179 protein-coding genes, 4 tRNA genes and 1 pseudogene (1 of these 184 running past the window's edge) are annotated in these 181,851 nt (G+C 65.2%); 109 read left to right on the top strand and 75 right to left on the bottom strand.

What is annotated here, in order from left to right:
* Positions 1-1,189 (bottom strand): AMP-binding protein (locus CYU89_RS10170; protein WP_296280662.1); only part of this gene is annotated, 1,189 nt, incomplete at its 3' end.
* 99 nt (positions 1,190-1,288) lie between these two features.
* On the opposite strand from CYU89_RS10170, the gene CYU89_RS10165 reads away from it, so the two are divergent.
* Positions 1,289-1,708 (top strand): J domain-containing protein, encoded by a 420-nt coding sequence (locus tag CYU89_RS10165; RefSeq protein WP_296280659.1) that lies wholly within the window; start codon positions 1,289-1,291, stop codon positions 1,706-1,708.
* A 9-nt stretch (positions 1,709-1,717) separates the two neighbouring features.
* On the opposite strand, the gene CYU89_RS10160 is transcribed toward CYU89_RS10165, so the two are convergent.
* The 11 genes from CYU89_RS10160 to CYU89_RS10110 form a co-directional block, all read right to left on the bottom strand.
* Positions 1,718-3,112: a TIGR03013 family XrtA/PEP-CTERM system glycosyltransferase gene (locus tag CYU89_RS10160; protein ID WP_296280657.1), complete on the bottom strand. Its 1,395-nt coding sequence runs from the start codon at positions 3,110-3,112 to the stop codon at positions 1,718-1,720.
* A 150-nt stretch (positions 3,113-3,262) separates the two neighbouring features.
* The gene (locus CYU89_RS10155; protein ID WP_296280656.1) at positions 3,263-4,060 is read right to left on the bottom strand and encodes a 4'-phosphopantetheinyl transferase superfamily protein; all 798 of its coding nucleotides are present in this window, start codon (positions 4,058-4,060) and stop codon (positions 3,263-3,265) included.
* 148 nt (positions 4,061-4,208) lie between these two features.
* Positions 4,209-4,285 (bottom strand) — tRNA-Arg (locus CYU89_RS10150).
* A gap of 177 nt (positions 4,286-4,462) precedes the next feature.
* Positions 4,463-4,555: transfer RNA gene (locus CYU89_RS10145), tRNA-Ser, on the bottom strand.
* A gap of 74 nt (positions 4,556-4,629) precedes the next feature.
* Positions 4,630-4,839: a carbon storage regulator CsrA gene (gene csrA / locus CYU89_RS10140; protein ID WP_296280654.1), complete on the bottom strand. Its 210-nt coding sequence runs from the start codon at positions 4,837-4,839 to the stop codon at positions 4,630-4,632.
* A gap of 151 nt (positions 4,840-4,990) precedes the next feature.
* Positions 4,991-7,642, bottom strand: a complete 2,652-nt coding sequence (gene alaS / locus CYU89_RS10135) for an alanine--tRNA ligase (protein WP_296280652.1) — start codon at positions 7,640-7,642, stop codon at positions 4,991-4,993.
* A gap of 92 nt (positions 7,643-7,734) precedes the next feature.
* Complete coding sequence (gene recX, locus CYU89_RS10130; RefSeq protein WP_296280651.1) at positions 7,735-8,250, bottom strand: recombination regulator RecX; 516 nt, start codon at positions 8,248-8,250, stop codon at positions 7,735-7,737.
* A 17-nt stretch (positions 8,251-8,267) separates the two neighbouring features.
* Positions 8,268-9,299 carry a recombinase RecA gene (gene recA, locus CYU89_RS10125; RefSeq protein ID WP_296280649.1) on the bottom strand — a complete coding sequence of 344 codons (1,032 nt, stop codon included), beginning with the start codon at positions 9,297-9,299 and terminating at the stop codon, positions 8,268-8,270.
* A 172-nt stretch (positions 9,300-9,471) separates the two neighbouring features.
* On the bottom strand, positions 9,472-10,113 hold the full coding sequence (lexA, locus tag CYU89_RS10120; protein ID WP_296280647.1) for a transcriptional repressor LexA: 642 nt from the start codon (positions 10,111-10,113) through the stop codon (positions 9,472-9,474).
* Between the two features lie 72 nt (positions 10,114-10,185).
* Positions 10,186-10,677 (bottom strand): CinA family protein, encoded by a 492-nt coding sequence (locus tag CYU89_RS10115; protein ID WP_296280645.1) that lies wholly within the window; start codon positions 10,675-10,677, stop codon positions 10,186-10,188.
* Between the two features lie 120 nt (positions 10,678-10,797).
* Entirely contained in the window at positions 10,798-13,368 is a 2,571-nt protein-coding gene (locus CYU89_RS10110) for a TonB-dependent receptor (RefSeq protein ID WP_296280644.1), read from the bottom strand.
* A gap of 393 nt (positions 13,369-13,761) precedes the next feature.
* Here CYU89_RS10110 and mutS point away from each other — a divergent pair, with 393 nt between their 5' ends.
* From mutS to CYU89_RS10095, 3 genes are all read left to right on the top strand, one after another.
* Positions 13,762-16,305 carry a DNA mismatch repair protein MutS gene (gene mutS, locus CYU89_RS10105; protein ID WP_296280676.1) on the top strand — a complete coding sequence of 848 codons (2,544 nt, stop codon included), beginning with the start codon at positions 13,762-13,764 and terminating at the stop codon, positions 16,303-16,305.
* A gap of 400 nt (positions 16,306-16,705) precedes the next feature.
* On the top strand, positions 16,706-18,952 hold the full coding sequence (katG, locus tag CYU89_RS10100; RefSeq protein ID WP_296280643.1) for a catalase/peroxidase HPI: 2,247 nt from the start codon (positions 16,706-16,708) through the stop codon (positions 18,950-18,952).
* Between the two features lie 142 nt (positions 18,953-19,094).
* Positions 19,095-19,712, top strand: coding sequence for a DUF937 domain-containing protein (locus CYU89_RS10095; RefSeq protein WP_296280639.1), 618 nt, complete (start codon positions 19,095-19,097; stop codon positions 19,710-19,712).
* 68 nt (positions 19,713-19,780) lie between these two features.
* Here the strand turns inward: CYU89_RS10095 and CYU89_RS10090 are convergent, their stop codons facing one another.
* From CYU89_RS10090 to CYU89_RS10045, 10 genes are all read right to left on the bottom strand, one after another.
* The gene (locus tag CYU89_RS10090; protein WP_296280637.1) at positions 19,781-20,188 is read right to left on the bottom strand and encodes an RNA-binding S4 domain-containing protein; all 408 of its coding nucleotides are present in this window, start codon (positions 20,186-20,188) and stop codon (positions 19,781-19,783) included.
* A 23-nt stretch (positions 20,189-20,211) separates the two neighbouring features.
* Complete coding sequence (locus CYU89_RS10085) at positions 20,212-21,276, bottom strand: hypothetical protein (RefSeq protein ID WP_296280635.1); 1,065 nt, start codon at positions 21,274-21,276, stop codon at positions 20,212-20,214.
* A gap of 125 nt (positions 21,277-21,401) precedes the next feature.
* A complete protein-coding gene (gene rplS / locus CYU89_RS10080; protein WP_241045774.1) occupies positions 21,402-21,806 on the bottom strand; it encodes a 50S ribosomal protein L19 in 405 nt (134 codons plus the stop codon).
* Positions 21,807-21,955: 149 nt separating this feature from the next.
* Positions 21,956-22,714 (bottom strand): tRNA (guanosine(37)-N1)-methyltransferase TrmD, encoded by a 759-nt coding sequence (gene trmD / locus CYU89_RS10075; RefSeq protein ID WP_296280631.1) that lies wholly within the window; start codon positions 22,712-22,714, stop codon positions 21,956-21,958.
* A 135-nt stretch (positions 22,715-22,849) separates the two neighbouring features.
* Positions 22,850-23,377 carry a ribosome maturation factor RimM gene (gene rimM / locus CYU89_RS10070; protein WP_296280630.1) on the bottom strand — a complete coding sequence of 176 codons (528 nt, stop codon included), beginning with the start codon at positions 23,375-23,377 and terminating at the stop codon, positions 22,850-22,852.
* A gap of 37 nt (positions 23,378-23,414) precedes the next feature.
* Positions 23,415-23,672, bottom strand: coding sequence for a 30S ribosomal protein S16 (gene rpsP, locus CYU89_RS10065; RefSeq protein WP_296280628.1), 258 nt, complete (start codon positions 23,670-23,672; stop codon positions 23,415-23,417).
* A gap of 104 nt (positions 23,673-23,776) precedes the next feature.
* Positions 23,777-24,577, bottom strand: a complete 801-nt coding sequence (locus tag CYU89_RS10060) for an aminotransferase class IV family protein (protein ID WP_296280626.1) — start codon at positions 24,575-24,577, stop codon at positions 23,777-23,779.
* A 100-nt stretch (positions 24,578-24,677) separates the two neighbouring features.
* The gene (gene ffh / locus CYU89_RS10055) at positions 24,678-26,048 is read right to left on the bottom strand and encodes a signal recognition particle protein (protein WP_296280624.1); all 1,371 of its coding nucleotides are present in this window, start codon (positions 26,046-26,048) and stop codon (positions 24,678-24,680) included.
* Between the two features lie 308 nt (positions 26,049-26,356).
* Positions 26,357-26,659: a hypothetical protein gene (locus CYU89_RS10050; protein WP_296280623.1), complete on the bottom strand. Its 303-nt coding sequence runs from the start codon at positions 26,657-26,659 to the stop codon at positions 26,357-26,359.
* A 37-nt stretch (positions 26,660-26,696) separates the two neighbouring features.
* Positions 26,697-27,080 carry a hypothetical protein gene (locus tag CYU89_RS10045; protein WP_296280621.1) on the bottom strand — a complete coding sequence of 128 codons (384 nt, stop codon included), beginning with the start codon at positions 27,078-27,080 and terminating at the stop codon, positions 26,697-26,699.
* A gap of 297 nt (positions 27,081-27,377) precedes the next feature.
* Between CYU89_RS10045 and CYU89_RS10040 the strand changes: the two genes are divergently transcribed.
* The 51 genes from CYU89_RS10040 (at position 27,378) to ccsA (ending at position 65,466) form a co-directional block, all read left to right on the top strand.
* Positions 27,378-27,629: a DNA-binding protein gene (locus tag CYU89_RS10040; RefSeq protein WP_296280619.1), complete on the top strand. Its 252-nt coding sequence runs from the start codon at positions 27,378-27,380 to the stop codon at positions 27,627-27,629.
* Positions 27,629-27,925 carry a hypothetical protein gene (locus CYU89_RS10035; RefSeq protein WP_296280618.1) on the top strand — a complete coding sequence of 99 codons (297 nt, stop codon included), beginning with the start codon at positions 27,629-27,631 and terminating at the stop codon, positions 27,923-27,925. The genes CYU89_RS10040 and CYU89_RS10035 overlap by 1 nt, the downstream gene beginning before the upstream one ends.
* Positions 27,925-28,383, top strand: a complete 459-nt coding sequence (locus CYU89_RS10030; RefSeq protein ID WP_296280615.1) for a hypothetical protein — start codon at positions 27,925-27,927, stop codon at positions 28,381-28,383. The genes CYU89_RS10035 and CYU89_RS10030 overlap by 1 nt, the downstream gene beginning before the upstream one ends.
* Positions 28,383-30,389, top strand: a complete 2,007-nt coding sequence (locus CYU89_RS10025; protein WP_296280613.1) for a transposase domain-containing protein — start codon at positions 28,383-28,385, stop codon at positions 30,387-30,389. Before CYU89_RS10030 ends, CYU89_RS10025 begins: the two co-directional genes overlap by 1 nt.
* On the top strand, positions 30,386-31,510 hold the full coding sequence (locus CYU89_RS10020; RefSeq protein ID WP_296280611.1) for an AAA family ATPase: 1,125 nt from the start codon (positions 30,386-30,388) through the stop codon (positions 31,508-31,510). The genes CYU89_RS10025 and CYU89_RS10020 overlap by 4 nt, the downstream gene beginning before the upstream one ends.
* Complete coding sequence (locus CYU89_RS10015; RefSeq protein ID WP_296280610.1) at positions 31,507-31,734, top strand: hypothetical protein; 228 nt, start codon at positions 31,507-31,509, stop codon at positions 31,732-31,734. Before CYU89_RS10020 ends, CYU89_RS10015 begins: the two co-directional genes overlap by 4 nt.
* Positions 31,731-31,925, top strand: a complete 195-nt coding sequence (locus tag CYU89_RS10010; protein ID WP_296280608.1) for a hypothetical protein — start codon at positions 31,731-31,733, stop codon at positions 31,923-31,925. The genes CYU89_RS10015 and CYU89_RS10010 overlap by 4 nt, the downstream gene beginning before the upstream one ends.
* Entirely contained in the window at positions 31,922-32,158 is a 237-nt protein-coding gene (locus tag CYU89_RS10005; protein WP_296280606.1) for a hypothetical protein, read from the top strand. Before CYU89_RS10010 ends, CYU89_RS10005 begins: the two co-directional genes overlap by 4 nt.
* Positions 32,158-32,547 carry a hypothetical protein gene (locus tag CYU89_RS10000; protein ID WP_296280605.1) on the top strand — a complete coding sequence of 130 codons (390 nt, stop codon included), beginning with the start codon at positions 32,158-32,160 and terminating at the stop codon, positions 32,545-32,547. Before CYU89_RS10005 ends, CYU89_RS10000 begins: the two co-directional genes overlap by 1 nt.
* Complete coding sequence (locus tag CYU89_RS09995) at positions 32,540-32,845, top strand: hypothetical protein (protein WP_296280603.1); 306 nt, start codon at positions 32,540-32,542, stop codon at positions 32,843-32,845. The genes CYU89_RS10000 and CYU89_RS09995 overlap by 8 nt, the downstream gene beginning before the upstream one ends.
* Positions 32,838-33,065: a hypothetical protein gene (locus CYU89_RS09990; protein WP_296280601.1), complete on the top strand. Its 228-nt coding sequence runs from the start codon at positions 32,838-32,840 to the stop codon at positions 33,063-33,065. Before CYU89_RS09995 ends, CYU89_RS09990 begins: the two co-directional genes overlap by 8 nt.
* Positions 33,046-33,171 carry a hypothetical protein gene (locus tag CYU89_RS09985; RefSeq protein WP_296280600.1) on the top strand — a complete coding sequence of 42 codons (126 nt, stop codon included), beginning with the start codon at positions 33,046-33,048 and terminating at the stop codon, positions 33,169-33,171. The genes CYU89_RS09990 and CYU89_RS09985 overlap by 20 nt, the downstream gene beginning before the upstream one ends.
* Positions 33,168-33,764: a hypothetical protein gene (locus CYU89_RS09980; RefSeq protein WP_296280598.1), complete on the top strand. Its 597-nt coding sequence runs from the start codon at positions 33,168-33,170 to the stop codon at positions 33,762-33,764. The genes CYU89_RS09985 and CYU89_RS09980 overlap by 4 nt, the downstream gene beginning before the upstream one ends.
* A gap of 72 nt (positions 33,765-33,836) precedes the next feature.
* A complete protein-coding gene (locus tag CYU89_RS09975) occupies positions 33,837-34,451 on the top strand; it encodes a DUF3164 family protein (protein ID WP_296280596.1) in 615 nt (204 codons plus the stop codon).
* A 1-nt stretch (position 34,452) separates the two neighbouring features.
* Positions 34,453-34,881, top strand: coding sequence for a hypothetical protein (locus CYU89_RS09970; RefSeq protein WP_296280593.1), 429 nt, complete (start codon positions 34,453-34,455; stop codon positions 34,879-34,881).
* Positions 34,878-35,123: a hypothetical protein gene (locus CYU89_RS09965; protein ID WP_296280591.1), complete on the top strand. Its 246-nt coding sequence runs from the start codon at positions 34,878-34,880 to the stop codon at positions 35,121-35,123. Before CYU89_RS09970 ends, CYU89_RS09965 begins: the two co-directional genes overlap by 4 nt.
* Entirely contained in the window at positions 35,120-35,551 is a 432-nt protein-coding gene (locus CYU89_RS09960; protein WP_296280589.1) for a regulatory protein GemA, read from the top strand. Before CYU89_RS09965 ends, CYU89_RS09960 begins: the two co-directional genes overlap by 4 nt.
* Positions 35,548-35,733: a hypothetical protein gene (locus CYU89_RS09955; protein WP_296280588.1), complete on the top strand. Its 186-nt coding sequence runs from the start codon at positions 35,548-35,550 to the stop codon at positions 35,731-35,733. The genes CYU89_RS09960 and CYU89_RS09955 overlap by 4 nt, the downstream gene beginning before the upstream one ends.
* Positions 35,733-36,332: a hypothetical protein gene (locus CYU89_RS09950; RefSeq protein WP_296280586.1), complete on the top strand. Its 600-nt coding sequence runs from the start codon at positions 35,733-35,735 to the stop codon at positions 36,330-36,332. Before CYU89_RS09955 ends, CYU89_RS09950 begins: the two co-directional genes overlap by 1 nt.
* Positions 36,316-36,738: a Mor transcription activator family protein gene (locus CYU89_RS09945; protein ID WP_296280584.1), complete on the top strand. Its 423-nt coding sequence runs from the start codon at positions 36,316-36,318 to the stop codon at positions 36,736-36,738. Before CYU89_RS09950 ends, CYU89_RS09945 begins: the two co-directional genes overlap by 17 nt.
* The gene (locus tag CYU89_RS09940) at positions 36,735-37,313 is read left to right on the top strand and encodes a hypothetical protein (RefSeq protein WP_296280583.1); all 579 of its coding nucleotides are present in this window, start codon (positions 36,735-36,737) and stop codon (positions 37,311-37,313) included. The genes CYU89_RS09945 and CYU89_RS09940 overlap by 4 nt, the downstream gene beginning before the upstream one ends.
* Before the next feature lie 166 nt (positions 37,314-37,479).
* A complete protein-coding gene (locus tag CYU89_RS09935) occupies positions 37,480-37,806 on the top strand; it encodes a hypothetical protein (protein ID WP_296280582.1) in 327 nt (108 codons plus the stop codon).
* Complete coding sequence (locus tag CYU89_RS09930; RefSeq protein ID WP_296280580.1) at positions 37,803-38,474, top strand: transglycosylase SLT domain-containing protein; 672 nt, start codon at positions 37,803-37,805, stop codon at positions 38,472-38,474. Before CYU89_RS09935 ends, CYU89_RS09930 begins: the two co-directional genes overlap by 4 nt.
* The gene (locus CYU89_RS09925; protein ID WP_296280578.1) at positions 38,465-39,145 is read left to right on the top strand and encodes a hypothetical protein; all 681 of its coding nucleotides are present in this window, start codon (positions 38,465-38,467) and stop codon (positions 39,143-39,145) included. Before CYU89_RS09930 ends, CYU89_RS09925 begins: the two co-directional genes overlap by 10 nt.
* Positions 39,142-39,363, top strand: coding sequence for a TraR/DksA C4-type zinc finger protein (locus CYU89_RS09920; RefSeq protein WP_296280576.1), 222 nt, complete (start codon positions 39,142-39,144; stop codon positions 39,361-39,363). The genes CYU89_RS09925 and CYU89_RS09920 overlap by 4 nt, the downstream gene beginning before the upstream one ends.
* Positions 39,360-39,617, top strand: coding sequence for a hypothetical protein (locus tag CYU89_RS09915; protein ID WP_296280575.1), 258 nt, complete (start codon positions 39,360-39,362; stop codon positions 39,615-39,617). Before CYU89_RS09920 ends, CYU89_RS09915 begins: the two co-directional genes overlap by 4 nt.
* Positions 39,617-39,922: an ArsR family transcriptional regulator gene (locus tag CYU89_RS09910; protein WP_296280573.1), complete on the top strand. Its 306-nt coding sequence runs from the start codon at positions 39,617-39,619 to the stop codon at positions 39,920-39,922. Before CYU89_RS09915 ends, CYU89_RS09910 begins: the two co-directional genes overlap by 1 nt.
* Positions 39,922-40,494: a phage protein Gp27 family protein gene (locus CYU89_RS09905; protein ID WP_296280571.1), complete on the top strand. Its 573-nt coding sequence runs from the start codon at positions 39,922-39,924 to the stop codon at positions 40,492-40,494. Before CYU89_RS09910 ends, CYU89_RS09905 begins: the two co-directional genes overlap by 1 nt.
* Positions 40,495-40,505: 11 nt before the next feature.
* A complete protein-coding gene (locus CYU89_RS09900; protein WP_296280569.1) occupies positions 40,506-42,149 on the top strand; it encodes a hypothetical protein in 1,644 nt (547 codons plus the stop codon).
* Positions 42,149-43,720: a DUF935 domain-containing protein gene (locus CYU89_RS09895; protein WP_296280568.1), complete on the top strand. Its 1,572-nt coding sequence runs from the start codon at positions 42,149-42,151 to the stop codon at positions 43,718-43,720. Before CYU89_RS09900 ends, CYU89_RS09895 begins: the two co-directional genes overlap by 1 nt.
* Complete coding sequence (locus CYU89_RS09890) at positions 43,713-44,891, top strand: PBECR2 nuclease fold domain-containing protein (RefSeq protein ID WP_296280565.1); 1,179 nt, start codon at positions 43,713-43,715, stop codon at positions 44,889-44,891. The genes CYU89_RS09895 and CYU89_RS09890 overlap by 8 nt, the downstream gene beginning before the upstream one ends.
* 143 nt (positions 44,892-45,034) lie before the next feature.
* Complete coding sequence (locus CYU89_RS09885) at positions 45,035-45,544, top strand: phage virion morphogenesis protein (protein WP_296280563.1); 510 nt, start codon at positions 45,035-45,037, stop codon at positions 45,542-45,544.
* Positions 45,545-45,801: 257 nt separating this feature from the next.
* The gene (locus tag CYU89_RS09880) at positions 45,802-46,785 is read left to right on the top strand and encodes a phage protease (RefSeq protein ID WP_296280561.1); all 984 of its coding nucleotides are present in this window, start codon (positions 45,802-45,804) and stop codon (positions 46,783-46,785) included.
* A gap of 47 nt (positions 46,786-46,832) precedes the next feature.
* Entirely contained in the window at positions 46,833-47,744 is a 912-nt protein-coding gene (locus CYU89_RS09875; protein ID WP_296280559.1) for a Mu-like prophage major head subunit gpT family protein, read from the top strand.
* Between the two features lie 73 nt (positions 47,745-47,817).
* Positions 47,818-48,345 (top strand): hypothetical protein, encoded by a 528-nt coding sequence (locus tag CYU89_RS09870; protein ID WP_296280558.1) that lies wholly within the window; start codon positions 47,818-47,820, stop codon positions 48,343-48,345.
* Positions 48,346-48,348: 3 nt separating this feature from the next.
* Positions 48,349-48,870, top strand: a complete 522-nt coding sequence (locus tag CYU89_RS09865; protein WP_296280556.1) for a DUF1320 domain-containing protein — start codon at positions 48,349-48,351, stop codon at positions 48,868-48,870.
* A 29-nt stretch (positions 48,871-48,899) separates the two neighbouring features.
* Positions 48,900-49,319 (top strand): hypothetical protein, encoded by a 420-nt coding sequence (locus tag CYU89_RS09860; protein WP_296280555.1) that lies wholly within the window; start codon positions 48,900-48,902, stop codon positions 49,317-49,319.
* The gene (locus CYU89_RS09855) at positions 49,316-49,495 is read left to right on the top strand and encodes a hypothetical protein (RefSeq protein WP_296280553.1); all 180 of its coding nucleotides are present in this window, start codon (positions 49,316-49,318) and stop codon (positions 49,493-49,495) included. The genes CYU89_RS09860 and CYU89_RS09855 overlap by 4 nt, the downstream gene beginning before the upstream one ends.
* 5 nt (positions 49,496-49,500) lie before the next feature.
* Positions 49,501-50,496 (top strand): hypothetical protein, encoded by a 996-nt coding sequence (locus tag CYU89_RS09850; RefSeq protein WP_296280551.1) that lies wholly within the window; start codon positions 49,501-49,503, stop codon positions 50,494-50,496.
* Positions 50,497-50,642: 146 nt separating this feature from the next.
* Positions 50,643-51,002: a hypothetical protein gene (locus tag CYU89_RS09845; protein WP_296280550.1), complete on the top strand. Its 360-nt coding sequence runs from the start codon at positions 50,643-50,645 to the stop codon at positions 51,000-51,002.
* 50 nt (positions 51,003-51,052) lie between these two features.
* Complete coding sequence (locus tag CYU89_RS09840) at positions 51,053-51,364, top strand: DUF1799 domain-containing protein (protein ID WP_296280547.1); 312 nt, start codon at positions 51,053-51,055, stop codon at positions 51,362-51,364.
* A gap of 42 nt (positions 51,365-51,406) precedes the next feature.
* Positions 51,407-55,981 carry a tape measure protein gene (locus tag CYU89_RS09835; protein WP_296280546.1) on the top strand — a complete coding sequence of 1,525 codons (4,575 nt, stop codon included), beginning with the start codon at positions 51,407-51,409 and terminating at the stop codon, positions 55,979-55,981.
* Positions 55,981-59,310: a hypothetical protein gene (locus tag CYU89_RS09830; RefSeq protein ID WP_296280544.1), complete on the top strand. Its 3,330-nt coding sequence runs from the start codon at positions 55,981-55,983 to the stop codon at positions 59,308-59,310. Before CYU89_RS09835 ends, CYU89_RS09830 begins: the two co-directional genes overlap by 1 nt.
* A gap of 9 nt (positions 59,311-59,319) precedes the next feature.
* Positions 59,320-59,961 (top strand): hypothetical protein, encoded by a 642-nt coding sequence (locus CYU89_RS09825; protein ID WP_296280542.1) that lies wholly within the window; start codon positions 59,320-59,322, stop codon positions 59,959-59,961.
* Positions 59,958-60,167: a hypothetical protein gene (locus tag CYU89_RS09820; RefSeq protein ID WP_296280539.1), complete on the top strand. Its 210-nt coding sequence runs from the start codon at positions 59,958-59,960 to the stop codon at positions 60,165-60,167. The genes CYU89_RS09825 and CYU89_RS09820 overlap by 4 nt, the downstream gene beginning before the upstream one ends.
* A gap of 8 nt (positions 60,168-60,175) precedes the next feature.
* The gene (locus tag CYU89_RS09815; protein WP_296280537.1) at positions 60,176-60,478 is read left to right on the top strand and encodes a hypothetical protein; all 303 of its coding nucleotides are present in this window, start codon (positions 60,176-60,178) and stop codon (positions 60,476-60,478) included.
* The gene (locus tag CYU89_RS09810; protein WP_296280536.1) at positions 60,478-62,457 is read left to right on the top strand and encodes a hypothetical protein; all 1,980 of its coding nucleotides are present in this window, start codon (positions 60,478-60,480) and stop codon (positions 62,455-62,457) included. The genes CYU89_RS09815 and CYU89_RS09810 overlap by 1 nt, the downstream gene beginning before the upstream one ends.
* 4 nt (positions 62,458-62,461) lie before the next feature.
* On the top strand, positions 62,462-63,232 hold the full coding sequence (locus CYU89_RS09805) for a hypothetical protein (RefSeq protein ID WP_296280534.1): 771 nt from the start codon (positions 62,462-62,464) through the stop codon (positions 63,230-63,232).
* Between the two features lie 143 nt (positions 63,233-63,375).
* Complete coding sequence (locus CYU89_RS09800; protein WP_296280533.1) at positions 63,376-64,152, top strand: DNA adenine methylase; 777 nt, start codon at positions 63,376-63,378, stop codon at positions 64,150-64,152.
* Between the two features lie 44 nt (positions 64,153-64,196).
* Positions 64,197-64,544 carry a hypothetical protein gene (locus CYU89_RS09795; RefSeq protein ID WP_296280531.1) on the top strand — a complete coding sequence of 116 codons (348 nt, stop codon included), beginning with the start codon at positions 64,197-64,199 and terminating at the stop codon, positions 64,542-64,544.
* A 130-nt stretch (positions 64,545-64,674) separates the two neighbouring features.
* Positions 64,675-65,466 carry a cytochrome c biogenesis protein CcsA gene (gene ccsA, locus CYU89_RS09790; RefSeq protein ID WP_296280529.1) on the top strand — a complete coding sequence of 264 codons (792 nt, stop codon included), beginning with the start codon at positions 64,675-64,677 and terminating at the stop codon, positions 65,464-65,466.
* A gap of 121 nt (positions 65,467-65,587) precedes the next feature.
* Here the strand turns inward: ccsA and radA are convergent, their stop codons facing one another.
* A complete protein-coding gene (gene radA, locus CYU89_RS09785; RefSeq protein ID WP_296280525.1) occupies positions 65,588-66,976 on the bottom strand; it encodes a DNA repair protein RadA in 1,389 nt (462 codons plus the stop codon).
* Between the two features lie 666 nt (positions 66,977-67,642).
* On the opposite strand from radA, the gene CYU89_RS09780 reads away from it, so the two are divergent.
* Positions 67,643-68,200, top strand: coding sequence for a hypothetical protein (locus CYU89_RS09780; protein WP_296280523.1), 558 nt, complete (start codon positions 67,643-67,645; stop codon positions 68,198-68,200).
* An 84-nt stretch (positions 68,201-68,284) separates the two neighbouring features.
* On the opposite strand, the gene CYU89_RS09775 is transcribed toward CYU89_RS09780, so the two are convergent.
* The 6 genes from CYU89_RS09775 to CYU89_RS09750 form a co-directional block, all read right to left on the bottom strand.
* On the bottom strand, positions 68,285-68,557 hold the full coding sequence (locus CYU89_RS09775; protein WP_296280521.1) for a hypothetical protein: 273 nt from the start codon (positions 68,555-68,557) through the stop codon (positions 68,285-68,287).
* 24 nt (positions 68,558-68,581) lie between these two features.
* On the bottom strand, positions 68,582-68,929 hold the full coding sequence (locus CYU89_RS09770) for a hypothetical protein (RefSeq protein WP_296280519.1): 348 nt from the start codon (positions 68,927-68,929) through the stop codon (positions 68,582-68,584).
* A 69-nt stretch (positions 68,930-68,998) separates the two neighbouring features.
* Positions 68,999-69,664, bottom strand: coding sequence for a hypothetical protein (locus CYU89_RS09765; protein WP_296280517.1), 666 nt, complete (start codon positions 69,662-69,664; stop codon positions 68,999-69,001).
* A gap of 232 nt (positions 69,665-69,896) precedes the next feature.
* Positions 69,897-69,972, bottom strand: a tRNA-Thr gene (locus CYU89_RS09760).
* Between the two features lie 182 nt (positions 69,973-70,154).
* On the bottom strand, positions 70,155-70,724 hold the full coding sequence (locus CYU89_RS09755; protein ID WP_296280515.1) for a hypothetical protein: 570 nt from the start codon (positions 70,722-70,724) through the stop codon (positions 70,155-70,157).
* Positions 70,721-74,995, bottom strand: a complete 4,275-nt coding sequence (locus CYU89_RS09750; protein WP_296280514.1) for an RHS repeat-associated core domain-containing protein — start codon at positions 74,993-74,995, stop codon at positions 70,721-70,723. Before CYU89_RS09750 ends, CYU89_RS09755 begins: the two co-directional genes overlap by 4 nt.
* A 308-nt stretch (positions 74,996-75,303) precedes the next feature.
* Between CYU89_RS09750 and CYU89_RS09745 the strand changes: the two genes are divergently transcribed.
* From CYU89_RS09745 to CYU89_RS09725, 5 genes are all read left to right on the top strand, one after another.
* The gene (locus tag CYU89_RS09745) at positions 75,304-75,603 is read left to right on the top strand and encodes a hypothetical protein (protein ID WP_296280512.1); all 300 of its coding nucleotides are present in this window, start codon (positions 75,304-75,306) and stop codon (positions 75,601-75,603) included.
* A gap of 155 nt (positions 75,604-75,758) precedes the next feature.
* The gene (locus tag CYU89_RS09740; protein WP_296280510.1) at positions 75,759-75,938 is read left to right on the top strand and encodes a hypothetical protein; all 180 of its coding nucleotides are present in this window, start codon (positions 75,759-75,761) and stop codon (positions 75,936-75,938) included.
* Between the two features lie 312 nt (positions 75,939-76,250).
* Complete coding sequence (locus tag CYU89_RS09735) at positions 76,251-76,451, top strand: KTSC domain-containing protein (protein WP_296280509.1); 201 nt, start codon at positions 76,251-76,253, stop codon at positions 76,449-76,451.
* A gap of 574 nt (positions 76,452-77,025) precedes the next feature.
* On the top strand, positions 77,026-77,625 hold the full coding sequence (locus CYU89_RS09730; protein WP_296280507.1) for a hypothetical protein: 600 nt from the start codon (positions 77,026-77,028) through the stop codon (positions 77,623-77,625).
* A 186-nt stretch (positions 77,626-77,811) separates the two neighbouring features.
* Positions 77,812-78,078, top strand: a complete 267-nt coding sequence (locus CYU89_RS09725; protein ID WP_296280505.1) for a hypothetical protein — start codon at positions 77,812-77,814, stop codon at positions 78,076-78,078.
* 1,048 nt (positions 78,079-79,126) lie between these two features.
* On the opposite strand, the gene CYU89_RS09720 is transcribed toward CYU89_RS09725, so the two are convergent.
* From CYU89_RS09720 to CYU89_RS09690, 7 genes are all read right to left on the bottom strand, one after another.
* The gene (locus CYU89_RS09720; protein WP_296280503.1) at positions 79,127-79,687 is read right to left on the bottom strand and encodes a hypothetical protein; all 561 of its coding nucleotides are present in this window, start codon (positions 79,685-79,687) and stop codon (positions 79,127-79,129) included.
* Between the two features lie 59 nt (positions 79,688-79,746).
* Positions 79,747-80,565 carry a hypothetical protein gene (locus CYU89_RS09715; RefSeq protein ID WP_296280502.1) on the bottom strand — a complete coding sequence of 273 codons (819 nt, stop codon included), beginning with the start codon at positions 80,563-80,565 and terminating at the stop codon, positions 79,747-79,749.
* A 31-nt stretch (positions 80,566-80,596) separates the two neighbouring features.
* Entirely contained in the window at positions 80,597-81,586 is a 990-nt protein-coding gene (locus CYU89_RS09710; RefSeq protein WP_296280501.1) for a DNA-processing protein DprA, read from the bottom strand.
* Complete coding sequence (locus tag CYU89_RS09705; RefSeq protein ID WP_296280500.1) at positions 81,583-82,842, bottom strand: HAD-IA family hydrolase; 1,260 nt, start codon at positions 82,840-82,842, stop codon at positions 81,583-81,585. Before CYU89_RS09705 ends, CYU89_RS09710 begins: the two co-directional genes overlap by 4 nt.
* 505 nt (positions 82,843-83,347) lie before the next feature.
* On the bottom strand, positions 83,348-84,298 hold the full coding sequence (locus tag CYU89_RS09700) for an SOS response-associated peptidase family protein (protein WP_343125250.1): 951 nt from the start codon (positions 84,296-84,298) through the stop codon (positions 83,348-83,350).
* 60 nt (positions 84,299-84,358) lie between these two features.
* The gene (locus tag CYU89_RS09695) at positions 84,359-84,592 is read right to left on the bottom strand and encodes a hypothetical protein (protein ID WP_296280496.1); all 234 of its coding nucleotides are present in this window, start codon (positions 84,590-84,592) and stop codon (positions 84,359-84,361) included.
* 1,243 nt (positions 84,593-85,835) lie between these two features.
* The gene (locus tag CYU89_RS09690) at positions 85,836-86,894 is read right to left on the bottom strand and encodes a hypothetical protein (protein ID WP_296280494.1); all 1,059 of its coding nucleotides are present in this window, start codon (positions 86,892-86,894) and stop codon (positions 85,836-85,838) included.
* A gap of 187 nt (positions 86,895-87,081) precedes the next feature.
* Between CYU89_RS09690 and CYU89_RS09685 the strand changes: the two genes are divergently transcribed.
* Complete coding sequence (locus CYU89_RS09685; RefSeq protein ID WP_296280492.1) at positions 87,082-87,594, top strand: MarR family transcriptional regulator; 513 nt, start codon at positions 87,082-87,084, stop codon at positions 87,592-87,594.
* Here CYU89_RS09685 and CYU89_RS09680 read toward each other — a convergent pair.
* Both CYU89_RS09680 and CYU89_RS09675 read right to left on the bottom strand, forming a co-directional pair.
* Positions 87,591-88,031, bottom strand: coding sequence for a zinc ribbon domain-containing protein (locus CYU89_RS09680; protein WP_296280490.1), 441 nt, complete (start codon positions 88,029-88,031; stop codon positions 87,591-87,593). The two genes, CYU89_RS09685 and CYU89_RS09680, sit on opposite strands and share 4 nt — an antisense overlap.
* 10 nt (positions 88,032-88,041) lie before the next feature.
* The gene (locus CYU89_RS09675; RefSeq protein WP_296280488.1) at positions 88,042-88,476 is read right to left on the bottom strand and encodes a hypothetical protein; all 435 of its coding nucleotides are present in this window, start codon (positions 88,474-88,476) and stop codon (positions 88,042-88,044) included.
* A gap of 163 nt (positions 88,477-88,639) precedes the next feature.
* Here CYU89_RS09675 and CYU89_RS09670 point away from each other — a divergent pair, with 163 nt between their 5' ends.
* Genes CYU89_RS09670 through CYU89_RS09660 form a run of 3 tightly spaced genes read left to right on the top strand, consistent with a single transcriptional unit; the run spans position 88,640 to position 90,801 of the window.
* A complete protein-coding gene (locus CYU89_RS09670) occupies positions 88,640-88,990 on the top strand; it encodes a helix-turn-helix transcriptional regulator (protein ID WP_296280485.1) in 351 nt (116 codons plus the stop codon).
* Between the two features lie 15 nt (positions 88,991-89,005).
* On the top strand, positions 89,006-89,749 hold the full coding sequence (locus tag CYU89_RS09665) for a DarT ssDNA thymidine ADP-ribosyltransferase family protein (protein ID WP_296280484.1): 744 nt from the start codon (positions 89,006-89,008) through the stop codon (positions 89,747-89,749).
* Positions 89,746-90,801: a macro domain-containing protein gene (locus CYU89_RS09660; RefSeq protein ID WP_296280483.1), complete on the top strand. Its 1,056-nt coding sequence runs from the start codon at positions 89,746-89,748 to the stop codon at positions 90,799-90,801. The genes CYU89_RS09665 and CYU89_RS09660 overlap by 4 nt, the downstream gene beginning before the upstream one ends.
* Before the next feature lie 7 nt (positions 90,802-90,808).
* Here CYU89_RS09660 and CYU89_RS09655 read toward each other — a convergent pair whose 3' ends face one another.
* The 12 genes from CYU89_RS09655 to murJ all read right to left on the bottom strand — a co-directional run bounded on the left by CYU89_RS09655 (position 90,809) and on the right by murJ (position 104,441).
* On the bottom strand, positions 90,809-91,126 hold the full coding sequence (locus CYU89_RS09655; RefSeq protein WP_296280672.1) for an HNH endonuclease signature motif containing protein: 318 nt from the start codon (positions 91,124-91,126) through the stop codon (positions 90,809-90,811).
* Between the two features lie 213 nt (positions 91,127-91,339).
* Positions 91,340-92,545: a site-specific integrase gene (locus CYU89_RS09650; RefSeq protein WP_296280481.1), complete on the bottom strand. Its 1,206-nt coding sequence runs from the start codon at positions 92,543-92,545 to the stop codon at positions 91,340-91,342.
* 124 nt (positions 92,546-92,669) lie between these two features.
* Positions 92,670-93,368: a hypothetical protein gene (locus CYU89_RS09645; protein WP_296280479.1), complete on the bottom strand. Its 699-nt coding sequence runs from the start codon at positions 93,366-93,368 to the stop codon at positions 92,670-92,672.
* Between the two features lie 116 nt (positions 93,369-93,484).
* The gene (locus CYU89_RS09640) at positions 93,485-93,880 is read right to left on the bottom strand and encodes an H-NS family nucleoid-associated regulatory protein (protein WP_296280477.1); all 396 of its coding nucleotides are present in this window, start codon (positions 93,878-93,880) and stop codon (positions 93,485-93,487) included.
* Positions 93,881-94,340: 460 nt separating this feature from the next.
* Entirely contained in the window at positions 94,341-95,075 is a 735-nt protein-coding gene (locus CYU89_RS09635; protein ID WP_296280475.1) for a hypothetical protein, read from the bottom strand.
* Positions 95,076-95,183: 108 nt separating this feature from the next.
* A complete protein-coding gene (locus CYU89_RS09630; protein ID WP_296280473.1) occupies positions 95,184-95,633 on the bottom strand; it encodes a hypothetical protein in 450 nt (149 codons plus the stop codon).
* 615 nt (positions 95,634-96,248) lie between these two features.
* Positions 96,249-96,731 (bottom strand): hypothetical protein, encoded by a 483-nt coding sequence (locus CYU89_RS09625; protein WP_296280472.1) that lies wholly within the window; start codon positions 96,729-96,731, stop codon positions 96,249-96,251.
* A gap of 592 nt (positions 96,732-97,323) precedes the next feature.
* A complete protein-coding gene (ispH, locus tag CYU89_RS09620; protein WP_296280470.1) occupies positions 97,324-98,274 on the bottom strand; it encodes a 4-hydroxy-3-methylbut-2-enyl diphosphate reductase in 951 nt (316 codons plus the stop codon).
* A 193-nt stretch (positions 98,275-98,467) separates the two neighbouring features.
* Complete coding sequence (gene lspA / locus CYU89_RS09615) at positions 98,468-98,965, bottom strand: signal peptidase II (RefSeq protein WP_296280468.1); 498 nt, start codon at positions 98,963-98,965, stop codon at positions 98,468-98,470.
* A complete protein-coding gene (ileS, locus tag CYU89_RS09610; protein ID WP_296280466.1) occupies positions 98,965-101,796 on the bottom strand; it encodes an isoleucine--tRNA ligase in 2,832 nt (943 codons plus the stop codon). Before ileS ends, lspA begins: the two co-directional genes overlap by 1 nt.
* On the bottom strand, positions 101,793-102,740 hold the full coding sequence (locus CYU89_RS09605; RefSeq protein WP_296280464.1) for a bifunctional riboflavin kinase/FAD synthetase: 948 nt from the start codon (positions 102,738-102,740) through the stop codon (positions 101,793-101,795). The genes ileS and CYU89_RS09605 overlap by 4 nt, the downstream gene beginning before the upstream one ends.
* Positions 102,741-102,821: 81 nt before the next feature.
* Positions 102,822-104,441: a murein biosynthesis integral membrane protein MurJ gene (gene murJ / locus CYU89_RS09600; RefSeq protein WP_296280462.1), complete on the bottom strand. Its 1,620-nt coding sequence runs from the start codon at positions 104,439-104,441 to the stop codon at positions 102,822-102,824.
* 128 nt (positions 104,442-104,569) lie between these two features.
* Between murJ and rpsT the strand changes: the two genes are divergently transcribed.
* On the top strand, positions 104,570-104,839 hold the full coding sequence (rpsT, locus tag CYU89_RS09595; RefSeq protein ID WP_062355047.1) for a 30S ribosomal protein S20: 270 nt from the start codon (positions 104,570-104,572) through the stop codon (positions 104,837-104,839).
* Positions 104,840-104,971: 132 nt separating this feature from the next.
* On the opposite strand, the gene cgtA is transcribed toward rpsT, so the two are convergent.
* The 3 genes from cgtA to rplU all read right to left on the bottom strand — a co-directional run bounded on the left by cgtA (position 104,972) and on the right by rplU (position 106,732).
* Complete coding sequence (gene cgtA, locus CYU89_RS09590) at positions 104,972-106,024, bottom strand: Obg family GTPase CgtA (RefSeq protein WP_296280458.1); 1,053 nt, start codon at positions 106,022-106,024, stop codon at positions 104,972-104,974.
* Positions 106,025-106,150: 126 nt separating this feature from the next.
* On the bottom strand, positions 106,151-106,411 hold the full coding sequence (rpmA, locus tag CYU89_RS09585) for a 50S ribosomal protein L27 (RefSeq protein WP_142123858.1): 261 nt from the start codon (positions 106,409-106,411) through the stop codon (positions 106,151-106,153).
* Positions 106,412-106,423: 12 nt separating this feature from the next.
* The gene (gene rplU, locus CYU89_RS09580) at positions 106,424-106,732 is read right to left on the bottom strand and encodes a 50S ribosomal protein L21 (protein ID WP_055935657.1); all 309 of its coding nucleotides are present in this window, start codon (positions 106,730-106,732) and stop codon (positions 106,424-106,426) included.
* A gap of 428 nt (positions 106,733-107,160) precedes the next feature.
* Between rplU and uvrA the strand changes: the two genes are divergently transcribed.
* On the top strand, positions 107,161-110,106 hold the full coding sequence (uvrA, locus tag CYU89_RS09575) for an excinuclease ABC subunit UvrA (protein WP_296280447.1): 2,946 nt from the start codon (positions 107,161-107,163) through the stop codon (positions 110,104-110,106).
* The gene (locus CYU89_RS09570) at positions 110,103-110,522 is read left to right on the top strand and encodes a thioesterase family protein (RefSeq protein ID WP_296280446.1); all 420 of its coding nucleotides are present in this window, start codon (positions 110,103-110,105) and stop codon (positions 110,520-110,522) included. The genes uvrA and CYU89_RS09570 overlap by 4 nt, the downstream gene beginning before the upstream one ends.
* 101 nt (positions 110,523-110,623) lie before the next feature.
* On the opposite strand, the gene CYU89_RS09565 is transcribed toward CYU89_RS09570, so the two are convergent.
* Entirely contained in the window at positions 110,624-111,067 is a 444-nt protein-coding gene (locus tag CYU89_RS09565; protein ID WP_296280445.1) for a copper chaperone PCu(A)C, read from the bottom strand.
* A gap of 38 nt (positions 111,068-111,105) precedes the next feature.
* Between CYU89_RS09565 and CYU89_RS09560 the strand changes: the two genes are divergently transcribed.
* Positions 111,106-111,885 (top strand): enoyl-CoA hydratase/isomerase family protein, encoded by a 780-nt coding sequence (locus tag CYU89_RS09560; protein ID WP_296280444.1) that lies wholly within the window; start codon positions 111,106-111,108, stop codon positions 111,883-111,885.
* 18 nt (positions 111,886-111,903) lie between these two features.
* On the opposite strand, the gene CYU89_RS09555 is transcribed toward CYU89_RS09560, so the two are convergent.
* The 3 genes from CYU89_RS09555 to CYU89_RS09545 all read right to left on the bottom strand — a co-directional run bounded on the left by CYU89_RS09555 (position 111,904) and on the right by CYU89_RS09545 (position 114,363).
* Positions 111,904-112,761, bottom strand: coding sequence for a sulfurtransferase (locus CYU89_RS09555; RefSeq protein ID WP_296280442.1), 858 nt, complete (start codon positions 112,759-112,761; stop codon positions 111,904-111,906).
* Complete coding sequence (locus tag CYU89_RS09550) at positions 112,758-113,561, bottom strand: CoA pyrophosphatase (RefSeq protein ID WP_296280441.1); 804 nt, start codon at positions 113,559-113,561, stop codon at positions 112,758-112,760. The genes CYU89_RS09555 and CYU89_RS09550 overlap by 4 nt, the downstream gene beginning before the upstream one ends.
* A gap of 100 nt (positions 113,562-113,661) precedes the next feature.
* Complete coding sequence (locus CYU89_RS09545; RefSeq protein WP_296280440.1) at positions 113,662-114,363, bottom strand: FKBP-type peptidyl-prolyl cis-trans isomerase N-terminal domain-containing protein; 702 nt, start codon at positions 114,361-114,363, stop codon at positions 113,662-113,664.
* A 163-nt stretch (positions 114,364-114,526) separates the two neighbouring features.
* Between CYU89_RS09545 and CYU89_RS09540 the strand changes: the two genes are divergently transcribed.
* From CYU89_RS09540 to nth, 3 genes are all read left to right on the top strand, one after another.
* Complete coding sequence (locus CYU89_RS09540; RefSeq protein ID WP_296280438.1) at positions 114,527-115,309, top strand: enoyl-CoA hydratase-related protein; 783 nt, start codon at positions 114,527-114,529, stop codon at positions 115,307-115,309.
* A gap of 71 nt (positions 115,310-115,380) precedes the next feature.
* On the top strand, positions 115,381-115,689 hold the full coding sequence (locus CYU89_RS09535; protein WP_296280669.1) for a hypothetical protein: 309 nt from the start codon (positions 115,381-115,383) through the stop codon (positions 115,687-115,689).
* Entirely contained in the window at positions 115,686-116,351 is a 666-nt protein-coding gene (nth, locus tag CYU89_RS09530; RefSeq protein WP_296280437.1) for an endonuclease III, read from the top strand. Before CYU89_RS09535 ends, nth begins: the two co-directional genes overlap by 4 nt.
* 66 nt (positions 116,352-116,417) lie before the next feature.
* Here the strand turns inward: nth and CYU89_RS09525 are convergent, their stop codons facing one another.
* Both CYU89_RS09525 and CYU89_RS09520 read right to left on the bottom strand, forming a co-directional pair.
* Positions 116,418-117,983 carry a M20/M25/M40 family metallo-hydrolase gene (locus CYU89_RS09525; RefSeq protein WP_296280667.1) on the bottom strand — a complete coding sequence of 522 codons (1,566 nt, stop codon included), beginning with the start codon at positions 117,981-117,983 and terminating at the stop codon, positions 116,418-116,420.
* Positions 117,984-118,237: 254 nt separating this feature from the next.
* Positions 118,238-119,536: a porin gene (locus tag CYU89_RS09520; protein ID WP_296280436.1), complete on the bottom strand. Its 1,299-nt coding sequence runs from the start codon at positions 119,534-119,536 to the stop codon at positions 118,238-118,240.
* Between the two features lie 434 nt (positions 119,537-119,970).
* On the opposite strand from CYU89_RS09520, the gene pstS (CYU89_RS09515) reads away from it, so the two are divergent.
* The 11 genes from pstS (CYU89_RS09515) to CYU89_RS09465 all read left to right on the top strand — a co-directional run bounded on the left by pstS (CYU89_RS09515) (position 119,971) and on the right by CYU89_RS09465 (position 129,309).
* On the top strand, positions 119,971-120,984 hold the full coding sequence (gene pstS / locus CYU89_RS09515; protein ID WP_296280435.1) for a phosphate ABC transporter substrate-binding protein PstS: 1,014 nt from the start codon (positions 119,971-119,973) through the stop codon (positions 120,982-120,984).
* 210 nt (positions 120,985-121,194) lie between these two features.
* Positions 121,195-122,289, top strand: a complete 1,095-nt coding sequence (gene pstS, locus CYU89_RS09510) for a phosphate ABC transporter substrate-binding protein PstS (RefSeq protein WP_296280434.1) — start codon at positions 121,195-121,197, stop codon at positions 122,287-122,289.
* A gap of 117 nt (positions 122,290-122,406) precedes the next feature.
* Positions 122,407-123,378 (top strand): phosphate ABC transporter permease subunit PstC, encoded by a 972-nt coding sequence (pstC, locus tag CYU89_RS09505; RefSeq protein WP_296280433.1) that lies wholly within the window; start codon positions 122,407-122,409, stop codon positions 123,376-123,378.
* Positions 123,378-124,229, top strand: a complete 852-nt coding sequence (gene pstA, locus CYU89_RS09500; RefSeq protein WP_296280432.1) for a phosphate ABC transporter permease PstA — start codon at positions 123,378-123,380, stop codon at positions 124,227-124,229. Before pstC ends, pstA begins: the two co-directional genes overlap by 1 nt.
* Complete coding sequence (pstB, locus tag CYU89_RS09495; protein WP_296280430.1) at positions 124,222-125,040, top strand: phosphate ABC transporter ATP-binding protein PstB; 819 nt, start codon at positions 124,222-124,224, stop codon at positions 125,038-125,040. Before pstA ends, pstB begins: the two co-directional genes overlap by 8 nt.
* A gap of 8 nt (positions 125,041-125,048) precedes the next feature.
* Positions 125,049-125,759 (top strand): phosphate signaling complex protein PhoU, encoded by a 711-nt coding sequence (gene phoU / locus CYU89_RS09490; RefSeq protein WP_296280428.1) that lies wholly within the window; start codon positions 125,049-125,051, stop codon positions 125,757-125,759.
* 145 nt (positions 125,760-125,904) lie between these two features.
* A complete protein-coding gene (locus CYU89_RS09485) occupies positions 125,905-126,303 on the top strand; it encodes a hypothetical protein (protein WP_296280426.1) in 399 nt (132 codons plus the stop codon).
* A gap of 48 nt (positions 126,304-126,351) precedes the next feature.
* Positions 126,352-127,203, top strand: a complete 852-nt coding sequence (locus CYU89_RS09480; protein WP_296280424.1) for a DUF692 domain-containing protein — start codon at positions 126,352-126,354, stop codon at positions 127,201-127,203.
* Positions 127,196-127,945 (top strand): putative DNA-binding domain-containing protein, encoded by a 750-nt coding sequence (locus CYU89_RS09475; RefSeq protein ID WP_296280422.1) that lies wholly within the window; start codon positions 127,196-127,198, stop codon positions 127,943-127,945. The genes CYU89_RS09480 and CYU89_RS09475 overlap by 8 nt, the downstream gene beginning before the upstream one ends.
* 212 nt (positions 127,946-128,157) lie before the next feature.
* Positions 128,158-128,787, top strand: a complete 630-nt coding sequence (rnt, locus tag CYU89_RS09470; protein ID WP_296280421.1) for a ribonuclease T — start codon at positions 128,158-128,160, stop codon at positions 128,785-128,787.
* A 21-nt stretch (positions 128,788-128,808) separates the two neighbouring features.
* Positions 128,809-129,309 (top strand): O-acetyl-ADP-ribose deacetylase, encoded by a 501-nt coding sequence (locus CYU89_RS09465; protein ID WP_296280420.1) that lies wholly within the window; start codon positions 128,809-128,811, stop codon positions 129,307-129,309.
* Here the strand turns inward: CYU89_RS09465 and rhtA are convergent, their stop codons facing one another.
* Positions 129,310-130,197, bottom strand: a complete 888-nt coding sequence (gene rhtA, locus CYU89_RS09460; protein ID WP_296280419.1) for a threonine/homoserine exporter RhtA — start codon at positions 130,195-130,197, stop codon at positions 129,310-129,312.
* Positions 130,198-130,311: 114 nt separating this feature from the next.
* Here rhtA and CYU89_RS09455 point away from each other — a divergent pair, with 114 nt between their 5' ends.
* A complete protein-coding gene (locus CYU89_RS09455) occupies positions 130,312-130,851 on the top strand; it encodes an XRE family transcriptional regulator (RefSeq protein WP_296280418.1) in 540 nt (179 codons plus the stop codon).
* Positions 130,852-130,863: 12 nt separating this feature from the next.
* Here CYU89_RS09455 and CYU89_RS09450 read toward each other — a convergent pair whose 3' ends face one another.
* The 4 genes from CYU89_RS09450 to rnr all read right to left on the bottom strand — a co-directional run bounded on the left by CYU89_RS09450 (position 130,864) and on the right by rnr (position 136,000).
* Positions 130,864-132,057, bottom strand: a complete 1,194-nt coding sequence (locus CYU89_RS09450; protein ID WP_296280417.1) for a P1 family peptidase — start codon at positions 132,055-132,057, stop codon at positions 130,864-130,866.
* Positions 132,058-132,067: 10 nt separating this feature from the next.
* Complete coding sequence (gene rlmB, locus CYU89_RS09445) at positions 132,068-132,811, bottom strand: 23S rRNA (guanosine(2251)-2'-O)-methyltransferase RlmB (protein ID WP_296280416.1); 744 nt, start codon at positions 132,809-132,811, stop codon at positions 132,068-132,070.
* 51 nt (positions 132,812-132,862) lie between these two features.
* A complete protein-coding gene (locus CYU89_RS09440) occupies positions 132,863-133,336 on the bottom strand; it encodes a GFA family protein (protein ID WP_296280415.1) in 474 nt (157 codons plus the stop codon).
* 165 nt (positions 133,337-133,501) lie between these two features.
* Positions 133,502-136,000, bottom strand: a complete 2,499-nt coding sequence (gene rnr / locus CYU89_RS09435) for a ribonuclease R (protein ID WP_296280414.1) — start codon at positions 135,998-136,000, stop codon at positions 133,502-133,504.
* A 92-nt stretch (positions 136,001-136,092) separates the two neighbouring features.
* On the opposite strand from rnr, the gene CYU89_RS09430 reads away from it, so the two are divergent.
* The 5 genes from CYU89_RS09430 to CYU89_RS09410 all read left to right on the top strand — a co-directional run bounded on the left by CYU89_RS09430 (position 136,093) and on the right by CYU89_RS09410 (position 141,822).
* Positions 136,093-136,177, top strand: a tRNA-Leu gene (locus CYU89_RS09430).
* Positions 136,178-136,319: 142 nt separating this feature from the next.
* On the top strand, positions 136,320-138,140 hold the full coding sequence (locus CYU89_RS09425; RefSeq protein WP_296280412.1) for an SLC13 family permease: 1,821 nt from the start codon (positions 136,320-136,322) through the stop codon (positions 138,138-138,140).
* Between the two features lie 55 nt (positions 138,141-138,195).
* A complete protein-coding gene (parC, locus tag CYU89_RS09420) occupies positions 138,196-140,439 on the top strand; it encodes a DNA topoisomerase IV subunit A (RefSeq protein ID WP_296280410.1) in 2,244 nt (747 codons plus the stop codon).
* Between the two features lie 89 nt (positions 140,440-140,528).
* Positions 140,529-141,038 carry a hypothetical protein gene (locus CYU89_RS09415; protein ID WP_296280408.1) on the top strand — a complete coding sequence of 170 codons (510 nt, stop codon included), beginning with the start codon at positions 140,529-140,531 and terminating at the stop codon, positions 141,036-141,038.
* 127 nt (positions 141,039-141,165) lie between these two features.
* Positions 141,166-141,822 (top strand): thiopurine S-methyltransferase, encoded by a 657-nt coding sequence (locus tag CYU89_RS09410; RefSeq protein WP_296280406.1) that lies wholly within the window; start codon positions 141,166-141,168, stop codon positions 141,820-141,822.
* On the opposite strand, the gene bfr is transcribed toward CYU89_RS09410, so the two are convergent.
* Positions 141,823-142,308 (bottom strand): bacterioferritin, encoded by a 486-nt coding sequence (gene bfr / locus CYU89_RS09405; RefSeq protein WP_296280403.1) that lies wholly within the window; start codon positions 142,306-142,308, stop codon positions 141,823-141,825. It lies immediately after the preceding gene.
* A 161-nt stretch (positions 142,309-142,469) separates the two neighbouring features.
* On the opposite strand from bfr, the gene CYU89_RS09400 reads away from it, so the two are divergent.
* Positions 142,470-144,875: a penicillin acylase family protein gene (locus CYU89_RS09400; RefSeq protein WP_296280402.1), complete on the top strand. Its 2,406-nt coding sequence runs from the start codon at positions 142,470-142,472 to the stop codon at positions 144,873-144,875.
* 36 nt (positions 144,876-144,911) lie between these two features.
* Here CYU89_RS09400 and asnB read toward each other — a convergent pair whose 3' ends face one another.
* The 6 genes and pseudogenes from asnB to map form a co-directional block, all read right to left on the bottom strand.
* Positions 144,912-146,615, bottom strand: coding sequence for an asparagine synthase B (gene asnB, locus CYU89_RS09395; protein ID WP_296280401.1), 1,704 nt, complete (start codon positions 146,613-146,615; stop codon positions 144,912-144,914).
* 326 nt (positions 146,616-146,941) lie between these two features.
* Entirely contained in the window at positions 146,942-148,087 is a 1,146-nt protein-coding gene (gene dapE / locus CYU89_RS09390; protein ID WP_296280400.1) for a succinyl-diaminopimelate desuccinylase, read from the bottom strand.
* Positions 148,084-148,446: a Spx/MgsR family RNA polymerase-binding regulatory protein gene (locus tag CYU89_RS09385; RefSeq protein ID WP_296280399.1), complete on the bottom strand. Its 363-nt coding sequence runs from the start codon at positions 148,444-148,446 to the stop codon at positions 148,084-148,086. The genes dapE and CYU89_RS09385 overlap by 4 nt, the downstream gene beginning before the upstream one ends.
* 3 nt (positions 148,447-148,449) lie before the next feature.
* Positions 148,450-149,277, bottom strand: a pseudogene (dapD, locus tag CYU89_RS09380) (2,3,4,5-tetrahydropyridine-2,6-dicarboxylate N-succinyltransferase); the annotation flags it as partial.
* Positions 149,278-149,323: 46 nt separating this feature from the next.
* Positions 149,324-151,927 carry a [protein-PII] uridylyltransferase gene (gene glnD / locus CYU89_RS09375; protein WP_296280665.1) on the bottom strand — a complete coding sequence of 868 codons (2,604 nt, stop codon included), beginning with the start codon at positions 151,925-151,927 and terminating at the stop codon, positions 149,324-149,326.
* Positions 151,928-151,962: 35 nt separating this feature from the next.
* Positions 151,963-152,739: a type I methionyl aminopeptidase gene (gene map, locus CYU89_RS09370; RefSeq protein WP_296280397.1), complete on the bottom strand. Its 777-nt coding sequence runs from the start codon at positions 152,737-152,739 to the stop codon at positions 151,963-151,965.
* Between the two features lie 321 nt (positions 152,740-153,060).
* On the opposite strand from map, the gene rpsB reads away from it, so the two are divergent.
* The 3 genes from rpsB (at position 153,061) to CYU89_RS09355 (ending at position 156,645) form a co-directional block, all read left to right on the top strand.
* Entirely contained in the window at positions 153,061-153,864 is an 804-nt protein-coding gene (gene rpsB / locus CYU89_RS09365) for a 30S ribosomal protein S2 (protein WP_192269570.1), read from the top strand.
* Positions 153,865-154,057: 193 nt separating this feature from the next.
* Positions 154,058-154,936 (top strand): translation elongation factor Ts, encoded by an 879-nt coding sequence (gene tsf, locus CYU89_RS09360; protein WP_142123817.1) that lies wholly within the window; start codon positions 154,058-154,060, stop codon positions 154,934-154,936.
* A 215-nt stretch (positions 154,937-155,151) separates the two neighbouring features.
* Positions 155,152-156,645 (top strand): HDOD domain-containing protein, encoded by a 1,494-nt coding sequence (locus CYU89_RS09355; RefSeq protein WP_296280391.1) that lies wholly within the window; start codon positions 155,152-155,154, stop codon positions 156,643-156,645.
* 35 nt (positions 156,646-156,680) lie between these two features.
* Here CYU89_RS09355 and CYU89_RS09350 read toward each other — a convergent pair whose 3' ends face one another.
* The 4 genes from CYU89_RS09350 to CYU89_RS09335 all read right to left on the bottom strand — a co-directional run bounded on the left by CYU89_RS09350 (position 156,681) and on the right by CYU89_RS09335 (position 164,228).
* Positions 156,681-158,252 carry a tetratricopeptide repeat-containing sulfotransferase family protein gene (locus tag CYU89_RS09350; RefSeq protein WP_296280389.1) on the bottom strand — a complete coding sequence of 524 codons (1,572 nt, stop codon included), beginning with the start codon at positions 158,250-158,252 and terminating at the stop codon, positions 156,681-156,683.
* Positions 158,242-159,828, bottom strand: coding sequence for a sulfotransferase (locus CYU89_RS09345; RefSeq protein WP_296280388.1), 1,587 nt, complete (start codon positions 159,826-159,828; stop codon positions 158,242-158,244). Before CYU89_RS09345 ends, CYU89_RS09350 begins: the two co-directional genes overlap by 11 nt.
* Before the next feature lie 136 nt (positions 159,829-159,964).
* Positions 159,965-163,069, bottom strand: coding sequence for a TonB-dependent receptor (locus CYU89_RS09340; protein ID WP_296280387.1), 3,105 nt, complete (start codon positions 163,067-163,069; stop codon positions 159,965-159,967).
* Positions 163,070-163,532: 463 nt separating this feature from the next.
* Positions 163,533-164,228, bottom strand: coding sequence for an AIM24 family protein (locus CYU89_RS09335; protein WP_296280385.1), 696 nt, complete (start codon positions 164,226-164,228; stop codon positions 163,533-163,535).
* A gap of 65 nt (positions 164,229-164,293) precedes the next feature.
* Between CYU89_RS09335 and CYU89_RS09330 the strand changes: the two genes are divergently transcribed.
* The 16 genes from CYU89_RS09330 to dnaE form a co-directional block, all read left to right on the top strand.
* Complete coding sequence (locus tag CYU89_RS09330) at positions 164,294-164,650, top strand: cupin domain-containing protein (RefSeq protein ID WP_296280383.1); 357 nt, start codon at positions 164,294-164,296, stop codon at positions 164,648-164,650.
* Between the two features lie 54 nt (positions 164,651-164,704).
* Complete coding sequence (gene pyrH / locus CYU89_RS09325) at positions 164,705-165,430, top strand: UMP kinase (protein WP_296280381.1); 726 nt, start codon at positions 164,705-164,707, stop codon at positions 165,428-165,430.
* A gap of 108 nt (positions 165,431-165,538) precedes the next feature.
* Positions 165,539-166,480 carry a cation diffusion facilitator family transporter gene (locus CYU89_RS09320; protein ID WP_296280378.1) on the top strand — a complete coding sequence of 314 codons (942 nt, stop codon included), beginning with the start codon at positions 165,539-165,541 and terminating at the stop codon, positions 166,478-166,480.
* Between the two features lie 65 nt (positions 166,481-166,545).
* On the top strand, positions 166,546-167,103 hold the full coding sequence (gene frr, locus CYU89_RS09315) for a ribosome recycling factor (protein WP_296280377.1): 558 nt from the start codon (positions 166,546-166,548) through the stop codon (positions 167,101-167,103).
* An 8-nt stretch (positions 167,104-167,111) separates the two neighbouring features.
* Positions 167,112-167,870 (top strand): polyprenyl diphosphate synthase, encoded by a 759-nt coding sequence (gene uppS, locus CYU89_RS09310; RefSeq protein WP_296280375.1) that lies wholly within the window; start codon positions 167,112-167,114, stop codon positions 167,868-167,870.
* Positions 167,867-168,727 (top strand): phosphatidate cytidylyltransferase, encoded by an 861-nt coding sequence (locus CYU89_RS09305; protein ID WP_296280373.1) that lies wholly within the window; start codon positions 167,867-167,869, stop codon positions 168,725-168,727. The genes uppS and CYU89_RS09305 overlap by 4 nt, the downstream gene beginning before the upstream one ends.
* Before the next feature lie 2 nt (positions 168,728-168,729).
* Positions 168,730-169,917: a 1-deoxy-D-xylulose-5-phosphate reductoisomerase gene (dxr, locus tag CYU89_RS09300; RefSeq protein WP_296280372.1), complete on the top strand. Its 1,188-nt coding sequence runs from the start codon at positions 168,730-168,732 to the stop codon at positions 169,915-169,917.
* A 13-nt stretch (positions 169,918-169,930) separates the two neighbouring features.
* Positions 169,931-171,307, top strand: a complete 1,377-nt coding sequence (rseP, locus tag CYU89_RS09295; protein WP_296280370.1) for an RIP metalloprotease RseP — start codon at positions 169,931-169,933, stop codon at positions 171,305-171,307.
* 122 nt (positions 171,308-171,429) lie between these two features.
* Entirely contained in the window at positions 171,430-173,910 is a 2,481-nt protein-coding gene (bamA, locus tag CYU89_RS09290) for an outer membrane protein assembly factor BamA (RefSeq protein ID WP_296280368.1), read from the top strand.
* A gap of 116 nt (positions 173,911-174,026) precedes the next feature.
* A complete protein-coding gene (gene lpxD, locus CYU89_RS09285) occupies positions 174,027-175,046 on the top strand; it encodes a UDP-3-O-(3-hydroxymyristoyl)glucosamine N-acyltransferase (RefSeq protein ID WP_296280366.1) in 1,020 nt (339 codons plus the stop codon).
* The gene (gene fabZ / locus CYU89_RS09280; RefSeq protein ID WP_296280365.1) at positions 175,046-175,501 is read left to right on the top strand and encodes a 3-hydroxyacyl-ACP dehydratase FabZ; all 456 of its coding nucleotides are present in this window, start codon (positions 175,046-175,048) and stop codon (positions 175,499-175,501) included. The genes lpxD and fabZ overlap by 1 nt, the downstream gene beginning before the upstream one ends.
* Position 175,502: 1 nt before the next feature.
* On the top strand, positions 175,503-176,291 hold the full coding sequence (lpxA, locus tag CYU89_RS09275; protein ID WP_296280363.1) for an acyl-ACP--UDP-N-acetylglucosamine O-acyltransferase: 789 nt from the start codon (positions 175,503-175,505) through the stop codon (positions 176,289-176,291).
* Positions 176,291-177,472, top strand: a complete 1,182-nt coding sequence (gene lpxB / locus CYU89_RS09270; protein WP_296280361.1) for a lipid-A-disaccharide synthase — start codon at positions 176,291-176,293, stop codon at positions 177,470-177,472. Before lpxA ends, lpxB begins: the two co-directional genes overlap by 1 nt.
* 147 nt (positions 177,473-177,619) lie before the next feature.
* Complete coding sequence (gene rnhB / locus CYU89_RS09265) at positions 177,620-178,225, top strand: ribonuclease HII (protein WP_296280359.1); 606 nt, start codon at positions 177,620-177,622, stop codon at positions 178,223-178,225.
* Positions 178,226-178,369: 144 nt separating this feature from the next.
* Positions 178,370-178,777 carry a hypothetical protein gene (locus tag CYU89_RS09260; RefSeq protein ID WP_296280358.1) on the top strand — a complete coding sequence of 136 codons (408 nt, stop codon included), beginning with the start codon at positions 178,370-178,372 and terminating at the stop codon, positions 178,775-178,777.
* A 181-nt stretch (positions 178,778-178,958) separates the two neighbouring features.
* A protein-coding gene (gene dnaE / locus CYU89_RS09255; RefSeq protein WP_296280356.1) for a DNA polymerase III subunit alpha crosses the window boundary here: on the top strand, positions 178,959-181,851 show its 5' portion. Its footprint extends 665 nt past the window's final position; 2,893 of the gene's 3,558 nt are visible here — the first part of the coding sequence; the start codon lies at positions 178,959-178,961; the stop codon falls past the right edge of the window.

Below are 181,851 nucleotides of genomic sequence, written 5' to 3'. Positions count from 1 at the left end.
GCCCGTGCGGCATCGCCACGCCCTTGGGCTTGCCGGTGGAACCGGAGGTATACAGCACGTAGGCCAGATCTTCGGGGCCCACGCCGGCCTCGTCGTCGGCCAGGTCGTGCGATGCCATCGACGTGGCAGCCGCATCGGCGTGCTGCATGTCGATGACGACCAGGTGTTCGGGAAGTTCGCCCAGCACGTCACGCGCCTCGCGCTCCATGCCCGGCATCGTCAGCAGCACGCGCGGCGCGCTGTCGGCCACCGTATAGGCCAGGCGGTCGGCGGGATACGTGGGATCCAGCGGCACGTAGGCACCGCCCGCCTTGAGTACGGCCAGCAGGCCGAGCACCACCTCGATGCCGCGATCGACGTAGATCGCCACGCGCTCATCCCGTCCCACGCCGTGGTGCTTCAGCATCCGGGCCAGCCGGTTGGCGCGCGCATTGAGCTCGGCGTAGGTCAGGCGCGCATCGCCCTGCACGAGGGCCACAGCGTCCGGGGTCTCCGCCACCCGCGCCTCGAACAGGCGATGTACACCGGCTACCCGGGGGAACGGGTGGGCCGTGTCGTTGCCGAACGCGAGCAGATCGCCTACCACGTCCGCAGGCACGATCGCGGCCTCCGACAGGAGCGTATCCGGCGCTGCGGCGAGCGATGCCAGCAGGCACGCCCAATACGACAGCCATTGCCGCAACTGCGCGTCCGTATAGCCACCGTCGTGGTCGTACAGCACCACGTCGCCGCCGATCAGCTGCAGCACCAGCGGACATGCCGGCGGGTCGGCCGCTTCGCGTACATACGCCGCCCACGGTGCCGCGTCGCTGGCGAAGGCGGCCGTTGCGTCCGGCGCCGGGGCGACTGACGCATCGAGGGCCGCCACAAGCCGGCCAGTCGCGCTGGCAAGCCGCTCGCCGTCCAACGCCAGCATCCATGCGAGCGTGGGCGTCGTCCGGTCTCGCGACCAGGCCAGCGACACGCACGCCATCGGCTCGACGGTCATCCGTGCGAGTAGCGTGGCCCACGCCACTACCGCGACTGCGTGCGTTTCCACGCCGATCTCGCTCGCGAGCTGCGCGAGTTCCGCCGGTTGCGGCATGCGCGCCGACGTGATGCCGGCATGCGGCGCGCTGCGCCAGGGCAAGGCCTGGCTCGCCGCCAGTGAGCGGCGAGGATCGTCGAGAGTGTCGCTGGCAGTGTCCACGTCGGTGCCCCATGGAGGCCGTCCGCGCCTCCCCCATTCCTCCAGAACGTATGGGAAGATAGATTCAGGTCACAACGTGAACGTTTTCATCCCCGCGCCATGGAAGTCGATTTCCATTCGTTGTACAGCGAACTGCGGGTGCAGCCCGACTGCAGCCTGGACGACTTCAAGCGCGCCTATCGGCGGCGCGTGGCCGAGTTGCATCCCGACCGGCACGGCGACCAGGCCGTGCGACCCGACATGCCAGGAATGTCGTTGCCCGACCTGACGTTGCGCTACAGCCAGGCGATGCAGTTCTTCCGCGCGCATGGCCGACTTCCCGGTAGCCCTCCGCCGCGGGTAAACGTGCGGACCACCCACCTGACGCGTCCTCCGCGCCCGCACGTCGCGCCGGCCACAGGCGAATCCCCGGGATTCGCCAATGTCTCGCAGCGCAGCTGGCTCGTCCTGCTGGTGCTGCTGGCGATCGCCGCCTACCTGGTGTTTTCTTCGCCGCCGGCGTCGGCCGCCCTTCGCTGACCGGCGCGCTCAGCGCGCGCCACGCCCGAACAGCACGACTTCGACGGTCTGCAGCAGGATCATCATGTCGAACACCAGGCCATGGTTCTTGACGTAGAAGAGATCGAACTTCAGCTTCTCTTCGGCGTCCTTCACGGACGCGCCGTACGGATAGCGCAGCTGCGCCCAACCGGTCAGGCCCGGCTTCACGCAATGGCGGACACGGTAGTAGCGAACTTCGTCGTTCAACATGTCGACGAACTGCGGGCGCTCGGGGCGCGGCCCGACGAAGCTCATGTCGCCGCGAAGCACGGCGAACAGCTGCGGCAGTTCGTCCAGGCGAGTCTTGCGGATGAAGCGGCCCACGCGCGTGGTGCGATCGTCGTCCTTGCTCGCCCACACCGCGACGCCGCCCTTTTCCGCATCCGTCCGCATGCTGCGGAACTTGGTCAGCTTGAAGTGGTTGCCACGCTCGCCGACGCGGATCTGGCTGTAGAGGATCGGGCCACCTGATTCGAGCCATACCGCCAGCGCGGTCAGCAGCATCAGCGGCCACGCGAGCAGCAACAGCGCGCCTGCCGCGAGCAGGTCGAAGAACCGCTTGCTGAGTCGCCTCGGCGTGGAGTAATCGAAGCCGCCGGAGAAAACCAGCCAGGACGGATCGACGATGTTCAGCTGCACCATGCCGGCTTCGCGTTCGAAGAAGGTCGACAGGTCGATGACGTTCACCCCGTGCTGCACGCACTGAAGCATGTCTTCCATCGGCAGGCCGCCGCGACGCTCGTCCGGTGCGATCACCAGCTCGTCGATCTGCAGGTCTTCCACCAGGTCCGCCAGCGTGCCCTCGGGCTTCACCAGCAGGTCATCCCGCACGACCACCGGCTGGCCGGCCACGGGCACGAACCCGACCACGATGAAACTGCGGCGGTCCGCCTTGCGCCGCATGCGGCTGTTGATGAGGTCGGCGTTGTTGCCGGCGCCCAGCACGAGCAGACGCTGCTTCAGCACATCCGTGCGGAACAGGCTCACGGACAGCATGCGCACCGCCACGATGCCTGCGGCCGACAGCGCCAGCGACAGCGCCAGAACGCCGCGGCCGATGTACGCCTGTGGCACCAAGTAATACAGCACGATCAGCGCGATGCCACCGAGCACGAACGACATCAGGAAGCGCAGGAAGAAGTCCATGCGGCTGTGGCGCATGTGCACCTGGTAGAGGCCGAACGCCGCCATGGCGCCGGTCAGGCTCAGCGCCACCAGCAAGGCGCGTGCCGGCGCATGTTCGACGAACTCCAGGTGGGTCTCCTGGTCATTCAGGAAGCGCAGCCAGGCCGAGCCCAGCACGGCCAGCACGATGATCACCACCTCCAGCAGCCACAGGAACCGGATGGCCCTGGACTTCTGGCTCGCATGCGTCGACTTCATTACGTCCCCCTGATGCCTGATCGCCGGGCCCGGAACTACCGCCTCGCGCGACGCCGCCGCGTGAGAAGGACCCGGCCCTGATGCCCCTCACTTTCGAAAAACGCAAAAAGTGAGAGATCCGGACACACGCCTGCCCGCCGCACGACGGCCCTAGCGGACTTCGTCCCTTCGCATCGGCCGCAGCCAGCCGGCGATACAGCCGGCACCCGGCGGCCGCGCCACGGCGCAGACGACATCAGGCCCCAGATCCAGCCGCTCGATCTCCACCGTTGCCGTGCCGTCCGGATGCAGCGCCACGACGCCTTCTACAGGCAGGGAGAACGTATCCATCTCGCGTTCCAGCCCGACGCCGGCCGCTTTCAGGAAGGCCTCCTTGCGAACCCAAAGATCGAGCAGCGCCGCCGCGCGATCGGCGTCGGGAACCTGCGCAATGCGTGCCGACTCGGCAGCGTGGCAGATGCGTCCGGCGATCTCCGGCATGACCTGCGCGCGACTCACCGGTTCGATGTCCACCCCGACGTCGCCGGACATGCTCACTGCAACGGCCACCACACCTTCGGCGTGGCTCAGACTTGTCTGTTCCAGCCTGCCCTCGAGCAGGGGTCGACCGCGGGCATCCCGCGCCAGCGGCACCTGCGCCGCCGGGACACCCAGGGCATGCGCCAGCACCAGGCGATGCAACGCGTAAGCCAGCGCAAGGTCTGTGCGATGCCGTGGCTGCCGCTGCCGCTCCGCACGCCCGCGCTCGCGCGGATCGATGATCGCCAGCGCCTGCGTCTCCCATGCGCGCCAGTCCTGCAGCGCGAAGGCGGCTATCAGTACGTGTCGTTCCAGCGCAGGCTTCAATGCGATGCCGTTCAGGCACTGCGGAAACACGGATGCCATCGCGTCCGCGGACGGGTAGCGATCCGGTGAAAGCCCCGGGGGATGCGCGGATACGAAAGACATGCCGATGTCGGAATCACTACGTGAGCGAACCATCTTCGTCACGTACGTCACGACACGAACAGGTCACGCGGATCGCGATGACGCACGATCAGCGAAACCCCGAAACGCAAAGAGCCAGCGGATGGCCGCTGGCTCTTTGCGTTCGTAATGGCGCGCCCGGAGAGATTCGAACTCCCGACCGCCTGGTTCGTAGCCAGGTACTCTATCCAGCTGAGCTACGGGCGCGTGAGGAGCGGAATTATGCGTGAAGCGTTTTCCGCTCGTCAATCTTTTTTCTACCACTTCTTTGCACGACGCCATCGTGCAAAGCACTACCGGAACACATCCTGCGAGCCTCGTTCGAGTGCCCGCTCTCGCCATCTTTCCGGCGCGTCACCCGACAAGCACGGGCAACCGCGGAACTGGCGGAGTGAGAGGGATTCGAACCCTCGATAAGGCTTTTGACCCTATACTCCCTTAGCAGGGGAGCCCCTTCAGCCGCTCGGGCATCACTCCGGTTTGACGCTCGTTGCAGCCAAGCTGCAGCGGCCGCATAGGATAGCGGCTCACCGCGCAGGCGGCAAACAAAATCAATCGGACGTGACGTTCTCCGACGCCGCATGCGAAGAGATTTCTTCGCCACGCTGGATGCGCTGGTAGATTTCTTCGCGGTGCACGGCCACATCCTTGGGCGCAGTGATGCCGATGCGCACCTGGTTGCCTTTGACGCCGAGCACGGTCACCGTTACCGAATCGCCGATCATCAGGGTTTCGCCGACACGGCGGGTCAAGATCAACATGTTTCTTCTCCGTAATCCGGCAAAGGATAGTGCCGGGGGCGCGTCGGCACCGTGAAATAGGGCCGCCGGCTTCCTGGTACATTCATGAACCTAAAGCATGTTAGCGGCCGGAGGCACGCGGCCGCAAGCGCCTTCTGGTCCAATAGAGGGGTCAACCGAGGCGCTGCCGGACCCATTCCGGAATGGCCTGAAGGGCTGTCGCAAGGGCGGGCCCGTCCTCACCACCACCCTGGGCGAGGTCCGGGCGACCACCGCCCTTGCCACCGATCTGACTGGCGATATGTGAGAGGAGTTCCCCCGCCTTGACCTTGCCGGTTGCGGCGCCGTTCACGCCCGCCACCAGGGCAGCCTTTCCGTCCGATGCGCCGGCCAGCACGATCACGGTATCCCCCAGTTGCTGCTTCAGGCGGTCGACCGCGTCCCGAAGGGCCTTGGCGTCGAAGCCTTCCAGGCGGGAGGCGAGGACACGGATTCCGCCAACGTCCACCGCGGCACTGCCCAGATCGGACGTGGCACTGGAGGCCGCCTTCGCCTTCAGGGATTCCAGCTCCCGCTCGAGCTTCTTCTGGCGGTCTGCGAGGGAGCGGATCTTTTCCACGATCTCGCCTGGACTGCCGCCCAGCAGGCCGGCCGCCTCGGACAAGCGACGCTCCTCGTCGGCCACGTAGTCCAGGGCGCCCTGCCCGGTCACGGCCTCGATGCGCCGGACCCCGGCGGACACACCGCTCTCGCCGATCAGCTTGAACAGGCCGATGTCGCCCGTGCGCCCCACATGCGTGCCGCCACAGAGTTCCGTGGAGTAATCGCCCATCTTCAGGACGCGGACGTTTTCGCCGTACTTCTCGCCGAACAGTGCCATGGCGCCGAAATCCAGCGCCTCCTGCATGCCCATGTTGTGCACTTCAGCCGCGTTGTTCGCGCGGATCTGCGCATTGACGCGACGCTCGACCTCGGCCAGTTCGGCCGGCGTCATCGGCTGGAAATGGGAGAAGTCGAAGCGCAGCCGGTCGGGCGCGACGAGCGAGCCCTTCTGCTGGACATGGGTGCCGAGCACCTCACGCAGCGCCGCATGCAACAGATGGGTGGCGGAGTGGTTCAGGATGGTATCCGCGCGGCGCGCGGCATCCACGGAAGCGACGACATGGTCACCCAGCTTCAACACGCCCTCGGCGACGCGGCCGGCATGGCCATGGAACTGGCCGGCGAACTTCAGCGTGTCCCCGACCTCGAACCGCACGCCCTGCTCGACCAGCACGCCCGTATCACCGACCTGGCCGCCGGATTCCGCGTAGAAGGGCGTGCGATCCAAGATGACGACCGCCTCGTCGCCCGCCGCCACGGATGGCACCGGACGCCCCTCCTTCAGCAGCGCGACGATCTGCAGGCCACCCGCATCGAGCTGGTCGTAGCCAAGGAACGCGGTCGGCGAGAGCTGGGCCACCAGGTCGGCAGGCAAGCCAGTGTTTGATGTGAACTTGCCGGCGGCACGCGCGGTCTCGCGCTGCTGCGCCATTGCAGCATCGAACCCGGCCATGTCGACCGTCAGCCCGCGTTCGCGGGCGATGTCGGCGGTCAGGTCGACCGGGAAGCCATAGGTGTCGTACAGCCGGAAGGCATCGACGCCGGGAATGACGCCATCGGCGACGCGCACAGCGACGTCGTCGAAAATGCGCATGCCGGAATCAAGTGTCTCGGCGAACCGCTCCTCCTCCGCCTTGAGTGCGCGCTCCACCAGGGCCCGGGCGGCAGGGAGTTCCGGATAGGCATCCCCCATCAGGTCGGAAAGCGTGTCGACCATCTTGTGGAAGAACGGCTGGCGCATGCCCAGCATCCAGCCGTGGCGCAGCGCGCGGCGGATGATACGGCGCAGCACGTAACCCCGGCCTTCGTTGGACGGCAGCACGCCGTCGACTATCAGGAAGCTGCAGGCGCGGATGTGGTCGGCGATGACGCGCAGCGACTTGTTTTCCAGGTCGGCCGTGCCGGTCAGCTCCGCCGCCTTGCGGATCAGGCCTTGGAACAGGTCAATCTCGTAATTCGTGTGGACGTGCTGGAGTACCGCCGCCAACCGCTCCAGCCCCATGCCCGTGTCCACGCACGGCGCCGGCAGCGGCACGAGCGTGCCATCGGGCTGGCGATCGAACTGCATGAAAACGTTGTTCCAGATCTCGATGTAGCGGTCGCCGTCCTCGTCCGGCGAACCCGGCGGACCGCCGGCGATATGCTCGCCGTGATCGTAGAAGATCTCCGTGCATGGGCCGCAGGGGCCGGTATCGGCCATCTGCCAGAAATTGTCCGATGCGTACGGCGCGCCCTTGTTGTCGCCGATGCGGACGATGCGCTCGGCCGGCAGGCCGATCATCTTGTTCCACAGGTCGTAGGACTCGTCGTCGGTGTGGTACACCGTGACCAGCAGCCGTTCCGGTGCCAGCCCCCACACCTCCGTCAGCAGTTCCCACGACCAGGCGATGGCTTCCTTCTTGAAATAGTCGCCGAAGGACCAGTTGCCAAGCATCTCGAAGAAGGTGTGGTGCCGGGCGGTGTAGCCGACCGAATCAAGGTCGTTGTGCTTGCCTCCCGCGCGCAGGCAGCGCTGCACGTCGGCCGCGCGCACGTAGCTGCGCTTCTCGGCGCCCAGAAACACGTCCTTGAACTGGACCATGCCTGAGTTTGTGAAGAGCAGCGTGGGATCGTTGCCGGGCACCAGCGAGGCGGAGGGCACGATGGTGTGGCCCTTGCCGGCGAAGAAATCGAGGAAATCCTGGCGGATCTGGCGGGTGCTGAGGGTCTTGGGAGTGGTCATCTGGCAGGCATTGGCTGGAAGGCGCCTCATTGCGACGCACCATCCACAACATGCGGACGCGGCCGGAGGAAGCAACCCAATGCGCTAGATTATCAGGCCGCCCCGCCCCAGTCCTCCGGCTCCATCTGGCTGGCAGCGCGCACCGCTGCGGCGTCGAAGCCGCGCCGGACCAGGAAATCCGCGATCTTTCGCGATTGCGCCGGATCGATCCGGCGGGCTGGACCGAAACGGCGGCGGACGAGGTCGCATGCCGTTTCGGTCCAGTCGCCATCGAAGGTGGCCATGGCCGCCGCAACCGCCTCGCGATCCAGCCCGTGGGTGGACAGCTCGGCCCGGATGCGCAGCGGACCATACCCCCCTGAGGCCCGACTGCGGACGAGGGCCTCGGCAAAGCGCGTGTCGCTCTGCCACCCTTCCTCCGACAACCGGTCCACGGCCGATCGCACATCGGCCGCTTCCACACCGCGGGATGCCAGCTTGCGGGACAGTTCCCGCCGGGAGTGCTCGCGCCGGGTCAGCAGGCCGAGGGCCCGCTGCAGTGGCGTCTGCAGGGACGACGGGCGACGCCCCCGCTTGCCGCCGCCGGCTGGCTCATCCTGTTCGCTCATCACCTGCCGCCTTGCGCTTACTCGCCGTCGTCGGCGCTCTCATCGCGCTGCGCCTCGGCGGGCTGGAACTTCTCGCGCAGCTCCGACTCGAGCTTGGCGGCGATGGCCGGATTCTCGCGCAGGAAGGTGCGGGAATTGTCCTTGCCCTGCCCGATGCGCTCGCTGCCGTAGCTGTACCAGGCGCCCGCCTTCTCGACCAGCTTGGCCTCGACACCCATGTCGATCAGTTCGCCCTCGCGACTGATGCCCTCGCCATACAGGATCTCGGTGACGACCTGCTTGAACGGAGGTGCCAGCTTGTTCTTGACCACCTTGATCTTGGTCTGGTTGCCGATGATCTCGTCGCCTTTCTTGATGGCGCCGATGCGACGGATGTCGAGGCGGACCGAGGCATAGAACTTCAGCGCGTTGCCACCGGTCGTGGTTTCCGGGCTCTGGCCGGGCATCATCACGCCGATCTTCATGCGCAACTGGTTGATGAAAATGACCGTGGTGTTGGAGCGCTTGATATTGCCGGTGAGCTTGCGCAGCGCCTGGCTCATGAGGCGTGCCTGCAGGCCGGGCAGCTGGTCGCCCATCTCGCCCTCGATTTCGGCCTTCGGAGTCAGGGCCGCGACGGAGTCGATGACCACGATGTCGATGGAGCCCGAGCGGACCAGCATGTCGGCGATCTCGAGCGCCTGTTCGCCGGTATCCGGCTGCGACAGCAGCAGATCGTCGACATTCACGCCCAGCTTGGCGGCGTAGATCGGGTCGAGCGCGTGCTCGGCATCGATGAAGGCCGCGGTGCCACCCTGTTTCTGGCACTGTGCGATCGCCTGCAGCGTCAGCGTGGTCTTGCCGGAGGACTCCGGACCATAGATTTCCACCACACGACCGCGCGGCAATCCGCCGATGCCCAAGGCGATGTCCAGCATCAGCGAACCCGTGGGAATGATCTCGACGGGCTCGATCACCCGGTCGCCCATGCGCATCACCGAACCCTTGCCGAACTGGCGCTCGATCTGGGTCAGGGCAGCGGAAAGGGCGCGCTTCTTGTTCTCGTCCATCGTCGTGGTCCTAGTCAATGTGGTCAGGTGCGATCAGTGTGGTGGGTGCCCATCGCACAGGCTGCGACGGAGCGGGCATGAGTGAAATTACGTCGGGGCACGGGTTGCGGACATCGGGGCATGTCGTGCCCGGGCATCGGGAAATGCCGTTCGCCGGCATCGGACATGCCCGTCACCGATTAGGCCTCACCAGCCCGCAATACAACCCTTCGATGGCGAAGTCCTGGTCGGGCAGCACTTCGATGGGGGCGTAGTCCGGATTGCGCGGGAGCAGGCGGATGCGGTCTTTTCCGATCTTCAGCAGCTTGACGGTGATGGCGTCGTCGACCCGCGCCACCACGATCTGGCCAGAACGGGCGTCCCGTGTGCGGTGAACGCCGATCAGGTCACCATCGAAGATACCTTCGTCGCGCATCGAATCTCCCTTGACCTTCAGCAGGTAGTCCGGGGCAGGCGCGAAGAAGGCGCGGTCCAGCAGCACATAGTCATGGTGGCCCGCGTCGGCCCCGATCGGAGCACCGGCAGCCACCTGCCCGAGCACGGGCACGCGGAGGCCGTCGTCGTTGGCGGCCGGGAACGCAAGGTCGGGCTGCGCCGATGCCGGCACCTTCAACAGGCGGATCCCGCGTGCCCGGCCGGGAACCCGCTCGATGGCGCCCGCCTGCTCAAGTGCCTCGAGGTGGTACTGCGCGGCGCGTACTCCCTTGAAACCGAAGGCCTTGGCGATTTCCGCCTGCGACGGTGGCATGCCTTCGGCTTCGAGCCGGTCGGCGATCAGGGCGAGGATGGCGTGCTGGGTATCGGTCAGGTCCATGGTTAGTAGTAATACTACTAACCCGGCCGTCTGGCAACCGGTCGCGCGGGAGGGATTCCGTCAGGACCCCGGCTACAGCCGCTCCAGGCCCGCAAGTGCGGTCGCCACCGTCTGCCGGCGTACCGCCTCACGGTCACCTGCGAACTGGAAGACCTCCGCCCGCGCGTAGCCCCCGCGCCGCTTCCAGCCTATCCACACCGTGCCGACCGGCTTGTCGGGGCTGCCACCCCCGGGACCGGCGATGCCGGTCACGGCGACGGCGACGCTGGCACCCGAGTTGACCAGCGCACCGGAGACCATTTCGATGACGGTTTCCCGGCTGACGGCGCCGTGTGTTTCAAGCGTCTGCGGCCGCACGCCCAGCAGGGCCTGCTTGGCTTCGTAGCTGTAGGCGGCCAGGCCGCAGTCGAACCAGTCCGACGAGCCCGCGATATCAGTCACGCACTTGGCGATCCAGCCACCCGTGCAACTTTCCGCCGTGACCAGGTGATCGCGGTCCTGCCGCAGGCGCTCGCCGACCTGATGGGCCAGGGCGCGCAGTTCTTCATCGGTGGGGGCTGACATCATCGGTTCCGACGGGGGACTGTCGTGTTGTAGCCGATTTGCCGCGCGCTGTCGCCCGTCGGGCACACAAGAAAACGGCCCGCCAGGGGGCGGGCCGCTCGCCACATCGTGCGAAGGGGATCAGTAGCGGACGCGGAAGGTCACGCCGTACATGCGGGGCGCACCGAGGAACGCGTTGAAGGTGTTGAAGGGATTGTTCGGGGCCGGCGAGACGTTCTGCAGCGGACCGTCGAAACCGACCTGCACGTATTCCTCGTCGGTGATGTTGGTGCCCCAGAACTCGAGCATCCAGCGCTGGTCCTGCGCGCCGATGCCGAAGCGCGCGTTGGCGACCGTGTACGCGCCCTGCATCTTCTCCGGGTCGAGGTCGGAACCGGTGTTGTACTCGGACACGTACTTGGCACCGATGTTGAAGCGCGCCATCAGGCTGCCCACGTCCCATTCATACGTCACCGATGCCGAACCGGACCACTTCGGAGCGAAGCTCATCTGCGCACCGGGCAGCTTGTACAGCGCGCCGGTCGGCGAAACGAAGTCGCCGCCGGGGATGTTGTCGCCGTAGGTGGTGTCGGCATACATCAGGCCACTCTGCAGCATCAGACCGCGTATCGACTTGGGCTGCCACATCAGTTCGGCATCCAGACCCTGCGAGGTGACTTCCGGGATCGAGCGCACCACGAAGCTCGTACCCAGGAAGCTGTTGAGCTGGAAGTCCTCGTACTTCTGATGGAACAGGGTGGCGTTCAACAACAGGTTGCCGTCGAGCCAGGTGGTCTTGGCGCCCAGCTCGTAGCTGTCGACGAACTCACCGCCGAAGGAGGTGTCCAGGACAGGCTGGATGCCGTTCGCACTGCCGCTGCTCAGGCCGTTCGACGACTGCACGCGGTCGAGGTTGAAGCCGCCGCCCTTGTAGCCGCGTGCGAACGAACCGTACGTCATCACGTTGTCGTTCCAGCGGTAGGCGGCCTTGAGCGTGCCGGACCACTCCTTCTCCTCGCGGCTCTGCACCGTGTCGCGCGACGGTGCGTTGTGCAGCGGATTGGCCCAGGGCAGGCAGCCGTATCCGACCACCGTGGGGGCGGCGGCGCTGGCCTGCGCCACCGTCAGGCCGCGCGCCACCAGGGCGGCGACGACCTGCGCGGGATTGGCCAGCATGGAACCGCAGCCCGCACCGCCGTTCGGATTGCTGTAATTCGAAACCAGCGTCTTCTTCTCGCGCGTGTAGCGCAGGCCCAGCGTCAGGTCGAGGGCATCGGTGGCATGCCACGTGTTGTTGGTGAACAGCGCCGTGCTCTTCGCGCTCTGCTGGTAAGTATCCAGCGCACCCAGGCCGGCGAACACCGTGCCGAACGGACGACCGGTAGCCTGCGAGAGGAACAGCGGCGCGGTCGGCGAGGTGCCCAGCGCAGGATTGATGATCGACAGCAGCGCGACCGACAGGTAGGGCTCGTAGTGCGGACCGATGCGATAGGTCTCTGTGCGATCCAGGTCTTCGTCCGTATAGAACGCGCCGACCATCCAGTCGATGCGATCGGTCGCGCCGGTCAGGCGGAATTCCTGGCTGAAGGTCTTGAAGCCGGTGAACGACTCGTCCTTGTCCGCCACGCGGTACAGGATGTCGGCCGTGCTGAAGTCATAGTCGAGGCCGTTGATCGCCTCCCATTCGCGCTGCGCGGTGATCGACGTCAGCGTGGCGCCGCCGAACCAGGACGAGTCCCAGTTCACTTCGACGGCAACACCATTCTCCTTGATGTCCTGGGTGGTCGGCCGGTTGCTGTAGGCCACGCGGTTGAACGGGTCGTCGCCCGGCGCGGCCACGGCCTGGCCGCCGACCAGCCGGTTGAGGATGGCAGCCGTCGCACCGACGGTCGTCTGTACCGCCGCGCAGCAGTTTTCCTCGCGGCTGGTGAAATCGCCGGACAGCATGATTTCCAGGTTCTCGGTCGGCTCCAGCAGTACCTTGCCGCGCACGGTATGGAAGTTCTGATCGTTGTCGTCGGTCTCGCGACGCGGGCCGGCGCCCGTGCGCACATCCATCCAGCCGTCGCGCTTGCGCTTGGCGGCGTAGATGTTGAACGCACCCACTTCGCCCAACGCGTCGTTGTACGCGCCCGACACGCCGATGGCGTTGTAGTTGCCGAGCGTGATCTCGCCTTCCGCGCTCTGCGTATAGCTGGGACGGCGTGTGACCACGTTGATGACGCCGGCGGAGGTGTTCTTGCCGAAGACGGTACCCTGCGGGCCCTTCAGCACTTCGATGCGCTCCAGCTGGCCGAGGTCGCCAAAGCCGACGCTGTTGCGGGGGCGGTACACGCCATCGATCACCACGCCCACCGACGATTCCAGGCCGACATTGTCGCCGACGGTACCGATGCCGCGGATACGCGCGGTGGTAATGGCCTCGCTCTGGGTGCTGGTCACGGTCAAGCCCGGCACCAGGACCTGGAGGTCCTTGATGTCGCGCACGCCAGTGTCCTGCAGCAATTGCTCGGACACCGCGGTGATCGCGATCGGCACGTCCTGCATGGCCTCCTCGCGCTTCTGCGCGGTGACCGTCATGGTCGCCAGCGTGGTGGGTTCCTCATCCGTTGCCGGCGCGGCGGCCTGCTGCGCATACGCATGCGAGCTGGCGCAGAGCGCGGTGAAGACGGCAAGCGAAAGCGCTTTGTGCCTGGGCGATGCGTTGACCATGTTCTCCCCTCCCAAGGGTCATGTCTGGCGGTTGGTGCTGTGGTGTACCTGATGTGGCGAGCGGCGATGCCGCTGACGACGAACGCAACTCCCCTTGCGTCAACGCGAAATTAACACCGGCTTCACAGCACGGCATTCTGCACTGCGTCGATACGCAGGCCATCACTTTGGCACGGATAACCCACTGATTTTCCGAACGATCGTGCGGAACTGGCGTTACGCGGGGCGTGCAGCATGCGTGGCTTCGAGCCATGTGCGTGCTCGACCCGCAGGGGCAGCGTACGGGTCAACGCGCGCACGGGCATGGGTGCCCAGCCGCTACAATCAACGCCCTTTTGCCTCCCCTTCCCCGCTGGCCACGTGAGCAAAGACAAGTCGGAACACACGCCCCTGATGAAGCAGTTCTTCGCCGCCAAGGCGGAGTATCCGGACCTGCTGGTGTTCTTCCGCATGGGGGATTTCTACGAGCTGTTCTACGACGACGCGCGCAAGGCCGCGCGACTGCTCGACATCACGCTGACCCAGCGCGGCAGTTCCGGCGGCGCCCCCATCCCGATGGCGGGCGTGCCCGTGCATGCCTGCGAAGGCTATCTGGCCCGCCTGGTCGCACTCGGCGAGTCGGTGGCGATCTGCGAACAGATCGGCGATCCGGCGCTGGCGAAAGGCCTGGTGGAACGCAAGGTGGTGCGCGTGGTCACGCCGGGCACGGTGACCGACGAAGCCCTGCTCAACGAACGCCGCGACACCCTGCTGATGACGATCAGTCGGGGACGCTCGGGCTATGGCCTGGCGTGGGCGGACCTGGCCGGCGGCCGTTTCATGGTCAACGAAGTGGACAGCGACGATGCGCTGGAAGCCGAACTCGCGCGGCTCGAGCCGGCCGAGTTGCTGGTGCCCGACGAAGAAGGCCTGCCCGCATTCCTGCAGCAGCGCACCGGCTTGCGCCGTCGCGCGCCCTGGCTGTTCGATCCCGACAGCGGTCGTCGCCAGCTGCTTGGCTTCTTCGGCCTGCATGATCTCACCGGCTTCGGCATCGACGACAAAGCCCTGGCCACCGGCGCGGCGGGCGCGTTGCTCGGCTACGTCGAGGAGACCCAGAAGCAGCGCCTGCCCCACCTGACCGCGATCGCGCTGGAATCGGCCGGCGATGCCATCGCGATGAATGCCGCCACGCGGCGCCATCTCGAACTGGACACGCGCGTCGATGGCGACACCAGGCACACCCTGCTCGGCGTACTCGACACCACGGTCACCCCGATGGGCGGCCGCCTGCTGCGCCGCTGGCTGCACCGGCCGCTGCGCGACCGCGCCGTGCTGAGTGAGCGCCACCATGCCATCGCGACACTGATCGGGCACGGTACGGATCGCGACCTGCGCGGCGCCTTCCGTGCGCTTGGCGATCTCGAGCGCATCCTCACCCGCGTCGCGCTGCGATCGGCGCGGCCACGCGACCTGTCCACGCTCCGCGACGGGCTGGCGCTGTTGCCCGACATCCGCGGCCACCTTCAGCCGCTCGACTCGCCACGCCTGCAGGCGCTGGCCGCGGAACTGGGCGAACACGACGACACCGCGACGCTGCTGCTGGCAGCGGTCGCACCGCAGCCACCACTCAAACTCACCGACGGTGGCGTACTGGCCGACGGCTACGACGCCGAGCTCGACGAACTGCGGCGCCTGAGCACCCACGCCGACCAGTTCCTGGTGGACCTGGAAGCACGTGAACGCGCGAGCAGCGGCATCGCCACGCTGAAGGTCGGCTACAACCGTGTACACGGGTACTACATCGAGATCAGCAAGGGCCAGGCCGACAAGGCGCCCGTGCACTACACGCGCCGGCAGACGCTGACCGGCGCCGAACGCTACATCACCGAGGAACTGAAACAGTTCGAAGACAAGGTCCTGTCCGCGCGCGAGCGCTCGCTGTCGCGCGAGAAGCTGCTGTACGACGCGCTGCTGGATACGCTCAATGCGCGCCTGGAACCGCTCAAGCGCTGTGCAGCCGCGCTCAGCGAACTCGATGTGCTGGCGTCCTTCGCCGAGCGCGCGCAGGAACTGGATTGGGCACGGCCCGAACTGGCCGAAGCGCCCGGCCTGTGCATCGAGCGCGGTCGCCATCCAGTGGTCGAGGCGGTGCGCAAGGAGCCATTCGAGCCCAATGACCTGCGCCTGGACGAGGGCCGCCGCATGCTGGTCATCACCGGCCCCAACATGGGCGGCAAGTCGACGTACATGCGGCAGAACGCGTTGATCGTGCTGCTCGCGCACATCGGCAGCTTCGTGCCGGCCTCGCGGGCGGTGATCGGGCCGATCGACCGCATCCTGACCCGCATCGGCGCCGGCGACGACCTCGCGCGCGGGCAGTCCACCTTCATGGTGGAAATGGCCGAGACCAGCTACATCCTGCATCACGCCACCTCGCAGTCGCTGGTGCTGATGGACGAAATCGGCCGCGGCACGTCCACCTACGACGGGCTCGCGCTGGCCGATGCGGTGGCGCGTCATCTGGCGGCCAGCAACCGCTGCTATACGCTGTTCGCCACGCACTATTTCGAACTGACTGCACTGGCCAACGAACCCGCCAGCGGCATCGCCAACGTGCACCTGGATGCGGTGGAGCACGGCGACACGCTGGTCTTCATGCATGCGGTCAAGGACGGTGCGGCCGATCGCAGCTTCGGCCTGCAGGTCGCGGCGTTGGCCGGACTTCCGAAGATCACCCTGAAACAGGCGCGGCGCCGACTCGCGGAACTGGAGCAGCGCGGTCGCGACACGCACGCCTCGGACATGGCGCCGCAGGCGCTCGATGCCCCGCAACAGTTCGGACTGTTCGCCGCGACACCCTCCGCCGCGCAGGAAGCGCTCGCCGCGCTGGATCCCGACGAATTGACGCCGAAGCAGGCCCTGGAAGCCCTCTATCGGCTCAAGGCGCTGCTCTGAAACGCGCTGCGCGAGGTCGCGCGGATGGGTAAAGCCATCGCCGTGCGGCCTCCGTCGCCTGCGGCTGCGCCCGCATCTCCAACATCCGCGTAACGCGCGCGGAGTATCGTGAGACCAGTTTCAGGGAGGGGCGATGGCGCGCCGCACCATTGAGCACCGCTATCGGACTCTTCGCTACAAACGATTTTCATTGATCGTCCGCACTGCCTAGTCTGGTCGCCATCCGCCAACGCACCGCCGGGGACGTCAGCCATCAACGCGCATCTCCTGCCTGACCATCGGCATGCCGCTCCCGTCTTGCCCTGCCGCACGCGCGATTGACGTCGTCGCGTCGCGTTGTATCCCGCGTGACACCACCCCGCTCCCACCCACTCACCCGACCGCCAAAGGAAGGAAATCCATGACCACCGAATCGAAATGCCCGTTCCATCCCACCGCCGGTGGCGGTACCGGCAACCGCGACTGGTGGCCCAACCAGTTGCGCGTGGATCTCTTGAACCAGCATTCCTCGCGCTCCAATCCACTGGGGAGCGGATTCGACTATGCGGAGGCCTTCAACAAGCTGGACTATCACGCGCTGAAGAAGGACCTGCGCGACCTGATGACCGACTCGCAGGACTGGTGGCCGGCCGACTTCGGACACTACGGCGGTCTCTTCATCCGCATGGCATGGCACAGCGCGGGCACGTATCGCATCCAGGACGGGCGCGGCGGCGGCGGTCGCGGGCAGCAGCGCTTCGCCCCGCTCAACAGCTGGCCGGACAACGTCAGCCTGGACAAGGCGCGCCGCCTGCTGTGGCCGATCAAGCAGAAGTACGGCCAGAGCATCTCCTGGGCCGACCTGATGATCCTGACCGGCAATGTGGCACTGGAAACCATGGGGTTCCGCACCTTCGGTTTCGGTGGCGGACGCGAGGACGTGTGGGAGCCCGACCAGGACGTCTACTGGGGCCGGGAGACGACGTGGCTGGGCGGCGACCTGCGCTATGCGCATGGCTCGGACGGCGTGGAGAAACCCGGCGATGCCGCCGTGCTGGTGTCTGACGACGATGCCGATGGCGACGTGCATTCGCGCCGCCTCGAAAACCCGCTCGCCGCCGTGCAGATGGGCCTGATCTACGTGAACCCGGAGGGACCCGACGGCAATCCGGATCCACTGCTGGCGGCGAAGGACATCCGCGACACGTTTGCACGCATGGCGATGGATGATGAGGAAACCGTCGCCCTGATCGCCGGCGGCCATACGTTCGGCAAGACCCACGGTGCCGGCCCCGCCGACAACGTCGGCGCCGAGCCCGAAGCCGACGAACTGGAAGCACAGGGCTTCGGCTGGCACAACAAGTTCGGCAGCGGCCGCGGCGGTGACACGATCACCTCGGGCATCGAAGTGACCTGGACGCAGACGCCGACACTGTGGAGCAACAAGTTCTTCGAAAACCTGTTCGGCTTCGAATGGGAACTCGAGAAATCGCCGGCCGGCGCGCACCAGTGGGTCGCCAAGGACGCCCCCGAGGACGTGCCGCATGCGCACGACAAAACCCGGAAGCAGCGCCCCAAGATGCTGACCACCGACCTGTCGCTGCGCTTCGATCCGGTCTACGGCCCGATCTCCAGGCGCTTCCTCGAAAACCCGCAGGCATTCGCCGAGGCCTTCGCGCGTGCATGGTTCAAGCTGACCCATCGTGACATGGGTCCGCGCGCCCGCTATCTGGGTCCGGAGGTTCCGAAGGAAGAACTGGTGTGGCAGGACCCGTTGCCGAAGGCGGACTACGAGACCATCGACGCCGGTGACGTCGCGTTGTTGAAGCAGAAGATCGCCGCCTCGGGACTGTCCGTCGCCGAGCTGGTCTCCACGGCATGGGCGTCGGCCTCGACCTTCCGCGGCGGCGACAAGCGGGGCGGCGCCAACGGTGCGCGCATCCGCCTTGCTCCGCAGAAAGACTGGGCGGTCAACCGGCCGGACCAGTTGTCGAAGGTACTGAAGGCGCTGGAACGGATCCAGATGGAATTCAATCTCGATGCCGCCAGCGGCAAGAAGGTCTCGCTCGCGGACCTGATCGTGCTGGCCGGTGGCGTGGGCGTCGAACAGGCGGCCAGGGCGGGCGGTCACGATGTCACCGTGCCGTTCCGCGCAGGCCGCACCGATGCGCGTGCCGACCAGACCGATGTGGCCTCGTTCGCCGTGCTGGAACCGGTGGCGGACGGTTTCCGCAATTACCTCAAGGGACGCTCCGCCGTGCCGGCAGAGCACTTGCTGGTGGATCGCGCGCAGCTGCTGACCCTCACCGCCCCCGAGATGACCGTCCTGGTCGGCGGCCTGCGCGCACTGGGCGCGAATGCCGACGGCAGTGCGCATGGCGTGTTCACCGACAAGCCGGGCACGTTGAGCAACGACTTCTTCGTCAACCTGCTCAACATGGGTACCGAATGGAAAGCGACCGGCGCCAACAGCTACGAGGGCCGCGACCGAAAGACCGGCGCCTTGAAATGGACTGGCACGCGCGTAGATCTGGTGTTCGGCTCCAACTCGGTGTTGCGCGCGCTGGCCGAGGTCTACGCGAGTCGCGATGGCGAGGCGAAGTTCGTGGACGACTTCGTCGCCGCCTGGACCAAGGTGATGGAACTGGATCGCTTCGATCTGGCGTAGCGCGATGGTCGCGACCCGCACGCGGCGCGTGCGGGTTGAACCCGATCCGCCGGTCGGTCCGGTCTATTGTGAGACGGAGGTCACGGGATTTGGCGCTAGGATGATCGGCGCCACCCATCGCGTCCAGGAGGACGGCCACACCATGAGCAACCAGTCACTCGCAGAAGAACTCTTCGCCCAGCTGCAGGGCGCGCCCTTGCAACAGGTTTCGCAGCAACTCGGCGTGGGCCAGATGCAGACCTCCGGCGCCGTGGCCGCCGCCCTGCCCTTGCTGCTGGGCGCGCTGGGCAAGAACGCAGCACAACCGCAGGGCGCGGAGGCGCTGTTCGGTGCCCTGCAGAAAGACCATGCCGGCCTCGACCTCGGCAGCGTGCTGGGGGCGGTGGTCGGCGGCGGTTCGGCGCCGAGTCGCCAGACGGATGGCGCAGCCATCCTGGGTCACATCTTCGGTGGTGCGCAGCCGCGCGCGGAAGCCAGCCTGGGTCAGGCGACCGGGTTGGGTGGCGACAAGTCGGCGATGCTGATGAAGATCCTCGCGCCGATCGTGTTGTCCTTCCTGGCGCAGCGTTTCCTCGGCCATGGCAATGCTGGTCCGAATGCGCTGGGCCAGGTGCTCGGCCAGGAACGCCAGGTCGCGCAGCAACAGGGCGGACTCGGGGGTGGCCTGCTGGGCGCGGTGCTGGACCAGGACGGCGACGGCCAATTGGGCCTGGGCGACATCCTCAAGATCGGCAGCGGCATGTTGGGCGGCGGGCGCTGATACGCATCACGCCTCGACGCGGCAGTGAAGAAGGGCGCCGATGGCGCCCTTCTTCATGCAGTCCCCGGTCACAGGGCGTCGATATCGCCCAGCGCACGGATCAGGCGCCGAGCACGCTTGTCGGGACGCGACGACGGCGCCTGATACCCTGCGCGCTCCGCCTGCCTTTCCGCCAGCGCGGCAAGGCGCCGCGACCGGGAGGCGTCCGATTCCAGGTACAACGCCTGCGCCACGGTCGCCGACGCCCGCTTGTCGCTGAGCGCACGCACTTCGACCTCGAACACGTCCTCGCCGCGCGTTATCGCCAGCACGTCGCCCACGCGCACCGCCCGCGACGCTTTCGCCCGCTGCCCGCCCGCTTCGATCTTGCCGGTCTCGATCGCCTGCTTGGCCAGGCTGCGGGTCTTGAAGAAGCGGGCCGCCCAGAGCCAGAGATCCAGCCTGACCGCGTCGGGCTGCGTACTGCCGCTATGCATCGGACGCCCCCGACGGAGTCGCGCTAAGGCAGTTCATACAGCCCCGCCTTTTCCGCGATGATCCGCGACAGCTCGACGCTTCGCGGGGCCGCCAGTCCACCATAGTGCGCATCGAGTCGCGCAAGCAGCCGTCCCGCCTCATCGAGCTCTCCACTTCCCACCTTGGCCGCGACCGCGTCGAGTTGCGCCTGGATGCTTTGATCGAGCGCGCCGGCACAGGCACCGGCATCCGCACGTTGCGATACCGGCATCTCCAACTGCTTCAGGGCCCTGCCGAATCCACGACCGTCCGGCACCCAGTGTTCGACGCCGTTCTGCGGAACCAGCCGAATGCCCTGCATGCACAATGCTTCGAGGTCTTTACGGGTACGTGCATCCTTCGCACGATTGGGTGAATCGTTGCCCCCTGTCGAGAACACGAACCGCGTATGTTGCTGGAGTTCGCGGGACAACGCGGTCGACGGCAGCGTGAATCCGCTCTCCCCGCCGAGCGGATCGCTGCCGCCGATGAGCAGCACGCCATGGAACACGTCCGGGTACGCCATCACCACCCGCCGCGCGGTGCGCGAGCCACCGGAGAAACCGCCGATGTACACGCGTCCGGGCGCCAGTCTGTAACGGCTACGCACGTACTCGTAGCCATGGAGCGCCAACGGCACGCGTCGGTCGAAGATATTCTCGACATTGCTCGAACGGCGGGAAGCGACATAGATGATGTGGTTGTCCCGAAGGACTTTCCACCATCCTTCCGGCACCTGTATCTCGTCGCCCGGCCAGATGAAGACCAGCAGGCCGTATGTTCCGTCCGCAGCAGGCTCGGGGACGAAAAGCTCGTAAGGCTCTTCCCCCACTTCGATGGTCTGTTCCCTGAAGCTGAAATCCACCTTTTCGCGAAACTTGAGGATGCGATCCTGGGTCACGGGCGTCAGCAGGCGCGAGGTGAGTTCCGAAGCCGACGCAAGGGGAGACAACGCGTCGAGCGTGAATCGCCGGCTCGGTGACGTGGCGGCGGCCAGCTCGCCGAGCATCAGAAGGCCCGCCATCAAGGCCATGAGGCGGCGCCGCCGCCTTTTCCAGTCACGCGTCATCACACACGAATCCGATGGGAGAGCGAAAGGGCCACGCGGGTCGGCCAGACAAAAAACATACGCGATGCCCCAACGCAAACGGCCACCCGAAGGTGGCCGTCCGTTGCGACGCGCTCGAGCCGGTATTACTCGGCAGCGGCAGCGGCGGCAGCCGCCTGGCGGGCGACCTTGGCGGCGGCGTTCGCTGCCAGGTCTTCCTTGATGCGGGCAGCCTTGCCTTCCAGCTCGCGCAGGTAGTACAGCTTGCCGGCGCGGACCTTGCCGCGGCGCTTCACTTCGACCGAGTCGATGGAGGCGCTGTGGGTCTGGAAGACGCGCTCGACGCCGTAGCCGTGCGAGATCTTGCGCACGGTGAAGGCGGAGTTCAGGCCGGCGTTCTTCTTGGCGATGACGACGCCTTCGTACGCCTGCACACGCTCGCGGTTGCCTTCCTTGACCTTCACGTTGACGACGACCGTGTCACCGGGGCCGAACGCGGGCAGCTCGCGCGTGATCTGGGAGGCTTCGAATTCCTGGAGGAGCTTGCTCATGTTGGCACCAATGCTTGTATGCGTGATCGTGTCTTGCGACAGCGGAAACTGATGCAGTCGCCGGATTGCGCTGCACGATATTGTTATGGGGTCCGCAGGCGAGAACCGCCCAAGGGTCGCGCATTCTACCGGATTCCGGGCCGGGCTGGCTACCCTGCGCCTTCCCCGCCCGCCTGGCTGGCCTTGAACGCCTCCAGCAGGGCCTTGTCGGCCTTGGACAGACCGGTCTCGTCCAGCAGGTCCGGCCGCCGCAGCCAGGTCCGCCCCAATGCCTGCTGCCGGCGCCAGCGCGCGATGGCCGCATGGTCGCCGGAGCGCAGCACGGCCGGCACGTCGCCCAGCGGATGGCGGGACGGGTGGGTGAAGTGCGGACAGTCCAGCAGGCCATCCCCCTCGAAGCTGTCCTGGACGGCCGAGTCGGCATCGTTCAGCGCCCCCTCCTGCAGCCGGCCAACGGCGTCGATCAGCACCGCCGCAGCCAGCTCGCCGCCGGAGAGCACGTAATCGCCGATAGAGATTTCCTCGTCGACTTCGGCGTCGAGAAAACGCTCGTCCACGCCCTCGTAGCGGCCACACAGAAGGATCATGCGCGGCAGCGCGGCCAGTTCACGCGCCTTCTTCTGGGTGAGCGGCGCACCCTGCGGACTCAGGTAGATTAGCGGCGCAGGCTGTGCATCGGCGGCGCGGACCGCCGAGAGGCACGCCTGCAAGGGCTCGATCATCATCACCATGCCGGGACCGCCACCGAACGGGCGGTCATCCACGCGGCGATAGCCACCGCTGGCGTAGTCGCGCGGATTCCAGCCATGCAGCGACAACAGCCCCCGCTCCTGCGCACGCCCCACCACGCCCACGGCCGCGGCCTGGGCGATGAAGTCGGGGAACAGGGTCATGACGTCGATGCGCATGGAGGGGAGAAGTGAGTGGAGAAGAGTGAGCAGTGAGCAAGAGCGCCGGCAGAACACGGGAGAGCGCGAGGGGAGCGATGATGGCAAGGCGCGACAGGAACTCCGGCACCCTTACCCACTGCTCTCCGCTCACTGCTAGAACGCCGTGTCCCAGTCCACGGTGACCACGCCCGCCTCGAAATCCACCGAGCGAACGTAATCGGGTTCGACGAAGGGAATCAGCCGCTCACGGTCGCCACGCGCGACGAGCACGTCATTGGCGCCGGTGGAAAATAGGTGCGAGACGGTGCCGAAGTCGGTCCCGTCGGCATTGACGACGCGAAGCCCCTCCAGATCGACCCAGTAGAACTCGCCCGCGCTCGGCGGCGGCAGGGCAGCGCGCGGAACGAGGATCTCCTGCCCGTGCATCGCCTCGACCTGATCGCGGTCTTCCACGCCCGGCAATGTGGCCACCAGATGCTTGCCCGATGCCTTGCCGCGCGCGCCGCTCAGCTCGCGCTGGGCGCCGGACGCATCGCGCAGCGTCCACGGCTGGTAGCGGAAGATGGCCTCGCGCGGCTCGGTCCAGGATTCGATCTTGATCTGGCCACGCACACCAAAAGCGCCCAGAAGCCTTCCCAGCAGAATCATCTTCTGCGGGGTCGGTGGGCGCTCGGTGTTCATGCGAAGGAAAGGCCGCGCCGTTCGCGCGGCCGGGCCATCAGGCCGCCGGAGCGGACTTGGCGACTTCCTTGTACAGGCTGCGGACCTTCTCGGTCAGCTGCGCGCCGTTGCCGACCCAATGGTCGACGCGGGCGACGTCGAGTTCGACGCGCTTCTCGGCACCAGCGGCGACCGGGTTGTAGAAGCCGACGCGCTCGATGTTGCGACCGTCACGCGCGCTGCGCGAGTCGGTGACGATGATGTGGTAGAAGGGGCGCTTCTTGGCGCCGCCGCGGGTGAGACGGATCTTGACCATGGTGTTTTCCAGTGTTGCCCAGTCGCCAGAATGGCGAGGTAAGCCGGCTATTCTAAGCCATTGAATCCGTCAGGAAAACCCCGCCCATGGCGCAGGCGGGCAGGTCAGGCCAGCGGCTCCCAGGGGACGGCGCGCAGGACGTCCGACAGCCCGGCCATCAGATCGGTATCAGCCCCCCATGCGACAGCGTCGACCCCGGTCACGGGCTGCAAGCCACTGGCATTGCAGGCAAATCCCGCCCGGAACCGTTCCAGCTCAGCCACCGCGACCGGCTCATGCCGCTGCGGTACGCCCTTGGCACCCAGGGCGTGTTGCAACAGCTGCTCGGTCGTTCCGCGGAGGGCGGGACCCTGGGGCCAGATGACCGTCGCGCCGTCCCACAGCCCCAGATTCCAGATCGACCCCTCCACCACGCACCCCGCAGGATCGACGAACAACGCATCGTCGAAGCCGTCCGCCAGCGCCTGTCTGCGGTAATGGAACAGCGGGAACGTGCCGACATGCTTGAACTGCGGCAGTGGACGCACGAACGGATACGTCTTCACCCGCAGCGCCGGCTTTTCCGCCGTGGAAGGGGGCGCGAGCGTGACCAGCACATCCGGCGTCACTGCACGCGCAGGATCGCGGTAGTCGAAGCGCAGGGAGAACACCGTGATGCGCAGGGACGCATCGCGCAGGTCGGCGGATTCCATCGCATGCGCCGCCTGGCGCAAGGCCGTCACGCCATCGAACGCGGCGCCAAACAGAGCCTGCGTCGCCTCTTCGAGCCGCCGGACATGCAAGTCACGGCCCTGCACGGCACCGTCGCGCACCTGCATCGAGGTGAAGTGGCCATAGTTCGCCAATGCCAGCGCGCGCAGATCGTCGGCGCTGGCGGATTTGCCGTTGAGGTAAGCGAGCGTCATGGGACCGGAACTCCGCTTCAATCCAATGTGGGAGCGACGTAAGTCGCGATGAGCGGAGGCAAGATCGCGACTTACGTCGCTCCCACAGCAAGCGAAAGCCTCAGCGGAACGGCATGCCGCCGCGGCCGCCCATCATGCTCTTCATGTTGCGCATCATGCCCTTCATGCCGCCGCCGGCCAGCTTGCCCATCATCTTTTCCATCTGCTGGTACTGCTTCATCAGCTTGTTGACGTCGGCCGGCGTCAGGCCCGCGCCCTTGGCGATGCGCGCACGGCGCGAGCCATTCAGCAGCGCCGGGTTGCGACGCTCCTTCTTCGTCATCGAATTGATGATGGCGATCATGCGCGGCACTTCCTTGCCCTGCTGCACCTGCTGCTTCACGTGCTCGGGGATCTGGCCCATGCCCGGCAGCTTGTCCATCAGGCCGCCGATGCCGCCCATGTTCTGCATCTGCTCCAGCTGGTCGCGCATGTCGTTGAGGTCGAACTTCTTGCCCTTGATGACCTTCGCGGCGAGCTTTTCGGCCTTCTCGCGATCGACGCTCTGCTCGACCTGCTCGACCAGCGACAGCACGTCGCCCATGTCGAGGATGCGGGCGGCCACGCGCTCGGGGTGGAACACGTCCAGACCGTCGGGCTTCTCGCCCACGCCGATGAACTTGATGGGCTTGCCGGTGATGTAGCGCACCGACAGCGCCGCGCCGCCGCGCGCATCGCCGTCGGTCTTGGTCAGCACCACGCCGGTCAGCGGCAGCGCTTCGCTGAAGGCCTTGGCGGTGTTGGCGGCGTCCTGGCCGGTCATCGCGTCGACGACGAACAGCGTTTCCACCGGCTTGACGGCGGCGTGCAGCACCTTGATCTCGGCCATCATGGCCTCGTCGATCGCCAGGCGGCCGGCGGTGTCGACCAGCAGCACGTCGACGAAGGACTTCTTCGCGTCGTCGATGGCGGCACGCACAATGGCTTCCGGCTTCTGCCCGGCATCGGACGGGAAGAACAGCACGTCCACCTGCTCCGCCAGCGTCTTCAGCTGCTCGATCGCGGCGGGACGGTAGACGTCCGCGCTGACCACCATCACCTTCTTCTTGCGCTTCTCGCGCAGGTGCTTGGCCAGCTTGCCGACGGTGGTGGTCTTGCCCGCGCCCTGCAGGCCGGCCATCAGGATGACGGCCGGTGCCGGCACGTTGAGGTTCAGATCGCTGGCCTGCGACCCCATCACCGCGGTCAGTTCGTCGCGGACCACCTTGATGAGCGCCTGGCCCGGCGTCAGCGACTTCAGCACTTCCTGGCCGACCGCACGCACCTTGATGCGCTCGATCAGCGCCTGCACCACCGGCAGGGCCACGTCGGCCTCCAGCAGGGCGATGCGGACCTCACGGGTGGCCTCGCGGATGTTCTCCTCGCTCAGGCGGCCACGGCCGCGCAGGCGTTCGATGGTGCCGGAGAGTCGCTGGGTCAGGGATTCGAACATGGAAGCAGGCACGCCAGGGGAAAACGGACGGCGATTATAGCGGTCCCGCTCTCTGCCTCCTCCCCGCGCAGCGCGGGCCGCCTTCGCTGTTCCCCGACTCTAGGTTTGAGAAACCGGGATAAGACGGAATAAGACGGGAAAAAAAGGGACGAAAAGCCCGAAAAGCCGACGTTTCAGCCGCAAAGCCAGCGGCGGACGCGGCGAAGCGCCAGGTTTGCGAAACCGGCGCCTCTCCCCCCAATTGGACACATGAAATGCGAAAACGGCCGTCCCATTGGACGGCCGTTTAAATGCCCTGCGACCGGGCTTCAACGGGCCGGCGGGGTGTACGGGGAATCGCAGGCGGTTTGCATGCTGTCCACCCACTGGGCGAGCCAGGTGTTCAGGGCGTCCAGCTGGTCGTTGTCCATCTCCTGGATGACCCGGTAGCCGGCGGCGTACACAAACGCCTGAACTTCGTCGGAAAGCCCGTAGTGCTTGGCTTTCAGGCCGATCTGCGCCATCAGGTTGCGGCGACGGATGGGGAATGGCGTCGAACACGGGCGCTCCAGGCAAGCCTCCTGGCGCGCCGCCTCTGCGGCGGCCAGCGCACCGTCAATGCTGGTCTTCAACGCCCCCAGATTGTCGAACGTAGCGCTGCGCGGCGTCTTAGCCCTGGCCAGCAGCTCCCTTACCTGATCCACCCACACCCTGTGCGGCATCCTCTTTCCCCCTGGAAAACCCGCGTGCTGCGGGCCGTGCGAACGCCAACACCTGGGCGCTTGGCAGGCCATTGACCAGGGCGTCGTAGATCAGGCTGACCAGCTGGCCGTAGTCCGGCGGCTCCAGTCGCTTCCCTTCCAACGCCTCCTCGGCCAGCTGGACGGCAAGGCTGACAACTTCGGGTCGCACTGCCTGAGAAGCCACCAACGGCGCGGGTTTCGCCGGCTCCACGCCGGTCGCCATCCATTCGAGGCTCAGGTCAGTGCCCAAACAAAGCCGAGCCATGAAGTCGAAGGGCGGCATGTTCTCTTCCCGGATGTAGCGGGCCAAGGAGTCCACCGAGACCCTCAGCGCCTTTGCCGCAGTTGTGCGGGTTCCGAGGCGATCAAGAGCCGCAGAAATTCTAGTTCCGATTCCCGGCGCCGGAATCGGAACCAAATCGGAACCCGTGTGAGCAGTTCCGTTTGTCATGTAAGTGCCTGAAATACATGAAATAGACGCACTTTTTCTAACCTCAACCGCATTTCTTCGAATCGGAACCGCATTTCTGCTTGACATGCGCCGCAGATGTGCGGATATTTGCCCCGTAGATAGACACCATTTGTTTGCATCACGGAGCCGCCCGACATGTCCCGCCCGAAGAAGGCATTGACTCCAGAACAGGTCAAACAGCGCCTGCGAATGCAGGGCATCACCACGACCCAATGGGCGGAAGCCCGTGGGTACACCCGGAACGAGGTCTACCGGGTTCTCAACGGCCAAGCCAAGGCCCACTACGGCAAAGCCCATGACATCGCCGTGGCCTTGGGCATGAAGCTGGCCGATGACCAGCCTACCAGCCCGGCAGAACCGCGCAATCCACAAAAGCGGGTGGCCTGATGAACACCCTGCCTATCTACGCCCTGGTGGCGATGGCACGGGAAGCCAACCGCAGTGCGGTCTATCACCGCCGCCGCCGCAACACCCCCCTGGCACTGGCGGCGGTCGGCCGTCGCGCGGCCTACATCGCGCAGGCCAGGGTGGCCCAAGACGACAGCCTGGCCCGGGCCAATGGGTGGGGATCAGCCGGTCAGTGCCCCGCGTCCGCAGACTCCGCGAAAACCCCGGCAGCACGTGAGCAGGTCCAGATCCAGACCTCCGCCTGCGCGAGCGTGTGCGGTGAGGAGGTCGCCTGATGGCACGCCGTCGAAATGACGCGGGCACGGGCGACCTCTTCGCCGCGATTCCCCAACCGGTCCAGGCCGCGCCTGGCGCCCTGGACTTCCGCACCGAGCTTTCCTGCCTGCTGAGCCAGATGCTGGCTGAAACGCAGGCCGACGATCCCGAACACGACCGCTACTGGGTTTCGGCGAACGTGTCGCGGCTGGTGGGCAAGGAAATCAGCAAGCAAATGCTGGACGGCTACACAGCTGAGAGTCGCGACGCCTTCAACCTGCCTTTCTGGCTGGTCGTGGCCATCGAGCACGTCTGTCGCTCCACCTTGCTGACGGACTGGCACGCCGCCAAGCGTGGCGGCCGCTTCCTGATGGGGCCGGCCGCGCTAGATGCCGAGATCGGCCGGATGCAGTCCGAATTGAACAGCGGCCGTGACCGCCTTCGCGCCCTGCAGGACATGCGCCGGAGGATGCGCTGATGGCCGACGGTGATCGCGTCGCTTCCATCGAGTGGTTCAGTGCGGCCGCCTTGGCTGGCGTCGCCGGCATGCCCGGTACCGAGCGCGGCGTTCGCAAGATGGCCGAGCGTGAAGGCTGGACGGCCCGCAATCGGAGTAAGGGTAAAGGCTTTGAGTACCCGTGGACCAATCTGCCGGCGACCACGCAGGCAGCGTTGCTCCTCGCTAAGCGCCCGGAGTCCGTGGCCAGCACCAGCCCGGTCAAGCGCCAGGGCAAAGCCAGCGTTTCCGAAGCGCAGATCCAGGACGCCTGGACGCGCTATGAAGCCGCGCCGCAGCACATCAAGGACACCGCCGGCCGGCGCCTGCAGGCCCTGCAGGCGGTGGAACGCCTGATCGCCGAAGGCCACAGCGCGGTCAACGCGCGCCAGGCCGTGGCCGCGCAGCTTCAGCGCGAGAACGTGCGGGGCGCCAGCGTGGCCAGCCTCTACCGCTGGGCCAGCGACGTGGCCAAGGTCGAGAAGCAGCACCGCCTGGCGATGTTGCTGCCCGAATACAGCGGTCGCACCGCCACCACCGAGATCCCGGCCGAGGCATGGGACCTGTTCAAGTCCGACTTCCTGCGCGTTGAAGCGCCGGCAGCGAGCGCGTGCTATCGCCGCGTCGAGAGCATCGCCAAGGTGCGCGGCTGGGAGTTGCCTCACCTGCGCACCTTCATGCGCCGCATCGAGCGCGAGCTGCCGCGTGGCGTTCGCATCCTGGCGCGCGAGGGCGCGGAAGCCTTCGGCCGCACGTTCCCCGCACAGGAGCGCGACCGTAGCGTGTTCCATGCCCTGGAAGCGGTGAACGCCGACGGCCACAAGTTCGACGTGTTCGTGAAGTGGCCCGACGGCACCATCGGCCGCCCGATCATGGTCGGCGTCCAGGATCTCTACAGCGGCAAGCTGCTGGGCTACCGCATCGCCGAGACAGAGAGCGCGGATCTGGCGCGCATGGCCTTCCGCGATGTGATCGAGAACTACGGCATCCCGTCGAAGGTCTGGCTGGATAACGGCCGGGGCTTCGCCAGCAAGATGTTGACCGGCGGCGTCGCCAACCGCTTCCGCTTCAAGGTGCGCGACGAAGATCCGACGGGCGTGCTGGTGGCGATGGGCTGCGAGATCCACTGGGCCACGCCGTACCACGGCCAGGCCAAGCCCATCGAGCGCGCCTGGCGCGACCTGTGCGAGAACGTGGCCAAGCACCCGGCTTTCGCGGGCGCCTACACGGGCAACAACCCGACCGCCAAGCCGGAGAACTACGGCAGCAAGGCGGTGCCGCTGGACACCTTCGTCAAGTTCCTGCAGCAGGAGATCGCCGCCCACAACGCCCGCGAGGGTCGCGAGAGCCGCGTGTGCGCCGGTCGCTACAGCTTCGACCAGGCGTTCAACCACAGCTACGCGCAAGCGCAGATCCGCAAGGCCAGCACCGAGCAATTGCGCCAGCTGCTGCTGACAGCGGAAGTGGTCACGGCTGATCGCCGCGATGGCTCGGTGCGTCTGGCCGACAACCGCTACTGGTCCGAAGCGCTGGGTGCCTACGCCGGCCAGAAGGTCGTGCTGCGGTTCGATCCGGACGCGCTGCACACCAGCGTCCAGGTCTACAGCCTGTCCAACGCGTACCTCGGTGAGGCAGAGTGCATCGCCGCCGTGGGCTTTGCCGACACGCAGGCTGCGCGCGACCACGCACGTGCCAGGACGCAGCACCGCAATGCCGCCAAGAAGCAGCTGCAGGCGGAGCGTCGCATGGAGCTGGCCACGCTGGTGCAGCAGTTGCCGGAGGCCATCCCCACCGATCTGCCGGCGCCGGGCGTCATCGCGCCGCTGTTCGGCAACAAGGCGCGCCCGAAGCCGGAGCCGCAACCCGAAGCACTGCCGCGCACCGGCACCGATGACGGCCGCGCGAGTGCGCTGAGTGACTTCCTCGCTCGCGCCCAGGCCACGCAGAACGCGCGCTTCGGCTGGCAGCCGCCGGAGGACGACGCATGAAGCCGTACGCCGCCCACGTACACCGCCGCAAGGGCGCACCAGGCAGCCGCGTACTGCGCTGGCGCGAACGCCTGCAGAAGCACGCGCCGGCCGTCATGCCGCCGCTGAAAGAACCCTTTCTTGTTCACCAACGCCTGTCCACAGGGGACTCAATGACCAACATCACCTCCATCCAGCAGCCAGAGATCACGCCCGTCGATATGGATGGCCTGCGGGAGAACATCCGCGACATCCTCGCGCGCGATAGCGGGTACTCACAGGCACGCATCGCCAGGGAGGCCGATATCTCCAGCACCACGCTCAGCCAGTGGCTGGGCGGGCTGTACAACGGCAACCTGCAGGCCATCGGCAAGAAGGTGCGCGCTTGGCTGCAGGCGTATGAAGAGCGCACCCGGGACGGCGGCTTGCCGCAGCCGCCGGCATGGGCCGACACGCCGACCAGCGCCCGCATCATGGCGGGCCTTCGCTACGCGCAGATGGCGCAGGACCTAGTGTTGATCCTGGGCGGCGCTGGCCTGGGCAAGACAAAGACGGTGGAGCGCTACCGCAGCTCCACACCCAACGTGTGGGTCGTGGAGCTGACGCCCGCCACCGGCGGCGAGATCACCGCGATGGAGGAGATCGTGATCGCCTTGGGTGTGCGTGACTACGCGCGCACCAGCGGTCACCTGTTCCGCACGATCCTGTCGAAGGTGCGCAACACCAACGGCCTGCTGGTCCTGGACGAAGCGCAGCACCTGACCGTCAAGGCATTGGACCAGGTGCGCGCCATCCTCGACCAGGGCGGTATCGGCCTGGTGCTGCTCGGCAACGAGCGCGTCTACACGCAGATGACCGGCGGCACGCGCGCGCCGTTCCTGGACCGCCTGTACTCCCGCGTCGGCCAGAAAATCATCCTCAAGAAGGCCAGCGCCAAGGATGCGGACGCGATCATTGATGCCTGGGGCTTCGATGATCCCCGTTGCCGCGACGCGCTGCGCGCCATCGCCAGCAAGCCGGGCGCGCTGCGCCAGCTCAACAAGGTGTTGCGCCTGGCGGCAGCCTACGCCAAGGCACAGGACCGCAAGCTCAGCTGCGATGACATCGCAGTCGCCGCGCGTGAGCTGGGGGTGTTCGAATGAGCAGCAACGTCCTGCCTTTCAGCCTCCCGCCGTCGCGTGCCGTGGCCATCAGCCAGGCCACCGCCGACCTGGTCATCGCCTCGGACGTGATCACTGCCTTCGCGATGGGCAGCCTCAGTTTCAAGTGCCGCGTGGTGCAGGCGGTCGTGGACAGCGGCCGCGAGGTCGATGACCTGACCGTGGGCGAGTTGGTGCAGATCATCCAGCGGGAGAACGCCCGATGAGCCGGTCTGTTCCTTGCCGCCGCTGCGGTGTGGATCTCCACCACCACGGTGAGGTTACCGCCGTAGACCTGGTCAATGCCGCCGACGATCCGGAAGGCAAGGACCGCGTCGACCTGGTGCTGACATGCGACTGCTGCGGCACCCAGTTCAACGCCTTCGTGCCCGTCGATGACTTCATGGTGATCGATTGAACACCAGCACTCTCACCACGACCACCGCCCCGCTGCGCGCTCACATCGTCAAGGCGCTGCGGAAAGCCGGCCGGCCATCGTTCTACGTCACCGACGAACACGCTGATCTGTTCAAGCGTGCCGGCATCGACCCGCAGTACGGCATCCGCATGGATACGTTCCTGCGCAGCATCAGCTGGTCCGCTGCCGCACGCCTGCTCAACGCCATCCGCCAGATCGAGGAGCCCGCCTGATGAAGCACGCCCGCGACATGCAGCACGCCATCACCCCGGAAACCGTCCTGGCCGCGCTGCAGCGCCGCGTGGGCAAAGCCAACGGGGCCACCGCCACCCAGCTGGTCATCGAGCTGGCCGAGAGCGCCAGCGCGGCCGACGAGCGTCGCCTGCGGGACTGCGTGGTGTTCCTGCGCACGCAGGGTCACCCGGTGTGCACGCTGCCGTCGCACGGCTACTTCATCGCCGCCAACGACGACGAACTCAACGAGTCCTGCCAACACCTGCTCGCACGCGCCGAAACCAGCCTGCAGCAGATCGCTGCACAGAAGCGCGTGGCCATGCCCGAACTGGCTGGCCAGCTGAACCTGCCCGTCACCGTCACCCAGGGGAACACCGATCATGAGTAACGCCCGCAACATCGCCACCACGCCCACCGAAGAGGCCGTTGCAAACGGCCTTCAACTCGCCCGCGAAGCGGCGGACAAGCTCACGCAAGCCGGCTGCAAAGTCGTCGGCGCCACCGTGACGCCGCGAGGCGCCACGATCCACGTGGCCAGCCCGCCGCCGTTCGTAACAGGCAGCGTCAGGATGAAGTTTCCCAATCCCAGCGGCGGCGTGCAGCACGTCATGGCCACGCGCTACTTCGGCGTGCAGCTGGAGTGGTGGGCGCTGGTTCCCAGCACCCAGGCGGTGGGTCATGCCTGAGCCGCAACGCTTTCTGGTGATGCGCGCCGAACACGTCGCCGGCTCCGATGGCTTCGCCAGCGTGGAGGAAGCCTTGGGCCATGCCTCCGTGCGCGTCAAGGCCGACCGCGAACCCCGCTACGTGGTGGCCATCACCGCGCAGCTTTCCCCCGACCCGGTCCCCGCCGTGGTTGTCACTCGTTTCGATGAAGGAACCCCTGATGAAGAACGCTCGCATTGATGGTCGCCACTTCGATGGCGGCGGCCTGGTCGTCGCCCTGGTCAGCTTCGGCTGCTTCGCTGCTGGCCTGGTGATGGGTGGCCTTCTGTCGGCGGTGCTGTCGTGAGTGCCGGCACGTCCATCCGGGACAACATCCGGGACATCCTCGACAAGGCCGACGACTCCCTGACGGCGCGCCAGATCTTCGACCGCCTGCAGGCGCGCGGCGTCAGGACGGCGGGCGCCTCGGCGGTGGCTGCCTCCATGCGCACGGGCGAGATCGAGGGCTGCTTCGTGAAGTCAGAGATCGGCGGGCTTCTGCACTGGAGCAACCACCCGGAGTGGACAGGGAAAACGAAGCGTCTACCGCGCGTCGCTGCATCCGCCAAGGTTGAGCCGGCGGTGGATCTGCCGCCACCGCAGTTGCGCGCTCGGCCGCAGCGTATTCCGCCCCCGCCCATCGATCCGCCAGAAGACGAGCCGACCGCGTCCATCGCCACGCCGCCCGCGCCGTCGTCGCCGGAGACTCCGGTGCAGGCACCGCCTGCCAAGGCCAGGAAGCCTCCTTTCGCCCTGGTCGAACGCCTGGACGCCATCGCCCAGGACCTGCAGGACGCGCTGGACGATGCCTGCAAGGCCGAGCTGCCGCACACCCTGATCGCCGCACTGGTCGCGGCCAACAACGCCACCCAGCTCGCCGCGCGGCGCCTGGTGGCCTGACCCGAACCCGCGAGACAACCCGCAGCACGGCGGCAACCGGCGCGGCCCGAATCCCAACACAGGACGCACACCATGATCCAAGACCTCATCCCCGCCGGATACCGCAAAGACGCCAAGGGCCGGCTGATCCACGAAAAGCAGATCAAGCCCATCGACCTGGCGCGGGACGAGCTGGTCGGCGAGATCGTCTCGCAGGCCAAAGCCGTTCAGAAGTTCCTGCAGGCGTTCAAGACGCGAACCTTCGATGACATCGCCGCCTTCATTGAGTTGAGCGGCGAGCAGTACCGGGTGCAGCTTGGCGGCAAGAAGGGCAATGTGACCCTGCTGTCGTTCGACGGCCGCTACAAGATCATCCGCGCCGTCCAGGACCGCATCACGTTCGATGAGCGCCTGCAGGCCGCCAAGGCGCTGATCGATGAGTGCCTGACCGACTGGACCGAGAACGCCCGCGATGAGCTGCGTACGCTGATCAATGACGCGTTCCGCGTGGATGCCGCCGGCAACATCCGGACGATGGAAGTGCTGCGCCTGCGCCGCCTGGACATCGAGGACGAGCGGTGGCAGCGCGCCATGTCCGCCATCGGCGATGCGGTCCAGGTCGAGAGCAGCAAGAGCTATGTGCGGATCTACGAGCGCGACGACAAAGGCCAGTACAACCCCATCGCCCTTGACCTGGCAGCGCTCTGACATGAAGACCGTCGCGAAAGACCAGATGACCGCATCGGAACTGCGCATGGCCGAATCGCTGGGGATCTTCGTCCAGGAAGCGCCGGCTCCGACGGAGGCTCGTGCCGAGTGGGAAGCGCGGTCGCAGCAGTTGAAGGATCTGGGCATGCAGATCCTCTGGAACGCCTGGCGCATCGCGGATGAAGCCGTGCGCTCGGACATCGAGTGCTACGCCAAGGCTATCCCGCACCCCGAGGGGTTCACCGTGTACGACCTGCGGTACGCCCAGGTGACGGGCGCCACCGACGCAGAAGAGCAGACGCATGCCGTCGCCGTAGCCCAGCGTGCGGCGCACTACATCGACCTGCGCGGGGACGTATTCCCGTGGCGTCTGGTGCGCGTGGGCGCCGATCACCTGGTGCGGTTTGTAGCCAAGGAGACACAGCCATGATCCGTCTGTTGCTGCTTTGCGTGCTGCTCACGGCCTGCGCGCCGTTGCCAGCCCCGCCACCAGAGGTGCAGAACGTTGCCACGTTCAGGGCGACCGTGAAGGAAGGTTACGGCCAGCAAGAGATCCGCGTTGTGCACGACGTAGATCGCGCCGTGACTTGCTGGGTAATGCAGGGCGGATACAACAGCAGAAGCCCAGCCATCTCGTGCCTGCCGGATGCCCAAATTGGCAAGACACGATGATGACCAAGAAACGTGACCCGCAGCTCGCGCGCATCCACTTGGGCAAGAAGGCCCTGGGGCTGGATGAGGAGACCTATCGCAGTCTTCTGCGGCGCGTTGGAGGGCAGGACTCGTCCGCCAAGATGACGCCTGCCCAGCGCAACGCCGTCATCAAGGAGATGGTCCGCCTTGGCTTCAAGGAGCAGGACCGCAAAGAGCGCCGCAAGCACTACCCCGGTGCACCGGCAAACACCGATCAGGTGCCCATGCTCAAGAAGGTGGAAGCGCTGCTGGCTGACGCGGGACGCCCGTGGTCCTACGCCCATGCGATGGCCGACCGCATGTTCAACGTAACCCGCATCGAATGGCTGCGGCACGACCAACTGCACAAGTTGGTGGCCGCGCTGCAGGTGGATGCACACCGGAAAAGTAGGAGGACCAACGCATGACCGACACCCGCTATGCCAGCCGAAAGTTCATGCTCGCCGCCTTCCTGCAGTTGGCGGCACTGGGCCTGCTTATCGCCGGACTGATCGATGCGCCCGTCTGGAAGGATTTCAGCGTGACCGTGCTGATGCTCTACATGGCCGGCAACGTCGGCGCCGCCTTTGTGGAGAAGAAGGTCGTCTGATGCGCGCCACCTGTCCCGACTGCGGAGCCCAAGCTCACCTGTCCGCCTTCTTCGTGGAGGACGACGGCAAGCGCCTCGCCGCGCTGCTGGCTGAAATGCAGCCCGAGCTGGGCCGTGCGGTGATCGGTTATCTCGGCCTGTTCAAACCCGCAAAGACTGCTCTTCGTATGGCCCGTGCGGTGAAGATCGTCCAGGAGCTGGTGGCGCTGGTGGAGACAGGCGCCGTTTGCAAGGACGAGCGCAGCGGCGTGCGCCGGCCGGCGTCGGCCCTGACATGGGCCACGGGCATCGAGACGATGCTGCTGCAGCGCACCTCGCTCACGCTCCCGCTGGAGACGCACAACTACCTGCGCGCGGTGGTGTATGGCCTGGCCGACAAGGCGGATGCTGCGGTCGAGCGTCAACGCGAGGCCGATGCGCGCAGCGGCAAGCACCTGCCAAAGGAGACCGCTGACGAGCGCAAGGAGTCCAAGTACGCGAACCACCTGGAGTGGGTCGCCCAAATGCAACGGGTTGGCCACTTCACGCCCGAACAGGCAAAAGAGGAGCGTCGCCAGGCGCGCGAACGATATGGAGTATCCGATGACGACGCAGAGTGATCTGCTGGGCATGCCAACAGACCTGGACTTGGCCAGCGGCGCGCTTGATGCAGTGCCGGCCACGAAGTGGGCGCAGGGCTTGGTCCAGCTGATCGAGGTCCAAGAGGCGACGTTCCAGCGACTGGGCGTGGATGAGGCGGAAGCCTTTCGCCTGGCGCGTGCCGCCACCCTGGCCATCGCGGAGTTCCACGGCGGTCGGCAGTGGTACCTGCCACGCGGGGATGACCTGGCCACCGCGCTGCGGGACGCCGAGATCTACCGCCGCGCCCGGCGCGGTAACATTCAGGACCTGGCCCGCGAGTACCAGCTCACGGACCAGCACGTATGGCGGATCGTCCGTCAGCAACGCGCCCTGCACTTGCGCAAGATCCAGGGCGACCTATTCAACGAAGGGGAAGGAGCATGACGTTAGGACTGGCGCTTTTCGCACTGTTGCAGGGCGCGACGGCCGCGCCGCAAACCGAAACCGTGTTCGGTATTGATCTTGGCAAGCCACCCAGCGCGCCTCAATGCCAGCGCGACCGCTGGGGCATCCCCGAGGCGCCGGCCGACGGCATGTGCTGGACGCTCAGCGAGAAGGTGGAGGACACGGCGGTCGGCCGAGTGCAGTCTGCACACTACCGGTTCGCGGAAGACGCGCAGCCGCAGATCGCGATCAATGTCGATGCCCAGCTGATTGACGGAAACGTCGAACGGGTTGAGTTTCAGACCTTGGGAGCGATGGCAATCCCTGTCGTCATGGATGCACTTCGCGCGAAGTACGGCAAGCCGATAAGCGAGGAGAAGGTGCCTGTGCAGAACCGCATGGGTGCAACCTTCGATGGCGTTGAGGCGACGTGGATGCGAGGGAAGCTGTCGGTGGTCTATCACGGGATTACACACCAGGTTGACCGAGGAGCAGTTACGATAAATACCTCTCTCGGCCACACGCTCTATCTGCTAGAGGTCGAGCAGGAAAGAAAGAAAGGTACATCCCTGTAACTCCAAACCCCGCTTCGGCGGGGTTTTTTGTTGCTCACTAACGCGCGTTAGTCCCGCGCCCATCGCGCGCACGCGCATCGTTGCTCCCGTGGCAGGTGGACGGGCCTGCCCCAACGTCGGCGGCGGTCCCCCTGGCCGCCGCCGACACCTTCAACGGGAGAACGACTTGAACGAAACCCTTCTGGACAAGATCCAGCGCCGACTGGCACCCGTGGTCACGCTGTTCGACCGCATCGGCTTCGTCTGGCTGCTGCTGGTCCTTTCGCTGGTGCTGTTGCTGCCAGTGCTGTTGCTCAACCCGGCAAAGCTCGGCGCGTACCTGTGGTTCATGGCCAAGATCAGCGGCGCCTTCGTGCTGGGCTATCTGTTCGACCTGGCAGCCTTCCGGGGTGCAGATCCGCGCTACCTGGACGGCATCGAGAAGACGATGGCGCAGACGCGGCGTGCAACGCTGATTGCTGCCGCCATCATTGGTGCGGGCCTGATCGGATGAGCAGGCTGTCCAACACCCGCGCAGGGCTGCTGGTCGCCGCCGTGGCGCTGCTGGTGCTGCTGTGCCTGGGGTTCGCACAGGACGCCAGCGCGCAGCAACGCGTCGCGATCCCGGAGGCTTCGGCCCTGTACCGCCATCGCGTGGAGCAGGTGGTGAGCGACGTGTGGGGCGTGAACGCCTCGCCGGCACGCCTGGCTGCGCAGCTGCACCAGGAGAGCGGCTGGCGCAAGGTCGCCCGCTCGCCCGTAGGCGCCCAAGGCATGGCGCAGTTCATGCCCGCTACCGCCAAGTGGATCGCCGAGCAGTTTCCGGCCGAGCTGGGCGCATTCGATCCCTGGGACCCGATGCAGGCCATCAAGGCGGCGGCCATCTACGACAAGTGGCTGCTGGATCGTGTGCAGCCCATCGGGCACGCACGCATGTCCGAATGCACGCGCTGGAACTTCGCGCTGCGTGGGTACAACGGCGGTGAATCGTGGTTGTTGCGTGAGCGCGGCCTTACGGTGGCCGGTCGAGCCAACGCCAACGACTGGCGCGATGTCGAGCGCTTCCGTGCGCGTGGCACCGCAGCCCACAAGGAAAACATCGGATATCCGCGCCGCATCCTGCTGGTGTTGGAGCCGGCCTACATCGCGGCCGGATGGCCGGGGACGGCGGCATGCGGCTGAAGCTCGATGACCTGGTCGCGGTGAAAGGCGCCGGCCTGCTGCCGGCGTTCGGCTGGGCGCTGCTCGTTGCGTTCGTGGTGGGTGCCGTCGTCAGTGGCGGCCTGGTCTGGAAGTGGAAAGAAGGCCAGGCCGCCATTGAAGAAAACGCACAGCTGCGCATGGACGCCAAGGCGTGGCAGGACGCGGCGCAGGCCGGCCGCGCGGAAAGCGTCACGCAGATGGCTCAACTACGCCAGGCGACGCAACGCCTGGGCGAGATATCGCAAGGGAGGGAAGATGACCGGGAAGACCTACGCCAGCTGGTACGCGCACAGGCGGCTGCGCTCGATGCGCTGCGCGCTGCACATCCTGGTTGGGCTGGCATCGATCTTGGCCCTGACTTCGTGCGCCACTGGAACCAAGCCAATTCCGGCAGGGCCTCTGCCACCCCCGCCGCCGCCGAGCATTCCGGCGAACCTTCGCCAGCCGTGCCCGCCGCTTCCGACGCTGGCCGAAGCCCGGCCGATCCCGATCCTGCAGCAGCACGACCAGGAAGCGGCGCAGTACCAGGACTGCAGGAGCGCCAAGTCCCGTCTGGATCAGGCGGTGACCGAGTGGGAGGCCACGGCCTGGCGCTGGTACTGCCAGGCCGTGAAGGCCGCAGGCGTGCAGGCGAAGGATTGCCCGAGTGATTGATGCAGCGGACAAGGTCGTGATGGACGACGAACGGGCAATGGAACAGTTCCAGCAAACAAGGGCGCGCCACCAGGCGCCGCCCGATGCGTGGCACCGCCGCAGCGACGAGATCAACTGCCTCGACTGCGCGGAGATCATTCCGCCCGCGCGGCTCGAAGCAATGCCTCACACCAAGCGCTGCGTGCGTTGCGCTGCCGACGTGGAGCGCCGATGAGCGACCTGATCGTGGGATTGCTGGTGCTGGTGCTGCTGGTGTGCCTGGTCAACCTGGGCTTGGGCTTCCTGCTGTGGTGGCGGCATGTGGGCCTGGTCGCGCGCGTGACCCGCCTGGAGGTCTACCAGGAGCAGAACCTCACGCATGCCGAGACCCGCGCCATCTACGAACGCCTGTCGTCCATCGAGGGGCAGATCCAGACCACCAACCGCCTGATGCAAACCGTGCAGGAACACTTGCTGGAGAACGATTGATGAACAACAAGACCTTTGCCGACCGTCTGCGAGAGGACCGGCGCCTGGTGTTGCTCCGGCTGCTGAGCGAGACCAACGGCTACCGCACCAACAGCTCCATCCTGCACAGCGGCCTCTACGGCCTGGGCATCGTGAGTAGCCGGGATGACGTGAACACGGATCTGCACTGGCTGTGCGAGCAGGGCCTGCTGCGGCTGAGCGAACACGTGCCGGGCGTGCTGGTGGCGGATCTGGCGGCGCGCGGTTTCGATGTGGTGAATGGCGCGACTGTTGTGCCTGGCGTGAGCCGCCCGAGCCCGAAGTAATGGCCACCAGCAAGCGCCGCGCCAAGTCCTCGATCAGTCGGCTGCCTCCCGAGCAGAAAGCCTACATCGAGCGCCTGATGCGCGAGGACCGGCTGACGCTGTCGGAGATGATCCAGGATCTGGAGGCGCGCTTCCCCGGCGAGCCGGCAGCCGAGGTGTCTCGCTCCGCGCTGCATCGCTACAGCGCCGGCTTCGCCGAGCTGACCTCACGCATGCGCGACATCGACCGCGCATCGCAAGCGCTGGTGGGTGAGTTCGGCGACAGCCTGGGCGAGAAGGCCAGCACGCTGCTGACCAATGCCGTGATGACGCTGGTCACCGACGTGGCGTTGCGCAAGCAGGAATCGCCCGATGGCGTGGACGTGGAGACCGCACGCAAGCTCGCCCGTGCCGCCAAGGACGCTATCGACACCAAGCGCGTGGACGTGAACGTGCGCAAGGCCGTGGCCGAAGAAGCCCGGCAGGCGCTGCTGCGTGAGCAGCAGAGCGCCCTGGACAAGGTGGTCAAGTCAGGCGGCTTGTCGGCCGAGTCTGCGGCTGACTTCCGCAAGAAGATCCTCGGCATCGGCTGACGGAGGTCCGCATGGTTGTCGAAAAGCCCAAGCCCAAGCGCGCGATCGCGGGCACACCGTCGCGCACTGCGCTGGCTGATGCAGTAACGAAGACGCCCGATCTTCTGGAACAGGAGTTGCCGGCGTCGCTGGCATTGCAGGTCAACGCCGAGATCGATGCAGTCCTGCTCAAATACCAGCAGGACTGGATCGCCGATGACAGCGACCTCAAGGTGGCCGAAAAGAGCCGACGCGTTGGCCTGACCTGGGCCGAAGCTGCCGACAACGTGCTGATCGCGTCCAAGTCCCGCCAGGCAGGCGGGATGAACGTCTACTACATCGGCTACAACATGGACATGGCCATCGAGTACATCGAGGCCTGCGCCATGTGGGCGCGCGTGTTCAACGAGATCGCCGAGGAAGTGGAAGAAGGCCAGGAGGTCTTCAAGGACGGCGACGACGAGAAGGCGATCAAGACCTACACCATCCGCTTCGCCAGCGGCTTCCGCATCGTGGCGCTGTCCTCCCGTCCGGCCAACCTGCGCGGCAAGCAGGGCGTGGTGGTGATCGATGAGGCGGCCTTCCACGGCGCGCTGGATGAATTGCTCAAGGCGGCGCTGGCGCTGCTGATCTGGGGTGGCAAGGTGCGTGTGATCAGCACCCACGACGGGGACCAGAACCCGTTCAACGAGCTGGTGAACGAGATCCGGGCCGGCAACCGCAAGGGCAGCGTGCATCGGATCACCTTCAAGGAAGCCGTCGAGCAGGGCCTGTTCGGTCGCGTCTGCATGCGCAAAGGCGTGCCGTGGGACGAAGCCGCCCAGGTGAAGTGGGTGGCGGATGTCTACGCGTTCTACGGATCGGCAGCGGAGGAAGAGCTGGACGTGGTGCCTTCGCAGGGCACGGGCGCCTGGTTGTCGTCCGCACTGGTCGAGGCGCGGATGTTCGCGGCCCCTGTGCTGCGCTATACCGCTCCCAAGGGCTTCGAACAGCGGCCTGATGCCGAACGCCATGCCGTCATCCAGGAGTGGCTGGACCTGGAAGTGGCACCCCTGCTGGAGGCGCTGGATAGCGACCTCGATAGCTTCTACGGCCAGGACTTCGGTCGCACTGGCGACTTGACGGTCATGGTGCCGTCCCAGGTAGACCAGGGACTACGCCGCCGTGTGCCGTTCCTGCTGGAGCTGCGCAACATGCCGCACCGGCAACAGGAACAGATCGCGAAGTTCCTGATCTCCCGCCTTCCCCGTTTCCGCAAGGGTGCGGTCGACGGGCGCGGTAACGGCCATGCGGTGTCGGAGTTCCTGGCGCAGGAGTTCGGCTACAACCGCATCGAGCTGGTGATGGCCAGCGAGACCTGGTATCGCGAACACATGCCTCCGCTCAAGAAGGCATTCGAAGACGACACCATCGCCATTCCCCGCGACAAGGACGTGCTGACCGACCTTCGCTCCATCAAGGTCATCAAGGGCGTCGCGCGCGTTCCCGAGCGCAGCACCGGTAAGGACGGTGGCCAGCGTCACGGTGACGCCGGCATCGCCATCGCGCTGATGCACTACGCGAGCCGGCAGGACATCGAGGTGATCGACTACCGCCGCATCATTCCCACCAACAACGGCCGCAGCGGCGCGATCACGCGCGGCGCCGGCTGGCGCAACAAAGAGGGCATCTGGTAATGGCCACAGTGAAGTCGAAGATCCTGGGCCCGGACGGTGAGCCGATCCAGTACGAGGTGCTGGATCGTGAGATCTCCGCAGGCGGCATGGCGGGCATTCGTCAGGTGTGGCACACGGGTGTGGCCGCTGGCCTGACGCCTCCTCGCCTGGCCGCGATCCTGGAAGGCGCCGCCGCCGGCAACGCCTATGACTACCTCACGCTCGCCGAGGAAATGGAAGAGCGCGATCTGCACTACGCCTCGGTGCTGGGCACGCGCAAGCTGGCCCTCTCCGGCCTGGACATCCAGGTCGACGCGCTGTCCGACGACGCCCAGGACGTGAAGATCGCCGACGCCGTGCGCGAAGTCATCGCGATGCCGGACTTCGGCGAAATGGTGTTCGACCTGACCGATGCCCTGGGCAAGGGCTACTCCGTGGCCGAGATCATCTGGGACCGCACGGGCAAGGTGTGGAAGCCTGGCAGGCTGGAGCATCGTGATCCTCGCTTCTTCCGCTTCGACCAGGCCACCGGCCGGCAGCTGCGGTTGCTCGATGAAGCCGACCCTGCCAACGGCATCGCGCTGGCGCCCTACAAGTTCATCGTGCACCTGCCAAAGCTGCGCAGCGGCTTGCCAGTGCGTGGTGGCTTGGCGCGCCTGGCGGCCGTCGGCTACATGTGCAAGGCGTGGACCTGGAAGGACTGGATGGCCTTCGCGGATATCTTCGGTCTGCCGATGCGCGTGGGCACCTACGGCAACGGCGCCAAAGAGGAGGACATCGCGCGGCTGATGGCGGCCGTGGCGAACCTGGGCAGCGATGCAGCGGCCGTGATCCACGAAACCACGAAGATCACCTTCGAGGCCGCGCCCAACACCACGGGCGCATCGGACTTCTTCGAGAAGCTGGCCACGTGGTGGGACAAGCAGGTCAGCAAGGGCGTGCTCGGCCAGACGATGACGGCCGACGACGGCGCATCGCTGAGCCAGGCCAAGGTGCACAACGATGTCCGCCTCGATCTGCTCAAGGCCGATGCGAAGGCGTTGGAGAACACGCTCAACCGCGACCTGGTGCGCCCATTCGTGGACCTCAACTTCGGACCAGGGCGGTATCCGATCCTGCGTGTGCCGGTGCCGGAACCGGAGGATACGAAGCTGCTGGTCGACTCCCTGGAGAAGCTGGTGCCGATGGGATTGGAGGTCGAGCAGTCGGTGATCCGCGACAAGCTGGGCTTGCCCGACCCTGCCACCGGCAAGGACGTGAAGTTGCTGCGTGCGCCTGCCGCCACGCCGCCGCCGGTGGCCACGCCTGCAGAGACCACCGAGCGCGCCGAGAATCGCGAGCGCAACATGGCCGACCGCGAGGACCAGCTCGCCGCGTTGCTGGGCGAGAGTGCCGATCCGGTCGTACAGGAGTGGGTGGAGCAGATCCGGCAACTGGTCGATACGGCGGACTCGCTGGAAGCCGTGCGCGATGGATTGCTGCCGCTGCTGGCCAGCATGGACGGTGATCGTTTCGCCGGAGTGATGCAGCACGCGCTGGCGGTGGCGGGCGTCGCCGGCATGTTCGATGCCCTGGAAGATAGCCGTGCCTGAGATCCGCGGCCGCTTCGGCAGCTTTCCCGAGGCAGAGCGCTACTTCCGGCAGAAGGTGAACCTGCCGACACGTCGGTGGGATGACCTGTGGCAGGGTCAGCATGCGCGCGCCTTCGTGGTGGCCGGCGCCACGCGCGATGCGCTGCTGTCGGATCTGCGCGAGGCCGTGGATGCGGCGATCAGCAAGGGCGAGACGCTGGCCGACTTCCGCAAGCGCTTCGATGACATCGTCAAGCGCAACGGCTGGACGGGATGGACGGGTGAAGGCAGCGAGGCCGGCCGCGCCTGGCGCACGTCGGTGATCTACCACACGAACTTGCGCGTCGCGTACCAGGCCGGACGCTGGGAGACGCTCAAACGCTTCCCGTACCTGCGCTACAAGCACAACACGGTCCGCAATCCGCGCGAGGCACACAAGGCATGGGATGGCTTGGTGATCGCCACCAATGATCCGTGGTGGCGCACGCACTATCCGCCCAACGGGTGGGGCTGCCGCTGCACTGTGGTGGGCGTGTCCGCTGCGCGACTGCGTGCGGACGGCAAGCGCCCCGATCAGGCGCCGAGCGAGATCGAGGGAGATCCTCCGGTGGAGTGGCGCTACAACGTGGGCGTCGCCGACCAGGGCGAACAGATCGCCGATGCTTCCCAGGCGCACTTGGCCAACGCTCGCTGGACCGAACTGCCCGCGCGCTCGCACCTGGACTTCGGACGCCCCGCGCGCGTGCCGGTGGACGCCACCGTGGCCACACCCTTCGACGCGGCCATTCGCGATCCCGAGCAGCTGCGCCAGGCGTGGTCCACGCTGTATGGCAAGACCACGATGCTGCGCGATCCGTCGGGCGCGGAGGTGATGCTCACCGACCAGGTCGTCAACCACTGGCTGGAGAACCCCAAGCGTCTGGATGGTCGTGAACGCTATCTGCCGCTGCTGCGCGAGGTCATCGAACGGCCTTTCGAGATCTGGGCGAACTTCGCGCGCAACGAGGCCGGCAAGGTCGGCGTGCGCCGCTACTACGTGAAGGTGGTCCAGGCCGATGACGGCAAGGCGCTGACGCTGGTGGCCGAGGTGTTGCCTGGTGGCGTGTGGGGTTCGTTCGACTTCTTCCGTGGCGCTCGGCCGCAGCCGCGCTCGCGCCAAGGGTTGCTGGTGTGGGGCAGGCCCACCGAATGACAGCCTTTGCCTACAGACACGCCAACACGTTCTGCGGCGCTTCCTGCGGGTTGTCGGGTGTTGGCCCAGCCCGTGGAAGGATGGCGGCGTGAGCCGCGACACCAGGGGCGGCGAAGTCCCTGGCCCGTGACGGAGAATCTACCATGACCGACACCCTGATCATTGCGGTTGATGACGCCCAGGTACAGCGGTGGTTCGGCAAGCTGATCGAGCGCGGGCTGAGCCTGGCGCCGCTGATGGCCGACGTGGGCGAGCTGCTGCTGGAAAGCACCCAGGGTCGCTTCGATACCGGCACCGGACCGGACGGGATTGCCTGGGTGCCGCTGGCCGATGGCAGCGGACGCACCCCGCTCAGCGACACGCGGCGCATGCGCGACGACATCTCGCCCAGCTCCGGCGCCGACTGGGTCGAGCTGTCGGCGCACGCCAGGCAGGCCCGCTGGCACCAGGAGGGCACCAAGCCGTACACGATCAAGCCCAAGGACAAGAAGGCGCTGACCTGGCCAGGCGGACCCGGTCCGCGCGGCAAGGTGAACCATCCGGGCCTGCCGGCCCGCCCGTTCATGGGACTGAGCCAGGCCGATGGCGAGGGCATCGACCGCCTGGCCATCGCCTGGCTGGAACTGGGCGATGCGGCGGGCGTTTCGGGGTGACCCCGTAGAACGCCCTGAGAGGCCCGTGCAGCCCCCCGGGGGGCGCCCACCGTCCGACGCGCCCCCCCGTCGGGCCGCGCAGGCGGATTTAAACGCCTTTCAAACGCCGTCCGGACCGGGTGCTGGGGTGGCGACTGGACAGCCGGCCCGATTCCGGGCACTTTCACCCCCGCCGCGCCACGCAGCCGGCCACCCCTCCCGCGCCACTAACGCGCGTTAGTCCCAACCCTCGCAAGCGCGTCCCGACACTGGCCGGGATGCGACGCCTTGCCCTCAATACCGACCTGTCCGCGTTCGACCAGGCTCCCGCCGAGGTCGAGCTGATCCCTGCGCCCGATCCGGGCACCGGCCGAGTGACCGGCCGCGACAAGCGCTCCTGGATCTTCGACGGGCAGGCCCACGAGCTGGTGCTGGGTAGCTTCGGCCAGCGGGGCATCGAGCTGCCCATCGATTGGGAGCACGCCACCCAGCACCGCGCCCCGAACGGGGAAGAGGCCCCCGCCGCCGCCTGGATCGAGCGCATCGAGGTGCGCGGCGGGGCGCTGTGGGGCCGCGTGAAGTGGACGCCGCGCGGGGAGCAGCAGGTGGCCAACAAGGAATACCGCTACCTGTCGCCCGTCTTCGACTACGACCCCAAGACCGGGCGCATTGCGCGCCTGGTCTCCGCCGGCCTGACCAACACCCCGAACCTGCACCTGCAGGCGCTCAACCAAGAGGAACTCACCATGCGCTCCACCCTGCTCAACGCTGCCATCGTCGCCTCGCTCGGCCTGACCGATTCGGCCGACGACGATGCCGTGGCCAATGCCATCAACTCGCTCAAGAAGGATCGCGACACCGCGACCGCGCTCAACACGGAGAAGGTGCCGAGCCTGGACCGGTACGTGCCGCGCGCCGACTACGACACGCTGCAGACGCGCGCCACCAACGCCGAGAACGCCCTGCAGGCACGCGTGAAGGCCGATCACGATGCCGCCGTCGATGGCGCGATCAGCGACGCGCTCAAGGCCGGCAAGATCACGCCCGCCACCGAGGACTACCACCGTGCCAGCTGCTCCGATGCCGCCGGCCTGGAGCGCTTCAAGGCGTTCGTGACCGCCGCGCCCGCCATCGCCAATCCGAGCGATCTGGGCAAGAAGAAGCCCGATGGCAACGCCACCGCCCTCAATGCCGAGCAGAAGGAAGCCTGCCGCCTGCTGGGCATCTCCGAAGCCGACTACGCGGCCGAGCTGGCCAAGTAATCCGCGCCAGCTCTTCCACGCCCCTTCATCGATAAGGACCACGCAACATGTCCATCCTCAGCACCGCCCTGATCCAGGCCCTGTTCGTCGGCTTCCGCCGCGAGTTCCAGCAGGCCCTGACCGACACCCCCACCCACTGGCAGCAGATCGCCAGCGAAGTCCCCAGCACCACCAAGAGCAACACCTACGGCTGGCTGGGCCAGTTCCCGAAGTTCCGCGAGTGGATCGGCGCGCGCGTCCTCAAGGACATCGCCGCGCACGGCTATTCCATCGTCAACAAGGACTGGGAAACCAGCGTCGGCGTCAAGCGCACCGACATCGAGGACGACCAGGTCGGCGTCTACAGCCCGCTCTTCCAGGAGATGGGACGCGCCGCCAAGTCGCAGCCCGATGAGCTGGTGTTCCCGCTGTTGAAGGTGGGCCACACCACGCTGTGCTTCGACGGCCAGAACTACTTCGACACCGATCACCCGGTGTACCCCAACGTCGATGGCACGGGCGTGGCCGCGACGGTCGCCAATTGCGACATCGACCTGGTCGGTCGTCCCAACAACCCGATCTGGTATCTGCTGGACACCACCCGCGCGATCAAGCCGGTGCTGTTCCAGAACCGCAAGTCGCCCGTGCTGACCTCGATGACGAAGCTGGACGACGAAGGCGTCTTCATGAACAACGAGTTCCGCTTCGGCGTGGACTCGCGCAACAACGTCGGTTTCAGCTTCTGGCAGCTGGCCTATGCGAGCAACCAGCCGCTGACCGCCGCCAACTACGCCGCCGCCCGTGCCGCGATGATGGCGTTCAAGGCCGACGGCAACCGGCCGCTGGGCATCACGCCCAACCTGCTGGTGGTGCCGCCGCCGCTGGAAGGCGCCGCGCGCAAGATCCTGGTCAAGGACGAAAACGGCGGCAACGAGTGGACTGGTACCGCCACCCCGCTGGCCACGCCCTGGTTGGCGTAACGCTCACACCACGAAGTGCGCAGTGAGCCCCGGCAGGTGAGCCTGCCGGGGTCGCGCCAAGAGAGGGCACACCATGAAAGTCATCATCAAAGCCAGGGCCGAGCGCGGCTTCTATCGCTGCGGTCTGTTCTTCCCGCTTGAGGGTCGCGTGGTCGACGCAGAGCAGCTCACCGAAGAGCAGCGCGTGATCCTGGCCAAGGAACCGAACTTGCAGATCGCGCCGCTGTCGGATGCCGATGCCGAGCGCATCGCGGCCGAACAGCACGCCGCCGATACGGCTGCTGCCGAAGCCGCGCTCGCTGCTGCGACACCCGAGCAGCCCGTCGACGCCATCGTCCAGGTGGGCGACACCGACGTGTCTGTCCAGATCGTGGGCCAGTCGGAAGACGGCGCCCCGGTCGTCACCGATGAGAGCTTCAACGCGCTGCAGGCCGCCGCCGATGCGCAGGGCGCAGCTGACGCCGCCAAGGACGATGCGAGCAAGGACACCGCTGCCGCGCCGGACCAGGCGCCTGCAGCTGCTGCTCCGGCCCCGAAGCCTGCCGCGCCTGTGAAGGCACCGAAGGCTGCCGCCACCAACGGAAAGAAGGCGGGCAAGTAAGCCGTGTACGTCACGCCCGCTCAACTGGCTGATGGTGCCGATGCGCTCAGCGAGCTGTCGCAGCTCTACAACTGCGATGGCTCGCTGCTCGCCCTGGTCATCGCCCAGGGCGATACCAGCGGGTGGCCCGCCGACGAGGTGGCCGTGTCCGTGGATGCGCTGGCCAGCATCGAGCGCTTCATCGTGCAGGCCGATGGCGAGGTGGACGCGCGCCTGGCGCAGCGGGGTTATCCGCTGCCACTGAGCGCTGCGCAGTTCCCGATCCTGACCGTGTGGGCACGCGCGATTGCGCGCTATCACCTGCATCGCCAGCGGGACAAGACCAGCGAGGAAACCGGCCGCATCGAGCGCGACTACCGCGACGCTCTACGTGCGCTCGACCAGGTTGCGGCCGGCAAGCTTTCCCTGGGCGTCAACGATCCCCTGGCGCCCACGCCTTCCGACCCTGACAACCCCGAGTCCGGGTCGACGCGCGTGGTCAGCAACGAACGGATCTTCTCGCGCAAGACGCTGGGGGCGCTGTGAGCGTCGGCCCGTATCCCGTCAACCTGGCCATGATCCGGCTTCGCGAGAAGGTGCCGGATCTGCGCAACAAGGTCGGCAATGCCGCCGACCTTCGCACCGCGCTGCAGGCCAAGCCCGCCACGTCGCCTGCGGCTTACCTGCAGGCCGAGGAGCGCGGCGGCCCGGTGAAGTACTCCGGACCGATCACCGTCCAGGACGTGGCCGTCAGCCTGCAGCTGGTGCTGTTCTTCCGCAGCGCCAAGGGTGAAGGCGATGGCACCGGCGCTCGCGAAGGGATGGATGCGCTGATCACCGCCACGCGCACCGCGCTGGTCGGCTGGGCGCCAGGTGATGCGTTCCAGGAGCTGAGCTTCCAGGCAGGGCGCGACGAGTACTACGACGGCGGCTGGCTGGTCAGCCAGCAGATCTATCGCTCCGGCTATCGAATCCAACACCAGGTACAGCCATGACCCAACCGCATCCGACTCCCACCAGCCACGGCGCATGGCGCGTCATCGACGGGAAGCTGGTCAACGAAGACGACAAGCCTGCAGCGCCGGCCAAGCCGGTGGCTGCAGCTGAAACGACGGCCGCCGCTGACAGCGTGCCGGACACCACTCACCGCAAGACCTCCACCAGGAAGTAACCGCTATGGCCCAGCCTCAACTCGAACAGTTCACCAAGCGCGGCTTGGCGGTCGCCCTGCGCGCGGGCGGCACGCCTGGCGTTCCCGTCGTCCCGCTTCCCGCCAGCAACGGTGTGATGCTCTTCAACGGCCAGTCCGGCACCGAGTTCGATCCCATCGAACGCGAGGTGGACCGTCCGTTCTTCGGCGGTACGCCGTTCGCCGTCGGTGCCAAGCGGGCCTTCATCGAAGGCGAGTTCGAGCTGTACCCGCCGGCCACGCCTGGTGCGGCCGCCACAAGCGATGCGGACTGCGGCGTACTGCTGCTGCCTGCCGGCATGACGGCCGTCAAGAACGCGGTGGCCAAGACCACGCGCTACAACCCGATCAGCAGCGCCATCGCGATCAGCGACGATTACTGGTGGCATGCGGGCCTGCTCAAGAAAGTGCAGGCCGCGCGCCACAACATCACCGGCCTGATCTTGGAAGTGGGCAACCGCTTCCGTGGCAACGTCCGCATCCAGGGCGACTACACCGACGTGGAAGAAGCCGCGCTCCCGGCCATCGTGCTGCCGGAGACGGTGCCGGTCGTGGCGCGTGCCGACAACACGGTCACGACGATCACCACCCTGCCCGGTGGTGTGGCGGGCGCTCCACTCAACGTGTGGGCCAAGTCGCTGGCCGTGGACTTCGGCAACCAGATCCAGCAGAAGGAATACACCGAGCACAAGGAAACCGGCATCACCAGCCGTCAGCCGACCTGGACGCTGCGGGTGGCCAAGACCTCGCTGGCTGACTTCGACCCGTGGGCCGTGCGCGACGCCGGCACGCTGCTGACCGCCTCGCTGCGCCTGACACAGGCAGCGAACATCTACAGCGAGCTGGGCGTGCGTGGCCAGATCGAGCAGATCAACGAGGTTGACATCGACGGCGACTACGGCTGGGAGCTGAGCGGCCGCTGCATCCCGAGCAGCGCGGGTGGCGACGAGTTCTACATCGAGTTCGGCGACGCCACGCCCTGATCGATCGATCTTTCCCCGAGGTACTTCAGCCCCGCCATGTGCGGGGCTTTTCTTTGGGCGTCACTAACGCGCGTTAGTCCCAAGCCGCGCGCGCGCGAAGGCATCTTGGCATGGCTCTACCGAAACCCCTTCCCAAAGGACATTCCATGCTCAAGCTCAAGAAAACCGCCGAGGTGACCCGGTCCGTCAAGGTCCGGCTGCCCACCGAGAATCCCAACGCCTTCAACGAAGGCACCATCACATACAAGGCCAAGATCAAGACCAAGGACGAACTGGCTGATCTGTCCGAGCGCGGTTACACCGATCAGGAGTACGTGGACGAGCTGCTGACCGAAGTGGGCGGCCTCGGCAACGAAGAAGGTCAGCCGATCACCGGCGACGACGCGCTGCGCGAAGTGAAGACCGGTGTGTGGTCGGTCTACCTGATCGGCGCGATCCTGCAGGACTACTTCGAACAGTACGGCGACGCGCGCGTAAAAAACTCCAGGCCGTCGCGCGGGCGCTGATCTCCGGTGGGAAGGGTCCACGTGCTGGTGACGGAGATCGGGATGACGAGTTGCCCGATCCCGGCACCAGCACGGCGGACTTTCTCCGGCCACGCGACGGCAGTGACGAAGACCAGGCAGAAGACCAGGTCATCGAAGTCGAAGTTTTGGAAGACAACTGGTCGACCGTTGAAGTGTTCGGTCGCTGCCAGCCCAACTGGATCGTCGGCCTCGGCGGCGCGTCTTACGCCGGCATCACCGCAACAGAGATTGAAGCCGCGTGTCGGCTTCTGCAGATCCCAACGGCCCAGTGGCCGGATATCAGCCAGGGCGTCCGTGTGATGGCGCTGGCCAGCGCCGAGGAATACCGGCAAAAGCGATAAGCGCCTGGGGGCAATGTGACCGACCGACTTGTAACACTGCGATTGACCGCCGATGGTCGCGGCGTTGCGCCTGGCGTGCGCGTTGCCAATGCCGAGCTGGACAAGCTCGGGGCCACGGGCCAGGCGGCAGGCAAGAAGGCCCAGCAGGGCATCAAGGGCGTCAACGAGGAGATCGAGCGCACCGGCCGCAGCGCGGGCATGGCCGAGACCATGCTCAAGCGCTTCCTGGGCGCGGCGGCAATTGCCCAGGCGCTGGTCATGGCTGGTCGCACCGCCGATGCCTATGCCGACATCGTGGGCAAGCTGCGCCAGGTCACCACGGGCGAGCGAGATCTCGCTGCCGCCAAGGCGACCACGTTCAACATCGCTCAGCGCTACTTCCAGAACCTGGACGCGACCGTGACGCTGTACGGCCGCGCCACGCGTGCCCTGCAGGAGTACGGATACGGCCAGGAGAAGGCTGCCAAGCTGACCGAGACCGTCGCCGCCGGTCTGCTGGTCGACCGGGCCAGCGTTTCCGAGTCGTCCAGCGCCATCCTGCAGCTGAGCCAGGCGCTGGGTGCCGGCGCGCTACGCGGCGAAGAGTTCAACGCCATCGCCGAGGCGGCGCCTTCCCTGATGAAGGCTCTGGCAGATTCTCTGGGCGTGCCGCGAGGCGCGTTGAAGAAGCTGGCCGAGGAAGGCCAGCTCACCATCGACGTGCTGGTGGACGCATTCACGGGCGAGCAGTCGGCCATGCTGGCCGCGAAGGCCAGCGAGGTGCCGCTGACCATTGGTCGCGCCTGGCAGCAAGCCAAGAACGAAGCGCTGCGATACGTCGGCGAGGCCGATCAGGGCATTGGCGCGTCGGCGGCCGTCGCCGCCGGCATCGCGCTGCTGAGCCAGAACCTGGGCGTGCTGGTCACCGTGGCCACGCTGGCGGCCACCGTGATCGCAGCCAACCTGGTGCAGAAAGGTCTGCGCGCTGCGCAAGCTGCGTGGGTGGCGCAGTCCACGGTCGTCAACGTCACCACGGCCAGCTACCTCACGCACAGCGGCATCGTCACCACGACCACCGCCAACACCGTGCGTCTGACCGCTGCGCAGACAGCGGCGGCCGTAGCCAGTCGTGGCCTGGCTGCGGCGCTGGCGTTCGTGCAGGCCAATCCCATCATGCTGGCGGTCACGGCCGTGGTGCTGCTGGCGGGTGCATTCTGGCAGGCCGGCCGCGCGGCCGAGCAGGCCAAACAGGAGGCGGCCGAGCTGCAGGAACGTGTGGTGATGGCCAGCGACGCCTACGCCGACTTCTCCAAGACTCCCACCTTCCAGGGCATCGCAGATCTCAAGGCGGCAGACGACGCGTTCAAGGAACTGAGCGAATCCGTTGTGGCGGCGCAGGAGCGGATGCGCGAGGCGCATGAGAGCTACCTGCGTGTGACGGCAAAGACCGGCGATACCAGCGCCACTGCTCGGCGTGGCGTCGATGAGGCCACGGCGGCCTATGAGAAGCAGGCTGGCCAGCTGCGTGCGCTGACGGAAGCACGTGCGGCTGCCGATGCCGCCGCTCTAAATGAACTGCAGCGGTTGGCGGGCCTGACGGAAGTCAGCGAGGAAAGCCAGAAGACGCTTGCGGACTTGGCGCAGCGGAAGCGCGAAGGTTCGATCACGGGCCGGGAACTTACCGAGACGCTCGCACAGGTAGCTACGGCCGAAGGCAATGCCGAGCGGGCTGCCTATTTGCTGGCAAACGGCATAGACGTGGCCAAGCAGAAGTCCAGTGATTTCTCCAAGGTCCTGCAAGGGATGGATAGCGACCTCAACAGTGCCATCGTCAACCTGGTGCGCTTGCAACAGGGGCAGTATCAAGCGTACCTGGTGCAGCAGGGCATGGAGATCAACGCCAAGGGTGGCGTGGACGCAATGCTTCCCGATGAACGACGGAAGTTCAATGAGAGGGCGGCTGCCTACAAGAGAGTCCTTGAGGAAACTGCGGCCGAGCAGGAAAAGGCCAACGCCGCCAGCAAGGCCGGTACCGCCGCAACGCGCGAGGCAGCCAAAGCCACCCGTGACCACGCACGCGACCTTGAGCAGCAGCAGAAGGCCCAGCAGCGCTACACCGAAGAGGTGGAGCGCATGGAGGCCGAGCTGCAGGGCCCTGTGCGCCTGGCCGAGGTGGAGCACGCCCAGCGGATCGCGGAAATCAACCGCGAGCTGGCGGCCAAGAACATCACCCAGGCCGATGCAACGCGCCTTCAAACGGCCTACGAAGCGCAGTTGAAGAAGACCACCGCTGAGCTGGTGAAGCAGCAGAACGCGCCCCAGGCGCTGCTGGACACCATGTCCGGCGAGATCCGCCTGCTGGGCATGGTCGGCATCGCGCGCGAGCGCTACAGCCGCCAGCTGCAGAACGAAACCGACATGCGGCGGGCCATCGCTGACGCTATCGCCGCTGGCGACGCCGGGCTGGCCAAGGACAAGGAACGCCAGGCGCAGCTGATCGCAAATGCGCGCGCGATGGCGGACTGGTCGCTGGCGGCCGAAGAGTCCGCACGCCAGGCCGAGGAGTGGGCCAACGTCTGGACGCGCGGCGTTGAGTCAGCGGCTGACGCGCTGACCGACTTCGTCATGTCGGGCCTGAAAGACTTCAAGTCGCTGGCCAGCTCGCTCAAGAGCATCGCCAAGCAGCTGGTCGGCGACCTGGTGCGGACGTTCCTGCAGCAGAAGATCGTGATCCCGATCCAGGCGCAGATCCAGCAGTCCATGTCGGGCCAGTCCGGCGGCGGCAACATCTTCCAGTCCATCATGGGCATGTTCAACGGCAACGGTTTCTCTGGCGGCGGCCAGAGCAACTGGCTGTCCACCATCGGCAACCTGTTCGGCGGCGGCAATGGCGGTGGCCAGGGCGCGGGTGGCTGGCTGTCCGCTTTCGGCAGTCTGTTCGGTGGTGGCGGTAGCGCCGCCAGCGCGGCAACCAGCGCCGGCACGACCTGGGGCGGCCTGGTAGGTATGGCCAACACCTCCACCGGCGTCACCGGCGCATCTGGCGCAGCTGCAGGCGGCGCCAGCGGCATGGCCTCGGCCATCCCGATCATCGGCTGGATCATCGCCGGCATGATGAAGAACGCAGAGCTGTTCGATCAGGGCTGGGACATCAACAACGGCGAGAGCTGGGCCGGCAAGGTGGCCACCCTGGGTGCCGTCGGCAATGCCGACAAGCTGTTCCGCTCGCTGGGTTTCAGCGACAAGATCAGCTCGATCCTGTCCGGCTCCTCGATCCACGCCAAGCTGTTCGGCCGCAAGAAGCCGCAGATCACCGCGCAGGGCATCACTGGCAACTACGGCTTCGGCGGCTTCGAAGGCCAGGCCTACGCCGACATCAAGCAGAAGGGCGGCTGGTTCCGCAGCTCGAAGTATTGGACCGAATACGCCGCGCTGGATAGCGAAGTCGACAAGGCATTCGAGGGCGCGATCCGTGCCGTGAAGCGTGGCGCCACGGATGTGGCCAAGAAGCTGGGCATCGACGTGAGCGGCCAGCTGGCCAACGTGCGTGTGAACATCGGCAAGATCAAGCTCGATGCCGATCCGGAGAAGGCGCAGCAGCAGATCGAGGCCGAGATCTCCAAGATGGTGGAGAGCCTGTCCGCCTCGGCGGTCCGCACCCTGGGCTTCGGTCGTCTCCTGGACAACGAGAACCCAGCCAGCGAGATCCTCACTGCCCTGCAGGCCAGCATCGTCCTGGTGACGGGCAGCGCCCAGGAGCTGGGCCGTGCCCTGCAGGACTGGGAGATCGAGAACGTCACCCGCGCGGTGGAGTATTTCAAGACGCTGGCCAGCGAGAACGGCACCAGCATTGCCGCCGAGATGGAACGCGTCGTCGGCCTGCTGGGCAACTACTCCAGCCTGATGACCGACGTGGATACGCAGCTGCGCACATCGGGCCTGAACGAGTTCCAGCGCCAGGCGTTGAACATCGAGCTGACGTACCGCGATCAGATCGCGGCCGCGAACGACTACGCCAAGGCCCTGGGCCTGACGGGTGCACGCGCCGAGGACCTGGCCAAGATCGAGCAGTTGCGTGCCTTGAACATGGCCACCCTGCAGCGGCAGATGGAAGAGCAGCGCAACAACGTGCTGGCCGATCTGTCGTTGGGCCAGTACTCCCCGCTCACGGATGCCCAGAAGCTGCAAGACGCGATGCAGCAGCTGCAGGCGGCTGTGGCGGCCGGCGACCTGGACAAGGCGTCCTCGCTCTCCAATACCGCCCTGGGCTTGGGTCGCAACTTGTACGCCAGCGGCACCGACTACAACAGCCTGTACGACCAGGTCACCGGCCTGATCGGCAGCATCGCGCTGCCCGAGCTGGACATGGACGACGGCACCACGATGGGCGATCTGGCCGACGAACTGCGTGCCCTGCCGGATGCGTTCGCCCAGGCGATGTTCGCGCTGCTGTACGACCCGGTAGGCCCGACCAAGCCGAATGGCGGCAACGCGCCAGCCACGCCCACCACGGGCAACGGCAACAACGGTGGCGGCTCGGTCTCCGATCCAACGGCGCATGACATCCTGCGCGACATCCGAGACCGCCTGAGCGGCGGAGCGCGCAACGATTTGGGCGTGCTGGAGATGTTGCGCTGATGGGCAAGATGCTGCTCCTGGAGGTCGGGGCTGGCCCACTGCCGGCGGTGACCGTGGTCACCTCGCCGCAGGGCACCTGGATGCCGAAGCCATACCAGGTGCCGCCACCGGAGGCGCCCGCCATGTTCGTGGTGACGCCCGTGCTGGGTGGCGTCCGAGTGACATGGAATGCAGTGCCCGAGCGCAATGCGATCTATGAGGTGGAGCGCGCGCCGGACAACGCCGGCTTGCCAGGCGTTTCGAAGGTCGTCTATAGCGGCGGAGACCTGGCCTACAACAGCAACGAATCCGGCCGGACGCACTGGCGTGTGCGCGCGAAGGTGCGTGGTCTGGTCGGTGCTTGGACAGCGTGGGCTGCACAGTCGCCAGACGATCCCCTGAACTACGTCGGTGGCAACGGCGTCAACCTGCTGCCGGACCAACTCAGCACGCTGGAAAGTCCGACGCTTCCGGTGACGAACAGCTACGGTCTGACGGTCGCACGTACGACGGTCGCGGCGAACACGAAGGTGGGATCGGGCGGCGCCTGGCAGCTGACGCGCAGCGGTGGCGGCACCACGGAGGGCTACCTGTACGTGGGCAATAGCCTCAACGTGCCCCGGACGCCCGGAAAGAAGTACATCGCCTCGTTCTGGTACAAGACCAGCGCCGCGAGTTTCCAGAAGACGCACGACCTGTTCGTGTGGGATGGCGTGACCACGCACATCGGTACTTCCGGCTGGGCGTGCATCGCCGACGGGACGTGGCGCCGTGCAGCCGTGTTGGTGGACCCGACGCCGTACACTTCACAGGCGATTGAATTCCGTATCGACTTCGACACCACCACCCTGGGCGACACCATCTACCTCGACGGCATCATGGTCGAGGAAGCGGTTGGCAACTTGGTGCAAGCCTCGGCCTACACGCGCGGCACCGCCAACGGCCTGTCTCTCGCAGCGCTGCTCGCCGCACAGAACGCCCAAGCAACCGCTGACAACCTGATCAACATCTACCGGCAGCCGACGGCGCCAGCCATCGGCGGTGCCGGCGCGGCGCTCGGGGACTACTGGCAGGACAGCGACGACGGGCGCTGGTGGTACTGCAACGGTTCCTCCTGGATCGAATCGACGGACAACCGGCTGCCGCAGGCGATCCTTGATGCCGCCGCTGCTCAGGGTGCAGCCAACACCGCCCAGCTGACGGCAAACACGCGTATGCGGGTGTTTGCGCAGGACGCGGCTCCGACCGCAACGCCTTTCATCGTCGGCGACACGTGGTTCCGCCCGAGCTACAAGGAGACGTTCTACTGGAACGGCACGGGCTGGTCTAAGCAGTCGGATAGCTTCGCGGAGGCCACCGACTCGCTGGTGTTCAACCCCAGCTTCGAGCAGGCCGACCTGTACTGGAACAAGGACGGCGGTTTCTACACCGAGACCAACGCTGCAGCGTTGAGCGGCACGAAGCTGATGGTGTTCAGCGCGTCTCTGGGTGTCGCCAATGCGCGGTGCGTCAACGCCAAGTCCATCCAGGTGCGTCCTGGCCAGGTGATCGCCGTCATCGGGTGCGTCGGCAGGTGGCAGAACATCGCTGCTGGCGAAGGTGCCATCGGCCTGGTCTTCTACGACAAGGATGGCGTGTTCATTGGCGAGAAGAACATCTCCTGGTCCACCGCGCCGTCGACGGGCCAGAAAGCCGATGCGTACTGGCGAACGATTACCGGCAAGATCACCGTGCCCTATGGTGCGGTGAGGGCGCACGCCAACATCATCGTGACCGGTGGCACCGCAGGCTTCTGGGTGTTCGACAACATCCGCCTCGCATTTCAGGACGATCAGCCCCGCGCGATCGGCAGCGGCGAGAGCTTCGTCCCGAACGGCAACTTCGGCCAGAACAAGGGCCAATATCCGATTGCGCAGTACCTGCCTATCCAGGGCGAGTTCGTCGCAGATGGCTGGATGAATGACAGCATCGGTGGCGCCTATACCGGCGCGGTGTCGGTCGGCCTGGAGGCGTTTGCATCCGGCAATCAGATGCAGCTCTTCATCGGCGACGCGGGCGGGACTGCAAGCCCCGGCTCCAACCAGGTGTACGTCCGGACTGGCGACCGGTTCGCTGTGGAGCCTGGCGAGAAGTTCATCGTGCGGTCCGAAGGCGTCGTTGATATCGGCACGCCGCGCCCGGCCGGCATCGACATCTTCACGTACGTCGGCCTGAACTTTTACAACAAGGACGGTGCCGACATCGGCTACGGCGGCCGCCAGGCGCTGAACCATGCCGGCTACTGGCTGACCGAGAACCTGGTGACCATCCCGGCTGGCACCGCCTACGTGCGTCCCATCGTCGGTGTGCAGTGGAACAACACCACCGGAGCCAACGTGGCGATGCCGTGGGCCACAACGCACGCGCGCTTCCGCCAGTGCAACATCCGCCGGCAGACGACGCTGGACCAGAACGTCATAACAGACGGCACGACCTACGGGCGGACGGCCAATGTGGATCTGGCGATGGATGCCGGCGTGCGGCGTATCGGCCTGAACGTGCGCGGCAGCCGCATCATCCTGGCTGGCGCCCGCAACTCGCGTGCCTCCATCGTGGGTGGCGTGGCTGCGGTGCGAAATGTCACGGCGCTGAGCGCGAACAGCAGCGGCCAGGTGACAGTGAACGCGCACAACCTGGACATCAGCGGCGAGGTGGTCACCTACAACACAGTGACCAATGCGGTGACCGGCCTGACGCAGGGCGTTACCTACGTCATCTTCACGTTGGACCCGTTCCTCGACGGCGGCACGCGCACCTACTACGCGCAAACGAGCGTCTTGACAGCACAGCAATCCGGCGAAGGCGCGGTGTTCATCGGCAACGTCACGATCCCGACCAGCGGCACGGGTACCGGTGGCGGCCCGGGCACAGGCAATCCGGGCGACTGGTGCGTCGACATCGACACTGTGCTGCCGGATGGCCGCCTGGTGCGCGGCCTGCAGGTGGGCGACCTGGTGCCCTGCATCGACGTGCGCGCGCCAGGCGCAGAGATCGAGTTGCACCAGGTGCGAGCAATCAGCATCGGCGAGGAGGCCTGCTATCGCCTGGTGACCACGTCGTTGGCCAGCATCGTCCAAAGCGCTTCCACGCCGATGGATCTGCCTGACGGCCGCATCAAGCGCACGACCGAAATGCTTGGACAGCGCGTCGTCGTACAGCGCGCTGGCCAGCTCACCGAGGAGCTGGTGTGCGACCTGCAGTTCGTTGGCCGCCGCCAGGTGGTCAAGGTCGATCTCGGCAATCGCATGTTCCTCGCTGGTGAGTCGGCACAGGCCGTCATCGCCACCCACAACGCCCAGTACAAGCCGTAGGAGGCACCCATGAACCTGATCCAGATCCAGCTGCCTGGCTACCCGACCGGTCTGCCCGAAAACATCGAAGTGCGGGACTTCCACGAACAGGACAGCGGCGTATACGTCCGCGTCGTGATGGAGATCGATTTGGCCGTCAAGGCGGCGCATTTCCACATGACCGCGCAGGCATGGGAGATGAACGCCGACGGCTCTTTCAAGCAGGCACCGCTCGGCTATGCCAGCCGCAGCAACAGCACCACGCACACCGTCCACCAGGACACCATCGGCGACACCATCGAGATGGATGACGCGTGGGTGCGCCAGACAGGCGACGTGACGGCCGAGATGCTCAATACCATGCCGCGCTTCGACGGCAGGCCGAACTGGCAGGGCGAGAAGTACGGCGACCTGGTGTGGGACCCCACCGCGCAAGGCGGCGCGGGCCAGGCTTGGCGCTGGCAGGAAGGTTTCGCCGATGGCACCGCGCGTGCCAAGGCCACCGACTTGCTGCGCGTGCTGGCGACGAGCGAAATGCGATCCGGCTTTGCCTTCCGCAAAAAGACCGAGACGCGGTGGGCGGTTAAGCCGGAACTGCCCGTCGCGGTCGAGGCACCGGCACCCACGCTTCCGACCAGTGATCCTTCCGACACAAAGGAGACCGAGGCATGAACCTCACCGTCGTCATCCTGGCTGCGCTCGTCGTCTATGCCCTGCTGGATCTCCATCGCAGTAAGCGACGGATCAAGCAGCTGGAGCAGAAGGTCAACCGGTCTGTTTCAGTCGAGGTCGGCCCCCTCGTGCAGGGCCACGAACGCCGCCTGCAGACGCTGGAAACAAGCGACCGCAAGCGCACCCTCACCGAACTGATGCGATAGGAGCATCCATGATCAGCTACGAACAGTTTCTGGCACTGGCCGAAGGCGAAGACATCCGCGTCCTGAACCTGCTTTCGCAGGGCCAGGTGATCCAGTTCGACAACGCGGCAGATGCCGATGTTATGCAGGCCCGCATTGATCGCCTGGACACTGCGGAGTTCCTTCTGCGTGCGACGCGCCACCGCGACCTGCGTGATGGCGTGCGCTGGCACGTCTTTGAGGCCATCGTTGACCCGGTCGCGTCGACCTACGTGGCTAAGGCTGCCGCCGAACGTGTCGCGCTGAGCCGCGAGCCGCTGCCTGTCGCCTGATGGCCCGCGCATTCGCACGCTTTGCCGCAGCTCCCATCGGCCCCAGCATGGCCGTGCGTGATGGCGGGCTGTCGCTGGTAACAACGGCAGACGGCATTGACGGCAATCGAAACGCGCGTAGCGATGTGGGCTACAGCACGGGCCTGCGCGGCGCCGAGTTCACTCTGTGGGGCGACGCTGATCTCTTCGCCGACATCGGTGTGGTACTGGCGGGCGCGACGTATGCCGCACCGGTCGGACTGATCGGTGTTGCCTGGGCGCTGCACATCGGCCAGATCTACGTCAACGGCGTGTCGGTGGCGAGTGGCCTGCCCGCCGTGGCGAAGGGCGAAATCATCGGCGTGGCCCTGCAGCTCGATGGCGGCTCGCCGACCATTGCGTTCTACAAGGGCAACACGCTCGTCCATGCGCGGGCCATCGCGCCTGGCACCTGGCATTTTGCGGCCACCATCGCACCGCCGACAGCCGGCGGCCTGGTGTGCGTCGTCAACGCGGGTCAATGGCAGGCAGCGACACCTGCAGCTGCTGCTGCCTGGCCAGCGGTAGCGGGCGCCAGCGCGAACGCGAAGCTGTCGGACTGGGACTACCTATCCGCCGCCACCGATGCACCGGCACACGCCCGATATGAGGGTCTGTTGTTGGAAGGCGTGACAACGGGCGCTGAAATCGGCTTCTGGCCCTGGTCGGGCGATCCTCCAGTTCGCAGCGGGAGCGCGACCACGCGCGCCGTCGACGCTGACGGCATTCTGGACGCGCTGGCCATGCAGGATTTGCGTGGCACGCCAGTCGCAATCAAGCTGGGCGAGCGCGATGGCACGGTGGCCGCCGCCGCGACGGTGGCGCGCTACGTCATTGAGCGCATCGAGGTCCAAGGCGACGCGAGCAAGCTGATCATCTTGGCTGACGCACATGACGACCTCGATCTGCCCATCACCCGAGGCCAGTTCCTGCCGAACGTGCCGGCGCTTGCCTGGTCACCGCAGCCCGTCGTGATCGGGGCGGTGGCCAGCGTACCCGGCCTGGTGGCCAACAGCGACGGCACGGTCATGTTCCTGTCCGACTCGCCACTCGCCCATGTGTCGGCAGTGATGGATCGCGGTGACCTCATGGAGGCCGGCACTTTCGCACTGGCGCCCGACTCGCAGCAGCTGACCATGACCAGCCCCCCGGTTGGCCCGGTAGTCTGCGACGTGTCGAGCATCGGTGCCGCCATGCAGCCTGCGACGCTGCTGCAGTTCCTGCATGCCGCCTTCGGCCGAATCGGCAAGACCTCCTGGTCAAGCGCGGACGCAGCCGCCATCGACGCGGCCACTGGCTACGCTGGCATCGGGTACTACACGCGCGAAGGTGGCGACGTTGGGTCTGTGCGCCAGGCGTTGGCCCGCGTGCTGCCGAGCTATGGCGCCTGGTGGTGGCAGGACGATGACGGCACACTGCGCTTCGCGCGGATCATCGCGCCGGAAACCTATGTCGGCGAACTTGCGTTCGAAGTCGAGCGCGGCCACATGGCCAGCGACCTGATTTTCACGCCCGACTATGCGCCGAACCTGACGCGCCGCATGTCCTACCGCCCGAATGCCCAAGCGCTCTCGGCGGCTGACCTGGTCACGGACATGGTGGACGTGCCGCAGGCACGACGCGACGAGCTGACGGCGCTCTGGCGCGGTGTCGCGTACTCAGGCAGTGCGCTGCCTGCGCGCTATCAGCATGCGGACTCCGCAGAGCCGATGCAGTCCGCTTTCTGGCGTGCCCAGGATGCGCAGACGGAGATCGACCGCGTCGTGGGCATGTACGGTGTGCCGCGCTTCTCGATGGTGGCCACATTCAAGGGCGACCCGACGTTCGCGCCGAAGCCAGGCCAGGTGGGCCGCATCACCTATTCGCGATACGCCGAGCTTGCCGGCGGCAAGAAGGTGCTGGTGCGCGGTCGCACGCGCAACCCGGCCACTGGCGACATCACTTTGATTCTGTGGGGTTGAGTCCATGTTGATCGGATACAGCATGCCGGCGGTGAACCTGGTTGCTTTGGCGGCCGGCTCAGCATGGCTCACAAGCGATAACGGCGCGGCATTGTTCGATGGCAAGCCCGCGCGCGCCAGTCGTCTGCAGAGGAGCAGTGGCAATCCGACGATCAACGTCACACTGGCCAGCGCCATCGTTGTGCGCGTTATTGCGCTGTTGGGTCTGAACCTCCCGGAAGGCGTGACGGTCACTGTGGCCGGCACCAGCGGCGTGACGCGCCGCCTGGCCGACGGCACCGTGGCATGCTGGATCGTGATGCCCGTCTCGGCGGCCACCGCCAGCATCAGCGTGGTGATCACCACCGCGCAGGCCGTAGTTCAAATCGGCGAGCTGGTCATCATGCCGGCGGTCGAGGTGGCCCACGAATCGGACTGGTCGGTCAACTTGGTGGACCCCTCGCAGAGCGAGCGAAGCCTGGCTTCGCAGCTCGCGACCAACCCGCGTCAGCCGTACCGCCAACTGACGGCCTCCTTCACGCCAGACGGTCTGGCTGCCGCGCGTGGAGGCGGCTTGGCCAACGGTATGGACTGGGAGCGCCTGCGCTTCGCGCTGACGATGGACAAGCGATGCGCGGTGATCCCGCGCTGGCGCACAACTGCAGGCGATGTGGACGCCGTGGAGCTGTCGCGCACGGCGATCTACGGCGTGGCGCGCGTTGCGGATATTCAGCACCTTCAGGGCGACTTCTACGGAAGCTCCATCGTCGCTATGGAGGTGCCTGCCCTGACATGAAGCAGGGCGACGAGCTGGCACCGGCAAGTGCCAGCCCGCCGCCGCAACACACGCGATCAGCCGCGTGGCATTGGCCCAGGTCCCTGCGCTCCCGCGAGAGCAGGACAAGTCTGGCCACCATCCATCGCACAGGCTGAGAACCCTTGAAGACCAACACGTTAGTACCCTGGCCAGGCGGAAAGAGCCGCCTCGCCGCCCAGTTGTTCCCGCTCTTTGACAACACGCACAAGACCTACGTCGAGCCGTTTGCCGGTGCGGCCGCCATGCTGTTCCTGCGGCCGGAGCCGGCCAGGGTGGAGGTGCTCAACGACGCGCAGCGCGACCTGGTCACGCTGTACCGCGTGGTGCAGCACCATCTGGACGAGTTCGTCCGCCAGTTCCGCTGGCAGCTGGTGGCCCGCGACGAGTTCCAGCGGCTGCTCAAGGCAGACCCGGATACCCTGACGGACATCCAGCGCGCGGCGCGCTTCTTCTACCTGCAGAAGACCTGCTTCGGTGCCAAGGTCACTGGCCGACAGTTCGGCGTCGATCCCGGCAGCCCTGCCCGACTCAACCTGCTTCGCCTGGAGGAAGACCTCAGCGCGGCTCACCTTCGCCTGGCCAGGGTGGTCATCGAGAACATGGACTGGCTGGCTTGCATGCGCCGTTACGACACGGCGGGCACCTTCTTCTTCGCCGATCCGCCGTACTGGCAGACCGAGGGTTACGGCTCGCCCTTCGGCCTGGACCAGTACCACGCTCTGGCGGACCAGATGCGGCAGGCCAGGGGCAAGGTGCTGCTCACGGTCAACGACCACCCGGACATGCGAACGGCGTTTGAAGGGTTCCGCATCCAGCGTTTGAAGACCCGTTACAGCATCGGCCGGACGGCAGAGGCCAAGAGCCAGCAGCGGTTCGAGCTGGCTGTCCGGAACTGGTAGCACCCGGTCGCAGCCGGTGCGCGGGAGGGGGATAGGATGCCGGCATGGACCACCCCCTGCCGCCGGGTTTCACCTTCGAGCCGTTCATCGACGGCCCGAGTCTGTGCCTGGACGGCGAGCGTATCGCCTTCGCCTGCCCGGCCAACCTCGACCCCGGCGCCCCGTGGCGGCTCTGCCTGTCCCCCCGGCGCACGCCCCGGTACGAGTTCCTGGCCAGTGAGGAGGCCTGCCGGCGGTACATGGCCGGCTGGGCCAGGCAGTGGGAGGCCGAGATCCGGGAGCGCTGCCAGGGGCATCTGACCGGCTGGGAACACCTGGCGAGGTCGGGCGGGCCGGTCCCCGAGGGGCGGCACCCGAGGCCCCGATCCAGGCGGGGCGCGAAGATCCTTTAAACCGGGGTCTTTCTACGGTCGAACTGGGGTCAAGCCAGCGTTCGCAAACCAAGTGTCCGAATTTCGCAAACCAAGTGTCGCCTTACATTCGCCCCTGCGCCGGCGCCGCCCGCTGTGCGACACTTCCCCGATGACAGTCATTCTCATCGCCGTTGCGCTCTATATGCTCGCCGCCGGCCTGCTGGTCCGCTCCGTGGCCCGCGACACCGGCGAGGCCTCGCGGCCTTGGGTGTGGCCTGCACTCGGCGCGGTGGTGCTGCACGGCGCCTACCACCTGCTGGTGGCCTGGCGTACGCCCGGCGGTCCGGACATGCATTTCTTCGCCGCGCTCTCGCTGGTGGCGCTGGGCATGGCGGCCATGACGCTGCTGGTCGCCATCCAGGGCCGGATGGCCGCACTGGGCGTGGTGGCGTTCCCGCTGGCGGCCGTCCTGCTGGCGGCCTACCACTTCTACGGCCACCAGGCCTCCAGCGGATTGGACTGGCGCCTTCAGCTGCACGCCTGGCTCGCGCTGCTGGCGTACGCGGCGCTGGCCATCGCCGCGCTGCTGGCCGTGATGCTGTGGGCGCAGGAACGCGCCCTGCGCCGGCGCGAATTCCACCTCTGGCTGCGCGCCCTGCCCCCGCTGACGGAACTGGAAGACCTGCTGTTCCGCACGATCACCGTAGGCTTCATCCTGCTGACCGCCACGCTGCTGACCGGCGTGCTGTTCGTGGAGAACTTCCTGGCCCAGAAGCTCAGCCACAAGACGGTGCTCAGCGTGCTGTCATGGCTGGCGTTCGGGGCGCTGCTGGTCGGCCGCTGGCGCTATGGCTGGCGAGGCGTGAAAGCCGTCCGCTGGACCCTCGCCGCGATGGCGCTGTTGCTGCTGGCGTTCTTCGGCAGCAAGTTCGTCTATGAAATGGTGTTGAGGCGCGCGTAACCGCCCGCTTCCAATGTGGGAGCGACGTGAGTCGCGATCGCGAGGCCGGCACTCGCGACACGGTGTCGGTGGACTCAGTCCTACTGTCGCGACTTACGTCGCTCCCACAACGTTTGCTCCCCTACTCCGCCGCCGCCTCCAGCGCCTGCGACAGCCGCTCCACTGCGACGACTTCCAGGCCCTTGAACGTGCCCGACTTCGGCGCGTTGCCCTTGGGCACGATGGCGCGCTTGAAACCGTGCGTGGCTGCCTCGCGCAGGCGCTCCTCGCCGTTCGGTACGGGGCGAATCTCACCGGACAGGCCCACTTCGCCGAAGGCCACGGTCTTCTCAGCCAGCGGACGATCGCGCAGCGAGGACAGCACCGCCAGCAGCACTGGCAGGTCGGCCGCGGTTTCCTGCACGCGGATGCCGCCGACGACATTCACGAACACGTCCTGATCGCCCACCACCACGCCGCCGTGCCGGTGCAGCACGGCCAGCAACATCGCCAGGCGATTCTGTTCCAGGCCCACCGCCACGCGACGCGGATTGGATAGCGGCGAGCTGTCCACCAGCGCCTGCACTTCCACCAGCAGCGGGCGCGTGCCCTCACGGGTGACCATCACGCAGCTGCCGGGCTGCTGCGCACTGCCGGAGAGGAAGATCGCCGACGGGTTGGGCACTTCCTTCAGGCCCTTCTCCCCCATCGCGAACACGCCGAGCTCGTTCACCGCGCCGAAGCGGTTCTTGAATGCGCGCAGCACGCGGAAGCGGCTGCCGCTCTCGCCTTCGAAATACAGCACCGCATCGACCATGTGTTCCAGCACGCGCGGGCCGGCGATGCCGCCTTCCTTGGTCACGTGGCCGACCAGGAACACGGCCGTGCCGGTCTCCTTGGCATAGCGCACCAGCCGCGCGGCGCTCTCGCGCACCTGGCTGACGGAACCCGGCGCGGCGGTCAGCGATTCGGTCCACAGGGTCTGCACGGAGTCGGCGACGATCAGTTTCGGCCGCGCCACCGAGGCGTGCTGCAGGATGGTCTCGATACCGGTCTCGGCCAGCGCCTGCAGGTTGTCCAGCGGCAGGTCCAGGCGCACGGCGCGGCCGGCGACCTGGGCCAGCGATTCCTCGCCGGTGACGTACAGGGCCGGCAGGCTGGCCGACATCCGGGCCAGCGCCTGCAGCAACAGGGTGGATTTGCCGATACCGGGGTCACCGCCCACCAGCACCACGGCGCCCTCCACCAGGCCACCGCCCAGCACGCGGTCGAACTCGCCGATGCCGGTGGTCACGCGCGCTTCTTCGCTGTGGCGCACGTCCTTCAGGGCGGTGATCTTCGGGGCCTCGGCCTTGCCGGCCCAGCCGGAACGGCGGGCGGCGGGCGGTGCGCCGGCGGCGGTTTCGAGGACGATCTCGCTGAGGGAATTCCACGCCCCACAGTCGGCGCACTGGCCCTGCCATTTGCTGTGGTCGGCCCCGCATTCGGTGCAGACGTAGGCGGTACGGGACTTGGCGGAGGTCTTGGCCACGGGGAACCTGTCGAGACGGCGAGCGGCTACTGTATCGGCCCGCCGTCTCCGCGGGCGAGACCCGGAATAACAAAGACGAGAAGAGCAACCACCATTTCCTGAGATTTGGTATCTAGCGCCGACGAGGAGGCGCTGGGATTGCCCGCCCCGGCGGCCGGAACATCACGCGCTCTTCGTCAGCCACGCGCTTGCAAGCCTCCACGTGCGCGATCAGGGGGCATGCACCGCCAACCAGCCGACCACCTCAGGGTCACCCGAGGCGGCAGCCTCACGGACCTCACGCAGCCGGCGCCAAAGCGAGTGGAAGTGCGCATATGTCGGGGTGCCTCCCCGGGAAAGTGAGGAGGTCAAACCGCTGTGGTGTTGGAGGAGGGCCAGGGTTGCAGCCAGGTCATGCATGAGGGGATCCTTGCGGTGGGGTATGGGGGGAAATGGGGATGCTCGCTCTATCGAGACCCCATCGGATTTTTTGCAGAATCGGCGTACCTACGACATGAGGCCGCGGTGATATCACTCGGACGAGACTGGACTCAGCAGAGGTGCCGAGAGGCGCTAGAGCAGATTGAGATTTGCCGCGCATTGCTATCACCGGCCGTGCCCTGCTGTCGCCGACATGATTTCGCCAGATGCGCCTGCGACTTGGGCTTAGAGCACCACGCGAGCATCGTGTCGCTCGTCCAGTTGGATGCCTTCGGTTCGGCAGCAGCACTGCTCCGACCGTTGCTGGAAGCAACGGCAGCAGCGTGGTGGCTCACCTATGCCGCTACTGATGAAGTCATCCTAGGCTTGCCTATCGATCCAGTGGAAGGTCAGCTGGATGATCTTCCATTGCTTGGGGATATGGGCAAAGACTTGCAGACACATTTTCCGCCGATAGCGAAGATCGTGGAAGGCTTTGCCAAGAAGGGATCGCGCACTTCTAAATGGCTCCACCAGTACACCCATGGTGGGACCCCTCAACTACTTCGAAGGCGCCCCGCAGGCTTCTGGACTAACGCTGATGTCAGCCTGACTCTGGTGCGTGCGGACATCTTCGGACTAGCCGCTGCTGCCGTGGATCTCGCTAGGGCGGACAACACACGCCTAGCCGCCTACCTATATCCACGCCGGGATCGTATAGGTGATGACTTACACTACATCTTCGGTGCCGAGAAGATCGCCCCACAACCACGCAGCTTTCCTGCACCCAGCGCGACCTGTTGCGGCGCACCGATATTCAAGTGAGCGCACTGCAACAAAGAACTGGCATTTCAGCCCAACGAAGATGCGATCTTTGCCGGTGGCGCCATAGAGCTAAGCGCAATCAAATCACGCACGAATCTTTCTTGCGAAGAGGTCGAATGCGTTCAGGTGTCGCTTGACGATGTCGTCGCAGTCCGCTTCTGGCATGTTCGTCTCGATGCTTACGATGCCATCTGCTATGGCCACGACTGCGTCGGTACCGGCAAAGCATCCATCAATGTGAGCGAAGAACCACTCTCGATTCCGCTGGACCTCTTCGTAAGACAATAGCTCCCGAAAGGGATCCGCCCGAGTCGGTCCGGAGTACTCGTAGTAGGGCTCGTATTTGTAGCTGGGCATAGGAGGCTCCTTTGGCACGCCGATTCAAGATCTCGCGTACGGGAGGATAAGGGGCACCGTGAAGCTCACCCTACTGATTGAGGAGCTTTCAGCCTTGGACTCCCCCGAGCTGCCGAGATTAACCGCGCCTGCGAAGATGCCTATTCCACCTTTCGTCCCGGTCCCGGAGTTCACAGTTAGGGCCACATCAAATGAAACCACGTGTACGGCCGAACCCGAACCCCAGAGTATGCCGTGGCGACTCAACTCCTTGTGCTCGCTGGTGATGTGCGGATTGACCGCTCCACCCAGCTCTTTGATTCGGGCGCTAGAGTCACTGACTCCCTCGGCGATCTGCACTAGGGTTTGCGATATGAAGTCTTTCAAGTCCATCGATAGATCCTCGCATCTTGTTTTCGCACAGCCGGACCACCGCGATCAGGGGCGCATGGGAGCTTCAGTCTAGGCTGCAGGGAAAGTAGTTTTTGCTCTGGCGTCACGCGTCAATCGAATGATTTCGTCAGGCGTCGCTAGAGTGGTGACCGCTTGACGATACGACTCCAACGCCTGCTGAAGTGCATCGACCTCGCGCTGGATCTTATCCATGTGAAGGAGATCTCCTTCCTCCCCAGCCATGATACTGACGTAGCGGGCCTGTTCCTCTGGCGAATCGATCACGATGCCCCTGAAGAACAGTGCGGCGCCGATTCCGTGAAGTGAGGTCGCTCGATCAACCTTCGATCCCAGCACGTCATAAAGGCGCTCGCGCAGATCTGGTGAGACGACGTCCATGAACTCTTGGCTGTAGACCATGCTAGATACGCCCATAAGTCGGGCCGTCTGACGCCGAAGCGACCGATTCCACTTCGCCAAGCGCTCTTCCGCCAAGGCTGGCTCAAGACTTTGGATAACTTGAACTGGGTTGGGCTTCGCATCTTCAACCAGGGCAGCACCTTCCTCTGCGGCATCCTTCAGCAAGAAGTAAGTCCGCAAAAGGGTTGCGATGGTCTCCTCGCGCTCCTTGCTCGCCTTCCGTCCGCGAAGGTCTGCAACCGTCGATTTGAGGACGTCCAAGAAAGCAACCAACTCCCCAAACATCAGCCCCTCCCCCGCGTCGCCCATAGCCACTACCGCGCCCTTGCAGTAGCGATGCGACTGGCAAGGATCTTAGGAGCATGCGCAACTTGGGCACAACGCCCGCCCAGCCAAAGGATGGCGAACCCAGCAGGGATCGGCCAGAGCGCAAGAAAAACGGGCCGAAGGGAGATCCCTTCGACCCGGTTCTATGTACTAGAGCGCTGTACTAGATCACCCCACCAAAACCAATCTAAGTGATTGATCTGGAAGCCATTTCTATAGGTGGTGCCGGAAATAGGAATCGAACCTACGACCTACGCATTACGAATGCGCCGCTCTACCAACTGAGCTATTCCGGCGGAGCCGCGAATTTTAGGGGTTGGGGTGGGGGCGGGTCAATGCGGGGGTGTTGGGATGGGCTGTAAGCCTTTGGGAAGCCGGGGTGGGTGGGTGGTGGTGAGTTGTGGCTGCTTAAGCGTGATGTCCGCCGCACGGGCGAGCTCCTGTGTTCGCTCCGCAAACTTCATTTCAACCACTGGGATTAACCACCACCCTGCGGAGCGCTTCCCAACAAGCGACCCGTAACGACGGACCACTCGTCTAAAAGCTGCTGTGCCCCAGCCTCCCCCCCCACAAGCAAGGCAGAGTTCATTCTGCCAATTCGTTCTCGAAGCACCTTCGATATGGGCAAACCAATAAGAGCGCCAAGTGCATGCTTTGCCATCGAGAAGTCACCTAAACGAATAAGAGAAATATACTTAACCCAGCCAGCGTAATCACCCGACAAACCTCTCTGGTCAATATACTTCACGAGATCACACGGCGATTTTACGTGTGCGAGCTTCTGAAGATAAACTTCATAAGCCTGCGAAAGGTTCGTAGCACCCTCTTCACCGACAGAAATCCTCTCACCTAGAGACATATGCAAGAACGTATTTTCGTCGTAAACAGGAAGAACGAAAGTCCAAAAATAAGTGGATGTCGGTGTCTTGTCGATTGCAATTCCGGACACAACATCATCATTTCGAAAACCGATAAGAAAGTTTCCGAAGACGTGCATACCTCTTTCTTTCGCGATTCGCTTTATCGAACGCCCCCCAGAAATTGTCATCTCCGCCTACCAACTCCCTCGAGAATTCCGCACAGTACAGTTCCTTCTGGAAGATTGTCGTAATAATCCCGAACTTCCCCGGACGACAGCTGCGCTGCGCCCGACTTCAGCTCAATCACATAATTAGGCGCATTTGTGGCCCCAAACACACCATCCGCACGAACGGAACCGGGCGTCCCATACGGAACGACGAAACCATTCCTGTAAGAAACCTCGGCGCTATAGGGGCCTCCTAAAGCTGTGACGTTAGCTGCGAACTCCGCATGAATCGCCGTTCCTCGGATCACGCTGAAGGGCCAAATACTATGGATAGGGTAATATGGATTCGACGAATACGCATCTTGTGCTGCCTCGGCAAATCCAGACATACCGGGCAACAGACTGCATACCGAAGCCTCCTCGCACAAACCAAGCGGATCAATGCCGGAGACCGGATTTCCACTCACATACCCGTAAGTGTTCAAACCCCCACCCAATCCAATCGGGTCCGACTGCGTATACCGCCCCAGTCGCGCATCGTAATACCGATTGACGTTGTACCAAAGCCCCGTTTCCTGATCGTAGTACTGCCCCGGGAAGCCGATGTTCAGCCCCCCGATGCTGTCCAGCGTCACCGTACGGTCAAACGCATAGTTGCTTGCACGCCACACCACGGCCTTGGCGTTGTTGGTCACGATCTCAGGGCGACCCAGATGATCGGTATGGATCATATTGATCTGACCACCACGAATCATGGCGATGGGCGTTCCGTCCAGCAGCCTCGCGTAGTGCGTCCATCCACCATTGAACTCACCCAACAGCTGCGACTCCGGGCCATACGTGAACCAATGGTCCGGGCCAGCCCCCGCCTTCTTGTGCACGCGGTGACCGAATGCATTGGTTGCGTAGGTCGTGGTGACCCCCGCCTTGGTGGCCGTCGCCAGCTTTCCGAACACGTCGTAGGTGTAGGTGATGCCGTCGCCACTGAGGGTGTTTCCTGCGCCGTCATAGCTGTAAGACGCTGGACGAGAACCGGTAATCGCATCCAGCCGGTTACCCGTCGCCGACGTTGCATACCCATCCGTCGCGCCGGCCCAGGTATGACTCGTGCGATTGCCATTGGCATCCCAGCCAAACCCCTGATTGGCACCACTTGCCGTGACCGAGGTCAGGCGCGCCATCGGATCGTAGCCATAGACCTGACTTAGACTGCCAACGACATAGTTGGTGATGCCCGTCATCCGGTTCACGTCGTCGTAGCTGTAAGCCAAGTGCTGGAGGTCAATGCCGCCATCCTTGGTGCTGATCTCGGCGCGGCGACCATTGAGGTCCCAGTCCTGCGCTCGCACCAGGCCATTGCCGTAGTTCCAGCTGCGTTGTCCACCGAAGGGCATATGTGCCATATCCGTGGCAACGTTGTAAGGCGTCCCACTGAGGGTCACGGTTACTGCCCTTAGGGCACCACTGACATAGCCGTAGCCCACGCCGACACTGCCCGGATAGCCGATACCGGTCATTCGACCCGCGTTGTCGTACACATAGGAGTGAACCGCTGATCCGCCTGCCGGCATCATGCTGGTGTGCGAGGCGAGCTGGCCTTGGTCGGTGTAGGTGTACGTCGCGCTGCCGGTCGGGTCCGTCGCTTGACACAAACGGCCCATGCCGTTGGTGCACGTGTCCCACGTGAACGTCTGGACTTGGCCGCTGGCCGTGGCAGATGTGGGGCGCGACAAAGAGTCGTACCCGAACGTCACCAGTTGACCTCGCGCATCCGTGCTGGTGGCCCTGCGTCCAATGCCGTCGTACGTATGCGTTGTCGTTCCAGTGTCGGGACTTACCAGCGTCAGCAGTTCGCCAAAGCCGTTGTAAGCGTAGGTCGTACTCTTGCCCCGTGGATCGGTGACTGACGCCAGTCGACCCAGCACGTCGTAAGCCAGCGACGTTGTGTTGGTCAACGCATCGGTCCTGCTGGCCATGCGCCCATGGGAGTCGTACAGGAATATTTCACCAACGCCGTCTGCGTTGACCCAACTGGCGAGACGACCACTACTGTTGTAGTCGTAGAGGATCTCTTGCCCGTAGTTTCCTACACTACGGGCCAAGAACCCGGCTGTGTCGTACTCGTACTGTTGATCAGAAGTCACCAACAATGTGCCTGTGATCGTGGCCGAGTATCCGGCCTGCTGCCGGACCACCTGACCCAGCGCATTGTAGGTAAGGACGAGTCGATCAAATGTGGCACCGGTACCGTAATAGACGCTTGCACGTACTACTTCCGTTCGTCGTCCGATAGCATCGTAGACAAACGTGGTCGTCACCCCAGTCGGGTCCGTCGTCGTGGCCAGTTGATTGTCCGAACGCCAGGTATTGGTCCATATCTTATCCCCGCTGGACGATTCGACCTTGGTAGTGAGATTGCGACCCAGGGCGTCCCAGGTGTAGCGCGTCGAGAGGCTGTTGGGATCAATCACCCTACCGGGCAGCCCCAAGCCGTCATGATCGCTCCACGTAGTGAGGTGGCCGAGGCCGTTACTCATGGAAGTAAGGTTGCCCGCGGTGTCGTACTGATAGACAACGGCATCGCCCGTACCCGCCAATGGACCATCCACCGTCACAGTCTGGATCATGCGATTGGTGCGTATGACGTAGCTGTAGGTCGTGGTGCGCTTGCTGCCCGACGTACAATTCGGCGCACATACGTCCACCTGCTGCAACAACCTCGCCTTGGCCGGATCGGTATCGGGGTAGTAGGTGTAGACCGTCTCCGCCTGAATGCTGGCGCTATTGCCGTAATACGACTCCCGCGTCATTAAATTGCGTGCGGTGTCCCAGCCATAGGTCGTCTTTTGCTGGTTTGCGATGCTGCTTCCCGGCGCCGGACCAACGCCTGTTCGCTTCTCCTGCAGTTCTCCACGGTCATTCCATGTGTAGAAGGTCTGGTTGCCAGCAAAGTCTGTTTCAGCGCTGATGTAGCCCCGGGTGTCGTAGCTGGTGGCCGCCGACGAAGCCGGACACGCGGTGCTGGCTGGGCGACTGATTGACGAAAGACGCTTAATGCCCTTAACCGTTGAATAGTTGTAGCGAACCGTATGGCCAAGCGCATTCGTAACATCGGTGTAGTTGGTGCCGTAGACGAAGGTATCTCGCTCGCTCCCGCCTTCTAGACCCGACCAATCGACTCGGCCATCGGCCTTGTACGCGTAGCGCGTCTTGCGCACGCCATCAATCGAGTAACCCGTCAAGGCATTCGGGTGCGTCGTACTTTCGTAGTGATAAGTCTTGACACCGAGGCCATCAGGGTACGTCACCGACGTCAGCCGACCACTGGTATAGCCATAGCTAAAGACCTTACCGTTCGGTGCGGTAATCGTTGCAATCCGGGCGCTCGCGTCTGAATACGCAAGCGTCAGCTGGCGACCGGACGTGTGAGTGATGAGGTTGAGCCGGTTCGTCCCGTCATAACCGTACACATAGCCAACCCCACGCTTGTCCCGCTGCGTGAGCATTCGACCCGCGTAGTCGTAGGTCTCGACAACGCCGGATGTGGCGTTCAGGGTGAAGGTGTCGTAGTAGGTGCTGTCGTAGTATTGGGCGGAAATCCAACTGGTTGAATCCGGGCGCGAGTCGTCATAACGACCTGTCGCGGAATTCCACGTGTAGTCATAGCTTTGGCCGTCGCTGCCATGCCGGGTGATCTTCGTATACCGCACTTGCCCGGGGCGCCGGAGACAGGGCGACGAACCGGGGACACATGCAAGCATTCGACCGATGCAGGGGACACCGTCAGGGCCTTCACCGCAGACTTCCAGAAAGTCAGGATTGGGCGTCATTGACAGCGTGTCGCCAAATGACCAGGTCCATCCTGGCCCGAAGCGATAGCCTCCGTAAGCCTTCGTGTACTTGCGGACAACAGAAAGATCGCCCGTGCTCGTCGTGAAGTCGACTTCCTCGAGGATCTTGTTGCCCGAAGCGATCACGACCGGATGCGGTGATGCGCAGTCGTTCTGAGTAGGAGTGTCATTATTGCTTTGGGAGGCTCGAGCGTTGCCACCGCTGCCCGAAATGAGGTCTCGCCATAACCGATTGCCACCATTGGGCATACAAGTCTTGGTTTTTCCGTCGGTGCTCGTCCTGACAAGCGTGGTGCCAGGTGGGCAATACCCAACGGATTGAACCCTTCCGGGTGTAGGTATGTCGTCGTTCGCTCGCGCCGTGCCAATCGGCATGCCTAGAAGCAGAAACAAAAAGACAGGCCAGAACGAGATCATGATGATCTTTTGGGACTTGCACATCACTCCGCTCCCTTCCAGCCCTCTGCAGGCCAGAGTCCATGCGTCCACCACCCCGGTGGGACACCCCTTGTGGCGAACCTACTCCTGGGAGGAGTGCCTTGGGAAGCGGTCAATCTGGTAAGCGTATGTACCTGTGTAGTCCGGCCTTGTCAGGAACTTCGCTTGTATGGAGTGAGCCCAAAACCCACTCCAGTCTGACTCACTCAGGACCTTCGCTGCGGTTGCGTTGTAGGACTTCCAGTGCTTGCGGCACGATCACACCCATACCGCGTTGCCTCGCCCATCAACCGGAACCTTGGAATCGTCCTATGCGCACATTGGTCATTTTTGTCGTCAGCGCGGTCCTGTTGGCGTCGTGCTCCATGGATCGCGAATCGACATTGGCCGCGCCAGGGAAGTACTTCGCATCCAACAAGTCGGGGGCATCAGCCGACTACGGGATCATCAAGTTCGGCAACCCTGACGACCACGTCATTACGGTGCACGGCTTCATGGATGACGCCGCTTCCTGCAAAGAGGTCGTTGAGGCATTGAACGCAAACGCCTGCAAAGAGACCAACGGCCAGCAATGCATGAATCCCTATTCGTGCATTGCCTTGAATGAGTAGCTGACGCATCGCTCGGCACTACACGCATTTACCAAACCCTGAACGCACTTGACGCCCATCACATTCGGGCGGAGGATCGCCTTGGGCGCCGACAGGGGTGAGCGCGCCGCATTCGTTAGGGGCCAGAAATGCGAATTCGGTATCGCAAGCCAAGCTTGAAGACTCTCTTGGGCGCGACTGCCGTCAAGAAGAAGCTTAAGCGCAACCTCGGGGTCTATCAGGTCACCCGCGTGCTGAATGCACCCGAGAACGCGAAGCGCCGGACAAAGCGAGCGATGGGGCTTGAGTCTTCGGCTGCGAAGCTTTTCCGCTTTACCGCAAAGCTATTCAAGTAACGCTTCCCGACCACCTTGAATATTCCCCGGAGGATTTATGGCTAAGAACGAGAAGACTTCGACCCATATCGCTTCGAAAGCGTCTGCAGTTCTTCGCAGCCCGAACTCAAGCAAGGCTGCGAAGTCTATTGCAGGCAGTGCCTTGGCACAGACCGGCACCGGAAAGACGACATCCCCCAAGATCGCAACCAAAGCATCAAAAGCACTGGATAGCAGTCAAACCGGTAAGGCAAATAAGGCAATCGCTGGAAGTGTGCTCACGCAGAAGCCAGGGAAGCGTCGATAAGCAACGACGACAAGGAGGAACAACGCATGGACATGATTCGTGTAAGTTCATCGGCCATATCAGCAATTGGCTACGACGAGCGGATGATGCGGATGCGCATTCGCTTCATACAGGGCGATACATATGACTTCTGCGGGGTTCCGGCACACATTTTTCAGGGCCTGCTGAACGCCAGATCCAAAGGCACCTACTACAACGACCATATCCGCGACAGGTACCAATGCTAATCCGCTCTTAGGTACCAAGAACATGCGCGCGAGATCGAAGGGGACTACAGGATTCTGGATAATCGGGGGCTTCATCCTGATTGTCGCAATGTGCAGGGCCGACAAGGATGACCACCGCAAGCAGGACACCACCCCAGTCATCCCCGCGACAACCTCGTCGCTACAGGCACAAGCACCAATAGCCGAGCCGGCTGAACCAATGTACGTTGCGACGAGTTCGCTCAACCAGCGTTCTTCTCCCAACGGAGCCGTAGTGGATAAGTCTACTGGTGGTGATTCGGTCCACGTATACGAACGCAGGAACGGCTGGGCCCGCATCACTCCTACGGGATCACCAGAACGCTGGGTGTCATCGAAGCTGCTCTGCTCAGGGCTTGGTTGCTATTCACCCAGGCCAAAACCACGCACCAACTACCAGCCAGCCCGATCCAACTATTCGAATAGCAACTGCCCCTGTTCGGGCAATCGGGTGTGCATTGGCCCTCGTGGTGGACGCTACTGCATAACCTCGGGTGGTCGGAAGCGATACGGCGTCTAGACCAACTTTCCAATCGTCATTGAATGGGAGCAACTAATGCCACGCATCACGCTTACTGACTTCATTGATGTAGTCACCAAGTCCGGTAGCCCGAAAGCGACAAAGGTGGCCCAACTTAAGAACAGGGATGTTTACGATCCTGCCACAGACTTCTACAAGGCCTTTCGCGAAGGGCTTGTGTTGATTCATAAGAACGGGGGCTCCAAGGACGAACTAGCCTCCTTGGCTAAGGGCCTTAAAGACCCCAAGAAGCTCGCAAACTACCCGCTTATGATTAAAGGCTACAAGAAGTGGTGGGGCAACAAGTCCCTAGCTTGGTTCAATCCGCCTGGAAGCACTTACTCACAGGCCGGCTTTGATGTAGCAGTGAATCCAGAAATCGGACTGACTATCAACGGTCAACGTCATGTGCTGAAGCTGTTTCTTAAAACGGATCCGCTCACGAAGACTCGGGCGGACCTGATCGTCACACTAATGGCGCACGTACTTGGACCCATGGATAAGACAGATACTGAGTTCTGTGTTATTGACGTTCGCAATGGCAAATCCTACAGCCATTCGTCTACTAGTAAGAATTTCAAGCCGATGGTAGATGCCGAGCTTTCATACATTGCTTCGCTATGGCCGCATGTCTAGTCCTGCACGTCCACCGATAGAACGGGTTTCGCACTGGTGCATCTAACAACAGCCAATGGCAGGAAGGCTCTCCTCGAGTTCCTTCGGAACCTGACACCTCAAGTTCTACTCGTGTCGTGCGCCTTTTACTTTTACGTGCAATGGTCCGCAGGGAAAAGCGTGTGGGCATTCGCTCTGTTTCTTAGCTTGACCGGACTCGCCATTATGGCCGCGTTTGCAAACATTGACTCCTTCTTGGAAGGCGCCTTCAGCCAGTCCGAATGGGTGGCAAAGCAACGCGATGACCTGGCTGATAAGGGCATTCTACGAAGAATTTTTCGCCTGACGATGCTGATTGCCCGACACAAGCCAGTTACGCTCATTGAACTAATCGTCGCACTGGTCGTGATCTATGGAGCGTCAATTACGCTGCTTACGACTGCTATCGCGACAGTCAAGCGGATGTACTCCTGACGCTGGCTGCCCTGTATGGAGTGCATCCAGCACATCCTCCACTTCGGCTCACTCGGGGCAGCGCTCCAAGCACCGTTCTAGGACTTCCATGCCCCGTAATGCGGATGATCCGCACCGACCAACAGACTTGGCATTGTTAAGTTTCAGATGTCCGAGTAATGCTATGCCCCGTCTTGCTATAAAGAGCTTTCGACGATCCATCCATGGCTTTCAACCGGACCGCATAGCCCAGCTCGAATACGTACCGATAGACTTCCTCGATATCATCAAGCTGCACTTCGAACTTCGCCCTACTATTGCCGGCTCGGGCTTCTGCCACACGGAACGTGTGCCGGCGTGTTACCTGATCTCGCTGCCTGTAGGGGTAAAGACGCTTTCCGTTCTTGTGTTCGAACCAGAACCGCGTACTGATTGAATCTGCTGTCATGGATCGAGTCGTGTAGGCGTAGGACGAGGACCATCCTCACTAAGATCATACGACAGAGCGGCGCATACGCGATGCGTCGCCCCAAGCGCTGGATCGATGCCCTACCCCCTTACGGATCAAGCACTACCGTACCGCACCAACGCCCCTGCCCGCTTCGGATGACATCCCTTAAGCCGGGGCCGACCAGTCTGGGCCCCGTAAGCTGGAGATACCCTTGATGTGACCCACTTCGGGGATGCGCCCCAAAGCGTACCAATCGCTCCCTGGCGCGTTCCGACACATGAAGCACTATCGGCGCGTCAGGCAAGACGGAACGCCCCAGGTGCGCTCTGGCTGCGGTCTAGCGGTCGCCTGCTGCTTTCGCTTCGCCCTGCAAAGCTGCGCTGCTGGTAGCAAGCTGGGCAATGCTGTCACTGGGGGCTTCGAGTCAGTGGTGAAGCCACAAGGATCGAACTTCCGAACTCGTCCTTGCGAACGACGCATTCCCCATTGAGCCTTACAGGGCCAAGTCCTTTCGGATCATCAGGATGACCGTTCCAGTCTGCCTTTGCATGCGCGCCTAAGTGGTCGCGAAGCCGAGGGCGAGCGATGTGCGTCGGGCTCGTTTGCGCGGCCAGGCGCTCAATCATATTGAATGCCGGTGAGCTTGCTACGACCGCTGATCTCGTGGGCGTCGGTACCCCGCGTGTACCTTTCGTAGCTCCAAACCGCATAGAGCGTATGGATGCCAGGGTTTTCAATGGCGTTCAGGTCACAGGCATAAAGATCCAAGAAAAGCTGTTCAAGATACTTGGAAATTCGATTGCTACATTCGTAAAAGCCCACGTACAGATGGTCGCTTCCGGCAAACTTGTGCTTGATGTGTTCTTTTACCCTTTCCTCAGCAAAACCCTTCCCCACGTAGACGCAACGCAATGTATGGGTATCGTGGTCATCGCATTCGTCGAAGTCGACCCATAGGTGGTAAATGCCGTTCTTATCATGCAAGCCTCGCACGAAGTCGTTGTGAGTCAAGTCCTCTAGCCGGAACTCTGGCACCAATGGTACGAGCGTGCCGAATTTGCTCTTATTGACTATCTCGTCCACCGTAGGTGGGTTGATAAGCTCGGCTGATGCCACCTTGTCAAATAGCGTGTAGTCAGGGTTCTGGCAATAGAAATCTTGGTCTTCACACTTCGGCATGGCTAGTCCTTTGGCGATCAACTAACTTCACAAAATTCCTTCTAGACGACAAGGTGTGGTCAGAAAGGAATGTCCTCGTCAACAAAATCGTCGAGGACGGGAAGTTTTGCGTTACGAGTAGTGATAGTTCTACTCACTTGCGCTGGCGGCTTGTTGAGTACGAACAATGAATCATTGTTCTCAATCCAGTTCCATGCGGCATCGGTCAGCTGGATAACGTCATGAAACCCCCATTCGCCTTCCTCTTGGCTAACTTGAGCAAAGGACTTTGTGGCCAGCCGGCGGATGGCGAGTTGGGCGCCCAATGCGGTCACGCCCTGCTTTTCGACTAACTGTTTTACATTTCGCAAGCCAACGGTTGCGAGAGGCTGATCTGCTTCCGTGGCAATCGCTGCAACGACCACTACTTCGACATGTGACAAGCCGTGGACGCCGGATACAAGGTCGCTTTCAGCAGCTTGCTTCATGATTTCCGCTTTCGAAAGGCGAGCTTGTATGGTGCTGACTATCTTTTTCCCAAGTTCCTGAAAATCGCTTGCCGATTCCGTCTTGTAGGTGATGATGCTTCTATGTCGGATATCGAAAGGGAACGGAGTGTGTCGTTCCTCGGAGCAGATCATGATGACTGGCTTTCCCAATGCCATTGCGTAGCCAAGTTCATACCAAACATTCGGATTGTCCGACGTAATTTCAGCCAAACACGCAGAAGCATTCCGAATCCCATCCTCGATTGAAGCTATGAGGACGTCTGCTGATGGATCGCCATCAACGCGATAAGGTTCTAGGTCCGCAGCACGGATAGCTGGCTCAAAGCAGTCTTTGTAGCGCTTGTCGAACTTTGCCCGATCAAACGGCTGAATTACGAAGCATGTACCCATAAGTTAGGTTCCTAAGCTGGCCCGACTGCTTTCAAATCAACCCGCCTTGGGCTGGTGGTAGAGAAATGTTCGGCACAGAGTTGCTAATCAGCATCTTTGAGTAGTCATCACGACTACGCAGGACAATGACTCTCTCCAATGCGTTGGGTGAGCAGCGAAGCAAGTCCGTGCGATCTTCGTCCGATCCGTCGGAAATGGTGAGGTTGGCCCTGATCTTCGGCTCTTGGTTTAGGCGGTCTTGTTCGGTTGGGTAGGGCGCGGCTAACCATCGTCCGTACTCCAAAGCGGCACGAGAAGCATGCAAGCTTCCTCCCTTATGATCGGACTGAATCATCACGACACCCTGAGCAAGTCCGGCTTGAATCCGGTCGCGCTTAACAAAGAATTCCGGTCGCGGTTCAACGCCGAACCGATACTCGGAGACAAGCGCGCCTCCGTTGTCGAGGATGTCTTCTGCCAGACGTTGGTTGGTCTTCGGGGCCACGGCATGAAGGCCGTGGGCCATGACTGCCACGGTGTGGCCTCCCTTGTCCAAAGCCGCCTGATGAGCCAAGGCATCGCATCCTTTGGCTAAGCCGCTGACCACGCTCCACCCCTGTTCCACGAGGTAATGCGTGAGGCGCTGCGCGATGACTCCACCATGCGCAGTGGGCTCTCGCGTGCCGACGACAGCAGCCGACTTGCCTTGGTCCGAAGCGAATGCTCCCCGCACGAAAAGAAGGAAGGGATCGTCTTTTGTCGCAGCCAGTAAATGTGGATAGTGCGGATCAAGTGGCGAGAGAATTCGCGCGGAATACCTATTCGCTTCTTCGACTTGCCGTTCCGCTTCTTCTAGGGCGCGAGTCCATGCCGTGCCGTCGCGCAAAATGGTGGAATATGAAGGGAAATGATGGGACAGGCTTTCTTGACTCGCGTTCTCAAAGTTAATCATGCCTGCCATCTTGCGCAATGCGGCAGGACCGATACCTTTCAGCATCGAGAGGGCAAGAAGCTTGCCGGTGGAGGGGGAAATTTCGCTCACTGCAGCCTCAATGGGTCACTGATGTTCTGGGCGATACTGAAGCAGTCAACGGAGGTCGCACCGGCTGCCATGAGGTACTTCTTGGCGTACAAGAGCGTAGCGCCAGTCGTCGTAACGTCATCGATGACAAGGAACTTGCGGCCTCGTGCGGCATCTGGATTGATGACGTATAGATGATCCCGTACGTTGGCGAAGCGCTCCGCGGGGCTGAGATGATCTTGGCTTTGCGATCTAACGCCTGGACGGTACGCCAGTAAACCATGGTCGAACGTCAGCCTTAGCCTGTTCACAAGCGGAGCGTTGCCATATGAGGCCGCCAACTGGTTCACGAAGTAGCCGAGGCGATGCACTCTGTCGGGACGCGGCGGGATGCAGGTGATTACCAGTTCCGGGCCTGGGCCAATTGGGAATCCCGCAATCATACGGTAGTGGTTAGCAATGAAGCGCTGGACTGTCTGTATCCACTCATTAGGAAACTGGACGGATTCCTTATGTTGCTGGATGGACTGCGAGAGTCGGTGCCATGCTCGTCTTTGATCCAGCGATCTGTAGTCGGCGAAACTTCTTCCTGCCGTAGACACGACGTGTCGTGTTCGTTCATCGGGGAAGAACTTGCCAATCTCGTCATAACGTGGCGTTGCTATCGCTTGCTCGCCCTCCAACAGACATTCCAGATCGGGCAACGCTGGTGTTGGATTGGCTATACATGCTTGCAGTTCGCTTTGGTCATCCAGAATCGAGTCGGGCAGCAAGCCCATGCTGCGCCAATGTGTCTTCTCGTAGGTCTGAGGCCAACCCTGTTTGAATAGCGCCGCATAGCAACCCGCGTGATAAGCCGCGCGGATGTCTACATCGCTATCGCCAACCATCAAAACATGAGGAAGCGCGGACGTATCATTCATGCCTACCGCTTGCATGGCTCGATAGATCCCTTCCGCATTTGGTTTGCGGTTCTGGACATCCTCATAGGCGATGACCGCATCCCACTGGATGAGCACATATGCCTCAGCCAGAACGACATCGACGTAACGCCGGGGCGACCGGGTGAAGACCCCGATCTTTAGCCCTGCGTTGTTCAGGGTCAATGCTAGCAGTGTGACTTCGTCGATGAGGTTGCGTTGGCGGCTAAGAAATGCCGTGCGTACCTCTTGCGGGTATGCGTTATCAGTTCGATGTTTACCTGCTTCGCGCAACTCCTGCATATCGGAGGTATCGACAAGCGTTTGATCAAGGTCGAACAAACATAGGCGGATCATCCATTTCCCCTGCATCCCATTTAGATATGTGACTATCGCAAGGCTTCATTTCGTCCGCAACAGGTCACCCGCATAGGCGTATGAACGAGTGAGAAAGGCTCCCGGGATGGGGTCACCAGCCGTGGGGCCGTCCTGTATGGAGTTGGCGGGTAAGAGCTTCCACTTGGGCATGGTCGGGTAGCGATTCCAGCGCCGGTTCTAGGACTTCCAGCCCTCTGGGCGAGGATCATCCGCGTTTGACTGAGCGTCCGACCCTGTCACTACGGGTGTCAGGCGTGGTCGACGCACCTGGAGAAGGAAGCCTTCATTGACAACAGCTTCCGGTATCTGGTGGCTCGGAGGATATCGCCGTAAGGCAGCTGTAAGTCATTCGGTGATTCGCCCCAAACCGCACCAATCGCCGCCTGGCGCGATTCGTTGCATCGGGCAGCATTGGCTGCCTCAGGCATTACAGAGCGGCCCAGGTGCGCCCAGGTTGCGTCCCTCGGGGCACTGCAACTGCCCGTTATGCCGCCTTTTCGAGTCGGTGCTCATAGTACGCAGCGGGCCGATCATCAAGGATCGCCTGTAGCTCTGCCGGCGACCGTCCTTCAGGGGTCAACCATGCATCGATGTGCTCCGGCTTGATCTGGATGATCGTGCGGTCGTGTCCAGCTGCCGCAACCTCGGGCGTGGGATCGTCGGTTATTGCTGCAAAGGACAACAGATGTCCGTCACCGTCCGGAGACTCATTCCACAGGCAGGCAATGACCATGTCCTGCGCTGGCTTGGGCCGGAACTCCAGTACCACGTTCTCGGATGGCTCCCCCTCGGCCAGCGCCCGGTGCTCTATCAAGTGCCGCTCGACGTTTTCATAGAACGCCGTGACCACGATGATCCCGTGCCGGAGCCCGAACAGGTCAGACCACGTCTTCGGGATACTGTCGCGTCGGGCGTTATAGGTCCCCGGATACTTTCGTTCTATCGCTTCGTTCCAGCCCGGTAGCCGGCACTGGTAGCGCATCGGCTTGATGACCTTGCGTCCACCTTCCATGACGATCACCGGGGCGTAATTCCCCGGGAAGAAACGGGCATCCCGGGCCTTGGGCTCGGTACGCTGCAGGTCATCAAGGTCCAACTTGATCTTGCTGATCTTGTCGGTGGCGATCCGGACGTCTTCTTGGGCCTTCTTGGTGGTCTTAGTCAGCAATGACCTTTCGGCGTCGGCAAGCCGCTTCTTCTGCTTGAACAGTTCCTGCTGTAGTTCCGTTTCCCGTGCCGCGCGCTGGGCGAGAAGTTCCTGCCAGATACGCTGGGCTTCGGGTTCGGGTCGGTCCCGCAGCCAGTCTTCCATTGCTTTGGGGCGGCGCTTCTTCTTGGCGCGGTCCGGGGCCGACCAAACGTTCATGGCGAATTCTTCAAGGCTCATCGTCGCCCCGAAGTGCCGAACGTACTTGTCGTAGTCGGCTTGGATCATCGCTGAATAGCACATGGGGGTATCCCTTGGGCTGGTCTGCTGACTATACCGAGCCGAACGTTAGTTGTTGGCGGGCAACGGCAGTGTAAAACCGTCAGTCAGGATGACCAAGGATTCCAGCTTGTCGAAGACAAGCAGGTGATCTTCGGGTGCGGTTAGATCAAGGATGCCATTCGCCTCGGCTGCGAAGGCTTCCTGCCGGTCCGATGGTTGGACAGTTTCGTACATGGAAGGCAATCCGGTCCTGATGGCAGTGACCAGCGCTTCGATCTCGGGCAGGGTTAGGTAGGCCATGTGTGCCTATCATCCGGGCGACTATCTCAGAGGGTGAGATCGGCTGCACCAGACTTGTCCGGATGGACGACGCCCCCATGCAGTGGATCCACTTGGAACGCTACGACCAGCATTGGTTGAAGATCGATGGTCGGGAAGTTGCCCTGATTTCCAAGCGTGTACCCGGTGACTGGCTGGTGCACGTGAACCGGCATAGGGAGTGGGAGCCCGGCATACGGTGTAGCGGTGTATCGCCTACGGTGTCCCATGGCAAAAAGATGGCCGAGCGATGGGCACGGGTGAACTTGGAACGATTGCGGGCTGAGATCGCAGCCTTGCCTCGTAGGGCTGGGCTGCCCGCGCTGCCAGTTGGTGAACCGAGGGTGTGGGTTGCTGAGCCGCCCGAGCCACCAATGCGTGCGGGCAAGCCCAAACGACGCAAGCGTCGCCGGTAGGTTTTTGGGCGTGACAGGCAATGCCGTTGGTGTAAAGCGAAACATGGCCTGGCACTTCATACAAGGACGCGGCCGCAACGCGACTCTTTGCCCGGCAAGGCTTGGGTGAAGACTGGCCACCATCAAGCGGATCACGACATTGCCGCGCGATGTGAGTCCGCATGGGGATTCCTTGATGTTGGCTTGTATGGACCAAACTCCAAAAGATGCGAAAAGCGCATGTTCCCCGAACGCGTTACCAATCAATCCGCACGTGAACGAGTCGCCGCGCGGGTATACTTGTCGCCCCGCAGGCACGCATGATCATCTTCGGACGCCGCATCCAGAACGCAACGAGAAGCGCTACAAGCGCGACTGGATTCCGTGATGTAGACCTGTAGCTCTCAGGGTAAGAAAGCCGCTTCAGAACTCCGTACGGGGCTCTAAAACGGATCCCGGAAGCTGGATGTCAGGGATGAAATTTACTCCCCTGTTTTTTACTGTTCTTACCACTACCGGAATCAAAAATAATGCGCGGCCCGAAGGGACGCGCAGTGGTCCGCAAGGACGAGGGCCGAAGGCCCGAGTACAGCGGACCGCTAACGTGTGCTTCCCCACCGGGATCGTTATGCGCGCTGTTTATATTTTATAACTCTGTATTTCTAACGGTTAGGTATAGCTTTTATGGGGCGCGTTACAGACGGCTTGTAACGCAGCCGCGAGCGAAAAAGACCGTGACACCCATGTCGGCGCGTCACGGTCCCGGACCTACTTGGTAAAGCTTCCGGACTGCTGCGATTACCCAGCCCGGTAACGGTCCCGGCAAGTCACTACTTCGGCGAGATATCAGACTTTTCCACGTCGACCGGCTTCTGCCCCGCATCGTCAACCAAGCCCTGCCAGTCAGCATTCTTCTGGCGCTCACGAAAGCGACGCTGCCGGTTCTTATTGACATCCCGTTTCCATTGGCGACGGGGGTCATCCGTGCCAAACGCGTTGATCATGTCATCGCGCACCTTGCGGTCGAACCCCAAGCACTCGCGCCGCACAGGGCAGACCTGACACGCAGACCCTTCCTCCGTATCGGGGAAGCCGAGGCATCCGGGGATGTAGCGAACCATAGGTTCCGCCTGTTCGACGGGCACTTCATCAGACAATGCGCGCGCAGCCAGCACCAGCTCTTCACCGAACATTTCCTTGGCACGCTGGACTGTGATCGCCTTCCGGACACACAGATATTCCGACAGCATCGCGGCCGGATCAGGTGCCCTCTCGACGTCAGACTTGATGTAGCGCAATACCGTTTCCTGCACTTCGTCTCCGCGATATGAAGCGGCAAAGAAGCGCGGGTCCCAGTCAGCCGACAAGAAGCGCTCCCCGCATTCCTTACTGGACGCGACATCCTGCAGCCTCGGCAAGGTCAGTTTTCCGTAGAGCTGATTGGGGCGCGGAGGACGCTGCCACTTGTCGTTCACCAGCAGGCCGTCCATCACCACCTTGAAGAACAAGTCGTAAGGCACGCCAGCAGCATCTGCATACGCGCGCGCTTTCCACAAGGCATTCATGATGCCCGGATCGTTTGCAGCGAAGATCGGATTAATTGGCCGCTTCTTGGTGACGTCTTCATCGGGAAATGCCCTGGCATAGGCTGCGAGATATGCCTTCTCGTACTCACGGGTGAAAAGCTCCGTGCGTTCCAGTGGCGTCATGTACCAGTATGCAAGCCAAGCCATCCCTTGAAGGTCGGGTTCCGACTCCAGCTGCTTCTTTTCGATCCAGCTACGGACCAGCTTGGTCTCGCCGATCTTACGATCCGAGCCCTTTGGCAACGCCCGGATTTCGGCCAGTTGCTTGACGCGATTGAAGCCGGCCAGTTCTTTACCCTTCATGGTGTCGCTCCTACGTATACCCTCGTATCGGGGCGACACCTATTCTGTACATCGGAACCAACCATTCCAGCGAATTCTTGCGGGATGCCGCGGGCGCTTCAATCCGCTGTAAAAACCGGCTTTTTTGCGGTCCGTAAGCTTTTGAACAATAGTTGATGTTGCATCCTATATTGGGTAGATTCGCCCGATGGAACTTACCCGCGTCCTCTTGAAGAAGCAGATCGACGAACGAATCGATGGTCTTTTCGCCATTGAACGTGAGTTGCGCGCCATGCTGGATCGGAAGCTGGCGCCCTTGGGCGTCACTTACGCCCAATACGCCATGTTGCGATTCATTGGGGAACCAAGGGGCGCTGTAACGTCGGGGCCGGACAACGTGGTCCGGGCGACTGATGTCACTGATTACTTTGGCTTTGCCCTGCGCACGGTCACAGTGACGGTGAACCGCTTGGTCAACGCTGGTCTGGTCCGTAGGCGCAAGTCGCCCTCGGATGGTCGGGTGCAGGAATTGCTTCTTACGACAAAGGGCCAGAAGCTGCTTGACGAGGCTCGGGTGCCATTTCGTCAAACGACGGAAATCTTCAAGGACTTGCCTGGGTCACACTGGGAAAGGCTGTGGCACACAATCCCCAGCATCCTGCTGGTGATCGCCAAGCAGAACAAGCGCGACGAGCGCGTACAACGCGGGAAGAGGGGTTAGCTGCGCTTTACCTTGCGCTCTGCGTCTTCGGCTGCCTTCGCTAAAGCCCGGTACGACGACTTCGATTGGTTGGGGGCGACTGGCTGCAGATCAGTCCCGCAGTGTTTGCAGACGACAGCCGCTGCCCTCACGGTTTCCGCACACTTCGGACACGTCCGAGTAGGCAGGAACGATCCACCCGCAGCGAAGATCATCCCGAGACCCAGGACTGCGGCAATGCCCCCACCGATGATCCATGGGATCATCTTGTCACGGGCTTCGCGTAAGTCTTCGCCGTCGGCCCTGTGGTTGATGCGACGCCATGCATTGTCTGCAAGCGTGGCTGCAACGCTGGCATTGGTCGCACGACGATCAAGGGACATCCGGTTCATGCCTGCACCGGCAGCAATCGCCAGCCCCAGCACGAAGACGACCAAGCCCATCTTTCCGAAGTTCATAGTTGTCGCCTCAGAAGCCCGTAGGCGTGACTTGGTAGATGCCTTCGCCCACCACGGCTAGGCGCACCTTGGTACGGCTGCCAGGTTCAACCACATGTGACGTTTCGCGTGTATGGGCTGCTTTGCTGGCCCAGGAACACATGCCTTCGCCCGCTGGGCCCGCCCCGAGGATGCGGCTGCCCGCTGGGACCGTCAGGGTCGTCGTTTCGCCCGTGCGGACGTGCGCCGTCAGCTTCCCATCCACGTAGAACGCCATGGGGCAGCCCTTGGACTGGAAGCCCTCGTCGCGCAAGACGATCAACTGCCCGCTAGGCCCGTCGATGGGTTGGCTGTAGGTAAAGACGCGATCAGCTGGGACCGGCTTGGCGTCGGTCAGGGCAACGGGGCTGGTTGCGCAGGCTGCAGCCAACGCAGGTATCAAGCAGAACAGCGCGAAACGCTTCATAGGTAGACCCCTTGGTCGACGGATCAAGGGCTTAGCCGGTCGTTGATGCATCCCCTTGCGACCGACCCAGCCCCGTGGTTTGCTATATACCGCTACGGTAATGGATGTCGTCAACGGAGTACATGGGTCATGCTTTCGAAGGTTCACACACCGTTACTTCCGCTTGTCCCAGCCCGACACGATCACGGCGACATTCGCCAAGCGCCTAAAGGAAGCCCGTGCAATGCGGGGTCTTTCGCAGCGCGCGCTGGGGGCGCTGGTGGATAAGGATCAGTCCAAAGACAAGGGCGCAGTCCGGATCAACCGGTACGAACAACAGGTCAACCGTGCTGACATGGAATCGGCTGCAGCGCTCGCAGAGGCGCTGGATGTTCCCGTGGCGTACTTGTTCGCCGATGACGATCAGCTGGCGAAGCTGATTCTGGACTATTGGACCCTGGCACCAGACCGGCGGGCGGTTCTGGGCAAGACGGCAGCGGCACTGAACTTGGGGAAAGGCGAGGATCTTCCCTAAAGATGAGTTCTTTGATTGCAGCAACTTGTGTCGAAGATCGGGGGAAGGATGGCCAGGTTTGGATTTCGACAGATCGACTATCGTGACTTGGCGATGTTTTTGCAGGATGGCGAGATCCGGTCGAAGAATCATCTACATGCGCAAGCATGCCACCAGACCAGCCATGCGAACCTTGTGCAAATGCGAGGCGAGCCGGTATTCACTTTGCCCCATGGGGGCGTCGTGAACGACTACGTTGCGTTGTACTTCTCCCCTGTGACCGGCTTCGCGTACTCAGTACACAAAGGGAAGACCAACGTGATCGCGCCAGACGGTCGCGATCTGGGGGTTTCTAGCGCGGCATCACGGATATTCCTTGTAGTGAATGTCGCTGAAGTCGTCGCAAGCGGACTGCAGGTGTCATTCAGCAACTCGGCCCTGAACAAGCAGGCGCCACAGCCGGTTGTCATTGATGACTATGGACGTTTGCCGACCCACGTGAATTGGGCGCTCTTCGACGAAGCTCCACTAGTTTGTGCAATTCCGGAAATTGGCTATGCGGGCGTGCATGGCTGGTGCCAAGACAAAGACTCGCCACCCAAGTATCAGGTCCGGTCATCTTCTCGCATGGCGGAATTGCTGGTGAAAGATGCGCTCCCAGTTGATTTGATAGCCTGTATCGTCGTGCCATCAGAAGCCATCTTCCAAGCCGTGAGTGCTGTTGCGCATCAGTACGGTTTTCGCGGTCAAATCGTTAAGAAATCCGGTTGTTTCGTATGAGTATTCGTTTCATCCACGGTGACATGTTCAAGTCGAGGGCGGAAGCCATCGTCAACACGGTGAACTGTGTTGGAGTTATGGGAAAGGGTGTGGCCTTGCGATTCAGGACCGAGTGGCCAGAAAATTATCAGGCTTACAAGAAAGCCTGTGATGAAAAATGGCTTAGGCCGGGTCGTCTACTAGTGTTTCGTAGGGGTGACCTGCTGGATGACGTTGTGCCAAGGTATCTAGTCAACTTCCCCACGAAGGTGCATTGGCGCAACAAGTCGGAAATCTCCTATATCGAAGATGGGCTCGACGCCTTGTTGGTTGAGATTAGGCGATTGGATATCAAATCCATAGCGATGCCCCCTTTAGGTTGTGGCAACGGCGGATTGGATTGGCGCGATGTTCGTCCGATCATTGAAAGGAAATTGGCAGATATCGTGGGCGTTGATATCCAGGTCTACGAGCCTGTGCCTCGCATTGATGCCCCAGAGTACGTCAATGTCGCATCGCGTATGACACTGGGTCGTGCGCTTTTCCTCAGCGCAATTTCGTGGTTTGAGGGCCATGGCGACGGTGCGGTAGATCGGCTCTCCCTACAAAAGATTGCGTACTTCCTACAGGTGCTTGGCGTACCCTTGAACCTGGAGTTCTACAGCAGCCTTTACGGCCCCTATTCGGACGTCCTCAAGAGTTCATTGATGAAGCTGGAGGACATGCGCTACATAAGCGGAATGCGTTCGCAAGATAGGAAAGTGCATGTCACGGCTGCGGGATTCGCAGCTGCCGAGCACTATTTGGCTGCTGAAAAGGCCGACGTTGACGTGATTCGACGACTCGAGCACTTGGTCAACGGATACGAGAATCCTTATGGCTTGGAGCTATTGTCAACGATCCACTACCTTGCCCAGAACCGGCGGATTGCAAATGGGGCCGAAGAAATCGTCTTGTCGCTGACTAGCGGAAACGAGAAGCGCCGCAATCTTTTTGGTCATAGTGAAGTCCGCGTAGCGTACGACAGGCTGAAGGAAGATGGCCTTATCGACGAGCAGCCTAGAAAGCAGTAGTCATGCGTTACCCAGCAATCTGGTCATAGCTGCTTGGCTGGCCAAGGTCCGCTGTCCATTTGGTAGTTGAAGTTGACGATGGAAGCTTCAAATGCCAGCGACCAGCAGCCATTCGTCGTTGGACGAGGGCCTTGTAGGTTTCTGGTGACGGAGCTGGGGTAGGGCGCTGGTGGCGTCGTAGATTGCACAAGCGGCAGGCCGCGACAACGTTGACAGGGGTGTTTTTGCCTCCGTCCTGCCGCGCGATCAGGTGTTCTGCGGTGCACTGATACCAGCGACCTAACTTCGACGGCAGGCCAAGTTCGGTTGGAGATCCTTGCCACATCGGCTGGTCGCAGTAGTAGCAACGGCCATGCTGGGCTTGAAAGGCGTGCTTACGAAGGGATCGAAGGCTCATGCGGGCTCCAGGTAGGGAATCCGGTTTCCCGTTTACGGGAGAGATCCGGGACCTGGGCTTGAGCCATGTCAGGCGACAACACCGACGCTTTAGCGAAGCGGCAAGCGCTTTATACGACCCTCCGACTCGGGCTGCAAGAGGTCACGCAGCCAGCTTCTCCACAGCCGCAGCCAGATGCTCGGGCCCCAAATGGGCGTAGCGCAGCGTCATGCTGATGTCCGCGTGGCCCAATAGCTCCCTGACCGTATTCAAGTCGACACCTGCCATGACCAGCTTGCTGGCGAAGTGATGTCGCAAGTCGTGAAAGCGGAAGCCCGTGATCTTGGCCGTCGTCAGCAGTGAACCCCAGCCCTTCTTGACGTCCTGCGGTTCGAACACCTGCCCTACCCCGTCAGACTGCTCGCGCCACTGGGTCACGACGCGTAACGCTTCGGCGTTTAGGGGGATATGACGCTGCTTGCCGCTCTTGGCGTTGCGGGCTTGCACGGTGATGACCTTGGCCCCGAGGTCGATATCGGCCCATTCAAGCGAAAGCAGTTCACCCCGACGCATGCCCGTGTTCATTGCAAGGAGCACCACGGGGGTCAAATGGTTCGTGTAGCCATCTTGGGGTAGATCGGGCAGTACGGCTTGACCGTAACGCCGACGGTCAGCATTGGCGTTCGCCCTGCCCTGTACACCCCGCTTGTCGCGCGCTGTAAGTGCAGCACGCAGCCGCGACTCTTCGTCGGGCGACAGGAAACGGACCACTTTGCGGCCCTGCACCGATTTCTGGCGCATCCCCAGCAACGGGTTCCGCTCCAACAGACGCCATTCCACGGCATACGACAAAGCCGCCCGAAGCGTCGCAAAGTCCCGATGGGCAGTAATGCGTTCAACAGGGCGCTTGCCGTCTACGGGCGTCAGGCGATCGGACCACCAGCGATTAATCGTCGCCACGTCGATATCGGACATGGAGCGGTCTAACAGGTCCGGAAAGTGGGTCTTGATCCGCATGACGTACTTGCTACCCCGGCGAAGCTCAGTGGCAGCCCAAGGGGCGTAATGGTCGTCAAGGAACTCCCGCAGGGTGCAGGCCCGTTGCTTGATCGTCGCCAGTGCCGGTAAGCGCTGCTGGACGGCCTCAGCCACTGCCTGCGACGCGTGCGCCCGGGCCTTCTCCAAGGACAGGTGTTCAATCGAACCGAGCGTACGACGCTTCCCATGCGCCCAGGTGACAACCCAAGCTTTGTGCCCACTGGGCTGGACACGCAGGATCAGCCCCCTAACGAGGATATCCCGCATTTCGTAGGGCTTGGGCTGGGGCCGGGCTTGGGCGACAAGACGCTTGGTCAGGGTGATACGCATGTTAGGCACCGATGTAGGGTCGATGCCCAGAGCGTAGGATGGCCCGGCTTACGGTGTTTGGATGAGGAACGTCCGCAAGAAGGGGCCTTACAAGATGCAGCCCATCAGGTGAAATTGACTGGACTCACTGCTTCTTCTTCCGTCGAGCGCTTGACCTTTCAAGCTTCTTAAACACCTTCCGCATCTCGGCTGCAACAGGGGCTAAGCCGTCGGTTATGCGCGCAAGTTCATACAGCTCAATTCTGCTCCGCCATATGGTGACTTCCGTGCCGGCGCGCAGCGTCATATGCGAGCAGGAACGGTCCAACTTTCCACCTACATCGCGAGCCACGAAAATCGTCATGTTGGGCATGTGCAGGATGTAACAGGGCGGCGTCGCATCCTGATGCAACGCGGGATCCATCGATACCGCCCCCAAATCGCCTCTAATGATTCTTATGAATACTTCCGGGCCGTCATCAACGGTTGGCCTTCCATCCAACAGCCTATTGGCAGTCCATTGGGTCAACTCACTTACAGGCACATCCGGCGTGTGATTAGACAGCGCAGCGCGTAGCACCGTTTGCAATGCGAAGGTATGAAGCTTGGAGGCATCAGCCCGGAGGGTTGGGAGGCTTATGGATTCATGCCGAAAGCCAACAAGACCCTCCAGCTTGAGAGCCCTCCTGCGAAAACGGATACCTTCATCGTCGAACGGATGAAACAACTGTTCGCACCTGATACAGACGATTCTGTCGCGAAGCCCTGCGGTCGCTATGACGACATGTCCGCGCTCCGGCTTAGCCGCGACAAGTTCGCTACCAGCCGACTGTTCGCGAGTCATAGACGCTGGATAGATGTGGCTATTCGCCAGCTTCTCTGCGACGCCACCGCACATACCACAGACGGGCACCCTTGCCTCCAGCCTCTACCCAATCCCGACCCAATGCCCAAACGAAGTCAGCCCGGAAATTTAGGGAACTTCTCGTTGGGGTGCCTTGCCTTCCATTCCTTGTAGGCAGCGGTCCCTTCCCAAGCCGTAAAGGCACGGGGCGGACGACCTCGGCCGGTCCACGTTTCATGCGTGTGCGGCAGCCAGTACTTGGGAGCCACTTCCTTACTCGCGACTGCCTTCTTCAGCTTGGCCGGGCTGCTGGCACCGACAGCAGTAACGATCTCGGCCTTTTGCTTGGCTGTGAACAAAGTCCCGTATTGGGTCAACAACCCCATGATCTCGGAATAGGCGTCGGCCGACTGTTGCTGGCGTAGCTGGACTTCCTGTTCTTCCAGCTTGCGGAGTTCCTCCTCCAACTTGGCCTTGGCCGTGGCGATGGAGTCGAGGGTTGGCTTCGTCATTCAGATGTGACCTTTCGTGATAGGCCCCGAAGGGCACGGTGTTTACCGCAGTCTATCGGATTGGATACCTGACTAGCCGGGCTCAGCCCCCGCGTGAGTACAAATGCACTGTGCCACCACGCTGAATTTTGCCAAGGATTGGAAGCCGGCACTAAGCCAACTTACGCCCGGAACCCTTGATTTCATGCTTGGATACATATCATCCGTGTTGGCTGGAAACACCTGAAAAAACAAAGGCCCGCATTTGCGGGCCTTGTGCAATTTAGCGATTTACGCTGATTCGCGTGTATTCCCGGAAGCGTTACGAATGCGTCGGTCTTTCGCCGGAGCCGGCAGGCGCACAGGAACCCGCCCCCTCGCCCCCCCCTGACGGCAGCCTTCGGCCAGAAGCGGACATCAGGAACGCCTGAGTTAAACCGCGCCGCGAAGCGGCGTCGGCTTGAATGAATTGTTAGAACTCTCAGGCTACGTTCTTCACAACCCATCGCACGCCATCAACCAGTTCTTTGGCCTGCTCCGCGCTCGGGTCAGCTGCCTTCTTATGCGAACACATGTTTCGAATGTCCGCGAGGTACGAGATCTTGCGCCACACGGCCGTTTCGTAGATCCCTGCAGCCTTCAGCGGATCATTCAAATCCGCAATTGTCGGCGCCTTCTTTGCGATCTTGATTCCATGGCCATCTGCAATCTTTTGCAAGTGCGACTCGAGTATCACGCCGGCGAGGGCACCAGCAGCACGAATGTTGACCTTTAGAAGCGCCTCTGCTGTAGCCACCTCATCGTCCTGTAGTTCAGCGAGAAGCGTTCCCTGAATATCGTCAAGGATCGTCTCGGAGCGTTCGAGTACTGACTTCAATATAACGATTTGGTTGTACATGCCACGCGCAGCCTGGCCGCGCGTATCGAAGTCTCTAAGATTGTACGCACCTGGCGCAACGCCCTTGATGTAGTCATGAATTACGTACGTTCCGTACCCCAACGATTTCCTCTTTGGATCGGCTTCGTAATAGCCGCGGAATTCGTCAAAACGATCAGGCGCAAGGAGCTTCATAGCCTTCAATGACCTTGAGTACCAGGACTGGTAGTCGATGGTGATGTCTGGCGACTTCTTGGTGTCAGAGAACTTCTTAAAGACCTCGGCGCCTTGCCTCAGGAGCTCAGACAGCTCGGCTTGAATCTTTTCCTTTGCGCCCAACGTAATTTCCCCCTGAGAGTTCTAACGCCTGAGTTAAGCCGGCCCGCACGATGCGGTTCCGGTCGGCCCGAAATCGCAAAGCGGGCTCGGCTTGAACGAATTGTTAGCTCACAACGCTGATGCGCGATCTGCCTCGCCGTAATACATAGTACTGAGGATGAGCTCATTGATGCTTGGAGCTTGCATTTTTCGCACGATGGTCATAGTTGGGCCGAAGGTCTCAACGAACTTCCAAGACTGCGTTGGATGCCAGTATTCGCTTTCCGCTTTCGCCGAGGGCTTCCCGGATTCGAGCTTCTTTTGAATTGCATGGACTATAGCCATGGGGGCATGGTGGTGAGATGGCATCTCAACTTCATACAGTTTTATGCTTTCTCTTGACCATTGCTGCTTTAATGCGAACAGATAACAGAAATCTAAGCTTTCACTTGCGAACAAGCAGATGGCGCGCGAGGGTGCGTCGGCTGGCTTTGTCGCCTCGAGTCTCTCTACGGCATCAGGATAGAAAGTGCTCTCTACTTTTGCTTCGATTGTTTCTCCGATCGAATAGCTGTTCAACGTCGCATGGTAAAGAGGCACCTGAATCTCCACTTGTGAGCTAACTACCTAATAGCCGGATCCCGGTGTCCGGTTATACGACTATCCACAGCGCACCGTATGGTGGGCTATCCCCTTGATACGGTTGATCTTAGGGCGGCTCGGTCCCGCTAACAAGCCGATGTGTAACCGGACCCAGCAGGGTGCAAAGCATGCTCCCCGGCGGATGTCCGCGTTGGGGTCGGAAACCGTCAAATGGCCGAAGCCGGGACTAAGCCAACTCGCATGCGATGCGTCGATTTCCAGCTTGGACGGTCCTCGTCCGCATTGCTGGGAAACACCTGTAAAAACAAAGGCCCGCATCTGCGGGCCTTGTTGGGTGTTGCTTGTAAGTGTCGCTTCGGAGCTGCGCTGGAGGCATTACGAATGCGCCGCTCTACCAACTGAGCTATTCCGGCGGAGCCGCGAATTTTAGGGGCTGGGGTATCCGCGGTCAATCCGCAGAGTCCGGCGGGCGCCGCTGCGGCGCGCATGGACTCCGATTCTTACCCGCTGCACCCTCGACGGAACCTGCCCACAACAACGGCCCCGCATCGCGGGGCCGTCTTCTTGCATCAAACCGCCAACATCCAGCCGTTAGCCGTTGCCAACGCTCTCGCCCGGCGCATCGCTTTCGTGCGTGCTGATGCGGAAGCGGCTGGCCAGGTGGCGGCGGGCTTCGTCCAGGCCCTTGCCCTTGCCGGCGACCTTCAGCACGCCGTAGACCTCCAGCGCGGCGGCCATCAGGTCGCTGCCCAGGGCCATCTCGGTGTCGGTCAATCGCTGGTAAAGGTGGGCGATGCGCAGGATGCGCGGGCGCAGCTGGTCCAGCGTCTGCTGGTCGCGACGAACGCCCTCGATGTCGAAGTCGCGCGCCATGATGCCGGCATGCTGCTCGGCCACGTTGAAGGCCGCGCGGCAGAAGGCTTCCGATTTGTCGCCCATCTTGATCAGGCCGCGCCGCTGTTCCGGCGTCAGCGAGATCAAGCCCGCCAGGCAGGCTTCCATCTGGGAGATGGCGGCATCCAGCGGATCGAGGATAGTGGTGTCGATCTGCAGGTCCACGAGGTTCTGACTCATTGTCGCTCCTTGATTCCTTGTCAGGTGAGGCCGCCGCATCCGACGGCATCGCCACGCTAACGCGATGCGCGCACGCTTCCAAGCGAGTCGCGACGGAAAATGACTCACAGTTGAGGGTGCACGCGGCTTACGCGCATGCACGGGCAGCGTCGCCGCGCCTCATGTATGAGAAATCGAACCAGCAAGGTGCGCGCGCGAGGTTTTCAGCTGAGATGACGAGGATGTTTTCCCCGATGACGCGGCGTTGAGGTGAGATGACGAGGAAAATTTCCCCGCCGCCGGACCTTTGAAGTGAGATGACGAGGAAATTTTCTTCGACGCCCAGGCTCTGAAGTGAGATGACGAAGAAATTTTCTCCGTCAGCGAGGCTTTCAGGTGAGATGACGAGGCTTCATTGTGAGCGCGCGAACCGGGAAGGTGCGCGCGTGCGGCACGGAAGGGCGGTGGCGAGGAAATTTTCCCCGGCATCGAGGCCCGGAGGTGCGGCAGCGAGGAAATTTTCCAAGGTCGCAGCGTGCGATGCGCGCCGCATCGACCGGTTCCGGCCCGCGGCGTCCCGCGAAGGATGCCTGCCCCGCTCGGGGACAGAGGCTCAGCCGACCAGCTGTAGCCGCAGTTCCTTCGGCAGCGCGAACACCATGTTCTCCGGTTCGCCGTCCAGTTCGCTGACACCGGCGGCGCCGAGATCGCGCAGGCGCTGGATGACGCCGTCGATCAGTACGTCGGGGGCGGAGGCGCCGGCGGTCACGCCGATGCGCTGCTTGCCGTCGATCCAGCGCGGGTCGATCTCGTGCGCGCCGTCGATCAGGTACGACTCCACGCCGTCGCGCTCGGCCAGCTCGCGCAAGCGGTTGGAGTTGGAGCTGTTCGGCGAACCGACCACGAGCACCAGGTCGCACTGCTTGGCCAGGTCGCGCACGGCGTCCTGGCGGTTCTGCGTGGCGTAGCAGATGTCGTCGTTCTTCGGCCCGTGGATGGCCGGGAAACGCGCCTGCAGCGCCTGGATGATGCCCACCGTGTCGTCGACCGACAGCGTGGTCTGGGTGGTGTAGAACAGGTTCTCGGGCTGGCTGACGTCCAGCGTGGACACCTGGTCGATGTCCTCCACCAGATAGATCTGCCCTTCCCCGCCTTCGCGGTTCCACTGGCCCATCGTGCCTTCCACCTCGGGGTGGCCGGCGTGACCGATCAGCACCACGTCGCGCCCGGCGCGGCAGTGGCGCGCGACTTCCAGGTGCACCTTGGTGACCAGCGGGCAGGTGGCGTCGAACACCTTCAGGCCACGGCGTTCGGCTTCGTGGCGCACCGCCTTGGAGACGCCATGCGCGCTGAAGATGACCGTGGCGCCATCCGGCACTTCGTCGAGTTCTTCCACGAAGATCGCGCCGCGCTGCTTCAGGTCGTCGACGACGAAGCGGTTGTGCACCACTTCATGGCGCACGTAGATCGGTGCGCCCAGCGTTTCGATGGCGCGCTTGACGATCTCGATGGCGCGGTCGACACCGGCGCAGAAACCACGGGGATTGGCGAGCAGGACGTCCATAGAATCCGATAGTACCGAAGGCGGGAAAATGAAACGCTAAACGTGTTGCCGGTGCCGATCCCGCATGGCACCTACGCCCCTCTCCCCTCCGCGGGAGAGGGGAACGGGGTGAGGGAAAACCACCGCGATGCCCGTAGTGTGGGCCTTGGCCCACCGTGTTGATGCATCACCGAGTGGCGAGCCAAGGCCCGCTCTACGCGGCCTTCTTCTTGCCGTCGAACAGGCCGAACACCGCAATGCCGATGGCTCCGCCGACGACCGCGCAGTCGGCGATGTTGAACGCCGGCCAATAATGGTCGCGCCAGTGCCACTGGATGAAATCGATCACGTGCCCGTGGATCTGGCGGTCGATCACGTTGCCCAGCGCGCCGCCGATCACCAGCGCGTACGGCAGCGCCTGGCGCCAGTCGCCCCGGCGCGTGCGCGACAGCCAGTAGCCCAGCAGGCCGCTGATGCCCACCGCGAGCACGGTGAAGAACCAGCGCTGCCAGCCGCCCGCCTGAGCCAGGAAGCTGAATGCCGCGCCGGTATTGTAGGTGCGGTACCAGTTCCAGAAGCCGTCGATCACCGGGATGGCGGTGTATTCCGGCAGCGACGCCAGCACCCAGGCCTTGGACCACTGGTCCAGGCCGATCACCACCGCCGACAGCAGCAGCCAGAGCAGCGCGTTGGGCTTGGGGGCGGCCGTCATCAGAACCACTCCCGGGTTTCGCCGGCGCCGTCGATGTTGCTGACGCAGCGGCCGCACAGTTCCGGATGCTCGGCATGCGCGCCGACATCGGCGCGGTAGTGCCAGCAGCGCACGCACTTGCTCTTCGTGGTCGGCGTCGCAAGCACGAAGACCTCGTCGGCGCTGACTTCGGAGACGGTGACGTCGCCGCTGATGAAGAAGAAGCGCAGTTCTTCCGCCAGCGGCTGCCACTTGGCGGCCGTGGCAGCGTTCACGGACACCGCGATCTCCGCTTCCAGCGCGGCACCGATCAGGCCGTTGGCACGCATTGGCTCCAGCACCTTGGCGACCTGTTCGCGCAGGGCCAGCAGCTGGTCGAAGTCGGCGGCGTTCAGGGCGGCGTCGGCCGGCAGCGGCGCCAGGCCGTCGTACCAGGTGGCGAACAGCACGTTGCCGGTGCGCTCACCGGGCAAGTAGCCCCACATCTCGTCGGCGGTGAAGCTCAGCACCGGCGCGATCCAGCGCACGAAGGCCTCGGCGATGCGGTACATCGCGCTCTGCGCGCTGCGGCGCCCGCGCGAATCCTCGCGCATCGTGTACAGGCGGTCCTTGGTGACGTCCAGGTACAGCGAACCGAGGTCGACGCTGCAGAAGTTCAGCAACGCCTGCACGATTTCGGCGAAGTCGTAACGGTCGTAGGCAGCCTTGATCTTCTCCTGCACTTCGAACGCGCGGTGCACGATCCAGCGGTCCAGCGCGACCATGTCGGCCGGCGCCACCAGGTCGCGGGCGGGATCGAAGCCGTTGAGGTTGCTGAGCAGGAAGCGCGCGGTGTTGCGCAGGCGACGGTAGGCGTCGGCGTTGCGCTTGAGGATTTCCTGCGACAGCGACATCTCGTTGCTGTAGTCGGCGCTGGCGATCCACAGGCGCAGGATGTCCGCGCCGAGGGTCTTCATGATGTCCTGCGGCTCGATGCCGTTGCCCAGCGACTTGGACATCTTGCGGCCGTGCTCGTCCACGGTGAAGCCGTGGGTGAGGCACTGCTTGTACGGCGCCTGCTTGTCGATCGCCACGCCGGTCAGCAGCGAGGACTGGAACCAGCCGCGATGCTGGTCCGAGCCTTCCAGGTAAAGGTCGGCCGGCTTGCCGAGGCCACGCTCCAGCAGCACGCCTTCGTGGGTCACGCCGGAGTCGAACCAGACATCGAGGATGTCGGTGATCTTGTCGTAGTCCTTCGCTTCGTCGCCCAGCAGTTCGGCGGCGTCCAGCGTGTACCAGACATCGACGCCGCCCTGCTCCACGCGGTCGGCGACCGCGCGCATCAGCTCGACGCTGCGCGGATGCGGCTCGCCGGTCTCGCGATGCACGAACAGCACGATCGGCACGCCCCAAGTGCGCTGGCGCGAGATGGTCCAGTCCGGACGGCCATCGACCATGCCGGCGATGCGGGCTTCGCCCCATTGCGGGAACCAGCCGACCTGCTTGATCGCTTCCAGCGCGTCGGCGCGCAGATGGGCCTGCTCCATCGAGATGAACCACTGCGGCGTGGCCCGGAACGCGATGGGCGTCTTGTGGCGCCAGCAGTGCGGGTAGCTGTGTTCCAGCTTGCTGAAGGCGAGCAGCGCACCGCTCTGCTTCAGCACATCGATGATGACGTCGTTGGCCTTCCAGATATGTAGGCCGGCCAGTTCCACGCCATGCGCGGCCGGCGTGGACGGCAGGTAGACGCCGCGGCCATCGACCGGGTTGAGCTGCGCGGCGGTGTACTTGTCCAGCAGGCCGTACTGCTTGCTGACGACATAGTCCTCCTGGCCGTGGCCAGGCGCGGTGTGCACGGCGCCGGTACCGTCTTCGGCCGACACGTGGTCGCCCAGCAGCACGGGGATGTCGCGCGTGTCGTAGAACGGATGCGCGAACAGCAGGCCTTCCAGTGCACTGCCCTTCACCCGCGCGTGCACGACCACGTCGGTAACGCCGTAGCGCTGCAACGCGCGCGCCGCGAGCGCGTCGGCCAGCACCAGCCAGCGGCGCTTGCCGTCGTGCGCAGGGCCTTCGACCAGGGCGTATTCCAGTTCGCCGCCGATGGAGATCGCCAGCGACGCGGGCAGAGTCCACGGCGTGGTGGTCCAGATCGGCAGCGCGACCTCGACATCCGCCGGTACCGTGGCACCGAACGCCGTCGCCACCGCCTGCGCATCACGCGCGGCGTAGGCGACATCGACGGCGGGCGACACCTTGTCGGCGTACTCGATCTCGGCCTCGGCCAGCGCCGAGCCGCAATCGAAGCACCAGTGCACCGGCTTCACGCCGCGGGTCAGGTGGCCGTTGGCGACGATCTTCGCCAGCGCGCGGATCTCGTTCGCTTCGAAGCGGAAATCGAGCGTCTTGTACGGGTTGTCCCAGTCGCCGATCACGCCCAGGCGCTTGAAGTCCTTGCGCTGGATGTCGATCTGCGACTCGGCGTACTCGCGGCACTTCTGCCGGAACTCGACCGCATCCAGCTTCACGCCGACCTTGCCGAACTTCTTCTCGATGGCGATCTCGATCGGCAGGCCGTGGCAATCCCAGCCGGGGATGTACGGCGCATCGAAGCCGGCGAGGTAGCGCGACTTGACGATGATGTCCTTGAGGATCTTGTTGACCGCATGGCCCAGGTGGATCGCACCGTTGGCGTACGGCGGGCCGTCGTGCAGCACGAACAGCGGGCGGCCCTTGGCGTTCTCGCGCAGCTGCGCGTACAGGCCCTGGCTTTCCCAGCGGGCCAGCGTGTCGGGCTCGCGCTTGGGCAGGTCGCCGCGCATCGGGAAATCCGTGGCGGGCAGATGAAGGGTCGCTTTGTAGTCCTGGCTCACGCCGTCGCTCGTTCTTTGTGTTCGGAAAGGAGTGCGCGCGCCTGGTCGGCATCGCGGTGCATCTGCTCGGTGAGGCTGGGCAGATCGGGGAATTTCAGTTCGTCGCGCAGCTTGGCGACGAATTCGACTTCGATGTGGCGCCCGTAGAGGTCGCCGGTGAAGTCGAACAAATGGGCTTCCAGCAGCGGCTCGACGCCGTCCACCGTGGGGCGCGTGCCAAAGCTGGAGACCGACGGCCACGGGGCATCGCCCACGCCGTGCACCCAGGTGGCGTAGATGCCGGACAGGGCGGGCGCTTTGGGGAAGCGCAGGTTGGCGGTGGGGAAGCCGAGCGTGCGGCCGAGTTGCTTGCCGCGCACGACCCGGCCGCCGATGGCATAGGGTCGGCCGAGCAAGCGGGTGGTGGTAGTGAAGTCGCCGCTTTTCAGGGCTTCCCGAATGCGCGTGCTGGACACGCGTTCGCCCTGCACTTCGACCGGCGCGATCGCATCGGCGCTGAAGCCCAGCTCAGATCCCATCGCTTGCAGCAGCGCGACATCGCCGCCGCGGCGGTGGCCGAAGCGGAATTCCGGACCGATCCAGACTTCGCGTGCGGCCAGGCGGCCTACCAACAAGGTTCGAACGAAGTCCTCGGCGGACATCGCCGAAAGCCTGGCATCGAAGCGCAGCAGGCCGACGCGATCCGCACCCAGGCCCAGCAGGCCTTCTACTTTGGCGCGCGCCAGGGTCAGGCGCGGCGGCGGATGGTCCTTGGAGAAGAACTCGCGCGGCAGGGGTTCGAAGGTGACGACGACGCACTCGACGCCCAGCGCACGCGCGCGCGTCACGGCATGCCGCACCAGCGCGCGGTGGCCCGAGTGCAGGCCATCGAAGGCGCCGATGCAGACCACGCTACCGTGCGGGCACAGAGACCCGCCATCGACGTCACGGAACAGCCTGCTCATGGAATCCTGTCAGGGCGGATACGCCAGACGGCGGATCCGGGATGGTGCAAGACATTGAAGTATAGCCGGCCCCGCCCGTCCTCAATGCCCACGCAGGTCTCGCGGCCGGATGCCCTGAACGTACAGCAGGCCGGCATACAGGCCGCCGCCGGCGCCGACCATCGCCGCGAGCCGCCAGCCGCGCTCCCACCACGTCCAGGCGGACCAGTCCGTCCAAAGCAACCGGAACGCCAGCACCGTGAGCGTCATCGCCAGGGTGGCGATACCGATCTGGCGCAGGAAACGCCCCCAGCCCGGCTGCCGGCGGTAAACGCCGGCCTTGCGAAGCAACCACGCCAGTTGCAGCGCATTGACCCAGCCGGCGATGGCAATGGCCAGGGCCAGCAGCGCATGCGCCCCGGGAATGCTCGCGAGCGCCTGCATCCAATCGCCGCCCGCCGCCTGCAGCGCGGCGTGTCCGGCAGGCGTGGCGTACAGCAGGCCGGCGAAGAGGCCGATGGTGCAAAACGCATTGGTCAGGACAGCCACCACGGCCGCCTTCACGGGCGTGCGGGTGTCCTGCCGCGAATAGAAGGCGGGGGCCAGCACCTTGACCAGCAGGAAGGCCGGCACGGCGGTGGATTGCGCGATCAGGCTCCAACTGCTCATGCGCGCGTCCATCGCAGTGAAGTTGCGGTACTGGAACAGGGTCGACATCAGCGGCTCCGCGCACAGGATCAAGCCCGCGCAGGCCGGCAGACCGATCATCAGGCAGAGGCGAAACCCCCAGTCGAGACCCTTCGAATAGCCGTCGGGATCGGTCGCGGCGTGCCGGCTGGACAGGTGCGGCAGGATCACCGTGCCGATCGCCACCCCGAACATGCCCAAGGGGAACTCCAGCAGGCGGTCGCTGTAATACAGCCAGGTGATGCTGCTGCCGATCAGGTACGAGGCCGCCATGGTGTTGAACAGCAGGTTGAACTGCACCACCGAGGAACCGAACAGCGTCGGGACCATCAGCGTCAGGATCTTGCGGACACCGGCATGGGCGAAATCTAGCCTGGGCCTCGGCAGCAGCCCCAGCCTAGCCAGTGCAGGCAGCTGGAACCCCAACTGCAGGATGCCGGCGGCGAACACGCCCCACGCCAGCGCCTTGACCGATCCGCCCATCAACGGAGCCAGCCCCAGCGCTGCGGCGATCATCGCGACGTTCAGCAGGACCGGGGACAGTGCGGGCACCGCGAACCGCTGGTAGCTGTTGAGGATGCTGCCCGCCAGCGAGGCCAGCGAGATGAACAGCGCGTAGGGAAAGGTGATGCGCAGCATCTCGATGAACAGCGCATGCTTCTCGCCCCCGACCTCGAAGCCGGGCGCGATCACCCTCGTCAACCACGGCGCCGCCAGCAGGACCACCGCGGTGACCACCAGCAGGGCCGCCAGCAAGGTACCCGCGACCCGGTCCACCAGATTCCTGACGGCCTCCTGCCCGTGCTTCTCCTTGTACTCGGCCAGCACCGGCACGAAGGCCATCGAGAACGACCCCTCCGCCGACAGCCGCCGCATGAAATTCGGGATGCGGAAGGCCGCAATGAACACGTCCATGGCCGGGTTGGCGCCAAAGACGATGGCGTAGACCTGATCCCGCACCAGCCCGGAGACCCGGGACAGGAACGTCATGGAACTGAAGATGGCGGTGGAACGAAGCAGCCGGTTACCGCTCATCGCCCCCCCTCTGCCCGGGGACGACCCAGGTTGACGCAACCCATTGAATGCCCCATAATTTCCGGCTCAATTTACCCGTCTTCCGTTCACCCCCTGAATTCTCTCAGGTATTCACCAGGAATCCCACCGTGGCCAATATCAAGTCCGCCAAGAAGCGCGCCAAGCAGACCGTCGTGCGCAATGCGCGCAACGCCGGTCAGCGTTCGATGCTGCGCACCGCCGTCAAGAAGGTCCTGAAGGCGCTCGACGCCAATGACGCCGCCGGCGCCCAGGCCGCGTTCGTCTCGGCCCAGCCGATCCTCGACCGCCTCAGCTCGCGCGGCCTGATCCACAAGAACAAGGCTGCCCGCCACAAGAGCCGCCTGAACGCCCGCATCAAGGCGCTGCAAGCGGCCTGATTCACGGCGGTACGCAACGCGAAGACACGGAAACCCGCCGAAAGGCGGGTTTCTTTTTGCCTGCGCGCCGCGCACGACCCGCGCGGCGTGCAGACGAAGAACCCGCCTTCCGGCGGGTTTCGAACATCATCCTTAACCCTCGCGGGCGGCCTCGTCTGCCTCTTCCTTCTGCCGATCGAAGAACGCCATCACGTCCTTCATGATCGGCCAGGTGCCCTCGCGGGAGATGGCGGACACCTGGTACCAGGGCTGTGTCCAGCCCAGGCTGGCGATGATCTCGGCAGCGCGCTCTTTCGCCTCGTCCTCGAACATCAGGTCGGCCTTGTTGAGCACCAGCCAGCGTGGCTTCTGCAACAGCTCCGGGTCGTGCTTTTCCAGCTCGCGCTCGATGGCGCGGACCTGTTCGACCGGATCGACGTCCTCGACGCCGCCTTCCATCGGCGCCATGTCCACCAGGTGCAGCAGCAGGCGCGTGCGCTGCAGGTGGCGCAGGAACGTCGCGCCCAGGCCGGCACCGTCGGCGGCCCCCTCGATCAGCCCCGGAATGTCGGCGATCACGAAGCTGCGATGCGCTTCCACGCTGACGACGCCGAGATTCGGGTACAGCGTGGTGAACGGATAGTCGGCCACCTTCGGCGTCGCCGCCGACACCGCCCGGATGAAGGTGCTCTTGCCGGCATTGGGGAAGCCCAGCAGCCCGACATCGGCCAGCAGCTTGAGCTCCAGCTTCAGCAGGCGCTCTTCACCCTCCTCGCCCGGCGTGGCCTTGCGCGGCGCACGGGTGATCGAGCTCTTGAAATGCATGTTGCCAAGGCCGCCCTTGCCGCCCTTGGCGACCAGCAGGCGGTCGCCGTGCTGGGTCAGGTCGCCGATGACTTCATCGGTACTGACATTGGTGACGACCGTGCCGACCGGAACGGTGATGGTCAGGTCGTCGCCCGCCTTGCCGTACATCTGCCGACCCATGCCGTTCTCGCCACGCTGGGCGCGGAACTGGGTCTGGTGGCGGAAGTCGACCAGCGTATTGAGGTTCTCGTCGGCCTGCAGCCAGACGCTGCCGCCGTTGCCGCCATCACCCCCGTCCGGTCCGCCCAGCGGAATGAACTTCTCGCGACGGAAGCCCACGCAACCGTTGCCGCCGTTGCCGGCGCCGACCAGGATTTCTGCTTCGTCTACGAGTTTCATGAGAGCCGGGAGTGGGGGTTCGGGAGTGGAGAGTGGAGAAGCGGGTGCGCTGCCCGGTCATTGCCGGGCCTCGAAACGAAAAGCCCCGCACGCGGCGGGGCCCTTCGCTCGACGTGTGCGAAAGCCTCAGGCTTCCGTCACCACGCTCACGGTACGGCGCTTCTTGGCGCCCTTGATCGAGAACTCGACCTTGCCGTCGACCAGCGCGAACAGCGTGTGGTCGCGGCCCAGGCCGACGCCCGGACCCGGATGGAACTGGGTGCCGCGCTGGCGGATGATGATGTTGCCCGCGTCGATCGCCTGGCCACCAAACACCTTGACGCCCAGCATCTTCGGGTTGGAGTCGCGGCCGTTGCGCGATGAGCCTACGCCCTTTTTATGTGCCATGACTGCTTCTCCTTACTTGTTGATGCCGGTGATTTCGATTTCGGTGTAGTGCTGCCGGTGACCCTGACGCTTCATGTGGTGCTTGCGGCGGCGGAACTTGATGATGCGCACCTTGTCGGCGCGGCCATGGCCGACGACCTTCGCGGTGACCGTGGCGCCCTTCAGGGCGTCACCCAGGCTGATAGTCTCGCCATCGCCCAGCATCAGGATGTTGTCGAAGGTGAGCTCATTGCCGGCTTCGGCTTCGAGCTTCTCGACGCGGAGCGTCTCGCCCTTCATCACGCGGTACTGCTTACCGCCCGTGACTACGACTGCGTACATGTGGATTCCTTGGTTTCTGTAGTTATTTTCTGGAGCCTGCCCGCCATCGAGGGCGAACAGAAGCGGAATTCTAGTGGATTCATGGGGTTACGGTCAACCGACCCCGGCGTCGCGAGGCGCGCGGCCATCCGCTCGCGCTTTGCGGACCGGAACTGTCCGCATGGACGCCCATGCTGGCGGGTCCCGCTTCCCCTCCGCCCTGCACGATGGCATCGCATTCCCTTGTAACTCAGCCACTTGGATGCGCCGGGAGGACGGCGCTGCGACATCGCCCGATGACCTCCTAGCGGCTGCCCCGCACGGAGCCCGTGAGTGCCCATGCTGACTGCCCACCTACCCTTCCCCCTCGTTTCGCTGGCAATGGCGGTATTTGCCCCCACCTAGGCAGATCGCTACGCTTCCTTGTTCGCTTCCGGATCCCCCACCCGATGGCCATGGACTTCATCCGCATCCGCGGAGCCCGTACCCACAACCTCAAGAACATCGATCTCGACCTGCCGCGCGACAAGCTGATCGTGATCACCGGCCTGTCCGGTTCCGGCAAGTCATCGCTGGCGTTCGACACCATCTACGCCGAGGGCCAACGCCGCTACGTGGAATCGCTGTCGGCGTACGCGCGGCAGTTCCTGTCGGTGATGGAAAAGCCCGATGTGGACCACATCGAAGGCCTGTCTCCGGCGATCTCGATCGAGCAGAAATCCACCAGCCACAACCCGCGCTCCACCGTCGGCACGATCACCGAGATCTACGACTATCTGCGCCTCCTGTACGCACGTGTCGGCCTGCCGCGCTGCCCGGACCACGGTTATCCGCTGGAAGCCCAGACCGTCAGCCAGATGGTCGACCAGGTGCTGGCGCTCGACGGCGAGCAGCGCTACATGCTGCTGGCGCCGGTGATCCGCGAGCGCAAGGGCGAGCATGCGCAGGTGTTCGACCAGTTGCGCGCGCAGGGTTTCGTGCGCGTGCGCGTGGACGGCGAGCTGTACGAGATCGACGCCGTCCCCGCGCTGGCGCTGCGCCAGAAACACACCATCGAGGCAGTGATCGACCGCTTCCGGCCGCGCGAGGACCTCAAGCAGCGCCTGGCGGAGAGCTTCGAGACCGCGCTGAAGCTGGGCGACGGCATGGCGCAGGTGATGTCCCTGGACCAACCGGAAACCGCACCGCTGCTGTTCTCGTCGAAGTACTCCTGCCCGGTCTGCGACTACTCGCTGCCGGAACTGGAGCCGCGCCTGTTCTCGTTCAATTCGCCGGTCGGCGCCTGCCCGACCTGCGACGGCCTGGGCGTGGCGCAGTTCTTCGATCCCTCGCGCGTGGTCGTGCATCCGGAACTGTCGCTGGCCGCCGGCGCCGTGCGCGGCTGGGATCGCCGCAATGCGTACTATTTCCAGCTGATCGCCTCGCTGGCCAAGCATTACCAGTTCGACACCGATGCGCCCTGGCAGTCGCTGCCCGCCAAGGTGCAACAGGCCGTGCTGTACGGCAGCGGCGAAGACGTCATCACCTTCACCTACCTCACCGAATCGGGCGGACGCACGCAGCGCAAGCACCGCTTCGAAGGCATCGTGCCGAACCTGGAGCGCCGTTACCGCGAGACCGAATCGCCCGCGGTGCGCGAGGAGCTGGCGAAGTACATCAGCGACCGGCCCTGCCCCGACTGCCAGGGCGCGCGCCTCAACAAGTCCGCGCGCAACGTGTTCGTCGCCGACCGTCCGCTGCCGTCGCTGGTGGTGCTGCCGGTCGACGAAGCGCTGGCGTTCTTCCGCGGTCTCGATCTGCCGGGCTGGCGCGGCGAGATCGCCGCGAAGATCGTGAAGGAAATCGCGGAGCGCCTCGGGTTCCTGGTCGACGTCGGCCTGGATTACCTGACGCTGGAGCGCAAGGCCGACACCTTGTCCGGCGGCGAGGCGCAGCGCATCCGACTCGCATCGCAGATCGGTGCGGGCCTGGTGGGCGTGATGTACGTGCTCGACGAGCCCAGCATCGGCCTGCACCAGCGCGACAACGAGCGCCTGCTCGGCACGCTGACGCGCCTGCGCGACCTGGGCAACACGGTGATCGTGGTGGAGCACGACGAGGACGCGATCCGCCTGGCCGACTACGTGCTCGACATCGGCCCGGGCGCTGGTGTGCACGGGGGCGAGATCGTCGGACAGGGAACGCTCCAGGACCTGCTGGAAGCACCGCGCTCGCTCACCGGCCAGTACCTTTCCGGCAGGCGTCGGATCGAGGTGCCCAAGGCCCGCCACAAGGCCAACCCGAAGATGACGCTGCACCTGCGTGGCGCCACCGGCAACAACCTGAAGGACGTAGACCTGGACATTCCGTCCGGCCTGTTCACGTGCATCACCGGCGTATCGGGTTCAGGGAAGTCGACACTGATCAACGACACGCTGTATTCGCTCGCCGCCAACGAGATCAACGGAGCCTCGCACAAGCCGGCACCGTACCGCGAAGTGACGGGACTGGACCTGTTCGACAAGGTCGTCGACATCGACCAGTCGCCGATCGGGCGCACGCCGCGTTCCAATCCCGCGACTTACACCGGCCTGTTCACGCCGCTGCGCGAACTGTATGCGCAGGTGCCGGAAGCGCGCGCGCGCGGCTACTCGCCGGGCCGCTTCAGCTTCAATGTGCGGGGCGGTCGCTGCGAAGCCTGCCAGGGCGACGGCCTGATCAAGGTCGAAATGCACTTCCTGCCGGACGTGTACGTGCCCTGCGACGTCTGCCACGGCAAGCGCTACAACCGCGAGACGCTGGAGATCCTCTACAAGGGCTACAACATCAACGATGTGCTGGAGATGACGGTCGAGGACGCCCTGACCCTGTTCGAGCCGGTGCCGTCGATCGCCCGCAAGCTGGAAACGCTGGTGGATGTCGGCCTGAGCTACATCAAGCTCGGCCAGAGCGCGACCACGCTGTCGGGCGGCGAAGCCCAGCGCGTGAAACTGTCGAAGGAGCTTTCGCGCCGCGATACGGGACGCACGCTGTACATCCTCGACGAGCCGACCACGGGCCTGCACTTCCACGACATAGAGCACTTGCTCGCCGTGCTGCACAAGCTGCGCGACGAGGGCAACACCATCGTGGTGATCGAACACAACCTGGATGTCATCAAGACCGCGGACTGGGTCGTGGACCTGGGGCCTGAAGGCGGTCACCGGGGAGGGCAGATCCTCGCGACGGGCACGCCCGAGGACATTGCCGCGCATGCGGATTCGCACACGGGTCGCTTCCTCGCCAAACTGCTGCCCACCGCCAAGGCGCCGAAGCCGACCAAACCTGCGGCCGTCGCGAAGCCCGACGTCCTGCCGCCGCGCAAGTCCGCCACCAAGAAGACCGCCAAGTCCACCACGAAGAAGGCCGCCCGATGAGCGACACCCACGATACCGGCCGCAAGCTGCTGGCGAAGATTCCGATCAGCGTGCGCTGGCGCGACATGGACAGCATGGGCCACGTCAACAACGCCAAGTACATCTCGTATCTGGAAGAAGCGCGCGTACGCTGGATGCTGACCGTGCCGGACGTGTCGATGACCGACCGCATCGCCCCCGTCGTGGCCGCCAACAACATCAACTACAAGCGCCCCCTGACGTGGCCGAACGACGTGGTGGTAGAGCTCTACGTCGACCGGCTGGGCACCAGCAGCGTCACCATCGGCCATCGCATCGTGTCGGCCAAGGACGATAGCGTGCTGTATTCGGACGGCAATGTCGTAGTGGTCTGGATGGATACGCAGACCGGCCAGAGCGCGGCGCTGCCGGCGGCGATCCGCGCGGCGTCAGAGTAACCGCGGAGAGCGTTGCGGGAGCGACGTAAGTCGCGAGCTCTTCTTTCAGCCTCGGGGAAAACTCGCGACTTACGTCGCTCCCACACCACATTCCGCGGATATCAGGGGGCGCTCTTGCGCACCTCGAACACCACCGGCAGCGAACGGCCATCGGCCAGCTTCAGCGTGATCACGGGCCTCTCGCCCGCCACCAACGACTGGTATGCGCCATGCAGCATCAAGTGCAACCCGCCCGGCTTCAGCTCGACGGCCTTGCCCGGAGCGACGGGTAGCGCGGTCACTTCGCGCATGCGGCTGACGCCGTTCTCTTCGCGCGTTTCGTGCAAGGACACATCCTGGAAAACCAGGCTTTCCGCGCCGACGATACTGACCGGCGTCCTGCATGGATTCTCGATTCGCACGAAGCCGGCCATCATCGGCATCGCGACCGGCGGCAGGCGCACCCATGCCGCCTTGGCGACGGGCACGCACTCGGCCGCATGGACGGTGCCCAGGCACGACATCAACAGGGCCGAGAGGCCGATCATTCCGATGCGATGGTTCATGCGCCTATGATACCGGCCTGGCTTCAGGGAGAGGATGAATGACGACCGGACTCATCGAGACCATCGACCACGGCGACATCCGCGAGATCCGACTGGCGCGCGCACCGGTCAATGCCCTCAACACCGAGCTGTGCCGTGCGCTGATCGATGCGCTCAACGCCGCGCTGGACCAAGGCGCGCGCGGCATCGTACTGGCAGGCAATCCCAGAATATTCTCCGCCGGCATGGACGTGCCCTACCTGCTGTCGCTCGGCGACAACCGCCATGCGCTGCTGGACGCCTGGCAAGCCTTCTTCGGTGCAGCGCGCACGCTGGCCGAGTCACGTGTCCCCGTAGTGGCTGCTCTCACCGGGCACGCACCCGCAGGCGGCTGCGTGCTGGCGCTGTGCTGCGACTACCGGGTGATGGCCCGCAGCGCGGATCCAGCGCGCCCGTTCGCACTCGGGCTCAACGAAACCCAGGTGGGCCTGGTGGTGCCGGAAGGCATCCAGCGGCTGATGCGCCGCGTCGTCGGTTCCTACCGCGCGGAGCGGTTGCTGGTCGCGGGCGAAATGGTGCCGGCCGAGCGGGCGCTGGAGATCGGACTGGTCGATGAACTCGTCGAACAGGACAACGTCACGGCGCGTTCCATCGCCTGGCTGCAGCAATTGATGCGGCTGCCACATCACCCGATGCTGCAGACCCGCACCCTCGCCCGTCGCGATCTGGTCGAGGCACTCGATCCGTCGTTGATCCAGTTGGAGCGCTTCGTCGATGCCTGGCATGCGCCCGATACGCAGGCAGCCCTGCAGGCGCTGGTGGAAAAACTGAAGAAGTGACGTGAAGCGGGGGTCGCGTCAGTCGCCGCGTGCGACGGGACGCGACGGATCGCTGATCCAGCCACTCCACGAGCCGGGATAGATCCGGGCGCCATGCAGGCCGGCATGCTCGAAGGCGAGCAGCAGGTGGCAGGCCGTCACGCCGGAGCCGCACATCAGCACGCTGTCGCTGGCGGCGCGCGTGCCCAGTAAAGCAGCAAGCTCCGTGCGCAGCGCTTCCGCAGGCCTGAAACGGCCATCGTGCAGGTTCTGTGCGAACGGCCGATTGAGGGCGCCGGGCACGTGCCCGGCGACCGGATCGATCGGCTCGACATCCCCACGGAAGCGTTCTGCCGCGCGCGCGTCGAACAGCCAGCCGCTGGCTTCGCCCAGGCGCGCGGTCACTTCATCCGCGCTGGCGAGCCGACGCGTGTCGAAGTGCGACGGGTACGGCGCCTCCGATGCCACCGGCGCGAGATCGGCCGTTTCCGCGCCACCGAAAGCACGCCATGCAGCCAGGCCACCGTCGAGCACGGCGACGCGCTCATGCCCCATCACCTTCAACAGCCACCACAGGCGTGCCGCGGCCATGCTGCCGTCGCCCGCGTCGTACACCACCACCTGGTGCCCGGGTCCGATTCCCCACGCCCCCAGCGTGCGCGCGAAGGCATCGCTGTCGGGCAGCGGATGCCGTCCCTCTCCCGTCTTAGAAAGGTCGGAGAGATCGTGATTGAGATCGGCGTAGACGGCACCCGGGAGGTGCGATGCGAGGTAGGCCTCGCGTCCCGCATCGGGCGCGGCGTTGAGCATCACGAAGCGCGCATCCACCAGCTTCAAGCGCGGATCGCCGAGCACGGCGGACAGGGAAGACGCGTCGACGAGGGTCGTCCAGTTCATTCGAGCTGCTCCAGCCGTTGCCGCAGGTTGAAGAGAATGGCCGCCGTCGCGCCCCAGATGCGCTGTCCCGGCCATGCGTATTCGAGCACTACCCGTCGGCGCCCGCGATAGTCGACTTCGACACGGCGCAGATTGTCCGGCGACAGCAGGTAGTCGAGCGGAACCTCGAAGACATCGGCCACTTCGTTGGGGTCGGGCACCGGCACGAAGGCCGGATCGATCAGGGCGACAACCGGCACCACGCGGAATCCACTGATCGTGGTGAACGGATCGAGGAAGCCGAGTGGCGTGACCTGCGATGCCGGCAGCGCGATCTCTTCGTGGCTCTCGCGCAGCGCGGCAGCGACGGCATCGGCATCCGTCGGCTCGATGCGTCCGCCGGGGAAACTGACCTGTCCGCCGTGATGGCGCAGGCCATCGGTACGGCGCGTCAGCACCACCTGCGTGCCCTCCTTTCGCGGCACCAGGCCCGCCAGCACCGCGGCTTCGGCCAGGGGTCCGGGGGGGAGCAGGTCGATCAGTTCGCCATGGTTCCAGCCGGCTGCACGGGGCACCTGACCCAGCGGATGCAGGGCGCGGCGCAGATCGCCGCCCTCGCGCAGCCGACGCTCGAGCGGCACGCGACCCTGCTCGCGTGCGGGCAGCACATGTTCCATCAGATGCAGGCGTTCGTCATCGTTCATCTGCGACCAGCGCGCGATCTCGGCCGTGGTGCGGAGGCAACCTTCGCACAGCCCGTCATTGTCCAGCGTACAGACGCCGATGCAGGGGCTGAGCACGGCGCGGAATGCGGTAGTCATGTCTTCTGGCACCTGCGGAGGGTAACGCGATGCGTCGCCCAGCGCGGAAACGCACTGCGCCGGCACTAGGCCGGCGCAGAGGGTGTAGCGACTGCTGGAATTACTTGACGCTGACCAGCTTGATCTCGAACACGACTGCCACGTTCGGGGGGAAGCCCGTGCGCGGGTCCGCGCCATACGCCTTGTCCGGCGGCAGCGCGATTTCCCACTTGGAACCGGCCGGCATCTGCAGCAGCGCTTCGCGCATCGCCGCCATCTCGACCGCACTGACCTTCAGGTCCTTCATCTGCTGCGCCGGACGCGCTTCCGCCGGACGCTGGCCGAACGGATACGGACCCGACACCAGCAGTTCCACCGTGCTCGCCTGGGTCGGCTTGGCGCCGGTGCCGTTCTCCAGCACCTTGTACGCGACACCGCTCGGCAGGGTCTTCACGCCCGCCTGGCCCTTGAACGTGCCGATGAACTGGTCGCTCTTCGTCTTGTTCTCGGCGGCGACCTTGTCGTACTCGGCCTTGGCCTGCTGGGCGCGCGACTGCTCGCGCTTCTGGAAGGCTTCCAGCGCGGGCTTCAGCTGGTCGGCCGTGAGCGCCGGCTGCTTCTTGGCGTAGGCGTCCTGCAGGCCCTTCACCACGGAATTGATGTCGAGCTGCTCGCCACGTGCGGTCAGCTCGGCAAGGTTGTTGCCGTAGTCGTAACCGAAGTAGTAGCTCAGCTTGCCTTTCTCGGACGAGACGTCTTGGGCCAGGGCGCTACCGGCCATGGCGAATGCCGCAACAGCGACCGCAATCGAACGCAACTTCATCAACACACTCTCCGATATGGCGACGGCGGCATACCGCCTGGAATGGACGCGCTAGGATAGCCGCCGGGGCGCTTAACCGCCACTGACGACAGGCTGCTCAGACCGGGCCCTGCGGGCGGAGTTCCGAATTCACCCAAATTTTACAAATCGACGCGAAAAACCCATGTCCGAACCTCTTGTCCTGGTCGCCGATGACGCCGGCGTCCGTCGCCTCACCGTCAATCGCCCAGACAAACTCAATGCCCTCAATGCGGCCACGCTGGACGCGCTGCAGGCGGCGTTCGACGACGCCGCGCGCGATCCCGGCGTCCGCGTGGTCGTCCTCACCGGTGCGGGACCCAAGGCCTTCGTCGCGGGCGCGGACATCGCGGAGATGGCCGACCTGCGCGCGACCGACGGGCGCGACTTCTCGCTGCGCGGCCAGCGACTCATGCGCACCATCGAAACCTTGCCCAAGCCGGTGATCGCCATGATCAACGGTTTCGCACTCGGCGGAGGGCTCGAACTGGCGATGGGCTGCCACCTGCGCATCGCGGCGGACAGCGCCAAAGTGGGACAACCGGAAATCAACCTGGGCCTGATCCCCGGCTTCGGCGGCAGCCAGCGGCTGCTGCGCCTGGCCGGGCGCTCGGCGACGCTGGAATTGTGTCTGCTCGGTGCGCCGGTGACGGCCGAGCGCGCGCTCCAGTTGGGTATCGTTACCCGCGTGGTGCCGGCCGCGGAACTGGACGCCGAGACACTGAAGATCGCGACCCAGCTTGCCGCCTCCGCACCGCTCGCGCTGCGGGCGACGCTCGACATCGTCAACATCGGCGGGGAATGCGGCATCGAGGAAGGCCTGCAGTACGAGAGCGCGCAGTTCGGCCTGATGTTCGCCACCGACGACATGCGCGAAGGCACGCGTGCGTTCATGGAACGACGCAAGCCTGCGTTCACCGGTCGCTGAAGCGGGAACCACGCGTGCCGGCCATCGCCTGCCCCAGCTGCGATCACGCGCGCATCCTGCGCGCCCACCTAATGGCCGACGATGTCGATGCCGCGATCGAGGCGGGCTTGATGGCGTTCCAGCCGTGCGACTGCGCGGGCGACGCAGTCACCGCTGTCTTGCAGGCCCAGCAGCGGCTGCGGACGGCCTGGGCCGCCAGGGCGCGTTACCGGCAACGTCAGGCGCGACTGGCATGCCGCGCGGCGGAGCGTGAGGCGCGTCGATTGAAGGTGAGCGACGTCGCCAGCGACATCAAGGTCGCGCGACCTGCCCTGCCCTCAGGCGCCGCCGCGATCCTGGCCCGCGCGAAGGCGAAGGCGGCGGAAAGGATGAAGCCGTGACGCGTGCAGCCCGGCGCAGCGCTACGCTCACCCGCGCCGAGGTCGTGGAGCTGTTCTCACGGCTTCGCGAACTCAATCCGAAGCCGACCACGGAACTGGAGTACAACACCCCGTTCGAACTGCTGGTGGCGGTGACGCTATCTGCCCAGGCGACGGACGTGGGCGTGAACAAGGCGACGCGACGGCTATTCCCCGTCGCCAATACGCCCGCCGCGATCCTCGCCCTGGGCGAAGAAGGACTGAAGAACTACATCGCGACCATCGGTCTGTTCAATGCCAAGGCGAAGAACGTCATCGCGACCTGCCGCATCCTGATCGACGAACACGGCGGCGACGTGCCGCGATCGCGAGCCGCACTTGAAGCGCTGCCCGGTGTGGGACGAAAGACCGCCAACGTGGTGATGAACACCGCGTTCGGTGAACCCACCATCGCCGTGGACACCCACATCTTCCGCGTCTCGAACCGCACGGGACTGGCGCCAGGCAAGGACGTGCGTGCGGTGGAGGACCGGCTGGTGAAGGTGGTGCCGGCTGAGTTCATGCAGGATGCGCACCATTGGCTGATCCTGCACGGACGCTACGTGTGCAAGGCCCGCAAGCCGGACTGCCCGCAATGCGTTATCCGCGATCTTTGCCGGTTCAAGGACAAGACCCTCGCCTGACGTAGCGTGCGCCATGCGCACGACATCGCATTGCCGGATTCCACGCGTTCGTGCGCGCAGCGCACGCTACGGCGCGTCGCGCTCGATGAAAGGCTTGCGTGGGAGGCGCTCCTCGCGCATGGCGGCGTGGTACGCGAACGAGGCGATGATGGCCGCGGCCTGTTTCAGGTCTTCCGGCACCACGTGATCGTACGTGTCGAGATGCGTGTGGTGGACGTGGGTGAAGTAGTCCGCCGGATCCTGGACGAACTGGAATCCCGGCAAACCGACGCGGTCGAACGAAATGTGGTCGGTGCTGCCGGTGTTGCGCGTGGTGACGATGGTGGCGCCGAGATCGTTGAACGGTTCCAGCCAGGCCTTGAAGATCGGCACCGCCGCATGGTTTTCCTGCGCATAGATGCCGCGGATGCGCCCGGTGCCGTTGTCGAAGTTGAAGTAAGTCGAAAACCGATCGTAACCACGCTGGCGCTGCAGCGGGCCGGTACCTCGCTGGTAAGCGCGCGGCAGTGCCTTCTGTTCCGGATCGGTCGGTGCGGGATAGTCCGCCAGATGCCTGGCCACGTACCCGGCCGAGCCGTTCAAGCCCTGCTCCTCACCGCCCCACAACGCCAGCCGGATCGTGCGCCGCGGTTTCGCACCGACCGTCTTGAGGATGCGCATGGCCTCCATCATCACGACCACGCCCGCGCCGTTGTCGTTGGCGCCGGTGCCCGTGTGCCAGGAATCCAGGTGTGCGCCGATGATGACCAGCTCGTCCGCCTTGCCGCTGCCGGGAATCTCGGCAAAGGTGTTGGTGGCTGGCAGGTCCTCTGCGCTGGTGAACGCAGAATCGACGTCGATGCGCAGGCGCACCGGTTGCTTGGCCTGCACCGCACGCACCAGCGGGTTGTAGTGCTCCGCGGGAAGCACCAGCTCGGTCACGCCGACCGGTTCGCCGGCCTTGCGTGCGCCACCGCCGGTCGCGCGGATGATGCCGTTGTCCCACGAACTGATCGACAGCGTGGCCAGCACGCCCTCTTCGGCGAAGAACTCGTTCAGCGCCTTGCTCAGCGCAGTCCGCTTGCGGTACTCGTCGAGGCGCTTCTGCTGGGCGTCGGGCGCGGCGTCTTCCGGCATGGGAAACGTCTGCAGCTCGCCCAGCTCGGCCTCGCTGTAGCGACGGAAGTCGTTCTTGTCGGACGGCTTGTAGGCGCGCGCTTCATCGACCAGCACGATGCGGCCGCGCAGCTTGCCGCGCTGCTTCCCGATGTCTTCCAGCGTCTTGAACGACGCCAGCACGACCTCGCCTTCGACCGGTCCGTCGGTACCGCGTGTCCAAGCCTTGGGCAGCGCATGGACCGGCAACTGGCGCGGCGACAGCATTTCGACGCGGGACGCACGGAAGGCCCAGCCTCGGCCGAAGGCCGGGTCGTACACCTCGTCATGCACGTTCGCGAGTCCCCAGCCGGACAGCTTGCCGCGCGCCCACGCGCTGGCCGCCGTGTAGTTGGGCGAATTGGTCAGGCGGGGACCGATGGTCTCGGTCAGCTCCTTGAGGTTCGCGGCCGCCTGGGAGCGATGGAGCGCCTCGCTGCGGATCTTCGCCACCATGTCCAGGTCGACCGGCTCGGCGGCCCGCGCCGCCCCTGCCATCGACAGGCCCGCCCACAACGCCACGCCAAGAACACTCGCCGAATGCTTCACCACGCCCCCTGGTTCGAAAAGGATCCCCATCCCTCGGCGACCCGGCCGTGCCTGGGTGCCACCGCCAGTGTCGCCGCCCCGTGCGTGACGGCCCCCTGCCAATGGTCATGGTCGCCGGCATCTCCGCTCCAGAAACGACAAGGCCCGGGAGACGATCCCGGGCCCTGCGTTCACGCGGTCGCGGACATGGCCGCGCGACGGTCTTACCAGGCGAACTGCGTGCGCAGCGCGTACTGGGCGGTCTCGTCGCCGGTGACTTCGTTGTCGCCCTGCGTGTAGTTGAACATGAAGCGCAGGTTCGGATTGACGTAGTAGTTCACGCCGAGGATCCAGCTGGTGACTTCGCGGTTCAGCGTTTCGTTCTCGACATAGTCGTAGCGGCCGGTCAGTTCCCACAAACCCTTGTCGGCGACCTTCGGCGAACCGAACACGCCGGTGGCGCCCTTGTACGGCTTGTGGCCGCCGTTGAGCATGAAGCTGCCCTGCACGTAGTACGTGGTCACATCCTGGTCGCGGCCCAGCGGCTGGCCGAAGGTCGCATCGGCGTACTCGGCCTGGAAGAAGGCCGGGCCGAACGAACCGGCGGCTTCCACCGCCATCACGTCGACGGTGTTGCGGCTGGCGCCGGTCGTTGTGGCGATCACCTGCGACGGACCGCGACGTCCGGCGTAGTTCGAGGTGGCGACCAGGTCGGCCGAACCGAGGTTGTTGTTCTCGGTGCTGTACCACGCACCGAAGTGCAAGGTGTTGTTGTCGTTGTTGATCGGGGCCCAGGTCACGCGGCCGGCGGCACCGGTGCCTTCGTTGCGCGTGGCGGCCGCGCCGCGCAGGTTGAACACGCTCAGCCCGGCGGTGTAGTTCTCGCCGGCGCGCAGGTAACCGACGCCCTGCTGGAACTGGCGGCCGGAGAACAGGCCGGTGGCGGAAGAGAACGGCCGCTCCATCGTCAGCAGTTCGTTGGAGCTGGTCAGTTCCTCCATCGCACGGTAGGGCTTGAAGTGGCCGATGGTGAACTTGCCGCCGAGCGCGGACTTGGCGATGTAGGCATCGCGCAGGCCGTCGAGGTTGGTGCCGGCGCCGAAGTCCTGCTCCATCTTGTATTCCCAGCCGTAGGCCTTGCCGGACAGGGTCAGGCGCGCGCGGCGGAATTCGGTCGTGCCGGTGGTGCTGGCGATGTCGCGATCGAACGCGTAGGTGTCGAAGTGGATGCGGCCGCCGATGCTGGCCTCGAACTTGCCGTCGGCCGAGGTCACCTTGACGCCGCCCTTGGTGTCGATCTTCGGAGAGCCGGTGGTGATCTTGTCGAGCTGCGCCGCCGTGTCCAGGTTCACGTCGGACTGCGCGTCGGTGCGCTCTTCCAGCTCGGCCACCTTGGCCGACAGCGCTTCCAGCTGCGCCTTCAGTTCGGCGATCGTCTGATCGCGGGAGTCGGCGGCGGACGCCGAGAAGCTGGTGCTGCCCATGGCGACGGCAAGCGCGGCGGCCAGGAGGGAATAACGCATGGTGACTCTCCGAGTGGAATGGGAAGTGAAAGCGCAGGCTTCGTGGGCGACCCGCTTCGTTTCCGAGATCACCTTCGGAAATCATTAAGCGCCCGTCAAAGATGCGCTAAAGGATGGGAGTGAAATCTTGCAGTCACATGTGAGTTTCATGACCGATGTGTGACAGCGGCGCCGTGGCCCCCAGGTGATCCCGGCTCGAAGGCGATGCATCTATATGTATCGCGCCTTCAGAGGCAGATTGGATCGACATCGCCGGCGCATCCCCACCTTCGGCCCTTGCCCGCATCGATGCCATCCCGGCCTGGAGGTGCGGAGGCCGCCCAGCGTCACGCGACTGTCGCAATGCCGACACCGGGCTGTCACACAAACGTCGTGGAATGGCCACCCAACGGGCATGCCCGTCCTTCCACCCTGCCTTCTCCCAGGAGATTTCCGTGCTTAACTCGATCAAATCCCGCGTCGCGCTGCTCGCGCTCGCCTCGGCCTTCTCGGCGCAGGCGTTCGCCGCCGACGTGACCGGCGCTGGCGCGTCGTTCGTGTATCCGGTGATGACCAAGTGGTCCGCCGACTACGCCAAGGCCACCAACAACCGCGTGAACTACCAGTCGATCGGTTCGGGCGGCGGCATCGCGCAGATCAAGGCCGGCACGGTGGATTTCGGTTCGTCCGACGCGCCGCTGAAGCCGGAAGAGCTGGCCAAGTACGGCCTGGCCCAGTTCCCGTCGGTGATCGGCGGCGTGGTGCCGGTGCTGAACGTCGCCGGCCTGAAGCCCGGCCAGCTGAAGCTGGACGGCCCGACGCTCGCCAACATCTTCCTGGGCACCATCAAGACCTGGAACGACCCCGCCATCGCCGCCCTGAACCCGGGCCTGACCCTGCCGGCGCAGCGCATCACCGTGGTCCGTCGCTCGGACGGCTCGGGCACCACCTTCAACTTCGTCAACTACCTGTCCAAGGTCAGCCCGGAGTGGAAGACCAAGGTGGGCGAAGGCACCACCGTGCAGTGGCCGACCGGCGTGGGCGGCAAGGGCAACGAAGGCGTGGCCGCCTACGTGAAGCAGATCAAGGGCGGCATCGGTTACGTCGAACTGTCGTATGCGCTGCAGAACAAGATGGCCTACGCCAGCCTGAAGAACGCCTCCGGCAACTTCGTGCAGCCCAGCGACGAGACCTTCGCCGCCGCCGCCGCCAGCGCCGAGTGGGCCAAGTCCAAGGACTTCTACCTGGTCATGACGAATGCGCCCGGTGCGAACTCCTGGCCGATCACCGCCACCAACTTCATCCTGATGTACAAGGCGCCGAAGAAGGGCAACAAGGACGCCCGCGACTTCTTCCGCTGGGTCTACGCCAATGGCGACGCCCAGGCCAAGTCGCTCGACTACGTGCCGCTGCCGCCGGCGCTGGTGCAGCAGATCGAGACGTACTGGAAGGCCAACCTGAAGTACTGATCGCACCCCGCCGGCACGGTCTCTCCCCCGTGCCGGCACCGGCGCCGCGACCCTCCCGCGCGGCGCTACCCCGACGGGCCTTCGGGCCCGTTTTCTTTTCCCGGCGCCCGCGCCGCGCGTCGCATGACAGCGCGAGATGGCGATGTCATCACGCTGTAACAAAAACATCATTTCATAGCCGGGATCACACACGACCTGTCTGGAGAGCCCATGCCTATCCGCACTGCCCGCCTGGCCACGCTGGCCCTGGCCACCGCCTTCCTTGCCACGGCCTGCGATGGCAAGACCGATGCACCGGCCCCGTCGGCCAGCGGCGATGCCGCCGCACCGGCCGCCAGCGGGTCCCAGCAGATCTCCGCCGAGCTGACCGGCGCGGGCGCATCGTTCATCTACCCGCTGATGGCGCGCTGGTCCACGGACTACAACAAGACCACCGGCGCCAAGATCAACTACCAGTCGATCGGCTCCGGCGGCGGCATCGCGCAGATCAAGGCGGCGACCGTCGATTTCGGTTCGTCCGACAAGCCGCTCTCTTCGGAAGAGCTGGCGCAGGCCGGCCTGGCCCAGTTCCCGTCGGTCATCGGCGGCGTGGTGCCGGTCATCAACGTGGAAGGCCTGCAGCCGGGCCAGCTGAAGCTCAATGGCGCCGTCCTGGCCGACATCTTCCTGCACAAGATCACCACCTGGAACGATCCGGCGATCGTCGCGCTGAATCCGGGCGTGGCCCTGCCCGCCGGCAAGATCAACACCGTGCACCGCTCCGACGGATCGGGCACCACTTTCAACTTCGTCAACTACCTGTCCAAGGTCAGTCCCGAATGGAAGTCGAAGGTCGGCGAAGGCACCTCGGTCAACTGGCCGGGCGGTGTCGGCGGCAAGGGCAACGAAGGCGTTGCCGCCTACGTGCGCCAGCTGAAGGGCTCCATCGGCTACGTCGAACTGGCCTATGCCGAGCAGAACAACATGTCGTACGCGTCGCTGCAGAACGCCGCCGGCCAGTTCGTGAAGCCCACCCCGGAGAGCTTCGCCGCCGCCGCGGCCAGCGCCGACTGGGCCAGCGCCAAGGACTTCAACCTGGTCATCACCAACGCGCCGGGCGAACAGGCGTGGCCGATCACCGCGACCAACTTCATCCTGGTCTACAAACAGCCCAAGGATGCGGCCAAGGCCAAGCACACGCTGGACTTCTTCAAGTGGGCCTACGAGCAGGGCCAGGCGCAGGCCAACGAACTGGACTACGTGCCGCTGCCGCCGGAGCTGGTCGGCCAGATCGAGCAGTACTGGAGCACCGAGATCAAGCTCTGATGCAGATCGTGCGGTGGGCCGTCCCGAGGGGCGGCCCGCTGTCATCACGCGGTAACCGCATCACCGTGCACTAGCGCCTCCCGCGTCACCCCGCCCCTTCCCCACTCCCCGGGTTGCATGAACGCCACCGCCCTCCCCGCCTCACTGACGGACGTGCGTACCGCGAAAGACGCGCGCGCCGACAGGCTGTTCCGGCTGACGCTGACCGGCGCCGGCATGTTCGTCCTGATTTCGCTCATCGCTGCCGCGCTTTCGATGCTGTGGGGCGGGCGCGAAGCGCTGCAGACCTTCGGCCTGGGCTTCTTCACCAGTACCGAATGGAACGTGGGTACGCGCGAGTTCGGCGCGCTGGTGCCGGTGTTCGGCACGCTGGTCAGTGCCGGCGTGGCCATGCTGATCGCGGTGCCGGTGAGTTTCGGCATCGCGGTGTTCCTGACCGAAGTGGCACCGGCCTGGATGCGCGGACCGGTGGGCATGGCGATCGAACTGCTGGCCGGCATCCCTTCGATCATCTACGGCATGTGGGGCCTCTTCGTGCTGGCGCCGCAGTTGAGCGAACACGTCTATCCGTGGATCAACGACAACCTCGGCCAGCTGCCGCTCGTCGGCGCGGTGCTTTCGGGTCCGCCGCTGGGCATCGGCATGCTGACCGCAGGGCTGGTACTGGCGATCATGGTGATCCCGTTCGTGTCGTCGGTGATGCGCGAGGTCTTCCTGACGGTCCCGGGCCGACTGAAGGAATCGGCGTACGCGCTGGGTTCCACGAAATGGGAGGTCGTGTGGGACGTGGTGCTGCCGTATACGCGCTCGGCCGTGATCGGCGGCGTCTTCCTGGGCCTGGGCCGCGCCCTCGGCGAGACCATGGCGGTGACGTTCGTCATCGGCAACGCCTACACGATCAGCGCCGCTCTGCTGGAGCCCGGCACCTCCATCGCCTCCACCATCGCCAACGAATTCGCCGAAGCCACCGACCCGCTGCACAAGGGATCGCTGCTGCTGCTCGGCTTCACCCTGTTCCTGCTGACCTTCATCGTGCTGGCCGTCGCCCGCCTGATGCTGCGCCAGCTGGCCAAGCGCGAGGGCAACTGATGTCCGCGTCCCTGTACACGTTCCGCAAGGTCAAGAACGCCGTCGCCCTGACGCTGTCGATCGCCGCGGCCATCTTCGGCCTGATGTGGCTGGTCTGGATCCTGTGGACCACGATCACCAAGGGCATGGGCAGCCTGAACCTGGATTTGTTCACCCAGATGACGCCGCCGCCGAACGAACCCGGCGGCCTGGCCAACGCGCTGTTCGGCAGCGTGGTGATGAGCCTGCTGGCCATCGTGCTGGGCACGCCCATCGGCATCGCCGCGGGCACCTACCTGGCCGAGTACGCCAACAAGCACTGGCTGGGCGAAACGGTCCGCTTCGTCAACGACATCCTGCTGTCGGCACCGTCGATCGTGCTGGGCCTCTTCATCTACACCGTGATGGTGGCGCAGATGGGCCACTACTCGGCATGGGCCGGCGCCGTCGCGCTGGCGTTCATCGCGTTGCCGGTGATCGTGCGCACCACCGACGAAATGCTGCGGCTGGTACCGCAGCAGATGCGCGAGGCCGCGCTGTCGCTGGGCGTGCCGCAGTGGAAGGTCACCACCCAGGTGCTGATGCGATCCGCGCTGCCGGGCATCGTCACCGGCATCCTGCTGGCGCTGGCACGCATCAGCGGCGAGACCGCGCCGCTGCTGTTCACCGCCTTCAACAACCAGTTCTGGAGCACGGATCTCAACCAGTCGATGGCCAACCTGCCCATGGTCATCTTCCAGTACGCGATGAGCCCGTACGACTCCTGGAACTCGCTGGCCTGGGCAGGCGCCTTCCTCGTCACCGGCATGGTGCTGGTGCTCAGCCTGATCGCCCGAACCATCCTTCTTCGAAACAAGGTGACCCATGAATGACGCCGCCCGCATCGCCGTGGTGACGCCGCAGCGCCACGACGAACACGCCGCGACCGCCAGCGTGAAACTGGCTGCCAAGGGCCTGGACTTCTACTACGGCGATTTCCATGCGCTGAAGAACATCAACCTCGAAATCCCCGAAAAGCGCGTGACCGCGCTGATCGGTCCGTCCGGCTGCGGCAAGTCGACCCTGTTGCGCGTGTTCAACCGCATCTACTCGCTGTACCCCAAGCTGCGCGCCACGGGCGATGTACTGCTGGACGGCGAGAACATCCTCGATGCCCGGTATCCGATGAACCGCCTGCGCAGCAAGGTGGGCATGGTGTTCCAGAAGCCGGTGCCGTTCCCGATGACGATCTACGAGAACGTCGCCTACGGCATCCGCCACCACGAACGCCTCAACAAGGCCGACATGGACGTGCGCGTGGAACAGGCGCTGCGCCAGGCCGCGCTGTGGGAAGAAGCCAAGGACAAGCTGAAGCAGAGCGCGCTGGGCCTGTCGGGCGGCCAGCAGCAGCGCCTGTGCATCGCACGCGCGGTGGCACTTCGTCCGGACGTGATCCTGCTGGACGAACCGACCTCCGCGCTGGACCCCATCTCGACCAGCAAGATCGAGCAGCTGATCGAAGAGCTGAAGCACCAGTACACCATCGCCATCGTCACCCACAACATGCAGCAGGCCGCGCGCGTATCCGACTACACCGCCTTCATGTACCTGGGCGAGCTGGTGGAGCACGACGTCACCTCGACGATCTTCTCCAACCCCGGCAAGCAGCAGACGGAAGACTACATCACCGGCAGGTTCGGCTGAGGACGCCCATGAACACCCAACCCAACGACCATATCGTGAAGAGCTACGACGAAGAACAGCGCCGCATCGTGGCGGAGATCGTGCGCATGGGCGAGACCGCCGTCGCCCAGCTGGAGGCCGCGCTGGACGTGGTCGAGCGCCGCGACGACAAGGCCGCGCAGCGCATCATCGCCAACGACGAGGCCATCGACGCCATCGAGCACCAGGTCAGCCACGACGTGATGCACCTGGCGCTGCGTGGCCCGATGGCGCGCGACCTGCGCGAGATCCTCGCCGGCCTGCGCATCCCCGCCGACATCGAGCGCATCGGCGATTACGCGGCCAATGTCGCCAAGCGTTCCATCGCGCTCAATGTGTCGCCGCCGATGCCACAGATCACCGGCCTGCGCGCGCTCGGCAAGCTGGCCGCCCGCCAGGTGCGCGACGTGCTGGTCGCCTACCAGAATGGCGATGCGGACCGGGCCGTGCAGGTGCGCGAGCGCGACGCCGAACTCGACGCGCACTACACCGCCCTGTTCCGCGAACTGCTGACCTACATGATGGAAGACCCGCGCAACATCACGCCGTGCACGCACCTGCTGTTCATGGCGAAGAACCTGGAGCGCATCGGCGACCACGCCACCAACATCGCCGAGAACATCTGGTTCCTCGTGCACGGCGAACAGCCCTTGCCGCCCCGCGACAAGCGCGACGAGACCAGCACCACCGGCGCGGTCTGAGATTTCCGCACCGCAGCACCCCCGCGCCCCGCTTCCACGCGGGGCGCGGGCGTTTCCGGGCATGCATACGGCCGGCTAACGGACTGCGTCTACACTGTCGCCACTTCCCGTGCGGCTCCGCCGCACCTCACTGGAGAGCATGACGATGTCCAAGACGAACAAGCCTGCCGCGGTCGCCATTGCCCTGGCCGGAGGCCTCGCCCTGACCGGTTCCGCGTTCGCGATGGAGCCGCTTTCGCAGGGTTACCTGCTGGCGGGCCAGGAAGCGGCGAAGGCGGCCGAAGGCAAGTGCGGCGAAGGCAAGTGCGGCATGGCCAAGGCCGACACCGACAAGGACGGCAAGGTCTCGCAAGCCGAATTCAACGCAGCCCATCCCGACAAGGCCGCGAAATTCGCCGAGATCGACACCAACAAGGACGGCTTCATCGATGCCGCCGAGCACAAGGCCCATGCCGGCGCCAAGGGCGCCGAGGGCAAGTGCGGTGAAGGCAAGTGTGGCGAGGGCAAGTGCGGCGGCACCAAGAAGGCCGGCGAGACCAAGTAAGTCCGAAGCAGGCCCCGGCGTTGCGCCGGGGCCTGCGCTTGCATCCGCATGATCACCCTTCCTCCCGCCTCCGCCGGCCTGGGCCTGCGCCGCGCCCTGCTGGACGAACTGCTGGCCGCGCCGGCCGGGGCGTTCGACTTCCTCGAATGCGCGCCGGACAATTGGCTGGGGGTGGGTGGACGCTACGGCGATGCGTTGAAGACCCTGGCCTCGCAGTATCCGATCACCTGCCACGGACTGTCGCTGTCGCTGGGCGGCACGGCGCCGCTGGACGATACGTTCCTCGCGCGCACGCGGCGCTTCCTGGACGAATACCGGGTGGTGCTCTACAGCGAACACCTCAGCTACTGCACCGACGACGGCCATCTGTACGACCTGATGCCGATCCCGTTCACCGAGGAGGCGGTGCATCACGTCGCCGCGCGCATCCGCCACGCACAGGACGCGCTGGGTCGGCGGATCGCGGTCGAGAACGTCTCCTACTACGCCGCGCCCTACCAGGCGATGGATGAAGTCGACTTCATCACCGCAGTGCTCGATGAGGCCGACTGCGACCTGCTGCTCGACGTCAACAACGTATTCGTCAACGCCATCAACCACGGCTATGACGCATGCGCCTTCCTCACGCGCATGCCGTCGGCGCGGATCGCGTCGTACCACATCGCCGGCCACTATGACGAAGCCGACGACCTGAAGGTCGATACGCATGGCGCCCCGGTGAAGGACGACGTGTGGGCGCTGCTGTCGCAAGCCTATGCCACGCATGGCGTGCGCCCCACGCTGCTGGAGCGCGACTTCAACTTCCCGCCGCTGGCCGAGCTGTGTGTCGAACTGCAGCGCATCCGCGCCCTGCAGGCGCTGCATCTTCCTGGCACAGCGGCGCGGGCGACGCATGGCTGACCCCCTGCACGACATGCAGTTCGCGTTGTCGCGCCACCTGCGTGATCCGTCCTCGCATCCGCCGCCGCCCGGCATCGAAGCGCGCCGGCTGGCGATCTACCGCGACCTGTTCTTCAACAACATCGAAGCCCTGCTGGCCGGCAACTTCCCGGTGATCCGGAAGACGCTGGGCGAGGACGCATGGCGCGTGCTGGTGCGCCGCTTCTACGCCGACCACCGTAGCCATACCCCGCTGTTCCCGGAGATCGCGCGCGAATTCATCCGCTACCTGGAAACGCGCGACGACGACCTGCCCCCTTGGCTGCGCGAACTCGCGCACTACGAATGGGTCGAGCTGGCGCTGCAGATCGCCGACGATCCCGTGCCAGCGCATGACCCGCACGCCGACCTGCTGACGGGCGAACCGGTGGTCTCGCCCTTCGCGTGGGCGCTGGCCTACCAATGGCCGGTGCACCGGATCGGTCCGGACTTCCAGCCCGATGCGCCGCCGGTCGAACCGACGCTGCTGCTCGTGCGTCGGGATGCGGAACACCAGGTGCGCTTCGCGGCGATCTCGCCACTGGTCTACCGGCTGGTCGAACTGCTGGGCGAAGGCGGTCGCAGCGGTGGCGATGCGGTGCGTCAGCTGGCAGCGGAGGCAGGAGTCGACGACGTGCCCGCCTTCGCCGACCAGGGCGCCGCAATGCTGGTGCGCATGCGCGACGAAGGCACCGTGCTCGGGACGCGCACGCCTGCACTGTAGGAACGACGCAAGTCGCGACCGCACGACACGGGCGACCAGGACATCACTGCAGGCCAGCAACCGGGGCATGGCGTCCGCCCTTCATGCGGCCCCCTCATTGTCACTCGAGTGGCAGGTTGACGGTCGCGACTTACGTCGCTCCTACAGAAAACCTGGCCGACGTTGGGTTTCCAGCCGAGGAAGCACCCGCGCCCTCTGCTACCCTTTCCCGCATGGAAAACGCTGCCGAACCCGTCCGCATCACCCCCATGGCCCACCGCTTCCGCGGTTACCTGCCCGTGGTGGTGGACGTGGAGACCGGCGGCTTTGACTGGAACCGGCACGCCCTGCTCGAAATGGCCGCGGTGCCGCTGGACCTGGACGAGAACGGGCTGCTGGTCTGTGGCGAAACCGCGAGCGTGCACCTGCATCCGGCGCCGGGCACCGAGATCGATCCGAAATCGCTGGAAGTCACCGGCATCGATCTGGACCACCCGTTCCGCTTCGCCAAGCAGGAGAAGGAGGCGCTGGACCACGTGTTCGCGCCAGTGCGCGCGGCGGTGAAGAAGCACGGTTGCCAGCGCGCGATCCTGGTCGGCCACAACGCGCACTTCGACCTCAATTTCCTCAATGCCGCCGTTGCGCGCGTGGCGCACAAGCGCAACCCGTTCCATCCCTTCAGCGTGTTCGACACGGTGACACTGGCCGGCGTCGCCTACGGCCAGACCGTGCTCGCCCGCGCCGTGCAGGCCGCCGGCTTCGACTGGAATGCCGACGACGCGCACTCGGCGGTCTACGACGCCGAACAGACCGCGCGCCTGTTCTGCAAGATCGCCAACATGTGGCCGAAGCCGTTGGGCTGATACCTCGCACAGGACGGCGTCATGCGGTTGACTGCGATCCAGGCCGACATCACTGCGCTGCAGGTCGACGCCATCGTCAATGCGGCGAACAGTTCGCTGCTCGGCGGCGGTGGCGTGGATGGCGCGATCCATCGCGCGGCGGGTCCGGAGCTGGTGCACGAATGCCGACTGCTCGGCGGCTGCGCCACTGGCGAAGCGAAGATCACGCAGGGGTATCGCCTGCGGGCACGCCATGTGAACCATACCGTCGGTCCGGTCTGGCGTGGCGGTGGACACGGCGAGCCCGCCCTGCTCGCTGCGTGCTACCGCAACAGCCTGGCGCTGGCGGAAAGGCACGGCCTGCGCAGCGTCGCTTTTCCCTGCATCAGTACCGGTATTTTCGGCTATCCCGCGGAATCCGCCGCACGCGTCGCGGTCGACACTGTCCGTGCCGTATTGTCTGCATCGCCCACGCCGCCCGAGGTGATCTTCTGCTGTTTCTCCGGCAGCGACCTGGCGGTCTACCAGGCCTCGCTCGCCTGACTACGCTTCACCGTTGGCCGCGGTCTGCACCGGCGGACGCGAGGTCATCGCCGCGCCGGCGGACGCGACGATGATCGCCGCGATCGCCAGCCACTGCAGCAGCGACAGGCGCTCGTGCAGGAACAGCAGGCCGCACAGGGCGGCGATGGCCGGTTCCAGGCTCATCAGCATGCCGAAAGTGCGCGTGGGCATCTTCGTCAGCGCCACCATTTCCAGACTGTAGGGGATCGCCGTGGACAGCAGCGCGACCGCCAGGGCGATGGGCAGCAGCGCTGGCGCCAGCAGCGCAGCACCGGCATGCGCGACGCCGAATGGCAGCGCCACCGCCGCCGCGATGCAGCTGCCGATGGCGACCGTCTGCGGCCCGTGCGCATTGCCTGCCCGTTGGCCGAACACGATGTACATCGCCCAGCAGGCGCCTGCACCCAGCGCGTAGACCGCTCCCACGGGATCCAGCGCCTCGGCACCCTGCTCCGGCACAAGCAGCACCAGCCCGGCAACGGCCAGCACGACCCACACGACGTCGCGCAGATGGCGCGAGCCAAACAGCGCCACGGCCAACGGACCCGTGAATTCGAGTGCGACCGCGATTCCCAGCGGCACCGTTTCCAGCGACTTGTAGAACAGCAGGTTCATCAGCCCCAGCGACGCGCCGTAGAACACCAGCAGCGACCACTGCTCGCGGGTGACGCGCGCGCGCCAAGGCCGGAACACCGCGACCAGCATCACCGTCGCCAACGCCAGCCGCAGCGCCGTGGCGCCGGTCGCCCCCACGGCGGGGAACAGGCCCTTCGCCATCGACGCGCCCGCCTGTATGGACAGCATGGCGATGAGCAGCAGTGCGATCGGCTGCCAATGCAGCGAGGCATGGGAATTCGGGGACGACATGACGGCATGACCTGCGCGCGCCGGGAGCGCCGCGCTTGAAGAAGGGAAGGAATGCGCACTATATTGCGCAGACCTAAGCTTACCGGATGCGCAATATAGTGCGCAACCCCGCCCATGAGTGTGCTGGAACACGTCGCCGAGAACATTCGCCGCCTGCGTACGGACGCAGGTCTCAGCCAGCAGGCCCTGTCGGTGGCGGCGGACGTCTCCCGCCGCATGCTGGTGGGCATCGAATCCGGCGATGCGAATGTCAGCCTCAACACCCTCGACCGCATTGCCGAAGCCCTGAAAGTGACCTTCGCGGACCTGGTGAAGCCGCCGAGTGCCCCGGGTCTGGACCGTATCGAAGCCTTGGCCTGGAGCGGCCGCACGCCGGGCTCGCAGGGCGTGCTGCTGGCCACCGCACCCGCCTCACACGATGTCGAACTGTGGGCGTGGACACTGATGCCCGGCGACCGCTACGTGTCGGCGGCCGATCCGGCCGGCTGGCACGAGATGTTCTTCGTCATCGAAGGCCATCTGGTCGTCGAACTCCCGGACGGCGACCACATCGTCGCGGCAGGCGACTTCTTCGTATTCCCGAGCGATCGCGACTACGCCTACCGCAACGATGGCGACACGCCGCTGCGCTTCATTCGCAACGTCGTGCACTGAAACCGAAGAACATCACTTCTTGGGTGCGGTGATGCCGTGCCGCCGGAGGATCTCGCGCACCCGGTCGAGCGGGATGGCCTCGACGGTCTCGCCATTGCCGCTGACCGTGGTGGCCATGAAGAGCGAATTGTAGATCGCTTCCTCGACTGCCTCGACGCTGGCCTGGAAGACGGCACTCATCTGCTCGTTCGCCAGCTCCGAGGTGTCCAGCCGGGGCGCATCGAAGGCGCGCCGCACCGACTCCGCGGTGGAGAACGCGAGGACGTAGTCGCCGCTGCCGTTGGATGCGGAGCTGCCCGTGCGACCCAGGCCCATCATCGCGCGCGACGCGACGCGGCGCAGGTTGCGGTCGGCCAGCGGGGCATCGGTGGCGATGACGATGATGATCGAACCGTCGCCACGATCATCCGCCGGACCACGACGACCATCGCCCTGCATCGCGACCGCCTTCTGGAAGGCGTAGCGATCCAGTTCGCGGCCGACCGGCGCCCCCGACACCTGCAGCACGCCACCGAAGTTGCTCTGCACCAGCACGCCGACCGTCCAGCCGCCCAGCGACGCAGGCAGCTTGCGCGATGACGTGCCGATGCCGCCCTTCCAGCCGAACGCCACCGTACCGGTGCCGGCACCGACGCTGCCTTCCTGCACGGCACCGCTCGTGGCGTCATCCAGCGCGCGGCGCACGGCGTCGGCCGTGACCGGACGCGCGCGGATGTCGTTGAGGCCTCCATCGTTGGTCTCGCCGACCACGACATTGAGCGAGCGCACCTGCTGCATGTCGGGCCGGGCCAGCATCCAGTCCGCCATCGCATCGGCGGCCTTCCATACGCACAGGGTGCAGGTCAGCAGGATGGGGGTTTCGAGCTCGCCGAGTTCGTTGACCTGGGTACTGCCAATGAACTTGCCGAAGCCGTTGCCGACGTGCACGGCAGCCGGCACGCGCGAGCGGTACACGTTGCCGGGGTGCGGCAGGATCGCGGTGACGCCCGTGCGTACCTTGTCGCCCTCCTTCAACGTCACCTGGCCGACCCGCACACCGGCGACATCGGTAATGGCGTTGTACGTCCCCGGCGCGAAGATGCCCGGCGCCACGCCCAGGTCGCGCGCGCGAGCGCGCGGCGCGTCCTGCGCGAAGGCTGCGAACGAGGACAGCCCCAGCAGCAGCGCCACCAGTCGCGGAAACGGAGGATGCGGCGTGCGGGACACGTGGACTCCTTTACTGGCGCTGGCGGACCGCCTCGAACAGCGTGATGCCGGCAGCGACCGACACGTTGAGGCTTTCGATGTCGCCCGGCATGGGGATCTTCACCAGCCCGTCGCAGTGTTCGCGCGTCAAGCGGCGCAGGCCGTCGGCTTCGCCCCCGAGCGCCAGCGCGACGTTGCCGCGCAGGTCGGTGGCGTACAGCGACGCCGTAGCCTCGCCGGCCAGGCCGTAGATCCATACGCCGAGCTGTTGCAGGTCGCGCAGGCAGCGGGACAGGTTGGTGACCTGCACGACCGGAATCCGGTCCGCCGCGCCCGCCGAGGTCTTGCGCACGGTGGCATTGACGCCGACCGACTTGTCCTTGGGGATGATCACCGCGGTCACGCCGGCCGCCGCGGCGCTGCGCAGGCACGCGCCGAGGTTGTGCGGATCCTGCACACCGTCCAGCACCAACAGCAGGGCCTTGCCTTCGGCGTCCTCCACCAACCCCTGCAGTTCGTTCTCGTCCCAAGTGGGCGCAGCGGCATAGCGTGCGGCGACGCCCTGGTGGCGCAGCGAACCGGCCACGCCATCCAGCGCCTGCCCGGTGACGCGGCGCACGTCGATGCCCTTGCGGCGCGCGTTCTCCTCGATCTCGGTGAGGCGCGCGTTCTTGCTGCCGCCTTCGACCAGGATCTCGCGCACGTTGTCGGCGTCGTTCTCGACCGCCGAGGCGACCGCATTGACGCCGACGATCCACGAATTCTGCTTGCTCATGCGCTGTAAGGCCGCGTTGGAAAGGGCGGCATTATCGCACCGACCGCCCGCTCAGCGTGGCGGCCAGGCCGCCGTGTCGTGGTCCGGATGCTGGAACGAGACCACCCCGGCCAAGAACGCCGCAGCCGCCTCATCCTCCTCGGTGCGCCGCTGCGGCAGGGCGGACAGCCCATCCACATAGGGCAGCTTGCCCTCCACGCCGTACTGCACCCAGGGCGCCAGCCCGGACGGATCATCGAACGCACCGGCTGCGACGGCCACCCCATCCGGTGCTTCATAGGTCAGCGGCGTGCCGCAGGTGGCACAGAAGCCTCGCCGCACCACGTTCGAGGACTGGAAGCGCTTCGGTTCGCCGCGCGTCCACGCGAGCACCGCGCCGCGCGTGGACACCAATGGCGCGTAGTACGCACCGAAGGCTTTCTGGCACATCCGGCAGTGGCAGATGGAGGCGTCCTTCAGGTCGCCGGTGACGCGGAAGCGGATCGCGCCGCATTGGCAGCCGCCGGTGTGGGTCTGGGTGGACATAGCGGCTCCTCATCAAGCAGGGGAAACGAGAACCGACGCCGTCATCCCGGCGAAAGCCGGGACCCAGCAACTTTGGTTCCGTCGCGACCGTCGTCTGCGTGAACTTCGCAGCGTCGCCAGCAAAAGACCCTGGGTCCCGGCTTTCGCCGGGACGACGGACCTGAATCAATACTTCTTCTTCATACGCTTGGCCGGTTGTCCGCGCGGCGGGGGCGGCGGCAGGCCGCTGTCCCTGGTCTTGTCCTCGACCAGGCGGAAGTCAATCTTGCGTTCTTCCAGACTGGCCTTCAGCACGATGATGCGCACGCGATCGCCGAGACGGAACGACATGCCGCGACGCTCTCCCGACAATGTCTTGCGCAGCGGATCGAAGTGGTAGTAGTCCTGCGGCAACTGGGTGACATGGACCAGGCCATTGACCTTGGATTGGTCGAGTTCCACGAACAGGCCAAAGCTGGTGACGCCACTGATGACACCATCGAACTGGCCGCCGACGTGCTTCTCCATCCATGCCGCGCGATACCGTTCGTCGACTTCGCGCTCCGCTTCGTCCGCGCGGCGCGCGCGTTCCGAACACTGCAGCGACAGGGCCGCCATTTCGTGTGGCGAGTACAGGAATTTCTCCGGCTTCCCCTTGGTCAGCGCGTACTTGATGGCGCGATGCACGAGGAGGTCGGGGTAGCGCCGGATCGGCGACGTGAAATGGGCGTACGCATCCAACGCCAGGCCGAAGTGACCTGCGTTGTCCGGTGAGTAGACCGCCAGGCTCTGGCTGCGCAGCACCACCGACTCCAGCAGCGCGACGTCCGGGCGCTCGCGGATCTTCTTGAGCAACTGGGTGAAATCGCGTGGCTGCACCTTGCTCCAGGCGGGCAGGCTCAACTTGAATTCCTTCAGGAACTCGAGCAGGTCGGCGTATTTGGATTCCGGCGGCCGGTCGTGCACGCGGTACGGCGCCGGAACATGGGCGCCAAGCAGGTATCGGGCCGCCTGGACGTTGGCCGCAATCATGCATTCCTCGATCAGCTTGTGCGCATCGTTCCGCTGCAGCATGCCGGCCTGGGTGACTTCCCCGCGGTTGTCCAACTCGAAGCGGACTTCCGAGGTTTCGAACTCGATCGCACCGCGTGCCTCTCGTGCCTTGGCAAGCAGGCCATACAGCTCGTGCAGGCGTTCGACGTGCGGCAGCAACGCACCGATCGACTGGCGCGATTCGGCATCGTTCTCACCGACGGCCTTCCAAACCTGGTCGTAGGTCAATCGCGCGTGCGACCGCATCACGGCTTCGTAGAATTTCGACTGGGTGACCTCACCCTCGCTGTTGACCTGCATGTCGCAGACGAAGCACATGCGGTCCACGTTCGGATTCAGCGAACAGATGCCGTTGGACAGCGTCTCCGGCAGCATGGGCACCACGAAACCGGGGAAATACACCGACGTCGCGCGCTTCTGCGCCTCGTCGTCCAGCGGCGTGCCAGGGCGAACGTAGTGCGAGACATCGGCGATGGCGACGACGAGGCGGTAGCCGCTGCGGTTCTTCATGCGCAGGCCCTGGCGATTGCTTTCGCAATACACCGCGTCATCGAAGTCCTTCGCATCGGCGCCGTCGATGGTCACCAGCGGCATGTCGCGCAGGTCGACGCGATCGCCGATCATCGACGGCTCGATGACCAGCGGCACCGCCGTCGCCTCGTCCAGCACTTCCTGCGGGAATTCGTGCGGCAGGTTGTGGCCATGGATCGCGGCCTCGACCACCAGCGACGGCGTCAGGCTGTCGCCGAGCACGGCGATGACCTTGCCGATGGGTGGGCGTCGCGCATCTGGCGCCTGGGTCAGCTCAACCACGACCAGCTGGCCATCCCGCGCACCCCCGGTCGCGTCCTGCGGAATCTGCACGTTGCGCTGGATGCGCTTGTCGTCCGGCGCCACGTAGGCGATGCCGACTTCGAAACCGAATCGGCCGATCAGGCGGGTGACGCCGCGTTCCAGCACGCGCGCGATGCTGCCTTCGCGGCGGCCGCGGCGATCGATGCCGGTGACGTTGGCCAGCGCGCGGTCGCCATGCATGACCTTGCGCATTTCGTAAGGGGGCAGGAACAGATCGTCGCCGCCGCCCGTGTCGGGACGGAGGAAACCGAAGCCGTCCGGGTTGGCGATCACGGTGCCGGAGATCAGGTCGGTCTGCTGCACGGGCGCGAAGCCGCCGCGCCGGTTCTGCACCAGCTGGCCGTCGCGGACCATCGCACCCAGGCGCTTGGACAACGCATCGAACCGTTCGGGTGCATCCAGTCCCAGCGGACCGGCGATTTCCTCTGCCGTCTGCGGCCCTTCGGCCGCTTCCAGGAACCCGAGGATGGCCTCGCGGCTGGCGATGGGCTGTTCGTAACGCTGCGCCTCGCGCTGCGCGTGCGGGTCGACGAAACGCCCGCCCGTCCGCGGCGCGTGCCCACCGGCGGGGCGTCGCGACGGGGACGTGCCACCCGCTGCGCGCGAAGGCGAACGCGCCGCCTCGGGCATCCAGGGCGGCAGGCTCTTCTTTGCCGGAGTACCGGATCTGGCGGGCTTGCCGGCCTGGCCCGTGCCACGGGAGGCGGACGCTCCGCCCTGCTTGCTTCCCTTCCCGGCGGGCGTCTTGCCGCCACTTCGCTGTGTTTTCTTGGTCATGGGGGGATGGTACACCTCGCCTGAATACCGGCACGCGAAGGAACCGTTGACATTCCCCTGCCCGGTCCTCAAAATGCGCGCCTCGCTTACCTGCCCAGGTGGCGGAATTGGTAGACGCACTAGTTTCAGGTACTAGCGGGTAAAACCGTGGAGGTTCGAGTCCTCTCCTGGGCACCACGCACAACGAAGACCCTCGCGAAAGCGGGGGTTTTTCGTTTCCGGAATGGGCGCGTGCCTGCGGCATGCCGCCTCACGCGTCCTCACGCCGATCCGCAGTAGGCTGTCGGCACGCACGACGACGCAACGCACGGGGAAGCGCATGGAAGTCCAACAGATCCTGTTCCTCGCCATCCTGGCGATCACCCTGGGTCTGTTCATCAGCGAAAAACTGCGCGTCGACCTGGTGGCGTTGCTGGCCCTGCTGGCGCTCACGCTGACCGGCATCCTGGGACCGAAGGAAGCATTGTCCGGATTCGCCAGCGAGCCCGCGATCATCGTCGCGGCGGTATTCGTGCTGTCCGCCGGTCTCTCGGCCACCGGCATCACCGACCGCATCGGCGCCGGCATCGGCAAGGCGGCCGGCGGCAGCGAGTGGCGCACCATTGCCGTGGTCATGCCCGCGACGGCGGCGCTGGCGGCGTTCTCGCACCACGTGATGGTCACCGCGATGATGCTGCCGATCCTGATGCGCATCGCCCGCGAACAGAAGCTGGCCGCGTCCCGGCTGCTGATGCCCATGTCGCTGGCCGCCTCGCTGGGCACCACGCTGACCTTGTTCAGCGCGCCGGCCTTCCTGCTGTCGAACGACCTGATCAAGCGCGCGGACCTGCCGGCCCTGGACATCTTCGCCATCACGCCGATCGGCGCGGCACTGGTGGTGCTGGGGACGGTCTACATGTTGATGGCCCGGTGGCTGGTGCCCAAGCGCGAAGGCGAAACGCCGCAGGGCGATTACCTGAAGCTGGACCGCTACTACACCGAACTGCTGGTGGAAGAGGATTCGCCGTGGATCGGCAAGTCGCGCGGCGATTTCGCGAAAGCCTTCGATGACCGCCTGCAGGTGGTGGACTGGCTGCGGCACGGCATGCGCCGCCGCGTCCAGCGCAGCGACAGCCTGCTGGCCGCGGGCGATGTGCTGCTGGTGCGGGCATCGCCGGACGAAATCGCTTCCATCCGCGACGAGCCGGGCCTTGCCCTGCATGCCGTGGCGAAGTACGGCGAAAAGCCGGGCGAGCAGCCGAAATCCGAGGCGCTCGGCGAAGAGCAGCTGGTGCAGGCGGTGGTGGCGCCGCATTCGGAGTTCGTCGGCCGCAGCGTTGCGGACATCGACTTCCTGCGCAACCTCGGCGTCGTGGTCGTGGGCCTGTGGCGGCGCGAGGGCTGGCTGCACGGCGAACTGTCGGAGATGGTGCTGCAGGAAGGCGACCTGCTGGTCCTGTGGGGCCAGCAGCAGAACCTGGAGCCGCTGGCGACCCACCACGGCTTCCTGATGCTGATGCCGTTCGGCGGCCAGGAAAAGCCGCGCCGCAAGGCCCCCGTCGCGCTGGCCATCATGGTCGGCGCAGTGGCGGCGGCGGCCACCGAGACGCTGGCGCCGCACATCGCGTTCCTCGCCGGCGCGGTGGCGATGGTGCTCACGCGCTGCGTCGATATCGAACGGGCCTACCAGGAGATCGACGTGCGCATCTTCGTGATGATCGGCGGCGTGATCCCGCTGGGCATCGCGATGGAGAAGACCGGCACGGCCGCGCTGGTGGCGGACCTGCTGCTCAACCACACCGCGCACTGGTCGCCGCTGATGCTGTTGCTGGTCATGTTCGGGACCGCCGCGCTGCTGACGCAGATCCTGTCCGACGCCGCCACCACGGTGCTGCTGGCGCCCATCGCGCTGGCGCTGGCGACCGGACTGGAACTGAATCCGGTGCCGTTCGTGGTCTGCACCGCGATGGGCGCCGTGGCCTCGTTCCTGACCCCCATCGGCCACCACGGCAACCTGCTGATCCTCAATCCCGGCCGCTACACGTTCGGCGATTTCCTCCGCGTGGGCGTGCCGCTCACCCTGGCGATCGCCTTCACCACGGCCTGGCTGGCGCGCTGGCTGTGGCTGGACGGTCCGCTGCTGCCGGGTATCGGCGGCTGAGACGACGCGACGGGTAGAATGGCCGGGCTTCCGACCCGCAGACCGCACGCCCGCAATGACCGAAACGATCCGCCCCACCTTTCACGGCTTCGAACAGATCCCGCTGCGCGAGTACGCCGAGCGCGCCTACCTCGACTATTCGATGTACGTGGTGCTCGACCGCGCCCTGCCCTTCATCGGCGACGGCCTGAAGCCGGTCCAGCGGCGCATCGTGTATTCGATGAGCGAGCTGGGCCTGAACGCCGGCGCGAAGCCGAAGAAGTCCGCGCGCACGGTCGGCGACGTCATCGGCAAGTACCATCCCCACGGCGACAGCGCCTGCTACGAAGCCCTGGTGCTGATGGCGCAGCCGTTTTCGTACCGGTATCCGCTGATCGAAGGCCAAGGCAACTTCGGCTCTCCGGACGACCCGAAGTCGTTCGCGGCCATGCGCTACACCGAATCCAAGCTGACGCCGATCGCCGAGGTACTGCTGGGCGAACTCGGCCAGGGCACGGTCGACTGGACACCGAACTTCGACGGCACGCTCGAGGAACCCACCTGGCTGCCGGCGCGCCTGCCGCACCTGCTGCTCAACGGCACCACCGGCATCGCCGTCGGCATGGCCACCGACGTGCCGCCGCACAACCTCAACGAGATCGTCAGCGCGTGCATCCGCCTGATCGACGATCCGGACGCGACGGTCGCCGACCTGTGCGAACACGTCCGTGGCCCCGACTACCCGACGAAGGCGGAGATCATCACCGCCGCCTCGGACCTGCGCGCGATGTACGAGAACGGCACCGGCAGCGTCCGCGCGCGCGCCACCTGGCGCAAGGACAACGCCAACATCGTCATCGACGCCCTGCCCTACCAGGTGTCGCCGTCCAAAGTGATCGAGCAGATCGCCGCGCAGATGCGGGCGAAGAAGCTGCCCTGGCTGGAAGACATCCGCGACGAATCCGATCACGCGAACCCGGTGCGCGTGGTATTGATCCCGCGCTCCAACCGCGTGGACGCGGAACAGCTGATGGGCCACCTGTTCGCCACCACCGACCTGGAGAAGAGCTACCGGGTCAACCTCAACATCATCGGCCTGGACGGGCGCCCGCAGGTCAAGAACCTGAAGATGTTCCTGACCGAGTGGCTGGCGTTCCGCGGCGACACGGTGACGCGCCGCCTGAAGCACCGGCTGGAGAAGGTCGAGCGTCGCCTGCACCTGTTGGAAGGCTTGCTGGTCGCGTTCCTCAACCTGGATGAAGTCATCCGAATCATCCGCACCGAGGACGAGCCCAAGGCCGCGCTGATCGCGCGCTTCAAGCTGAGCGAGGAACAGGCAGACTACATCCTCGACACCAAGCTCAAGCAACTCGCCCGTCTTGAGGAGATGAAGATCCGCGGCGAGCAGGACGAACTGCTGGCCGAGCGCGAGAAGATCGCCGGCATCCTGGAGTCGAAGAGCAAGCTGAAGAAGCTGATCAAGGACGAACTGACCGCCGACGCGAAGAAGTTCGGCGATGCGCGCCTGTCGCCGCTCGTGCAGCGTGATGCCGCCCAGGCACTGGACGAAACCGAACTGGTCGCCAGCGAGCCGATGACGGTGGTCTTGTCGGAGAAGGGCTGGATCCGTGCCGCCAAGGGCCATGACGTGGATGCCTCAACGTTGTCGTATCGCGACGGCGACGGACTGCTGGGTGCGGTGCGCTCGCGCAGCACGCAGCAGGTGGCGTTCCTCGATTCGGAAGGCCGCAGCTATTCCACCGCCGTGCACACGCTGCCGTCCGCGCGCGGCAACGGCGAGCCCCTGACCGGGCGCTTCTCGCCGGCGGCCGGCGCGTCGTTCCAGGCGCTTGCCAGCGGCGACAACGACAACCGGTTCGTGCTGGCGTCGTCGCATGGCTATGGCTTCGTCACCCGTTTCGAAAACCTCACGGGCCGCCAGAAAGCCGGCAAGGCCATGCTCAACCTGACCGCCGGCGCGAACGTGCTGCAACCGGCCCACGTCCCCAACCCCGCGGCCGACCGCATCGTCGCGGTGACCAGCGCGGGGCATTTGCTTGCCTTCCCGGTCAGCGAACTGCCGGAACTGGACAAGGGCAAAGGCAACAAGATCATCGAGATCCCCAAGGCCAAACTGGGCACCGAGCATGTCGTCGCCATCGCCGCCGTATCGCCGGGCACCACGTTGTCGATCAAGAGCGGACAGCGCACGATGAGCCTGTCGTTCAAGGATCTGGACGCATACGTCGGCGCGCGTGCCACGCGGGGTGGCTTGTTGCCGCGGGGGTGGCAGAAGGTGGATGGACTGGAAGTCCAATAGTTCGTCGAACGGGCGCGCCGCCGCGACTTTGACATCGCAGCAGCGGTGCTTCATGTAACGCGGAAGGATGGCCACCAGGAGGAACAGGTATGCGTCATCTCTGGCTGCTTGCGTTGCTTCTGGCAGCGTCGCCAGCTTCAGCCGCCTGGCTGAAAATGGACAGGACCCAAGACGGCTTCCTGTTCACCGGCACCGAGGACGGGGAGCCATTCTCCTTCACTGTCCCGGGTAAGCATGTACGCACGATCAAGGACGGCGACAGGGCGTTCGCAGAGATTGACGGCGTCCTGATCCAGGTATTGCTGGTGCCTTCCGAGGAGCCTGGGAGTCCACCTGGCTTGGATGCACACGCTTCGGTCGAGAAAAGATACCTGGAGTCGCTGGGGGCCGAGGTAGCCAGCGCTTCGTCATGTTCGCACATGGCCTTGCGGCATCAGGAGTGGGCATCCGAGTTCGCAGGCAGGACTACGTACTATCTGACGGCCAATGCGGGCAGGCGCATCCTGGTAGTGGCGGTGGTTGCCGCGCGTAAGGACATTCCAGCTTCTTCCGCCCTCGAGACGTTGGGCGCTATTTGCTCGTCGCTCACCACGAATTGACGTCATTCCGCATCGCGGGACAGCGCTACCGGGTACGCATCATCGACGTCCACGCCCAGGCATCTAAACGCGCCTCGCTCTACTGCACGTCATACTCACCGCCCAAGACACGCGAGGGAATAAGACCATGGACACCGACTTCTGGCTGCAGCGGTGGCAGGAAGGCCAGATCGGCTTCCATCGCCACGACGTGATGCCGCTGCTGCAGAAGCACTGGCCATCGTTGCAGCTGCCGCAGGGCTCGCGCGTGCTCGTGCCGCTGTGCGGCAAGTCGCTGGACATGCACTGGCTGGCGGCGCAGGGGTACCGCGTGCTGGGCGTGGAACTGTCGCCGCTGGCGGTAACGCAGTTCTTCGAGGAAGCCGGGCTGGATCCCGTGCGGACGACCAGCCGCTACGGCGAACACGTCAGCGCCGGCCCCATCGAGATCATCGTCGGCGATGCCTTCGGCCTGGCACCGGCGCTGCTGGCGGACGTCGCCGGCGTCTACGACCGCGCCGCACTGATCGCCCTGCCGCCCGACATGCGCCTGCGCTATCGCGACACCGTGTATGCCGCGCTGCCGACCGGCTGCCAGGGATTGCTGATCACGCTCGAGTATCCGCAGGAGGAGAAGGCCGGGCCACCGTTCTCGGTGGCACAGGCCGAGGTCGAAGCGCTGTTCTCGGCGCCTTGGCGGCACACGCTGGCGGAGCGGCGCGACATCCTGGACCAGGAGCCGCGTTTTCGCGAAGAGGGGCTGAGCGCGCTGGAGACGGCGGTATACCGCCTCCGTCGCGGCTGATCACTCTGCGGCGGACTCGCCGTCGAGCTTCGACGTCAGGTACAGCGCGATACCGAGGCGCTCGATCAGGCCCAGCTGCTGCTCCAGCCAGTGCGCGTGGTCTTCCTCGGTGTCCTTCAACTGCGCCAGCAGGATGTCGCGGCTCACGTAGTCCCCATGCTGCTCGCAGATCCCGACGCCCTTGGCCAGGTTGGCCCGCACCGCGTATTCGACCTCGAGGTCGCGCTGCAGCATCTCCTCGACCGTCCTGCCGGCGGTGAAGGCTTCCGGCCGCATGTCCGGATCGCCCTCGAGGAACAGGATGCGGCGCAGCAGCGCGTCGGCATGCTGGGTTTCCTCGTGCATCTCGTGGTCGATGCGGTGGAACAGCGCCTTCAGGCCTTGGTCTTCGTACCGGCGCGAATGGATGAAGTACTGGTCGCGCGCGGCCAGTTCCCCGCGCAGCAGGAACTTCAGGTAGTCGACGACATCGGGATGGCCTTTCATGGGGGCGGCTCCTGGGGCAAGGCGCGCATCATGCCCCATCCCTCGGGGCGATGACCGAATCGGAATCAGTCTCGTTGGGCGCTGCAGCGCGGCGTCGGTGGCAGCGGCTTCCATGGAATAATCCGGCCACCCCGCCACGCAATCTCCGCAAGGATCCTGCAATGCTGAAGTGGACCCGGCGCATCGCGCTGCTGTTGTTGGCCCTGGTGGTTCCGGCGGTGCTGGCGGCATGGTGGTCGCTTCGGGGAAGCCTGGCGCATCTCGATGGCGAGCAGCCGCTGGCCGACCTGTCCGCGCCGGTGGCGATCCAGCGCGATGCACTGGGCGTGGTCACCATCGAGGCCGCCAGCGAAACCGATGCGGTGCGCGCACTCGGCTACGTGCACGCGCAGGAACGCTACTTCGAAATGGACCTCATGCGGCGCAGCTCCGCAGGTGAGCTGTCGGAGCTGTTCGGCGCGATCGCCCTGCCGATGGACAAGGAACGACGCATGCATCGCATGCGCGCACGCGTGACCGAACACCTGGAGGATTTCGCCGGCGACCGCCTGCCGCAGCTCGAAGCGTATGCGCGCGGCGTCAACGCCGGGCTGGGCGATCTGCGCGCGCGTCCCTGGCCCTATCTGCTGCTGCGGCAGGCACCGCGCCCATGGGAGGTGGCAGACTCTGCGCTGGCCGGGTATGCGATGTACTTCGACCTGCAGGACTCGGAGAACCTGCGTGAACTGGCTCTCTGGCAGCTTCGCCAGCAGGTGCCTTCGGGGCTCTTCGGGCTGCTCGCGCACGACGGCACGGAATGGGACGCGCCGCTGTATGGACAGCCGCGCGGCAACGCGGCGCTGCCGACGGCAGACGAGGTCGATCTGCGCACGCTGCCGATGCCGAAGACCGACGCGCACCAACGGCTCGCCGACAAGGGCACGCCGGGCAGCAACAACTGGGCGGTCGCCGGCGCGCTGACCGCCGATGGCCGTGCCATCGTCGCCGATGACATGCACCTGGGCCTGCGTGCGCCGAACATCTGGTTCCGCGTGCGCCTGCGCTATCCGGATCCGCGCGCCCCGGGCGGCCGCGTGGACGTGTCCGGCTTCAGCCTGCCCGGCCTGCCGGCCATCATCGTAGGCAGCAACGGCCATGTGGCGTGGGGCTTCACCAACAGCTACGCGGATACCGCCGACTGGTACCCGGTGACGCCCTGCGGGAAGGATGCCGCACCCGGCACCTGCGATGCGGTCGAGCACCACGCCGAAACGATCCGTGTGGCCGGCGCCGACCCGGTCACGCTCGACGTGCAGGACACGCGCTACGGTCCGCTCATCCATCCGGCACGCGGCAGGCAGCCTGCGCTGGCGCTGCGCTGGGTGGCGCACCAGCCGGGCGCACTGAATTTCGGCCTCGCCGATTTCGCACGCGCGGGCGACCTGTCAGCGGCCTTGTCGGTCGCGCAACGGACCGCCACGCCGGCACAGAACCTGGTGATCGCCGACCACAACGGCCGCATCGCGTGGCGCATCCTGGGTCCGCTGCCGTCGCGCGCCGGCGCCTGCCCGTCGCCCCTGGAAGCAGGCGGCCCAATGACAGGCGACAGGACCACATCGGGTGCACCGACGTGCACGCCATGGGCGATCTCGCGCCAGCTCACGCCCGTACTGACTGCCCCCGCCAACCATCGCCTGTGGACGGCGAATGCGCGCGTGCTGGACGGCGAAGCGCTCGACCGCGTCGGCGATGGCGGCTATGCGCTGGGTGCGCGCGCAAAGCAGATCCGTGACGGCCTGATGGCGAAGGAACGCTTCACCGAACGCGACCTTCTGTCGATCCAGCTGGACGACCGTGCTGTGTTCCTCGAACGCTGGTGGCGGCTGCTGCAGGACGAAGCGAAACGGTTGCCGGCCAGTTCGTCCATCAAGGCGCTCGCCGAGGCAGGCAAGACCTGGGAAGGACGCGCCAGCACCGATTCGGTCAGCTACCGCGTGGTCCGCGCCTGGCGACTGGCGGTGCACGCACGCATAGCCGACGGCCTGACCGCGCCTGCGCAGGCCACGCTGGGCGACGACTTCATCATGCCCGACCTGCCGCAGCTGGAGGGCGTGGTGTGGCCGCTTTTGCAGCAGCGCCCCCTGCACCTGCTGTCGCGCCGCTACGCAACGTGGGATGCATTGCTGGAAGACGCCGCGAAGGAAGTCCGCGACGACCTGGCCGAGCAGGGACCGCTGGCAGAACGCCGCTGGGGCGAGCGCAACACCGCGAAGATCTGCCACCCGCTGGCCAACGCGCTGCCCGGCTTCCTCAAGAAACTTTGCATGCCGGGCGAACCGCTGGCAGGCGACGGCGCCATGCCGCGCGTGCAGGGTCCCGCGTTCGGCGCGTCGGAACGCATGGTGGTCTCGCCCGGCCATGAGGCGGACGGCATCATCCACATGCCCGGCGGCCAGAGTGGCCACCCGATGTCGCCGTTCTGGGGCGCGGGCCATGACGATTGGGTGCACGGCAGGCCGACACCCTTCCTGCCGGGCGACGCGACCCACACGCTCACGCTGCGGCCCGCCAACGCTCAGCCCAGGTAGTGATCCGGCACCGCCAGCCCCTGCTGGCGGACCGTGTCATGTCGTCGTCGCCTGCAGCGCGGATGCATGCACGCCGGCGACGGCGCGACCGGAAGGATCCGCCATCTTCGCGAAGCTGGCGTCCCAGGCGATGGCGGCCGGCGACGAACACGCGATCGATTTGCCGCCCGGCACCGTCTCGGCGCAGGCCTGGCCCGGATAGTGCTGCTCGAACAGCGTGCGGTAGAAATAGGCTTCCTTGGTCTGCGGCGGGTTCACCGGGAAGCGCTTGTCGGCCGCCGCCAGTTCGCGATCGCTAACCTGCGCTTCCGCATGCGCCTTCAACCCGTCGATCCAGCCATAGCCGACGCCATCGCTGAACTGCTCCTTCTGCCGCCACAGGATCGATTCCGGCAGATAGCCATCGAACGCCTCGCGCAGCACACCTTTCTCCATGCGCTTTGCGCCCTGGCTCGTCTTGTCGATCATCTTGTGCGCAGCGTCCATCTTCATCGCCACGTCGAGGAACTCGACGTCCAGGAACGGCACGCGCGGCTCCACACCCCACGCCATCATCGATTTGTTGGCGCGCAGGCAGTCGTAGTTGTGCAGCGCGTCCAGCTTGCGCACCAACTCTTCATGGAATTCCCTCGCATTCGGCGCCTTGTGGAAGTACAGGTAGCCGCCGAAGATCTCGTCGCTGCCCTCGCCCGACAGCACCATCTTCACCCCCATCGCCTTGATCCGCCGCGCCAACAGGTACATCGGCGTAGACGCACGGATGGTGGTGACGTCGTAGGTCTCGATATGGCGGATCACCTCGGGGATGGCATCCAGCCCCTCCTGGAACGTGTAGGTGAAACCGTGGTGCACCGTGCCCAGCGCCTTCGCCGCCACCTCAGCCGCGGCCAGGTCGGGCGACCCGTCCAGGCCGATGGCGAAGGAATGCAGGCGCGGCCACCACGCTTCCGTCGTGTCGTCGTCCTCGATGCGATGGCGTGCGTAGCGCGCGGCGACCGCCGCGACCAGCGACGAATCCAGTCCGCCGGAGAGCAATACACCGTACGGCACGTCGGTCATCAACTGCCGGTGCACGGCACGCTCGAAGGCTTCGCGCAGTTCTTCCCTGGGCACCTGTACGCCTTCGACGGCGGCGTAGTCGCGCCAGGGCTTCTCGTAGTACTTCACCAGTTCCCGCGTGGCGGTGTCGTAGTAATGACCGGGCGGAAACTGCGCCACGTCCGCGCAGATCGGCGCCAGCGCCTTCATCTCCGAGGCCACGCACAGGCGACCTTCGCGATCATGGCCCCAGTACAGCGGGCAGACGCCGATCGGGTCGCGTGCGATCAACGCACGTCCCGTCGCACGGTCCCACAGTGCGAACGCGAAGATGCCGTTGAGGCGGTTGAGGAAGGAGGACGGCGCATCTTCGCGATACAGCGCGTTGATGACCTCGCAGTCCGAACCGGTCTGGAAGGCGTAGTCCTGCGCCAGTTCGCCCTTCAACTCTCGGTGGTTGTAGATCTCGCCGTTGACCGCCAGCACCAGCGCGCCATCGGCCGAGCGCAGCGGTTGCGATCCGCCGGCCGGATCGACGATGGCCAGGCGCTCGTGCACCAGGATCGCGCCGTCGTCGTGGTAGACGCCACTCCAGTCCGGCCCACGGTGGCGCTGCTTCTGGGAAAGCTCGAGGGACTGCCGTCGCAGCGCCGCGATGTCGTCGCCGGGCTGCAGCCCGAAGATGCCGAAGATGGAACACATGGGTGGAAGCTCCTGGGTGGGGTTCGGAATCGGGGGCCTGAAACGAAGAAACCCGCATCTCGCGATGCGGGTTTCTGGAATCCGGCAGGTCTTTCTTTGCCTAGTCGCAGAGCCGCATCGCCCGCGCCCCATTGTTCGGACGCAGGTTGTTGCGGTTGTAATTGATGGCGGCGCGAAAAGGCATGGGGCGACCGTAACCGCTTCACCCGGACCTTGGCAAGTCCTGCGAAAAGTTGCGCCTGCAACCACCCGCTTTCCTGTAGGAGCGCCCTCGGGCGCGATGCTCTTCAGGAATAGGTGGAAGAGCATCGCGCCCGAGGGCGCTCCTACGAATCCGTGCGGACCGGCAGCATCAGCCGCTCGAGCAGCTTCTGGTACAGGCCGGGCAGTGCCTCGAGATCCGTCACGCGGATGTTCTCGTCGACCTTGTGGATGCTGGCGTTGACCGGTCCCACCTCGATGCACTCGGCGCCCAGCGGCGCGATGAAGCGGGCGTCCGACGTGCCGCCCGCGGTGCTTTCCTCCGGCGGCGCGCCGACGAACTCGCCCAGCACTGCGCGCGCGGTCGCACGCAGATGGCCTTCCGGCGTATAGAAGGGTTCGCCGCCGCGCAGCCACTGGATGCTGTAATCCACGCCATGGCGGCGGAGGATGCCCTCGATCTCCCGTTCCAGCCCTTCCGCTGTCCAGCTGGGATTGAAGCGCAGGTTGAACACCACCTGCAGCTCGCCCGGGATGACGTTGCTGGCACCGGTACCGGCGTTGATGTTGGAAATCTGCAGGCTGGTCGGCGGAAAGGTTTCGTAGCCTTCGTCCCACTGGCGCGCGGCCAGCTCGTCCAGCGCAGGCAGGGCCTTGTGGATGGGGTTGAGCGCCTTGTGCGGATACGCCACGTGGCCCTGCACGCCGTGAACGTTCAAGGTACCGGTCAGCGTGCCGCGACGACCCACGCGCAGCAGGTCACCCAGCGTTTCCTTCGAAGACGGCTCGCCGGTGATGCACCAGTCGATGCGCTGCCCGCGTTCGCGGAACAGCTCGGCGACTTTCTTCACCCCGTCGTGCGCGGGCCCCTCCTCGTCCGACGTGACCAGCAGGGCGACCGTGCCCGGATGGTCGGGATGCGCATCGACGAAACGTTCCAGCGCGATCGTGCATGCGGCCACGCTGCATTTCATGTCGGCGGTGCCGCGCCCGTAGAGCACGCCCTCGCGCACGGTCGGCACGAAGGGATCACTGGTCCAGGCAGACAGCGGACCCGGCGGCACCACGTCGGTATGTCCGAGCAGCACCAGCACCGGTGAGCCGGTTCCGTGCGTCGCCCATAGATTGTCGGTATCGCCGAAGCGCAGGTGTTCGCACTGAAACCCCCATTGCACCAGACGCGTCGCCAGCACGTGCTGGCACCCTGCGTCATCCGGCGTCACCGAATGGCGGCGGATCAGTTCGCTGGAAAGCTCGACGACATCGCTCACGACCCGGCTCCGAACTGCTTCTTGAAACCATTGTCGCTGAAACCCTGTGAAAAACCCGCCATGCCGCCGATGACGACGGGGCGACGGATCAGTTGCGGATACTCCTTCAACAAGAGCTTCCATTCCGCATCGGAGCCCGGTGACTTGCGGTTCTCGGGTAACTGCCGCCACGTGGTCGACGACTTGTTGATCAGCGCGTCCCAGCCCCCCGCTTTCTCCGCCCATTCCTTCAGCGTCTCCGGCGCCTGCCGGTTGTCGCGGTAGTCGATGAATTCATGCGCGACGCCGAAGCGGGCCAGCCACTTCGTCGCCTTCTTGCAGGTATCGCAGTTCTTCAGGCCATAAAGCGTCGTCGTCATCGATCAGTCCGCCAGGCCACGCAACAGCTCGTTGACGCTGGTCTTGCTGCGCGTCTTCTCGTCGACCTGCTTGACGATCACGGCGCAGTACAGCGAATGCGACCCATCGCCGGCCGGCAGCGAGCCGGAGACGACGACGCTGCCCGGCGGCACGTAGCCGTAAGTGATTTCCTTGGTGGCGCGGTTGTAGATGCGCGTGGACTGGCCGATGAACACGCCCATGCCGATCACGCTGTGGTGCCCGATCACCACGCCTTCGACGACTTCCGATCGCGCACCGATGAAGCAGTGGTCTTCGATGATCGTCGGGCTGGCCTGCAGCGGTTCGAGCACGCCGCCGATACCGGCGCCGCCGGACAGATGGCAGTGCTTGCCGATCTGCGCACACGACCCCACGGTGGCCCAGGTGTCCACCATGGTGCCCTCGCCCACGTACGCGCCGATGTTGACGAAGCTCGGCATCAGCACCACGTCCTTGCCGAAGTACGTGCCGCGACGGGCGATGGCGCCCGGCACGACGCGCACGCCGAGCTTGCGGAAGTCGTTCTCGTCGAACGCGCCGAAGCGCGCTTCGACCTTGTCCCAGAACGGCGCGGGATAGGCCTCGACCAACTCCATCTCGTTGACGCGGAAATACAGCAGCACGGCCTTCTTCAGCCACTCGTTGACCTTCCACCCGCCCTTGCCGTCGGGCTCGGCCACGCGCAGCTTGCCGGCTTCGAGGCCTTCGATGGCCAGCTCGACGGCAGTGCGGGTGGAGCCCTCGATCTCGGCGGGGGTCAGTTCGGCGCGGCGCTCGAAGGCGCTCTCGATGGTGGACTTCAGTTCTTCGGTCTTGCTGGCTTTACGGGTCATCGAACGGTCTACCGGATACGTGTCAGGGGGGAGTCTCGAGGCCGGCGCGCAACGCGTCGCGCAGCGCGTCCTGCAAAGCGGCGTCGTTCAGCGGCTGGTCGTGCTCGTCGGTGATCTGGAACACGTCCTCTGCGCGCTCGCCGAACGTCGCGATACGCGCATCGTGCACGCGCAGGCCTTGCCGGCGCAGCACCTGGGCCACATCCGACAGCAGACCGGGGCGATCGGGCGCGACCAGGCCGAGGATGGTACGGCGCCCATCGGGCGTCGTGCCGAATTCGATCCGCGGGGCGAACCGGAAATGCCTGAGTTGGCGCGGCACGGCGCGACGCGAGGTGCGGACGCTGTCGAGCGGGCGCGCCAACGCGTCGCCGAGGGTGCGCTCGATGTCGGCCGGATCGCGGGACGCGTAGGCGTCGGCCGGCAGCACTTCGAACGTGTCGAACACCGCGCCCTGCGGCCCGACCAGTACGCGCGCCTGGTGGATCGCGAAGCCCATGCGGTCCAGGGTGGCGAGGATGGCCGCGAACAGCCCGTCCCTGTCGGGCGAATGCACGAAGACTTCCATGGCGTCGGCATCGTCGGCGATGCGGCGCGCACGCACGCGCGTTTCGCCTGCCGACGCACCGCGGATCGCATGCGTCTGCCAGGCAAGTTGTTCGGGGCGGAAGCGCAGGAAGCTTTCTTCGGGCATGGTGGTGAACAGTGCGTCTGCCTGCGCCGCGGACAGGCCCTGCAGTTCCAGCATGGCGCGCACGCTGCCGCGCGCCTCGTCCAGTCGTTCATCCACCGCCACCGGATTCTCCAGGCCTTCGCGCAGCACGCGGCGGGCGGCGAAGTACAGGTCGGCGAGCAGGCGGTCCTTCCACGCGTTCCACAGCTTCGGGCTGGTGCCGGCGATGTCGGCGCAGGTCAGCAGGTAGAGATAGTCGAGGCGCTCGCGGTCCTCGACGAGCGCGGCGAAGGCGTGGATCACGTCCGCATCGGAGATGTCCTGCTTCTGCGCCGTCACCGACATGCGCAGGTGCTGCTCCACCAGCCACGCCACCAGGGCGGTGTCTGCCTCGCTGAGCCCGTGGGCGGAACAGAATTCGCGCGCATCCACCGCGCCCAGTTCCGAATGGTCGCCGCCACGGCCCTTGGCGATGTCGTGGAACAGGCCGGCCAGCAGCAGCAACTCGGGTTTGCGCAGGCGCGGCCAGACCTCGTGCGCGATCGAGAAGCGCTCGTCGGCGCGACCCGCGGCGAAGGCGGCGATGTTCCGCAACACCATCAGCGTGTGCTGGTCGACGGTGTAGACATGGAACAGGTCGAACTGCATGCGTCCGGACACGCGCGCGAACGCGGGAATCCATTGCCCCAGCACGCCGAGGCGCGCCATGCGGGTGAGCGTTTCCACCGCTCGCGGGCCACGCAGCAACGCCATGAAGGCATCGCGCTGTTCCTTGCCGGCGGCGGGATACGCCGAAAGTTTCGGAAGCGACTCCGCCAGCGCGCGCGCCGTGCGCGAATGCAGCCCGCGTACCTGCGGATGGGCGGCCCACACCGCGAACAGCGCGAACACCTGGCCGACATCGTTCGCCGGCCAGGCGCCTTCACGTGCGGCCAGGTAGCCGCGACGGAGAGCGAACTGCCCGTCCAGCGGCTCGGGCAGCGCCTCGCCGTCGAACTGCTCCTCGAAGCGTTGCAGCAGGCGGTCGCTGATGCGGCGCACGATGGCCGCGCTGCGGTAGAAGCCCTGCATCATCTTCTCGACGCCGAGGCTTTCCTCGTCGTCGGCGAACCCGAGCCGCTGCGCCAGCGTCTTCTGGTAATCGAACCGCAGGCGCTCCTCCGGCCGGTTCGCCACCCGGTGCAGGCCGTAGCGCAGGCGCCCCAGCGCGCGGCGTTCGCGCGCCAGCGCCGCGGCTTCGTCCGGGCCCAGATGCCCCAGTCCCACCAGCGCCTCGAGATCGCGCACACCGAACGTGCGCAGCGCCATCCAGCCGAGGGTGTGCAGGTCGCGCAGGCCGCCCGGGCCTTCCTTGATGTTGGGCTCCAGGTTGTCGGAGGTGTCGCCGAACCGCGCGTGGCGGATGCGCAGTTCCTCGCGCTTGGCGACGAAGAAATCCCGCGGTGGCCAGACCCGGGCCGGGCCGATGGCATCGATCAGCAGCCCTTCGTCGACAGGCTCGCCGACGATCAGGCGCTCCTCGATGAGCGCGGTCAGCACGCTCTGGTCGGCAGCGGCCGCAGCCGTGCATTCGCCCGCCGAGCGCACGCTGTGGCTGATCGGCAGTCCGGCGTCCCACAACAGCGCGAACAGGCGCGCCACGGCGCCGTGATGCGCCTGCTGCACGTGGGGCGCCGCCAGGACCAGCACGTCGACGTCCGAATGCGGAAACAGTTCGCCCCGGCCATAGCCCCCCACCGCGAACAACGCCATCGGCGCCTCCGGCGGAATGCAGCGCAGCCACGCATCCTTCAGCAGGTGATCGACCGCCCGCGCACGCAGCGCGAGGATACGGTCCATGCCGTCGTCCTGGTCGAAGCGCTTGTCCAGCCGGGCATCGGTATGGCCCAGCGACGCGCGTGCCGCCGCCGACCAGGCCGCGTCATCGGCAACGCCCGGGCCGATGTCCGGCAGCCGCGTCGCCTGTCCGTTCGCGGCTGTCGGGGTACTCACAGGTCGTTGTCGTCGCCCGGCACGCGGGTCAGGATCTCGACGCCATCCTCGGTCACCGCCACGGTATGTTCCCACTGCGCCGAGAGCTTGCGGTCCTTGGTCACCACGGTCCAGCCGTCCGGCAGCACGCGGGTATGGCGCGCACCCTCGTTGATCATCGGCTCGATGGTGAAGGTCATGCCCGGCTTCAACACCACGCCCTCGCCCGGGCGGCCGTAGTGCAGCACCTGCGGCTCGTCGTGGTAGACCTTGCCGATGCCGTGGCCGCAGTACTCGCGCACCACGCTGAAGCGCTCGGATTCCGCGTACTGCTGGATCGCGTGGCCCACATCGCCCAGGGTGGCGCCCGGCTTCACCGCGCGGATGCCGCGGAACATGGCCTCGCGGGTCACGTCCACCAGGCGCCTGGCCATCACCGACGGCGTGCCCACGATGTACATGCGGCTGGTATCGCCGTGCCAGCCATCCTTGATGACGGTGACGTCGATGTTGACGATGTCGCCGTCCTTCAGCACTTTCCCCTCGCTGGGGATGCCATGGCAGATGACGTTGTTGACCGAGGTGCAGACCGTCGCCGGGAAGCCCTTGTAGCCCACGTTGGCGGGAATCGCCTGTTGCACGTTGACGATGTGATCGTGGCAGATGCGGTCCAGTTCCGCGGTGGTCACGCCCGGCTTCACATGCGGGGCGACCACCTGCAGCACCTCGGCGGCGAGGCGGCCGGCGATGCGCATCTGGGCGAGGTCTTCGGGGGTCTTGAGCTGGATGGCCATTGGCCGATTATCCCCCATTTGGCGCGCGGGCTGAACGGCTCGGGCCACCGGCGCCCTCCCCGCGACTCCACCCGGTTTGCCGCCACCGGGCAAACCCCGCTATAATCCCGCGGCTTCGCGTCCAGGCCTGCCCGGCCGGACCGCCCACGTCGGGCGACACCGACGAATCCACACCTGCTGCCTCAACCCGTGCCGGGGTGCCCTTCGCTGAAGGGTTCGGACACGGAAGCCGCAGGGAGGCCCAACCCCGGAACCCCGCCCTCACCGGCGCCGTCCTCCATTGACCCGGACGGTGGGTTCCCCTTCGATGGAGTCACTACAATGCCCCAAGTCACCATGCGCCAGATGCTGGAAGCCGGCGTCCATTTCGGCCACCAGACCCGCTACTGGAACCCCAAGATGGCGCCGTACATCTTCGGTGCCCGCGGCAAGATCCACATCATCAACCTCGAGAAGACCGTTCCGCTGTTCAACGACGCGATGAACTTCATCTCGGGCGTCGCGCAGAAGCGCGGCACCATCCTGTTCCTGGGCACCAAGCGCAGCGCGCGCGAAGCGGTGAAGGAAGAAGCCGAGCGTTGCGGCATGCCGTTCATGACCCAGCGCTGGCTGGGCGGCACGCTGACCAACTTCGCCACCGTGAAGAAGTCGGTCGCCCGCCTGAAGGAACTGGAAGCCGCCGAAACCGACGGCACCTTCGAGAAGCTGGTCAAGCACGAAGTGCTGGGCCTGCGCCGCGAGCGCGAGAAGCTGCTGGCCTCGCTGGGCGGCATCAAGGAAATGAACCGCCTGCCGGACGCCCTGTTCGTCATCGACATCGGCCATGAAGACATCGCCATCAAGGAAGCCAAGAAGCTCGGCATCCCGGTGATCGCGGTGGTCGACTCGAACTACGACCCGGCCCTGGTCGATTACGCCATCCCCGGCAACGACGACGCCATCCGCGCCGTGCAGCTGTACGCCCGCGCCGCCGCCGACGCCGTGCTGGAAGGCAAGGCCGCGTCGCCGAACGCCGCGACCGTCCGTGAGGAAGAGTTCGCTGAAGGCGGCGACGACAAGGGTGCCCGTCGCGCCCCGGCCAAGAAGGCCGCCGGCAAGAAGTCCGACGAAGCCGCCGCCGAGTAATCCGGCTGCAACGCCGCCGCGCCATGCTGCGCGGCGGCCCCTATTGTTCCTTCTCCCCGGAGAAGGTGCCCGAAGGGCGGATGAGGGTACGGGAAGCACGCTGGCGTTCAATGCGTCGCGACTCCACCGACCCTCACCCCAACCCCTCTCCCGACGGGAGAGGGGCTTTGCCAATCCAAACAGAGGTAATCCCGTGGAAATCACCGCATCCCTGGTCAAGGAACTGCGCGAGCGCACCGGCGCCGGCATGATGGAGTGCAAGAAGGCGCTCACCGAGAACAACGCCGACATCGACGCCGCGGCCGAGTGGCTGCGCAAGTCGGGCCTGGCCAAGGCCGACAAGAAGGCCGACCGCGTCACCGCCGAAGGCCGCGTGGCCGTGGCGCAGGACGGCGGCAAGGCCGTGCTGGTCGAGATCAACTCCGAGACCGACTTCGTCGCCAAGGACGCCAACTTCATCGCGTTCACCGACGCCATCGCGCAAGCCGCGCTGACCTCGGGCGCCGCCGATGTCGAAGCGCTGAAGAGCGCCAAGCTGGCCTCGGGCGAGACCGTCGAGGAAGCCCGCGCCGCCGCCATCGCCAAGCTGGGCGAGAACATGCAGATCCGTCGCCTGGTCGCCATCGACAGCGCGAACAATGTCGCGGCCTACGTGCACGGCGGCAAGATCGGCGTGCTGGTCGAGGTCAAGGGCGGCGACGCCGAACTGGCCCGCGGCCTGGCAATGCACATCGCCGCGATGAACCCCCCGCACAACAAGGCGGCCGACGTGCCGGCCGAGTTCGTGGCGAAGGAAAAGGAAATCGAGCTGGCCAAGATGTCGGACAAGGACAAGGCCAAGCCGGCCGACATCCTGGAGAAGATCATCTCCGGCAAGATCAACAAGATCGTCAACGAAGTGACGCTGTACGGCCAGCCGTACGTGCTGGACAGCGACAAGTCGGTCGAGCAGGTGGTCAAGGCCGCCGGCGCCGACGTGGTCGGCTTCCAGCGCCTGGTGGTCGGCGAAGGCATCGAGAAGGTGGTGGAAGACTACGCCGCCGAAGTGATGAAGCAGGCCGGCCTGGCATAAGCCGCGCGTTCCGCTTCACCCGGAAAAGCCGCGGGAAACCGCGGCTTTTTTGTTGCCCGCGAAACGCGTCCCGACGCGGCGGCGTGCGCACCGCCTTTCGTCGTGCGCGCCTAAAGTTTGACGCTGCCGTGCCGAAACTGTCTACAAAGCTGCCATCCCGTCACGCTTTGCTGGCATGCTGCCGGCCACTTTCCTCCAGCGTAGTGCGCACCCGGATGCGTCCCGAACTCGAATCCCAGTTGTCGAACTGCCGCAACCTGCCCAGCCCGCCGGGCGTGGCGTTGCGCATCCTCGAACTGGCGCAGGACCCCGAGGTGGTGATGGCGACCGCGGCCGATGCGATCGGCCTGGACGCCGCCCTGAGCGCGCGCATGCTGCGCATCGCCAATTCCCCGCTCTACGCCAGCCGACGCCGCGTGGAAAACCTGTCGCAGGCGCTGACGGTACTCGGCCTCAACGCGACGCTCACGCTGGCCCTGGGCTTCTCGCTCGCGCGCTGCGGCAGTGGCAGCCATCCCGTGGCGCAGGAGCGCGTCTGGCGCCGCAGCGTGATCGCCGCACTGGCATGTCGCCTGCTCGGCCAGCATGCCGGCACGCGCAAGGCCGAGGAACTGATGCTCGCCGGACTGCTTCAGGACATCGGCATGCTGGCCCTGCTGGAAGTGCTGGGCGACGACTACGCGCAGCTGGTCGAACGCACCGAAGACAACGCGGCACTGCTTGCCGCCGAACGCGACTGGCTGGGCTGCGACCACGCCGCTGTCGGTGGCTGGCTGGCGCGGCAGTGGAACCTGCCCGCACTGCTGCGGGAGGCCATCATGGAAAGCGAGGGGCCCGCTTCCGACACCACGTTCAATGCGTGTGTCGCCGTCTCCGGCCATGTCGCCGACATCTGGCTGGCCGGCGCGGATGAAGCCCGCACCGAGGCCGCCCATCGGCACGCGGCGCTGCAGGCGGCCACCCGCCTCGGGCTGGACTATGCGGCGTTCCTCACGCTGACCGAGGACATGATCGCCGCCCTGCCCGAAGTCTGCGCGATGTTCGACGTTCCGCCTGCGCCCCCCGCCCGCATCCAGGCCCTGCTGGACCAGGCGCGCGAGTTGCTGGTGGTGCGCAACCTGCGCGAGATCCAGGAAGCCGCGCGCGCGCGCAAGGAGGCCGACGAGCACGAAGACCGCGCACGCCGCCTGGCCGAGGAAGTGCGTCGCGATCCGCTGACCGGCGCCTACAACCGCAGCCAGCTGGAAGAAGTGCTGGAAAAGGAGTTCGACGCCGCCACCCGCCACGGCTGGCCGCTGTCGATCGCCTTCATCGACCTGGACGACTTCAAACAGGTCAACGACCGCTGGGGCCATCTGGTCGGCGACGAGGTGCTGCGCAACTTCGCCAAGTCGCTGATGCGGCATGTGCGCAGCAGCGACATCGTCGCCCGCTACGGCGGCGAGGAATTCCTGGTGGTACTGCCGGGCATCAATGAGGACGCGGCCGCCCACGTGGTGCGACGCATCCTGTCCGAGGTTTCCGGCGCGGCCATGGCGCACGTCAACGGCCAGCCGCTGCACATCACCTTCTCCGCCGGCCTCGCCACGCAAGGGGCGCTGGAACAATTCCGCCACGTCGACGATCTGCTGCGCGCTGCCGACGAAGCACTGTATGGCGCCAAGCGCGAGGGGCGCAATCGCGTCTCGGCGGGGGCCGTCGGCTCCTGAATCGACTCGGTGATGCCGGAGGCCGGCATCATCGTTCAGTCGCTGCCGAGGCGCTCCCGCAACGGTGCAAGGTACCGCTCGTACGCGCGCCATTTCGGCACTTCCCGCACATGGATCGCGGTGCGGACCTGCACGGCGCTGGCCGTGACGACACCCCGCGAGCGCGACTGCATCCCCAGCATCTGCAGCTCGAAGACGAGGCCGATGAAGTCGCAGACCCGGCGGACCACCTGTTCCGGCTCGCGCGTCAGCTGCGCGTAGTCCACGTCCATGATCCGCCCGGGATAGCGGGCATGCCAGTGGGCCATCAACGTGCGGTAGTGTGCGTGGAAATCGGCCAGTTCGCGCTGGTCGTAGCTGTAGGGATTGGCGTCGGAGAACAGTTCGCGCAGATTGGAGAAGCCGGTCTCCATCGGGTCGCGCACCATGTGCAGGATCTTCGCCTGCGGCAGGGCCTCGCAGATGAAGCCCAGGTTGAGGAAGTTCGAAGGAAGCTTGTCGGTGAAATGGCCCTCGCCGGACAAGCGCCAGCCGATGCCTTCCAGGTAACGGCGGCCGACCATGTCGAAGTCGACGGAAGCGGCCCTTGCGACGATCTCCGGATCGATCACGCCCGCGCAATGATGATCGGTGCCGTAGCGCATGGCGCTGGTGAAGTCGTAGAGCTCGCCCAGTCCGCACACGTCGGAATGCCCGTCGAGCAGGTGCTCGATCAGCGTCGTGCCCGACCGATGCATGCCCACGATGAATACCGGCACCGCAGGGGTGCCGGACCCCGCCTGCACGGGGGAACCGCGTCGTTCGAAACGCAGCAGCCGCTCGAAAAGCAACGCCGTCTGCGCCGCGTCGTAGCGCAGCGAGGAACGCTTGCTGGCGCATCCTTCCTGCAGCGCATGCCAGGCCTCCTCGTAGCGCCCAAGACCGTCCAGTTCCTTGTGCAGCGCGAAGGCGAGCAACGCGCGATCCTGCGCGGTCCGTTGCGGCACCTTCAGCTGCGCCCTGATCCGGGCCAGGTGGGCCTCGCCCGCGTGCTGCCTGCGGACCTGTGACAGGAGCCAGTAGCCCTGCGCGATCTGCGGCGCGCGCGCGAGCGCACGGGAGGCATCTTCCGCCGCCTCGTCGAATCGACCGAGGAACATCAGCACATGGGCCCGCGACAACAAGGTCGGCGGATAGTCCGGGTCCGCGCGCCGGGCTTCATCCAGGAACATGATCGCCCGCTGCGGCAACCCCGCGTAGGTCAGCTGTGCCGCAATGGTGATCAACGAAGGGATCGGAATGCGGGACATCGGCAACATGCGCTCGATGCACGCCAGCATGGCCGGGATTTCATTGAAGGTACGCAACCGTGCAAGCAGCTCCTTCACGACCTCGACCCGCTGCGTGTCGTGCTGGCTGGCCTGCAACGCATGACCGTGCGCGGCCCGGTAACGGCCTGCGAGGGACGCCATGTAGGACAACTGCAAGAGGATGTCGGGATCGCCGGGCGACAGGGCGAGTGCGCGCCGGTACTCTTCGGTCGCCGCGTCGAAATCCTTGGCCACGGCATGCGCCCGGGCGCGTTGCATCAGCGCAGCCACGCGTCCGGACATCGGCTCAGCGGTCATGCCCGTTCCCCTGCGCGTCCAGCATCCGGCGCAGGGGCTCCAGCGGGACGGCGTAACGCCGCCATGCCCCTATTCCGCGATCGTGGATGGGCGAACGGACTTGCGAACTGCTGGCGGTGGACACGGGCGCCGCATTGGCGGTGATGTCCAGCATGTTATGGGCGGGCGCCAGGCCGCAGAACGCGAGAATGCCGCGCAGGGTGTCCTCGCCGCTCCGCACCAGCGCCTCGTAATCCACCACGTGCATCGCACCCCGCGCCTCGGCCATCCAGTGCGCCAGCAGCCTGTCGAAACCGCGATGGTGCGCAGCCAGGTCTTCGAATGCGTAGCTGTAGGGATACGCGCCGCCCTCGAACAGCTCCTTCAGGTTCGAGAAGCAGGCGTCCATCGGATCGCGGCGCACGCAGAGGATGCGTGCCTGCGGGAGCGCCCGCAGTATCAGACCCACATTGAAGAAGTTCCGGGGGTTCTTGTCGATGAAGCAGCGACTCCTCCCGATCATCGGCGCCAGGCGCTCCCTGTACCGTACGCCGACGGTGAGCGGATCGATCCCCGCGAGCTTCTCCCACCGCGACTCCCTCAGTCCGCCCGGGTAGAAATGGTCGGACACCTCGCTTATCGCCGCCTCCAGGTCGTTGCGCTCGCCCAGCGAAACGACCTCGGGATGATTGCCCAGCACCCGGTCCAGCACGGTCGTGCCGGTACGCGGCAGGCCGACGATGAAGATCGGCACGGGTCCGGATGGCGCCTGATCGACGCGTACCGGCATCGCCCAGGGAGAGGACTGCATCAGACGCTCGAACGCCCGCTCCTCCTCTGCCGGATCGTGCCGCAGCGTGCTGCGCACCATGGCAGCTCCCTCCCGCAACGCGTCCCAGGCAGCCGCCGTGTGACCGGCATCGTCCAGTTCCTTGAACAGCGCATAGCGCAGCTGTGCACGTTCGGGCGATCCATCCGCATGTTGCCCGTAGGCCGCTTCGATCCTCGGCGCTCGGCTACCGGCTGGCTTCGCGACCTGGTGGAACGCGAGGGTCCGGTGCACATAGGCGTTGTCCGGATCCAGGCGCAGTGCGTATTCGTAATAGTCGGTGGCTTCGTCCAGCCTGCCCAGCGACCTGAGTACGTTGGCGCGGGTGTAGCAGAGGAGCGGATCGGGCCGCACACGGCTGGCGACATGCGTCAGGAACTCGAGTGCGAGGTCGTGCCGATCCACCAGCCAGAGATGCTGGGCGAGCACCGCCGCCTGACGCAGGACTTCTTCGTCGGACCACGGCATGGACCGGATGAGCCCGACGATTTCCGCATCTTCGGCAAAGGCGAGCAGGCGCAGGCTGACGAAGCCGACCGACTTGGTGTCCTGGATCCGGGCGCATATCCGCGCGGCCTGCAGTGCGTGCAGGCGCGAATCGACATAACGATCGGCGACCTGCGCAAGCCGCGAAAGGCGAAGGTGTGGCGCCACCAGATCGGGCGCTATCGCCAGCATGGCCTCGTAACAGGCGCGGGCCGCGGATGGGTTCCTGGCGGCCTCGTGGTGGTTCGCCTCGTTCCAGTGGCGCTGCAGCGCTCCGTTCATGGTCGCCATCGTGAGGGAGTTGGTTCAAGCATATCCGCAACACGATCAACGCAGGCCGCGGCGCACAAGAAAAGGCCGCCCGAAGGCGGCCGAGAAGAGAGCATGGAGCGTTGTTCTTGTTCGAACAGATGCGGGATCAGAAGTCGTACTGGACCATGAAGCGGACCGAACGGGGTGCCTGGTACGAGCGTGGCAGCAGGTAGGTGCTCAGCGGATTGCCGGTCGCCGAGTCTTCCGCCACTTCGCTCACCGCCGTCACCTTCTGCGAATTGAAGACGTTGAACACGTCCATCTTGAACTGCAGGCCCGGTGCGAACGACGGCCTGAAAGCGAGGTTCAGGTCCAGGCTGGTGGTCGTGGGCAGGCGCCCGGCGGTACCACGCGGAACCGCGCTCACCGTGGAATCGTCAGAGGCGCCATTTTCCGAGTTGCTGCAGCGCATGAAGCCCGAACCATAAGGATGCGGCGAATAGTTGGTCACCGGACCCACGGGCTCCAAGGGGTTGAGATCCAGGACACCCAGGCAGTTGATCGGTCGTCCCGTCTGCACGATGAGGTTCGCACCGAGCGACCACTCGTCGTTGAAGTCGTAGTTGCCGAATACCTTCAACGCATGGCGCCGATCGTTGGGCAGGTAGCCGTAGGTATCGACCGTCAGCTCGCGGTAGTCGAAGTCCTGCGTGGTGTTGGTGTCGCCCTGGCCGATGTCGGACTTCACGCCGCCTTCGGTATTGCCCTTGTTGTAGCCGAGCGTATAGGAGGCCTGGAAGAAGAACTTGTCCCAGCTGCCGTCCAGGAACAGTTCCAGGGCCTTGTACGAACGCTTGGCCGGCGGGCTGAGGCGGTCGCCCTCCACCGTGTAGGTGGTGTAGACGCCGTCGCCGTTCAGGTCGGTGACCAGCACCGCATCTTCGCCCGGGTTGAACAGGCGGCAATACGGGAAGCCGGGGTTCGGCACGGTGTAGTCGAGCCCGTCGGCATCGGCCAGGTCGGTGATCGCGGTGTAGTCGCAGTTGTCGTCGATGGCGGCCTTCAACTTGCGGTAGATGCCGCGCGCACCGAAGTTGAGGTGGTCGGTCAGCGTGGTCTGGAAGCCGAGGATGAACTCGTCCTGGTACATCGGATCCAGGTTCTTGCTGGCGATCGTGTTCGGATCGTGCGCTTGGCCGTCTTCGCCGTTGATCAGGTTCAGCGGATTCAGCGGGTTGATCAGGATCGGCGCACCGGTCACCGGGTCGACGCCCGAGAAGCGGTTGTTGTTGGAGCGCTGGTAGATGGAGGCGCTGGAGCCGCGCACTGCGACGCTCGGCGTCAACGGCAGTGCGTAGCGACCGGCATTACCGTAGATCTTCAGGGAGGAGTCGCCCTTGGCATCCCACGAGAAACCCAGGCGGGGGCCGAACTGGTTGTCGATCTTGACGAAGGCGCGTCCGTCGGAGCCCAGGTTCTCGAAGGTATCCCAGCGCGCGCCGAGGTACGCCAGGAAGTTGTCGGTGATCCTCCACGAATCTTCGAGGTAGTAGGCGCGCTGCTTCACCTCGATGGTGGTGCCACGCGCCGTGGTCTGGCGACGGACCACGTCGAACTCGTCGCCGGTGTTCGGGCGCCCGTCGGGACCGTTGTTCGTCGAGTAGCGCCACAACCAGCCACCCACGTTGGCTTCGCCCGCCACCGACTCGTAATTGTCCACGTCCACGCCGAAGCGCAACTGGTGCGAGCCGAGGATCCACTCCGCGTCGATGCGGTACTGGTCGCGGGTATCCTTGTTGTTGGATGCCTGCAGCAACGCGCCGTCGGTCAGATGGCAAAGGCTGCCGTAGGCGCCGGTGATCAGTTTGCGATAGCCCGGACGCACGTCGATGATCGCCGGGCAGCCGCCGAGCGCGGTCGTCCCGTTGATGTCGGTCGTGTATGCCGTGGTGATATCGCCGTTGTAGCTGACGGTCGAACCGTCCGGATTACGGAGATGCTGCGCGCGCTTGAATTCGCCGTGGCCATACAGCGCGGTCAGGGTGAAGGCGTCGGTGAGATAACCGGTGTACTTCAGTACGTAGTTGTTGCCGCCCTGCTCGTCGAACACCGTGCCAACATAGGTGGTGCGGTCCACTTCGCCCGGGGTGTTGTTGTAGACCCGCGTCTCGGTTTCCTGCTTGTCGGAGAACGCGGTCAGCTCCAGCTTGTTGCTGTCGTTGATGTTCCAGTCGAACTTTGCAAGCCAGGTCGGATTCTTGATCGACCCGTTGCGGTTCGTGACCGCATCAATGTTGCCCCAGGCATCGGTGTCGGTCCTGCCGTAGGACAACAGGCCGTAGGCGAACAGCGTGTCCTTGATCAGCGCACCACCTGCCCACACGGCCCCGATCAGCTCTTCCTGCGTATCGTTGCTGTTGTTCTCGGCGACGTTGCCGTAGTCGCCCGGGACCAACGGGTTGGAGTACTTGTAGTCCTCCACGTCCGAACGCAGCGATTTCGGCGACCAGAACACATTGGCACCGGCCTTGAACTCGTTGGTACCGCGCTTGGTGATCTGGTTCACCACGCCGCCCAGCGAACGGCCGAACTCGGCGCCGTAGCCACCGGTCTTGATCTGCTGCTCGGCGATCGCCTCGAAAGGCACCTTCGAGAAGTTCAGGCTCCGGAACGAATTGGTGATGTTGAAGCCGTTGATGTAGTACTGGTTCTCGGCGACGGAGGAGCCACCGAACGAGGCAAGGTTGCCGAAGGCGCCATCGCCACGCACCGTGCCCGGCGCCAGCAGGGCCACCGAGGTGGTATCGCGCGGCACGGGGATGCGGGCCAGCTGCTCGGACGTCAGGATGGTGGTGGACTCGACCGACGAGACGTCGATCGGGTTGACCAACTGCGACCCGGTGACGGTCACCGTGCCGAGCGTTGTGGCACCACTGCCGGAACTTTCCGCTGCGAAATTGACGGCCGTACCGGTACCGACGTTGACCGCGACTTCGCGCGTCGTCGTCGTACCGTCGGCCCGCTGAAGCGTCACGCGGTACGTGCCGGGCGAGAGCGCGGATACGCGGTAGCTACCGTCGGCGCCGATCGCGATTTCACGGCTGAAGCCGGTGGCCGGGTTCTGGACCAGGACCTTCTCGCCCGCCGATGCCTGGCCGAAGACCGCGCCGGAGGTATTGGACTGGGCGTAGACGGACGTGTTGAAGCAGACGCCGAGCGCCAGGGTAAGGGCGCTGCGTTTGAGTGTTCGATTGAACGTACGCTTGGACACTGTGCGACTCCCTGCTGCAGGTTGATTCACATGAGCGTCCGGACGGGCCCGCCCTCTCCGAGAATGTGCGGCGCGCCCTTCAGGCCAGCCACGGGCCTTAATAGCAGGTTAATCAAATGTTGGAATTAGGTTACGCAACACTCAAGTAATAATGCGAAATAGATCACAAAATGCCGTGTAGTTTTGCCCCCCCTCAGGCGCATTTTTTGGACGCCCCGGAACGTAATAGCGATAACGCGCCCGCGCGCAACATCGACACGGGGTTGCGGGTCGCGAGGGATCTCCGGGGTCCGCCGCACCGGGCGCCGCTTTTGATGGACGGCCGTGCGCCCGCGCCTTTGAAGCCGCGACAGCGGGGCAGAGGACCGGGCGTGGGGCGCGCATGCGGTTTCCCCCTCCGCAGTCGACGCCGCGCCTCCATGCACCGGCCGGTGACGCCGCAACAGAGAGGAACGCCGGGCGCTTATTGCCTCGGCTGGTACACGACTTCTTCGTAGGGCTGCACCACCACCCAGCCGTCGCCCGCAAACCGTAGCTGCACGCTTTCTCCGGACCCCCGTCCCAGCAGCGTGCCCAGCGAGATGTCGGTGACTATTTCGGGCGTCAGGCTGCCCGACCACGCCACGGTGGCGTTGGGGTCGGTAAACACCGGACCGGTCTGCGCATTCACCGGCAGTGTCAGCGGTTCGTAGTGCGACGTGATCGCGACGATGCCGTGCCCGCTGAGGCGCACGTTGAACAACCCGCCGGACAGCATGCCGGCGACCTTGCGCATCATGGTGATGCGGCTCTCGATGCCCGACTCCACGGCCAGCACGTCGTTGCCGTTGACGAAGATGGCCTCCCCGGCGAGCCGCAGCAGGGTGATCCGCTTGCCGGCATCGGCCAGATAGACGCGCCCCTGCCCCTCGATCTTCATCAACTGCATGCCCTCCCCGCTGACCGCCTTCTTCAGCAGGTTGCCCAGGCCCTGCTCCAGCACGCCCTGGCGGGTGAACTTGACCGCCCCCTTGCGGGCGACCATGGCGCCGGACTTGGCCCAGACCAGCCCGTTCAACCGCACCTCGAGCAGGTGCGGGCTCTCGAGCTCGAAGGCATCCGGACTGGCATCCTTCTCACGCGACGAGGCGAGGAATTCCTGCAGGGTGCGCACGCTCATGGCCGTTCCTTGATGGTTGCCGAAAGAAGGCCACATCATAGTCGCCCCGCCTGCCGGTTCCGCTCATGTCCCGCATCGTTTCCGTACCGCACTCCCCGGATGAAGCCACGCGTGCGCCGGTCGCGGCGGAGCGCGTCGTGCACGGCGCGCCGCGGCAGGCGCACGCCAACGCATATTCCACGCAGGACGAGCGCTTCCATTGCGGCGTCTGGGAAGGCAGCGTCGGGGCGTGGCGCGTGCAGTACACCGAACACGAGTTCTGCCACCTGCTCAGCGGACGCATGCGCCTGCGCGGTGACGACGGCAGCGACGTGCTGCTGGAGGCAGGCCAGAGCTTCATCGTGCCGGCCGGTTTCACCGGCACGTGGGAGGTGCTGGAAACCGCGCGCAAGCTCTACGCCATCTACGAACCCGGCGACTGAGACGGGGGCACTCGGCTAGAATTGCCGCGTTTGCCCCCACGCCGAGAAATCCCCATGCCCGCTCCCCTCGTGTATCGCCGCATCCTGCTCAAACTGTCCGGCGAGGCGCTGATGGGGGCCGAGGACTACGGCATCGACCCCGCCGTCATCACCCGCATCGCCCGCGAGATCATCGAGGCGCGCGACGCCGGCGCCGAAGTGGGCCTGGTGATCGGCGGCGGCAACATTTTCCGCGGCGCCGGCCTGGCCGCCGGCGGCATGGACCGGGTCACCGGCGACCAGATGGGCATGCTGGCGACCGTCATCAATGCGCTGGCCATGCAGGACGCGCTGGAAAAGCTCGGCGCCAAGTGCCGCGTGATGAGCGCCATCAAGATCAACGACGTCTGCGAGGACTACATCCGCCGCCGTGCGATCCGCCATCTGGAAAAGGGCCGCATCGCGATCTTCGCCGCAGGCACCGGCAACCCCTTCTTCACCACCGATTCCGGCGCCGCGCTGCGGGCGATCGAGATCGGTGCGGACCTGCTGCTGAAGGCGACCAAGGTGGACGGCGTCTACGACAAGGACCCCAGCAAGCACGCCGATGCCGTCCGCTACGACCAGCTGACCTACGACGATGTCATCGCGCGCGACCTGCAGGTGATGGACACGGCGGCGTTCGCCCTGTGCCGCGACAGCGACGTACCGCTGCGCATCTACGACCTGTCGGTGCCCGGCAACCTGATGCGCATCCTGCGCGGCGAGCATGTCGGCACGCTGGTGAAGGGCCGCAACTGACTGACGGGCGCGGCCCCGGTGGCCGCGCCTTTCGGCCACGTCGGGCACGTGGGACGCGATCGCCCCTGTAATAGTGTTCGCACAGGGCCGCAGGCACCCTAGTCCGCCATGGGACACGCACATCACCACGGGCACGGGGCGCACGCCCACCCGCAGGCATCGGCCACGCGCACGTTCGCGTGGGTCACGCTGATCAATCTCGCCTACACCGCCATCGAAGCGGGCTACGGCTTCCACACGAATTCGCTGGCGCTGCTGTCGGATGCGCTGCACAACCTCGGCGATGTCCTCGGGCTCGCCCTGGCATGGGGCGCCGCCGCCCTGGCCGGACGTCCGCCGCGCGGACGCCACACCTACGGTTGGCGGCGCGCGACGCTGCTGTCGCCGCTGGCCAACGCCATCCTGCTGATGGTCTTCTCGGGCGCATTGGGCTGGGAAGCGTTCCGACGCTTCAGCGCGCCGCCGGAAATTCCCGCCACACCGGTCATCGTGGTCGCCTCGCTCGGCATCCTGGTCAACCTCGGCGCCGCCTGGCTGGTCAAGGACGGCCACCTGCACGACCTCAACAAGCGCGGCGCTTTCCTGCACCTGATGGCCGACGCCGCCGTGTCGCTGGCTGCCGTGCTGGCTGGCGTCGGCATGGCGACCCTGGGCTGGGCGTGGCTGGATCCGGCTACCGCGCTGCTGATCGCCGTGGTCGTCGCCGTCGGGTCGTGGGGGCTGCTGCGGGCCAGTTTCGACGCCGCCATGGACGCGGTGCCGGGCCACGTGGATCCTGACGAAGTCCGCGCATTCCTGCAGGAACAGCCCGGCGTGTCGGCTGTGCACCACCTCCACATCTGGTCCCTCGGCGCCAACGAGATCGCCTTGACCGCGCACCTGGTGCGGGCGCGGGACGACGACCACGACGCGTTCATCGACGCCACGGTGCATGCGCTGGACCATCGCTTCGGCATCAACCACGCCACGCTGCAGATCGAACGGGGCGCGGGCTGCGGCCACGATCTGCATGATGCGGCACCGCATCATTCGCACCGGACCGGCCCCTGACGGTCGGCAACGGGGCCGAATCGCCCTATAATCCGTCGTTTACAGGCTTTGCAACGGAAAGGGCGATGCTCAACGACATCAAGAAAGACGCGCAGGCGCGCATGACCAAGAGCATCGAAGCGCTCCGCCACACCCTGATCAAGGTGCGCACCGGCCGTGCCTCCACGGCCCTGGTGGAACACCTGAAGGTCAACTACTACGGTTCGGACATGCCGCTGAGCCAAGTGGCCACGGTGACGATCTCCGACTCGCGCTCCCTCACGATCACCCCGTGGGAGAAGCAGATGGTCGGCGCGGTGGAGAAGGCCATCCTGGCATCGGATCTGGGCCTGACGCCGAACACCGCCGGCACCACCATCCGGCTGAACCTGCCCGCGCTGACGGAAGAGCGCCGCAAGGAGCTCTCGAAGGTCGTGCACAGCGAAGGCGAGGATGCCAAGGTCGCCATCCGCAACATCCGCCGCGACGCCAACCAGCAGGTCAAGGACCTGCTGAAGGACAAGCAGATCACCGAAGACGAAGAGCGCCGGACCGAAGACGAGATCCAGAAGCTCACCGACAAGTCCATCAAGGACGTCGACGATGTGGTGAAGGCCAAGGAGCAGGAATTGATGGCGGTCTGAGGACTGCCATGTCCCCTGCCGCTTCCCCGTCCGTGCCCCGCCACCTGGCCGTCATCATGGACGGCAACGGGCGCTGGGCGGAACGCCGTCGCCGTCCCCGCGTGATCGGCCACCGCGCCGGCGCACGCGCGGTCAACCTCTGCATCGACTTCTGCCTGGAGCGCGGTATCGGCGCGCTGACCCTGTTCGCGTTCTCCAGCGAAAACTGGGGGCGTCCGGAAGAGGAAGTCGGTGCGCTGATGAAACTGTTCCTCAACGCGCTGGACCGCGAGGTCGACGAACTGCACCGGCGCTCGGTGCGCGTGCGCTTCATCGGTGACCGGGCCCGCTTCTCGACCGACATCCGCGCGCGGATGGACGCCGCAGAGGCACTGACCCGCGCCAACGGACGCCTGCACCTGGTCATCGCCGCCAGCTATGGCGGGCGCCAGGACATCGCGCACGCCGCGCGGGCACTGGCCACGGAGGTCGCCGCCGGCCGGCTGCGACCCGAAGACATCGACGAAGCCGCCCTCGGCTCGCAGGTGGCACTGGCCGACCTGCCCGCGCCCGACCTGTTCATCCGCACCGGTGGCGACCACCGCGTCAGCAACTTCCTGCTGTGGCAGCTGGCGTACACCGAACTCTGGTTCACCGATGTGCTGTGGCCCGACCTGGACGCGGCGCTGCTGCAGCGCGCGCTGGACGACTTCGCGCAGCGCGAGCGCCGCTTCGGCCTGACCAGCGCCCAGGTCGCCGGCAGCGCCACCGAGGATCACCCCGCATGAGCGCCACCCGCACCCGTGTCATCGCCGCACTGGTGATGGCGCCGTTCGCCATCGGGGCGATCCTGCTGCTGCCCACCTCGTGGCTGGCCATGCTGGCGGCGCTGGTGTTCCTGGTCGGCCTGTGGGAATGGTTCAAGCTCGCCGAAATCGACGACACCCTGCAGCGCACGGTGCTGCTGACCGCCAACCTGCTGGTGATGGTGGCGCTGGTATGGGCCTCGCGTGGCTCGGGCGACGCCACCGACCTGGTACCGCTGCGCCTGATGGCGCTGGTCGGCGTGGGATGGTGGTTGCTGGCGTTGCTGTGGCTGCGCTTCTTCACCTTCGCCTCCGACCACGAGACCTGGGCGCGGGTGTTCAAGCTGGCGGCCGGCACGCTGGCCGTGGTGCCCGCCTGGTGCGCGCTCGGCCTGATCCATTCGTCGCAGCCGAACGGACACATCTGGCTGTTCGTCGCGCTGGCCATCGTGTGGGCCGCGGACAGCGGCGCCTACTTCGCCGGCCGTCACTTCGGTGGTCGCTGGTTCGGCGGCCGCAAGCTGGCACCACGGATCAGCCCCAACAAGACGCTGGAAGGTCTGCTGGGCGGCCTGGTCGCCGGCATGGTGGTCGCCGTGGCCGGTGCGCTGATCGCCGGCGCAGGCGCCGGACACCTGCCCGGCGTGCTGGTCGTGGCGGTGTTCACGGTGCTGTTCTCGGTCGTCGGCGACCTCTTCGAAAGCCTGCTCAAGCGGCATGTCGGCGCCAAGGATTCGGGCGACCTGATCCCGGGCCACGGTGGCGTGCTCGACCGCATCGACGGCGTGCTGGCGGCCCTGCCCATCTTCGTACTGGGCAAGGAAGTCTTCGGGTTCTGAGCATGTCCATGCCCGCCTCCCGCAACGTGGCCGTCCTGGGCGCGACCGGCTCGATCGGCGCGTCGGCGCTGGACGTCATCGCGCGCCATCCGGACCGCTACCGCGCCAGCGTGCTGGCAGCCGGCGGCAACGTCGACGCGCTGCTGTCCTTGTGCGCAGCGCATCGACCCGACCACGCGGTGATCGCCGACGCCGACCTCTACGCGCGCCTGCGCGACGGTCTGGCCGATGCCGGCCTGGCGACGCGCGCGCATGCCGGCGTGGCCGCCCTCGACGCGCTGGTGGCCGCGCCCGACTGTGAGGTCGTGGTCGCCGCGATCGTCGGAGCGGCCGGCTTGTCCTCGACCCTGGCGGCGGCCCGCGCGGGCAAGCGCTTGCTGCTGGCGAACAAGGAGTCGCTGGTGCTCGCCGGCGAACTGGTGACCGCTGCGGCGGACGCGGCGAGCGCCGAGATCATCCCGATCGACAGCGAGCACAACGCCATCTTCCAGTGCCTGCGTTCACGACAGGCTCAGGCCGACGTAAGCCGCATCGTGCTGACCGCGTCGGGCGGACCTTTCCGCGGACGCAGCCGCGCCGAACTCGCGCAGGTCACCCGCGAACAGGCCGTCGCGCATCCGAAATGGTCGATGGGGCCGAAGATCTCGGTCGATTCGGCCACCCTGATGAACAAGGGCCTGGAGCTGATCGAAGCCCACCACCTGTTCGGTGTCGGACGCGAGCGGCTGGACGTGCTGGTGCATCCGCAGAGCCTGGTGCACTCGCTGGTGGAATTCGTCGATGGCTCGACGCTGGCGCAACTCGGCCTGCCCGACATGCGCACCTCGCTGGCGGTCGGCCTCGGCTGGCCCGAACGGATCGCATCCGGGGTGGGTGGGCTCGACCTGTTGGCCCACCCGCGCCTGGAGTTCGAAGCGCCCGACACCGACGCGTTCCCCTGCCTGCGGCTGGCCTGGGACGCCATGGCGGCGGGCGGCACCGCCCCCGCCGTGCTGAACGCGGCGAACGAAGTCGCCGTTTCAGCCTTTCTTCAGGGCCGCATCGGTTTCCTATCCATCCCCGCGCTGGTCGAGGACGCCCTCGCTGCGCTGCCTGCGGCGCCGGCGGATTCGCTGGAGGTGCTGCTGGCAGCGGATGCACAGGCTCGCCGGCTGACCGAACGCAACCTCGCAAGCCACCTTTCCCGATGAGCGCCGACATCCGATGAGTGAAGTGCTGGGCTCAATCTGGTGGATGATCGTGGCACTGGGCGTGTTGGTCACGTTCCATGAATTCGGCCATTACTGGGTCGCACGCCGTTGCGGCGTGAAGGTGCTGCGCTTCTCGGTGGGCTTCGGAAAGCCGTTGTGGTCCCGACGCGATCGCCACGGCACCGAATTCGCGGTGGCCGCTATTCCACTCGGCGGCTACGTGAAGATGCTGGACGAAGCTGAGGGCGACGTCCCCGCCGCCCAGCTCGACCAGGCCTTCAACCGCAAGTCCGTGTGGCAGCGCATCGCGGTGGTGGCGGCGGGTCCGCTGGCCAACATCCTGCTGTGCGTGCTCCTGCTGTGGGTCATGTTCGTGATCGGCAAGCAGGACTACTCGGCCACGGTGGGCAGCGTGTCGGGCATCGCCGCCGATGCCGGCCTAAAGCGTGGCGACCGGATCCTGCACGTCGGCAACCGCACGATCGACACGTGGACTGATGCATCGATCGTACTGACCAAGGCTGCCATCGACGGCGAAGACGTTCCCCTTGAGGTGGAAGCCGCAGACGGCACCACGCGCCTCGTCACGCTCCCGCTGTCGCGACTGCCGGACGGGTTCGACCAGGAAAACACGGTCGGCCTGACTGGACTGGTCTGGCAGCATTGGGTGACGCCGGCCACCATCGGCAAGGTCGCAGCCAACTCCGTCGCGGACGGCTTCCTCAAGCCTGGCGACACCGTCACCGCGGTGGATGGTCATCTGGTGCATGGCTTCGACGATATCGCCCGTCAGGTCGATGCCCTCGGCAAGCGCGGCGGGACCGCCATGATCGAGGTGGACCGGGCAGGCGAGCGGCTGGCCTTCGAGCTTGCGCCGCGCTGGACCAAGCACCCCGACGCCGGCAAAGGGCATTATTGGGCGCTCGGTCTCGCCCCTCCCGACAAGCGGACGATGCCCGCTTACGACGCCCGACTCCACTTCGGCCCCGTCGCCGCTCTTCCAGCGGCCGTGCGCGAGACGGGCAAGCTGACCAGCGACTCCCTCGGCATGATCCGCCGCATGCTGACGGGCGACGCATCGTTGAAGAACGTGTCGGGTCCCATCACCATCGCGCAGGTCGCCAATGTCTCGGCCCAACGGGGTCCGGATTGGTTCCTGTGGTTCCTGGCGGCCATGTCCCTCAGCCTGGCCATCATCAACCTGCTGCCGATCCCCGTCTTGGACGGCGGGCACCTGCTGTATTACCTTATTGAATTGGTCAAGGGCAGCCCCTTGAGCGAGCGCCACATGGTGGCCGGACAATATGTGGGCCTGGCCGCGCTGGCGGGCCTGATGGGATTGGCGTTCTACAACGACATCCTGCGTCTGATGACGCGTCTGGTGACCTGATGCCCCTGAACTTCTTCGGGCCGGCCCGCCCAAAGGCCGCCACCCTTCCCCTGGCAACACCCCGGACCGCTGCCCTGCAGTCCACTCCTGCCCCGCAGGAACCACCCCAACCGGATGTAACGATGACGCGACTGCCTTCCCGCCGCCTGCTTGCCCTCGCCCTGGCTTCGGCCATCGCCATGCCGGCACTGGCCCAGACGACGGAACCCGCTGCCGCGCCCGTGGCCGCCGCGCCGTCGAGCAGCGCATCGTTCACCGCGACGGATATCCGCATCGATGGCCTGCAGCGCATCTCGACCGGCACCGCGCTGACCTACCTGCCCATCGAGCGTGGCGACGTCGTCACCTCCGCCAGCGTGGCCGAGTCGATCCGTGCGCTCTACAAGACCGGCTTCTTCGAAGACGTCAAGCTCGACCGCCAGGGCGACATCCTGGTGGTGACGGTCGCCGAGCGCCCCGCCATCAACAAGCTGACGCTGACCGGCAACAAGGACATCAAGACGGAAGACCTGATGACCGGCCTGAAGGACATCGGCCTGTCCGAGGGCGAAACCTTCGACCGCCTGAGCCTGGACCGGGTGACCCAGGAGCTGGTGCGCCAGTACAACAACCGCGGCAAGTACAACGTCGACATCACGCCGACCGTGAGCCCGCTGGACCGGAACCGCGTGGACGTCACCATCGCGGTCAAGGAAGGCAAGGCCGCCAAGATCAAGCACGTCAACGTCGTGGGCGCGGAGAAGTTCGAGACCGAAGACCTGCTGGAGAACTGGGAATCCAAGGAGTCGAGCTGGCTGTCCTGGTACCGCCGCGATGACCAGTATTCCAAGGAAAAGCTGTCCGGCGACATGGAGCGCCTGAATTCCTGGTACCTGGACCGCGGCTACGTGGACTTCAACATCGACTCCACCCAGGTGTCGATCAGTCCCGACAAGCGCGACATGTTCATAACCGCCGGCATCACCGAAGGCGAGCAGTACAAGATCTCCGACGTGAAGGTCACCGGCGACACGGTGCTGCCGAAGGAAGAGATCGAGAAGTTGGTGATCGTGAAGCCGGAACAGACGTTCTCGCGCATCCTGCTGGAAATGACGTCCGATTCGATCACCTCGACGCTGGGCAACATCGGCCACGCCTTCGCGCAGGTCACGCCGATCCCGACCATAGATCGCGAAAACCGCACCGTCGCCATCAACCTGCAGGTCGTGCCGGGTCCGCGCGTCAACGTGCGCCGCATCCTCTTCAAGGGCAATACGCGCACGTCCGACGAAGTGCTACGCCGCGAGATGCGGCAGTTCGAAGGCAGCTGGTTCTCGCAGGTGGCCGTCGACCGCTCGCGCGTGCGCCTGCGCCGCCTGGGCTATTTCGAGACGGTCGATGTCGAGACCACCCCGGTGCCGGGAACGTCCGACCAGGTCGACGTGGTCTTCAACGTCAAGGAAACCACGTCCGGCAGCTTCGTGTTCGGCCTGGGTTATTCGCAGCTGTCCGGCCTGACCACCTCCATCCAGCTGTCGCAGAACAACTTCCTCGGCGGCGGCAACCGCGTGTCGGTGGAAGCGCAGCGCAGCGATTACCTGCAGCGCTATTCGTTCTCGTACACCAACCCGTTCTTCACCGACGAAGGCATGTCGCTGGGCTACAACCTGTGGTGGCGCGAGTTCGACTACTCGGACTTCAACACCGCGCAGTACTCCACCACCAGCGCCGCGGCGCAGGGCGTGCTGGGCCTGCCCATCACCGAGAACGACACCGTCTCGCTGCTGTTCGGCGTCGACAGCAATGAAATCCTGACCTTCGGCGGATCCACGCCGTCATCGATCATCGACTACATCAATGCCGTCGGCCAGCGCACCTTCCATGCCTGGCGCACGGAGCTGGGCTGGGCGCGCGACACGCGCAACGACTACTTCATGCCGACGGGCGGCACCTACCAGCGCGTGTCGGCGGAAATCGCGCTGCCGGGTTCCACGGTCGAGTACTACAAGCTCAACTACGAGTTCTCCAAGTACTGGTCGATCAGCCCGGCGCTGGTGCTGAACACGCGTGCCGAGATCGGCTACGGCGACAGCTACGGCTCCGACATCTACCGGTACATCTGCCGCGGGAACGGCTCGGATCCGCAGATCCCCGGCCAGGGCACCACCACGCCGCCGGCCGCGGATGGCACGTGTGCGGATGGCGGCACCCTGGACCGCACCCTGGTGGCGACCGGCCTGCCGTTCTTCGAGAACTTCTATGCCGGCGGTACGCGCTCGGTGCGCGGTTTCCGCGACAACACGCTGGGTCCGCGCTCGGAGGTCATCTCGGGCTATCGCGGCCAGCCGCTGGGCGGCTCGTTGAAGACCACCGGCTCGGTGGAACTGATCTTCCCGAAGCTGTTCGATTCCAACGCGGCGCGTATCGCGGCGTTCTTCGACTTCGGCAACGTGTTCGACGGCGTGGACAACTTCGACGCCGGCCAGTTGCGCGCCTCCACGGGCATCTCGCTGCTGTGGCGCGCGCCGGTCGGTCCCATCTCGATCAGCTACGCCTTCCCGATCAAGAAGGAAGAGGGCGACGAGCTCGAGCGGTTGCAGTTCACCTTCGGCGGCGCGTTCTGACGCGGGCTTCCGGTCCGGCATGACGACCTGACGGGGGGCGCAAGCTCCCCGTCTTCGTTTCCACCATACGCCCCCGTGGAGCGGTTCCAGGGCGGTGGGGCTAAACTACGCGCCCTATGACCCTGCCCTCCTTCACTTCCGGCGACTTGGCCGCCCGCTTCGGACTGGAGCTGCGCGGCGACGCCGGCCTGCCCATCGAGGGCGTGGCGACACTGGCGCGTGCCGAGCCGGGCCAGCTGGCGTTCCTCGCCAACAGCCGCTATCGCGCGCAGCTGGCGGACAGCCGGGCCAGCTTGGTGGTGCTGCGTGCCGAGGACGCCACCGATGCGGCCGGCACCGTGCTCGTCGCCAAGGACCCCTACACCGCGTTCGCGAAGATGGCGGCGCTGTTCGAACACAAGCCCGCCCGCGCACCCGGCATCCACCCGAGCGCGGTGGTCGATCCCAGAGCGCGGATTGCGCCGGGCGCGCACGTCGGCCCCTTCGTCGTGGTCGGCGCACGCAGCACGCTCGGCGAAGGCAGCGTGCTGGGCCCGGGCTGCATCGTCGGCGACGACTGCGTGGTCGGCGATGGCTGCGAACTGGTCGCGCGCGTCACCCTGGTCACGCGCGTGCGCCTGGGCCAGCGCGTCCTGGTCCATCCAGGCGCCGTGATCGGCGCCGACGGCTTCGGCTTGGCGATGGACAGCGGGCACTGGATCAAGGTGCCGCAGCTGGGCGGCGTGGTGATCGGGGACGATTGCGAAATCGGGGCGAACACCACCATCGACCGCGGCGCGCTGGACGATACCGTGCTGGAGGAAGACGTCCGCCTCGACAACCAGATCCAGATCGGCCACAACGTCCGCATCGGTGCGCACACGGCGATGGCCGGGTGCAGTGCCGCCGCCGGCAGCGCACGCATCGGCCGCTATTGCCTGATCGGCGGGGCGGCAGGCGTGCTCGGCCACCTCGAGATCTGCGACCGCGTGGTGGTCACCGCGATGTCGCTGGTGACCAGCTCGATCACCGAACCCGGCGAATACTCGAGCGGCACGCCGCTCACCGACAACCGTACCTGGCGCAAGAACGCCGCGCGCTTCAAGCAACTGGACGCCTTGGCACGACGCGTGCTGGCGGCCGACAAGGAAACCTGATGACCCTGGACCTGCAACTGCCCGTCGACTCGGCCACCATCCGCCAACTGCTGCCGCACCGCTACCCGTTCCTGCTGGTCGACCGCGTGGTGGAGTTCGAGAAGGACAAGCGCGTGCTGGCGTACAAGAACGTCACCCAGAACGAGCCCTTCTTCACCGGCCATTTCCCGGACCGCCCGATCATGCCCGGCGTGCTGATCATCGAGGCACTGGCGCAGGCCGGCGGCCTGCTGACGCAGCTTTCGCACCAGGGCGACACTGCAGGACGGATGTTCTACATGGTGAAGGTGGAAAACGCGCGCTTCACCCGCATGGTGGTGCCCGGCGACCGGCTGGACCTGGACGTCACGCTGAAGCGGCTGATCCGCAACATGGCCTTCTACACCGGCGTGGCGTCGGTCAACGGCGAACAGGTCGCCTGCGCCGACGTACTGTGCGCCGAGGACACCCGCTGAGATGAGCGCCCCCACCGCCATCCATCCCAGCGCGGTCATCGATCCCGGCGCGATGCTGGGTGAAGGCGTGCGCATCGGTCCGTTCGCCTACGTCGGTCCCGAGGTCGAGATCGGCGACGGCACGGTGATCGGCCCGCATTGCTCCGTCACCGGGCCGACGCGGATCGGCCGCGACAACCATTTCGTCGGCCATGCCGCGATCGGTGGCGACCCGCAGGACAAGAAGTTCAAGGGCGAGCGGGTGGAACTCGTCATCGGCGACCGCAACCAGGTGCGCGAATTCGTCACCGTGAATCGCGGGACCGGCACCGGCGGAGGCATCACCCGTGTCGGCAGCGACAACATGCTGCTCGCCTATACGCACGTGGCGCACGACTGCATCGTCGGCAACCACTGCGTGTTTTCCAACAATTCGACGCTGGCCGGCCACGTCACGATCGAGGACTGGGTGATCATGAGCGGCTTCGCCGGCGTGCACCAGTTCTGCCGCGTCGGCGCCCACGCGTTCATCGGCATGGGCGTGCTGCTCAGCGGCGACGTGCCCCCGTTCACGATGGTGGCCGGCGACGCGGCAGGGCGTCCGCGCGGCATCAACAGCGAAGGCCTCAAGCGGCGTGGCTTCGATGCCGAACGCATCGCCGCCATCAAGCGCGCCTACCGCACGCTGTACGTCGCCGGCCTGCCCCTGGCGGAAGCCAAGCAACAGCTCGCCGAACAGGCGCAGGCCAGCGAAGACGTCAAGGCGCTGCTGCACTTCATCGACAGCGGCGAACGGCCGTTGCAGCGCTGATGGACGCGACACCCGCGGCCCGGCCGCTCCGCATCGCGCTGTGCGCGGGCGAAGCATCCGGCGACGGCCTCGGGGCCGGACTGATCGCCGCGTTGAAACAGCGTTTCCCGCACGCCGAATTCGCCGGCATCGGGGGCGACGCGATGCGCGCCGCCGGCGCCGACACTTGGTGGGCCGCGGACGAACTCGCCGTGATGGGCCTGGCCGAGGTCCTGCGCCATCTTCCCCGGCTGCTGAGGTTGCGCAGGGCGTTCGGTCAACGCGTGCTGGACTGGAAACCCGACGCCTACGTCGGCATCGATGCGCCCGATTTCAACCTGGGCATCGAGCGCTGGCTGAAGGTGCGCGGCGTGCGCACCGTGCACTACGTCAGTCCCTCGGTGTGGGCGTGGCGCGAGAAACGCGCCGAGAAGATCGGCCTCAGCGCGGACCGGGTGCTCTGCCTGTTCCCGATGGAACCGCCGATCTACGCCCGGCATGGCATCGATGCGCGCTTCGTCGGTCATCCGATGGCGGACGACATTCCCCTGCACCCGGATCGTGCGGCAGCACGTGCTGCGCTCGGCCTGCCACTCGATGCCCCGGTCCTCGCCGTGCTGCCCGGTAGCCGCCTTGGCGAAATCGGTCGCCTGGCGCCGGACTTTTTCGAGGCGGCACGCCGCGTCGCCAGCCAGACGCCCGGCCTGCAGATCGTGGTACCGGCCGCCAACGCCGCCTGCCGCCAGGCTCTGGAAACACAGCTCGCCGCGCAGGGCGCCGACACGGCATGGCGCCTGCTCGACGGCCGTGCACGCGAGGCGATGATCGCCAGCGATGTCGTCCTGCTCGCTTCGGGCACTGCGACACTGGAAGCCATGCTCTGCAAGCGGCCGATGGTGGTCGGCTATCGGATCGCACCGTTGACCTACCGCATCGTCAAGGGGCTGGGCCTGCTGAAGGTCGAGCGCTATGCCCTGCCGAACGTGCTGGCAGGCGAGGACATCGCGCCGGAGCTGATGCAGGACGACTGCACGCCGGAAGCGTTGTCCTCCGCCGTCCTCCACTGGTTCCTCGAACCGGAGGCCGTCGCCGGCCTTCAGCCTGTCTACCAGCGGTTGCACGCTCAGTTGCGCCAGGATGCGTCAGCGAGTGCCGCCGAGGCGGTGGCGGAGTTGATCGGTCCCCCAGCAGGAGCGACGTGAGTCGCGACCGGCCACCATGATTTCCGCTGCCTCCGCATCGCCCGACGGACAGGGCCCCTCCGCACCCTCTCTTGCCCTGGGGAACATCCGCGTGGATGTCGTTTCCGCGTTCGCGGCTGACGTCGCTGCTACAAGGAGCATTCCACGATGACCTCGGCGTCACTGTTCCCGGATCCTGTCGTCCGTCTGGTTGCCGGTGTGGACGAAGCAGGTCGGGGACCCCTCGCGGGGCCCGTGGCGGTTGCAGCCGTGATCCTCGACGCGTCGCGCCCCATCGAAGGCCTGAACGATTCCAAGCAACTCAGCGAAGCCAGGCGCGAGGCGCTGTTCCCGCTGATCCAGGAGCGCGCGCTCGCTTGGCGGGTCGTCTTCGTCGAGCCCGACGAGATCGACCGGCTCAACATCCTGCAGGCCACGCTGGAAGGCATGCGCCGTGCCATCGCGGCGCTGCAGCCGCTGCCGGAGCTGGTCCGCATCGATGGCAACCGCGCGCCGAAGGGACTGGGCTGCATGGCCGAGACGCTGGTGGGCGGCGATGCCATCGAGCCGGCGATCATGGCGGCATCGATCCTGGCGAAGGTCTCGCGCGACCGGCTGATGGTGCAATTGCACGCCACCTTCCCGCAGTACGGCTTCGATGTGCACAAGGGGTATCCCACGCCCGCGCATCTCTCCGCATTGACGCAGCACGGACCCTGCGTCCACCACCGGCGCAGCTTCGCGCCCGTGCGCGAGGCCTTCAACCGGCGCTGACGCGCGGACCCCCGCGCATGACCACCGGCACGGTGTCCATCGTCACGGTGGCTTCCTGCAGGCGCGTCCGTGCCCACGCGCCGGCACCATGGCCCTGCATCCTGCACTCCCTGCGCAGGAGCCTCTTCCCCCATGAGGTGCGCCATGAGCCTGCCCGATCCCATTCCCGTCGCGTCCGCCCCGCCCCATCCCGTTGAAGATGCACGCGTGCAGTTGCTGCGCAGCCTGCTGGCGGACCGCGACTGGACGCAGTCCCCGATTCTTCGCGCCCGGCTGCAGCACGCAGCGGCGCTGCTTCGGAACGCGGACGCCCATCCGCTGGACGAAGCCACCTGGCTGCTGGTCGCCGACGAAACCGCGCGCTATCTGGATTTCCGCCGCCTGCGCAGCCTCGAAGCGCAACTGCAGGGGTGCGCACCCGACGCGCTGCATTACACCCGTGCCGACTGGGAAGCCGCGCGCACCGCCGAAGCCGCGCTGGAATCCCACCTGCGCCACGTCCGCTTCAGCAGCTATGTCCCGGAACCGGTGCCGATGTTCCGGATCCACTGACACTCCGGCGTCGCCCACGCAGCGGCGCCCACCCCACCCGACCCCTCGGGTTTTCCCCTGAGCCGCCTTCCCCGGGCGGCTTTTTTTCGTCCCCGCCGGCCCGTTCCGCGCACCCGGAATGTCAAGCCTTGCCCCACCCCACCCCCGCCGGTACGCTGCCCCGACAGTACCCCGAGTCGGCATGTCTTCCCGTTTCGTCCACCTCCACCTGCACACCGAGTTCTCGCTTGCGGATTCGATCATCCGCGTACCCGAGAAACCGGATCATGCCGACCCGAAGAAGGCCAAGCAGGCCAACCTGCTGAGCCGGGCGGTGGAACTGGGCATGCCGGCACTGGCGGTGACCGACCGCAACAACCTGTTCGCGCTGGTGAAGTTCTACAAGGCCGCCGAGGGCGTGGGCATCAAGCCCATCGCCGGCGCCGACCTGCTGGTGGCCGACGGCAACGATGCGCCGTGGCCGGTGACGCTGCTGTGCCGCGACCGGGAGGGTTACCTGTCGCTGTCGCGCCTGCTGTCGCGCGCATGGATGGAAGGCCATCGCACCGATGGCGTCGCCATCGACCCCGATTGGCTGCGCCACGACCACCAGGGCCTGTTCGCGATCATGGGTCGCCAGAGCCTCGCGGGACGCCTCGCGCTGACCGGTCGCCATGACCTGGCGGAACAGCACTTGGCCGACTGGCAGCGCGCCTTCGGTGACGACCTGCACCTGGAACTGACGCGGACGCAGCGCGACGGCGAAGAAGCGTTCAATGCGTTCGCACTGCACGCCGCCGGTGCGCGCAGCCTGCCGGTGATCGCCAGCAACGATGTGCGGTTCCTGTCGCCGGATGATTTCGACGCGCACGAAGCACGCGTGTGCATCGCCTCCGGCCGCGTGCTGGACGATCCCAAGCGGCCGCGCGAATACAGCGCCGAGCAGTACATGAAGTCGGCCGACCAGATGGCCGCACTGTTCGCCGATGTCCCCGACGCGATCGACAATACGCTGGCGCTGGCGCAGCGCTGCAACATCGAGATGCGGCTGGGCACGTACTTCCTGCCTGCGTATCCGGTGCCGGACAACGAAACGCTCGACAGCTGGATCCGCAGCCAGTCGCACGACGGCCTGAAGGCGCGGCTGGAGAAGAATCCGCTCGCGCCCGGTCATACGCGCGAGGACTACGAGCGGCGGCTGGACTTCGAGCTCGACACCATCTGCAAGATGGGCTTTCCCGGCTACTTCCTGATCGTGGCCGACTTCATCCAGTGGGGAAAGAACCACGGCATCCCGATCGGACCCGGTCGCGGCTCCGGTGCCGGCTCGCTGGTGGCGTGGGCGCTGCAGATCACCGACCTGGACCCGCTGCCGTACGGGCTGCTGTTCGAGCGCTTCCTCAACCCGGAACGCGTGTCGATGCCCGACTTCGACATCGACTTCTGCATGGACCGGCGCGACGAGGTGATCGACTACGTCGCGCGCAAGTACGGCCGCGACCGCGTCAGCCAGATCATCACCTACGGCACGATGGCGGCGAAGGCCGTGGTGCGCGACGCCGGCCGCGTGCTCGGCTTCCCGTACGGGCTGGTCGACGGTGTCGCCAAGCTGATCCCGAACATCCTGGGCGTGTCGCTGAAGGATGCGATGGGCGAAGGCAGCAGCGAAGCCGCGTCGCAGGAGTTGATCGACCGTTACCGCGACGAGGACGATGTCCGCGACCTGATCGACCTCGCGCGCCAGCTGGAAGACCTGACGCGCAATGCCGGCAAACACGCCGGCGGCGTGGTGATCGCGCCGTCGCCGCTGTCAGACTTCTGCCCGCTCTTCGCCGAACACGACGAAGGCGGTCGCGGCAAGAATCCGGTCACCCAGTTCGACAAGGACGACGTGGAGGCCGTCGGCCTGGTGAAGTTCGACTTCCTGGGCCTGCGCACGCTGACCATCATCGACTGGGCGGTGAAGGCGATCAACGAACGGCATGCCCGCGCGGGCGTGCCGCCGGTCGACATCACCACCATCCCGCTCGACGACGCCAGCGTCTACCGCGACGTGTTCGCCAACGGCAACACCGGCTCGGTGTTCCAGTTCGAATCCACCGGCATGCGGCGGGCCCTGAAGGAAGCCAAGCCGGACCGCTTCGAGGACCTGATCGCGCTGAATGCGCTGTACCGGCCCGGCCCGATGGACATGATCCCGTCGTTCGTCGAGCGCAAGCACGGCCGCGAGGAATTCGAGTATCCCGACCCGCGCACGCGGACCATGCTGGAAGAGACCTACGGCATCATGGTCTACCAGGAGCAGGTCATGCAGATGGCGCAGATCGTCGGCGGCTATTCGCTGGGTGGCGCCGACCTGCTGCGGCGTGCGATGGGCAAGAAGGTGCCGGCCGAAATGGCCAAGCACCGCGAGATCTTCCGCGAGGGCGCCGCCAAGGGCGGCGTGGAAGAGCGCAAGGCCGATGAAATCTTCGACCTGATGGAGAAGTTCGCCGGCTACGGCTTCAACAAGTCGCATGCCGCCGCGTATTCGCTGGTCGCCTACCAGACGGCGTGGCTGAAGAAGCACTACCCGTCCGAGTTCATGGCCGCCACGCTGTCGTCGGACATGGACAAGACCGAGAAAGTCGTCGGCTTCCTCGATGAAGCGCGCGGCCTGGGCCTGAACGTGCTGCCGCCGGATGTGAACCATTCGGACTTCATGTTCGTCGCGACCGATGCCAACACCATCCGCTACGGGCTGGGCGCGGTGAAGGGCGTCGGCCAGGGTGTGTGCGAGAGCATCGTCGAGGCGCGCAAGGACGGCGGGGACTTCCGCGACCTGTTCGATTTCTGCAAGCGCGTCGATTCCTCCAGGCTCAACAAGCGCGCGTTGGAAGCGCTGATCAATGCCGGTGCGCTCGACGCGCTGGGTCGCAACCGCGCCTCGCTCGCGCTGCAGCTGCCGGAGGTGCTGAAGGCCATCGACCAGATCAGCAAGAACCGCAATGCCGGCATCGTCGACATGTTCGGTTCCAGCAGCGGCGGCGACGACATCCACGTGGAGCTGCCGGTCACGGACGAATGGCCGCTGATGCAGGTGCTGCACGGCGAAC

The organism is Pseudoxanthomonas sp., from assembly GCF_002863005.1.
Classification (GTDB): domain Bacteria; phylum Pseudomonadota; class Gammaproteobacteria; order Xanthomonadales; family Xanthomonadaceae; genus Pseudoxanthomonas_A.
This window is presented reverse-complemented; position numbering and strand designations above follow the sequence as displayed.

What these genes read in the sequence shown, in the direction of transcription:
- CYU89_RS10025 (WP_296280613.1), top strand. Translation starts at nt 28,383, where the DNA reads ATGGCCGACGGTGATCGCGTCGCTTCCATCGAGTGGTTCAGTGCGGCC.
- pstA (WP_296280432.1), top strand. Translation starts at nt 123,378, where the DNA reads ATGTCCGCGTCCCTGTACACGTTCCGCAAGGTCAAGAACGCCGTCGCC.
- uvrA (WP_296280447.1), top strand. Translation starts at nt 107,161, where the DNA reads ATGGCCATGGACTTCATCCGCATCCGCGGAGCCCGTACCCACAACCTC.
- murJ (WP_296280462.1), bottom strand. Translation starts at nt 104,441, where the DNA reads ATGAGCGGTAACCGGCTGCTTCGTTCCACCGCCATCTTCAGTTCCATG.
- CYU89_RS09770 (WP_296280519.1), bottom strand. Translation starts at nt 68,929, where the DNA reads ATGGACTTGAAAGACTTCATATCGCAAACCCTAGTGCAGATCGCCGAG.
- CYU89_RS09730 (WP_296280507.1), top strand. Translation starts at nt 77,026, where the DNA reads ATGCCACGCATCACGCTTACTGACTTCATTGATGTAGTCACCAAGTCC.
- recX (WP_296280651.1), bottom strand. Translation starts at nt 8,250, where the DNA reads ATGAGCGAACAGGATGAGCCAGCCGGCGGCGGCAAGCGGGGGCGTCGC.
- CYU89_RS09640 (WP_296280477.1), bottom strand. Translation starts at nt 93,880, where the DNA reads ATGACGAAGCCAACCCTCGACTCCATCGCCACGGCCAAGGCCAAGTTG.
- CYU89_RS09540 (WP_296280438.1), top strand. Translation starts at nt 114,527, where the DNA reads ATGTCCGAACCTCTTGTCCTGGTCGCCGATGACGCCGGCGTCCGTCGC.
- CYU89_RS09320 (WP_296280378.1), top strand. Translation starts at nt 165,539, where the DNA reads ATGGGACACGCACATCACCACGGGCACGGGGCGCACGCCCACCCGCAG.
- map (WP_296280397.1), bottom strand. Translation starts at nt 152,739, where the DNA reads ATGGCCATCCAGCTCAAGACCCCCGAAGACCTCGCCCAGATGCGCATC.
- pstC (WP_296280433.1), top strand. Translation starts at nt 122,407, where the DNA reads ATGAACGCCACCGCCCTCCCCGCCTCACTGACGGACGTGCGTACCGCG.
- CYU89_RS09650 (WP_296280481.1), bottom strand. Translation starts at nt 92,545, where the DNA reads ATGCGTATCACCCTGACCAAGCGTCTTGTCGCCCAAGCCCGGCCCCAG.
- CYU89_RS09720 (WP_296280503.1), bottom strand. Translation starts at nt 79,687, where the DNA reads ATGCCGAAGTGTGAAGACCAAGATTTCTATTGCCAGAACCCTGACTAC.
- csrA (WP_296280654.1), bottom strand. Translation starts at nt 4,839, where the DNA reads ATGTTGATCTTGACCCGCCGTGTCGGCGAAACCCTGATGATCGGCGAT.
- ffh (WP_296280624.1), bottom strand. Translation starts at nt 26,048, where the DNA reads ATGTTCGAATCCCTGACCCAGCGACTCTCCGGCACCATCGAACGCCTG.
- CYU89_RS09860 (WP_296280555.1), top strand. Translation starts at nt 48,900, where the DNA reads ATGATCCGGCTTCGCGAGAAGGTGCCGGATCTGCGCAACAAGGTCGGC.
- CYU89_RS09855 (WP_296280553.1), top strand. Translation starts at nt 49,316, where the DNA reads ATGACCCAACCGCATCCGACTCCCACCAGCCACGGCGCATGGCGCGTC.
- CYU89_RS09985 (WP_296280600.1), top strand. Translation starts at nt 33,046, where the DNA reads ATGAAGAACGCTCGCATTGATGGTCGCCACTTCGATGGCGGCGGCCTG.
- bamA (WP_296280368.1), top strand. Translation starts at nt 171,430, where the DNA reads ATGACGCGACTGCCTTCCCGCCGCCTGCTTGCCCTCGCCCTGGCTTCG.
- rnhB (WP_296280359.1), top strand. Translation starts at nt 177,620, where the DNA reads ATGACCTCGGCGTCACTGTTCCCGGATCCTGTCGTCCGTCTGGTTGCC.
- CYU89_RS09480 (WP_296280424.1), top strand. Translation starts at nt 126,352, where the DNA reads ATGATCACCCTTCCTCCCGCCTCCGCCGGCCTGGGCCTGCGCCGCGCC.
- CYU89_RS09965 (WP_296280591.1), top strand. Translation starts at nt 34,878, where the DNA reads ATGATCCGTCTGTTGCTGCTTTGCGTGCTGCTCACGGCCTGCGCGCCG.
- lexA (WP_296280647.1), bottom strand. Translation starts at nt 10,113, where the DNA reads ATGGACCTGACCGATACCCAGCACGCCATCCTCGCCCTGATCGCCGAC.
- CYU89_RS09815 (WP_296280537.1), top strand. Translation starts at nt 60,176, where the DNA reads ATGATCAGCTACGAACAGTTTCTGGCACTGGCCGAAGGCGAAGACATC.
- lspA (WP_296280468.1), bottom strand. Translation starts at nt 98,965, where the DNA reads ATGACGGCCGCCCCCAAGCCCAACGCGCTGCTCTGGCTGCTGCTGTCG.
- lpxA (WP_296280363.1), top strand. Translation starts at nt 175,503, where the DNA reads ATGAGCGCCCCCACCGCCATCCATCCCAGCGCGGTCATCGATCCCGGC.
- alaS (WP_296280652.1), bottom strand. Translation starts at nt 7,642, where the DNA reads ATGACCACTCCCAAGACCCTCAGCACCCGCCAGATCCGCCAGGATTTC.
- CYU89_RS09905 (WP_296280571.1), top strand. Translation starts at nt 39,922, where the DNA reads ATGGCCACCAGCAAGCGCCGCGCCAAGTCCTCGATCAGTCGGCTGCCT.
- CYU89_RS09715 (WP_296280502.1), bottom strand. Translation starts at nt 80,565, where the DNA reads ATGGGTACATGCTTCGTAATTCAGCCGTTTGATCGGGCAAAGTTCGAC.
- CYU89_RS09545 (WP_296280440.1), bottom strand. Translation starts at nt 114,363, where the DNA reads ATGAAGTTGCGTTCGATTGCGGTCGCTGTTGCGGCATTCGCCATGGCC.
- CYU89_RS09385 (WP_296280399.1), bottom strand. Translation starts at nt 148,446, where the DNA reads ATGACGACGACGCTTTATGGCCTGAAGAACTGCGATACCTGCAAGAAG.
- ispH (WP_296280470.1), bottom strand. Translation starts at nt 98,274, where the DNA reads ATGGACGTCCTGCTCGCCAATCCCCGTGGTTTCTGCGCCGGTGTCGAC.
- CYU89_RS09645 (WP_296280479.1), bottom strand. Translation starts at nt 93,368, where the DNA reads ATGACTCGCGAACAGTCGGCTGGTAGCGAACTTGTCGCGGCTAAGCCG.
- CYU89_RS09680 (WP_296280490.1), bottom strand. Translation starts at nt 88,031, where the DNA reads ATGAACTTCGGAAAGATGGGCTTGGTCGTCTTCGTGCTGGGGCTGGCG.
- CYU89_RS09910 (WP_296280573.1), top strand. Translation starts at nt 39,617, where the DNA reads ATGAACAACAAGACCTTTGCCGACCGTCTGCGAGAGGACCGGCGCCTG.
- CYU89_RS09305 (WP_296280373.1), top strand. Translation starts at nt 167,867, where the DNA reads ATGAGCGCCACCCGCACCCGTGTCATCGCCGCACTGGTGATGGCGCCG.
- CYU89_RS09875 (WP_296280559.1), top strand. Translation starts at nt 46,833, where the DNA reads ATGTCCATCCTCAGCACCGCCCTGATCCAGGCCCTGTTCGTCGGCTTC.
- CYU89_RS09795 (WP_296280531.1), top strand. Translation starts at nt 64,197, where the DNA reads ATGGACCACCCCCTGCCGCCGGGTTTCACCTTCGAGCCGTTCATCGAC.
- dxr (WP_296280372.1), top strand. Translation starts at nt 168,730, where the DNA reads ATGTCCATGCCCGCCTCCCGCAACGTGGCCGTCCTGGGCGCGACCGGC.
- phoU (WP_296280428.1), top strand. Translation starts at nt 125,049, where the DNA reads ATGAACACCCAACCCAACGACCATATCGTGAAGAGCTACGACGAAGAA.
- frr (WP_296280377.1), top strand. Translation starts at nt 166,546, where the DNA reads ATGCTCAACGACATCAAGAAAGACGCGCAGGCGCGCATGACCAAGAGC.
- CYU89_RS09475 (WP_296280422.1), top strand. Translation starts at nt 127,196, where the DNA reads ATGGCTGACCCCCTGCACGACATGCAGTTCGCGTTGTCGCGCCACCTG.
- CYU89_RS09685 (WP_296280492.1), top strand. Translation starts at nt 87,082, where the DNA reads ATGGAACTTACCCGCGTCCTCTTGAAGAAGCAGATCGACGAACGAATC.
- CYU89_RS09550 (WP_296280441.1), bottom strand. Translation starts at nt 113,561, where the DNA reads ATGACTACCGCATTCCGCGCCGTGCTCAGCCCCTGCATCGGCGTCTGT.
- CYU89_RS09970 (WP_296280593.1), top strand. Translation starts at nt 34,453, where the DNA reads ATGAAGACCGTCGCGAAAGACCAGATGACCGCATCGGAACTGCGCATG.
- CYU89_RS09675 (WP_296280488.1), bottom strand. Translation starts at nt 88,476, where the DNA reads ATGAAGCGTTTCGCGCTGTTCTGCTTGATACCTGCGTTGGCTGCAGCC.
- CYU89_RS09345 (WP_296280388.1), bottom strand. Translation starts at nt 159,828, where the DNA reads ATGAACGGAGCGCTGCAGCGCCACTGGAACGAGGCGAACCACCACGAG.
- recA (WP_296280649.1), bottom strand. Translation starts at nt 9,299, where the DNA reads ATGGACGAGAACAAGAAGCGCGCCCTTTCCGCTGCCCTGACCCAGATC.
- CYU89_RS09690 (WP_296280494.1), bottom strand. Translation starts at nt 86,894, where the DNA reads ATGAAGGGTAAAGAACTGGCCGGCTTCAATCGCGTCAAGCAACTGGCC.
- rpsB (WP_192269570.1), top strand. Translation starts at nt 153,061, where the DNA reads ATGCCCCAAGTCACCATGCGCCAGATGCTGGAAGCCGGCGTCCATTTC.
- parC (WP_296280410.1), top strand. Translation starts at nt 138,196, where the DNA reads ATGACCGAAACGATCCGCCCCACCTTTCACGGCTTCGAACAGATCCCG.
- bfr (WP_296280403.1), bottom strand. Translation starts at nt 142,308, where the DNA reads ATGAAAGGCCATCCCGATGTCGTCGACTACCTGAAGTTCCTGCTGCGC.
- CYU89_RS09455 (WP_296280418.1), top strand. Translation starts at nt 130,312, where the DNA reads ATGAGTGTGCTGGAACACGTCGCCGAGAACATTCGCCGCCTGCGTACG.
- uppS (WP_296280375.1), top strand. Translation starts at nt 167,112, where the DNA reads ATGTCCCCTGCCGCTTCCCCGTCCGTGCCCCGCCACCTGGCCGTCATC.
- CYU89_RS09655 (WP_296280672.1), bottom strand. Translation starts at nt 91,126, where the DNA reads ATGTGGCAAGGATCTCCAACCGAACTTGGCCTGCCGTCGAAGTTAGGT.
- CYU89_RS09895 (WP_296280568.1), top strand. Translation starts at nt 42,149, where the DNA reads ATGGCCACAGTGAAGTCGAAGATCCTGGGCCCGGACGGTGAGCCGATC.
- CYU89_RS09870 (WP_296280558.1), top strand. Translation starts at nt 47,818, where the DNA reads ATGAAAGTCATCATCAAAGCCAGGGCCGAGCGCGGCTTCTATCGCTGC.
- rpsP (WP_296280628.1), bottom strand. Translation starts at nt 23,672, where the DNA reads ATGGTCAAGATCCGTCTCACCCGCGGCGGCGCCAAGAAGCGCCCCTTC.
- rseP (WP_296280370.1), top strand. Translation starts at nt 169,931, where the DNA reads ATGAGTGAAGTGCTGGGCTCAATCTGGTGGATGATCGTGGCACTGGGC.
- trmD (WP_296280631.1), bottom strand. Translation starts at nt 22,714, where the DNA reads ATGCGCATCGACGTCATGACCCTGTTCCCCGACTTCATCGCCCAGGCC.
- CYU89_RS09700 (WP_343125250.1), bottom strand. Translation starts at nt 84,298, where the DNA reads ATGATCCAAGCCGACTACGACAAGTACGTTCGGCACTTCGGGGCGACG.
- CYU89_RS09355 (WP_296280391.1), top strand. Translation starts at nt 155,152, where the DNA reads ATGCGTCCCGAACTCGAATCCCAGTTGTCGAACTGCCGCAACCTGCCC.
- CYU89_RS09485 (WP_296280426.1), top strand. Translation starts at nt 125,905, where the DNA reads ATGTCCAAGACGAACAAGCCTGCCGCGGTCGCCATTGCCCTGGCCGGA.
- CYU89_RS09805 (WP_296280534.1), top strand. Translation starts at nt 62,462, where the DNA reads ATGTTGATCGGATACAGCATGCCGGCGGTGAACCTGGTTGCTTTGGCG.
- CYU89_RS09960 (WP_296280589.1), top strand. Translation starts at nt 35,120, where the DNA reads ATGATGACCAAGAAACGTGACCCGCAGCTCGCGCGCATCCACTTGGGC.
- CYU89_RS09335 (WP_296280385.1), bottom strand. Translation starts at nt 164,228, where the DNA reads ATGAGCGTGCGCACCCTGCAGGAATTCCTCGCCTCGTCGCGTGAGAAG.
- CYU89_RS09555 (WP_296280442.1), bottom strand. Translation starts at nt 112,761, where the DNA reads ATGAACTGGACGACCCTCGTCGACGCGTCTTCCCTGTCCGCCGTGCTC.
- CYU89_RS10115 (WP_296280645.1), bottom strand. Translation starts at nt 10,677, where the DNA reads ATGTCAGCCCCCACCGATGAAGAACTGCGCGCCCTGGCCCATCAGGTC.
- CYU89_RS09925 (WP_296280578.1), top strand. Translation starts at nt 38,465, where the DNA reads ATGCGGCTGAAGCTCGATGACCTGGTCGCGGTGAAAGGCGCCGGCCTG.
- CYU89_RS10085 (WP_296280635.1), bottom strand. Translation starts at nt 21,276, where the DNA reads ATGACGCGTGACTGGAAAAGGCGGCGGCGCCGCCTCATGGCCTTGATG.
- CYU89_RS10035 (WP_296280618.1), top strand. Translation starts at nt 27,629, where the DNA reads ATGAACACCCTGCCTATCTACGCCCTGGTGGCGATGGCACGGGAAGCC.
- CYU89_RS09940 (WP_296280583.1), top strand. Translation starts at nt 36,735, where the DNA reads ATGACGTTAGGACTGGCGCTTTTCGCACTGTTGCAGGGCGCGACGGCC.
- CYU89_RS09260 (WP_296280358.1), top strand. Translation starts at nt 178,370, where the DNA reads ATGAGCCTGCCCGATCCCATTCCCGTCGCGTCCGCCCCGCCCCATCCC.
- CYU89_RS09440 (WP_296280415.1), bottom strand. Translation starts at nt 133,336, where the DNA reads ATGTCCACCCAGACCCACACCGGCGGCTGCCAATGCGGCGCGATCCGC.
- CYU89_RS10110 (WP_296280644.1), bottom strand. Translation starts at nt 13,368, where the DNA reads ATGGTCAACGCATCGCCCAGGCACAAAGCGCTTTCGCTTGCCGTCTTC.
- CYU89_RS09410 (WP_296280406.1), top strand. Translation starts at nt 141,166, where the DNA reads ATGGACACCGACTTCTGGCTGCAGCGGTGGCAGGAAGGCCAGATCGGC.
- CYU89_RS09885 (WP_296280563.1), top strand. Translation starts at nt 45,035, where the DNA reads ATGACCGACACCCTGATCATTGCGGTTGATGACGCCCAGGTACAGCGG.
- CYU89_RS10040 (WP_296280619.1), top strand. Translation starts at nt 27,378, where the DNA reads ATGTCCCGCCCGAAGAAGGCATTGACTCCAGAACAGGTCAAACAGCGC.
- CYU89_RS10060 (WP_296280626.1), bottom strand. Translation starts at nt 24,577, where the DNA reads ATGACGCTCGCTTACCTCAACGGCAAATCCGCCAGCGCCGACGATCTG.
- CYU89_RS09695 (WP_296280496.1), bottom strand. Translation starts at nt 84,592, where the DNA reads ATGGCCTACCTAACCCTGCCCGAGATCGAAGCGCTGGTCACTGCCATC.
- CYU89_RS09990 (WP_296280601.1), top strand. Translation starts at nt 32,838, where the DNA reads ATGCCTGAGCCGCAACGCTTTCTGGTGATGCGCGCCGAACACGTCGCC.
- fabZ (WP_296280365.1), top strand. Translation starts at nt 175,046, where the DNA reads ATGACCCTGGACCTGCAACTGCCCGTCGACTCGGCCACCATCCGCCAA.
- asnB (WP_296280401.1), bottom strand. Translation starts at nt 146,615, where the DNA reads ATGTGTTCCATCTTCGGCATCTTCGGGCTGCAGCCCGGCGACGACATC.
- CYU89_RS09350 (WP_296280389.1), bottom strand. Translation starts at nt 158,252, where the DNA reads ATGACCGCTGAGCCGATGTCCGGACGCGTGGCTGCGCTGATGCAACGC.
- CYU89_RS09755 (WP_296280515.1), bottom strand. Translation starts at nt 70,724, where the DNA reads ATGACAATTTCTGGGGGGCGTTCGATAAAGCGAATCGCGAAAGAAAGA.
- lpxD (WP_296280366.1), top strand. Translation starts at nt 174,027, where the DNA reads ATGACCCTGCCCTCCTTCACTTCCGGCGACTTGGCCGCCCGCTTCGGA.
- CYU89_RS09570 (WP_296280446.1), top strand. Translation starts at nt 110,103, where the DNA reads ATGAGCGACACCCACGATACCGGCCGCAAGCTGCTGGCGAAGATTCCG.
- CYU89_RS10000 (WP_296280605.1), top strand. Translation starts at nt 32,158, where the DNA reads ATGAAGCACGCCCGCGACATGCAGCACGCCATCACCCCGGAAACCGTC.
- CYU89_RS09745 (WP_296280512.1), top strand. Translation starts at nt 75,304, where the DNA reads ATGCGCACATTGGTCATTTTTGTCGTCAGCGCGGTCCTGTTGGCGTCG.
- pstB (WP_296280430.1), top strand. Translation starts at nt 124,222, where the DNA reads ATGAATGACGCCGCCCGCATCGCCGTGGTGACGCCGCAGCGCCACGAC.
- CYU89_RS09750 (WP_296280514.1), bottom strand. Translation starts at nt 74,995, where the DNA reads ATGTGCAAGTCCCAAAAGATCATCATGATCTCGTTCTGGCCTGTCTTT.
- CYU89_RS09995 (WP_296280603.1), top strand. Translation starts at nt 32,540, where the DNA reads ATGAGTAACGCCCGCAACATCGCCACCACGCCCACCGAAGAGGCCGTT.
- CYU89_RS10015 (WP_296280610.1), top strand. Translation starts at nt 31,507, where the DNA reads ATGAGCAGCAACGTCCTGCCTTTCAGCCTCCCGCCGTCGCGTGCCGTG.
- CYU89_RS09820 (WP_296280539.1), top strand. Translation starts at nt 59,958, where the DNA reads ATGAACCTCACCGTCGTCATCCTGGCTGCGCTCGTCGTCTATGCCCTG.
- CYU89_RS09415 (WP_296280408.1), top strand. Translation starts at nt 140,529, where the DNA reads ATGCGTCATCTCTGGCTGCTTGCGTTGCTTCTGGCAGCGTCGCCAGCT.
- CYU89_RS09950 (WP_296280586.1), top strand. Translation starts at nt 35,733, where the DNA reads ATGCGCGCCACCTGTCCCGACTGCGGAGCCCAAGCTCACCTGTCCGCC.
- CYU89_RS09400 (WP_296280402.1), top strand. Translation starts at nt 142,470, where the DNA reads ATGCTGAAGTGGACCCGGCGCATCGCGCTGCTGTTGTTGGCCCTGGTG.
- CYU89_RS09605 (WP_296280464.1), bottom strand. Translation starts at nt 102,740, where the DNA reads ATGAGCAGGCTGTTCCGTGACGTCGATGGCGGGTCTCTGTGCCCGCAC.
- CYU89_RS09625 (WP_296280472.1), bottom strand. Translation starts at nt 96,731, where the DNA reads ATGAGTCAGAACCTCGTGGACCTGCAGATCGACACCACTATCCTCGAT.
- rimM (WP_296280630.1), bottom strand. Translation starts at nt 23,377, where the DNA reads ATGAACACCGAGCGCCCACCGACCCCGCAGAAGATGATTCTGCTGGGA.
- CYU89_RS10010 (WP_296280608.1), top strand. Translation starts at nt 31,731, where the DNA reads ATGAGCCGGTCTGTTCCTTGCCGCCGCTGCGGTGTGGATCTCCACCAC.
- CYU89_RS09465 (WP_296280420.1), top strand. Translation starts at nt 128,809, where the DNA reads ATGCGGTTGACTGCGATCCAGGCCGACATCACTGCGCTGCAGGTCGAC.
- rnt (WP_296280421.1), top strand. Translation starts at nt 128,158, where the DNA reads ATGGAAAACGCTGCCGAACCCGTCCGCATCACCCCCATGGCCCACCGC.
- ccsA (WP_296280529.1), top strand. Translation starts at nt 64,675, where the DNA reads ATGACAGTCATTCTCATCGCCGTTGCGCTCTATATGCTCGCCGCCGGC.
- katG (WP_296280643.1), top strand. Translation starts at nt 16,706, where the DNA reads ATGACCACCGAATCGAAATGCCCGTTCCATCCCACCGCCGGTGGCGGT.
- CYU89_RS09955 (WP_296280588.1), top strand. Translation starts at nt 35,548, where the DNA reads ATGACCGACACCCGCTATGCCAGCCGAAAGTTCATGCTCGCCGCCTTC.
- CYU89_RS09330 (WP_296280383.1), top strand. Translation starts at nt 164,294, where the DNA reads ATGTCCCGCATCGTTTCCGTACCGCACTCCCCGGATGAAGCCACGCGT.
- CYU89_RS10155 (WP_296280656.1), bottom strand. Translation starts at nt 4,060, where the DNA reads ATGTCTTTCGTATCCGCGCATCCCCCGGGGCTTTCACCGGATCGCTAC.
- CYU89_RS09930 (WP_296280580.1), top strand. Translation starts at nt 37,803, where the DNA reads ATGAGCAGGCTGTCCAACACCCGCGCAGGGCTGCTGGTCGCCGCCGTG.
- rplU (WP_055935657.1), bottom strand. Translation starts at nt 106,732, where the DNA reads ATGTACGCAGTCGTAGTCACGGGCGGTAAGCAGTACCGCGTGATGAAG.
- CYU89_RS09850 (WP_296280551.1), top strand. Translation starts at nt 49,501, where the DNA reads ATGGCCCAGCCTCAACTCGAACAGTTCACCAAGCGCGGCTTGGCGGTC.
- CYU89_RS09660 (WP_296280483.1), top strand. Translation starts at nt 89,746, where the DNA reads ATGAGTATTCGTTTCATCCACGGTGACATGTTCAAGTCGAGGGCGGAA.
- CYU89_RS09735 (WP_296280509.1), top strand. Translation starts at nt 76,251, where the DNA reads ATGGACATGATTCGTGTAAGTTCATCGGCCATATCAGCAATTGGCTAC.
- CYU89_RS10090 (WP_296280637.1), bottom strand. Translation starts at nt 20,188, where the DNA reads ATGCATAGCGGCAGTACGCAGCCCGACGCGGTCAGGCTGGATCTCTGG.
- CYU89_RS09775 (WP_296280521.1), bottom strand. Translation starts at nt 68,557, where the DNA reads ATGCCCAGCTACAAATACGAGCCCTACTACGAGTACTCCGGACCGACT.
- CYU89_RS09825 (WP_296280542.1), top strand. Translation starts at nt 59,320, where the DNA reads ATGAACCTGATCCAGATCCAGCTGCCTGGCTACCCGACCGGTCTGCCC.
- mutS (WP_296280676.1), top strand. Translation starts at nt 13,762, where the DNA reads ATGAAGCAGTTCTTCGCCGCCAAGGCGGAGTATCCGGACCTGCTGGTG.
- pstS (WP_296280434.1), top strand. Translation starts at nt 121,195, where the DNA reads ATGCCTATCCGCACTGCCCGCCTGGCCACGCTGGCCCTGGCCACCGCC.
- rlmB (WP_296280416.1), bottom strand. Translation starts at nt 132,811, where the DNA reads ATGAGCAAGCAGAATTCGTGGATCGTCGGCGTCAATGCGGTCGCCTCG.
- CYU89_RS09900 (WP_296280569.1), top strand. Translation starts at nt 40,506, where the DNA reads ATGGTTGTCGAAAAGCCCAAGCCCAAGCGCGCGATCGCGGGCACACCG.
- CYU89_RS09560 (WP_296280444.1), top strand. Translation starts at nt 111,106, where the DNA reads ATGACGACCGGACTCATCGAGACCATCGACCACGGCGACATCCGCGAG.
- CYU89_RS10165 (WP_296280659.1), top strand. Translation starts at nt 1,289, where the DNA reads ATGGAAGTCGATTTCCATTCGTTGTACAGCGAACTGCGGGTGCAGCCC.
- CYU89_RS09705 (WP_296280500.1), bottom strand. Translation starts at nt 82,842, where the DNA reads ATGATCCGCCTATGTTTGTTCGACCTTGATCAAACGCTTGTCGATACC.
- CYU89_RS09425 (WP_296280412.1), top strand. Translation starts at nt 136,320, where the DNA reads ATGGAAGTCCAACAGATCCTGTTCCTCGCCATCCTGGCGATCACCCTG.
- CYU89_RS10020 (WP_296280611.1), top strand. Translation starts at nt 30,386, where the DNA reads ATGAAGCCGTACGCCGCCCACGTACACCGCCGCAAGGGCGCACCAGGC.
- CYU89_RS10095 (WP_296280639.1), top strand. Translation starts at nt 19,095, where the DNA reads ATGAGCAACCAGTCACTCGCAGAAGAACTCTTCGCCCAGCTGCAGGGC.
- CYU89_RS10030 (WP_296280615.1), top strand. Translation starts at nt 27,925, where the DNA reads ATGGCACGCCGTCGAAATGACGCGGGCACGGGCGACCTCTTCGCCGCG.
- CYU89_RS10160 (WP_296280657.1), bottom strand. Translation starts at nt 3,112, where the DNA reads ATGAAGTCGACGCATGCGAGCCAGAAGTCCAGGGCCATCCGGTTCCTG.
- CYU89_RS09535 (WP_296280669.1), top strand. Translation starts at nt 115,381, where the DNA reads ATGGCCGACGATGTCGATGCCGCGATCGAGGCGGGCTTGATGGCGTTC.
- CYU89_RS09810 (WP_296280536.1), top strand. Translation starts at nt 60,478, where the DNA reads ATGGCCCGCGCATTCGCACGCTTTGCCGCAGCTCCCATCGGCCCCAGC.
- pyrH (WP_296280381.1), top strand. Translation starts at nt 164,705, where the DNA reads ATGCCCGCTCCCCTCGTGTATCGCCGCATCCTGCTCAAACTGTCCGGC.
- CYU89_RS09525 (WP_296280667.1), bottom strand. Translation starts at nt 117,983, where the DNA reads ATGGCAGGGGCGGCGCGGGCCGCCGAGCCGGTCGACCTGGACATGGTG.
- CYU89_RS09945 (WP_296280584.1), top strand. Translation starts at nt 36,316, where the DNA reads ATGACGACGCAGAGTGATCTGCTGGGCATGCCAACAGACCTGGACTTG.
- CYU89_RS09830 (WP_296280544.1), top strand. Translation starts at nt 55,981, where the DNA reads ATGGGCAAGATGCTGCTCCTGGAGGTCGGGGCTGGCCCACTGCCGGCG.
- lpxB (WP_296280361.1), top strand. Translation starts at nt 176,291, where the DNA reads ATGGACGCGACACCCGCGGCCCGGCCGCTCCGCATCGCGCTGTGCGCG.
- CYU89_RS09975 (WP_296280596.1), top strand. Translation starts at nt 33,837, where the DNA reads ATGATCCAAGACCTCATCCCCGCCGGATACCGCAAAGACGCCAAGGGC.
- CYU89_RS09565 (WP_296280445.1), bottom strand. Translation starts at nt 111,067, where the DNA reads ATGAACCATCGCATCGGAATGATCGGCCTCTCGGCCCTGTTGATGTCG.
- cgtA (WP_296280458.1), bottom strand. Translation starts at nt 106,024, where the DNA reads ATGAAACTCGTAGACGAAGCAGAAATCCTGGTCGGCGCCGGCAACGGC.
- CYU89_RS09520 (WP_296280436.1), bottom strand. Translation starts at nt 119,536, where the DNA reads ATGCGTTATTCCCTCCTGGCCGCCGCGCTTGCCGTCGCCATGGGCAGC.
- rpmA (WP_142123858.1), bottom strand. Translation starts at nt 106,411, where the DNA reads ATGGCACATAAAAAGGGCGTAGGCTCATCGCGCAACGGCCGCGACTCC.
- rnr (WP_296280414.1), bottom strand. Translation starts at nt 136,000, where the DNA reads ATGACCAAGAAAACACAGCGAAGTGGCGGCAAGACGCCCGCCGGGAAG.
- CYU89_RS09845 (WP_296280550.1), top strand. Translation starts at nt 50,643, where the DNA reads ATGCTCAAGCTCAAGAAAACCGCCGAGGTGACCCGGTCCGTCAAGGTC.
- CYU89_RS09880 (WP_296280561.1), top strand. Translation starts at nt 45,802, where the DNA reads ATGCGACGCCTTGCCCTCAATACCGACCTGTCCGCGTTCGACCAGGCT.
- rhtA (WP_296280419.1), bottom strand. Translation starts at nt 130,197, where the DNA reads ATGTCGTCCCCGAATTCCCATGCCTCGCTGCATTGGCAGCCGATCGCA.
- CYU89_RS09915 (WP_296280575.1), top strand. Translation starts at nt 39,360, where the DNA reads ATGAGCGACCTGATCGTGGGATTGCTGGTGCTGGTGCTGCTGGTGTGC.
- rplS (WP_241045774.1), bottom strand. Translation starts at nt 21,806, where the DNA reads ATGAGCAAGCTCCTCCAGGAATTCGAAGCCTCCCAGATCACGCGCGAG.